The organism is Amycolatopsis sp. 505, from assembly GCF_031625235.1.
Lineage (GTDB): Bacteria > Actinomycetota > Actinomycetes > Mycobacteriales > Pseudonocardiaceae > Amycolatopsis.
In genome coordinates this window covers 56,600-282,622 of the sequence record NZ_JACKQP010000005.1, presented here as the reverse complement: position 1 = coordinate 282,622, position 226,023 = coordinate 56,600, and the positions used below count along the sequence as shown (strand labels likewise).

General features: G+C 71.0%; 223 protein-coding genes, 1 tRNA gene and 4 pseudogenes (2 of these 228 only partly in view). 120 read left to right on the top strand and 108 right to left on the bottom strand.

All coding sequences use genetic code 11. The features are described 5' to 3' along the window. The 13 genes in view from H5965_RS20465 to H5965_RS20405 are tightly spaced (at most 28 nt apart) and all read right to left on the bottom strand, a layout consistent with a single transcriptional unit that may run on beyond the window. On the bottom strand, positions 1-741 hold the 5' portion of the coding sequence (locus H5965_RS20465) for a P1 family peptidase (RefSeq protein WP_310971638.1). It extends 288 nt beyond the left edge of the window; the window shows 741 of its 1,029 coding nt (coding positions 1-741); its start codon is at positions 739-741; its stop codon lies off the left edge, out of view. Beyond that, positions 741-1,967 (bottom strand): LLM class flavin-dependent oxidoreductase, encoded by a 1,227-nt coding sequence (locus H5965_RS20460; RefSeq protein ID WP_310971637.1) that lies wholly within the window; start codon positions 1,965-1,967, stop codon positions 741-743. Before H5965_RS20460 ends, H5965_RS20465 begins: the two co-directional genes overlap by 1 nt. After that, on the bottom strand, positions 1,964-2,866 hold the full coding sequence (locus tag H5965_RS20455; RefSeq protein ID WP_310971636.1) for an LLM class flavin-dependent oxidoreductase: 903 nt from the start codon (positions 2,864-2,866) through the stop codon (positions 1,964-1,966). Before H5965_RS20455 ends, H5965_RS20460 begins: the two co-directional genes overlap by 4 nt. Next, on the bottom strand, positions 2,863-3,795 hold the full coding sequence (locus H5965_RS20450) for an LLM class flavin-dependent oxidoreductase (RefSeq protein WP_310971635.1): 933 nt from the start codon (positions 3,793-3,795) through the stop codon (positions 2,863-2,865). The genes H5965_RS20455 and H5965_RS20450 overlap by 4 nt, the downstream gene beginning before the upstream one ends. Next, a complete protein-coding gene (locus H5965_RS20445; RefSeq protein WP_310971634.1) occupies positions 3,792-4,742 on the bottom strand; it encodes an LLM class flavin-dependent oxidoreductase in 951 nt (316 codons plus the stop codon). Before H5965_RS20445 ends, H5965_RS20450 begins: the two co-directional genes overlap by 4 nt. After that, entirely contained in the window at positions 4,739-5,521 is a 783-nt protein-coding gene (locus H5965_RS20440; RefSeq protein WP_310971633.1) for an ABC transporter ATP-binding protein, read from the bottom strand. The genes H5965_RS20445 and H5965_RS20440 overlap by 4 nt, the downstream gene beginning before the upstream one ends. Beyond that, positions 5,518-6,315, bottom strand: a complete 798-nt coding sequence (locus tag H5965_RS20435; RefSeq protein ID WP_310971632.1) for an ABC transporter ATP-binding protein — start codon at positions 6,313-6,315, stop codon at positions 5,518-5,520. The genes H5965_RS20440 and H5965_RS20435 overlap by 4 nt, the downstream gene beginning before the upstream one ends. Further along, positions 6,312-7,154 carry an ABC transporter permease gene (locus tag H5965_RS20430; RefSeq protein WP_310971631.1) on the bottom strand — a complete coding sequence of 281 codons (843 nt, stop codon included), beginning with the start codon at positions 7,152-7,154 and terminating at the stop codon, positions 6,312-6,314. The genes H5965_RS20435 and H5965_RS20430 overlap by 4 nt, the downstream gene beginning before the upstream one ends. Further along, complete coding sequence (locus H5965_RS20425) at positions 7,151-8,101, bottom strand: ABC transporter permease (RefSeq protein ID WP_310971630.1); 951 nt, start codon at positions 8,099-8,101, stop codon at positions 7,151-7,153. The genes H5965_RS20430 and H5965_RS20425 overlap by 4 nt, the downstream gene beginning before the upstream one ends. A 1-nt stretch (position 8,102) precedes the next feature. Then, positions 8,103-9,650 (bottom strand): ABC transporter substrate-binding protein, encoded by a 1,548-nt coding sequence (locus H5965_RS20420; RefSeq protein WP_310971629.1) that lies wholly within the window; start codon positions 9,648-9,650, stop codon positions 8,103-8,105. A gap of 28 nt (positions 9,651-9,678) precedes the next feature. Then, complete coding sequence (locus H5965_RS20415; RefSeq protein WP_310971628.1) at positions 9,679-10,482, bottom strand: alpha/beta fold hydrolase; 804 nt, start codon at positions 10,480-10,482, stop codon at positions 9,679-9,681. Beyond that, positions 10,475-11,761 (bottom strand): aminotransferase class V-fold PLP-dependent enzyme, encoded by a 1,287-nt coding sequence (locus tag H5965_RS20410; RefSeq protein ID WP_310971627.1) that lies wholly within the window; start codon positions 11,759-11,761, stop codon positions 10,475-10,477. Before H5965_RS20410 ends, H5965_RS20415 begins: the two co-directional genes overlap by 8 nt. Further along, a complete protein-coding gene (locus H5965_RS20405) occupies positions 11,758-12,789 on the bottom strand; it encodes a 2-oxoglutarate and iron-dependent oxygenase domain-containing protein (protein ID WP_310971626.1) in 1,032 nt (343 codons plus the stop codon). The genes H5965_RS20410 and H5965_RS20405 overlap by 4 nt, the downstream gene beginning before the upstream one ends. Before the next feature lie 281 nt (positions 12,790-13,070). Here H5965_RS20405 and H5965_RS20400 point away from each other — a divergent pair, with 281 nt between their 5' ends. Then, complete coding sequence (locus H5965_RS20400; RefSeq protein WP_310971625.1) at positions 13,071-14,240, top strand: S8 family peptidase; 1,170 nt, start codon at positions 13,071-13,073, stop codon at positions 14,238-14,240. Positions 14,241-14,296: 56 nt separating this feature from the next. Here H5965_RS20400 and H5965_RS20395 read toward each other — a convergent pair whose 3' ends face one another. Continuing rightward, entirely contained in the window at positions 14,297-15,097 is an 801-nt protein-coding gene (locus H5965_RS20395) for a hypothetical protein (protein WP_310971624.1), read from the bottom strand. 148 nt (positions 15,098-15,245) lie between these two features. Continuing rightward, the gene (locus tag H5965_RS20390; RefSeq protein ID WP_310971623.1) at positions 15,246-15,632 is read right to left on the bottom strand and encodes a Dabb family protein; all 387 of its coding nucleotides are present in this window, start codon (positions 15,630-15,632) and stop codon (positions 15,246-15,248) included. A 68-nt stretch (positions 15,633-15,700) separates the two neighbouring features. On the opposite strand from H5965_RS20390, the gene H5965_RS20385 reads away from it, so the two are divergent. Continuing rightward, positions 15,701-16,315 (top strand): TetR/AcrR family transcriptional regulator, encoded by a 615-nt coding sequence (locus H5965_RS20385; RefSeq protein ID WP_310971622.1) that lies wholly within the window; start codon positions 15,701-15,703, stop codon positions 16,313-16,315. Positions 16,316-16,673: 358 nt separating this feature from the next. On the opposite strand, the gene H5965_RS20380 is transcribed toward H5965_RS20385, so the two are convergent. Further along, complete coding sequence (locus tag H5965_RS20380; protein WP_310971621.1) at positions 16,674-17,810, bottom strand: acyl-CoA dehydrogenase family protein; 1,137 nt, start codon at positions 17,808-17,810, stop codon at positions 16,674-16,676. Between the two features lie 157 nt (positions 17,811-17,967). Here H5965_RS20380 and H5965_RS20375 point away from each other — a divergent pair, with 157 nt between their 5' ends. The 14 genes from H5965_RS20375 (at position 17,968) to H5965_RS20310 (ending at position 30,450) form a co-directional block, all read left to right on the top strand. Continuing rightward, complete coding sequence (locus tag H5965_RS20375; protein WP_310971620.1) at positions 17,968-19,077, top strand: LLM class flavin-dependent oxidoreductase; 1,110 nt, start codon at positions 17,968-17,970, stop codon at positions 19,075-19,077. Beyond that, positions 19,074-19,742: a serine aminopeptidase domain-containing protein gene (locus H5965_RS20370; RefSeq protein ID WP_310971619.1), complete on the top strand. Its 669-nt coding sequence runs from the start codon at positions 19,074-19,076 to the stop codon at positions 19,740-19,742. The genes H5965_RS20375 and H5965_RS20370 overlap by 4 nt, the downstream gene beginning before the upstream one ends. A gap of 8 nt (positions 19,743-19,750) precedes the next feature. Further along, positions 19,751-20,173, top strand: coding sequence for an Rrf2 family transcriptional regulator (locus H5965_RS20365; RefSeq protein WP_310971618.1), 423 nt, complete (start codon positions 19,751-19,753; stop codon positions 20,171-20,173). 11 nt (positions 20,174-20,184) lie between these two features. After that, on the top strand, positions 20,185-20,613 hold the full coding sequence (locus tag H5965_RS20360) for a cupin domain-containing protein (protein WP_310971617.1): 429 nt from the start codon (positions 20,185-20,187) through the stop codon (positions 20,611-20,613). Between the two features lie 3 nt (positions 20,614-20,616). After that, positions 20,617-21,342 carry a DsbA family protein gene (locus tag H5965_RS20355; RefSeq protein ID WP_310971616.1) on the top strand — a complete coding sequence of 242 codons (726 nt, stop codon included), beginning with the start codon at positions 20,617-20,619 and terminating at the stop codon, positions 21,340-21,342. 100 nt (positions 21,343-21,442) lie between these two features. After that, a complete protein-coding gene (locus tag H5965_RS20350) occupies positions 21,443-22,411 on the top strand; it encodes an ABC transporter substrate-binding protein (RefSeq protein ID WP_310971615.1) in 969 nt (322 codons plus the stop codon). Further along, positions 22,408-23,208 (top strand): ABC transporter permease subunit, encoded by an 801-nt coding sequence (locus H5965_RS20345; protein WP_310971614.1) that lies wholly within the window; start codon positions 22,408-22,410, stop codon positions 23,206-23,208. Before H5965_RS20350 ends, H5965_RS20345 begins: the two co-directional genes overlap by 4 nt. Positions 23,209-23,217: 9 nt before the next feature. Further along, a complete protein-coding gene (locus tag H5965_RS20340) occupies positions 23,218-24,186 on the top strand; it encodes an aliphatic sulfonate ABC transporter substrate-binding protein (protein ID WP_310971613.1) in 969 nt (322 codons plus the stop codon). Further along, positions 24,183-24,881, top strand: coding sequence for an ABC transporter ATP-binding protein (locus tag H5965_RS20335; RefSeq protein WP_310971612.1), 699 nt, complete (start codon positions 24,183-24,185; stop codon positions 24,879-24,881). The genes H5965_RS20340 and H5965_RS20335 overlap by 4 nt, the downstream gene beginning before the upstream one ends. Beyond that, complete coding sequence (locus H5965_RS20330) at positions 24,878-26,338, top strand: FAD-binding protein (protein ID WP_310971611.1); 1,461 nt, start codon at positions 24,878-24,880, stop codon at positions 26,336-26,338. Before H5965_RS20335 ends, H5965_RS20330 begins: the two co-directional genes overlap by 4 nt. Then, positions 26,335-26,688, top strand: a complete 354-nt coding sequence (locus H5965_RS20325) for a ferredoxin family protein (protein WP_310971610.1) — start codon at positions 26,335-26,337, stop codon at positions 26,686-26,688. Before H5965_RS20330 ends, H5965_RS20325 begins: the two co-directional genes overlap by 4 nt. Then, on the top strand, positions 26,685-27,740 hold the full coding sequence (locus H5965_RS20320) for an LLM class flavin-dependent oxidoreductase (RefSeq protein WP_310971609.1): 1,056 nt from the start codon (positions 26,685-26,687) through the stop codon (positions 27,738-27,740). The genes H5965_RS20325 and H5965_RS20320 overlap by 4 nt, the downstream gene beginning before the upstream one ends. Beyond that, positions 27,737-29,962 carry a molybdopterin-dependent oxidoreductase gene (locus H5965_RS20315; RefSeq protein WP_310971608.1) on the top strand — a complete coding sequence of 742 codons (2,226 nt, stop codon included), beginning with the start codon at positions 27,737-27,739 and terminating at the stop codon, positions 29,960-29,962. Before H5965_RS20320 ends, H5965_RS20315 begins: the two co-directional genes overlap by 4 nt. Next, positions 29,959-30,450 (top strand): flavin reductase family protein, encoded by a 492-nt coding sequence (locus tag H5965_RS20310; protein ID WP_310971607.1) that lies wholly within the window; start codon positions 29,959-29,961, stop codon positions 30,448-30,450. The genes H5965_RS20315 and H5965_RS20310 overlap by 4 nt, the downstream gene beginning before the upstream one ends. Before the next feature lie 10 nt (positions 30,451-30,460). On the opposite strand, the gene H5965_RS20305 is transcribed toward H5965_RS20310, so the two are convergent. Beyond that, positions 30,461-30,655, bottom strand: a complete 195-nt coding sequence (locus H5965_RS20305; RefSeq protein WP_310971606.1) for a hypothetical protein — start codon at positions 30,653-30,655, stop codon at positions 30,461-30,463. Between H5965_RS20305 and H5965_RS20300 the strand changes: the two genes are divergently transcribed. Then, positions 30,648-30,827 carry a hypothetical protein gene (locus tag H5965_RS20300; protein ID WP_310971605.1) on the top strand — a complete coding sequence of 60 codons (180 nt, stop codon included), beginning with the start codon at positions 30,648-30,650 and terminating at the stop codon, positions 30,825-30,827. The two genes, H5965_RS20305 and H5965_RS20300, sit on opposite strands and share 8 nt — an antisense overlap. Before the next feature lie 198 nt (positions 30,828-31,025). After that, entirely contained in the window at positions 31,026-31,787 is a 762-nt protein-coding gene (locus H5965_RS20295; protein WP_310971604.1) for a methyltransferase domain-containing protein, read from the top strand. On the opposite strand, the gene H5965_RS20290 is transcribed toward H5965_RS20295, so the two are convergent. Then, positions 31,721-32,554, bottom strand: a complete 834-nt coding sequence (locus tag H5965_RS20290) for an aldehyde dehydrogenase family protein (protein ID WP_310971603.1) — start codon at positions 32,552-32,554, stop codon at positions 31,721-31,723. The genes H5965_RS20295 and H5965_RS20290 overlap by 67 nt on opposite strands. Positions 32,555-33,071: 517 nt before the next feature. On the opposite strand from H5965_RS20290, the gene H5965_RS20285 reads away from it, so the two are divergent. The 3 genes from H5965_RS20285 (at position 33,072) to H5965_RS20275 (ending at position 35,298) form a co-directional block, all read left to right on the top strand. Continuing rightward, the gene (locus H5965_RS20285; protein ID WP_310971602.1) at positions 33,072-34,562 is read left to right on the top strand and encodes an APC family permease; all 1,491 of its coding nucleotides are present in this window, start codon (positions 33,072-33,074) and stop codon (positions 34,560-34,562) included. A 103-nt stretch (positions 34,563-34,665) separates the two neighbouring features. Further along, positions 34,666-34,959 carry a MoaF N-terminal domain-containing protein gene (locus tag H5965_RS20280; RefSeq protein WP_310971601.1) on the top strand — a complete coding sequence of 98 codons (294 nt, stop codon included), beginning with the start codon at positions 34,666-34,668 and terminating at the stop codon, positions 34,957-34,959. Next, the gene (locus H5965_RS20275; protein ID WP_310971600.1) at positions 34,960-35,298 is read left to right on the top strand and encodes a MoaF C-terminal domain-containing protein; all 339 of its coding nucleotides are present in this window, start codon (positions 34,960-34,962) and stop codon (positions 35,296-35,298) included. Positions 35,299-35,324: 26 nt separating this feature from the next. Here H5965_RS20275 and H5965_RS46170 read toward each other — a convergent pair. Continuing rightward, positions 35,325-35,417 (bottom strand): annotated as a pseudogene (locus tag H5965_RS46170) (4-oxalocrotonate tautomerase family protein); the annotation flags it as partial. Between the two features lie 168 nt (positions 35,418-35,585). On the opposite strand from H5965_RS46170, the pseudogene H5965_RS46165 reads away from it, so the two are divergent. Further along, positions 35,586-35,765 (top strand): annotated as a pseudogene (locus tag H5965_RS46165) (transposase); the annotation flags it as partial. Positions 35,766-35,782: 17 nt separating this feature from the next. On the opposite strand, the gene H5965_RS20265 reads toward H5965_RS46165, so the two are convergent. Further along, positions 35,783-36,790, bottom strand: coding sequence for an alpha/beta hydrolase (locus H5965_RS20265; RefSeq protein WP_310971598.1), 1,008 nt, complete (start codon positions 36,788-36,790; stop codon positions 35,783-35,785). Positions 36,791-36,872: 82 nt separating this feature from the next. Further along, entirely contained in the window at positions 36,873-37,844 is a 972-nt protein-coding gene (locus tag H5965_RS20260; RefSeq protein ID WP_310971597.1) for an aldo/keto reductase, read from the bottom strand. 96 nt (positions 37,845-37,940) lie between these two features. On the opposite strand from H5965_RS20260, the gene H5965_RS20255 reads away from it, so the two are divergent. After that, on the top strand, positions 37,941-38,549 hold the full coding sequence (locus H5965_RS20255; protein ID WP_310971596.1) for a TetR/AcrR family transcriptional regulator: 609 nt from the start codon (positions 37,941-37,943) through the stop codon (positions 38,547-38,549). Between the two features lie 40 nt (positions 38,550-38,589). Next, positions 38,590-39,696: a Gfo/Idh/MocA family oxidoreductase gene (locus tag H5965_RS20250; protein WP_310971595.1), complete on the top strand. Its 1,107-nt coding sequence runs from the start codon at positions 38,590-38,592 to the stop codon at positions 39,694-39,696. 1,004 nt (positions 39,697-40,700) lie between these two features. Here H5965_RS20250 and H5965_RS20245 read toward each other — a convergent pair. Continuing rightward, positions 40,701-42,107 (bottom strand): nucleotidyl transferase AbiEii/AbiGii toxin family protein, encoded by a 1,407-nt coding sequence (locus H5965_RS20245; protein WP_310971594.1) that lies wholly within the window; start codon positions 42,105-42,107, stop codon positions 40,701-40,703. Positions 42,108-42,846: 739 nt separating this feature from the next. Between H5965_RS20245 and H5965_RS20240 the strand changes: the two genes are divergently transcribed. The 5 genes from H5965_RS20240 (at position 42,847) to H5965_RS20220 (ending at position 52,372) form a co-directional block, all read left to right on the top strand. Next, a complete protein-coding gene (locus tag H5965_RS20240) occupies positions 42,847-44,589 on the top strand; it encodes a translation initiation factor IF-2 N-terminal domain-containing protein (protein WP_310971593.1) in 1,743 nt (580 codons plus the stop codon). Then, a complete protein-coding gene (locus tag H5965_RS20235) occupies positions 44,586-45,731 on the top strand; it encodes a hypothetical protein (RefSeq protein WP_310971592.1) in 1,146 nt (381 codons plus the stop codon). The genes H5965_RS20240 and H5965_RS20235 overlap by 4 nt, the downstream gene beginning before the upstream one ends. 908 nt (positions 45,732-46,639) lie before the next feature. Beyond that, positions 46,640-48,457 (top strand): recombinase family protein, encoded by a 1,818-nt coding sequence (locus tag H5965_RS20230; RefSeq protein WP_310971591.1) that lies wholly within the window; start codon positions 46,640-46,642, stop codon positions 48,455-48,457. A gap of 152 nt (positions 48,458-48,609) precedes the next feature. Beyond that, complete coding sequence (locus H5965_RS20225; protein ID WP_310971590.1) at positions 48,610-51,717, top strand: N-6 DNA methylase; 3,108 nt, start codon at positions 48,610-48,612, stop codon at positions 51,715-51,717. Positions 51,718-52,006: 289 nt separating this feature from the next. Beyond that, the gene (locus H5965_RS20220) at positions 52,007-52,372 is read left to right on the top strand and encodes a transposase (RefSeq protein ID WP_310972020.1); all 366 of its coding nucleotides are present in this window, start codon (positions 52,007-52,009) and stop codon (positions 52,370-52,372) included. A 77-nt stretch (positions 52,373-52,449) separates the two neighbouring features. Here H5965_RS20220 and H5965_RS20215 read toward each other — a convergent pair whose 3' ends face one another. From H5965_RS20215 to H5965_RS20190, 6 genes are all read right to left on the bottom strand, one after another. After that, entirely contained in the window at positions 52,450-53,418 is a 969-nt protein-coding gene (locus H5965_RS20215) for a hypothetical protein (protein ID WP_310971589.1), read from the bottom strand. Between the two features lie 575 nt (positions 53,419-53,993). Then, positions 53,994-55,790, bottom strand: coding sequence for a DUF6575 domain-containing protein (locus H5965_RS20210; protein WP_310971588.1), 1,797 nt, complete (start codon positions 55,788-55,790; stop codon positions 53,994-53,996). Further along, a complete protein-coding gene (locus H5965_RS20205) occupies positions 55,787-56,236 on the bottom strand; it encodes a hypothetical protein (protein WP_310971587.1) in 450 nt (149 codons plus the stop codon). Before H5965_RS20205 ends, H5965_RS20210 begins: the two co-directional genes overlap by 4 nt. 648 nt (positions 56,237-56,884) lie before the next feature. Further along, entirely contained in the window at positions 56,885-57,142 is a 258-nt protein-coding gene (locus H5965_RS20200; RefSeq protein WP_310972018.1) for a hypothetical protein, read from the bottom strand. Positions 57,143-57,240: 98 nt separating this feature from the next. Further along, entirely contained in the window at positions 57,241-57,486 is a 246-nt protein-coding gene (locus H5965_RS20195; protein ID WP_310971586.1) for a hypothetical protein, read from the bottom strand. Further along, complete coding sequence (locus H5965_RS20190; protein ID WP_310971585.1) at positions 57,483-57,932, bottom strand: hypothetical protein; 450 nt, start codon at positions 57,930-57,932, stop codon at positions 57,483-57,485. The genes H5965_RS20195 and H5965_RS20190 overlap by 4 nt, the downstream gene beginning before the upstream one ends. Before the next feature lie 168 nt (positions 57,933-58,100). On the opposite strand from H5965_RS20190, the gene H5965_RS20185 reads away from it, so the two are divergent. Further along, the gene (locus tag H5965_RS20185; protein WP_310971584.1) at positions 58,101-59,570 is read left to right on the top strand and encodes a helix-turn-helix transcriptional regulator; all 1,470 of its coding nucleotides are present in this window, start codon (positions 58,101-58,103) and stop codon (positions 59,568-59,570) included. On the opposite strand, the gene H5965_RS20180 is transcribed toward H5965_RS20185, so the two are convergent. From H5965_RS20180 to H5965_RS20170, 3 genes are all read right to left on the bottom strand, one after another. Further along, positions 59,559-59,909: a signal peptidase I gene (locus tag H5965_RS20180; RefSeq protein ID WP_310971583.1), complete on the bottom strand. Its 351-nt coding sequence runs from the start codon at positions 59,907-59,909 to the stop codon at positions 59,559-59,561. The genes H5965_RS20185 and H5965_RS20180 overlap by 12 nt on opposite strands. Further along, entirely contained in the window at positions 59,906-61,453 is a 1,548-nt protein-coding gene (locus H5965_RS20175; RefSeq protein ID WP_310971582.1) for a transcriptional regulator, read from the bottom strand. The genes H5965_RS20180 and H5965_RS20175 overlap by 4 nt, the downstream gene beginning before the upstream one ends. A 123-nt stretch (positions 61,454-61,576) precedes the next feature. Next, on the bottom strand, positions 61,577-61,957 hold the full coding sequence (locus tag H5965_RS20170; RefSeq protein WP_310972016.1) for an XRE family transcriptional regulator: 381 nt from the start codon (positions 61,955-61,957) through the stop codon (positions 61,577-61,579). A gap of 155 nt (positions 61,958-62,112) precedes the next feature. Between H5965_RS20170 and H5965_RS20165 the strand changes: the two genes are divergently transcribed. The 7 genes from H5965_RS20165 to H5965_RS20135 are packed head-to-tail and all read left to right on the top strand — an operon-like array spanning position 62,113 to position 67,648. Then, positions 62,113-62,313 carry a helix-turn-helix domain-containing protein gene (locus H5965_RS20165; protein WP_310971581.1) on the top strand — a complete coding sequence of 67 codons (201 nt, stop codon included), beginning with the start codon at positions 62,113-62,115 and terminating at the stop codon, positions 62,311-62,313. Continuing rightward, positions 62,289-62,612 (top strand): WhiB family transcriptional regulator, encoded by a 324-nt coding sequence (locus tag H5965_RS20160; protein ID WP_310971580.1) that lies wholly within the window; start codon positions 62,289-62,291, stop codon positions 62,610-62,612. The genes H5965_RS20165 and H5965_RS20160 overlap by 25 nt, the downstream gene beginning before the upstream one ends. Beyond that, the gene (locus tag H5965_RS20155; RefSeq protein ID WP_160701975.1) at positions 62,609-62,938 is read left to right on the top strand and encodes a hypothetical protein; all 330 of its coding nucleotides are present in this window, start codon (positions 62,609-62,611) and stop codon (positions 62,936-62,938) included. The genes H5965_RS20160 and H5965_RS20155 overlap by 4 nt, the downstream gene beginning before the upstream one ends. Continuing rightward, the gene (locus H5965_RS20150) at positions 62,935-63,627 is read left to right on the top strand and encodes a hypothetical protein (RefSeq protein WP_310971579.1); all 693 of its coding nucleotides are present in this window, start codon (positions 62,935-62,937) and stop codon (positions 63,625-63,627) included. The genes H5965_RS20155 and H5965_RS20150 overlap by 4 nt, the downstream gene beginning before the upstream one ends. Next, a complete protein-coding gene (locus H5965_RS20145; protein ID WP_310971578.1) occupies positions 63,620-65,743 on the top strand; it encodes an FtsK/SpoIIIE domain-containing protein in 2,124 nt (707 codons plus the stop codon). The genes H5965_RS20150 and H5965_RS20145 overlap by 8 nt, the downstream gene beginning before the upstream one ends. After that, the gene (locus tag H5965_RS20140; RefSeq protein ID WP_310971577.1) at positions 65,740-65,904 is read left to right on the top strand and encodes a hypothetical protein; all 165 of its coding nucleotides are present in this window, start codon (positions 65,740-65,742) and stop codon (positions 65,902-65,904) included. The genes H5965_RS20145 and H5965_RS20140 overlap by 4 nt, the downstream gene beginning before the upstream one ends. Beyond that, on the top strand, positions 65,894-67,648 hold the full coding sequence (locus H5965_RS20135; RefSeq protein WP_310971576.1) for a recombinase family protein: 1,755 nt from the start codon (positions 65,894-65,896) through the stop codon (positions 67,646-67,648). Before H5965_RS20140 ends, H5965_RS20135 begins: the two co-directional genes overlap by 11 nt. Here the strand turns inward: H5965_RS20135 and H5965_RS20130 are convergent. Beyond that, a tRNA-Leu gene (locus H5965_RS20130) sits at positions 67,630-67,713 on the bottom strand. The two genes, H5965_RS20135 and H5965_RS20130, sit on opposite strands and share 19 nt — an antisense overlap. Positions 67,714-68,337: 624 nt before the next feature. Here H5965_RS20130 and H5965_RS20125 point away from each other — a divergent pair. Beyond that, positions 68,338-68,757 carry a cellulose-binding domain-containing protein gene (locus tag H5965_RS20125; RefSeq protein WP_310971575.1) on the top strand — a complete coding sequence of 140 codons (420 nt, stop codon included), beginning with the start codon at positions 68,338-68,340 and terminating at the stop codon, positions 68,755-68,757. Here the strand turns inward: H5965_RS20125 and H5965_RS20120 are convergent. Beyond that, a complete protein-coding gene (locus tag H5965_RS20120) occupies positions 68,754-69,644 on the bottom strand; it encodes a LysR family transcriptional regulator (protein WP_310971574.1) in 891 nt (296 codons plus the stop codon). The genes H5965_RS20125 and H5965_RS20120 overlap by 4 nt on opposite strands. A 90-nt stretch (positions 69,645-69,734) precedes the next feature. On the opposite strand from H5965_RS20120, the gene mdlC reads away from it, so the two are divergent. From mdlC to H5965_RS20100, 4 genes are read left to right on the top strand one after another with little or no spacing between them, the layout of a single operon-like run. Then, positions 69,735-71,303, top strand: coding sequence for a benzoylformate decarboxylase (gene mdlC / locus H5965_RS20115; RefSeq protein ID WP_310971573.1), 1,569 nt, complete (start codon positions 69,735-69,737; stop codon positions 71,301-71,303). Between the two features lie 2 nt (positions 71,304-71,305). After that, positions 71,306-72,733: a benzaldehyde dehydrogenase gene (locus H5965_RS20110; RefSeq protein WP_310971572.1), complete on the top strand. Its 1,428-nt coding sequence runs from the start codon at positions 71,306-71,308 to the stop codon at positions 72,731-72,733. A 10-nt stretch (positions 72,734-72,743) separates the two neighbouring features. Further along, a complete protein-coding gene (locus tag H5965_RS20105) occupies positions 72,744-73,955 on the top strand; it encodes an aromatic acid/H+ symport family MFS transporter (RefSeq protein WP_310971571.1) in 1,212 nt (403 codons plus the stop codon). A 31-nt stretch (positions 73,956-73,986) separates the two neighbouring features. Next, a complete protein-coding gene (locus H5965_RS20100) occupies positions 73,987-74,145 on the top strand; it encodes a hypothetical protein (RefSeq protein WP_310971570.1) in 159 nt (52 codons plus the stop codon). Here the strand turns inward: H5965_RS20100 and H5965_RS20095 are convergent. The 3 genes from H5965_RS20095 to H5965_RS20085 form a co-directional block, all read right to left on the bottom strand. Continuing rightward, entirely contained in the window at positions 74,142-74,315 is a 174-nt protein-coding gene (locus H5965_RS20095) for a hypothetical protein (protein ID WP_310971569.1), read from the bottom strand. The genes H5965_RS20100 and H5965_RS20095 overlap by 4 nt on opposite strands. 29 nt (positions 74,316-74,344) lie before the next feature. Further along, positions 74,345-74,578, bottom strand: a complete 234-nt coding sequence (locus tag H5965_RS20090; RefSeq protein WP_310971568.1) for a DUF6480 family protein — start codon at positions 74,576-74,578, stop codon at positions 74,345-74,347. 180 nt (positions 74,579-74,758) lie between these two features. Beyond that, a complete protein-coding gene (locus tag H5965_RS20085; RefSeq protein ID WP_310971567.1) occupies positions 74,759-75,367 on the bottom strand; it encodes an HSP18 transcriptional regulator in 609 nt (202 codons plus the stop codon). Between the two features lie 106 nt (positions 75,368-75,473). On the opposite strand from H5965_RS20085, the gene H5965_RS20080 reads away from it, so the two are divergent. Continuing rightward, entirely contained in the window at positions 75,474-75,905 is a 432-nt protein-coding gene (locus tag H5965_RS20080; RefSeq protein ID WP_310971566.1) for an Hsp20/alpha crystallin family protein, read from the top strand. 60 nt (positions 75,906-75,965) lie between these two features. Next, on the top strand, positions 75,966-76,736 hold the full coding sequence (locus tag H5965_RS20075) for an ANTAR domain-containing protein (protein WP_310971565.1): 771 nt from the start codon (positions 75,966-75,968) through the stop codon (positions 76,734-76,736). A 1-nt stretch (position 76,737) separates the two neighbouring features. Here H5965_RS20075 and H5965_RS20070 read toward each other — a convergent pair whose 3' ends face one another. Then, on the bottom strand, positions 76,738-77,184 hold the full coding sequence (locus H5965_RS20070) for a nitroreductase family deazaflavin-dependent oxidoreductase (RefSeq protein WP_310971564.1): 447 nt from the start codon (positions 77,182-77,184) through the stop codon (positions 76,738-76,740). Positions 77,185-77,482: 298 nt separating this feature from the next. Between H5965_RS20070 and H5965_RS20065 the strand changes: the two genes are divergently transcribed. Further along, the gene (locus H5965_RS20065; protein WP_310971563.1) at positions 77,483-78,772 is read left to right on the top strand and encodes an amidase family protein; all 1,290 of its coding nucleotides are present in this window, start codon (positions 77,483-77,485) and stop codon (positions 78,770-78,772) included. Continuing rightward, the gene (locus H5965_RS20060; RefSeq protein WP_310971562.1) at positions 78,756-79,565 is read left to right on the top strand and encodes a MerR family transcriptional regulator; all 810 of its coding nucleotides are present in this window, start codon (positions 78,756-78,758) and stop codon (positions 79,563-79,565) included. The genes H5965_RS20065 and H5965_RS20060 overlap by 17 nt, the downstream gene beginning before the upstream one ends. Here H5965_RS20060 and H5965_RS20055 read toward each other — a convergent pair. Genes H5965_RS20055 through H5965_RS20045 form a run of 3 tightly spaced genes read right to left on the bottom strand, consistent with a single transcriptional unit; the run spans position 79,558 to position 85,080 of the window. Next, positions 79,558-80,763 (bottom strand): hypothetical protein, encoded by a 1,206-nt coding sequence (locus H5965_RS20055; RefSeq protein WP_310971561.1) that lies wholly within the window; start codon positions 80,761-80,763, stop codon positions 79,558-79,560. The genes H5965_RS20060 and H5965_RS20055 overlap by 8 nt on opposite strands. Next, entirely contained in the window at positions 80,760-83,696 is a 2,937-nt protein-coding gene (locus tag H5965_RS20050; protein ID WP_310971560.1) for an AAA domain-containing protein, read from the bottom strand. The genes H5965_RS20055 and H5965_RS20050 overlap by 4 nt, the downstream gene beginning before the upstream one ends. Before the next feature lie 10 nt (positions 83,697-83,706). Continuing rightward, on the bottom strand, positions 83,707-85,080 hold the full coding sequence (locus H5965_RS20045; RefSeq protein WP_310971559.1) for an SEFIR domain-containing protein: 1,374 nt from the start codon (positions 85,078-85,080) through the stop codon (positions 83,707-83,709). 119 nt (positions 85,081-85,199) lie between these two features. On the opposite strand from H5965_RS20045, the gene H5965_RS20040 reads away from it, so the two are divergent. Further along, complete coding sequence (locus H5965_RS20040; RefSeq protein WP_310971558.1) at positions 85,200-86,393, top strand: SEFIR domain-containing protein; 1,194 nt, start codon at positions 85,200-85,202, stop codon at positions 86,391-86,393. On the opposite strand, the gene H5965_RS20035 is transcribed toward H5965_RS20040, so the two are convergent. After that, positions 86,394-86,756 carry a metalloregulator ArsR/SmtB family transcription factor gene (locus H5965_RS20035; protein WP_310971557.1) on the bottom strand — a complete coding sequence of 121 codons (363 nt, stop codon included), beginning with the start codon at positions 86,754-86,756 and terminating at the stop codon, positions 86,394-86,396. A gap of 54 nt (positions 86,757-86,810) precedes the next feature. Between H5965_RS20035 and H5965_RS20030 the strand changes: the two are divergent. Then, positions 86,811-87,754, top strand: a pseudogene (locus H5965_RS20030) (cation diffusion facilitator family transporter). Here H5965_RS20030 and H5965_RS20025 read toward each other — a convergent pair. Both H5965_RS20025 and H5965_RS20020 read right to left on the bottom strand, forming a co-directional pair. Beyond that, positions 87,751-88,944, bottom strand: coding sequence for an MFS transporter (locus H5965_RS20025; protein WP_310971556.1), 1,194 nt, complete (start codon positions 88,942-88,944; stop codon positions 87,751-87,753). The pseudogene H5965_RS20030 and the gene H5965_RS20025 overlap by 4 nt on opposite strands. After that, positions 88,941-89,717, bottom strand: a complete 777-nt coding sequence (locus H5965_RS20020; RefSeq protein ID WP_310971555.1) for a DeoR/GlpR family DNA-binding transcription regulator — start codon at positions 89,715-89,717, stop codon at positions 88,941-88,943. Before H5965_RS20020 ends, H5965_RS20025 begins: the two co-directional genes overlap by 4 nt. Before the next feature lie 124 nt (positions 89,718-89,841). Between H5965_RS20020 and H5965_RS20015 the strand changes: the two genes are divergently transcribed. Further along, positions 89,842-90,429, top strand: coding sequence for a TetR/AcrR family transcriptional regulator (locus H5965_RS20015; protein WP_310971554.1), 588 nt, complete (start codon positions 89,842-89,844; stop codon positions 90,427-90,429). Here H5965_RS20015 and H5965_RS20010 read toward each other — a convergent pair. Together H5965_RS20010 and H5965_RS20005 are read right to left on the bottom strand one after the other, a co-directional pair. Beyond that, positions 90,426-91,526, bottom strand: a complete 1,101-nt coding sequence (locus H5965_RS20010) for a Gfo/Idh/MocA family oxidoreductase (RefSeq protein ID WP_310971553.1) — start codon at positions 91,524-91,526, stop codon at positions 90,426-90,428. The two genes, H5965_RS20015 and H5965_RS20010, sit on opposite strands and share 4 nt — an antisense overlap. Continuing rightward, positions 91,523-92,257: a sugar phosphate isomerase/epimerase gene (locus H5965_RS20005; RefSeq protein WP_310971552.1), complete on the bottom strand. Its 735-nt coding sequence runs from the start codon at positions 92,255-92,257 to the stop codon at positions 91,523-91,525. Before H5965_RS20005 ends, H5965_RS20010 begins: the two co-directional genes overlap by 4 nt. A 198-nt stretch (positions 92,258-92,455) precedes the next feature. Between H5965_RS20005 and H5965_RS20000 the strand changes: the two genes are divergently transcribed. After that, positions 92,456-92,653 carry a hypothetical protein gene (locus H5965_RS20000; RefSeq protein WP_310971551.1) on the top strand — a complete coding sequence of 66 codons (198 nt, stop codon included), beginning with the start codon at positions 92,456-92,458 and terminating at the stop codon, positions 92,651-92,653. A gap of 108 nt (positions 92,654-92,761) precedes the next feature. Next, positions 92,762-93,615: pseudogene (locus H5965_RS19995) on the top strand (SAM-dependent methyltransferase). 4 nt (positions 93,616-93,619) lie between these two features. Here H5965_RS19995 and H5965_RS19990 read toward each other — a convergent pair. The 9 genes from H5965_RS19990 to H5965_RS19950 form a co-directional block, all read right to left on the bottom strand. Continuing rightward, positions 93,620-93,964: a CU044_2847 family protein gene (locus H5965_RS19990; protein ID WP_310971550.1), complete on the bottom strand. Its 345-nt coding sequence runs from the start codon at positions 93,962-93,964 to the stop codon at positions 93,620-93,622. Between the two features lie 23 nt (positions 93,965-93,987). After that, a complete protein-coding gene (locus H5965_RS19985) occupies positions 93,988-95,277 on the bottom strand; it encodes an extracellular solute-binding protein (protein ID WP_310971549.1) in 1,290 nt (429 codons plus the stop codon). Next, entirely contained in the window at positions 95,274-96,389 is a 1,116-nt protein-coding gene (locus H5965_RS19980; RefSeq protein ID WP_310971548.1) for a hypothetical protein, read from the bottom strand. Before H5965_RS19980 ends, H5965_RS19985 begins: the two co-directional genes overlap by 4 nt. Continuing rightward, positions 96,386-97,801, bottom strand: coding sequence for a VWA domain-containing protein (locus H5965_RS19975; protein WP_310971547.1), 1,416 nt, complete (start codon positions 97,799-97,801; stop codon positions 96,386-96,388). The genes H5965_RS19980 and H5965_RS19975 overlap by 4 nt, the downstream gene beginning before the upstream one ends. A gap of 4 nt (positions 97,802-97,805) precedes the next feature. Next, positions 97,806-99,998 carry a tetratricopeptide repeat protein gene (locus H5965_RS19970; RefSeq protein WP_310971546.1) on the bottom strand — a complete coding sequence of 731 codons (2,193 nt, stop codon included), beginning with the start codon at positions 99,996-99,998 and terminating at the stop codon, positions 97,806-97,808. Beyond that, on the bottom strand, positions 99,995-101,455 hold the full coding sequence (locus H5965_RS19965; RefSeq protein WP_310972015.1) for a trypsin-like peptidase domain-containing protein: 1,461 nt from the start codon (positions 101,453-101,455) through the stop codon (positions 99,995-99,997). The genes H5965_RS19970 and H5965_RS19965 overlap by 4 nt, the downstream gene beginning before the upstream one ends. 204 nt (positions 101,456-101,659) lie before the next feature. Continuing rightward, complete coding sequence (locus H5965_RS19960; RefSeq protein WP_310971545.1) at positions 101,660-102,631, bottom strand: transporter; 972 nt, start codon at positions 102,629-102,631, stop codon at positions 101,660-101,662. After that, positions 102,628-103,512, bottom strand: coding sequence for an ABC transporter ATP-binding protein (locus H5965_RS19955; RefSeq protein WP_310971544.1), 885 nt, complete (start codon positions 103,510-103,512; stop codon positions 102,628-102,630). Before H5965_RS19955 ends, H5965_RS19960 begins: the two co-directional genes overlap by 4 nt. Before the next feature lie 10 nt (positions 103,513-103,522). Continuing rightward, positions 103,523-103,918 carry a GntR family transcriptional regulator gene (locus H5965_RS19950; RefSeq protein ID WP_310972014.1) on the bottom strand — a complete coding sequence of 132 codons (396 nt, stop codon included), beginning with the start codon at positions 103,916-103,918 and terminating at the stop codon, positions 103,523-103,525. A 109-nt stretch (positions 103,919-104,027) separates the two neighbouring features. Between H5965_RS19950 and H5965_RS19945 the strand changes: the two genes are divergently transcribed. The 3 genes from H5965_RS19945 to H5965_RS19935 all read left to right on the top strand — a co-directional run bounded on the left by H5965_RS19945 (position 104,028) and on the right by H5965_RS19935 (position 107,507). Further along, complete coding sequence (locus H5965_RS19945) at positions 104,028-104,801, top strand: cyclase family protein (protein WP_310971543.1); 774 nt, start codon at positions 104,028-104,030, stop codon at positions 104,799-104,801. Continuing rightward, complete coding sequence (locus H5965_RS19940; protein WP_310971542.1) at positions 104,798-106,417, top strand: thiamine pyrophosphate-binding protein; 1,620 nt, start codon at positions 104,798-104,800, stop codon at positions 106,415-106,417. The genes H5965_RS19945 and H5965_RS19940 overlap by 4 nt, the downstream gene beginning before the upstream one ends. Before the next feature lie 91 nt (positions 106,418-106,508). After that, a complete protein-coding gene (locus tag H5965_RS19935) occupies positions 106,509-107,507 on the top strand; it encodes a hypothetical protein (protein ID WP_310971541.1) in 999 nt (332 codons plus the stop codon). 384 nt (positions 107,508-107,891) lie between these two features. Here H5965_RS19935 and H5965_RS19930 read toward each other — a convergent pair whose 3' ends face one another. Next, positions 107,892-109,121 (bottom strand): DUF222 domain-containing protein, encoded by a 1,230-nt coding sequence (locus H5965_RS19930; protein ID WP_310971540.1) that lies wholly within the window; start codon positions 109,119-109,121, stop codon positions 107,892-107,894. A gap of 593 nt (positions 109,122-109,714) precedes the next feature. Beyond that, entirely contained in the window at positions 109,715-110,155 is a 441-nt protein-coding gene (locus H5965_RS19925) for an Lrp/AsnC family transcriptional regulator (RefSeq protein ID WP_310971539.1), read from the bottom strand. Positions 110,156-110,300: 145 nt separating this feature from the next. Here H5965_RS19925 and H5965_RS19920 point away from each other — a divergent pair, with 145 nt between their 5' ends. Then, positions 110,301-113,663, top strand: coding sequence for an indolepyruvate ferredoxin oxidoreductase family protein (locus tag H5965_RS19920; protein ID WP_310971538.1), 3,363 nt, complete (start codon positions 110,301-110,303; stop codon positions 113,661-113,663). Here the strand turns inward: H5965_RS19920 and H5965_RS19915 are convergent. Further along, positions 113,644-114,270, bottom strand: a complete 627-nt coding sequence (locus H5965_RS19915) for a response regulator transcription factor (RefSeq protein ID WP_310971537.1) — start codon at positions 114,268-114,270, stop codon at positions 113,644-113,646. The genes H5965_RS19920 and H5965_RS19915 overlap by 20 nt on opposite strands. 65 nt (positions 114,271-114,335) lie before the next feature. Further along, a complete protein-coding gene (locus H5965_RS19910) occupies positions 114,336-114,842 on the bottom strand; it encodes an ATP-binding protein (RefSeq protein WP_310971536.1) in 507 nt (168 codons plus the stop codon). A 100-nt stretch (positions 114,843-114,942) separates the two neighbouring features. Between H5965_RS19910 and H5965_RS19905 the strand changes: the two genes are divergently transcribed. Next, positions 114,943-115,143, top strand: a complete 201-nt coding sequence (locus H5965_RS19905; protein ID WP_310971535.1) for a hypothetical protein — start codon at positions 114,943-114,945, stop codon at positions 115,141-115,143. A gap of 6 nt (positions 115,144-115,149) precedes the next feature. On the opposite strand, the gene H5965_RS19900 is transcribed toward H5965_RS19905, so the two are convergent. Beyond that, a complete protein-coding gene (locus H5965_RS19900) occupies positions 115,150-115,791 on the bottom strand; it encodes an NAD(P)H-dependent oxidoreductase (protein ID WP_310971534.1) in 642 nt (213 codons plus the stop codon). A gap of 83 nt (positions 115,792-115,874) precedes the next feature. On the opposite strand from H5965_RS19900, the gene H5965_RS19895 reads away from it, so the two are divergent. Next, the gene (locus H5965_RS19895) at positions 115,875-116,345 is read left to right on the top strand and encodes a MarR family winged helix-turn-helix transcriptional regulator (RefSeq protein ID WP_310971533.1); all 471 of its coding nucleotides are present in this window, start codon (positions 115,875-115,877) and stop codon (positions 116,343-116,345) included. 3 nt (positions 116,346-116,348) lie between these two features. On the opposite strand, the gene H5965_RS19890 is transcribed toward H5965_RS19895, so the two are convergent. Together H5965_RS19890 and H5965_RS19885 are read right to left on the bottom strand one after the other, a co-directional pair. Further along, positions 116,349-116,819 carry a SecDF P1 head subdomain-containing protein gene (locus H5965_RS19890; RefSeq protein ID WP_310971532.1) on the bottom strand — a complete coding sequence of 157 codons (471 nt, stop codon included), beginning with the start codon at positions 116,817-116,819 and terminating at the stop codon, positions 116,349-116,351. A gap of 85 nt (positions 116,820-116,904) precedes the next feature. Continuing rightward, positions 116,905-117,765, bottom strand: coding sequence for a helix-turn-helix domain-containing protein (locus H5965_RS19885; RefSeq protein WP_310971531.1), 861 nt, complete (start codon positions 117,763-117,765; stop codon positions 116,905-116,907). Between the two features lie 112 nt (positions 117,766-117,877). Here H5965_RS19885 and H5965_RS19880 point away from each other — a divergent pair, with 112 nt between their 5' ends. Further along, positions 117,878-118,162, top strand: coding sequence for a hypothetical protein (locus H5965_RS19880; protein WP_310971530.1), 285 nt, complete (start codon positions 117,878-117,880; stop codon positions 118,160-118,162). Here H5965_RS19880 and H5965_RS19875 read toward each other — a convergent pair. From H5965_RS19875 to H5965_RS19865, 3 genes are read right to left on the bottom strand one after another with little or no spacing between them, the layout of a single operon-like run. Next, positions 118,131-118,715, bottom strand: a complete 585-nt coding sequence (locus H5965_RS19875; RefSeq protein ID WP_310971529.1) for a CPBP family intramembrane glutamic endopeptidase — start codon at positions 118,713-118,715, stop codon at positions 118,131-118,133. The genes H5965_RS19880 and H5965_RS19875 overlap by 32 nt on opposite strands. Continuing rightward, positions 118,712-119,602: an NAD(P)H-binding protein gene (locus H5965_RS19870; protein WP_310971528.1), complete on the bottom strand. Its 891-nt coding sequence runs from the start codon at positions 119,600-119,602 to the stop codon at positions 118,712-118,714. Before H5965_RS19870 ends, H5965_RS19875 begins: the two co-directional genes overlap by 4 nt. A gap of 10 nt (positions 119,603-119,612) precedes the next feature. Beyond that, complete coding sequence (locus H5965_RS19865) at positions 119,613-120,515, bottom strand: EamA family transporter (RefSeq protein ID WP_310971527.1); 903 nt, start codon at positions 120,513-120,515, stop codon at positions 119,613-119,615. Between the two features lie 73 nt (positions 120,516-120,588). On the opposite strand from H5965_RS19865, the gene H5965_RS19860 reads away from it, so the two are divergent. Beyond that, the gene (locus H5965_RS19860; RefSeq protein ID WP_310971526.1) at positions 120,589-121,512 is read left to right on the top strand and encodes a LysR substrate-binding domain-containing protein; all 924 of its coding nucleotides are present in this window, start codon (positions 120,589-120,591) and stop codon (positions 121,510-121,512) included. On the opposite strand, the gene H5965_RS19855 is transcribed toward H5965_RS19860, so the two are convergent. Beyond that, on the bottom strand, positions 121,502-122,377 hold the full coding sequence (locus H5965_RS19855; protein ID WP_310971525.1) for a LysR substrate-binding domain-containing protein: 876 nt from the start codon (positions 122,375-122,377) through the stop codon (positions 121,502-121,504). The genes H5965_RS19860 and H5965_RS19855 overlap by 11 nt on opposite strands. 84 nt (positions 122,378-122,461) lie before the next feature. Here H5965_RS19855 and H5965_RS19850 point away from each other — a divergent pair, with 84 nt between their 5' ends. After that, positions 122,462-123,415: a threonine/serine dehydratase gene (locus H5965_RS19850; protein ID WP_310971524.1), complete on the top strand. Its 954-nt coding sequence runs from the start codon at positions 122,462-122,464 to the stop codon at positions 123,413-123,415. Here H5965_RS19850 and H5965_RS19845 read toward each other — a convergent pair. Both H5965_RS19845 and H5965_RS19840 read right to left on the bottom strand, forming a co-directional pair. Beyond that, positions 123,357-124,175 carry an LLM class flavin-dependent oxidoreductase gene (locus tag H5965_RS19845; RefSeq protein ID WP_310971523.1) on the bottom strand — a complete coding sequence of 273 codons (819 nt, stop codon included), beginning with the start codon at positions 124,173-124,175 and terminating at the stop codon, positions 123,357-123,359. The genes H5965_RS19850 and H5965_RS19845 overlap by 59 nt on opposite strands. 82 nt (positions 124,176-124,257) lie before the next feature. Next, positions 124,258-125,088: a peptidoglycan-binding protein gene (locus tag H5965_RS19840; RefSeq protein WP_310971522.1), complete on the bottom strand. Its 831-nt coding sequence runs from the start codon at positions 125,086-125,088 to the stop codon at positions 124,258-124,260. 442 nt (positions 125,089-125,530) lie between these two features. Between H5965_RS19840 and H5965_RS19835 the strand changes: the two genes are divergently transcribed. The 3 genes from H5965_RS19835 to H5965_RS19825 all read left to right on the top strand — a co-directional run bounded on the left by H5965_RS19835 (position 125,531) and on the right by H5965_RS19825 (position 127,332). After that, positions 125,531-126,580: a C40 family peptidase gene (locus H5965_RS19835; protein ID WP_310971521.1), complete on the top strand. Its 1,050-nt coding sequence runs from the start codon at positions 125,531-125,533 to the stop codon at positions 126,578-126,580. Positions 126,581-126,642: 62 nt separating this feature from the next. Beyond that, complete coding sequence (locus tag H5965_RS19830; RefSeq protein WP_310971520.1) at positions 126,643-127,065, top strand: hypothetical protein; 423 nt, start codon at positions 126,643-126,645, stop codon at positions 127,063-127,065. A gap of 66 nt (positions 127,066-127,131) precedes the next feature. Beyond that, a complete protein-coding gene (locus tag H5965_RS19825; protein ID WP_310971519.1) occupies positions 127,132-127,332 on the top strand; it encodes a DUF3072 domain-containing protein in 201 nt (66 codons plus the stop codon). 4 nt (positions 127,333-127,336) lie between these two features. Here the strand turns inward: H5965_RS19825 and H5965_RS19820 are convergent, their stop codons facing one another. Beyond that, positions 127,337-128,269: a PrsW family glutamic-type intramembrane protease gene (locus tag H5965_RS19820; protein WP_310971518.1), complete on the bottom strand. Its 933-nt coding sequence runs from the start codon at positions 128,267-128,269 to the stop codon at positions 127,337-127,339. Between the two features lie 788 nt (positions 128,270-129,057). On the opposite strand from H5965_RS19820, the gene H5965_RS19815 reads away from it, so the two are divergent. Both H5965_RS19815 and H5965_RS19810 read left to right on the top strand, forming a co-directional pair. After that, positions 129,058-129,336 (top strand): hypothetical protein, encoded by a 279-nt coding sequence (locus H5965_RS19815; RefSeq protein WP_310971517.1) that lies wholly within the window; start codon positions 129,058-129,060, stop codon positions 129,334-129,336. Continuing rightward, complete coding sequence (locus tag H5965_RS19810; protein WP_310971516.1) at positions 129,333-129,545, top strand: hypothetical protein; 213 nt, start codon at positions 129,333-129,335, stop codon at positions 129,543-129,545. Before H5965_RS19815 ends, H5965_RS19810 begins: the two co-directional genes overlap by 4 nt. 4 nt (positions 129,546-129,549) lie before the next feature. Here H5965_RS19810 and rho read toward each other — a convergent pair whose 3' ends face one another. Beyond that, positions 129,550-130,611: a transcription termination factor Rho gene (rho, locus tag H5965_RS19805; protein WP_310971515.1), complete on the bottom strand. Its 1,062-nt coding sequence runs from the start codon at positions 130,609-130,611 to the stop codon at positions 129,550-129,552. A gap of 345 nt (positions 130,612-130,956) precedes the next feature. Between rho and H5965_RS19800 the strand changes: the two genes are divergently transcribed. Continuing rightward, the gene (locus H5965_RS19800; protein WP_310971514.1) at positions 130,957-131,373 is read left to right on the top strand and encodes an ATP-binding protein; all 417 of its coding nucleotides are present in this window, start codon (positions 130,957-130,959) and stop codon (positions 131,371-131,373) included. 701 nt (positions 131,374-132,074) lie between these two features. Here H5965_RS19800 and H5965_RS19795 read toward each other — a convergent pair. Then, positions 132,075-132,287, bottom strand: a complete 213-nt coding sequence (locus H5965_RS19795) for a hypothetical protein (RefSeq protein WP_086838852.1) — start codon at positions 132,285-132,287, stop codon at positions 132,075-132,077. A gap of 63 nt (positions 132,288-132,350) precedes the next feature. Beyond that, on the bottom strand, positions 132,351-134,576 hold the full coding sequence (locus H5965_RS19790; protein WP_310971513.1) for a PHB depolymerase family esterase: 2,226 nt from the start codon (positions 134,574-134,576) through the stop codon (positions 132,351-132,353). Between the two features lie 148 nt (positions 134,577-134,724). On the opposite strand from H5965_RS19790, the gene H5965_RS19785 reads away from it, so the two are divergent. From H5965_RS19785 to H5965_RS19770, 4 genes are read left to right on the top strand one after another with little or no spacing between them, the layout of a single operon-like run. Next, positions 134,725-136,302 carry an alkaline phosphatase D family protein gene (locus H5965_RS19785; protein WP_310971512.1) on the top strand — a complete coding sequence of 526 codons (1,578 nt, stop codon included), beginning with the start codon at positions 134,725-134,727 and terminating at the stop codon, positions 136,300-136,302. A gap of 54 nt (positions 136,303-136,356) precedes the next feature. Next, a complete protein-coding gene (locus H5965_RS19780; protein ID WP_310971511.1) occupies positions 136,357-137,178 on the top strand; it encodes a helix-turn-helix transcriptional regulator in 822 nt (273 codons plus the stop codon). A gap of 45 nt (positions 137,179-137,223) precedes the next feature. Beyond that, on the top strand, positions 137,224-138,072 hold the full coding sequence (locus H5965_RS19775) for an oxidoreductase (protein ID WP_310971510.1): 849 nt from the start codon (positions 137,224-137,226) through the stop codon (positions 138,070-138,072). Then, complete coding sequence (locus H5965_RS19770) at positions 138,069-138,788, top strand: SDR family oxidoreductase (RefSeq protein ID WP_310971509.1); 720 nt, start codon at positions 138,069-138,071, stop codon at positions 138,786-138,788. The genes H5965_RS19775 and H5965_RS19770 overlap by 4 nt, the downstream gene beginning before the upstream one ends. 152 nt (positions 138,789-138,940) lie before the next feature. Here the strand turns inward: H5965_RS19770 and H5965_RS19765 are convergent, their stop codons facing one another. Both H5965_RS19765 and H5965_RS19760 read right to left on the bottom strand, forming a co-directional pair. Beyond that, positions 138,941-139,804, bottom strand: coding sequence for an NAD(P)H-hydrate dehydratase (locus tag H5965_RS19765; RefSeq protein ID WP_310971508.1), 864 nt, complete (start codon positions 139,802-139,804; stop codon positions 138,941-138,943). Beyond that, positions 139,782-140,501 (bottom strand): histidine phosphatase family protein, encoded by a 720-nt coding sequence (locus H5965_RS19760; protein ID WP_310971507.1) that lies wholly within the window; start codon positions 140,499-140,501, stop codon positions 139,782-139,784. Before H5965_RS19760 ends, H5965_RS19765 begins: the two co-directional genes overlap by 23 nt. Before the next feature lie 82 nt (positions 140,502-140,583). On the opposite strand from H5965_RS19760, the gene H5965_RS19755 reads away from it, so the two are divergent. Continuing rightward, a complete protein-coding gene (locus tag H5965_RS19755; protein ID WP_310971506.1) occupies positions 140,584-141,804 on the top strand; it encodes a SpoIIE family protein phosphatase in 1,221 nt (406 codons plus the stop codon). A 19-nt stretch (positions 141,805-141,823) separates the two neighbouring features. Here the strand turns inward: H5965_RS19755 and H5965_RS19750 are convergent, their stop codons facing one another. After that, positions 141,824-142,207 (bottom strand): STAS domain-containing protein, encoded by a 384-nt coding sequence (locus H5965_RS19750; RefSeq protein ID WP_310971505.1) that lies wholly within the window; start codon positions 142,205-142,207, stop codon positions 141,824-141,826. Positions 142,208-142,375: 168 nt separating this feature from the next. Between H5965_RS19750 and H5965_RS19745 the strand changes: the two genes are divergently transcribed. From H5965_RS19745 to H5965_RS19720, 6 genes are all read left to right on the top strand, one after another. Continuing rightward, a complete protein-coding gene (locus tag H5965_RS19745) occupies positions 142,376-142,756 on the top strand; it encodes an STAS domain-containing protein (RefSeq protein ID WP_310971504.1) in 381 nt (126 codons plus the stop codon). Further along, positions 142,756-144,339 (top strand): SpoIIE family protein phosphatase, encoded by a 1,584-nt coding sequence (locus tag H5965_RS19740; RefSeq protein ID WP_310971503.1) that lies wholly within the window; start codon positions 142,756-142,758, stop codon positions 144,337-144,339. Before H5965_RS19745 ends, H5965_RS19740 begins: the two co-directional genes overlap by 1 nt. Next, positions 144,336-144,755 carry an ATP-binding protein gene (locus tag H5965_RS19735; RefSeq protein ID WP_310971502.1) on the top strand — a complete coding sequence of 140 codons (420 nt, stop codon included), beginning with the start codon at positions 144,336-144,338 and terminating at the stop codon, positions 144,753-144,755. Before H5965_RS19740 ends, H5965_RS19735 begins: the two co-directional genes overlap by 4 nt. An 85-nt stretch (positions 144,756-144,840) precedes the next feature. Next, a complete protein-coding gene (locus H5965_RS19730) occupies positions 144,841-148,920 on the top strand; it encodes a SpoIIE family protein phosphatase (protein WP_310971501.1) in 4,080 nt (1,359 codons plus the stop codon). Beyond that, positions 148,917-149,219 (top strand): STAS domain-containing protein, encoded by a 303-nt coding sequence (locus H5965_RS19725; protein WP_310971500.1) that lies wholly within the window; start codon positions 148,917-148,919, stop codon positions 149,217-149,219. The genes H5965_RS19730 and H5965_RS19725 overlap by 4 nt, the downstream gene beginning before the upstream one ends. 255 nt (positions 149,220-149,474) lie before the next feature. After that, positions 149,475-150,206 (top strand): GAF and ANTAR domain-containing protein, encoded by a 732-nt coding sequence (locus tag H5965_RS19720; RefSeq protein ID WP_310971499.1) that lies wholly within the window; start codon positions 149,475-149,477, stop codon positions 150,204-150,206. On the opposite strand, the gene H5965_RS19715 is transcribed toward H5965_RS19720, so the two are convergent. Beyond that, the gene (locus H5965_RS19715; protein WP_310971498.1) at positions 150,203-150,613 is read right to left on the bottom strand and encodes an ATP-binding protein; all 411 of its coding nucleotides are present in this window, start codon (positions 150,611-150,613) and stop codon (positions 150,203-150,205) included. The two genes, H5965_RS19720 and H5965_RS19715, sit on opposite strands and share 4 nt — an antisense overlap. Positions 150,614-150,736: 123 nt before the next feature. Here H5965_RS19715 and H5965_RS19710 point away from each other — a divergent pair, with 123 nt between their 5' ends. From H5965_RS19710 to H5965_RS19690, 5 genes are all read left to right on the top strand, one after another. After that, the gene (locus tag H5965_RS19710) at positions 150,737-153,997 is read left to right on the top strand and encodes a glucodextranase DOMON-like domain-containing protein (RefSeq protein WP_310971497.1); all 3,261 of its coding nucleotides are present in this window, start codon (positions 150,737-150,739) and stop codon (positions 153,995-153,997) included. Positions 153,998-154,010: 13 nt separating this feature from the next. After that, entirely contained in the window at positions 154,011-154,574 is a 564-nt protein-coding gene (locus H5965_RS19705) for a DinB family protein (protein WP_310971496.1), read from the top strand. Between the two features lie 132 nt (positions 154,575-154,706). Beyond that, positions 154,707-155,201 (top strand): YbaB/EbfC family nucleoid-associated protein, encoded by a 495-nt coding sequence (locus H5965_RS19700; RefSeq protein WP_310971495.1) that lies wholly within the window; start codon positions 154,707-154,709, stop codon positions 155,199-155,201. After that, complete coding sequence (locus H5965_RS19695; RefSeq protein ID WP_310971494.1) at positions 155,198-155,512, top strand: hypothetical protein; 315 nt, start codon at positions 155,198-155,200, stop codon at positions 155,510-155,512. The genes H5965_RS19700 and H5965_RS19695 overlap by 4 nt, the downstream gene beginning before the upstream one ends. Beyond that, a complete protein-coding gene (locus H5965_RS19690; RefSeq protein WP_310971493.1) occupies positions 155,512-157,236 on the top strand; it encodes a hypothetical protein in 1,725 nt (574 codons plus the stop codon). The genes H5965_RS19695 and H5965_RS19690 overlap by 1 nt, the downstream gene beginning before the upstream one ends. Here the strand turns inward: H5965_RS19690 and H5965_RS19685 are convergent. The 3 genes from H5965_RS19685 to H5965_RS19675 all read right to left on the bottom strand — a co-directional run bounded on the left by H5965_RS19685 (position 157,233) and on the right by H5965_RS19675 (position 158,803). Beyond that, positions 157,233-158,093, bottom strand: a complete 861-nt coding sequence (locus H5965_RS19685; protein ID WP_310971492.1) for an SDR family NAD(P)-dependent oxidoreductase — start codon at positions 158,091-158,093, stop codon at positions 157,233-157,235. The two genes, H5965_RS19690 and H5965_RS19685, sit on opposite strands and share 4 nt — an antisense overlap. Positions 158,094-158,133: 40 nt before the next feature. Further along, positions 158,134-158,505, bottom strand: coding sequence for a DUF742 domain-containing protein (locus tag H5965_RS19680; protein ID WP_310971491.1), 372 nt, complete (start codon positions 158,503-158,505; stop codon positions 158,134-158,136). 145 nt (positions 158,506-158,650) lie between these two features. Then, on the bottom strand, positions 158,651-158,803 hold the full coding sequence (locus H5965_RS19675; RefSeq protein WP_310971490.1) for a hypothetical protein: 153 nt from the start codon (positions 158,801-158,803) through the stop codon (positions 158,651-158,653). A gap of 119 nt (positions 158,804-158,922) precedes the next feature. Here H5965_RS19675 and H5965_RS19670 point away from each other — a divergent pair, with 119 nt between their 5' ends. Together H5965_RS19670 and H5965_RS19665 are read left to right on the top strand one after the other, a co-directional pair. Next, a complete protein-coding gene (locus H5965_RS19670) occupies positions 158,923-161,706 on the top strand; it encodes a tetratricopeptide repeat protein (protein WP_310971489.1) in 2,784 nt (927 codons plus the stop codon). Between the two features lie 41 nt (positions 161,707-161,747). Continuing rightward, positions 161,748-162,689, top strand: coding sequence for a hypothetical protein (locus H5965_RS19665; RefSeq protein WP_310971488.1), 942 nt, complete (start codon positions 161,748-161,750; stop codon positions 162,687-162,689). Positions 162,690-162,692: 3 nt separating this feature from the next. Here the strand turns inward: H5965_RS19665 and H5965_RS19660 are convergent, their stop codons facing one another. Further along, positions 162,693-164,054, bottom strand: coding sequence for an NAD-dependent succinate-semialdehyde dehydrogenase (locus tag H5965_RS19660; protein WP_310971487.1), 1,362 nt, complete (start codon positions 164,052-164,054; stop codon positions 162,693-162,695). A 105-nt stretch (positions 164,055-164,159) separates the two neighbouring features. Here H5965_RS19660 and H5965_RS19655 point away from each other — a divergent pair, with 105 nt between their 5' ends. Beyond that, positions 164,160-164,597 (top strand): hypothetical protein, encoded by a 438-nt coding sequence (locus H5965_RS19655; protein WP_310971486.1) that lies wholly within the window; start codon positions 164,160-164,162, stop codon positions 164,595-164,597. After that, the gene (locus H5965_RS19650) at positions 164,594-165,043 is read left to right on the top strand and encodes a hypothetical protein (RefSeq protein ID WP_310971485.1); all 450 of its coding nucleotides are present in this window, start codon (positions 164,594-164,596) and stop codon (positions 165,041-165,043) included. The genes H5965_RS19655 and H5965_RS19650 overlap by 4 nt, the downstream gene beginning before the upstream one ends. Here the strand turns inward: H5965_RS19650 and H5965_RS19645 are convergent. Both H5965_RS19645 and H5965_RS19640 read right to left on the bottom strand, forming a co-directional pair. Continuing rightward, positions 164,998-165,435: a L,D-transpeptidase gene (locus H5965_RS19645; RefSeq protein WP_310971484.1), complete on the bottom strand. Its 438-nt coding sequence runs from the start codon at positions 165,433-165,435 to the stop codon at positions 164,998-165,000. The genes H5965_RS19650 and H5965_RS19645 overlap by 46 nt on opposite strands. A gap of 61 nt (positions 165,436-165,496) precedes the next feature. Beyond that, positions 165,497-166,405, bottom strand: coding sequence for a hypothetical protein (locus H5965_RS19640; protein WP_310971483.1), 909 nt, complete (start codon positions 166,403-166,405; stop codon positions 165,497-165,499). 122 nt (positions 166,406-166,527) lie between these two features. Here H5965_RS19640 and H5965_RS19635 point away from each other — a divergent pair, with 122 nt between their 5' ends. Then, positions 166,528-166,833: a hypothetical protein gene (locus tag H5965_RS19635; protein ID WP_310971482.1), complete on the top strand. Its 306-nt coding sequence runs from the start codon at positions 166,528-166,530 to the stop codon at positions 166,831-166,833. Positions 166,834-166,837: 4 nt separating this feature from the next. On the opposite strand, the gene H5965_RS19630 is transcribed toward H5965_RS19635, so the two are convergent. Further along, entirely contained in the window at positions 166,838-167,269 is a 432-nt protein-coding gene (locus H5965_RS19630) for a hypothetical protein (protein ID WP_310971481.1), read from the bottom strand. Positions 167,270-167,601: 332 nt separating this feature from the next. Here H5965_RS19630 and H5965_RS19625 point away from each other — a divergent pair, with 332 nt between their 5' ends. Then, complete coding sequence (locus tag H5965_RS19625; protein ID WP_310971480.1) at positions 167,602-168,477, top strand: helix-turn-helix transcriptional regulator; 876 nt, start codon at positions 167,602-167,604, stop codon at positions 168,475-168,477. Between the two features lie 28 nt (positions 168,478-168,505). Next, the gene (locus tag H5965_RS19620; RefSeq protein ID WP_310971479.1) at positions 168,506-169,210 is read left to right on the top strand and encodes a 2OG-Fe dioxygenase family protein; all 705 of its coding nucleotides are present in this window, start codon (positions 168,506-168,508) and stop codon (positions 169,208-169,210) included. A gap of 3 nt (positions 169,211-169,213) precedes the next feature. Here H5965_RS19620 and H5965_RS19615 read toward each other — a convergent pair whose 3' ends face one another. After that, a complete protein-coding gene (locus H5965_RS19615) occupies positions 169,214-169,594 on the bottom strand; it encodes an STAS domain-containing protein (protein WP_310971478.1) in 381 nt (126 codons plus the stop codon). A gap of 138 nt (positions 169,595-169,732) precedes the next feature. On the opposite strand from H5965_RS19615, the gene msrA reads away from it, so the two are divergent. The 5 genes from msrA to H5965_RS19590 all read left to right on the top strand — a co-directional run bounded on the left by msrA (position 169,733) and on the right by H5965_RS19590 (position 175,269). Then, positions 169,733-170,248, top strand: a complete 516-nt coding sequence (gene msrA, locus H5965_RS19610; protein WP_310971477.1) for a peptide-methionine (S)-S-oxide reductase MsrA — start codon at positions 169,733-169,735, stop codon at positions 170,246-170,248. Positions 170,249-170,570: 322 nt separating this feature from the next. Then, complete coding sequence (locus H5965_RS19605) at positions 170,571-172,847, top strand: M4 family metallopeptidase (protein ID WP_310971476.1); 2,277 nt, start codon at positions 170,571-170,573, stop codon at positions 172,845-172,847. Positions 172,848-172,915: 68 nt separating this feature from the next. Next, entirely contained in the window at positions 172,916-173,431 is a 516-nt protein-coding gene (locus H5965_RS19600; protein ID WP_310971475.1) for an OsmC family protein, read from the top strand. Between the two features lie 63 nt (positions 173,432-173,494). Then, positions 173,495-174,469, top strand: coding sequence for an ATP-binding cassette domain-containing protein (locus H5965_RS19595; RefSeq protein ID WP_310971474.1), 975 nt, complete (start codon positions 173,495-173,497; stop codon positions 174,467-174,469). Further along, complete coding sequence (locus H5965_RS19590) at positions 174,466-175,269, top strand: ABC transporter permease (RefSeq protein WP_310971473.1); 804 nt, start codon at positions 174,466-174,468, stop codon at positions 175,267-175,269. Before H5965_RS19595 ends, H5965_RS19590 begins: the two co-directional genes overlap by 4 nt. Positions 175,270-175,290: 21 nt before the next feature. On the opposite strand, the gene H5965_RS19585 is transcribed toward H5965_RS19590, so the two are convergent. Both H5965_RS19585 and H5965_RS19580 read right to left on the bottom strand, forming a co-directional pair. Further along, entirely contained in the window at positions 175,291-175,716 is a 426-nt protein-coding gene (locus tag H5965_RS19585) for a nitroreductase/quinone reductase family protein (RefSeq protein WP_310971472.1), read from the bottom strand. Next, positions 175,713-176,258, bottom strand: a complete 546-nt coding sequence (locus H5965_RS19580) for a DUF6069 family protein (RefSeq protein ID WP_310971471.1) — start codon at positions 176,256-176,258, stop codon at positions 175,713-175,715. Before H5965_RS19580 ends, H5965_RS19585 begins: the two co-directional genes overlap by 4 nt. Positions 176,259-176,364: 106 nt before the next feature. Between H5965_RS19580 and H5965_RS19575 the strand changes: the two genes are divergently transcribed. The 5 genes from H5965_RS19575 (at position 176,365) to H5965_RS19555 (ending at position 180,519) form a co-directional block, all read left to right on the top strand. Continuing rightward, positions 176,365-177,330, top strand: coding sequence for an SDR family NAD(P)-dependent oxidoreductase (locus H5965_RS19575; RefSeq protein ID WP_310971470.1), 966 nt, complete (start codon positions 176,365-176,367; stop codon positions 177,328-177,330). Between the two features lie 160 nt (positions 177,331-177,490). After that, on the top strand, positions 177,491-179,002 hold the full coding sequence (locus H5965_RS19570; protein ID WP_310971469.1) for a serine/threonine-protein kinase: 1,512 nt from the start codon (positions 177,491-177,493) through the stop codon (positions 179,000-179,002). 203 nt (positions 179,003-179,205) lie between these two features. Next, entirely contained in the window at positions 179,206-179,484 is a 279-nt protein-coding gene (locus H5965_RS19565) for a hypothetical protein (protein ID WP_310971468.1), read from the top strand. A gap of 175 nt (positions 179,485-179,659) precedes the next feature. Continuing rightward, entirely contained in the window at positions 179,660-179,965 is a 306-nt protein-coding gene (locus H5965_RS19560) for a MerR family DNA-binding protein (protein WP_310971467.1), read from the top strand. A gap of 2 nt (positions 179,966-179,967) precedes the next feature. After that, complete coding sequence (locus tag H5965_RS19555) at positions 179,968-180,519, top strand: YciI family protein (RefSeq protein ID WP_310971466.1); 552 nt, start codon at positions 179,968-179,970, stop codon at positions 180,517-180,519. On the opposite strand, the gene H5965_RS19550 is transcribed toward H5965_RS19555, so the two are convergent. The 7 genes from H5965_RS19550 to H5965_RS19520 are packed head-to-tail and all read right to left on the bottom strand — an operon-like array spanning position 180,497 to position 184,874. Further along, positions 180,497-180,982, bottom strand: a complete 486-nt coding sequence (locus tag H5965_RS19550) for a GNAT family N-acetyltransferase (protein WP_310971465.1) — start codon at positions 180,980-180,982, stop codon at positions 180,497-180,499. The genes H5965_RS19555 and H5965_RS19550 overlap by 23 nt on opposite strands. After that, on the bottom strand, positions 180,979-181,722 hold the full coding sequence (locus tag H5965_RS19545) for a Sir2 family NAD-dependent protein deacetylase (RefSeq protein WP_310971464.1): 744 nt from the start codon (positions 181,720-181,722) through the stop codon (positions 180,979-180,981). The genes H5965_RS19550 and H5965_RS19545 overlap by 4 nt, the downstream gene beginning before the upstream one ends. 42 nt (positions 181,723-181,764) lie before the next feature. After that, positions 181,765-181,971 (bottom strand): ferredoxin, encoded by a 207-nt coding sequence (locus tag H5965_RS19540; RefSeq protein ID WP_310971463.1) that lies wholly within the window; start codon positions 181,969-181,971, stop codon positions 181,765-181,767. Beyond that, positions 181,968-183,089, bottom strand: coding sequence for an NADH-ubiquinone oxidoreductase-F iron-sulfur binding region domain-containing protein (locus H5965_RS19535; protein ID WP_310971462.1), 1,122 nt, complete (start codon positions 183,087-183,089; stop codon positions 181,968-181,970). The genes H5965_RS19540 and H5965_RS19535 overlap by 4 nt, the downstream gene beginning before the upstream one ends. Continuing rightward, entirely contained in the window at positions 183,086-183,637 is a 552-nt protein-coding gene (locus tag H5965_RS19530) for a ferric reductase-like transmembrane domain-containing protein (protein WP_310971461.1), read from the bottom strand. Before H5965_RS19530 ends, H5965_RS19535 begins: the two co-directional genes overlap by 4 nt. Then, positions 183,634-184,611, bottom strand: coding sequence for an FAD:protein FMN transferase (locus H5965_RS19525; protein ID WP_310971460.1), 978 nt, complete (start codon positions 184,609-184,611; stop codon positions 183,634-183,636). Before H5965_RS19525 ends, H5965_RS19530 begins: the two co-directional genes overlap by 4 nt. Then, entirely contained in the window at positions 184,608-184,874 is a 267-nt protein-coding gene (locus H5965_RS19520) for a hypothetical protein (protein ID WP_310971459.1), read from the bottom strand. The genes H5965_RS19525 and H5965_RS19520 overlap by 4 nt, the downstream gene beginning before the upstream one ends. A gap of 222 nt (positions 184,875-185,096) precedes the next feature. Here H5965_RS19520 and H5965_RS19515 point away from each other — a divergent pair, with 222 nt between their 5' ends. From H5965_RS19515 to H5965_RS19505, 3 genes are read left to right on the top strand one after another with little or no spacing between them, the layout of a single operon-like run. Continuing rightward, positions 185,097-185,969, top strand: a complete 873-nt coding sequence (locus tag H5965_RS19515; protein ID WP_310971458.1) for an alkaline phosphatase family protein — start codon at positions 185,097-185,099, stop codon at positions 185,967-185,969. A gap of 4 nt (positions 185,970-185,973) precedes the next feature. Next, positions 185,974-187,221 carry an MFS transporter gene (locus H5965_RS19510; protein WP_396136917.1) on the top strand — a complete coding sequence of 416 codons (1,248 nt, stop codon included), beginning with the start codon at positions 185,974-185,976 and terminating at the stop codon, positions 187,219-187,221. Continuing rightward, positions 187,218-188,198: a hypothetical protein gene (locus tag H5965_RS19505; protein ID WP_310971457.1), complete on the top strand. Its 981-nt coding sequence runs from the start codon at positions 187,218-187,220 to the stop codon at positions 188,196-188,198. Before H5965_RS19510 ends, H5965_RS19505 begins: the two co-directional genes overlap by 4 nt. A 65-nt stretch (positions 188,199-188,263) precedes the next feature. Here the strand turns inward: H5965_RS19505 and H5965_RS19500 are convergent, their stop codons facing one another. Further along, the gene (locus tag H5965_RS19500; RefSeq protein ID WP_310971456.1) at positions 188,264-188,674 is read right to left on the bottom strand and encodes a hypothetical protein; all 411 of its coding nucleotides are present in this window, start codon (positions 188,672-188,674) and stop codon (positions 188,264-188,266) included. A 306-nt stretch (positions 188,675-188,980) separates the two neighbouring features. On the opposite strand from H5965_RS19500, the gene H5965_RS19495 reads away from it, so the two are divergent. Next, a complete protein-coding gene (locus H5965_RS19495; RefSeq protein ID WP_310971455.1) occupies positions 188,981-189,943 on the top strand; it encodes a glycoside hydrolase family 6 protein in 963 nt (320 codons plus the stop codon). Here H5965_RS19495 and H5965_RS19490 read toward each other — a convergent pair. Then, positions 189,930-191,246, bottom strand: a complete 1,317-nt coding sequence (locus H5965_RS19490; RefSeq protein ID WP_310972010.1) for a 3-hydroxybutyrate oligomer hydrolase family protein — start codon at positions 191,244-191,246, stop codon at positions 189,930-189,932. The genes H5965_RS19495 and H5965_RS19490 overlap by 14 nt on opposite strands. Before the next feature lie 212 nt (positions 191,247-191,458). Between H5965_RS19490 and H5965_RS19485 the strand changes: the two genes are divergently transcribed. From H5965_RS19485 to H5965_RS19460, 6 genes are all read left to right on the top strand, one after another. Next, positions 191,459-192,652, top strand: coding sequence for a PHB depolymerase family esterase (locus H5965_RS19485; RefSeq protein WP_310971454.1), 1,194 nt, complete (start codon positions 191,459-191,461; stop codon positions 192,650-192,652). 185 nt (positions 192,653-192,837) lie between these two features. Then, positions 192,838-193,734 (top strand): radical SAM protein, encoded by an 897-nt coding sequence (locus H5965_RS19480; protein WP_310971453.1) that lies wholly within the window; start codon positions 192,838-192,840, stop codon positions 193,732-193,734. Next, the gene (locus H5965_RS19475; protein WP_310971452.1) at positions 193,727-194,653 is read left to right on the top strand and encodes a hypothetical protein; all 927 of its coding nucleotides are present in this window, start codon (positions 193,727-193,729) and stop codon (positions 194,651-194,653) included. The genes H5965_RS19480 and H5965_RS19475 overlap by 8 nt, the downstream gene beginning before the upstream one ends. A gap of 8 nt (positions 194,654-194,661) precedes the next feature. Next, positions 194,662-195,237, top strand: a complete 576-nt coding sequence (locus H5965_RS19470) for a Pycsar system effector family protein (RefSeq protein WP_310971451.1) — start codon at positions 194,662-194,664, stop codon at positions 195,235-195,237. A gap of 25 nt (positions 195,238-195,262) precedes the next feature. After that, entirely contained in the window at positions 195,263-195,979 is a 717-nt protein-coding gene (locus H5965_RS19465; protein ID WP_310971450.1) for an MBL fold metallo-hydrolase, read from the top strand. A 2-nt stretch (positions 195,980-195,981) separates the two neighbouring features. Further along, complete coding sequence (locus H5965_RS19460) at positions 195,982-196,935, top strand: hypothetical protein (RefSeq protein WP_310971449.1); 954 nt, start codon at positions 195,982-195,984, stop codon at positions 196,933-196,935. Here H5965_RS19460 and H5965_RS19455 read toward each other — a convergent pair whose 3' ends face one another. From H5965_RS19455 to H5965_RS19440, 4 genes are all read right to left on the bottom strand, one after another. After that, positions 196,936-198,789, bottom strand: a complete 1,854-nt coding sequence (locus H5965_RS19455; protein ID WP_310971448.1) for a GAF domain-containing protein — start codon at positions 198,787-198,789, stop codon at positions 196,936-196,938. A 1-nt stretch (position 198,790) separates the two neighbouring features. Continuing rightward, a complete protein-coding gene (locus tag H5965_RS19450; RefSeq protein WP_310971447.1) occupies positions 198,791-200,116 on the bottom strand; it encodes an MFS transporter in 1,326 nt (441 codons plus the stop codon). Between the two features lie 34 nt (positions 200,117-200,150). After that, positions 200,151-200,900 carry a 3-hydroxybutyrate dehydrogenase gene (locus H5965_RS19445; RefSeq protein ID WP_310971446.1) on the bottom strand — a complete coding sequence of 250 codons (750 nt, stop codon included), beginning with the start codon at positions 200,898-200,900 and terminating at the stop codon, positions 200,151-200,153. Between the two features lie 94 nt (positions 200,901-200,994). Then, positions 200,995-201,387: a VOC family protein gene (locus H5965_RS19440; protein ID WP_310971445.1), complete on the bottom strand. Its 393-nt coding sequence runs from the start codon at positions 201,385-201,387 to the stop codon at positions 200,995-200,997. Between the two features lie 91 nt (positions 201,388-201,478). Here H5965_RS19440 and H5965_RS19435 point away from each other — a divergent pair, with 91 nt between their 5' ends. The 3 genes from H5965_RS19435 (at position 201,479) to H5965_RS19425 (ending at position 205,053) form a co-directional block, all read left to right on the top strand. Further along, positions 201,479-202,417: a WYL domain-containing protein gene (locus tag H5965_RS19435; protein ID WP_310971444.1), complete on the top strand. Its 939-nt coding sequence runs from the start codon at positions 201,479-201,481 to the stop codon at positions 202,415-202,417. A gap of 306 nt (positions 202,418-202,723) precedes the next feature. Next, entirely contained in the window at positions 202,724-204,790 is a 2,067-nt protein-coding gene (locus H5965_RS19430; RefSeq protein ID WP_310971443.1) for an AMP-binding protein, read from the top strand. Further along, positions 204,790-205,053 (top strand): hypothetical protein, encoded by a 264-nt coding sequence (locus tag H5965_RS19425; protein WP_310971442.1) that lies wholly within the window; start codon positions 204,790-204,792, stop codon positions 205,051-205,053. The genes H5965_RS19430 and H5965_RS19425 overlap by 1 nt, the downstream gene beginning before the upstream one ends. Here H5965_RS19425 and H5965_RS19420 read toward each other — a convergent pair. Together H5965_RS19420 and H5965_RS19415 are read right to left on the bottom strand one after the other, a co-directional pair. Next, the gene (locus tag H5965_RS19420) at positions 205,038-205,637 is read right to left on the bottom strand and encodes a GyrI-like domain-containing protein (protein ID WP_310971441.1); all 600 of its coding nucleotides are present in this window, start codon (positions 205,635-205,637) and stop codon (positions 205,038-205,040) included. The two genes, H5965_RS19425 and H5965_RS19420, sit on opposite strands and share 16 nt — an antisense overlap. Continuing rightward, entirely contained in the window at positions 205,637-206,146 is a 510-nt protein-coding gene (locus H5965_RS19415; protein ID WP_310971440.1) for a PadR family transcriptional regulator, read from the bottom strand. Before H5965_RS19415 ends, H5965_RS19420 begins: the two co-directional genes overlap by 1 nt. Before the next feature lie 103 nt (positions 206,147-206,249). On the opposite strand from H5965_RS19415, the gene H5965_RS19410 reads away from it, so the two are divergent. The 6 genes from H5965_RS19410 to H5965_RS19385 all read left to right on the top strand — a co-directional run bounded on the left by H5965_RS19410 (position 206,250) and on the right by H5965_RS19385 (position 213,605). Next, positions 206,250-207,557, top strand: coding sequence for an SWIM zinc finger family protein (locus H5965_RS19410; protein ID WP_310972008.1), 1,308 nt, complete (start codon positions 206,250-206,252; stop codon positions 207,555-207,557). 35 nt (positions 207,558-207,592) lie between these two features. Further along, complete coding sequence (locus tag H5965_RS19405) at positions 207,593-208,978, top strand: DUF5691 domain-containing protein (RefSeq protein ID WP_310971439.1); 1,386 nt, start codon at positions 207,593-207,595, stop codon at positions 208,976-208,978. After that, positions 208,975-210,060 carry an AAA family ATPase gene (locus H5965_RS19400; protein ID WP_310971438.1) on the top strand — a complete coding sequence of 362 codons (1,086 nt, stop codon included), beginning with the start codon at positions 208,975-208,977 and terminating at the stop codon, positions 210,058-210,060. The genes H5965_RS19405 and H5965_RS19400 overlap by 4 nt, the downstream gene beginning before the upstream one ends. Further along, a complete protein-coding gene (locus H5965_RS19395; RefSeq protein ID WP_310971437.1) occupies positions 210,057-212,240 on the top strand; it encodes a DUF5682 family protein in 2,184 nt (727 codons plus the stop codon). The genes H5965_RS19400 and H5965_RS19395 overlap by 4 nt, the downstream gene beginning before the upstream one ends. Then, positions 212,237-213,406: a VWA domain-containing protein gene (locus H5965_RS19390; protein ID WP_310971436.1), complete on the top strand. Its 1,170-nt coding sequence runs from the start codon at positions 212,237-212,239 to the stop codon at positions 213,404-213,406. Before H5965_RS19395 ends, H5965_RS19390 begins: the two co-directional genes overlap by 4 nt. Before the next feature lie 76 nt (positions 213,407-213,482). Next, on the top strand, positions 213,483-213,605 hold the full coding sequence (locus H5965_RS19385) for a ribosomal protein bL36 (RefSeq protein WP_310971435.1): 123 nt from the start codon (positions 213,483-213,485) through the stop codon (positions 213,603-213,605). Between the two features lie 219 nt (positions 213,606-213,824). Here H5965_RS19385 and H5965_RS19380 read toward each other — a convergent pair whose 3' ends face one another. Then, positions 213,825-214,193, bottom strand: a complete 369-nt coding sequence (locus tag H5965_RS19380; protein WP_310971434.1) for a VOC family protein — start codon at positions 214,191-214,193, stop codon at positions 213,825-213,827. A gap of 87 nt (positions 214,194-214,280) precedes the next feature. Between H5965_RS19380 and H5965_RS19375 the strand changes: the two genes are divergently transcribed. Next, positions 214,281-214,910: a winged helix-turn-helix transcriptional regulator gene (locus H5965_RS19375; RefSeq protein WP_310971433.1), complete on the top strand. Its 630-nt coding sequence runs from the start codon at positions 214,281-214,283 to the stop codon at positions 214,908-214,910. Positions 214,911-214,915: 5 nt separating this feature from the next. On the opposite strand, the gene H5965_RS19370 is transcribed toward H5965_RS19375, so the two are convergent. The 7 genes from H5965_RS19370 to H5965_RS19340 all read right to left on the bottom strand — a co-directional run bounded on the left by H5965_RS19370 (position 214,916) and on the right by H5965_RS19340 (position 225,379). After that, positions 214,916-216,370 (bottom strand): NAD(P)/FAD-dependent oxidoreductase, encoded by a 1,455-nt coding sequence (locus tag H5965_RS19370; protein WP_310971432.1) that lies wholly within the window; start codon positions 216,368-216,370, stop codon positions 214,916-214,918. A 71-nt stretch (positions 216,371-216,441) separates the two neighbouring features. After that, positions 216,442-218,820, bottom strand: a complete 2,379-nt coding sequence (locus H5965_RS19365) for a polysaccharide lyase 8 family protein (protein ID WP_310971431.1) — start codon at positions 218,818-218,820, stop codon at positions 216,442-216,444. Between the two features lie 207 nt (positions 218,821-219,027). Further along, the gene (locus H5965_RS19360; RefSeq protein WP_310971430.1) at positions 219,028-220,482 is read right to left on the bottom strand and encodes an aldehyde dehydrogenase (NADP(+)); all 1,455 of its coding nucleotides are present in this window, start codon (positions 220,480-220,482) and stop codon (positions 219,028-219,030) included. A 15-nt stretch (positions 220,483-220,497) separates the two neighbouring features. Beyond that, the gene (locus H5965_RS19355; protein WP_310971429.1) at positions 220,498-221,625 is read right to left on the bottom strand and encodes a hypothetical protein; all 1,128 of its coding nucleotides are present in this window, start codon (positions 221,623-221,625) and stop codon (positions 220,498-220,500) included. A gap of 4 nt (positions 221,626-221,629) precedes the next feature. Beyond that, positions 221,630-222,886, bottom strand: a complete 1,257-nt coding sequence (locus tag H5965_RS19350) for a glucarate dehydratase family protein (RefSeq protein WP_310971428.1) — start codon at positions 222,884-222,886, stop codon at positions 221,630-221,632. Continuing rightward, positions 222,886-223,821, bottom strand: a complete 936-nt coding sequence (locus tag H5965_RS19345) for a 5-dehydro-4-deoxyglucarate dehydratase (RefSeq protein WP_310971427.1) — start codon at positions 223,819-223,821, stop codon at positions 222,886-222,888. The genes H5965_RS19350 and H5965_RS19345 overlap by 1 nt, the downstream gene beginning before the upstream one ends. A 49-nt stretch (positions 223,822-223,870) precedes the next feature. After that, the gene (locus H5965_RS19340; RefSeq protein WP_310971426.1) at positions 223,871-225,379 is read right to left on the bottom strand and encodes a sodium:solute symporter family protein; all 1,509 of its coding nucleotides are present in this window, start codon (positions 225,377-225,379) and stop codon (positions 223,871-223,873) included. Positions 225,380-225,532: 153 nt separating this feature from the next. Between H5965_RS19340 and H5965_RS19335 the strand changes: the two genes are divergently transcribed. Continuing rightward, positions 225,533-226,023: the 5' portion of an IclR family transcriptional regulator gene (locus H5965_RS19335; RefSeq protein ID WP_310971425.1), read on the top strand. Its footprint extends 322 nt past the window's final position; 491 of the gene's 813 nt are visible here — the first part of the coding sequence; it begins with the start codon at positions 225,533-225,535; its stop codon lies beyond the right edge, outside the window.

Genomic DNA, 226,023 nt, shown 5'->3' with positions numbered 1-226,023 from the left:
CACGCCGATCACGGTGTTCAGCGGGGTCCGGGTGTCCCGGTCGCGTGTGGACGCCGCCAGCCGCTCCCGCGCCGCGGCACGGGCGGCTTCGTCCAGCGCGTTCAGCGAAAACTCCCGCCAGGCCCGGCCCTGGCGGGAAGTCGCGCCCAGTGCACACCCGTAGGGCAGCCCGGACGATGGGTCCACCGCGGGGTGGTGGGAGTTCAGGACGGCCAGGGCGGCGACGACCGTGCCGTCCGGCAGGATCGCGCTCGCGGTCCCCACACCACCCTTCATCTCCGCGCTGACCGCGCCGGTTCCGGCCCCGACGTTGCCCTGCGCCACCGGGCCGCCGGTGGCCGCGCGGACGGCTTCAGCCCCGAGTTCCGCGTGCGGACGGGCGTGGAAGTCCCCGCCGCGGCCGAGGTCGAACAGTGCCGCGACGGGGACGACGGACGTCGCTTCGGGCCGGTGCTCGGCCAGCCAGCCGAGGACGCCTCCGGCCGCCGCGAGACCGAACGCACTGCCACCGGTCAGGGTGATCGCGCCGACGGCCGGAGCGGGGTGACGAGGGTCGAGGGCGGCGGTGTCGCGGGTGGCCGGTCCGCCGCCGCGGACGTCGACCGAGACCACCGCGCCCGGTGGCGGCACCACGACCGTGGTGCCGGTCAGCGCGCCGTCGCCGATGCGGGTGGCGTGGCCGACGCGCAGGCCCGGGACGTCGGTCAAGGCGTTGTGCTCGCCCGCGGTGTGAGGTGCCATCAGGAAGGTCCGTACCTCGAGGTCGGTCGGCCGAGGCCGAGGTGGTCACGCAGCGTCGTCCCGTCGTATCTTGCCCGAAACAGGCCACGGCGGCGCAGGATGGGCAGCACCAGCTGGACGAAGTCGTCGAGCGTACCGGGCAGGTACGGGAAGACGAGGGTGAACCCGTCGGCGGCCGGGGCGCCGAACCAGCGTTCGATGTGGTCGGCGACCTCCTCCGGCGGGCCGACGATCGTGCTCGAGTCGTCGCTGATCTCGGTGGCCAGCTGCCGGATCGTGAGTCCCCGCTGCCGGGCCCGGAGGTAGACGTCGAGCTGGGTGCTCTTCGACTGGTTGGACTCGGGCAGCTCCGGCAGCGGCCCGTCGAGCGGGTGGCCGGTGAGGTCGAACCCGCCGAGCAGGTAGGCCAGGTGCGCCAGCGCCACTTGGGGTGGCATCAGCCCGCGCAGGGTGTCGCGCTTGGCTTCGGCGGCGGCACGGGTCTCCGCGGTGATGACCGAAAGCGCCGGAAACACCTTGAGCTCGTCGGGGCTCCGGCCGAAGGCCGCGGCGCGGTCTTTGATTTCGGCGTAGAACTCCGTGGCCCGCGCCAGGTCCCGCTGGCCGGAGAACACGACTTCGGCCACGCGGGCGGCGAACTGCTTGCCCGCTTCCGACGCGCCGGCCTGCACGATCACCGGACGCCCTTGTGGGGGCCGGGCGATGTGCAACGGGCCCGCCTCGTCCCACAGGCCGGTGACGACGTCGAAGAACTCTTCCGCCCGGGCGTACCGGTCGGCGTGGCCCACGTGGGCGTCCCGGCCGAAGTTGAGTGCTTCCCCGTCGTTGAGCGACGTGACGACGTTCCAGCCCGCTCGGCCGCCGGAGATGTGGTCGATCGAGGCGAACGTCCGCGCCAGGTGGCAGGGCTCGTTGTAGGTGGTCGAGGCAGTCGCGATGAGGCCGATGCGGCTGGTCGCCGCGGCCAGCGCGGCCAGCAGCGTGGTCGGCTCGAACGAGTCGTTGACCACCGACACCCGCGACAGCACGTCCTGGCTCTCCAGCGGGACACCGACGAGGTCGGCGAAGAAGACCGCGTCGAACTTCGCCGCTTCCGCGGCGCGGGCGAAGGACAGCACGGTGTCGAAGTCGACTCCGGCGTCGGCGCGGGTGTCCGGGTGCCGCCACGCCGCGAGGTACTCCCCCGGCGGCTTGAGGAACGCGGTGAAGTGCAGCTGCCGGGTCATCGGGTCACCTCCGGACGGGCGAGGCCGAGGTTCTCCCGCAGCGTCGTCCCGTGGTAGCCGTCGGGGACCAGGCCGCGACGGCGCAGGATCGGCACGACCTGCCGGACGAAGTCGATGGCCGGCCCGGGAAGGGAGGGGAACGACACGGTGAACCCGTCGGCGGCACCCTCGGTGAACCACTCCTGCATCCGGTCGGCGAGCTGCTCCGGCGTGCCCGCTTCGAGCGGGAACAGCTGCGCCCACACGCGGATCTGCGCGGGTTTGCGGCCCGCCGCCTCGACCGCGGCCCGGATGGCGATCGCGGTGGCGACGTCCGGCCGGGAAACGAGAAACACGTCGCCGTGCCGGGCGGCGAAACCCGGGCCGGTCCCGGTCACGAACACGACCGGATGTCCCTGCGGGGGCCGGGAGATGTTCAGCGGCCCGCGGACGCGGAAATGTTCGCCGCGGTGTTCGGGCGTCCGCAGCTGGTCCGGGTCGTAGTACCGGGCCGTGGCGACGTCGCGGATCATGGCCTTGTCGGAGAAGCTGTCCCACAGCTGCCGGACGACGTCGGCGAACTCGTCCGCGCGCCCGTGGTCTTCTCCCCGATCGGCCTGCCACCCGGCCCGGCCGTGGGACAGGTGGTCGAGCGACGCGAACTTCCGTGCAACGTGGTAGGGCTGCCGGCCGGTCGTGCCCACGGTACCGACCAGTCCGATGTGCCTGGTGACCGTGGACAATGCGGAGAGCAGGGTGAGCGGCTCGAACAGCCCTTTTGCTGCCGGGTCGTCGGCGACGAGAACGGCGTCGAAGCGGCCACGTTCGAGCAGCCGCGCAATGTCGGCGTGGAAGGCGAAGCCGGACGGCCCGGCGGTGGGTTCCTGCAGGAACGCGCCCAGCGCGAGGAACCGGGTCACGGCCGCCACCCCAGCTCCGGGGCGATCTTCGTGGCGATGGTTTCCAGCCGGTCCAGAGCCTGGCCGAGCGTGGAGCTTTCGGCCTGGACGGCCGCGATCAGGTGGGTGCCGGGCCCGGCGAAGACGGGGTCGGCGCGCAGGGATTCGACGATGTCCTCTCGAGTGCCGTGCTGGACGTTCATCAGGCGGAGCAGTTCGGTGAGGCTGATGTCCTCGTGCGGCGCCCAGCCCGCGCGGACGTGCAAGGACCGGTAGCGGGCCACGTCGGTCTCCAGCTGTGCGGCGGCGGCCGCGCGGCTGGACCCGGGAAAGATGCCGCGGACCGCCGCGATCCGCGGAGTCCGGGGGCCGGCGTCGAGGTAACCGGCCGCGAGCCCGGCCTGGACCCGGTCAGCGGGTCCGACGCCGAGCAGCAAGCCACGGCCCGAGACGGCGGCGTCGGTCAGCACCTGCGGCCGCAGGCTGGACTCCCACAGCCGTTCGCTCAGCTCGTGTCCGGTCAGCGCCTCGGTCAGGGTACGGAGGTGGCGGTCGTACTCGGCGTGCCGGTTTCCGACGTCGCGGCCGAAGACGGCGAAGTCGTCGACGACCGGTGTCCCGCTGCCCAGCCCGAGTTGGAGGCGGCCGCCGGAGAGCGCGTCGAGGACGATGGCGTCCTCGGCCAGCCGCACCGGGTCTTCCAGCGGGAGCACGGTGACGGCGGTGCCGAGGTGGATCCGCCGGGTCCGCTCGGCCGCCGCCGCGAGCAGCACCAGCGGCGAGGGCAGCCGGCCGTGCTCGGGCTGGAAGTGGTGCTGGGCCACCCAGCCGGACTGGTAACCCAGTTCCTCGGCGGCGGCGAACAACTCGACCAGGTCGCGGTAGAGCCGTCCGGCGGGGACGCGGCCTTCGCCGTGGACGTGCGTGAGGAAGCCCAGGTGGAAGGTCATCGCCGCCACCCGAGAGCCGGGGCGATCTCGGTGGCGATCACCCGCAGCCGCTCGATGTCGGCGTCCACATCGGACATTTCGTGCTGCACCACGGGCAGGAACCAGCTGTCCGGGTTGAGGAGGCCGAGCAACGCCGGATCGGCGTGCAGGCTCTCGACGACTTCCTCGGTACTGCCGTGGTGGACGTTGATCCGGGCCAGGTGCTCCTCGGGGCTGAGCCCGGTCAGCTCGGCGAAGTTCCGGCGGTGGATCTCCAGCGCCGGGGCGAGGTCGTCCTGGGCGGCCTGGCGGTCCTTCGCCGGGAACACGGCGCGCACGATGCCGAAGCGAGGACGGACCGACGCCGCCGCGTACGCCTCGGCGAGGGGGCGCTGCACTTTGCGGGGGTCGTGGACGGCCGTGCCGAGCAGCAGGCCGTCGCCGGCGCGGCCGATCGCCGCGGCCCGGGTGACGTCCGAGGTGGCCTGCCAGAGCCGGTCGCCCAGCGCCGGCGTTGGCGGCTGCAGGACCGAGCCGCCCAGGGCGAGCCGGAGCGTGCCGAGGTTGTCGTCGTGAAGCCGGTGGCGGTGGGCGGGGTCCTGGCCGAACCGGGCGAAGGCGTCGGTGTTGGCGCCGCCGGTGCCGAAGCCGAGTTCGAGGGCGCCGCCGGTGAGCGCGTCGAGGACGGCCGCGTCCTCGGCGAGCCGGATCGGGTCTTCCAGCGGCAGCACGGTCACCGCGGTGCCCAGGCGGAGCCGGGGCGCCCGGGCCGCCACCGCACCGAAGAACACCAGCGGCGAGGGCAGCCGGCCGTAATCGGTGCGGAAGTGGTGCTGGGCGACCCAGCCGCCGTCGAATCCGAGTTCTTCGGCCTCGGCGAACACTGTGAGCAGCTCGCGCAGGACCGTGCGCAGGTCCTTGCCCGGCCCGTGGACATGGGTGAGGAACCCGAGCTTGAACGCGCTCATCCGACCTCCTCGGGAAGCTGGGGCACGGCGTCCAGCAGGGCTTGGGTGCAGGGGTGCTCCGGTGCGGCGAGGACGTCGGCAGTGCGGCCCTGCTCGACGGCGACCCCGTCCTTGAGCACCAGCAGCCGGTCGCACAGCTGCTGGACCACGCCGATGTCGTGGGACACGAGGATCAGCGAGAGACCCATCGTGTCCGCCAGCCCGGCGACCAGGTCGATGATCTGCGCGCGGACGGCCGCGTCGAGGGCCGAGAACGGCTCGTCGCCGACGAGTATCTTCGGCCGCGGCGCGAGCGCGCGGGCGAGCGCGATCCGTTGCCGCTGGCCGCCGGAGAACTCGTGAGGGTAGCGCCCCGCGGCGTCCGGCTCCAGGCCGACCGCGACGAGGATCTCTTCGACGCGCGCGTCGTGGTTTCCCGGCACCCGCAGGCATTCCAGGGGCTCTGCGACGATGTCCCGGACGACCGTGCGGGGGTTCAGCGAGCTGTACGGGTCCTGCAGCACCACCTGCACATCGCGGCGGAACCATGTCAGGTCGCGCCCGGTGACCGGCCGCCCGCGGTAGCGCACCGCCCCGGTGTCGGCCTTCTCGATGGCGAGCAGCAACCGCAGCAGCGTCGACTTGCCGGAGCCGGACTCGCCGACGATCCCCAGCCGGCCGCCGTCTTCGAGCGTCAGGCCGACGTCGCGGACGGCGTGCCGGTGCCGGGCGGGTTCGAACAGCCGGCCGCGGGGCAGCCGGTACGACCGGTGCAGGCCGGTGGCCTCGAGCAGCGTCACGGGGTCACCTCCCGGGAGCGCCGGAACGCACTGGCTCGGGCGATGTCGAGGAGTTCGCGGGTCGCCGGCTGCCGGGGTGCGTGCAGGACGTCGCCGAGCGAGCCGTCTTCGAGCAGCCGGCCGCCACCGAGCACGAGCACTCGCTCGGCGATCTGCGCCAGCACGGCCAGGTCGTGGGTGATGAACACCAGCGCCGTGCCCTGTTCGGCGACCAGCGCGCGCAGCAGGCCGAGGATTTCCGCCTGCACGGTCACGTCGAGCGCGGTCGTCGGTTCGTCGGCCAGCAGCAGGGCGGGACGGCAGGCCAACGCGATCGCGATGCCCACCCGCTGGCGTTGCCCTCCGGACAGCTGATGCGGGAACGCCCGGACGGCGTGCTCGGGATCGGGCAGACCGACCTTCTCGGCCAAGGCGACGGCTTCGGCCGCGGCCGCCTTTCGGGTCAGGCCGCGGTGGGCCCGCAGGGGTTCGGCGATCTGCCTGCCGACGCGCATCAGCGGGTTCAGCGCGGTGCGCGGGTCCTGGAACACCATGGCGATCCGCTCGCCGCGAACAGCCGACAACGCCCGGTCGGGGCGGCCGAGCAGTTCCGTGCCGTCGAGCCGGACGCTGCCGCGGACGGTCATCCCGTCGGGCAACAGGCCGAGCACGGCCAGCGCGGTGAGCGACTTCCCGGAGCCGGACGCCCCGATCAGGCCGACCCGCTCCCCCGCGCCGACAGTGAACGAAACGCCTTCGAGGAGCTTTCGCGTTCCGATGTGGACGGTCAGGTCCTCAACTTCGAGGAGGCTCATCGGGTCGTCACCAGCCTCGGGTCGGTGGCGTCGCGCAGGGCGTCGCCGAGGAGGTTGAAGCCGAGCACGGTGAGTGCGACGGCGAGACCGGGCCAGATCACCAGGAGCGGCCGGGCGGCGATGTAGGCCTGCTGCTCGTGGAGCATGCCACCCCAGGACGGCGACGACGGCGAGCTGCCGTAGCCGAGGTAGGTCAACGCGGCCTCGGCCAGCACCGCCAGCGCCATGACCAGCGACAGCTGGACGATCAGGGTGGGCGCCAGTGTCGGCAGGAGGTGCCGCCGGACGATCCGGCCGGTCCGCGCGCCCCCGGCCCGGGCGGCGAGGACGTAGTCGCTGCCGAGTGCGGCGGTCAGCTCGGCGCGGGCCACCCGGGCCACGGCGACGCCGAACCCGATGCCGATGGCGGCGACGACCGTGGCCAGGGAACTGCCGTAGACGGCCGCCAGCACCATCGCGAGCAGCAGCACCGGGAACGCGACGAGCAGGTCGATCAGCTGGACCACTCCCGCGCCGACCCAGCGCGGGGTGAGGACGGCCAGCAGGGCCAGCACGAGCCCGACCACCGTCGCCACGGCCGCCGACGCCACCGCCGCGACCAGCGTCTCGCGGGCACCGGCCAGGAGCTGGCTGAACTGGTCATGTCCGATCCGGTCGGTGCCGAGCAGGTGCCCGCCCTGGAACGGCAGCAGCCAGGCCTGCCCTGGGTTGGTGGCCTGGGGGTCGAACGGCGTCCACCACAGCGACACCACTCCGGCGAGCACGAGCAAGACCACCACGGCGAGGCCGAAGACCCCGCCCGGCCGCCGCAGCAACGGCCTCCACGCGCGGCGGATCATCGCGGCTCCCGCAGGCGCGGGTCGATCAGGCGGTGGACGACGTCGACGGCGAAACCGATCACCAGCACCGCGGCGACGACGAGGAACACCTCGCCCTGGACCTTCACCAGGTCCCGGTTGCCGACGTCGCCGACGAGCATGCTGCCCACCCCGGGCAGGGTGAACACGCGCTCGACGACGACCGCGCCGACGATGAGCGTCGCCAGCTGCAGCCCGAGGATCGACACGACGGGCAGGGCGGCGTTGCGGAAGCCGTGGCGCCGCAACGCCTGGGCCTTGGTGAGCCCCTTCGCGCGCGCCGCCCGGACGTAGTCCGCGTCGAGTACGCCGAGCACGGCCGAGCGGACGAACCGCAGCAGCACCGCGCCCTCGGACAGGCCGAGCGCGATCCACGGCAGAACGAGGCTCTTGAGGGCGAGCCCGGGTGAGTTCCAGCCGTCGGCCGGGAAGCCCTGCGCGGGCAGCCAGCCGAGTTCGACCGAGAACACCAGCACGAGCACCAGCCCGAGCCACAGGGTCGGCACGGCGATACCGATCTGGGACAGCGCGCTGATGCCGGTCCCGATCGGACCGCGCCGCCGGACCGCGGCCCAGGTGCCGAACGGCACCGCGACGGCCAGGGCGACGACGACCGCCCCAGCCACCAGTGGCGCGGTGACCTGGAGTTTTCGACCCAGCTCGCCGGTCACCGACGTGCCGTTGAGCTGAGAGCGGCCGAAGTCGCCGTGCAGGACGCCGGTCACCCACGAACCGAACTGGGCAGGCAGCGGCCGGTCGAGGCCGAGCTCCGCGCGGATCGACGCCAGCTGCTCCGAGGTGGCGCGGAAGCCGCCGATGGTGGCGGCGACGTCCCCCGGCAGCAGCCGCAACAGGACGAACACGAGCACGCTCGCGATCGCCAGCGCGACCACCAGCAGCCCGGTCCGGCGGAGCAGGAACAGTGTCACTTCACTTGCCGACCGCGAGGTTCGCCAAGGGGAACCGGTTGCTCGTCTCTGCCTTCGGCACCCCGTAGACGCCCTTCCGGACCACCGTGTGGGCCTCGCCGAGGAACAGCCAATCGCTCGCCGCGTCGGTGGAGATCTGCTTGGCGACCTGCTTGAGCAACGTGTCGCGCTCGGCGTCGGTCGCCGCGGTGCGCGCCTGGCCGTACCACTGCTGGACCTGCTTGTCGTCGTAGCCGAAGTAGTACGCGGGCTTGGTGTAGTTGGCGATGTCGCGCGCCTCGGCGTGGTCGACGAGGCTCAGCTGGAAGTCGTGGTTCTTGAACACCTGCGACAGCCAGGCCGGGAACTCGACCTGCTTCACCGTGAGCGTGACGCCGGCCTGCTTGAGGTTGGACACCAGCACGTCGGTGATCGACGTGGGGTAGATCGACGGCACGTCGAGGGTGAGCTGCAGGCCGTTCGCGAACCCGGCCTTGGCGAGCAGCTGCTTCGCACTGTCCGGGTTGTAGGCGTCGATCGACGTCAGGTCCTCGTACCACGGGTCCTGCGGCGGGACCGAGCTGCCGATGACCGTGCCCGCGCCGACCGCCTTGACGATGTCCTGCTTGTTGACCGCCTGCCGCAGCGCGTGCCGGACGTCCGGGTTGGTGAACGGTGCCTTCGTGCCGTTGAAGGCCAGGGTGTACTTGTCGGTCGTGGTGCCCTTCAGCACCGAAAAGGCATCACCCGAGGTGAACGGCTGCAGCAGCGTCGGATCCGCGGCGGTTTCGACGTCGGTCTGGCCGGTCTGCTCCGCGTTGTTGGCCGCGTTGGTCTCGGTGATGTAGTGGAAGACGACCTTGGCCACCTTCGGCTTGGCGCCCCAGTAGGCGTCGTCGCGCTGGAAGGTGATCGACGAGCCGCGGTTCCACTGGGCGAGCTTGAACGGGCCGGACCCGTTCTCCGCACCGTCCAAAGTGGCGAAGTCGGTGCCCTTCTTGAAGACGACGCCACCGCGCTGGGTCAGGTTCCACAGCAGGAAGGTGTCGCGGCTCTTCAGTCCGATGCGGACGGTCGTGGGGTCGGGCGCGGTGACGTCGGCGATCGAGGCGAACTCCGCACCATAGACGGCTTTCGAGCCGGACGCGGTCTGCTGCTGCAGTGACCAGACGACGTCGGCGGAGGTCAGCGGCGAGCCGTCGTGGAACTTCGCGCCGGAGGCGAGGTGAAAGGTGTAGCTCAGGCCGTCGGGCGCCTGCTCCCACGACGTCGCCAGCTGCGGGACGATTTTGTCCTTCTCCTCGGGGTTCACCGAGACCAGGTTCTGGTAGACGTTGTCGAGCAGGATCTGATCGAGGGCCGCGCCGGACGTCGAGAAGATGTTGAGGCTGGACGGTTCCAGGACCAGCCGGACGTTCACGGTGGCGGCGGTGTTCAGCTGGTCGTCCGGTGGGGTGGCCGCCTGCGCGGAGGTGCCGGCCGCGGGGTCCGCGGCGCCGCCCGTGCCGCACGCGGTCGCGGTCAGGACCACCGCGACCAGCGCAGCAGGGATCGGAAGAAGGCGTCGCATGGTTCTCCTCGGGGACGGGGTCTGCGGTTCAGCCGCGGACGTGCTCGGCGGCAAACTCGGTGAAGACGCGGTACACGTCGTCGCGGTCGAGCTCGTTCAGGATGTTGTGGCGGTCTTCGGGGAAGACGACGGCTTTGGCGTCCGGGAGCAGGTCGGCCGCCCGCAGCGCCCCGGCGGCGGGCGCGAGGTCGTCGTCCGCGCCGTGCAGCAGGAGCACGGGCAGGTCGAGTTCCGGCAGGACGGCGGCGACCCGGGGCGCTGCTTCGCCGAGGGCCCTCAGGGTCTCCAGGCGCAGGCCACCCTGCCAGGTCAGCGGGTCGTCGCGGATCTGCTGGGCGTATCCGGGGTGGCGGGTCAGCTCGCCGGGGTCCTTGCGCAGGTCCCACGGATCGATTCCGCTGGCCAGCAGCGCGACCAGGCCGCTTTCGGCGTCGGGCACCAGCGACGAACCGGCGAGCACCAGCGCGGCCGGGCGTTCCGGCAGCCGACCTTCGCCGACCAGGAGGGTCGCGACAGTGGCGCCCAGCGAGTGCCCCGCGATCACCAGCGGCAGTCCGGGGTGCACGTCGCGGGCGAGGCCGGTGAGGGTGGCGGCGTCGGCGAGGAGGTCGTCGACGGCCTCGATCAGGACGCGTTCGCCGTCACTGCGTCCGTGCCCGGCGTGGTCGAGCGCCCACAGGGCGAACCCGGCACCGGTCAGCGCTTCCGCGAACGGCTCGTAGCTGCCGATGTGCTCGCCGAGGCCGTGGAAGAACACGACCAGCGCCTTCGGTTCCGCAGGCGTCCAGTGTCCATAGTGGATCTTCCCGCGGCTTCCGGTGAACTCAGCCATCGCTGCCCTCCAGTCCGTGCGCCAGGTCCGCCAGGAGATCGTCGGCGCCTTCGAGGCCGACCGACAACCGGACCAGGCCCGGGGTGACCCCGCCGGCCCGCTGCTGTTCGTCGTCCAACTGGGCGTGCGTGGTCGAAGCCGGGTGGATCACCAGGCTGCGCACGTCGCCGATGTTGGCGAGGTGGCTGAACAGCCGCAGCCGGTCGACGAACCGGCGTCCGGCGCCGAGGCCGCCCTTCAGCTCGAAGGCGACGACCGCGCCGACGCCGAGCGAGAGGTACCGCTTGGTCGTGTCGTGCCACGGGCTGCCGGGCAGCCCGGCGTAGTGCACCGCCTCGACCTCCGGGTGTTCGGCGAGCCACGCGGCGACCGTGTGAGCGTTCTCGACGTGCCGCTCCATCCGCAGGGACAGCGTCTCGATGCCTTGCAGGAGCAGGAAACTGTTGAACGGCGAGACCGCCGGGCCGAGGTCGCGGACGAGCTTGGTGCGCAGCCGGAGGGCGTAGCCGAGCTCGCCGAACTCCTGCCCGAACACGAGGCCGTGGTAGCTGGGATCCGGGCGGGTCAGCTGAGGCCAGCGGTCCGGCTCGGCCGTGTAGTCGAACTTGCCGCCGTCGACCACGATCCCGCCGATGCCGGTGCCGTGGCCCGAAAGGAACTTCGTCGTCGAATGCACGACGATGTCCGCGCCGTGTTCGAGGGGCCGCGCGAGGTAGGGCGTCGGCACGGTGTTGTCGACGACCAGCGGCACCCCGGCGGTGTGGGCGACTTCGGCGACCGCGCTGATGTCCAGGACGTTGCCTCGCGGATTGCCGACCGTCTCGGCGTACAACGCCTTCGTCTCTGGCCGGATCGCGGCCCGCCATTCCGCGAGGTCGTCGGGATCACGCACGAAGTCGACCGCGATCCCGAGGTCGGCGAAGGTGTAGGCGAGCAGGTTGTACGTGCCGCCGTAAAGGCTCGCGGCCGCGACGACGTGGTCTCCGGCGCGGGCGATGTTCAGCAGCGCCAGCGTCGACGCGGCCTGGCCGCTGGCCACCGCGACCGCGGCCACCCCGCCTTCGAGGTCGGCGAGCCGTTCCTCGACGACGGCGGTCGTCGGGTTGGACAACCGCGTGTAGGCGTGGGTCTCGAGGTCCCGCAGCGCGAACGCTTCGGCGGCGTGGTGCGCGTCGGTGAAGGTGAACGACGTGCTCTGGTAGATCGGCGTCGCCCGGGCGCCGGTCGCCGGGTCCGGGCGGGCGCCGGCGTGGATCTGGCGGGTCTCGAACGCGGTCATCCGCGCTCCGCCAGGACGTCGGACCACCAGCGCTCGGCGACCTTCGGGTGCGACCGCAGCCACCCGACCAGTGCGTTCTCCCCGAAAGCCGCGTGCAGCGGGTTGTCGGCGTCCTGACTGACACCCCGGGCCTCGGCCGCCAGCTCCGCCGGGAGCTCCAGGGGTTCCACGACCGCGTCCAGCCGCGGCCCGAGGAAGAACGGCACGGAGAACCGCTCGACCCCGGCGGGCGGGCTGACCACGCGGTGGTGCGTCGCCTTCAGGTACCCCTGGGTGGCGATCTCCAGCATTTCCCCGATGTTGAACACGAAGCTGCCCGGGATCGGCGTGGCGTCGATCCAGCTGCGGTCGGCCGCCCGCACCTGCAGGCCGCCGACCTCGTCCTGCTGCAGCAGCGCGAGGTAGCCGTAGTCCTTGTGCGCGCCGACGCCCTGGTCCTGCTCCGCCGATGGCCGGCCCGGGTAACGGACGATCTTGACGTGCGTGGACGCCTCTTCGTCGAACCACGCGTCGAAGTAGCCCTCGTCCTGCCCCAGCGCCGCGGCGAGCGCCCGCAGCACCTCACGGCTGACGCGCAGGGCCTCGGCCTGCCAGGCCAAGGTCGTCTCCCGCAGCCCGGGAAGCGCCTCCGGCCATTGGTTGGGACCGATCAGGCGTTGCCACGCGGGGCCACCGGGCTCGACGGGCTCCCGTTCCGGGCCGATGTCGATCTGCTCCCGCCAGTCGGGCGTGCCGCCGGTGTACTCGTAGCCGGTGCGCGTGTAGCCGCGGAACTGCGGCGAGTGGATGTTCTCGATCGCCAGCCGCTCCTCGACCGGCAGCGCGAAGAACTCCTTCGCCACGTCGAAGATCCCGGTGGTCAGCTCGTCCGGCACGCCGTGCCCGACCACGTAGAAGAAGCCGACCTCGTGCGCTGCCCGGCGCAGCCCGGCGAGGAACGCGGCCCGGTCGGCGGCCGGGTCGCGGAAGCGCGAGATGTCGATCAGCGGCAGAGCGGTGGCCGCCCCGGATTCGTCGAGCGTCGTCACGTCCGGCAGCCTAAGCCGCCCCGGCAGGCGGGACGGGTGTTCTCACATCGCGGACTCCGTGGGCACCTGGTCGACCGTGACACCAGTGTGCCGGCACCCGGCCGCTGTCGTCGGTCACCGAAGCCGCCGTCCACCTCGCGGGAACCTCCTTTCGTAGGGCGAAGAACGGCCGACGCGGATCCGCAAAGCGGGCGCAAAAACGCAAAAACCCGCGCCTGCCGAGAAAACGCGGACGGCCCTAACTTCGGTGGGCGAACGTCCCCTTCCCCGAGGAGCAGGAAATGCGTGCAGCGAGATTCACCGGAGCCGCGGTCGCCGTGGCGGCGGCGGTCGTCTTCACCGGTGTCACCCCGGCCCAGGCGGCCGAAGGCGTGGTGCTCGGCACCGCCGACGCCGGAACCGTCGCCGGAAGTTACATCGTCGTGCTGAAGGACAGCGCGAAGAACACGGACAGCGGCGACCTCGCCCGGCGGTACAGCGGCACTGTCGGGCGGATCTACACGCAGAACCTCGCCGGATTCTCCGTGCGCCTCGACGAAAAGCACGCCAAGCGCCTCGCGGCCGACAACGCGGTGGCCTTCGTCGAACAGGACAAGACCATCCACACCGAAGCCGTCCAGCAGAACCCGCCGTCGTGGGGCCTGGACCGGGTCGACCAGCGGAACCTGCCGCTGAACAACCAGTACACCTACTCGACCACGGCGTCGAACGTGAACGTCTACGTCCTCGACACCGGGATCCGCGCGACCCACCAGACGTTCGGCGGGCGCGTGCACCAGGGCTACGACTTCGTCGACAACGACAGCAACGCCGACGACGGCTACGGGCACGGCACCCACGTGGCCGCGACGATCGCCGGCTCCGAGTACGGGGTCGCGAAGGGCGCCCAGCTGTACCCCGTGCGCGTGCTCGGCTCGAACGGCAGCGGCACGATCTCCGGCGTGATCGCCGGCGTCAACTGGATCACCTCCAACGCCAAGAAGCCCGCCGTGGCCAACGCCAGCCTGGGCGGCGGGGTCTCGACCGCGCTCGACACCGCGGTCCGCAACTCGATCAGCTCGGGCGTCACCTGGGCCGTCGCGGCAGGCAACTCCAACGCCAACGCCTCGACCTCCTCGCCCGCCCGGGTCGCCGAAGCGATCACCGTCGCCGCCGCGGACAAGACCGACACCCGCGCGTCCTTCTCCAATTACGGCGCCGGCGTCGACCTGTTCGCCCCCGGTGTCGGCATCACCTCCGCGTGGAACACCAACGACACCGCCACCTACACCGGCAACGGAACGTCCTTCGCATCGCCGCACGTCGCCGGCGCGGCGGCGATCTACCTCGCCACGCACCCCACCGCCACCGCCGCGCAGGTGAGCCAGGCCCTCGTCGCGGCGGCTACGCCGAACCTGGTCAAGAACCCGGGCAGCGGTACCCCGAACCGGACCCTCTACATCGCCCCCTGACGCCGCACCGGAAAGGAGGGCGGGGCCCCGGCGAACAGCCGGGGCCCCGCTTGCGTTCACGGTTCCCAGCGGATCCCGACCCGGCCGGCGGCATCGGCTTCGGCGACGTGCACGGTTCCGCCGGAATCCGGGTACAGCTCCCGGACAGCGCTGCCGCCGGGCAGCCGCACGCACCGGGCCGGCAGCTCGGCGAACCGGGCCTCCAGGAGGTAGTCGCGGACCGGGTGGTCGAAGACGCGCAGGAACTCGTGCGCGGCCGGCCGGGCCGGGAACGTCGCCCCGAATTCGACGATGACGGACTCCCCCGGCGCCGGCGCCGCATCCAGCACGAGGTCCGCGGTCAGCCGGCTGCGATCGAGGTCGTGCCCGACGCTGCCGACGCGGCAGTTGCGATCGGCGACGATCTTCGGCGTCACGCCGGCCGGCAGGTCCCACCGCACCGGCCAGCGCTCCGATCCGGCTTCGACGGCACGCAGCACCACCCGGACGCGGACGGCGGCGAGCCGGCCGCCCTCGTCGATTTCCGCCCGGTCGTGCTGGCTGAGCACGACCAACCGGCCGTGGCGTCGCGGCCGGGGCGGCCCCAGCAACATACCGAGGGAACCGGACGGCAAGTCGAGCAGCTGTTCCAGACCCGCGAGCACCCGCAGTGACTCCGCGCGTTCCGGGCGCCGCCGGCCGGACTGCCAGAGGCTCAGCGTCGGAACGCTGACCGTCAGACCCCGCCGCGCGAGGCGGTGGCGAATGCGGTCCAGCGACAGCCCGCTCTCCCCGATGGCCGCCCGCAGCGCGTCGGGAAACGGACCTTGGGCGAGCAGGCGGTTCAGGTCGGCCGAGCGTTCGGCGACGGGACGCATGGGAGCTCCTCGGGACGGATCAGTCGCGGAGTCACGCTCAGCGACACCGATTCCGGCTCGACCACCATCGTGTGAGAACCCGTCCCGTTGCCATGCACCGAAAGTAAGAACCCGTGCGTGAACTGTCAACGATGTCCGAATTCTGAGCTCAGCCCGGGATCGCGTTCAGCTGCTGTTCCCAGGCCGGGTACTTCGCGAGCTTCGCGAGGACCAGAGCGCCGATCTTCGCGCCGGTGTCCGGGTCGGCGTCGTCGGTGAAGCGCACGGCCGAGAGCCGCGCCAGGCTTGGCAGGATCACGTCGTCCCCGGCTAGGTGCACAGGGTCGTGCAGGTACCGCTCCAGCGCGGCGAGGTCCGGCACGCCGACGCAGTAAGCGTGCGTGAATCCCTCGGCCGGATCGCCGAGGTCCCGCCCGACCGTGCCGAACGCGGTGGACTCGACGCCCGCCGTCCGCCGCATCGCCGCGAGGACGGCGTCCCGCTCGTCCTCGGTGACCTCGTCGCGGAAGCGGAACCGCAGCAGGTTGACGATCATGGTGCCCTCCCAGAGTGAACTAGCGAGTTCAAATTAGCGAACCGTCGAGTCAGTTGTAAACTACGTCCATGACCAGCACGCGCGGCCGGATCGACAAGCGGGAGGCGATCCTCGACGCCGCCTTCGCGGTCTTCTCCCGAGTCGGCTACGACGCGGCGAACGTCCAGGAGATCGCCGCCGAGGCCGGCGTCGCGAAACCGACGGTCTACAACCACTTCCAGGACAAGGAAACGTTGTTCCGGGCAACCCTCGCCGCGGTGGCGGAGCAGGTCGGCGCGGCCAACCTCGCGGCGGTCGAGCGCATCACCCCGGACGGCGACCCCCGGCAGACCTTGACGCACGCGGCCCGTACCTTGGCCCGTCGATGTTGCGACGAGCAGTCCCGCGCCTTGCGCACGCTCACCTACGCCCAGCTGAGCCGCTTCCCCGAGCTGCTGACGGACGTCCACGCGGTCACCGCCGGCCGGCTGGGTGACGCTTTGGCGGACCACCTCGCCCGGCTGGTGATCGGCGGGCAGCTGCGTCATTGCGACCCCGCGCTCGTCGCGGAACAGTTCCTTGCTTTGCTGACCGGCCCGCTCGAGCGCCGTTCACACCTCGGCACCCGGCGGCTCGCCGCGGCCGAGATCGACGCCGTGGCCGACCAAGCGGCCGAGACGGTGTTCCGCGCCTTCGCCGCCTGATTCAGAGCTCGCGGGACACCGCGCCACGGCCCGGGGCCGCCGTGCTCAGCCGGCGCCGTTCCGGCGAGCGGCCCGGACGGTCTGGTCGAGCAGCGTCGCAATCGTCATCGGGCCGGCTCCGCCCGGGACCGGCACAGGTACGACACTCGTTCTGCGGCACCGGGTGCTGCTCGGCGAGGAAAGCCTGCACGTCGGTGCCGCCCCGGTGGCACGTTTCCCGCCCTCGACATTCCACCACTCTGACCACCGGACTGATCCAGCGCCGCAGATCGGGCCGCCTCGCGGGTTTTCGAGATGGTCCCGCGGCGAGGCGTGGATCGGTGCGGGAAAGTGACACGGATTTCTCCCGGGACCGAGTTCAGGCGAGGATCGACCGGCCCAGCCCGGTCAGCACGGCGTCGTCCTGCGGGGTGTGGACCCGGCTGCACAGCACGTCGCGGTAGTACCGTTGCAGCGGGTTGGTCCGGGTCAGCCCGGGATTCCCGGTCAGCGCGACGGCCTGTTCCACCGCCTCGATTAGCAGCCGCGTCGCGAGCACCTTCGCCACTCCCGCCTGCGCCGGCGCGGCCGGGTCGCCCTCGTCGGCCCGGCGGGCGAGGCCGAACAGGATCTCCTCCGCCCCGGTGATCCGCGCGGCGATTTCGCCGACGCCGGCCTGGAACCTCGGCAACGTGGCCAGTGGCTTGCCGAGCCCGCTGGGGACGCGGTCACGGAGGAACCCGGTGAGCCAGTCGAGCGCATTGCGCGCGACACCGAGGTAGATCGCCGGCAGGGCCAGCGGAAAGGTGAGCACCGGCGGCCGTTGAGTATCCGGTGTGGACAGTCCGGGCGGCGCCTCCGCCGGGACGTCGGTGAACACGACGTCGTGGCTCGCGCTCGCCCGCAGCCCGAGGTGGTCCCAGGTCGGCTCGATCTCGATGCCCGGTGCGCCGGCGTGGACCAGGAACCCGCCCACCCGCGGTGAAGGCTCGTCGGTCCGCGCCCAGACGATCATCCACCGCAGGCCCACCGAACCGGTCGAGTAGATCTTGCGGCCGGACAGGCGCCAGCCGTCCGCCGTCCGGCAGGCGGTCGTCGCGGGCAGGCCGCCGCGGGTCGGGGAGCCGAGCTCCGGTTCGACGCGCAACGCGTTGATCAGCACCGGCCGCTCGGCGGATTCGGCGAGGACCCGCCGGTAGACCTCTTCGGGCCAGGACGGCTCGGCGCCCTGGGCGGCGTGGACGAACAACGTCATCGCGGCGACCAGTGCGACCGACGGATCCCCGCGCCCCAGCTCGGAAAGCAGCCGGGCCGTATCGAGAACGCCGGCGCCCGGACCGCCGTAGCGCGGGTGCACGGTCGCGGTCAGCAGGCCGGCGCCGTGCACCAGCTCGACGCCCTCGTGCGGGAATGTCGCTTCGCGGTCGTGCTCGCCGGCCCGTGCGGACAGCGCACTGACGATCGACGGCAACGCGGCCAGGTCGGGCTGCGGCACGGTGGCAACGCTCGTGGTCACGAGTCCTCCCCGGGGGTGTTGGGCCGACGATAAGGGGCCCTGCGCCGTCGGAGCCAGCACCGTCCACCAATTGGACACCTGAAGATGCCCAATTGACACTGCCGCCGCTCGTATCGTTCGCTGGAGCGAGCATTGTGCTGCGGCGAAAGGAAAGCAGATGCCCGTCGAGTTCGTCGGCATGATCGGCACCCAGGACGCGAGCGAGACCCGGTCCGCCAGAGGCCCGGTCATCGACCCCGCCTACGTCCGCCGGTTCGCCAGGGCGCACGAGGACGGCGGGTTCGACCGGGTGCTCATCGGATACGGCGCGGGCTGGCCGGAGGGCCAGCAGGTCGCGGCCTACGCGGCCGCCCACACCGAGCGCCTCGGCCTGCTCGTCGCCCACCGCCCCGGGTTCGTCGCGCCGACGCTGGCGGCGCGCGCGTTCGCCACCCTCGATCACTTCAGCGGCGGTCGCGTCGCCGTGCACACCATCACCGGCGGCAGCGACGTCGAGCAAGCCCGCGACGGCGACTACCTGGCGAAGGACGAGCGATACGAGCGCACCGACGAGTACTTGGAAATCCTCAAGCGTGCCTGGACGTCCGGGTCGGCGTTCTCCCACCACGGCAAGCACTACCGGCTCGACGACTACACCCCGCAGGTGCGGCCCCTGCAGAACCCGCGGATCCCGTTGTACTTCGGCGGTTCCTCGGAAGCGGCCTACCGGGTCGGCGGCAAGCACGCCGACGTGTTCGCCCTTTGGGGCGAGCCGCTGAGGGAAACGGCGGAGCAGATCGCTTCCGTCGGGGCGGCGGCGAAGGCGGCCGGACGGCTCACCCCGCCGCGGATCAGCGTGTCCTTCCGGCCCATCCTCGGCCCCACCGAGGAGCTGGCGTGGGAACGGGCCGAGCGGATCCTCGACAAGATCACCGCGTCCGGCGCGGCCAAGGCGGCCCGGGAATGGCGGGACGGCGGCCCGCCCACCAACGTCGGGAGCGTCCGGCTGCTGGCCGCGGCCGCGAAGGCCGACCGCCACGACCGTGCACTGTGGACACCACTGGCCACGGCCACCGGCGCCGCGGGCAACTCCACCGCGCTGGTCGGCACCCCCGAGACGGTGGCCAAGGCCCTGCTGGACTACGTCGACATCGGCGTCACCACGCTGCTGATCCGCGGCTACGACCCGCTCGACGACGCGATCGACTACGGCAGGGACCTGCTGCCGCTGGTGCGCTCCGAGCTGGCCCGCCGCGAGCGGCAGCCCGCCACGGCGGCCGCCGTATGACCCGCGCCCCCGCCCGCTGGGCCCCGCCGGAGGGCGTGGCGGTGCGCGGCACGGTCGTGCTGCTGCCCGGCCGGGGTGAGCACCCGGGGCTCTACACGCGGCTGGGCACCCGGCTGGCCTTCGACGGCTACCGGGTGGTCGCCGTCGCCTCCCCGGACGACGTCGCGGGCGAACTCCGCGGGAACCCGGTGCCGGTGGTGCTGCTCGGCAGCGACACCGGCGGCCTGGCCGCCCTCACCCTCGCCACCGAGCTGCCGGTGCACGCGGTCGTCGCGGCCGGTCTTCCGCTGTCGGCCGAGCACGTCGAAAACTCCTCGTGGGAAAGCGAGCTCGACGCGCGGACGGCGTGCCCGGTCCACCGCACGCTGCTCGAGGCCGACGACCGCCTCCGGCGCGGCGCCCTGCTCGCCGACCCAGCCGGCGTCCCGGCGGTGCTCCCCCGCGTCCCGGTGCTCGTCCTGCACGGCGGCGTCGACCGGGTCGCGGACCCGAAGGCCGCCCGTGCCCTCGCCGAAATGCTCCCGGCCGGCCGGTTCGCACTGGTCGAGGGCGGGCGGCACGACGTGCTCAACGACGTCGCCCACCGCAGCGTGGCCGCCGAGATCGTCCAGTTCCTGGAGTGGCTGCGCGCCGGGACGCGCGGGCCGGTCCTGGTCCGGGGATGATGGCGGGCATGCGCATCTCGGCCAGGGCGGACTACGCGATCAGGGTGCTGTTGGAGCTCGCCGCGGACACCTCGCGACCGATCACCTGCGAGGCCGTCGCCTCCACCCAGGACATCCCCGCCCGGTTCATCAAGGCGGTCATGCGGGACCTGCGCCAGGCCGGGCTGGTCCGCAGCCAGCGCGGCTGCGAAGGCGGCTACTGGCTGGCCAGGGCGGCCGCCGAGGTGACCGTGCGGGACGCCGTCGTGGCGGTCGACGGCGAGTTCCTCTCCGTCCGCGGCGAACCGCGCCCGGCGCTGGCCTACCACGGCACGGCGGCCGGGCTCACGCCGTTCTGGTCCGGCCTCGAAGCCGGGCTCGACGCGCTGCTGCGCGCCACGACCATCGCCGACCTGCTCGACGACGCGACGCCCGCCCGCGTCGCCACCTGAAAGGACTTCGCGTGAGCGACCTCTGGCACCAGCCCCTGCGGCACATCCGCGGCGCCGACCTCACCGGCGACACGAACCAGACGAGCGGCATGCGGCGGCTGGAGGCGATCTCCGGCAAGACCGTCGGGTCGTCGAAGGTGTGGATGGGCGAGACGCATGTCGCGCCGGTGACCAACTCGGGTGACCACCACCACGGCGAGGCCGAGACGGCGATCTACGTCAAGTCCGGCCACCCGGTGTTCGTCTTCGCCGACGGCGAGGAGGAAGTCCGGATCGAAACCGGGCCCGGGGACTACATCTTCGTGCCGCCGTACGTGCCGCACCGCGAAGAGAATCCGACCGACGAAGAGGCCGTCGTGATCATCGCGCGCAGCAGCCAGGAAGGCATCGTCGTCAACCTGCCGAGTCTCTGGTCCCCGGTCGACGTCCCCGAGGACTGAGCCGTGCCGCTCGACGTCGTCGAATACACCGATCCCGCCTGCCCGTGGGCGTGGGGATCGGAGCCGAAGTTCCGCCGGCTGCGGGCGGAACTGCCGGACGTCCGGTGGCGGCGGGTGTTCGGCATCCTCTTCGACGACGACGAGGACCCGGCGCCGGACCCCGCCGCCGAGGCCGCCTGGTACGCGAAGTTCATCGACGGCGTCACCGAGCACACCGGCGCCCCGAAGCCACCGCACCTGGCCTGGGTGGCGAAGACGAGCTGGCCGGCCTCGCTGGCCGCGAAAGCCGCGGAGGTGCAAGGGGAAACCGTCGCCGACCTGGTCCTGACGCGGCTGCGCGAAACGACGTTCCTGCACGGCACCCCGGCCGACGACACCGAGCGGGTACTCGCCGCGGTCGAGGGCGTGCCGGGCCTCGACCTCCCCGCGCTGCGGGCGGCGATGGCGAGCGACGAAGTCCGGCAGGCCGTCCGCGACGACTGGCGCGAAACCCGCAACCCCTGCCCGGAAGTCCTCGACATCACCGCTCCCGGGCCCCACAGCGGCCGCGCGAAGCACCTCGAACACCACGTCCGCTACGCCCTGCCGACGCTGACCTTCACCGGTTCCGGCGGCCGGTTCGTCGTGCCCGGCTGGCGTCCGCTGCGCGAATACTTCGACGCCGCGAGGGCTGCGACGGTCCACAGTGGATCTCTTCCCGGCTCGTGGGAACCCGGCCGTGGGCGTTGACTCCGCCCGGCCGCAGGGGAAAATAGACACACGCCGGTGACCATTTAGCCCGGCGCCGCAACCGAATCTCCGCGGCCGACACCGCATTGGGGAGTTCCGCATGCCCTCGAAACCCCGGCTCGCCCTGCTCGTGGCCACCCTGCTCGGTCTCGGCACCCTGACCGCGTGCGAATCGTCCACATCGGACGCATCCGGCCCGGTGGTGCTGCGGGTCGGCGACCAGACCGGTGCCACGCAGTCCCGGCTCAAGGCCGCCGGACTACTGGACAACCTGCCCTACAAGATCGAGTGGTCGCAGTTCGCCGCGGCGGTCAACCTCCACGAGGCCCTGCGCGCGGACGCGGTCGACATCGGCGGCGCCAACGACTCCCCCACGGTCACCGCGATCGCCGGCGGCTCCAAGATCAAGGTGGCCGCGGCCTGGAGCAACGGCGGCAAGGGCACCTACCTCCTGGTGCCGAAGGACAGCCCCGCGCACACGATCGCCGACCTCAAGGGCAAGCGGATCTCGCCCACCACCCGCGGCAGCGTCGCCCACTTCCTGGTCATCGGCGCGCTCAAGAAGGCCGGGTTGTCGGACAAGGACGTCACGCTCAACTTCCTCGCGCCGTCCGAGGCGAACGGTGCGTTCTCGACCGGCAGCATCGACGCCTGGGCCACCTGGAGCGTGTACGCCGCTCGCGCCCGTGGCGAGCTCGGGGCGCGGGTGCTCTCCGACGGAGCGGGCATCAACTCCGGTCTCAACGTGCTGTCGGCCACCGACAAGGCACTCGGCGACCCGCGCAAACGCACCGCCATCCAGGACTTCGCGAGCCGCGTCGACAAGAGCTACGCCTGGTCCAAGGACAACCCCGACGCGTTCGACAAATGGTACGCCGGCTTCGCGCACCAGCCGATCGAGATCGCCAAGCAGGTGCGGCCCGACGAGACGACCTACCAGCGCATCCCGGTCGACGCCGCGCTCGCCGCCCAGCTGCAGAAGACCTACGACACCTGGGTCCAGCAGGGCCTGTTCCCCGGCGGCAAGAAGCTGACCGACTACGTCGACTCACGCCTCGATCCGCGATGACCCGCGCCCTCGCCCGGCCGGTGGTCGTCCGCTTCCCGTACCGGGCTGTCTCCTGGTTGACCCCGGTGGCCGTCCTCGCGCTGTGGGAGCTCCTCGCGCGGACCGGGCTCCTGCCCAAGCAGGTGCTACCCGCGCCCAGCGGCGTTCTCGCCAAGGCCGGTGACCTGATCGCCGACGGCGAGCTGCCCGCCAACCTGGTGGCCAGCCTGCAGCGGTCGGCCACCGGGTTCGCCATCGGGGCGAGCCTCGGGCTCGGGCTCGGCCTGCTCGTCGGACTGTCCAAAGTGGCCGAAGCGCTGCTGGACCGCAGCATCCAGATGGTCCGCGCGGTGCCGTTCCTGGCCATCCTGCCGCTGGTGATCGTCTGGTTCGGAATCGGTGAGGCCGGGAAGATCTTCCTGATCGCGCTCGGCACCGCCGTCCCGCTCTACCTGACCACCGTGCTCGGCATCCGCCAGATCGACCCGAAGCTCCTGGAGATGACCGACGTCGTGGGCCTCGGCCGGGCCGCGCAGATCCGCTGGGTCGTGCTGCCGGGTGCATTGCCGTCGATCCTCGGCGGACTGCGGCTGTCGCTGACCGCGGCCTGGCTCGCTCTGGTCATCGCCGAAACCCTCGGCGCCGACGCGGGACTCGGGTTCATGGCCACCAACGCCCGCGAATTCCTGCAGACCGACGTGATCGTGCTCGTCGTGCTCATCTACGCCGTGATCGGGATCCTCTGCGACGTCGTCACCCGTCTCCTCGAACGCCGCCTGCTGCGCTGGCACCCCACCTACGCCCGCCTGACCGCCTGAGGACCCGCCATGACACTCTCCCGACGCACGTTCCTGACCGCAGCCGGGCTGACCGCCCTCGCCGCCCCGCTCGCCGCGTGCGCCACCGGCTCGGCCGGCGGCGCCACCCAGGGCAAGGTCCGGCTCACCTACAGCACCATCTCCGTCCCGAAGGCCCGGGGCGTGCTCGAAAAAACGCTCAAGGACCAGGGCATCACCGTCGAGTGGGTGGGCCCGTTCCCCAATCACGCGCCGACGCTGCAGGCCGTCGTCGGCGGCACGGCCGACTTCAGCTTCGGCGGCAGCACCACCCCGGCCGACCAGGCGATTCTGTCGGGGGCCGACCTGGTCTACGTCGCCTGGGCGGCCTCGACCCCGCGGACCACCGCGATCGTCGCCGGCGCTCACACCGGCATCGAGAAGGTCACCGATCTCGCGGGAAAGACCGTCGCGGTCAACAAGGCCGGGCTCGGCGAGTTCCTGCTGGTCGCCGCCCTCGAGAAGTACAACGTGCCACGCGAGTCGGTGAAGGTGACCTATCTCAACCCGCCGGAGGCCTCCGCCGCGTTCGGCGCCGGGAAGATCGACGCCTGGGCCATCTGGCAGGGCTTCCGCGAGATCGCCGAAGTCCAGTACGGCGCCAAGCCCATCTTCGTCGACGGCGACGAGCTGGACTTCCAGATCGACTTCACCAGCTACCTCGTCCGCCGCGACTACGCCGAGCAGAACGCCGACACCATCCGCAAGGTGATCGCCGCGTTCCAGGCCGACTACGAATGGCAGAACCAGCACTACAAGGAGTCCCTGGACATCGGCAACACCGTCTCGCACTACCCGCAGCCCGTCCTGGACAAGATGGCCGCCAAGAACGTCCGGACAAAGCTGGCGCTGATCAACGACGACGGGATCGCGCAGCTGCAGCGCGGGGCCGACTGGCTCACCAAGCGCAAGGTGCTCAGCGGCCCGATCACCATCGCCGACCACGCGGTGAAGCTGTGACCACCGCCGTGCGGGTGCGCGCGCTGACCAAGAGCTTCGGCCCGCGGACCGTCCTCGACGGACTCGACCTCGACATCGCGCCCGGCGAGTTCGTCGCGCTCATCGGCGAGAGCGGCTGCGGCAAGACGACGTTGCTGCGCCTGCTCGCCGGGCTCGACACCCCCGACGGCGGCCAACTGGCGGCACCGGCCGAGCGGATGGTCGTGTTCCAGGAGCACCGGCTGCTGCCGTGGCGGCGGGTGTGGCAGAACGTCGCCGTCGGCCTGCCCCGCGAGGCCGCGGCCCGCGCGCTGACCGAGGTCGGCCTGGCCGGGCACCTCGACGCCTGGCCGGTCACGCTGTCGGGCGGCGAGGCCCAGCGCGTCGCCCTCGCCCGGGCGCTCGTGCGCGAACCCCGGCTGCTGCTGCTCGACGAGCCGTTCGCCGCCCTCGACGCGCTCACCCGGATCAAGATGCACGCCCTGGTCCGGCAGCTCGTCGACGCGCACCGCCCGGCGGTGCTGCTGGTCACCCACGACGTCGACGAGGCCATCCTCCTCGCCGACCGCGTCGTCGCGATGCGCTCCGGCCGGCTCGCCGCCGAGCACCGCGTGGCCTTCGACGGCGAACGCAGCCGCCGCAACCCGGAGTTCGACGAGCTGCGGCACCGGCTGCTGGCCGAGCTGGGGGTCGCCGAACTGGCGGAGTCCCGGTGAAGGCCGACGTGCTCGTCATCGGCGGCGGCCTCGCCGCGACCTGGACCGCCTTGGCCGCGGCCCAGGCCGGCGGGGACGTCGTGCTGGTGGACAAGGGCTACTGCGGTACCAGCGGCGTCACCGCCACGGCCGGGGTCACGCACTGGTTCGTCGAGCCGCAGGACCACGAGCGCGCGGTGGCCGAGCGGCACGCGCACGCCGGTGGCCTCGCCGATCCCGAGCAGGCGCTGCGGGTCCTGCGCACGACGTGGGAGCGGCTGCCCACGCTGGACCGGTACTACCCGTTCCCGGTACGCGACGGCGAGCCCGACCGGACGAACAACGTGCGCGGGCCGGAGTACCTGCGGGCGATGCGGGGCCTGGTGCACCGCGCCGGCGTCCGGATCCTCGACCACCACCCGGCGCTGGAGCTGCTGCTGCGCCCGGACGGTTCCGCAGGCGGCGCGGCCGGGGTCCGGCGGCAGGCGGGCGGGGACTGGCAGGTGCAGGCGGGCGCGGTCGTGCTGGCCACCGGCGGCACGGCCTTCCGCTCGCACCTGCTCGGCTCGCGCGGCAACACCGGCGACGGCCACCTGATGGCCGTCGAGGCCGGCGCGCGGCTGTCGGGCATGGAGTTCTCGAACTACTACACCCTCGCCCCGGCCTTCTCGACGATGGCGCGGTCGATGACCTACCTGTTCGGCACCTACACCGACGCCGACGGCCGGGTCATCGACCTGCCGCCCGGGCCGGACCGCAACCGCGTCCTCGGCGCGGCGATGCTGCGCGGCCCGGTGTTCACCACGCTGGATCGGGCACCGGACTGGGTGCGCCGGAAGATGCCGGTGGTCCAGCCCAACTTCCTGCTGCCGTTCACCCGCCGCGGGATCGACCCCTACACCGACCGGTTCGAGGTCACCCTGCTCGGCGAGGGCACCATCCGCGGGGTCGGCGGGCTGGTCGTGGCTCCGGACTGCGCCACGGACGTGCCCGGGCTCTACGCCGCCGGGGACGTCGCCAGCCGGGTTCCGATCGTGGGGGCGATCTCCGGCGGCGGCTCGCCGAACTCGGCGTGGGCGGTTTCGTCGGGCACTTGGGCCGGGCGCGCGGCGGTCCGGTACGCCCGCGGCACGAAAGCTTCGCCGGTGCGGCCGGTCGGGCGGGCCGGGATCCGGCCGGGCGGCCGACCGGCCACAGTGGACACGACCGCGGTGGTCGACGTGGTCCGGGAGGAGCTGAACGCCTACGACAAGAACATGTTCCGGGACGAGACCGGTCTCCGCCGATCCCTGTCCCTCCTGGATTCCCTGTGGACGGACGTCGAGGCGGGCTGGACCGGCACCGGCCGCGACGCCGTGACCGCGCGGGAGACCGCGTCACTGGTGGCCGTGGGCCGCTGGGTCAAGGAAGCCGCACTGCGGAGGCGGGAATCCCTCGGCATGCACTGGCGCACCGACGAGCAGGAGGCCGCCGCGTGATCGAACTCGTCCTAGCCGACCGCTGCATCGCCTGCGACAAGTGCGTGCGAGTCTGTCCCACCGACGTCTTCGACGCCGTCTCGGACGCCCCGCCCGTCATCGCCCGGCAGAGCGACTGCCAGACGTGCTTCCTCTGCGAGCTGTACTGCCCGGTCGACGCGCTGTTCGTCGACCCGGACTGCCGCCACTCCGTGGCCGTCGACGAAACCGCCGTCCGGGCGGGCGACTGGCCCGCGCAGTACCGGCGCGACTCCGGCTGGGGCCGGGCCCGCCGCACCCACACCAACGAAAGCTGGCGGATGAGCGACATCTTCGCCGCCGCCCGCGCCCTGGGACAGGAGACCCCGTGACGCTCGAATTCATCGGTTACGCCGCCGACCGCCAGGCCAGCGAGATCCTCGCGCCGGAAGGCCCGGTCATCCAGCCCGGCTACCTGCGCGAAGTCGCCCGCACCCACGAAGAGGCCGGGTTCGACCGGGTGCTGATCGCCCAGTCGGCGAGCAGCCCGGACGGGTTCGTCCTCGCCGACCAGGTGCTCGCGGCCACCGAGCGGCTCGGCGTGCTGCTCGCCCACCGCCCCGGGTTCGTCGCGCCCACCCAGCTGGCCCGCAAGTTCGCCACCCTCGACGCGTTCCACCCCGGCCGGATCGCGCTGCACGTGATCACCGGCGGCGACGACGCCGACCAGGCCCGCGACGGCGACTTCACCGACAAGCCCACCCGCTACCGTCGCACGGACGACTTCCTGACCGTGGTCCGCCGGACGTGGGACTCGTCCGAGCCGTTCGACCACGAAGGCGAGTTCTACCGGGTCCGCGGCGGGCTCTCCGACGTCCGCCCGGCCGCCGGGATCCCGGTGTACTTCGGCGGCGCGTCCGCCGACGCCATCCGGGTCGGCGCCAAGCACGCCGACGTCTACGCGTTCTGGGGCGAACCCCTCGCTGGGATCGCCGAGCGCATCGAGCAGGTCCGCGCGGCCGCCGGCCGGGACATCGCGTTCAGCGTCAGCCTCCGGCCGATCCCGGCGGCCACCGAGGCCGAGGCGTGGGAGCGAGCGCGGGAGATCCTGCGACTGACCCAGGACCGCGTCGGCGAGTTCAAGGGCCGTCGGGATTCGAGCGAGGCCGTCGGCTCCCAGCGGCTCCTGGAGGCGGCGGCCACCGGCGAGGTGGTGGACGAGCGGCTGTGGACGGCGGTGGCGAAGACGACCGGGGCCGCCGGGAACTCGACCGCGCTGGTCGGCAGCTATGAGCAGGTCGCGGACTCGCTGCTGGACTACGTCCGGCTCGGCGTCGGCACGCTGCTGATCCGCGGGTTCTCGCCGCTGGCCGACGCCCGCGACTACGGCACCCTGGTCAGGCTGGTCCGGGAGCGCGCGGACGCGGTTACCGTCGGCGCATGAAACCGAGCACATCGCACTGGGGCGCCTTCTCCGCCGAGGTCGATGCCGACGGGCGGCTGCGCGTCGAGCCGCACCCGGCCGACCCGGCGCCGTCGCCGCTGCTGGGCAACCTGGCCGCCGCGCTGGACCACCCGAGCCGGGTGGCCCGGCCGGCGGTCCGCCGCGGCTGGCTCGAGGACGGCCCCGGCCCGGACGACCGCCGCGGCCGCGACGAGTTCGTCGAGGTGCACTGGGACGACGTCCTCGACCGGCTGGCCGCCGAACTCGACCGGGTCCGGACCCGGCACGGCAACCAGGCGATCTTCGGCGGCTCGTACGGCTGGGCGAGCGCCGGGCGGTTCCACCACGCCCAGAGCCAGCTGCACCGGTTCCTGAACACGATCGGCGGCTTCACCGGCTCTCGGAACACCTACAGCAACGGGACGTCGTCGGTGCTGCTGCCGCACGTCGTCGGCGACACGCACGCGGTGCTGCGCCAGGCGTCGACCTGGCCGACGATCGCCGAGCACACCGAGCTTATCGTCGCGTTCGGCGGGGTGCCGGAGAAGAACGTCTTCGTCACGCCCGGCGGGGTCACCGTGCACGGCACGCCGGGGCACCTCGCGCGGTTGCGGGCCCGGGTCGCGCTCGTCAGCCCGTTGCGGGACGACTTGCCATCCACAGTGGACGCTCACTGGTACCCGATCCGCCCCGCTACCGACACCGCGCTGATGCTCGCGCTGGCGCACACGCTGGTCGCCGAAGACCTGCACGACAGCGAGTTCCTGGACCGCTACTGCGTCGGCTACCCGGAATTCGAGCGGTACCTGCGCGACAAGAATCCGGAGTGGGCGGCCGGCATCACCGGCATCCCGGCCGCCGACATCGTCGCGCTCGCCAGGGAGATGGCCAAGCACCGCACGCTGATCACGGTCACGTGGTCGTTGCAGCGCACCGAACACGGCGAACAACCGGTCTGGGCGGGCATCGCGCTGGCGGCGATGCTGGGGCAGGTCGGCCTGCCGGGCGGCGGGTTCGGGCACGGCTACGGCTCGATGGGCGACGTCGGCGACACCGGCCCCGAGCTGCGCGTGCCGTACCTGCCGCAGGGCGTGAACCCGGTGGACGAGTTCATCCCGGTGGCCCGGATCGCGGACCTGCTGCTGCACCCGGGCCGCGAGTACGACTACGACGGCGAAGTCCGCCGTTACCCCGACACCCGGCTCGTCTACTGGGCCGGCGGCAACCCGTTCCACCACCACCAGGACCTCAACCGCCTGCGCCGCGCGTTCACCCGCCCCGACACGATCGTCGTCCACGAACCCCACTGGACGGCGACCGCGCGGCACGCCGACATCGTCCTGCCCGCGACCACGGCGCTGGAGCGGGAAGACCTCGGGTCCGGCCGCCGCGACACCCACCTGATCGCGATGCACCGGATCGCGCTGCCCGCAGGTGAGGCCCGCGACGACTACACGATCTTCACCGAGCTGGCGGCCCGGCTCGGCGTCGCCGAGGCGTTCACCGAAGGCCGTTCCGCGCGGGAGTGGCTGGAGCACCTGTACAGCTCCTGGCGCGCCGAACCGACGTTCGAGCGGTTCTGGACCGACGGCGAGCTGCGGCTCCCGGCCGGCCGCGAGCACCACACGCTGTTCGCGGACTTCCGCGCTGACCCGGTCGCGCATCCCCTGCGCACGCCGAGCGGCCGCATCGAGATCACGTCGGCGACCGTCGCGGGCTTCGGCTACCCGGACTGTCCCGGCCACCCGGTCTGGCTGCCGCCGACCGAATCCGGGCCGCTCTGGCTCATCGCCAACCAGCCGCACACCCGCCTGCACAGCCAGCTCGACGCCGGCGACGTCAGCAGCGCGGGCAAAGTGGCGGGCCGCGAGCGGGTCCGCCTCAACCCGGCCGACGCGGCGGCCCGCGGCATCACGACCGGTGACGTCGTCCGGGTGTTCAACGCCCGCGGCGCCTGCCTGGCGGGCGCGGTCCTCGACGACGCCCTACGCCCCGGCGTGGTCCAGCTCCCGACCGGCGCCTGGTTCGACCCGGTCGAGGACCACCCCACGGGCCCGCTGTGCGCGCACGGCAACCCGAATGTCCTGACCGCCGACATCCCCTCGTCCCGGCTGTCGCAGGGCTGCGCCGGCCAGCACGCCGCGGTCGACATCGAACGCTTCACCGGCCCCGCCCCGCACGTGCGGGCACTGCATCCCCCGCTTCGGGAAGGAAGCCGATGATCGACCTCCAGTCCGTGACGTCCGAGAGCCACCTGCGCGAAGCCTTCGGCTGCTTCCCCTCCGGCGTGACCGCGGTGTGCGCCCTCGTCGACGGACAACCTCGCGGGATGGCCGCCAGCTCCTTCACGTCGGTCTCCCTGGCGCCGCCACTGGTGTCGATCTGCATCCAGCGGACATCGTCGACCTGGCCCCTCCTCCGGAGGAGGCTGCGGCTGGGCCTCAGCGTCCTCGCCGAAGGACAGGACGACGCTTGCCTCAGCCTGTCCTCCCGGCAGGGCGACCGCTTCCGCGACGTCCAGTGGGAGCCCGGCCCGGACGACAGCGTCTTCATCAGCGGATCGAGCGCCTGGCTGGAGTGCTCGCTGCACGCCGAGGTGCCAGCCGGTGATCACGTGATCGCCCTGCTGGAGATCCACCGCCTCCGCACGGACCAAACCCCACCCCTGGTTTTCCACGGCAGCCGCTTCCGCCGGCTCGCCGCCGTCTGAGCCGCCGGCCTCACGCCGGCCGCAGCCCGCCGATCAGCAGGTCGAGCTGGTACTCGAAGTCCTGCTTGCAGTCACCGGCCTCCAATGCGGGCAGCACCCGGCGCAGGCTCGGCAGTGCCGCCGCGGTGGCCATCCGCCGGAAGTACGCCACCACGGGTTCGGCCCGGACCGCCGGGATGCCGGTCGCGGCGGTGCCGGTGAGCACCGAGCCGAACAGCGTCCCGAGCAACGACCGGTACGCGCGTGCCGCGTCCTCGCTGGGCTTCCTCGTGTTCGCAGTGGCCGGCCTGCTCGGCGCGGCGATGATCTCCCTGGTGCGCCGCAAAGCCGCCTTCGCAACGGCGCCCGCGGCCACGCCGACTACCCCGGTCACCTGAGCCGCAGATCGTCCGAAGACTGAGAACGGCCCGTCTGCCCGGGTCCGGGCCCCGCCAGGCCGGGCAGACGGCTGCCCGGAACCCGGCGAGGTAACCGGATTCCAATCTCGTTGCAGTGAGTACGGCACCGTCGCCCTCAACCTCAATCCCGACCGAGCGGCGACCGTGTGACGACCCGCCGCTGGCACAGTGTCGAACATGTTCTACTGTCGGCGGCGTCGGACAAGGTGGGAAGCCGTCACGCCCGGGCGGGTGCGCGGGATCGAGATCACCGGCTACCCGCTGCCGGCCACCCGGTCGAACGCCGCGCGCCGCGGGGTGGCCGTCGAGTTCGCGTACTCGCTCTCCGATCCCGACGACAGCTACGACGTCACCCAAGTGCTCCAGCACCTCTCGGAACCCGTCGCCCTCCGCGAGATGCGGCGGGTGACGCGTCCCGGCGGAGTCGTCGCCGTGCGCGACGCCGGCTACGGCGCGTTCCGGTGGCGGCCCGAGGACCCGCGGCTCGGCCACTGGCTGGACCTGCCGCCCATCATGATCTTGTCGCGAGCCGCCGGCAAGGACCGGTCGTGCCGGCCTTCCGCGATGGCGTTCAGCACTGCCGCTTCCTTCTCGGCCTGCGCGCGGGGACCTGCGATCACGCCAGGCGCGCCGGTGACCGGGAACGAGCGAGACCGACGTCTTCGACTACCGGTCACGCGACGTCGAGCTGTTCACCCTCGGCGAGGACATCTCGGCAACCACGACGGAACTCGGCGGATTTCCGCCACGACGTGCTACGACTTCAGTTTCCCGGAACTCTGGCGAGGTCTCGCCGACGGCGGGCGGCGCACCTCGCTCTCGTACCGGCCGCCTGGCCAGCTGCGCGACGCGGAACGCCAGGCGGGCCGCACTCACGAATCACCCGATATCGGAGCCGTTCGAAGAATCCTTCCGTTGCGCGAGCTGCTGCGCCGTTGACGAACCCGTGGCTTCGGCGGCGATTCGCTCGCGAAGGACGGAATGAACTGCCTCCGCCGCGCGTCTTTTCGACCACTTTGGACACCGCCCCAGGCGGCCGCGGCGTCGAGGAAGGGCGGCATGTTGATGTAGACGGTTCCCGTCTTGATGCGCTGCGCCAGCCGGTTCGCGGTGCGGACGTCCCGGCTCCAGATGACCGCGGCCAGCCCGTAGTCGGTGTCGTTGGCAAAGTCGGCGAGCTCGTCGGGGTCGTCGTAGGACAGGACCGACAGCACCGGCCCGAAGATCTCTTCGCGGGCGATGCGCATGTCCTGCGTGACGCCGCCGAACACGGTCGGACGGTAGAAGTTGCCCGCGGCGAGCTCACCTTCGCCGCGTGAGCCCCCGGTGCGCAGGTGCGCGCCTTCGTCTTGACCGATGCGCACGCAAGCGTCGACGCGGTCGACCTGCTCCGCGGTGACCAGCGGACCGAGCTGGGTCCGTTCGTCGAACCCGTTGCCCACGGTCATCGCCTCCGCCGCACCGGCGAGCTTGTCGGTGAACTCCTCGGCGCGACGGGAGTCGACGTCGAAGCGAGTGTAGGCGGTGCGCCGCAGACAACGCTGACGCCACAGGCAATGACGCCGGCGATACCGCCGACGAACGCAGCTGTTTGCAGGGTGGGGCGCCAGTTGTCGGACCGTTTCGAACAGCTCCGTGAGGTACTGCTGGTTTTCGAAGGAAAACGTGCCGCCGTCGTCGAACGTGCGGGGATCGACGATTTTCAAGAAGAATAGCCGATCGGGTACGTTGCTCCGCGTTCCCGGTATTTGTCATTCTTTTGTCCAATAAGGGGCATGTCCGCGCGGATCAGTTCGGCTTTCGCCGTCGTATCGTTGAGGAACGCGGGCAGGGGCGCCGGTACCGCAGGGTGGTTCTTTCTGCGATCACCCTCGATGCGGCGCCCGTGACGTGCTGGTGCGCCCGGGTGATCGTGGACACGACTCGGACAACCCAGTGGCGTCGAGCTGGTACACCGACGCGTCGGTCGTCCTCGACCTCGACGGGCGCGTCCAGCCGGTCGTCGAACGAGCCGAGCCGCCCGACGCGGACGTCACCATTGGCGCGGACGGCTTCTCCAGCGCGCCCGGGCAGGGGAGTTCAAGCTCGGCGAGCAGGTCTGATCCCCGAGCCGGTCGCGCAGGGACAAGGACCGCGCACGCAAAGGCAAGCCGGGAGAGGCCCGGGCTTCCATACTTCCGGTCCAAGCCGACCGAAGACGGTCCCGTCGACCAAGGAGCAGCCATGAGCGGATCGGGTCCCGGGCAGGACAGCACCTCGCTCGCCAAGAACGTCCTGGGTGTGCCCGGCATCGTGTTCCTGGTGCTGGCCGCGGTGGCGCCGCTGACCGGGATGGTCGTGGTCGCGGCCATCGGCATCGCCGTCGGCAACGGCGGCGGCATGGTCGCCGCGTTCCTTCTCGCCACGGTCGTGCTGCTGCTGTTCGCCGTCGGCTACGCCCAGATGTCGAAGGTTCTGACCAGCGCGGGCGGTTTCTACGCTTTCGTCGTCAAGGGCCTGGGCAGGACCATGGGCCTGGTCGCCGGGTTCGTCGCGATGCTCGGCTACAACTGCTTCGTCGCCGGCGCCATCGGCACCAGCGGATTCTTCACCGGCACCGTCCTCAAGGACGTCTTCGGGCTGGACCTCGACTGGATCGTTTGGAGCGCGGTCTCGGTCGTGCTGGTCTTCCTGCTCAGCCGGCGCGGCATCGACGTCAGCGCGAAGGTTCTCGGCGTCTCCCTGGTCCTCGAGGTGTCCATCCTGCTGATCATGGATTTCGGCGTGCTGTTCCGGCACGGCTTCTCCTTCGACGTCTTCGATCCGTCCGTCATGCTCCAGGGCGCGAGCGGGCTGGCGTTGCTGTTCGCCGCAAACGCCTTCATCGGCTTCGAAGCGACCGCCCTGTTCGGCGAAGAAGCGAAGAACCCCAAGCGGACAATCCCGCGGGCGACCTACATCGCCATCGGCTTCATCGGGGTCTTCGCCGCCTTCACCACCTGGGCTGTGGTCACCGCGATCGGCGTGGCGCAGGCCCAGGATGTCGCCACCGCGCACCTGTCCACCGGAGACCTCGTGTTCTCGGTGTCGCAGGACTACCTCGGCGACGCGCTGACCAAGGTGATGATGCTGCTGCTCGTGGTCAGCCTGTTCGCGGCCCTGCTGGCCCTGCACAACTCGGCGACCCGCTACCTCTACGCCCTGGGCCGCGTCGGCGTCCTGCCCCGGCTGTTGGGCCACACCCGCGCCCGCAACGGCGCGCCCCGGCACGCCGCCCTCGCCCAGCTGGCCTTCGGCTCGGTGGTGGCGCTGCTGTTCCGGCTCGCCGGACTCGACCCGGTCGCCGACCTGACGGCCAGCATGACCGGCTTCGGCACGCTCGGCATCCTCGCCCTGCAACTGCTCGCGGCGCTGGCGATCCTGGTCCACTTCCGCCGCACCCGCGACCCCCGGCTCACCCGGACGCTGATCGCGCCCGGCCTGGGTGCGGTGGGCCTCGGGCTCATCGTGACCCTGGCGATCATCAACTTCCCGACCCTGGCCGGCTCCAGCAACGGCCTTGTCCCCCAGCTGCCCTGGCTACTGCTGATCGTCGCACTGGCCGGGCTGCTGGTCGCCACTTGGCTGCGCAAGCGCCGCCCCGCGGTGTACCAGGCCCTGGACACCGACCTCGAACGCGAACCGGCCGCCACCCCCACCGATTCCATGGGACACACCATGGAGGAAACCTCGTGACCGACCTCGCCGGCACCGCGAACTGGCTGCCCCTCAACGGGCTCGAACCCGACTTCGACGCCAACAACCGGAGCCCTCGACCGCGCTGGCCGACCGCGAAGTGGTGGTCACCGACGACCGGGGCACCCGGATCATCCACCGCTTCGGCGCCGGCACGGTCGGCTGGGACTACGCCCCCGGCGCCACCGACCCGCTCCCGGCGGCCACCGGAGAGGATCACTACGAAGCCTTCCACGTCGCCGAAGGGCTCGTCTACGCGCAGTTCCACCACACGGACGAGCCGACCGAAGCCGTCAGCCTGTTCCTCGGCTTCACCACCGGGCACGCCCTTTCGGTGATCACCACGATCGCCGAGCCGGCGCCGACCACAGCGCTGATCGGCCGACGCGTGCTGTAGGTGTACAGCGAGGAACACGCCTACGAGCACGTTGACCGCAGCCCGCCGTGGTACACGTGGCAGTGCCTCGCGGGGCCGGCGCATTGCCTGGCCGACACCGACGAAAACACCGTCTACCAGCTGCGCCCCGGCATCTACGTCTTCACCTGGCGGGAGAAGGTGATTCCGTGCGCCGCGGTCACTGTGGCCGACCACCGCAACGCCCACGACCTCGCTCCCTCGGGGCGCTGTTCGGCTTGGACGAGACGGGCCCGGACACCACGCACTCACCTTCGGCACGTTCGGGCACCTGCTCAGCACCACCGTCCGCCCCGCCCATCTCGACCCGGCACAGCCTGACGGAGACCGGTCGTGAGCACACAGCTTCAGGGAGCGGCTCGTTCCGCCAGCGTCTTTCCCCCCGAGCTCCAGCGTTCCGGTGGCACTTCGGTCAGCAGCACGCGGATGGACGCGTCAGGTGCGCCGAGGCTGTCGCGGCCATGCCACCCACTTTACCGAACTTTCGGTAAAGAAGTACTAGAGCCTGTTTTGATGTGCTGACCAGCGGAACTTCTGGTCGGCATTGTTGGTGCGGCGTGTCTGGGGTCAAATAGACGAGGTCTCCGGTAGACCGATCAACGACCAAGCTGATCAAGAACACCGGAGACCTCGTGCCCAGCCTAGCGGCGACGGGGCGAGCTGATCTGACCGACGCGCAGTGGGCGATCCTGGAACCACTGCTGCCCGTCGGTAAGAAGCCCGGCCGCCCACCGACATGGACCAAGCGCCAGCTTCTGGACGGTATCCGCTGGCGTTCAGAGGTTGGTGTCGGCGCCTCCGGCCGTCAACGCAGAAACTCGAGCAGCAGCGCGGTGAGCTCCCGCGGTCGTTCTTCGGTGAGCCAGTGGCCGGTGTCGGCCATTACCCGGGTCTCGACGTTCGAAGCGTAGCCCTTCCACTGTGTACCGACGGCACTGCTCAGCGCCTCTTCGCCACCGACGGCCAGGACAGGCATCTTCAGTGGCCCCGACTCACGGAACTTCTCGTTCTGGGCAATGTCGGTGTGCAGCGCTTGGTACATGTCCATCCACGCCTTGAACCGGCCGGGCTCGCGGAGGTAGCGGGCGTAGAACTCGTAGTCGCCGTCGTCGAACGCGCTGTCCACTGCCAGGTACTGCTCGATGAACCCCTTGACCAGGTCACGCTCGTGCCCGCGGACCAGATCCTGAGCGAAGTCCTTCTGGAAGAAGCCCAGGTGCCACGTCGAAAGCTCACCCTCGGGCGAGAAGGCCGGGAACGTGTAGAGGGACCGGTCGGGGATGGGCCCCTCCATCACCACCATCCTGCTGACCTCGCTGGGCCACATCGCGGCGTACGGGTAGGCAATCCACGCGCCGATGTCGTGGGCCACGATCCGGATGCCCTTGTCGAGGTTGAGGTGGGCGAGCAGCGTATGCACGTCGTCAGCCAACTGTGTCGTGTCATAGCCGGTCTCCGGAACTGAGGAGTCACCGGTTCCACGAAGGTCGACAGCGACCACGGTGTGGTTCTTCGCGAGCGCCTGAAGTTGCGGCTCCCACTCGGCGGACGTCTGCGGAAAGCCGTGCAGAAGAACGACCGGTGAGCCGCTGCCTCCCCGGAGGTAGTGCATCCGGAAACCGTTCACCCACGCGTAGTTCGACTGGTAACCGAGCGGCCGGGCGGACGATTCGTTGGTCTGGCCGGCGGCGCTCGGCGCGGCAGCCGACTCCGGCCTTGCGGTCACGGCGGCATCGGCCGAGACCAGGCCGGTCCCCACGACAGCGGTGGCCGCAGTGACGGCGGCAACCACCGCTCTGGTCAAGGCAGTCATTCTCTTTCTCATGTTTTCCCCTGAAAGTGTGATCGGCCCCGGGCCGATCGGTTGGTCGGCGAATGCGCGAGTTCGCTGTCGCTCAGCGGTCGAGGGCAGCCATGTTGGCTTCGTCGTAGCGGTCACCGACGGCAGACTCCAGGTTGTTCAGCCGGGCGACGTGGTCGTCGGTGAGCCCGATGCCGTCGGCGGCGGTGTTTTCCTCGAGCCGGTCGATGCGGGTGGTGCCGGGGATGGGGGCGATGTCGTCGCCCTGGGCGAGCAGCCAGGCCAGGGCGACCTGCGCGGGGGTGGCCTCGGCTTCGGCGGCGACCGCGTTGACCTCGTCGACGATGCGCAGGTTGAGTTCGAGGTTGCCGCCGGTGAACCGCGGGTTGGTGCGGCGCCAATCGTCGGCGTCGAGGCCGTCCAGCGAGCGGATGGTGCCGGTGAGGAACCCGTGGCCGAGCGGCGAGTACGGGACCAGGCCGATCCCGAGCTCGCGCAGGACCGGCAGCACCTCCGTTTCGAGGTCGCGGGTCCACAGCGAGTACTCGGATTGCACCGCGGCGATCGGGTGCACGGCGTGCGCGCGCCGGATCGTCGTGGGGCCTGCCTCGGACAGGCCGATGTGGCGGACCTTGCCCTCGGCGACCAGGCCGGCCAGGGCTCCGACGGTGTCCTCGATCGGGGTGTCCGGATCGACGCGGTGCTGGTAATAGAGGTCGATGTGGTCGGTGCCCAGGCGCCGCAGCGATCCCTCGACGGCGATCCGGATGCCGGCCGGCGTGCTGTCCGGACCGGGGCGCCCGGTGTGCGAGACGAGGCCGAACTTTGTGGCCAGGACGACTTCGTCCCGGCGCCCCTTGACGGCGTGGCCGACCAGCTCTTCGTTGACGAAGGGGCCGTAGACCTCGGCGGTGTCGAGGTGGGTGACGCCGAGGTCCAGGGCGTGCCGGATCGTGCGGATCGACTGGTCGTTCAGCCGGCCGGCTCCGGTGTAGAAGGCTGACATTCCCATCGCGCCGAGACCGATGCGGGAGACCTTCAGTCCTCCGAGTGACGTGGTTTGCATGGTGATGTCCTCTTCCTGAGGTGAGGTCGGCTACTTAAGTTCCGATCGGTACAGAACGCTAGCACATCAGGACCGATCGGTACTAAAGTCTGGGTCATGAGTGGTTCGCGGAGCGCGGCGTTCGGCCGCCCCAGGGAGTTCGACCTCGACGAGGCGCTCGAGCGCGCCATGCAGGTGTTCTGGGCCCGGGGGTACGACGGCACGAGCCTGACGGATCTGACCGGCGCCATGGGAATCACCAAGTCGAGCATGTATGCCGCGTTCGGCAACAAGGAGCAGCTCTTCCGCAAAGCCGTGGAGCGCTACGCCCAGGGGCCGGCCTCCTACGCGACGCGCGCCCTGCACGAGCCCACCGCACGAGCGGTGGCCGAGGCATTCCTCCGGGGAGCCGTCCGGACCACCACATCGCCCGGCGCCCCCGCCGGCTGCCTGTCCGTTCAGGGCGCACTGGCGCTGAGCGAGCAGGGCCGCCCGGCACACGACGTGCTCCTCGACTGGCGCAACGATGCGGGCGTACGGCTCGAGGAGCGCTTCCGGCGTGCTGTCGACGAGGGCGACCTCGGGCCGGACGCCGATCCGAGGCGTCTCGCCCGGTTCGTCATGACGATGGGATTCGGCATCGCGGTCCAAGCCGCGAACGGCCTGGGGACCGACGAACTCGACGAGATCGTCGCCACGGCGCTGCTCGCCTGGCCGGGCCAGTAGCCCCGCACCTCATCTGACGAACGAATCCGGAAGGAAAGCGGTGGGAGAACGCGAAAGACGGCCGACCGGTGTCGGGATCGTGGGCCTGAGCGCGTCGGGAGGATGGGCGGCCGGAGCACACCTGCCCGCGCTTTCGGCCGTCGACGGCATGGAACTGACCGCTCTGGCGACGAGTTCCGAAGCCTCGGCGGTCGCGGCCGGCGCCGCGTTCGTGGTGCCCGGCTACGCGTCGGTCGAGCAGCTCGCCGACGACGAGAACGTCGACCTGGTGGTCGTCGCGGTCAAGGTGCCCAGGCATCGCGAGCTGATTTTGCCCGTGCTGGCGGCGGGAGTACCGGTGCTCAGCGAGTGGCCGCTCGCCGTCGATCTGGCCGAGGCCGAAGAAATGCACCAAGCCGCCAGCGGGACGCGGACCTTCGTCGGGCTCCAAGGGCGTTCCTCCCCCACCGCCCGCTGGCTGGCCGACCTCGTCACCGGCGGATACGTGGGAAAGGTGCTGTCCGCGACGGTGCTGGCGTCATCGGTCGAGTGGGGCACCCCCGTCTCGGAGCGCATGCGGTACACGCTCGACCGCGCACTCGGGGCCACGATGCTCACCATCGCCTTCGGGCACACCATCGACCTGGTGTCCATGATCGTCGGCGAGTTGCAGGACGTAGTCGCTTCGACAGCGGTCCGGCGACCGCTCGTCCCTTTGGACCGCACCGGCCGGACGGTCCCGATGACGGCCGAGGATCAGATCGCCGTCTCGGGCACGTTGCCGGGCGGAGCCGTTCTCTCCGTCCATCACCGCGGCGGAACGCTGTCGGGACCTGGGTTCTCTCTTCTGGTCGACGGCACCGAGGGAACCCTCGAGGTCACCGCCGCCGGCGGGTACCCGCACCTCGGCCCGGTCACGGTACGCGGGTCACGCGGTCGCGCCCGGCTGTCGGAGCTGACCTTGCCCGACGGCTACGACGATTACCCCCAGCTGGCCGGAACACCGATTCACACCTTGGCGCACGCATACGCGGCGGTCCGCGACGATCTCACCCGCGGCACCGCGACCGCCCCGGACTTCAGCCACGCCGTCAAACGTCACCGGCTCCTGGACGCGATCGGCCGATCCGCTGCCGAAGGACGACGAGTGTCTCTCCCCGGCCTCTGACAAGGAAATCAAGAACAACACCGTCACACCGAACGCGATTCCGATCCCGGTAGCGCACAGGCGCGCCTGGGCCGGAGTCGTCTCGCCGAGCCTCGGGTCTTCGCCCTGGTCATCGCCGGACGTCACATAGTTCGTGAACCCGACTCGAAGGTCGGCCACGAAGTTGGGTTGCTCGGGCCCACGCACCGGCCGAGGTTGGGGTCGCCCTGAGGAATGTGCTGCACGTGGGCTCTCAACCGCTCTTGATCGGCTTGGTGCCGGTGAACAGCATTACACAGTCCTGGTTACTGAGCAGTTGACTGCTTCGCGGTCCCGGGCGTTGTCGTCGCAGTCTGCTTTCGCTGCTGAACAGCCTTTTGCTCTTCGGCCTCGGCTTTGGTGACGACGCTCTGCCAGGCGTCCAGCACCGCCAGGGCGGCGTCATGGGCGTCAGGTGTTCGATACGAGCGCGGTCATTTCTCTCACTAATTTTACTGGGGCACAACTGGGGCAAAGCCCCTTCCAGAACCGCACTCAACCGCGCTGAAGTTCGTTCAACTGCCGCAACTGCCCCAGCTGGCCTGCGGACTCACCAAAACCGCAGGTCAACAGGCCTTGCACACCTCACTGGCAGTGAGAGGGTCAGTGATCTGTACCGCCTGGAGTTCCTCGGTCCGTTTGAACGCGATCGCAACGCCCCGCGCCGAGGCCGGCGACCCGCAGCAGGCGCTTCGAATCGCCTACACCTACCAGCTCGAACGCGGTTCGAGTCGACCGTGTTGGTGCGCGTCCTCCAGGCCCGCTCCGCTGTGTTTCCGCCGCCACCAGACGTCGGCGACGGAGGTGGTGCCACCATCTGCAGCGCGGCGACGCCAGCGTGCTCTTCGGCTCCATACCGCCCAGTCGCCCGGATATCGTGGTACTGACGCTCTTCGCCAGGCCGCTGCCGGCGACAGTTCCGGCGGACGGCCCACTCGTCGAGGCTGGTCCGGACGATATCTTGCTCACAATGAGCACGAGCGGAATCAGCGCCGGGCCCGCCCACGTGTGCTAGCCGTTGCCACGCGCCGACCGCGCAGCCGTTGGGCCGCGAACGTGGTGCTTTGACCGTATTCACCTGCCTTGGCGAGTTCGATCTCGAACCTCGGCTCGAACTTGACCTCAGTGTTCTCCAACGCTGTGATCTTCCAGTTAAAAAGGCTCTTGATGCCAGGCCCGGACCGACCGCCAGTTTGATCCCATACGTAGAGGTACTCCTGGCCACTGCCATCCTTGCGCCATTTAAACTCGAGAGAGTACGGCTCAACGAGCCGGGATGCACCGTCGTACGTGATATCGAGCAGGGTCTGTTCCTGCCCGGCACGCATGATCGGCGTACGCAGTTCAGGAGGAAAGAATGCGAGCTGGTTGTGCTCGCCATATCGGAACGTTGAGAACAGTGACCGCATTTCCTCCTTGAACGCCTCGACAGCGGCCGTGAACTCCATGCGACTGGAAGCGACACAGACGATCTTGTTCCAGTAGCCACGCATGATCTCGAACGGCACCGCCAGCAACAGCCTGAGCGCGGCCTGCGGACTGGGCTCGAAGATCGTCTTACGCAGAAAAGTGGCCACGACCTGCTTCTTGTCCACTGCGACGTCATTGTTCACGAAGATCGAGTAGACCAGGTCGAACAAGTCATTGGACATCTGTCGCTGCAACAAGCACTTGAGCTTGTCAGCCAGAGCTTCCTCGAGGCTGACGACCGCAAGTTTGGCCGCACAGTCCGCCTGGTCGGAGTAGGGATGAATGAGGTCGCGTTGTTGAATCGGCAGATAGAGGCGTCCGAACTCGGTGACGTCCATGCGCAGCGCGATCGACATCTTGCCTGGCTTGCCGTAGAAGTCCTCGAAGTACAACGCGAACTTATGCACGGTCTTACTGGCGTCGATGGCGCGCCGCCCCGTTTGCGCGTTTCGGTCCAAGTCGAACTCGACGCCCGTGCGCGCCTGGATCATCCGGCATACGTTGTTCAACGTCTCGAGGAACTGGTCCGGACGCAACCCGGTCGGTGCGGCGAAGTCGAGGTCACCCGAGAACCTGGTGTTGGCGAAGTAGCCCTTGCGGAACGCGTTTCCACCCTTGAGAACGAGCCGGTCACTCGTCAACGTTTCATTGCCGTAGAGGCCGGCCAGCAGCCACCCGTACAGATAATCGCGCTGCACGTTGACAGCATGGACCCCGAGTTGCTTCCCGGCGGCGTCGATTTCATCCCGGTCGATCACCTGGAAAACCTCCTGACTGCACGGCCCATTCGCCACCAATTGTCCACGCACGGTACCGACTTTCCCCACGCGGGGTGGCCCAGCGCAGATGCGGCGCTCGACGGATTCGGCAGCAGCGGCCGCATCGGCTGGATCCCGCACGCTAATCCTCGACACGGAGAACACGCCCGCAAGTATGCTGACGCTCCGCCCCCGCCCCTCAGGACGCCGTTCGACGTGGTCAGTGCACGTGCTCTGCAGCGACAAGCTGGGTCCATCTGGCGATCGTTTGGCGACGGCGACTTGAGACATCAGCTCTGAAGCTGCCCTGCGGAGAGGACAAACGCCCGCGAGCTGCGGAGTTACACGTTTCGCCTGGTCGGACCAGGCGCCGCACTTCCCTGACACGGAGGAGGTCGTTGGGCCACGCTAGCGTCCGACGCCGCCTAAAGATTCAGGTCAGAGGCCCTCGCCGTGACACGCTGGCCGACTTGGGCGGCCCACGTCGGAACGGGCAGGTACTTCCGCCGCCAACACCGTGCTCCGAGCTTCCAAGGCTGCACACCCGCCCATGCCGTCGGTCAGTAGCGAGGGAAGCCAACGGACGCCCCCGCGCCGCCATCAACGAACCGGCCCATCTGGACGACGATCGATAACTGGACAGTCGTCAAGATAGACACTAAATCGCCCCTACTCCCGGGTAGCAAAAAAGCCCAGGTCGGTGACCTGAGCTTTGCTCCCCCGCTTGGACTCGAACCAAGAACCCTCCGATTAACAGGGACAAGAGGACCACGATTTGACCACTTTTTGTCACATTCCTTCCTGAGCCCGTCACCCGGGCGGGCGACACGCGCTGAGGCACACGACTAACCGTCACGCTCCGGGTAACATCATCAGCTCCGCGGAACAGCAGAGGAGACAAAGCGTGCCGCTCCGGGTCTGGGAACTGGCCAAATCCTTGAACATGTCCTCACAGCGGGTCATGACAAGACTCGCTGAAATGGGTGCCCCGGCGCGCAGCGCGTCGAGCCTGGTGGAAGCCGCGACCGTAACCCGGTTGAAGGAGTCGTTCGGTCAGTACGACGCAGCCACCGAGGCCGGGTCTACCACGCCGCGCGCCGTCACCTGGAACGTCGGTGCCGTCAGGCCGCCGACGCACCCCGACACCCTCCGCAACCTCGATCGCCTCAAGTTGCACTTCCCGATCGTCGAAGACCACCAAGCCGTCCTCGCGCGCTTCGGCTCCCAGTTCGTCTATTCCGTGACCGGACGCGTGCCCAGGTTCGAGGACTGCGGCTTCGCCCTCGTTCGGTTCAGCGGGGCGATCGAGAACGCATTTGGCTTGACCCGAGAGGTGTTCTTCTTCTACAGCCCGCACGCGGACCTGCAGATCAGAACGTTCCGCGCCGCCAAGCAGGCTTTGATCGGCCTGCAACGGGAGGTCACCCCCGACATCATGTTCATCTGGTCGCCCGATCACCGCCTACGGGAAAAGCTTGATGACTGGTCGTCGGGGAACTTCCTGGCTATTCCGTTGAGTTTGCCAGACGACGACCCCATTGCGTTCATCAAGCTCCTGCGCGACTACATCTTCTCTCGTGACCTCTTCTACGAGACAACCCCGGTCCAAGGAGATCGGTTCTTCGGCAGGCGCCGCCTTCTCCAGACGCTGCGCGACGACATCCGGAACCAGCGAGTCGCGGGCCTCTTCGGACTTCGAAAGGCCGGCAAGACCAGCGTCATGACAGAACTGCGAAAGAACCTCTCCGGCCCGGAAACGATCTTTCTCCTCAGGGACCTCGAGAGTCTCCCATCACCTCCTGAAGACCCGGTACCCATCCTGCTCCGTGACCTAGTCGACGATCTACTGACCGAGCTCCGGCAGCGCAAGCTCCGTACGCACGCCCTCGCGAATTTAGACCCAAATCCCAGCATTTCCGACTTCAAGAGGGCCTTTCAGTCAACCCTACGCAAACTCTCGGACAGCGATATCACGATCGTCCTGATGCTCGATGAGATCGAATACCTCACACCATCCGACCGGATCGACGTGCATGAAGGGGACATGGCCTCGATCGCCCAGCTGTTGGGTGGCCTCCGCAGCCTCGTGCAGGAAACCGACAACTTCACGTTCCTGCTTTCAGGTCTGACCAGTGCGATCATCGAGAGCGGTCGACTGTATGGACGCCCGAACCCACTGTTCTCCTGGGCAAAAGCGAACTTCCTCGCTCCGTTCGAGCGCTACGAGGCCGATGACCTCGCGAAGTCCGTCGGCCAGAAAATGGGCATCACTATCGACGACGGAGCATTGGACGCGCTGTTCGAGGCGACTGGCGGACATGCCTTCCTGTACCGTCACCTCGCCTCCGCTGTGGTGCAGGAGCTCCCGATCGACACGTTCCACAGGGAGATCAAGAAGCCTCTCGTTCTGCGAACGGTCAACTCGTGGCGACGCCAGATCGCCGGGAACATGCGCGAGATGCTTGATCACATCAAGCGTTACTACCCAGACGAGGCATTCCTCCTCGAAATTCTGGCTGAGGAGCCCGACGAGTTCCCGGTCGTCGCCGATGACGTTCCGCTCGCACTCGGCCACCTGATCAGCCTCGGCCTCGTCCAAGAAATCGACAACTCCTACGAACTGACCCCGGTGCTGCAGCTGCTATGACCGATCTGATCCTTTCCGCCGCCCGCAGCCGGGCCACTGAGATCCGGCGCACCAAGCTCAAGCGCTTCAAGCTTGTCTTCATCCAATTGGGCGCCGGCTTCCAGGTACTCCGCGAGCCATTGCTGGACGCTCTCGGGGGTACTCGCCTCAACGCGGCCGAGTTCGCCGCAACGACGGATCCGATCGAGCCTACGGGTCCCGTCGTCCTGGACAACCTCGAGGCATTCGCATACGACGGCAAGGCTGGCGGCACCACGCTCGGAGCTCTGCGTGAGCGCGTTAACGCGCTCCGCGACGAAGACATCGACGTCTGCCTGGTCTCACGATCGCCGAAGATCGCGTTCGCTCCCGTCGCTGGCAGTAACCTACTAGCCGACGCCTCCTGGCACTGCCTTCCACTGCTCGGCCCGCACGAGTGCGGGGAAGAAGCGCCGCAGTCGGCTTCACTACTCCCCACTGTCGGTCTCGGCGATCAACCCGACGTCAAGCTCCTGTTGCGACAGACTCTGAGCGAGCTCGGTGTTAACGTCCTGACCGAACTGGACTTCGCTCTCTTCGAAGCAGGCCACCAGGCCGGCTTCATCACCGAGATCGAGCCGGACGTAGCGGAAGCCCTTCGCGGCGCCGGGCTCGCCCGCGTCGTTGACGGCGCGGTCACGTTCGTCGCTCCAGGACCGTTCTGGATGTTCCGGAACGCCGTCGCGGACGTGATCGCCGCGACGGTCGGCCCTCAGGCGGATCTGCCCGCCGTGGCCGAAGGACTCTGGCTGATCGAACGGACAATCCGCAGAGTGCTGCGAGACGCAGCGCTCGCCGCATCGGACGCGAAGTGGCGCAAGAACCTCTTCAACGAGTCGATAGCGGCCAAGGTACTGGAGCGCGCACGCCACGACGTGAACGTGACCGCAATCAGCATCTCCGATCTACGCGATCCGATCGAATGGCTCAGCTTGGGCGAGCTTCTCGAAGTGGTCCAGTCACGTCGGTTCAACGGACTCTCCTGGGACGAGCTCAACTGGAAGCACTTCGCACAAGACATCCTGCCGATCCGCAACAGGCTCTCACACATGCGCCTGCTCAAGAAAGGCGACCGAGCAAAGGTCGGCATGTGGGTCAACCGCGTCAGGACAACGCTATTCTGACAGACTGACGGTGATCCCCACTTTGGCTGCGCTTCAGCCCTGGACGAACTCGTTTCTCCCCGTGCGTTATCGACATACCGGCGACACGCACTGATCCGGTCTCGTCGAAGTACTCGACAGCTGCGCGGTCGCGGTGGCCTCCGGCCTGCTGCTCGTCGCGCCACAACTGGCCCTCTGGCCGCGGGGCGACGGCTCGCACTCCGGCTTGAGGCACCGACTGTGCTGTGGCGATCACCCGGCGACGGCAACCTGATGTATCAACGCCGAAGCTACCCCTACGGGGAAGAACAGAAGCCAACGACCTGCGGAAGTACACGTTTTACCTGGTGGATCCATATGCCGCACTTCCCTGATACGGAAGAGGTCACCGGGTAGCGAAGGCTCCCTCAGACCGCCTGAACACGCAGGTCAGAGGCTCAGGATGTCGTCGAGGAGCAGAGGGCTTGGTGGCTGGATGGCGACGAAACGGCGACGCTTCCGGCCGGGCCACCAGCCAGCTTCAGACGGCGGCGCCATCGAGCCAGATGACCCTTACAACTTGGTCTCGTGGCGTCTCCCTGTAGCTTCGTGAGCGGAGTTGGTCGGTGAGACGCGCCGGCGAAGTCGACCTGAGCGGGTACTTCCGCTCTGTCCGCTACGACGGTGTCGTGGACGATCCGTGCGCACCGACCAGACCCTGAGATGGATATGACGAATACTCCGAACACCTCACCGCGATCAAGCGGAAAGCCGCGCCGTTCGCGACCGCCGAGGCGACAAGACTCGGCGGGTAGCCGGCCTCGATCTGGTCAGCGGCCCACCGACGACGCACTGACGGTGCTGCTGCCGGCGTCTCCGCCGCAGTTGTCGAACGGCGCTGCGGGGGCTCTGCTGCGGCTGCTGCTCAACGCAGAGATGGCGGCCTGATCATGCGGTTCGCGTTCTACGGCCGGGTCTCCACCGAGGACCAGCAGGATCCGGAAGCATCCCGGAACTGGCAGCTAGCCCGGGCGAAGGCCCTGGTCGACAAGCACGGCGAGATCGTCGCCGAGTTCTTCGACATAGGACAGTCCCGGTCGATCCCCTGGAAGCGTCGGCCTGAGGCGATCCGGTTGCTTGCGGCGATGCGCGATCCTGACCGCGGGTTCGATGCCGTCGTCATCGGCGAGCCACAGCGCGCGTTCTATGGCAACCAGTACAGTCTGACTTTTCCCGTGCTGGTCCACTACGGCGTCGGGCTGTGGGTGCCCGAGGTCGGCGGCGCTATCGAGCCGGAGTCCGAAGCCCACGATCTCGTCATGTCCGTCTTCGGCGGGATGAGCAAGGGCGAACGCAACCGGATCAAGATCCGCGTCCGCGCTGCCATGGCCGCCCAAGCCTCCGTCGAAGGCCGCTTTCTCGGTGGCCGGCCGCCCTACGGGTACCAGCTCGCCGACGCCGGGCCGCACCCCAATCCGGCCAAGGCCGCTGAAGGCAAACGGTTGCATCGGCTCGAACCCGACCCCGCCACCGCGTCGGTCGTGCAGCGGATCTACGCCGAGTACATCGGCGGCCGCGGGAAGTTCGCCATCGCCGAAGCGCTCACCCAGGACGGCATCCTCTCCCCCTCGAGCAACGACCCCGCCCGCAACCGGCACCGGACCGGGGTCGCGTGGGCCAAGGGCGCGGTCGGGGTCATCCTGACCAATCCCCGCTACACCGGGCGGCAGGTCTGGAACAAGCAGCGCAAAGACGAGGTCTTGATCGACGTCGAAGACGTCGGGCTTGGCCATGAAATCAAGATGCGCTGGAACGCCCGCGACAAGTGGATCTTCTCCGAGCAGATCGTCCACGAACCGATCATCGACGTCGAGACCTTCCAGCAGGCCCAGGAGATCGCCGCCGCCAAGGGCGCCGGCCGCAAGACACGGGAACGGACCCGCACCCGCCACCCCTACGTCCTCAGCGGCCTGCTGCACTGCGGGGTCTGCAGCCGCCGGATGCAGGGCCAGCGCAACCACGAACGGCCGTTCTACCGCTGCCGCTACCCCACCGAATACGGCCTGGCGAACAAGACCGAACATCCCCGCAACGTCTATCTCGCCGAGCGCGATCTGCTCGGTCCCATCGATAGCTGGCTCGCGACCAGTTTCGCCCCGCACCGGCTGCACGACACCATCGACGCCCTCTGCGCCGCGCAACCGGACCTCGACGTCCATCCCGCCGCCGCAGCCGCCGACAAGGTCATCGCCGATTGCGACCGCGCGCTGGAGCGACACCGCGCCGCGCTCGAAGCCGGAGCCGACGTGCAACTTGTCACCGGATGGATCACCGAGACCCAGGCTCGACGAGCTGAAGCGAAGGCGCGCGTCAGGGTGCGACCGAAGCAGCAGCGGCTGACCAAAGACCAGATCCGCGAACTTGTCGAGCGGCTGGGTGACGTCACGAAGGTGCTGAGCGCGGCCGACCCGATCCGCAAACGGGAGGTCTACCGCCAGCTCCAGCTGCAAGCCACCTACTACCCCGGTAAACGACAAGTGCAGATCGAGGCTAATCTCGATCCGCACTGGTGGGGTTATGGTAAGTGTCCGAGGACGATCTTGCTCACTATCTACACGGCTGCCACTCGGCTAGTATTCTTCGCCAGCCAAGAGAGTCCTCCAAACCTCGCGCAGACACAGCCACCGGTCGCCTCAGTCAGCAGACGCTCACAGGACGGCAGCGATCCAATAAATCTCAACCATGTAATTCTCCTGCCCGCACAATGATTAGCATCTCGAAGGTCGCCGATCAATAGGGCAAAAGAGGTACCTTCAGCCGACATCCGCTACGCATGGCAAACTCACGTAGGGCGAACGAGGCCTCGTGTCGCCCATTGGACGGATGCGTACGTCAAAGGTCACGTCTCAGACTGATCAGCATGGCCAAAGCGGAGCGTAGCCACAGCGAAGCAAGGGACGCCATCGCAGAGCGACCGCAAGAACGCTCCAGCGACGACGAGCTATTTCCGCCAGAACTCAAGGTTTTGCTGCGTCGGATAGCCGGTCAGGATAGAGCTCGTAGCGAAGCAACGTTGCAAGCCGATATCCGACAGTTGCTACTGACAGCAAATTTCGGCCTAACTGACCAAGATCTAGACGTTGAGCTAGAGACAGCAGTCGGCGACGGTCGGCGCATCGACATCGAACTCGGCTGCGTAGTCATCGAAGTCAAAAGGAGCCTCGCTCGACCAGGGATGATAAAGAATGCCGTTCAGCAGTTAGCTGGATACGTGAGGAGTCGAACAGAACGTAGCGGCCAACACTACCTAGGCGTCCTGACCGACGGTGCTCAGTGGCGGGCATACCACTTAGCCGCCGGCCAACTGGTCGAAATTACCCGGCACACCATCGCGGCAACTCGACCCAACGCCATGGCATTGTTCTTCTGGCTTGAAGGCGTGCTCGCCACCGGAAGGGGAGTGACACCAACACAGTCCGAGATCGGACGCCGTCTCGGCGCTGAAAGCTCGGCGCACGCTGTTGACCGAGCAGCCTTAGCCGTTTTGTATGCCGAGCACGCAGAGACTCCGACGGTTGCACTCAAACGACAACTTTGGGCGCAGTTACTCCGCAGCGCGCTCGGCACTCAGTTCATCGATGATGACGATCTCTTCATCGAGCACACCCTCTTGATGAACACCGCAGACGTGATCGCCCATCTAGTTGCCGGCCTTGACGTACTTGACCTTGAGCCCGCCACAATCCTAAGCGGCCAGCGTTTCGACCGTGCGCAAATTCTTGGCGTAGTCGAACCAGATTTCTTCGACTGGACAATCGAGGTTCCAGGCGGCAGTGCTTTTATCCGCAGCCTAGCACGCCGAGTAGCACGATTTGATTGGTCTGAGGTACAACACGATGTCCTCAAGGTTCTTTATGAGTCCATAATTGGACGCGACACACGCAAGCGAATGGGCGAGTATTACACGCCGGACTGGCTAGCCGAGCGCATTGTGGAGACGTGTGTTCGAGACCCACTCAGTCAACGTGTACTTGACCCCGCTTGCGGTTCGGGAACTTTTCTATTCCACGCTGTACGAAAATACCTAGACGCAGCAGAAAGAGACGGAACGCCGCTCGCGGCAGCTCTCACGAGCCTCTCGTCCCAGGTAATCGGGATTGATCTACATCCGGTCGCAGTCGCGCTAGCCCGCGTGACCTACCTGCTAGCGATCGGACACGAGCGTTTGATCAGGTCAGATCGCGGCTCAGTGACCATACCTGTGTACCTTGGTGACAGTATGCAGTGGCGCGAAAGACTCGACCTATTCACCGAGGAACACCTCAAAATTAGCGCAGGCTACGGTGCATCTCTATATGAGGATATCCTGCGATTTCCCGAGAAGTTATTAACAGACGCTGCACATTTCGATCGACTGGTTTCTAGCCTTGCCAGCCTAGCAGCCAAGCCACGTGATCCCGGTACCGTGCCATCACTTACCGCCCTGTTTCGACGACTTGCAGTAGCACCAGAGGACCGCCCGATGATCACAGAGACCTTCGCCGTGATGTGTCGCCTGCACGACGAGGATCGCAACCATATCTGGAACTACTACATTCGAAATCTCGCCCGCCCAGTATGGCTAGCAATGCCAGACAACCGCGTTGATGTCCTGATCGGCAACCCACCGTGGCTGTCATACCGGAACATGCCACCAGAGATGCAGGCACTTTTTCAACAGCTCTCGAAGGAGCGCGGACTGTGGCATAGCAAACAAGTTGCGACACACCAAGATTTGTCTGCATTATTCGTCGCTCGCACCGTACAGCAGTACTTGAACGTTCATGGGACGTTCGGTTTTGTACTACCCAATGCCGCACTCGACCGCGACTACTTTGACGGATTCCGCTCAGGTTGGTACGAGGACAAAGTCGAACCAACCGCCGTCGCTTTCAGCAAGCCGTGGGACTTACGGCGGCTCCGCCCACATTTCTTTCCCCGCGGAAGCTGCGTCATCTTTGGCCGTCGCGCAGGCTACGCTAGCCGCAAGTCTCTGCCGAGGACCGCGCAATGTTGGTCTGGCGTTCTACCTAAGAACGGAGGATCCTGGCGCGCTGTTAGCAGTCACATAACTCGCACCGATGCGCGCCTCGTCGACGGGCACGAGGAAGCCGAACGCTCCCCGTACGCGGCCCAGTTCGCCGAGGGTGCCACCATCGTACCCAGAGTGCTCTTCATGGTGGAAACAGATTCGGCAGGGCCGTTGGGACTCGGCGGCGGACGACAGGCGGTACGTTCAGGAGCCAGCAGCTACGAGAAGCCGCCATGGCGCGATTTGCGCCGTTTGGAAGGCGTCGTCGAAGTCGAATTCGTTCGACCTACGCTGCTTGGCGAGACCATTGTACCTTTCCGAGTTCTTGACTACCGAGAAACCGTACTTCCCATAATTGGCGATTCTCTAGTTGACGGCACCGATTCGAGAATCGACTACTACCCAGGACTTGCTGAGTGGTGGGAGCGCGCGGTGGAGACTTGGGAAAAGTACCGGACCAGCGACCGACTCAGCTTGACCGAGCGCCTAGATTTCCGCCGCGGGTTGACAAACCAGTTGCCGACCGCACAGTTCCGCGTTGTATACGGCAAGGCGGGCATGCACGTTGCAGCCGCCCTGGTCGACGACGGCTATTCCATTGTAGACCACACGCTCTACTGGAGTTCCGTAGCCACACGCGACGAGGGTTTCTATCTCTGCACAATAATCAATAGCCCGGCTGTCACCGAATTGGTCAGACCATTAATGTCCTACGGCAAAGACGAACGGCATATCGACAAGTATTTGTGGAGATTGCCGATACCAAGATACGACCCAAAAGACACTGTGCATCAAAGACTCGTTCAAGTTGGCACAGACTTAACCAACGAAATTTCCTCTCTATCAATGGCCGACGCCGGCTTTGTCGCACTGCGCCGACGAGTGCGGGATTTCCTGAGTAGGCATGCTACGGCGGGCGAGATCGATCAGCTAGTTCGCAGTTTGATCGCGACGTGAGTACAAGTCTCGCGCTCGCCCATTAGTGTGGTTACACCAGGAGAGGCGACGCTCTGGCGGGAGGGCGACGGCATCTCGGGCACGCCTAGGGTCTGTATCGAAGTCGTCTCGGGCTGGTTGAGCTGGTGTTGGGCGTGTCGGCTGCCGACATGGGTGAGGTCTCCGGTAGTTGGTTGGTCGACCAAGAAGAACCTGAACACCACCGGAGACCTCGTGGACACCCTAGCGGTGACGAGGCGGTTCGACCTGACCGACGAGCAGCGGGCAGGCCTGGGGGCCGTTGTTGTCCGTGCCATCGCGGCCGGGTCGCCCGTCGTTGTGGAGCAGACGGCAGTTGATCGACGGGATCCGGCGGCGAGTGCGCACCGGTGCGCCATGGCGGGACATGCCGCTCGGGTATGGGTCCAGGTCAGCGGTTTACGGGATGTTCCGACGCTGGCAACGCGCGGGTGTCTGGCAGCAGATTCTGACCGCGTTGCAGGCCCGGGCCGAGGCCGAGGGGCGGATCACGTGGGATGTCAGCGTGGATTCCACCATCGCGCGGGCGCATCAGCATGCAGCCCGCAACCCGCACTTGCCACGACAGTTGAGACGTAGACGACCAGCTACTGTTACTGTGACCTGGCCGCTACGCGCGGCTCTATGGGGTAATTGAGTGTCCGAGACGATCTTGCTCACTATCTACACGGTTGCAACTTACCCAAGCGAGTGGAGGTTAAGCCAGGTGCACGCCTATTTATTGATGGCAATAACAAGTGCAACAACTGAGACTGACAGACTGAGCCAGGACGACAAAGGCAGAACATAGTCTTTCACTACCTCCCAGCGACTACGCTCGTGCATGGGATCGAGGTAACGAAGATCTCTAGCTTTTGACTCATTTCCACTTTCACGCCTGGCAGGCAGTTCGGAGTACAGGGAACGCACCGCAGGAATCAAATCTTCTCGCCGTATAGCAACAACGGCAGCGACGTCATACAGGAACCCGTAAAGCAGAAGCCACTTGATCGGATCGACGCCCGATAAGGTAATATCCAGGTCATCAACAATTTCTACATCGATCAGAGGACTCGATAACCGCACTGCGCGTTCAGCAACCATTGGGGGCGACTGCCAGGTCCATCGACTTCTTTGCAATGAAGTGAATAGACCACGAGCAGCCACCCCAGTAAAATTAAGGGCTTCGACTAAACTGCCCTCATGCAGTGGCTTAAATCGAAGCCAACCCAGATTTCCCTTATTCCGAGTCGCCTGTTCAGCGCCCACCTCTAGCGAGCGCAGGGCCACACCGATAGCACGAAAGAAGCGACGCTTCGAGCCGCCGACCCTTGACAGCCATACGCCGCGAACAATTACGGCCGCCATTAAGGACAACAAGATTTTTTCAATCAGATCAAGTTTTTGCGTCAGCGAGAACCCCTCTTGTAACACCAGCAAATATCCAATAAGAAAGAAATAACAAGGTGCAGCAACGGCCCTCATAAGCTTGTACCGGGCAAACTCGTGACCATAGGCGTCGGGATACCAGACCTGATTTAGGGCAGACATCAGATCTTCGGTGCTAGATTTGCTTATTCTTGGATATCGCCGAAACTTTCCAATGGGCGGATGTGTCTGCTTGTGCGGAAATCGAGAATAAAACTCTTCCGAGTCCAACTTGTCATTTCTACCCTGATCCGATGATTCGCCTGTGCGCCCCACCTAGCTATTGTACCTGGGACGCACCCGCAAACTCGACTGCCTTGCTATCGCGAGTTTGCGGGTAGCGGGGATGCTCACTGGGCACACGGCTGGGCAGGACGCCAGCCGGCGCCCGTGGACGAGGCGACGTTCCTGGCGGTCCAGGGCATGGCGCGCGGCCCGCCCGCCACCCAGCACGGCTATGCCAGGACGTACGTGCTGGCAGGTCTCAAGCAATGTCAGCCGTGCGGCCGCCGGCTGGACTCGCACTGGGTGGCGACCCGACTCGGAGAAGTCAGGGCAAGCGTCGCACCATCCGCACTTGCCACGATCGACAGGACCTGCGGCGGCCAGCTGATGTTTACTCTGACCTGCCCGCGCAGCGCGGTTCTATGGGGGTAATTGAGTGTCCGAATCCAGTTCAACCAGGATGCGGTGGGTGTAGACCAGCTCGATCCCATTAGCCGCGCACCACATGGTGACCTCGGCCTTGCCGTGGGGTCCGTAACTGCGGCCAGCGCGCGTTCTTCTCGATGGGGCGGCAACACCTGGAGCCGACAAACTAGTTCGCGACCTGACCCTCCTAAACATCGCAACTAATACGAATCAGGTCGAGTCACGTAGCTCCGCAGTTTGGATCGATCCGCAACAGGGATTACCACCGACGAGTTTCTGATCTGCCAGGCAACGACTTCTCGACTTACTACGTATTCCTTACTGATTGCATCGACAAACTTTCGGAGCGGCTCAGAAGAATTGGCGAATGCCGCACCGGCAACCTCTCGTGGCAACAAAAGCTCTGCCGCGAACGCCCTAGCTCGCGCCTCCGCAGACTCGAGAACGCGGCCACCGAGAACTTCGACAAGCGGAAGTGAGCCCCTTCGATCTATCAGGAGATGGCACAGTTCATGCGCAAGGGTAATACGTCGACCAGCCAGACTCTGAGAGTGCAGCCCCTCGTCATTTACTACAATGCAGGGTCCATGCAACGGGCCCCAAACGGCAACCGCATCAATTACAGAAGCAAGAGAGAATGAACGAATTTCGACCCCCAACGAAAGGAGCCACTCCTCCGGGTTTATTGGCTCAGAAGGATCTAAATCTAGATATCGCCGGAATCGGTCGGCTAATTCATAGCCAACTTCGTAATGTACAGCTCCCAGATTCAACGAACTCAACATATTATCGGATGCACTGTCTAGCGCGTCGCGACTACCTCTATTACTTGACATGACAGCTCGAACAATGTCCGCAATCTCCTCCGAGTCAAGTGCGGAGGACATTCTCGCAGCCGCGAATAGTTCGTTTTTCGAAGGATCATCCTGGGAAACCCAAAGATCTGGATCGTCAAGCCTTTGTTGAATCTCATTCAAGTCCGACCAGTCGATACCCGTCGATATTTCAGCCATTCTACTTGTCGACAATGATCGCTTTTGCTGCCAAGCGGCCCGGAGCGTGGGATTACTAGAGTTTTTTTCAGCAATCCGAAGGAGAGTATTGCCCAGCTGCTCTAGTACGCCAAGAAGATCCCCAGCCGGAACTTCCCACATGCCGACAGCATTTCTGATGGCAAAGTAAGAGCCGCGCCGAACAGCGAGAGTCCGCGTGGCTTCACTCGCAAAGATTCTCGACAAGTTGTGGCGATCTAGGAAATCACGAGATTCCCTAACGGACCCATCGCCATTTCTGTTCTTGTTATACTTTTCTTCTGCGTCAGCCCTAGCAAATATATCATCCAGGTCATCCGCCAGAGACCCCCATGGGGTCGATTCTTCCCACTCCAAGAATGGCCAAGTCTCCACCAGGCGCCTCAGCACTTCTTGGGCGTCTGTCGATGTGCCGGAGTTCACACGGTCGTTTGCCATCGAATCAACAACGAGGTCTTCGCCAACGGAAAGATTGACAGTCACTGCATCCGAATCGTGACCTCGGACGCCAGACTGCAAGGCAATCGTCACACCCGAGTTGTCGCCACCAAATGTCCACAGTGTGCCAATATCGGACGTATCTTCGACCACTGCCGCGCGAGGGCTACTAAGCCGGGCACCCTCATCGGGATACCAGTCCAATGGAATCTCATCAGGCCTCAAGCGCCTAATCGCGCCTTTAGGAGTCGTAAGTGAGCGCTCTACAAGCCAAACGTTGCCCCCCAGAGGATGTTCGATCATTTCGCGAATCGAAACATCACCATGCCTAAGCAACTCAACCGACTGGCGTGATATAGCACAGTAAAGATACAATTCAACGTCTTCGTCTTCGTCCACAAACACGGCCAAATAGACGTGGCCCGCCTCATCTGCACACGTAAATAGTTTTGGCCCATCATAGTCGACAAAAATATCATCGATAGAAAGGGTACCCAACTCGGTCCCCACGGGCGGCACATCGCTCATATCGCCACGACCTCAAAGAAACGTTCTGGGAACACGTCAAGCGGCACCCACCAATCGTAATGCGATAGCATGATGTGCTCGCTTTTCCCTGCAGGTTGCGGCGAGTTTATTATCAACCCATGTTGAGGGGATATCCCACCCTTGGCTACGCGCTTTTTCCTGAATCCGGGAACAAAATCTCGCATGAGTTCGAGATCGCCGGCATCCTTGAACACCGACAGGGCAGAAAATGAACACAACTTGTCGTCTGGGATCGGCTCTTTCCTTGGAATATCACGAGGAAGAACGAAGTCTTTCTTGCAAACCGGATCCTTCTCGTCGCCTTTGGAAATAAACCTGAAGAACTCCGAACCGTCGCCAAAATGGGCTTGATTGGGCGGACATTGGTCCGGCATGTCGTCGCGCCAATCGAACGAACTTGCAACAGGGACCTCGTCCCCGGACATCGCCCTATCCGACTCCAACACGCGACACTCTCCTAGAAGCTCCCGTTTCATCTAGCGCTCTCATGTGTCGTAGTGCAGGACATGGCCGTTACGCCTACCGACAGCTTAGCAAGCTGCTTACAGCCCCGATCGGGTCACACACACCCGATCGGCCACTCGGGCTGGATCCGCAGAAGAATGGCACGTCTTGCAGGTCAGCGCCACGTCAACGCTGGGCAAGGGACATATGATCGCCGAAGGCTGTCACCGTCACCCAATTGACCTCTTACTTTAGTGATCTTTTTTCGTCATCTTATTGTGCCCGGCCGGGGTGGTCGCTGGCTTCCCAGGTTTCGTCACTTGCCGTGCGCAGGGAGCAGCCGGACGGGTCTCGGCGCTCACCACCAGCCGCGCGCATGCTCGGCGAGGTAGGCGAGACCAGCTTGTGAGGCTCTAGGTGATCAGCGGCAACCCCAGCTCGGCGAGTGGACCAGCCGTCACAGCTCGTCTCACGAGGCGTCACGCCGTCACACATGCTGTGACAGCGACGAATGCTGCTCGACCTGGGGAAACGTCACTTGTGACGGTTGGGACGGCCCAACTCAAGGCCGTCACAACCGTCTCTGCAGCTCCTCCGCGCAGGGCTTTGGAACGTCGGCGGAACGCCCGTCACAAGTTTGTTGAGTGGCTGGAGTGCTGCGCGCCGCGCGATACGAGTTCGGCGGCTATGCGCGCGACTTTGTCGAGCGCCTTTACGTGCTCAGTCAGCCGGTCGAGCCCGAGCATCGTGAGGCGGAGCTCTACGCGACGTCCTCTGGTTTGGGTCTCCACGTATCCAGCGGCGCGCAGCCGCTCGACATGGGGGGCGAACTTTCGCTCGCTCAGACGCAACACACCCCGGACAGTGACGTCGTCGCGCCAGTGCATGTCGGCCAGCACGCACGCGATGAACAGCCGCACCGGCAGGAGCAGCAGCGGGTCAAGCTCGCGTTGGAAGGCCGGCATGATCGGCTGAGGACTTGACGTCATTGCTCGATCGCCGACTGTTCCGCAGTTCCCGGGGTCGGTGCACGGTGGAGGCAGGTCACGCAGGGCATCCCGACCGGCCGCTCCAGCAACTCAAGCTCGCCAGGCCCGAACGCAGCGCCGCAGTACGCGGTCAGCCACTCCGGCGTGGTCTCCTCCGCCGGGACCGGGAACACGTGGACGACGCGGCGAGACTCGCCAACCGTGCCGGGCAACGGGCGCGCGATGATCAGGCGAACCGTCATCGGGCGCCTCGCCAGGCATGGTGATCGGCGGGAACGGGCGCGGTCGGGGCGCCGCCCGGTCCCGCCGACGTCTTGGTCCGGCCGCCCTGCTCGGGAATGAGCCGCACGCGTTGAGGCGGGCGCGGCGGCAGGGCGGCCGGAGTCTGGAGGCGGCCGAACAGGCGACGCCAGCGTGACGGCTTCCTATGGCACGTGCGTTCGGTCGTCGGCGGGGTCGAGCGAAGCCGGACCAGCAAGTTGCACGCACCGCACCGACGACCCGGAGGTACCAGGCACGAGTCGAACAGCGCTTCGCGGCCGCACAGCGAGTAGTAGCGGCCCGTCTGGAGCGCGATGCCGTCGGCAAGGTCTTCGTCGGTGACGGCGTGGTCCAGGTTGTCGGCCACGCTGCGGTGCCAGGTCACGTACAAGCGCGAAGGCCGCGAGCCGCGTTCGCCGCTGGTCACGTTCGCTCCCCTGGTCGCCGGAAGTGTTGAAATCATCCAAGCCGGAGGACCCGCTCACGCCCAGAGCACAAACGTCGGTGTTTCGGGGCGGAGATGTGGCAGTCGTTCGCTCTACCAGGCAGTATGATTGCTAGGCTGTGATCACTGTCAGCAGAGCGAGGTGTTCGGATGGTCAGTGTTTGTCGACGGGAGGAGCTTGTATCGGCTCGTAAGGCGGCCGGGCTGACTCAGGAGAAGCTCGCCGAGGTGATGTCCGTCGACCGGTCGACCGTCATCCGGTGGGAAGCTGGCGAGTATGCGCCCCTGCCCTACCAGTGGCCGAAGCTGGCCAAGGTGCTCGGCCGCTCCGCCGACGAGTTGCGCGAGCTGATCGGTCTGCGCCTGCACCAGGAAACACCAATGCCCCGGTCGGGGCTTGAGCTTGCGTTCGGCTGGCTGGATCGGCACGTCGGGTGGCTCCCAGGAACTACGCGCACGCGAGTCGCATCGGCTGCGCCAGCGAGGTCGCATGGTGTAGCTACGGCCGGGCGAAGTCTCGTGGCTGAGACCCTGGCGAGCTACTACGGCGATTCGGTTCCTGGTCATGCGCAGTACGCCGCGCGATGCGGGCCGGTTGGGATCGCGACCAGCGTCCTGACACGACCGGAGTGGCTGGATTTGGCTTGCACCTTGACGTTTGAGCGCGACCAGCTGGCGTTGTCGGCCGACGGTGAGGCGTCGCGCGAGCAGGTTGACGCAGCCGCCGCGGTTCGCAGGCTGGCCGAAGCCGCGACCCATGACGTACGTATCGCCGACGTGCCGCTCTATCGGCTCACGGACGTGCAGGTTCGACCGGGGATGGTCGGCGGCAAGGTCAGCGTGGTGCCGTTCGTCGAGTACGCGCTGAGCGTTGATCTTCTCGAGCGCGAGCTACTTGAGAGCCTGGCGGCCGGTCGCGACCGGATGCCGCTCCGGGACCGGTACCTGCCCGATCTACCTGCCGCGCTCGACCTTCAGGGACGGCTTTGCGCCGGTGGAGTCCTCGCTTTGACGGCGATCGCCCGGCCGGCCGACCCGTACCGCAGTGAGGCGGACTACCTACTGCTGATCCAGGAACGATCGGGACAGGTGCTGAACGCTGCGCGCAGGCTGGCCGTGATCCCGAAGAGCTTCCATGCACCCCTTGCCAACCACCGTGCCGACGCGCGGATCGGTGTCACGCTGCGGCGCGAACTGGAAGAAGAGCTGTTCGGGCGGGTCGACGTCGACCGAACGAGCGGAACGCAGCGAGCCGCCGATCCGATGCACCCGAGCAGGCTGTCTGCTCCGATGCGTTGGCTCACCGAGCAGTCCGGCCGGCTGCGGATGGAGTGCACGGGGTTCGGGTTCAACCTGGTCAGCGGGAACTATGAGTTCGCCAGCCTGGTCGTGATCGAGGATGAGGAGTTCTGGCCGCGGTTCGGTGGCGACGTCGAAGCGAACTGGGAGGCCGCCGGGCTGCGGCAGTACTCGACGCTGGATGGCGACTTGATCAGCGAGCTGATCGGCGACGAAACCTGGAGCAATGAGGGATTGTTCGCATTTCTCCAGGGCTTGCGTCGGCTCGCCGAGATCGGCGGCGATCGAGTGCGGATTCCCGCCGTCGAATTAGGTTGCTGACGGCCAGCGGACGGTGAGAACCACCGAATCCGCCAATGCTTCCCAGGAATGGTCAATCCCTGGACCCCACATCACGTAGTCGCCCTGCCGATTCATGATCTTGCCACCGCCGGTGACTTCGACACGGAACTCTCCAGAGACGAGCATCACCAGCGTGGTCCGTTGGTCGTCGGACGTCCACTCAGGACGTTTGTCGCCCACAGGGTGGTTGGCCCACTTGACTTCCACGTCTTTGGAGGCGCGCACACCCTGCGACGGGTCGATGAAATGTCCGACCAGCCAGCCACGCGTCCCGGCCGCGTCCTCGTTGGCGTTGCCGGCGGTCCAACCGTCGCTCACTGGCTGATCTCCCATTCGATCTCGGGCAGTTTTACACGCTCTCCGCCGATTTCCGCGAGGCGCCGGAGCCCTTGCGTCATAGCGAACAATCCTTCGTTGCTCCACGCTACATCACCCAGCAACTCGGTGACGAGTTCTGTGTCGGTAGTCGAATACTGACGAAGAGTCGCGGATTCCCAGTTTGCTTCCACCACTCCCCCGTAGCGTGCCCAGAATTCTTCGTCGTCGATGACGATCAGGCTGGCGAACTCATAGTTCCCGCTTACGAGGTTCAGACCGAACCCAGTGCACTCCATCCGCAGGCGGCCGGGCTCCGCCATGAGCCAGTTCATCGGCTCGGTAAGCTTGGTCGGGTGCAGCGGGTCGGCTGCCAGCATGTCGCCCAGGGTGTTGTCGATGTCCGGGCGGCCGAACAACTCCTCCTCCATCTCACGGCGGAGCGTCATGCCGACCTGAGCGTCCCGGCGGACGTCGGTGAGGGGCTGGTGGAAGCCCTTCGGGATCACCGCGAGCCGACGCGCCGCGTTGAGTACGTGACCGGACCGCTCCTGGACCAACAGCAGATAGTCCGCCTCGCCGCGGTACGGGTCGGCAGGCCGGGCGATCGCGGTGAGCGCGAGCACGCCACCTGCACACAGGCGGTCGCCGACGTCGAGCACCGACCGGAGGTTCGGCAAGTAACGGTCTCGGAGCGGCATGGCGTTCGAGCCGGTAGCCACGGCGTCCGCCAGCTCGCCTTCGAGCAAGTCGACCGTCAGCGCGTAGTGCACGAACTGGGACATCCCGAACGTCCCGCCGAGCTGGTGTTCACGGATGTCCGTGCTCGTCAGCCGGTAGATCGGGCTGTCCGTCAGCCGGGTGTTCATGGACAGCGTCTCGGCGAGCCGCTGAACAGCGCGGCCGGCGGCGTGGTCGTCCAGGTCCAGGTCGGCTTCAGGCTGCGCGCTCGGAACGCGGAACCGGTCGTGCGGCTGGCGCAGTTCACAGTCCAGGTCCAGCCAGTCTGCGCAGGTCAGGACGCTGGTGTTCATGGTCAGCTCACCGCACTGAGCGGTGTACAGGCCGTGGTCGTCGAGCCGGTTGCCGTAGTAGGTGGCCAGCGCTTCCGCAACGTCGCGCTGGCTGACCCAACCGCGTCGCGTGCCGCGGTCGTGGAGGTCTTGGATGTCGACGCTCGCGACGCGCTCGGCGACGGCGCGGCGTGCGGTGCCGGGCGCCCAGTGGGCATGCCGATCGAGCCATTCGAGACCCGCGCCGATGTGAGGGTCCGCCGCGAGTCGTCGGTCGGCCTCCGTCGTGTCGACGGCCGGCCCCTCGCCGATCAGCTCGGCGAAGCGGATGCGCTCGGCCTCCGACGCCCGTTCATGGGCAGTATCCAGAACCTGTTGCATCTCCGACTGCGGCCGGAGATCCGGTTTCTTGTGCCAGGACGCGACCGTGCGCGCGCTGATTCCGAGGTGTTCGGCGAACCGCTCTTGACTGAGCCGCAATGCCGACTGCAATGCGACCGCTGTTCGCCCCGTCCATCCCCCGGCCGGACTCATCGCGCTCCCGAATGTCGCTGATCTGCGGTGGTTGTGCAGTGGTCCTGCAGTGCTTGTACATGGGTTGAGACGTCGTTCCGGCCTTGAATTAGAGGCATGGAAAACACCTCATTCACCAAGTCGCTAACGCTTCGGCTTCACGTGCTCGACCACGGTCGCGAGGCTCGATTGGACGTCCTCCAGCCGGTCGGTGATCTCGGCCAGGCGCTGTTCGAGCGCGTCCAGCCGGGACCACAGTTCATGGCCGTCGTCGGCTGGCTCGTCCGGGTGCGGCGGCGTGCGGTTCTGCAGCACGGCCAGCAGATGTTGCGGGTGCCAGCCAAGGGTCGTGGACAGGGCTTCGAGCGTCCGCGCGCTTCGGCGACGCTCCACCGTGTGGTGCTGGAGCTCGCGCACGATCGCCTGCGACACGTGCGACCGCTCGGCCAGCTCGCGTTGCCGCCAGCCGAGTTCGTTCACGCGCATGTTGATCGCCTTGGCGACTGCCGCCCAGTCCTCCGCCACGTATTCCTCCGCGCTCCGCCTCAGCGCCGAGATTAGCGGTTCGTCGAGCTTTCTCCGCGCCGCGTAGCGCATTGCCTGCGGCGCGTCGGGCAAACACGTCCGACGAAGAGCTGAAATCAACAACATAGTCTTGAAATCATCAGATTGGTTCTCTCATGAACGCCAAAACGACCTTTCACACCATTCCCGAGTCCGCGTGGATTCTCGGCGTCTCCCGCAACACGGTCAGCCGGGCGATCCGGACCGGCGCGCTCCGCGCCACTCTGTGCCGCTCCGGGCTGCGCGTCTCGTCCGCCGAACTGGCCAAGGCGCTTCAGGACGGAGGTGCGGCATGGAAGCCGACGACCTCTGGCTGATTGGCGTCGCGTGGCGGCTCGACCGCCTGCGGTGGGTGCCTACAGGTGTCCTGCGCGATGCCGTGACCAGCGATGGCGCTTGCATGACGCCGTCAGAGGGCGGTCCGCCGGACGCTCGCGATGACCGGGAGTTCGCCAAGATGCTGTGCGGCGGCTGCCCGGTCCAGGACGAGTGCCTCGAACTGGAGCTTCGAACGGCCGGCCTCCAGACGGTCGGTGTCTGGGGCGCGATGTCCGACGACGACCGGCGGGCGCTGCACCCGCACTGGCTGCGACGTGGCGAGCGGGGTGCGCGATGAACGGACTCACCGTGACGCCCACGCAGATACTTGCCGGTGTCGGCGTGCTGATCGTGCTGCTCTGGGTCTGGCGGGCCGGTGCTCGCCGGGCGAAGGCTGCCGCCGAAGCTGCTCGGAGCGGGGCGCGGCTCGTGTCGCTGGTCGGGCGGGTGCTGTTCAACGCCGGGCTGATCGTCGCCGTGCAGTGGGTGGTCATCGCTCACCCCGGTAGCCCATGGCTGCTGTTCGCTGTGCTCGGGCTGCCCGCGCTGTTCGCGTCCTACGCGCTGACCCGCGCAATGACGGTGACCACCGTCGACACCTCGAAGCGGGGTGGTCGGCGATGAACCGGGCACAACGGCTCGCGCAGGACGCCGCCGAAGCCGCGGAGGTGCGCGCCTACCAGACCGATCCGGACGTCGTCGCCCTGCGGATCGAGCGCGTCCGACGCCAGGTCGACTGGATGTGCTGGTCCGGGATCGTCCTCGGGCTCGCCTTCACGATGACCAACGTGCAGGGCTTCGCATCAGCCGGGACACGGCCGGGCTCCCTGCCCTGGCTGGCCGCGTGGGTGCTGGACCCGACCGTGTCGCTCGTCCTGCTGGCGATCCTGCGGGCTGAGCAGGTGACCGCGCGGTACCAGGTCAAGACGGGCGCGTGGGTCCGGCGGGCGAAGTGGTTCACGCTCGCGGCTACGTACGTCATGAACACCTGGACGTCGTTCGCGGCCGGGGAAGCCGCCTCGATCGTGCTGCATTCGGTGCCGCCGCTCGTTGTGTTCGTTGCCGTCGAGGCGATCACTGACCTGCGGGACAAGCTCACCGACGCCGTGCTGGTAGCTGCTGAACGGCGTCCCGCTCAGCAAGAGACCGGCGGGCGGCGCGTGCTGTTCGCCGACTACCTCGCCATTGCTCGGGAGATGTGGACGCCAGACGTCGAGATAACGCCGGCATGGGTCCGGCGGGCAACCGGGTGCTCACGTGGCCTGTCGCCCCGCCTGGCGCGGGCGCTGCGCGCGGAGGTGACCGATGACTGACTCACTGCCGGTCAAGGCCGATCCCGTGCTCGACGGCGAGTTGATCGACGACACGTTGCCGCAGCCGCGCCCGCGCGTACGAAAGAGGAACCGCTTCGTGTTGTGGTGGCTGCACTCGCCACGCGTGCCGTTGTGGCTCAAGAGCAAGCCGCAGGCGAGGCAGGCACTCAAGGATGCCGTGGTGTGGCTCGTGCTGTCGCCGTTGCGGTTCCTCGGTGGCGTGGTGCGCGGTGTCGTAGTTGGCGCGCGGTGGTGGCGCGGGTGGGTGACCGTTCGGGACTACCGGACGGCTGCCGAGGAGTCGGAGAAGCTCGCCGACAAGTTCACGGAGATCCGGGCACTGACGTTGTCCCGGTGGAAGGTCACCGGTGCCGTCGTGGTCGTTGTCGCCGTGGCAGTCGCCGTTGTCGATCTCGTATACGGAACCGAGCCTTTGTGGATCGGCGGTGCCGCTGCCTCAGTGGCACTCGCGATCCTTGGCCGCAGGAAGGACGGCAGTCCAGGGCGCAAGCCGGCGCTCGCCGGTCCGCGCACGTTGACGTGGACGATGGACCCACAGGTCCTGGTGGACGCGTTCCGCGACGCGAAGCTGATCGGCAAGGACGAGACGTTGCGGCTCGTCGAACGTGCGACACGTGTCGGAGACGGCTGGGCGGTCACCGTCGACCTTCCGGCCACGCGCAAGGCAGCCGACGTAGTGAAGAACCGGGACGCGCTGGCGTCGGCGCTTGCCGTCGATGAGGTACAGCTCATCGTGGAGCGCGTTCGGGGCAACGGAGGGCACGCCGGGCGGGTGTCGATGTGGGTAGCCGACGAAGACCCGTACAGCTCGCCACCGTTGCGGACGCCGCTGCTCGGCGTGACGCAGTGGGACGCGTGGCGGCCGATCCCGTTCGGACGGGATGCGCGAGACCGGCGGATCGACCTTCCGCTGGTGTGGACGTCGCTGCTGGTGGGTGCGATTCCGCGACAGGGCAAGACGTTTGCCGCCCGGCTCGCAGCGGCTGGACTCATCTTGGATGCGTGGGTGCGGCTGTATGTCGCGGACTTTAAGGCTGGGAAGGACTGGGACGCGGCCGGCCTGGTGGCGCACCGGTTCATGTCCGGCGACGAGCCCGAACACGTCCTGGCCCTGGTGGACTGGCTGATTGAGCTGGTTGGCGAGGTTCAGGCGCGGTTCCGGCGAATGCGCGACCTCGACGACCTGACGTGCCCAGAGTCGAAGGTCACGCCGGAGATGTCCCGCGATAAGGCGCTAGACATGCCGATTACGGCGATCTTCATCGATGAGGTCCAAGTTCCCTTGGAAGACCGCACACCCGTTGACGTTCAAGGAAGGAAAATTCCTGCGGGTGAGTACGTCGGCGAGCTGCTGACCTGGCTGGCGAAGAAGGGACCAGCCGCCGGGATCGTGCTCGTACTTGCCACGCAGCGGCCGGACTCGAAGACGATCCCGTCCGGGCTGCGGGCCGTGCTCGGGTCGCGGTTCGCCCTGCGGGTGATGGACTGGCGCGACTCGAACATCGTGCTCGGCGAGCAGATGAACACGCGCGGGTTCGACTCATCACGGCTGCTGCCGTCGCACAAGGGCGTGGGCATCCTTCGGCCGGACGGCGATACGGCGGCCGGCGCCGACGTGCTGGCAATGACGGTCCGGACCTACTACATGCCGAACGAGGACTGGCGGACCATCTGTGAGCAGGGCCGGGCGCTGCGCGAGGCGGCCGGGACGTTGAGCGGGCACGCGGCCGGGCAGGACGCGACGCCGGTGCTCGACCGCGCCGCGGCGGTCAAGGCAATCGGTGCAGGTCAGCCCGTTGACGCGGTTCAACTGCCTGAGCTGCTCGTGTCGCTCGTCGAGTACCTGGGCGACGATCTCGGCCCGGACGGCCGGGAGTTCGTGCCTACGGCCGAACTGCTGGACGCCCTGGAGATCGACCGCAAGACATTCGCCCAGGAGATGACCGACCTCGGGTGCCGGCCGACGCGGGACCGTGTGACCGGCGAGGATTGTGAGATTCGCCAGGTACGCGGGTATCTGACGGCTGAAATCAGGAGTGCCATCGACCGCGCAACCGCTGACACCGGGTCGGCAGACGAGGACGACGAGCCATGAGCGCCGCTCGTTCCGAAGAGCCGCAGATTCGGGTTATCCTACCTGCGGGATTGCCTGAGCTGACACCTGCTGTCGCGCGCGCACTGCTGGCCGTTCTGATCGAGGTTACTGAGGTGCCGGCGCTGGACGTGCCGGTCGAGGAGGTGAACCGTGGCAGCTGAAATCATCAGTGACCCGTGGGCGACGCTGGACGACCTTCTGGGTCTTGAGGTCGCCGACGTGACACACGACGGGATCGGGAATCTGGCGGGCTACGGCCGGTGCTCGACCGAGGACAACCAGGACCCGGAAACCTCCCGTGGTTGGCAGTTCGGGAACGCGCGCAAGTTCGTCGAGCCGCTCGGCGGGCAGATCGTGGCGGAGTTCTTCGACATCGGGCAGTCACGGTCCGTCCCGTGGGAACGACGAACCGAGGGCGCTCGGCTGCTCGCCGAGTTGAAGAATCCGCGCCGCGGATGGGATGCGATCGTCGTCGGCGAGGGCACGCGGTGTTGGTTTGGCAACCAGTTCTCGCTTATCGCGCCGAAGTTCGCCGCCTACGGGGTTGATCTGTGGGTGCCGGAGCTGGGCGGGAAGTACGACGCGCGGAACCCGTCGCACAAGATGCTCATGAGCGTGCTCGGCGGGATGAGCGAGTCCGAGCGCCAGCACGTTCAGGCACGCGTCCGGGCAGCGATGGATGCGCAGGTGATCAACGAAGGACGACACCAGGGCGGCCGGGCGCCGTACGGGTACGTGGTCGTGGACAGCGGTCCCCACCCGAATCCGCGGAAGGCGGCCGAAGGGTTCAAGTTACGTGCGTTGGCGCTCGACGAGTCGACGGCGGATGTGGTTCGCCGGATCTTCGTCGAGTACCTGGCTGGCAACGGCGATCGAGCGATCGCCAACCTGCTCAACCGGGACGGCATTCCTTGTCCCTCTACGCATCGGCCAGACCAGAATCGGCACCGGCTTGCCGACGGCTGGCAAGGAAGCTCCGTACGAGCGATCCTCGATAACCCGCGATACACCGGCTATGCCATCTTCGGGCGCTGGACGAAACACGAGACATTGCTTGACCCGGAAGACGTTGCCGCCGGCCACGTCGTGCGATTCAAGCGCGCCACTCCCGACCGGATTGTTAGGTCGCGCGAACAGGCACATCCGGCGATCGTGTCCGTGGAGACGTTCACGCAGGCTCAACTACTGCGCCGGTCGAAGTCGGCGGGCGGATTGAAGACGGCGCGCAAGGCTGAGCGCGGCGCCCGGAAGACCGCACGGTCGTATCTGCTTCGGGGCCTCGTCCGATGTGGAGTATGCGGCCGGAAGATGCAAGGCGCGACGATCAGGAAGGGCGCCTACTACCGCTGTACCTCGCGGACGATGGCGCCCGGCGCGTTGAAGCTGGCGGATCACCCGAAGACGGTGAACCTGCGGGAAGGCGTGGTCGTCGAGGCGCTCAACGGATGGCTTCACGAGCTGTTCCACCCGGACAACCGCGACCGAACAGCGGCCGCGCTACTCGGCTCGGAAGGCGGCCAGGCTGGCGGTGGTCCGCTGGAGGCTGCGCGAAACCGGCTGGCGGACGCAGAGGCGAGGCTTCAGCGCTACCAGGCCGCGATCGCGGCCGGCGTCGAACCTGAAGCACTCGTCGACCCGATCAACCAGGCACAGGCCGAACGAGCCGCCGCGAAAGCACAGATCGAGAGCGTCCCGGCCGACTCGACGGTAAGCCGTGCCGAGATCTACGCGAGGATCGATGCGCTCGGCGACGTCTGCGGCACACTGGCTGACGCGACCACAGCCGGCATGAGCCGCCTGTACCGAGCACTGAACCTGGAGTTACGCTACGAACCAAAAGAGCTGGCCGTCTATGCGACGGCCAGCCCGGGTGTAGATAGTGCGTGTGTCCGAGGGGGGACTTGAACCCCCACGCCCGTTAAGGGCACTAGCACCTCAAGCTAGCGCGTCTGCCATTCCGCCACTCGGACCTGCTGAAGAAAGAGTATACGGCCACTCCGCCCCCTCGTTCAGGGGGGTGTCGATCCACCTCTCGCCCTCGTCTGGCATGATCGACGGTTTTCGACGGGCTGCATCGATCCAGTCGCCCTGGAGCTGCGCAGGTGGGCGGGTCACCAGCTGCGAACACATGGTTTACAAGACCGCTTCGGCTTCCTAGGATTCGCCGGGCAAGACAGCGCGTTCGAGCGCCCTCGCCGAGTGGAGGTTGCGGTATGGCGCGCGCCGGCCGGTCTGATGATGAGTTTTCCGTTGATGAGCTCCTTCGGGAGACTGGGGCCATGCCTCGGTCTCTCGGGGCCTATGTCCCCATCACGCGGGTTCGGGAAGCCGATACCGGGGATGGGTACCGGGAACGGCTCGAGGAACGGGCTCGGGAGGCCGCCGCCGCTCAGCAGCGTGCGGGGCGGCGGATTCGGTGGGTCTCCGCCGTCTGCGGGGGCGTTGTCGTCATCGGGAGCCTGGTCATCATCGCCGTCACCTCGGAGAGCTCGCCCGGGCGGCAGGCCGCCATGGCTCCCGACCCGCTCGCTCCCGCCACCACTCCGCGCACCACCGCCACCGCCGAGGCGCCAAGACCCTCGCCGGTGCCGACCGTGATCCGGCAGACCTCCGCGTCTCCCACCACCACGGCGCCGAAGACCACCGCCTCCAGCCCGTCGCAGGCTGCTCCTCCTCCCCCTCCCGCTCCGGTTGCCTCGTGCTCCGTCCGGTACGACATCACCGACCAGTGGCCCAACGGCTTCACCGCCAACGTCTACGTCACCAACACCGGCAACCAGACGCTGAACCCGTGGTCCTCCACCTGGAACTTCACCGCCGGGCAGCAGGTCACGCACAGCTGGAACGGCGACTTCTCGCAGAGCGGCTCGCGCGTCACCATGAAAGCGGTTTCCTACAACCTGACGCTGGCCCCGGGCGCGACCGTCAACATCGGCTTCAACGGCTCCTTCGGCCGCGACAACCCGAAGGCCGTCGGCTTCACCCTCAACGGCGCCCGCTGCCAGACGTCCTAGCCGAGCACCTCGCGCATGAACCCCACCAGCCAGTGCTGGGCCGGGCTGCGGGCGTGCGTGTGCCGCGTGTACACCGACACCTGAGCCGGCTCGACCTCGAGCGGCAGCTCGAACAGCCGGACGCGGTGCTCGGCCGCGAACACCTCCGCCACCAGCCGCGGGACCATCGCCACCAGCTCGCCGTCCTGGACCAGGTACGGCAGGGCCGCGAACCGGGTCACCTCGAGCACCACGCGGTCCAGCAGGCCGGACGCCTCCAGCGCGCGGCGCGGGCCGTTGTGGCCCGTCGGGCCGAACACCGTCACGTGGCGCTCCGCCGCGAGCTGGTCGAACGAAACCGCCTCCGACAGCCGCGGGTGGTCCGCAGCCACCATGCCCAGGTAGCCCTCGGAAAACAGCGGGATCCGGGCGACGCGCTGGGAACTGATCAGCGGGGACGCGATGAACGCGTCGATCTCGCCGCGGCCGAGCTGGTCGGCCGCGCGGTCGACGTCCAGCGGCCGGACCGTCAGCGTCACGCCGGGCGCGCGTGACGGCAGCGCCGCCATCAGGCGCGGCAGCAGCGAGATCTCCCCCAGGTCCGACAGGCACAGCGTGAACGCCGCCCGGGCCGTCGACGGCGAGAACGACTTCGCGCCGCTGACCGCCGTCTCGATCTCCGACAGCGCGCTGTGCAGGGGCTCGTAGAGGGCGCGGGCGGTCGTGGTGGGCACCAGGCCGCCGCCGGTGCGGCGGAACAGCTCGTCGGAGAACCGGCGCCGCAGCTTCTGCAGGCTGTAGCTGATCGTCGGCTGCGTGACGTGCAGCGACTCGGCCGTCGCCGTCACGCTGCGGGTCTCGTACAGCAGCACGAACGTGCGCACCAGGTTCAGGTCGAAGTCCGGCATATCGATCCCATCGATGAAGCAACGCGCCAACATCTATTGGAACACGGCCGCGGTGCTCCATAGGGTCGGTCCGACTTCAAGGAGGCACCGATGCCCACCGCCCGCCGGCTCGCCCACGAGTTCCTGGACCGCCGAGGCCTGACGACCATCTTCGGCAACCCCGGGTCCAACGAGCTGCCGTTCCTCGCCGAGCTGCCGGAGCATTTCCGCTACGTCCTCGGCCTGCACGAAGGCGCCGTCGTCGGGATGGCCGACGGCTACGCCCAGGCGACCGGCCGCCCGGTGCTGGTCAACCTGCACGCCGCCGCCGGCTCCGGCAACGCGATGGGCGCGCTCACCAACGCCGTCTACTCGCGTTCTCCCCTGGTGCTCACGGCCGGCCAGCAGGTCCGGACGGCGATCGGGCTGGAGGCGATGCTCGCCAACGTCGAGGCGACGCAGCTGATGCGGCCGCTGGTCGCCTGGTCGGGCGAGCCGAGCTGCGCCGCCGACGTGCCGCGTTCGCTCGCCCAGGCGGTGTTCGAGGCCGAACTGCACCGGCGGCCGAGCTACCTCTCGGTCCCCTACGACGACTGGGCCGTCGAGCTGACCGAGACCGCGACGCTCGACCGGCAGGTCCACAAAGGCCTGGCACCCAGCGCAGCCCAGCTGAACGACCTCGTCAGGAGCGTTGCCGCGGCGAAGAACCCGGCGCTGGTGCTGGGCGGCGACATCGACGCCACCGGGCTCTTCGACCGGGCCGTCGCGCTCGCCGAGCACCTCGGCCTGCCGACCTGGGTGGCGCCGTCGCCGCACCGGCTGCCGTTCCCCCACCGGCACCGGCTCTTCCGCGGCGTGCTGCCCGCCGGCATCGCGCCGGTGTCGGCCGCGCTGACCGGGCACGATCTCGTGCTGGTGCTCGGCGCACCGGTGTTCCGCTACCACCAGCACGTTCCCGGCGCGTACCTGCCCGAGGGCACCCGGCTGGTCCAGGTCACCGACGACTTCGGCGCCGCGGCCCGCGCGCCGATGGGCGAGGCGCTGGTCGCCGACCCCGCGCCGGTGATCGAAGCACTGCTGGCGAAGATCCCCGCCAGAGAGACACAACTCGGCTACGTCGAGAACCCGGAGCCCAAGGCCGGCGGGAAGGCGCTGCACCCGGAGCAGGTGTTCGCCGCCCTGCGCGCCACGCAGGCCGACGACACGCGCTACGTCGTCGAGTCGACGTCGACGAACTCGGCCTGGTGGCGGCAGATGGACCTGCGGCGCGAAGGTTCCTACTTCTTCCCCGCCGCCGGTGGGCTCGGCTTCGGCCTGCCCGCCGCGGTCGGCGTCGCGATGGGCAGCCCGGACCGTCCCGTCGTCGGCGTCATCGGCGACGGCTCGGCCAACTACGGCATCACGGCCTTGTGGTCCGCCGCGCACTACCGCGTGCCGGTCACCTTCGTGATCCTGCGCAACGGCGTCTACGGCGCCCTGCGGTGGTTCGGCGACCTGCTCGGGACGCCGGACGTGCCCGGCACGGAGATCCCCGGGCTCGACTTCACGGCCATCGCCGCCGGCTACGGCGTCGAAGCCACCACCGCCCGCGACGAAGACGACTTGCGTGCCCAGCTCAAGACGACCCCGGACGGCCCGCGGCTGATCCAGGTCGACACCGAACCGACCACCCCGGAGTGATCATGACCTTGCTCGATGACTACTTCGTCCGCGGCACCGGCGGCACCCGGCCGGTCGTCGAACCCGCCACCGGGGCGATCCTGGGCCGCGTGGGCGTCGCGACGCCGGAGGACGCCGCGGAAGCCGCCACGGCCGCCGCGAAGGCCCAGCGCGACTGGGCCCGGCGCAAGCCCGCCGAACGCGCCGCGGTGCTGCGCCGCGCCGGCGAGCTGTGGGAGACGCACGCCGCCGAGGTGCAGGACTGGATCGTCCGCGAAGCCGGATCGACGCGGCCCAAAGCCGGGATCGAGACCGAGATGGCGGCCGGGATCTGCTTCGAGGCCGCGGCCCTGCCGACCCACCCGCTCGGCGAGGTGCTCAGCACCGGCGAACCCCGCTGGTCGCTGGCCCGCCGCGTCCCGGCCGGCGTGGTTTCGGTGATCTCGCCGTTCAACTTCCCGCTGATCCTGGCCATCCGCTCGGTGGCGCCCGCGCTCGCGCTCGGCAACGCCGTGCTGCTCAAGCCCGACCTGCGCACCGCGGTGTGCGGCGGGGTGAGCATCGTGCGCGTCTTCGAGGAAGCCGGGCTGCCCGAAGGCCTGCTGCACCTGCTGCCCGGGGACGCCGGCGTCGGCGCCGCGGTGGTCGACGCGCCGGAGGTGTCGGTGGTGTCGTTCACCGGCTCGACCGCGGCCGGGCGGAAGGTCGGCGAAGCCGCCGCGCGCTCGCTCAAGCGCGTGCACCTGGAGCTCGGCGGGAACAACGCGCTCGTCGTGCTGCCGGGCGCCGACGTCGCCAAGGCCGCCTCCGCCGGCGCGTTCGGCTCGTTCCTGCACCAGGGCCAGATCTGCATGACCACCGGCCGGCACCTCGTCCACGAGTCCCAGGTGGACGCATACGTCGAAGCCCTCGCCGAGAAGGCGCGCCGGCTGCCCGTGGGCAACCCGGCCGAGAACGAGGTCGCGCTCGGCCCGATCATCGACGACCGCCAGCTCGCGCACGTCACCGACGTCGTCGACCGCAGCGTCGCGGCGGGCGCGCAGGTGCTCGCGGGCGGGAAGCCCGACGCGCCGTTCTACCCGCCGACCGTCCTCTTCGGACTCGACGACGCGAGCCCGGCCTGGCGCGAGGAGATCTTCGGCCCGGTCGCGCCGGTGCGCGCCTACCGCGACCTCGACGAGGCCGCGCGACTGGTCAACGACTCGGAGTACGGCCTGTCGGTCGGCATCCTCGGCGACGTCGGCACGGCGATGCAGCTGGCCGAGGAGGTCCGCTCGGGCAAGGTGCACATCAACGAGCAGACCGTCGGTGACGAGCCGACCGCGCCCTTCGGCGGCGTCGGCGACTCCGGCAACGGCTCCCGCTTCGGCGGGGCGAAAGCCAACATCGAAGCCTTCACCGAGACCCAATGGCTGACCGTCCGTGCGGACATCGCGCCCTACCCGTTCTGAGGAGACGACAATGACGACGTCCCGTGGCCCGTGGACGGCGGTCCTCTGCTGGCTGACCGTCCTGCTCGAGGGATACGACCTGGTCGCGCTCGGCGCCACCATCCCGACCCTGCTCAAGAGCGGCTACCTCGGCTTCACCGCGGCCGGCGCGACCGCGGTCGCCACGGTGTCGCTGATCGGCGTGGCCGTCGGCGCCGCCGGCCTCGGCCCGCTCACCGACCGGTTCGGCCGCCGCGTGCTGCTCATCGGCTCGGTCCTGCTGTTCTCGCTGTTCACCCTGCTGACGCCGCTCGCGCCGAACGTCGCGACGTTCGGGGTCTTCCGGTTCGTCGCCGGGCTCGGGCTCGGCGCCTGCATGCCGGTGGCCCTGACCGTGATGTCGGAGAACCTGCCGGCCCGGCGGCGCGCCAGCGCGAGCACGTTCACCATGACCGGCTATCACGTCGGCGCGGTGCTGACGTCGGTCCTCGCGCTGTACGCGAAGGAGGACTGGCACCTGCTGTTCTACGGCGGCGGGATCGTCGGCCTGCTCGCCGTGCCGCTGATGTGGTGGAAGCTGCCGGAGTCCGCGGCCTACCTCGCGGCGCGCGAGACGGCCGAGCGCGTCGGGCTGCGCGATCTGCTCGGCGGCCGGTTCCGGCGGATCAGCATCGCCGTGTGGACCGGTTCGTTCATGGGCTTGCTGCTGGTCTACGGGCTCAACACCTGGCTGCCGCAGCTGATGCGCACGGCGGGCTACCCGATTTCGACGTCGATCACGCTGCTGCTGGTGCTCAACATCGGCGCGGTGCTCGGGCTGGTGCTGGCCGGCACGATCGCCGACCGGTTCGGGATCCGCCCGATCGCCCGGATCTGGTTCGGCGCCGGGGCGGTCCTGCTGGCGGCGCTGAGCCTCCGGATCGGCAATGCGTTCGTGCTCAACGCGGTCGTGCTGCTGACCGGCGTCTTCGTGTTCTCCGCGCAGGTGCTGATCTACGGCTACGTCGCGCAGGCGTTCCCGGCGCACGTCCGGGGTACCGCGCTGGGGCTGACGTCGGCGGTCGGGCGGCTGGGCTCGATCCTCGGGCCGTTCGTCACCGGGGCGCTGGTCACGGCCGGGATCGCGTATCCGTGGGGCTTCTACTTCTTCGCCGTCGTGGCCGTCCTGGGGCTGGGCGCGATGGCGCTGCTGCGCGGCGGAACGCCGGCCGAGGAACGGTTGACGCCGATCTCCACCGGGTAGCCGCGAAGGATCGGCCAACCGAGGAGGAACGATGTCGCAGCCCCACGACGAAACCGGCGAAGTGGACTCGAGCGGGAATCCGGTCGAGCCACCTCGCCGCGAAGAGCCCGACGGGCCGCTGGAAGACGAAGACGCGAAGGCGCGGCCGGGACATCCGGCCACGCAGGAGAACTTCCGCGGCGGCGACTAGACCGTGTCCTCCGGACGGCGGCGCCCCAGCGTCGCCTCCGGGTGCTCGGTGCGGCGGTCGGAGTCGCGCAGGACCTCGCGGGCCTGGCCCTCGGGGTCCGCGCTCTCCACGGCCTGTTCTTCGGGCAGTAGTTCGGCCCGGGTTTCGGTGCGGTCAGGCGTGTCGTCCATGGTGGGCGAGTACCCGGTCCGGCCCGGTCTCAGACACTCAACCAGCCGACGGCGAGCGCGATGACCAGGCCGGCGACCATCAGCACGAGCACACCGGTGAGGACCAGCCACAGCACCGGCATCGCCTTGGACGGCATCGGCTGCGGGTGCGACAGGCCGGACGTCTGGGCGGAGTCGGGCGGGGTGCTGCCCGGGGGCACGCCGCCCCCGGGTTCCAGGTCCGGGGTCCGGCGGGGATCCGGGTCCGGCGGTGGGGCGGTCATGGGGTACGTCCTTCCGTCGCTTCCGCGGCGGGTGCCCGGCCCGGGGCCGGGCAAACCCCGGCTCACTCCCGCGAACGCGATCACCGCCCGTGTTCGGGCGCAGCTACCGCCCATGGCCGGGCCCCGTCCGCAAGCGGCATCTCGGCGCAACCCGGCCGGTCCGACCCGACCAAACCCGGCTCACTCCCGCGAACGCCGATTGCCGGCCGCATCTCGGCGTAGCCGGTCCGTCTGAGCCGAGATCTCGCCGAGTTGCTCGGCCAGGCCGGCGTGCGCGGCCCTCAGGTGCGGCTGGGCGGCGGCCAGCGGGGGGAGCAGCGTCGCCGGGTCGTCGTCGCCGAGGGCTGCTCCGAGGCGGTCCGCGCTCTCCTGGGCTGCTGGGCCGAGGCCGTCCAGTGCGCTGACCCGGCCGGCCAGCTGGCGCAGGATCGCCGAATTGCGGCGGGCCCAGTCCGCGACGGCCCGGTCGCCCGCGCGGCGGTCGCGTTCCGCGTCCACCCGGGCCTCGCCGGTCTTCTCCCCTGTGTGCGACGGCTGCAGCCTCAGGTAACGCCGTTCCGCGGCCTGGCGGCTCGCGACGCCCAGGGCCGGTGCGAGGGCCACCCAGCTGGCGCCCGCCGCCCGGGCCGCGGTGATCAGCTCCGGTTCCCAGCTCGCCAGCTGCTCCCGCAGCAGCCGGAGGCCGGACAACGCGGCCAGCACCTCGTTGCGGTCACCCACCCCGGCGCGGGCGGCCGCGACCACCTCCTCGATCCGGCGCAGGGCGCCGGTGGGATCGGTTCCGTCCATCACGTCATCCTTTCGACGACCCACATCTTGTCATCGTTTTGACGACATGCTAGAACAGAGCCGCGTGTTGACACCAGAGCTGTCAGATTCCAGGAGGTGGGTCCCGATGTTGATGCGCACCGACCCGTTCCGCGACCTCGACCGGTTCGCCCAGCAGGTCTTCGGCGCCGGCACCTGGTCGAAACCGGCCGCGATGCCGATGGACGCCTACCGCGCCGGCGACGAGTTCGTGGTGTGCTTCGACCTCCCCGGCGTCGATCCCGGCGCCGTCGAGCTGGACGTCGAACGCAATGTCCTCACCGTGAAGGCCGAACGACGGCCCCTGCCGAGCGGTGACGACGTCCGGATGCACGTCTCCGAACGACGGCTCGGCGTGTTCTCCCGCCAGCTGTTCCTCGGCGACACCCTGGACACCGAGCACATCACCGCGAACTACGACGCCGGGGTGCTGACCGTCCGCATCCCCATCGTCGAGAAGGCGAAGCCGCGGCGCATCGAGATCGCCGCCGCCGGCGACCGCACGCAGCTCGAAGCCTGATGTCCGATCGAGGCGGGGGCCCGGGTGCCCCCGCCTCCACCGCGCCGAGGAGGGCGTGCGGTGACCGGAATTCCGACGACCCCCAGCGTGACACCCTTGCTCGAGGAACTGCTCGCCCGGATCGCGGCCGACGTGCCGGGCGCCCTCGGTGCGGCGGTTTCCGTGCACCACCGCGGCGGCCCCCTGCACCTGGCGGCCGCGCACGGCCTTTCCGCGGCGCTCGTCCCCGCCCAGCTGAGCGGGCTCGGCGGTCCCGTCCCGGCCGCCGGCCGGACCGGCGAGCCGGTGGTGAGCGCGGACGTCTACGTCGACGGCCGCTGGCCGTCCCTGACGCTGAACGGACTGGTGGAACACCACCCCGCCCTCGCGGCAGAGTGGGCGCGGGTACGCGGGATCGCGGCCCTGCCCTCGGCCTGGGACGCCGACGGGACGCTGGTGCTGTCGGTCGTCCTGGATCGCCCCGCCACCGACGAAACCGTGAACGTGCTCCGGCGTCACGAGCGGCTCGCCGCGATGGCGCTGGTCGTCGCCGAAGCGACCCAGCCGGACCGGACCGGCCAGACGCTGGACCTCCTCCAGTCGCGAGCCGCGCTGGAGGAAGCCAAGGGCATCGTCATCGCACTCCGCCGCTGCGACCCCGACGAAGCCTGGGACACGCTGCGGCGAGCGAGCCAGGAGTTCAACGTCAAGGTGCGCGAACTCGCCGTCGCACTGGTGGAACTGCTCGGCGGCGCCCCGGCTCCCCAGCCCGCCGGCGAGCGCACGATCCACCCCGGCCCGGCCGCGCGACGCGCCGCGCGGCAGGTGCTGAGCGCCCTCGAAAGCCGCTGATTCAGGGCCGTTCGACGCGGAAGACCGCGATGCGCTCCGCGGCCGCCGCGACCGCGTCCGGCGTCGGCGCGGCCGCCAGGCCGGTCGTCACGAACCGCTTCCCCACGCTCGGCGGGCTCGTTTCGACGAGCCGGCGCAGGACCGGCCGCCGTTCTTCGACCGGCAGTTCGGCCAGCCGCGCGGCCGACGAGCGGCGGCCGCGGGTGAGCGTCACCTCGCCCGCGGCCCGCACGTTCGCCACCCAAGCCGCCTTCGGATACGCCTGGACGATGTAGTGCTGCCCGTCGATGGGGTTGACGGCGATGGGGAACGTGCGCGGGACGCCGGTGCGGCGCCCCGGCACGGTGAGCAGCTGCATCGGGCCGAAGGCGACGCCGAGCCGCTGCAGCCCGACCACGATCTTGTTGCCGGTGTTGACCATCCGGCGGTAGCTCTGCGCTGTTGTCATGCCCCGACGGTACACCAACTCATACGAAACTCGTATGATCCGAACCTCGTATTTACTTTCGCTCGGGACCGGGCTCCGATTCCGGCGGCAGCGGATCCGGCACGGGCACACTGCCGGGTTCGGGAAGCGGCCGGTCCGGCGGCGGATCCGTCTCCGGGACGACGGGTTCGGGCGGTATCGGCGGTGCGGTCATCGGTTTCCCTCCGCCACGCGCCGCCCGCGGTCCGGGCGGCGATCACCTCACGAGTTACCCGCTGCGGTTGACTCTGACACCGTGTCAGGCGCTATCCCGGACCCCATGACACCTTTCCGCACCGCGACCGAGGTGGCCGCCGGGATTCGCCGCGGCGAGCTCTCGGCGCGTGACCTGACCGAACAGCTCTTCGCCCGCATCGACGCCTCCACCGTCAACGCCGTGATCGCGACCTGCCGCGCCTCCGCGCTCGAAGCCGCGGAGGAAGCCGATCGGGCGGTGGCGCGCGGTGACGACGTCGGGCCGCTGCACGGTGTCCCGATGACGATCAAGGACGCCTTCGCCGTGCAGGGCCTGCCCACGACCTGGGGCGAGCCGGCGTTCGAAGACTGCGTCGCGGACGAGGACGCGGCGGTCGTCGAACGGCTGCGGGCCGCGGGCGCGATCGTCGTCGGCAAGTCGAACGTCCACCACCTGCTCGCGGACTTCGGCCGGACCGAGAACCCCCTCCACGGGCGGACGCTCAACCCGAGAGGCCCCGACCGGACGCCTGGCGGCTCGAGCGGCGGTGCCGCGGCCGCGCTCGCCGACGGCCTGACCTACCTCGAATACGGCTCCGACCTGGCCGGGTCGATCCGGATCCCGGCCGCCTACTGCGGTGTCCACGGCCTCAAGCCCACCCCGGGCACCGTGCCGCTGCGCGGCTTCCAGCCGCCGGGACCGCCCACGACGCTCGCCCGGGAATTCCCCTCGGCGGTCGGCCCCCTGGCCCGGTCGGCGACCGATCTGCGGCTGGCGCTGCGCGTCACGGGCGGTCCCTTGCCACCCGCCCGGCGGTCCCGGCTCGACGACTTCCGCGTCGGCGTCGTGCTCGACGATCCGGCCTGCCCGGTGACCGGCGAGGTCGGCGCGGCGCTGTCGGACGCCGTCGACGCGCTGGCCCGCGCCGGGGTGCGGATCCGCGAGGGCTGGCCGGCGGACGTCGACCCGAGTGCCCAAGCCGAGGCGTTCGGTTTCCAGGTGGAGCTGTTCTTCGCGAGCCAGGAAGGCCGTGAGCCGGCCGGGACCGCCGAGCAGGAGCAGCGGCGGTTCGCGGCCGGGGCGGCCTGGGCCCGGTACTTCGCCGACGTCGACGTCTTCCTCTGCCCGACGGTGTTCACCACCGCCCCCGCCCACGACGACCGGCACCGCTACGACGACCAGGTGTTCTGGATCGCCCAGGCGTCGCTGCCCGGGCTGCCGGCGGTCACCGCCCCGGTGGGGCCGGCCGGGCTGCAGGTCGTCGGGCCCGCGCACGAGGACGGCACCGCGATCACGTTCGCGGAACTCGCCGAGGACGTCGTCGGTGGGTTCGTCCCGCCTGGGGCAGGATCGGGCCGTGTTCTCGATCGGTGATTTCGCCCGCCACGGCCGGGTGTCGGTCCGGATGCTGCGCCACTACGACGCACTCGGGCTGCTGCGCCCGGCCCGCGTCGACCCGGCGACCGGCTACCGCAGCTACACGGCGGCCCAGCTGGCGCGGCTCAACCGGATCGTCGCGCTGAAGGACCTCGGCTTCACCCTGGAGCAGGTGGCCACGCTGCTGGCGGACGAGGTCACGGTCGAGCAGGTCCGCGGCATGCTGACGCTGCGGCGTGCGGAACTGGAGGCCGCGCTGGCCGAAGGAGCGGCGCGGCTGGCGCGGGTCGAGGCCCGGCTGCGGACGATCGAGGCGGAAGGCCGCCTGCTCGCCGACGACGTCGTCGTCAAGGAGCTGCCGGGGATGCGGGTGGTGGAGCTGACCGCGATCGCGGCGGGCTTCGCCCCGGAGGCGATCGGGCCGGTGGTGCACCCGCTGTGCGCGGAGCTCGGCCGGCGGCTCCCGCAGGCGGACGTCACGCCGGCGGGCCGGCTGACCTGTTACTACGAGCAGCGCGCGGAGGACGAGGTCGTGGTGCACGCCGCGATCCCGGCGTCGGTCGGCGGCGGTGGCCTCGACGGCCTGACGGTGGCGGACCTGCCGGCCACCCGCGCGGCCACGCTCGTCCACCGCGGCCCGATCGACGACGTCCTGCCCGCGTGGCAGGCGGTGGTGCGGTGGATCGACGACCACGGCCGCCGGTCGGCCGGGCCGCAGCGGGAGGTCTATCTGGACTGCCCGGAGGACCCGGCGGGCTGGGTGACGGAGCTGCAGGAGCCGATCAGCTGAGCGCGGCGAGCCGGTCCGCGAGCCTGCCGCTGCCCGCCCGCACGGCCAGGTCCCGGATCTCGCCGAACCCGAGGTCACCGAGGCTGAACTGGCAGACGATCCGCGTCACCCGGCTCTTCACCTGCTCCGCGTCCCCGCGGACGGCCCGGCCGAGGTAGGCGTCGAGCCGCTCCAGGAAGGCGCGTTCGCGGGCGCCTCGGTCCGCGCACCACAGGTGCACCAGGTCGGTGCCCAGGACGGCGAACGAACCCATCTTGGCCAGGGGCACGGGCCCGTCCGGCTGGAAGCTCTTCGCGGGCAGGGTCACCCGCCACCCGCCCTGCGCCGTGCGGGTCGGGGGATGCTCGGCGATCCCCTTGCTGGTGAGCCAGGTCTTGATCCTGGCCTCCGTCTGCTCGGCGCTCACCGCACGGGCGTCCGACTCGAGGACCCCGAGGATTTCGGGGGTCGATTCGCAGAGCGCGCCGAGCTCCGGGTCGGCGACGTCGCTCGCCTGGGTGTAGACCAGCTGCCGGATCCGGCCGGCCGAGCCGGTCGCGCGCACCACGAACATCGGCAGGTACACGCACTCTTCGCCGAGGCTCTCCGGGTGCTCGATCCGGGTCGGCAGGTTGTAGTGGTCGCGATCCGCACGCCCGGCCAGCTCGGCGAGGGCCTCCCGGCGGAAACCGTGGCTGGTGTGGAGCATCCGGTAGGTGCGGGCGCCCTCCTCGGCCGTGGCCGCCGGGATTTCGCCGACGGTCAGGAAGGTGACCAACCCGGCGTCGTAGTACGCGCGGCTCAGCGGGACGGAGCGGAACCCGTCGAAGTACAGCTTCCGGCGGTCCTCGCGCCGGGCGACGTAACACACCTGGTCCCGGTGGGACTGCCGCCCGAGGTCGGTCAGTTCCACGCGCCCGCCGACCCACCGGAGGTGGCCGATCCGGTCGAGGACCCGCAGCGCCCGGTCGACCAGCGCGTGGTCCAGCGCGAAGAACCCGGCCAGTTCGGCCACCGTGCCCAGGCCGACCTCCGCGATCCCGCGCTCGAGGTACCGGTCGATCAGCTCGTACGGCCGGCCGTCGGTGGTCGTCGCCCGCACTTCGACCTGCCAGACGGGCAGGAGGATCGCGAAGATCCGGGTCGGGGTCAGGCCCTGGCCGAAGGCCGCGTCTTCGAGAGCGCGTTCCGCCGGGTAGCGCAACAGCCGGCCGGTCACGACGCGTCCCGCAGGTCGTCCAGCAGGCGCGCGATGTCCTGGTACGACCGGACGTCCCCGGCCGCGGCCGCGTGCTCGCCCAGCGAGCGGGCCAGCTCGCGGAAGTCGCCGTCACGGGCCAGCCGGAGCATGGCGAGGTCGCCGATCAGCACCAGCTGCTGCTTGGCGCGGGTGAAGGCGACGTTCGCCCGGCGCAGCTCGCGCAGGAACCCCACGTTCTTCGACCGGTTGCTGCGGGTGAACCCGTACAGGATCACGTCCCGTTCGCCGCCCTGGAACGAGTCCACGGTTCCCACGTTGGTGTCGATCGTGTCCTGCTCCGGGATCTGCGCGCGGAGCAGCTCCTTGACGAGTTTCACTTGCGCCGCATAGGGAACGATCAGTGCCCACTCCTCGTGCCGCCGGTGGTAGAAGGCCGCGAGCTCGCTGAGCAGGCGGGCCTCCGCGAGGTTGACCGTGCCGCCCGGCAGCCGCGGATCCCAGTCGCGGGCCGGGGTTTCGGCGCGCTGGGCCGCCGAAAGGCCCGAGGTGTCCGCGAACGCCAGCGGACTGGCGAACAGCGGATCTTCGTGGTCGCGCTCCACCATCGTCTTGAGCGTGTTGCGGTAGAACGTCTCCGAGATGAAGTCCGCGATGACCTTCGGCATCCGGCGCTGCTGACGTAGCTGGACGACGTGGCTCTCCGGCAGGTGCCCGACGAGAACCTCCAGGGCGCTCTTCGTGACTAGGTCGCGGAAAGCGGGGTCACCACTGCGGTCCGCCCAGGCTTCGACCTCGTCGTCGACGAACGGCGGCAGCTGACGATCGTCGCCCACCAGCACCGTCCGCTCGGCCCGCACGAGCGGCACCAGCAGGTTGTTGACGCTGATCTGACCGGCTTCGTCGACGATGGCGAGGTCGAACTCCACCTCGGCGATCTCCGGACGCGACGCCGCACCGATGCACGTCGCACCGATGACGTCGGCGTAGCGGATCAGCTCCGGGTAGAGCTGCTCGACCGCACCGGAGGCCTCCTCGTGCCATTCGTCGAGCAGCTTCGCCCGCGCTTCCAGCAACGCCAGCCGCGGACCGAGCCACTGGTGGAACCGGGCGAGCCCGGCCATGGCCGCTTCGGCGTCGCCGTCGTCGTGGAGCACCGGCAAGGCGTCCGCCGGCCCCACGGCGACCCGGACGGCGTGCGCGGCCGCCATCGCCCCGGCTCGGCGTTCGTCGGTCCGGCGACCGGCTTCTTGGAGGGCCTGCCGGGCGAGCTGCACCTCGGGGACGTCCCGGGTGGCCAGGTCGAGCGCGTGCCCGGCCGCGTCCACCGCACCGCGGAGCCGGTCGGCGGCCTGCCGGAGCCCGGCGAGTTCGGTGCTCCCGGCGGCCAGCAGCCGCGCTCGCCGCTGAGCCAGGGCTTTCGCGAGAAAGCCGGGCCACGGCGGCCGGGCGCGTGCCTGCTGATCGCGCTGCGCGAGGCGGTTCACCTTGTCCTGCCGCTTGGCGGCTTTCGCCTGCTGGCGGGTGAGCGCGGCGACCGCGGCCGCGAACTGCTCCTGGGCCGGTCCGCCGAAGTGGCGCCGCACCTCGGCCAGGTGGTTCGCGGCGGCTCGGAGCGCCCCGAGCGCGTTACCGAGTTCCCCGATCCGGCGGCCGAGCTCCTGGGCCCAGCGTCCGGCGTTCGGCAAGCCCGCGTACTTCGGGCGGGCCGCCGCGGTGGTGGCCAGGACCTCGGCCCGCAGCTCGGCCGCCAGCCGCTCCAGCAGGAACGGGCGGCCGGACGCATCGACCTTGCCCTCGTTGCCGACCCGGACGACCACGACGTCCGCGGGCAGCTTGGCCAGGACGTTGTCCACCGCCCGGTTCGTGTGGGAGGCCACGAGCACGGGTCCTCGCTCGGGAGCCAGCGCGCACGCCTGGGCGATCTGGCTGATCGTCCGCGTCTTGCCCGTGCCCGGTGGCCCGAGGACCACCAGCAGATCGGGCACGCCGAGCGCGTTCCGGAACGCGGCGAGCTGGTCTTCGTCGAGTTCTTCGCCCGGCTGCGCCGGAACCGGCCGGTACGGCTGCACCCGGTGGTCGACGAGCACCGGGAGCAGGGACCGGTTGCGGGTCCGCCCGGTCCGCAGGAGGGCGACGGCCTCGCGCTGCTTGGCGTAGACGACGTCGCTGGAGCTGAGTTCCAGTTCTCCCTGCTGCGCCAGTCGTTCCCAGCTGATCGGCTGGTCGAAGCGGACCGTCACCCGGTCGCCTGCGGTCCGGGTCACCTGACCGCGCTGTTCCGGTTCGCCGCGCACCTGCACGAACCTGTCGCGGTCCGGAACCCGGCCGCCGACGACCCGTAAGACGTAGACCGGCGAACCGGTGTACCGCCGCTCCCCCACCGTTTCCACGGCCCGGTACGGGTAGGCCGGCGCCGAGCGGCTCCGGTTCGCGGCGAGCTGCTGGTCGGTGTCGATCACCTCGTCCAGCCGGTCCAGGAACCGCGTATGCGCGGGCACCTCCCGGACCGGCCGCTCCCGGTCCCGGTGCAGCGCGGCCCAGGCCTGTTCGATCCGCGGCCAGTGCGCGGACGACCCGGGCGGGATCTCGCGGCGTTCGAAGACGGTGTGCCACGCCGTGCGCAGGAGCAGGCAGCCCCGAGCCAGCCGATCGTGGTCCCGCAGGCGGATCGGGGTGATCCCCGCGATCGTGTAGGCGTCGCCGTACTGGGTGACGAAGAGCCGCACCAGGTAGGTGTGGGTGTGCAGCAGCAGGCTCGGGTCGCCGCCCGGGCGCTGCGGCGGGCTCAGCGTGGCCGGCACGCCCTCGGACCGGGCGGCCAGATCCGCCGCGACCCGGCCGATCCCCGCGGGCAGGCCGGGGTGGTCCCGGCGCTGCCGCTCCAGCCGCCCGTCGAGCGACTTCGCCGGGACGAGCACGACCCAGCGGGGAAGATCGACAATCTCCAGCAACCGGAACTCCTCATCGGCGGTGATCGAGCGCGGCCGCCAGGAACCGCATCGCGGGGCGGCTCGCCGGGTCGGTGGCCAGGGCGGCGTCGATGGCGACGGCCGCGCGTTCGGGCAGCGCGGTGGCGAACTGACGGACGGGCACGGGAACGGCCGGGTCCGGCGCGAACCCGGTGACGACGTGGTAGGCGACGGCCGCGAGCTGGCGGACGTCGGTCCACGGCCCCACCCGGCCGGCGCTGCGGACCCGCTGTTCGGGAGCTTGGTAGGGCGGTGTTCCCTCGCCGGGCCGGAAGTCCGTCCCGGCGAGGCCGAGGTCCCGCAGCACGACTCGCCCGTCGTCGAACCGGACGAGCCCCGCCGGGGTGAGCAGCCGGTGGGTGGCGCCCCGGGCGTGCAGGAGCGTCAACGTGCGGCCGAGGCCGGCCAGACCGGACAGCGTCCGGCGGCTGCGCCAGGCGTCGATCACCTCGGCGGGCTGTGGGACGAAGTCGGCCAAGGTGGCGGACTTCGAGCCGGGCCACGCGGTCACGAGCGTCACCACGCCGTTCTCCCGGACCAGCTCCCGGACCGCCGGGAAACCGTTGCCGCGCAGGGCGGTCAGGAGGTCGCGTTCGCGGGTCAGCGCCGCCGACGCCGCCAGCGCGGCCGGGGTCTCCCGCCGGACGTCGACCTGCCGCAGCCAGACGTCCTCGTGCGGCGGCCCCAGCCGCAGCGCCCGCGCCTGGCGGAGGGCCGCGTCTTCGAGCGGGTCACCGTGGACGAGGTACCGCATCCCGCCGATCTCGACCTCCGCCTCCGCGGTCAGGAGCTCGGCCGGCCGGCTCGGCGCGGGCCGGACGCCCACGACGACCGGGTCGACGCCGTGTTCCGGTACGACGAAGGGAACGAGCGGCGGCATTTCGTAGAGCGGCGTGCCCGCCAGTGCCGCCAGCAGATTCCGGACGCCGGGAAGCGTCAGTTCCTCGACCGCGTAATGCGTCGTCGAATGGGCGCACAGGCACTCCGGGATTTCGCCGGCGTCGTGCCCGGGCAGCACGACCGGCAGAATCCGGCGCGTCTCCCCGGGCAGATCACGGGCGAGGTTGTCGCGGAGCATCGCGGCTTCGAGCACTTTCGCGCTCCCGGCCGCCGACGGCACGCGGCCGTTCACGATGTGTTTGTACTGCGGGGAAGCGATGGCCAGCACGAACTCGGCCTCCCGGAGCCGGCCGATGGTCCACGCCGTCCAGTCCCGCCGCCGATCGGTGTACCAGACGTCCAGCTGCGCGTCGACGCCGGCTTTTTCGCGCAGGAAGGTCGCGAACTCCCGGACCGCGCGATCGTGTTCCGCCGAATCGTGGGCATAGGACACGTAGATCCGCGGCGAAGTGCCGGCTGTCCCCACTTCTGACCCTTCCCCCCGCAAGATCACGGCGGCTTGTACCCTCTCATGATCGCGAACGGGGCAGCACCGAACGCGGTAACTGTCCGATATTTGTCCTGTTTTCCCGCTGAGGACTTCCGATGGCGAACCGGTACGACAGCCACCAGCCCGGTGACCACCCCAAGGTCTTCGTCTCCTACACCCACGACAGCGAAGAACACCGGGAAGCCGTGCTGGCCTTCGCCGATTTCCTGGTGCGGAACGGAATCGACGTGGTGCTGGACCGCTGGGCCACGGACCGGCGGCGGGACTGGCAGGCCTGGATGACCCGGAACATCACCGAGTCGGACCACGTCCTGGTCATCGCGTCCGAGGGCTACCGGCGGATGGGCGACGGGATCGGGCCGAACCACCTGAACCTGGGCGGCCAGGCGGAAGCCGCGCTGCTGCGCGACCGGCTCCAGGGCGACCGCGCGACCTGGACGGCCAAGATCCTCCCGGTACTCCTGCCCGGCCACGGCAAACACGAGATCCCGGACTTCCTCCTGCCCAACGCGGCCGACTGGTACGAGGTGCCGGCCAACACCCCGGAGGCGGCGGAGTCCCTGCTGCGGGTGCTCACCCGCCAGCCGCGGGACCTCCCGCCCGCGCTCGGGCCTCGGCCGATCCTGCCGCCGCGGTCCGGTTCCGCACCGGCCCGGATCACCATCCCGGGTGGGCTTCCGGTCGTCTGGCGACCGGAGTTGCTGCCGGCGGGTTACCAGTCGCAGGGGCCGCTGGTCGAAGTGCACCTCGTCCCGGCTTCGCCGTTCGCGCGCTACGGCGTGCTCCAGCTCGAACGGATCGCCGACGAATTGGCGGCGTCGGGGCGCGCCAAGGGCCTCTTCTCGCAGGCGCAAGCCATCTCCGTCGGCTCGTCGGCCGACGCCGCGTGGGCGTTCTCGACGGACTGGAGCGCCGGGGAGTGCGGTCTTGCGGTGCTCCGCGGCGGCCAGCGCACGTGCTGGTTCCCACCGGCGAAGGCGAGCATCGGCTGGATCCTCGACCGGGCCGACCTGTCTGCGAAAGTCGCCGACCGGCTGGACCTGCTGCTGCAGATCGGCCTTCCCTTCCCGGAGACCTTCGCGACGGCGATCGCCCTGGATCCGGTGGGCCTGACCCGGCTGGGGCACCTTTCCGAAGCCGACGCGCGCAGCGCAGCGCTGCCCCTCGATCCGGCGGAGCGCATCAGGGTCGGCACCGAAGAGGCCTTCCTCGTCGAGGAACTCCGAAGCTCGGCCCAGAACGTCGCCGAGGAGCTGGCCGCCCGGCTCGTCGTCGCCTTCAAGCGCTGATCAGCTCGGCCGCGGGTGGTGGGCGTGGTCGCCCGAGGGGATGTCGCGGTCCACGTGGTCCGCGTGGTGCAGGGCCTGGGCCAGGAGGCCGCGGACGTGGTTGTCCGCCGCCGAGTAGTACACGAACGTTCCCTCCCGGCGGCCCTTCACCAGGCCCGCCAGCCGCAACTTGGCCAAGTGCTGGCTGACCGCCGTGGGGGCGGCGCCGGCCAGTTCGGCCAGGCAGGCCACCGAGGATTCGCCCTGCAGCAACGCCCACAGCACCTTGATCCGGGTCGGGTCGGCCAGCAGGCGGAATGACTCAGCGGCCAGGTGGACCTGCTCTTCGGTGGGCATGTCGAACTCCGGCAGCGACGCGTGCATGACCGCAACCTTACTACTTGCGTATCTGCGTGCTTGCGCAGATAGAGTGGGTTCATGCACGGACACTCGAAGTGGCGGCCGCACCGCCACGACAGCGCCGACCGCGTCGACCACGCCCTCGAGACCAGCCGGCGCGGGATGCGCGCGCTGGGGTGGTCGTTCGCCGCGCTGTCCGTCACCGCCGTCGCGCAGCTTGCGCTCGTGCTCGTCACCGGATCGGTGGCGCTGCTCGGCGACACCGTGCACAACTTCGCCGACGCGTTGACCGCCGTCCCGCTCGGCGTGGCGTTCCTGCTCGGCCGGCGCGCCGCGACCCGCCGCTACACCTACGGATTCGGACGCGCCGAAGACCTCGCCGGTGTGGTCGTCGTGCTCGTCGTCGCGGCTTCGGCCGCGGTCGCCGGGTACGAATCGGTGGCGCGGCTGCTCGATCCCCGGCCGGTCGCCCACCCCTGGGTGGTCGCCGCGGCCGGGGTGATCGGCTTCGCCGGCAACGAACTCGTGGCCCGGTACCGGATCAGGATCGGCCGGGAGATCGGCTCGGCCGCCCTGGTCGCCGACGGGCTGCACGCGCGCACCGACGGCTTCACGTCACTGGCCGTCGTCGCCGGGGCGGCCGGCGTCGGCTTCGGCTTCCCCGCCGCGGATCCGATCGTCGGGCTCGTCATCACCGTCGCGATCCTGTTCGTCCTGCGCGACGGCGGCTCCTGGACGCCGTCGACCCCGCGTCGGTCGAGCTGGCCGAACGGACGGCCCGGGACGTCGAGGGCGTGCTCGACGCCCGGGAGCTCCGGATGCGCTGGATCGGGCACCACCTCCGGGCCGAGCTCGCCGTGACGGTGGCGGCGGACCTGACCGTCGAGGCCGCCCACCGGCTCGCGCACGAGGTGGAACACCGGCTGCTGCACACGATCCCGCGCCTGACCGCGGTCGTGGTCCACACCGAACCGGCCACCGGCGCCGACCGGGCACACGAAACCGTCGCCCACCACCGCTAGCACCCGACGGGCTGCTCCGCCGGCTCCGGCTTCGGGCTCAGCACCCCGGCGAACACCGCCGCCAGCACGCACAGGACCACCGGCACCGCGAACGTCACGTTCAGCGGCATCCACCGGGTCAGCCCGCCGATGAGCGCCGGGCCGGCCAGCAGGCCGACGTACCCGAGGCCGACCACGCGGGCCATCAGCGCGCCCGACGCCCGCGTGTCCAGGTTGCCCGCCGCGGTGAACAGCTGCGGGACACCGCCCGAGAGGCCCAGGCCGAACAGCGCCCAGCCCACCAGGGACACCGGCACCCACGGCGCCGCCGCGGCGATCGTCAGGCCGACCGCCGCCAAGGTGGCTCCGTAACGGACGATCGCCGCCGGGCCGGCCCAGGCCGCGACGCGGTCGGTCAGGAACCGGCCGGTCGTCATCGCCACCGCGAACGCGCCGTACGCCAGGGCCGCCGTGGACGCCGAGGTGCCGAGCACCTTCTCCATGTGGAGCGCGGCCCAGTCGTTCGCGACGCCCTCCGACAGCATCAGCGCGAGCGCCAGCAGGCCGAGCAGCCAGACCGTGCGGCCCGGCGTCCGGCGCGTGACGACCGGCCCGGCCACCTCGGGAGAGGCGGCGGCGGGCGCGTCGGCCGGTTCCATCAGGAACCGCGCCGACAGCACGGAAAGCAGCACGCAGACCAGGCCGGTGCCGGTGAGCGTCACGCCGGTGGGCACGCCCGCGCCGAGCGTCGCCGCGCCGATGACCGCGGCGATCGCGCCGCCGATCGACCACATCGCGTGGAACGCCGCCATGATCGGGCGCGGGTAGGCGCGCTCGACGACGACCGCGTGGGAGTTCATCCCGACGTCGATCGCACCGTTGCCGAAGCCGAAGAAGGCCAGCGACAAGCCCAGTGCCCACCACGAGTTCGCGAACCCGGGCGCGCACACCGCGAGGCCCATCAGGATGCCGGCGGCCGGGACCAGCCGCCGGTGCCCGAGCCGGTCGACGAGCGGCCCGGCCACCTGCATGCCGGCGAACGCGGCGCCGCCGAGCACCAGCAGCAGCGCGCCCAGCGTACTGTGCGAAATGCCAGTCGCGCGCTCGACGTTCGGGATGTGCACCACCCACATGCCCATCGCGAACCCGTTGAGGCCGAAGAACATGAAGGTCGCGAACCGGGCGGCGCGCGGGCGGGGCGGGACGGTCATCGGCTCTCCAAGGGGACGGCGACGTGCACGAGTACGCCGCGCTCGGTCAGCGCGGCACGCTGGTCTTCGGGCGCGCCGGGGTCGGTGATCACCACGCCGGCGCGGTCGGCGGGACAAATGCAGGCGAGCGCGCGGCGGCCCCACTTGGCGCCGTCGGCGAGCACGATCGTCCGGGCCGCGACCTCGAGCGCGGTCCGCTTGACCTCGGCGTCGTCCAGGTCGAAGGCGGTGAGCCCGGAGTCGACGCCGAGCGCGCAGGGGCTCAGCACGGCGACGTCGAACCGCAGGGCCCGCAGCGACGCCAGCGTCAGCGGGCCGGCCAGGGCCTGCTCCCCCGGCCGCGCTTCGCCGCCGGGCAGCAGCAGCCGGACGCCGGGCACCTCGGCCAGCTCGCGGGCCGCGTGCAGGGACAGCGGCATCACGGTGATCGGACGCCCGCGCAGCAGCCGCGCGAGTTCGAAGGCCGTCGTGCCGCGGTCGAGGACGACGGTCTCGCCGTCGCGGATCAGCTCGGCCGCCGCGGTGGCGATGGCGCGCTTCGCCGCGAGCCCGGCCGTCGCGCGGGCCGCGAACGGCGGCTCCGGCCCCGGCGGCGACGCCGGGACCGCGCCGCCGTGCACCCGGCGCAGCACGCCCCGGGACGCCAGGTGGTCGAGGTCGCGGCGGACGGTCATCTCCGACGCCCCGGTCGCTTCCGCCAGCTCGGCGACGCCCACCTGAGCAGCGCCGCGCAGGCGCTCCACGATCACCTGCTGCCGCTCCGCGCTCTTCACGTCGCGATATTCGCAATCCGGGCAGGCTCGCACAACCGGTTTGTTCATCCGCTCACCCGGCATGTGCGAACCACCACTGGGGCATGATGGTCGGCGTGCACGCCGCCGAGACCACCGCGACCCCGTGACCGGGGGCTACCTGAAGGGCCGGATCCGCCGCGAAGACATCATCACGGCGGCGGCCGCGGCGTACGGCGAGCTCGGCTACCACGGCTCGTCGCTGCGGGAGATCGCCAAGCGCGTCGGGATCTCGCACGCCGGCCTCCTCTACTACTTCCCCACCAAGGAGGCCCTGCTCGCCGCGGTGCTCGAACGCCGGGACGCCGACGATTCCGAGCGCGAGCAGCTCACCGTGCCGCCCGGGCTCGAGGTCCTGCGCCACTTCGTCGCGCTCGCCGAGCACAACGTCCGCCACCCCGGGATCGTCGACCTCTACTCGCGGCTCGCCGCCGAAGCGGTCGCCCCGGACCACCCGGCGCACGAGTACTTCGTGCGCCACTACCGGGCCGCCCGCGACGGCGTCCACGAGTCGTTCGAGGCCCTCGCCGCCCGCGGTGAGCTGCGGGACGGCGTCGAGCCCGGACTGGCGGCACTGACCTTCATCGCCCTGATGGACGGCCTGCAGGTGCAGTGGCTGACCGTGCCCGGCGACGTCGACCTGGTCGGCTCGCTGCGCTTCTACCTGCAGAATCTGCTCACCGTCCCGCTCTAGAGGGTCTTCGCGTACGGGTCCCACCCCGCCGGCAGCAGCGGCGGGACCTCGATGGTGCTCTCGACCTCCACGCTCTGCCCGCGCGTCATGGATTCGTCGATGGCCAGCATCGCGTCGAGCACGTGGTAGGCCAGCTCGCCGGACGCGCGTTCCGGCACGCCCGCCCGGATGGCCCGGGCCAGTTCCAGCGCGCCGGTGCCGCGCGAAGCCGCGTGTCCGTGCGGCGCCAGCTCTTCCGGCTCGTCCCGGTCGAGCAGGTGCAGCCGGGTGGGCTCGTCGAACCGGTTGGGGTCCGGCAGCACGGCCGTGCCCAACGTGCCGGTCAGCTCGGCCAACGCGGGCCGCTTGAGCGCCGAGTCGAAGCTCAGGACCAGCTGCGCGGAGGCGCTCTCGAACTCGACGAGCGCGGTGACCGTCGTCGGCACCAGCACCGGGAACTCGGTACCGGCCCGCGGCCCGGATCCGACGACCCGGGTGTCCCGCGCCCGCCCGCCGGCCCCGGTGACGCGCCGGATCGGGCCGAGCAGGTGCACCAGCATCGTGAGGTAGTACGGGCCCATGTCGAGCAGCGGGCCGCCGCCGGGCTGGAAGTAGAACTCCGGCGCCGGGTGCCACAGCTCCGGCCCCGGCACCTGGAACAGCGCGAGTGCGGTGAGGGGACGGCCGATCCGGCCCGCGTCGACGGCGTGGCGCGCGGTCTGCAGCGCGGCGCCGAGCACGGTGTCGGGCGCGCTCGCCACGCGCAGGTTCTTCTCCCGCGCGCGATCGAGGAGCTTGCGGCCGGTCTGGCGGTCCAGCGCCAGGGGTTTCTCCGTCCACACGTGCTTGCCCGCTTCGAGCGCGGCGAGCCCGACCTCGACGTGCGCGGCCGGGACGGTCAGGTTGACGACCAGCTCGACGTCCGGGTCGGCCAGCAGTTCCGCCACCGTGCCCGCGCGCGGCACGCCGTGTTCGGCCGCGCGCGCCGCCGCTCGGGCGGTGTCGAGGTCGGCGACCCGCACCACGCGGACGTCCGGGAAGGCGGTGAGGTTTTCGAGGTAGGTGCCGCTGATGACGCCGGTGCCGATGATCCCGACACCGACCGGCCCGCCGGTCACCGGTCCGCGCCGCTCAGGAAGGCGTGGCTGGCCGCGATGGCCTCGAAGAGGTCGCCGTCGAAGGCGTCGAACTCGACCACGCGCAGCGCGTCCGGCGCGGCGGCGAGCACGTCGGCGACCGGCACCCGGCCCTGGCCGGCCGGGACCTGGCCGGTGGCGTCGGTGGCGAGGCCGCCGTCCTTGACGTGGATGGCCCGCACCCGGTCGCCGAGGCGCCGCAGCAGGGCGGCCGCGTCCTCGCCTCCCGCGGTGGCCCAGTAGGTGTCGACCTCGAGGGCGACCGCCGGGTCGAGCTGCTCGGCGAACACCTCGAAGGCGCTGCGGCCGTCGATCCGGGATTCCAGTTCCCACCAGTGGTTGTGGTAGCCGACGGCCACGCCGTGCTCGGCCGCGAGCTTCGCGGCGGCGTTGAGCCCCTCCGCCGTGGCCGCGATGTCAGCGGGTTCCTGCCACCGCTCGGCCGGCACGAAGGGGTCGATCACCAGGCCGATGCCCAGCTCGGCCGCGGCGGCGAAGACGGCGTGCTGGTCGGCGCCGAGCAGTTGTGCGTGAGCGGTCGGGGCGGTCAGGCCGTTGGCGGGCAGCCCGGCGCGCAGGACCTCGGCGTTTTCGAGGACGCCGTACGGCTCCACCTGTGTGAAGCCGATCGCGGCGAGCCGCCGCAGGGTGTCGGCGGGATCGGCCGCGAACGCGTCTCGGACCGAATACAGCTGCACGGAAGGCTCGCTCATCACCGGCTCCTCCACTTCCTCGTGGCGGCCGTCCGCCACGGCTCCTCAATTTCTACCACCTGGTCAAAATTGCCACCAGGGGCTGTCAGCCGGACGGCCGCGTGCGGCGGCTCACGCCGGACGGGGTTTTGGCAAGCGGCCGATGGGGCAGTTACGCCAAGAGCAGGAAGCCAGGTCGATCCCGGGAGGTGCCGGCACGTGGACAGGGCAGGGGACGAAAGGGACACCGCGGCCGCCGTCGGGCGCCCGTCGGCGGCCCGTCGCGACCTGACGGACCTGTCCGAAGCCGCGCGCGACCTCGACCGGCGGATCGAGCAGCACCTCGAGCGGCTGCGCCGCGAACGCGCCCAGCGCGCCGCGGACATCCCCGGCCAGCGGCTCCGCCCGAGCGGCTGAGAGAGCCACCTCGGGTTCACCGCGCGGACGCGACCTACTACGCTGGGTGGCCCAACGCCGCACGCCGCGCCGCACACACGCCGCACATCACAGTCCTGCGAGGTCGCCATGTCCGACACGCCATCCGCGCTGTCCCCGAGCCAGACGCCGGTCGGCGTCGACCCGGCCCGGCCGAGCATCGCGCGGATCTACGACGGGTTCCTCGGCGGCAACAACTTCTACGAAGTCGACCGCGTGGTGATGGAGAAGATCCGTGCGGCGGTCCCGGAAGCGGTGGACATCGCCCGCGGCAACCGCGGGTTCCACAACCGCGCGCTGCGGATGCTGGCCGGCCAGACGAAGATCAGCCAGTTCGTCGACTGCGGCTCCGGGCTGCCGACGGCCGAGAACACCCACCAGATCGTCCAGCGCATCGACAAGGACAACACGGTCGTCTACGTCGACAACGACCCGGTGGTCCTCGCCCACGGCCGCGCGCTGCTCGTCGAGAACGACTTCACGCACATGGTCGAGGCGGACATCTTCCAGCCGCAGGAAGTGCTGGGCCACAAGGAAGTCCTGGCGCACGTCGACTTCTCCGAGCCGGTCGCCTGCTGCAGGTGGGCACGATGCACCACTACGAGGGCGACGGCGTCTTCGACATCATGCGCGAGTACATCGACGCGCTGGCACCCGGCTCGTACGTGGTGCTGTCGCACTTCTTCGACCCCGAAGTGCCGGAGCTGACCGAGATCGCCAAGCGGATCGAGCAGATCCTCGTGCAGGGCCCGCTCGGCGCCGGCCGCTTCCGCACCCGCGCGGAGATCGAAGCGATGCTGGCCGGCCTCGAGATCGTCCAGCCGAACGCGACGTCCGGGCCGGGCATGGCGGTCTGCGACGAGTGGTGGCCGGACGGCCCCCGGCTCACGCCGCTGAGCGACTCGGCCAAGTGCGTCGCCGGGATCGTCGGCTACAAGCGGTAGCGCCTCACCCCTCCTCGGCCGGCTCTTCGGCCGGGGCCGCCTCGCCGCGCACCCACTTCAGCTTGACCTCGAACTGGCCTTGCAGCCCGGTCCGCGCGATCACGGCCCCGGCCTGGGCGTCCAGCTTGACGCCGAACTTGAGCTCGACCTCGTCCGGGCCCAGGTCGCGGAACTGCGCCAGCGCGGCGGACGCGGCCGCGCGGACCTCGCTCAGCGCGTGCTCGAAGGTCGTGGTCGCCTTGCGGAGCACCCCCGACGGCACCGACGCCTGTTCCAGGCCTGGTTCCCCTTCGACCTCGACGACGACCGAACCGCCGTCGTCCAGCGGGAACCGCACGAACTCCTGCACCGGATCTCCTTCTCCGTAAGGGACTAGCACGGCAGGTCGAGCCACTGGTCCTGGCCGATGCCCTGGCGCACCTGCTCGAGCTTGTCGAGCAGGAAGGGCAACCGGTCGGGACGGGCCAGGTACTCCAGCACCGCCTGGTAGAACGCGCTGGTCATCGCCGAGGGCATCAGGTCCGACGCGTCGAAGCACAGGTCGCCGTCGCCGGCGAGGGTCGCCGCGATCCGCCGGCTCACCTCGCTGCGGTAGACGTCCGGCCCGGCCAGGTGCTGGTGCACCGAGAACGTCGTCCCGCCGGACGGCCAGATCCGCTGGCCCTCCGCCCCGGCCAGGTAGGCCATGAGCCGGCGCGCCGCCGGGGTGTCGCGGAACATCCCGGCGAGATCCGCCGAGACCTCGGACGGGCCGGCGCCGCCGGAACCCGGGAACGGGAAGAACCGGAAGTCCCGGTCGGGGACCGGCGGCCCGCTCGCGCGCCGGATCGCGGTGTACCCGCCGATCGCGAACGAGCCGAGGTGTTCCAGCGCGCACCCGGGCGGGTCGGCGAACATCGCGCGGCCGGCGTCGGCGAACGACGTCAGCAGCGCCGCCGTGCTGCCGCCGCGGACCGCGCCCGGCGCGAGGACCAGCGTGCCCCAGCTGCGCCAGGCGTCCACCATCGCCGCGTCGGTCCAGGGCAGCCGGCCCGCGGTCCAGCTGCGGTAGACGTCCGGTCCGGCGCGGTGCAGCAGGATGTCCTCCAGCCAGTCCGTGCCGGGGAACCCGGAGTTCGGCGGGGCGCCCATGCCGAGGCACCACGGCCGCTGCCCGGCCGCGGCCAGCCGCTGGGACGCGGTGACGAGTTCGTCCCATGTGGACGGTATCGGCCCGGGGAACGACTTCGGCGTGTACCAGACGATGCTCTTCAGGTCGGCCTTCACCACGACCGCGTACACGGCGTTCTCGCCGAGCTGCTGCAGTTTCCGCCACTGCGGGCTGTACGCCGCGGCCGCCTCCGCACCGAGGACGGCGTCCAGGGGCTTCACGTCCCCGGAGCGCACGTACCCGGCGAGTTCGGCCGGGTTGGACAGCACCGCCACGTCGGGCGGGGTGCCCTGCTGCAGGTCGCCGCGCAGGACCTGGTTCTGCGCGCGGGTGCCCTGGTAGTCCACCGGGATCCCGGTCGCCTGGGTGAACCCGTCGAGCACCTGCCGGAACGCCTTCTGCTCGTCGCCGGTCCACGGCCCCAGCACCGTCACCGGCTCCGGGCCGCTCCCGGCGGAACACCCGGACAGCAGCAGGACGACGGCCAGCACCAGAGCGGCGCAGCGCTTCACGACGCCCTCCTCGCGCGGAACCGGTATTCGTCGAGCCGGGGTTGCAGGCCGCCGGCCGCCAGGACCCCGATCCCGGCGGCCAGCACGGGAATCCCGTAGCCGAGCACCCCCGTCCAGCCCGGTTCGGTGAGCCCCGGCCCGAGCAGCGCGGCTTCGTCGACCTCGTCCGGCGGCGCGACCGCGGCGCCGGGCGGGGTGGTCGTCGTGGCGGCCAGCGCGGCCACGGTGTCGCCGCACGCGGCCGCCCCGCCCGGCCCGCACTGGGCGACCACCACCCGGACGAGCGCCGCCCGGGCCCCGGCGGCCGCCGCCGTGGTGCCGGCGGACTGCGCGTCCACGGTCCGTTCCAGCGCGGCCCCGCTGTCCCGCGCGTCCGACTGGACGCCCAGCAGCAGCGCGGTTCCCGCGCCCAGCACCACGCACGCCGCCGTGGCCGCCAGCAAGGCGGTGTTCACCGTGCGCCGGAACCGCCGGGCGAGGAACCGCTGGGCCCACCCGAGCGTGCCGAGCAGGACGACCAGCGGCAGCGCCCACAGCAGCGTGATCGCCGGGTCCAGCCATTCGGTGTCCAGCTGGTGGTCGAGCGCGGCCCGCTGGGCGGCTTCGAGCGTGTCGAGCCGCGCGAGGATGCCGTTCTCCGGTGCGGTCAGCAGATCGGACGCCGACAGCAGGTCGCTCGCGGCGAGCGGGCCACCGCCGTCCTGCCGGTAGTGGGCGTCGGCCTGGCCGATGACGCTGTTGTAGGCCGGCAGCAGTCCTTCGATCAGCCGGAGCGTCTGGCTGCCCTGGTCCCCGGCCGCGTTGTGCTCGGCGACCCGGGCGAGCTGCTGGCTGGCCAGGGCGATCCCGTCCTCGTACTGCTCGCTGGGCCCGGTGAGCTGCACCTGGTTGCGTTCGAAGGCCGACATCGCGGCGCGGTGCGCGGCCACGAGCGCCCCCTTGGCGAGCGACACTTCGAGCACCGCGGGCGCGGTCCGCTCCCGCACCTCGGCGAGGCTGGCCCGCACGCCGAGGAAGGTCGCCAGCGCCGTCCCCAGCACCAGGACGCTGCCGGCGACGAGCCCGAGCCGCAGCCACCACAGGGTCTGCCGGGTGGTGCTGATCGCGGTCACGAGGGCGCTCCCGCCTCGAACGGTTCGCCGCAGTGCCCGCACCGCTTCGCCGTCGGCCGCGCTTTATGTCCACAGTAGACGCATTCGCGCGGGGCACCGACGGCTTCGGGCGCGGCGGCGACGGGTTCCGCCGCGCCGGTGTAGGTGGAGATCGTCGATCCGAGCACCAGGGAAAAGCCGTCCCGTGGGCGCACGCCGTCCTTGATCGCGACCGTGCCGTCGTCGCGCACGTCGATCAACCGGCCCAGGCGCTTGAGGATCTCCGCGTTGCCCAGCTCGGTCGCCAGCCGGACCGCGGCGCCCCATTCGCGGGCCGCCTCCACCCGGTCGTCGCGCTCGAAGGCGTCCCAGCCCGCCCGGACCGCGCGGCCCAGCTCGGCCTGGCCGGTGACGCGGGCGACGTTGTCGTCCGGCACGCTGGACAGCGCGAGGTCGTCGGTCAGGTAGCCGACGACGGCCTGTTGTTCGCCGACCGCCCGGTCCGCGCCGGCGAAGAGGGTGACCGTGCCCAGCAACCGGTCTTCGTACCGCGTCAGCTCCCCCGTCTCGACGTCGAGGCAGACGTGGTACTCGCGCAGCTCGTCGCCCCACGCGCCCGTCGGCAGCTCGATCGCGTTCCCCTCTCGGGGATGGCACTGCGCGGTGAGTTCGACCTCGGTCGGGAACACCTGCTTGACGAACCGCAACCGGCTGTAGGGCATCGTGGTCAGCCGCAGCCGGACGTCCGGCACGGTCCGGCCCATCGCCCGCTCGACCAGGCGCCGGAAGTCCCCGGCGAGTTCGGCGTCCTCCAGGACGGCGTCCGCGCTGCCGCGCAGGACCGACGCGATGCGCTGCAGGTCCCGCGGTTCCCAGTCGTCGCCGATGCCCCGGGCGTCGCAGGCGAACTGACCCCGGCAGCGGTCGAGCGCGGCGTCGAGGGCCCCCGCGCGGTCGGACTCGTTCTTGCCGTCGGTGAGCAGCACCGCGTGCCGGATGGCGGCCGGGGTCTTCGCGAACAGGTCCCGGGCCAGGTCCAGCCACGTGCTCATCGCCGTACCGCCGCCGGCGATGAGTTCGGACGCCGCCGCCTTCGCCTCGTGGCGGGTCCGCTCGTCCGCCACCGCCAGTGGCGGCTCGGCCGGGTAGACGAGCCGGGCGCGTCCGGTGCATTCGACGACCCCGAACAGCACGCCGTCCCGCAGCGAGCCGACGGCCGCCCGGCAGGCGTGCCGCGCGGCCTCGATCTTCGTCGGCGGCCAGTCCATCGAGCTGGAACAGTCCACCAGCAGCAGTTCGGCGGTCACCGGCGGCCCGGCCGCGGGGACGCCGGCCTCGCCCACCCGCACGGTGAGCACGACGTCCATCCGGTCGTCGCTCGGCGCCAGGTACTTGTTCTGGCTCAGCTGGAGGGTGAACGACGGGTCGGGCATCGGGTCACCTTCTCGTCTTCGGCCGGACGGAGTTCGCGAGATCGACCAGGACGCCGTGTTCGTTCCGGTCGCGCGCCCGCTCGGCGAGCCGGCGCAGGGACTGCTCGAGCAGCGACCGCAGACCGCGTTCGGTGACGCGCTCGCCGAGGAGCGCGCCGCCGTTCCAGCCCTCGCCGCCGTCGCCATCACGGTCGCCGAGCCCGGCCAGTGCGGCCTCGCGGACCAGCGCCTCCAGCCGGTCCTGGGCCTCCCGGTCGAGGTAGAGCTCGGGCAGCCGCCGGGCCGCGTCGGCGAAGTCCTCCCGGCCCGGCGGCCCGGACGGCAGGCGCCCGGCCCGGATCCGCACGGCGGCGATCCGCGCGGCGTCGTAGTGGCGCGAGATCGGCGGCACGGCGTCGAGCAGGGCGACCGCGGTGTCGCGGCCGTGGGTGCGCAGGGCGCAGCGGGCCAGGCCGAAGGCGGCGCTGACCTGGCCGTGGTCGCGGTGCCACACCGAGCGGTAGCAGCGCTCGGCCTGCTCGGTGTCGCGGCGCAGCTCGGCGCAGAACCCCAGCGCCAGCTTCGGGGCGATCTCGCCGGGCCAGCTGCGGTGCACCCGGTCGAACGCGGCCGCCGCCTGCTCGGCGTCGTCGCGGGCCAGCGCGAGCAGGCCGTGGTGCCAGGCCGCCCGCCAGTCGCGGGCGGCCTCGGCGCCGAGCAGCTGTTCGGCTTGGGACAGCGCCGCGGCCGCGGCGTCGGAATCCCCCAGCGCGACCTGCGCGCGCGTCCGGGCGAACGCGATTTCGGCCGAGGGCTCACCGAACATCGCGAGCTTGCCCAGCCAGCGGTGCGGCCCCGGCGCGCCCGCGATGGCGATGAACTCGGCCGCGGCGTCTTCGGGGGCGACCCGCGGGATCGGCAGCCGGCCGGCCCCGTCCGCGGCGCTCGGCAGGCCGAGGTCCAGCGGGCCGTCACCGCCTTCGCCGCCGGCCCAGTGGTCGAGACCGGGCACCGCACCGAGGCCGTCGTCGAGCAGTTCCGCGGTGTCCTCGAACAGCGCCGACGGGACCGGCCGCGGCCGTTCGTCGCGCAGCGAAAGGATTTCCCGGCGCACGCCGTCGAGCTGTTCGGCCATTTCCGCCGCCGTGGTGAACCGCCGCTCGAACGGCGCGACGGCCCGTTCGAGCACCCGGTGCAGCGAGTCCAGGCCGCCGGCGACCCGGTCCGGGTCGACGTCTTCGCTCGCGGCTTCGAGCAGCACCTGCAGCGTCCGGCCCACGGTGTGCAGGTCCGAGCGGATGGTCAGGCCGTGCCGCGCGAGTTCGTGCGCCGGCGCCTGGAACCCTTCGGTGCCGACGCTCGGCCCGGCCGGGTCGTCGAGCGCGCGGGCCGCGCCGAGGTCGATGACCTTGACCCGCTTGTCGCCGTGGATCACGTTCTCCGGCTTCATGTCGCAGTAGAGCAGGCCTTCGCCGTGGAGGTAGTCCAGCGCGCCGAGGATCGCCCGGCCGTAGACGATCACGTGCTCCACCCGCGGCGGCGGCCCCTGCTTGAGCAGGTCCCGCAGCGACCGCCCGCCGACGTACTCCATCACCAGGTAGGTGTCCGATTCGCCGCCACCGGGCGGGGTGTGCTCGACGAAGTCGCTGATCCGCACGATGTTCGGGTGGTCGAGCCGGACCAGCACGTCGCGTTCGACCCGCGCCATCGCCTTCAGCACGGCGTTGCCGCTGTTGATCACGCCCTTGAGCGCGACGTGCTGGCCGGCCAGCGCGGAGTCGGCGGCCAGGTACACCCAGCCGAGCCCGCCCCGGGCGAAGCAGCCGAGGACGTCGTAGCGGTCGCCGACCCGCTCGCCGCGGTTCAGCTTGGGCAGGAAGGAAAAGCGCTCGCCGCAGTTTTCGCAGTACCCCTCGGCGAACGCGGGTTCGCCGGCGTACGCCCGGCCGACGGCTTCCCCGCAGTGCCCGCAGAACCGGTGCTGCTCGGGGTATTCCGGGTCGGCGAGGACGAGCTTCTCCGGGTCCGGCACCTCGATCGCGGGCAGCGACTGGAAGTCCGCCTCGCCACTCCACAGCTCGACACTGCGGCGGGTGCTTTCCGGGGCCGGCACCGACGTCGGCGGCGGCTCGGCCGGCACCCGGCGGCGGCCGCACACCTCGCAGAACCCGATCGGGCCGACCGGACGGCCGTGGCACCACGCGGTTTCGGTCGTCACGCGCCCTCCAGCCGGCGGCGGACCGCCCGTACGTACCGTTCGACCAGCCCGGCGGCGGCTTCCGGCTCGCCGGGCCGCAGGGTCAGCGCCGCCATGGCCGGCCGGTACAGCTCGGCCAGTTCCTCGTCCTCCATCAGGCCCGCGTCGGTCGCCTTGGCGTTGTAGCCGCGCAGCCGTCCGTGCAGTTCGTCGTGCCGGGCGGCCAGCGCGTCGAGCTCGGCGTACAACCGGACCAGCGCCCACCGGGCCGCTTCCGCGTCGCGTTCGGTCGCCGCCAGCGCCCGCCGCACCCGGCCCGGCTCGATCCGCTCGCCCGCCGAGCGCAGCGCCGCCAGCCGCAGCCGCAGATCCGCGGAGCTGCCGGGCACCGCCGTGCGCGCACCGATCCGGGCGGCTCGCTCCCGCGTGCGGTCCTCCTCGTGCTCCACCATCTCGACCAGCAGCGCCAGCCGATCCAGGCGCCGCGCGTTGCGCTCGTTCTCCCAGCGCCGGGCCAGGCGCACGCCGGGTGAGTCGGGGCCGCTGAACTGGACCAGCACGGTGGCGCCCTTGTCGACCAGCGGCCGCACCACGTCGGTGAGCACCTCCTCCGGCGCCCGCGCGTCTTCGACGCCGGTCACCGCCACCGCGACGTCCTCGGGGTTGGTCTCCAGCACGGTGAGCACCTCGCCGGTGCTGATCCCGGCGCTGACGTGCTCGGCCACCTCACCGGTGGTCTTGCCGGTCGCGTCCACGATCGCGGCGAGCCGCTCGCCGGAGATCCGGGAGCCCCGGCGCTCGCGCCGCACCTGCGCCAGGAAACCGTCCCGGACGGCGGAGTCGCGATCCCCGATGACGACGATCAGCGGACCGGCCGACGGCCTCGGCGGCTCGCCCACCCACCGGGCGACGTCGGGCACGTGCCGGACGATCACCTCGACCGGGATCAGGTAGGCGAGCCCCGCGCGTTCGTCGGTGTATTCGGTGACCACCATGCCGAGCACCGCACCGGTGGCCTTGTCGATCACGCCGGCGCCGCTGAACCCGCGCCGCACGCGCTCGCCGGGCAGCGGCGAGTTGAGCTGGATCCACTCCCCGGCGGCGCCGGCCGGGCCGGCCAGCTGGGCGTTGTTCACCCAGACGCCGTAGCGGTGCGGCGCCGGAAAGCCGTAGGTGTGGACCACCCGGTCACGGACCGCGCCGAGCCGGACCAAGGGGGCGCCCGGCACGTGCGGGAACGCTTCGGCGAGGTCCAGCAGCGCGATGTCGCCGCGGCCGTCCTCCGACGGCGGGACCCAGCAGCCGGGGCGCACCTCGGCGAGCGTCTCCGGCATGCCGTCCAGCCCGACGAACCGCACCAGCACGTGCGCCCCCGAAAGCGCTTCCTCCCCCGCGGCCTGCACGACGTGCGCGCAGGTGAGCACCGTGGATTCGCCCAGCAGCATGCCGGCGCCCAGTGCCCGGCCCGACGAGTTCACCAAGCACACTCGCCACGGTTCCGGATCCCCCGCGCGCCCCTCGGCAGAACCGTTGTGCTCCCTCACCGGGTGCGACCTTACGACCCCGCACCGACAGTCCGGGGCGGGTTCGCCCGCTTACCCCCGCAGATCACCCGATCGGCCGCTGAACCCCGGGCGGCCGTGGAAAACTCACGAACCCGGGCCGGCGGCCGGTGCGTGATCTCAGGCGATCGTGCGCAGCCGGCGGAGGGCGAAGAACACCAGCGCGGCCGCCAGGAGCACGAAGATCCCGGTCTCGATGCCCTGGAAGAGCCAGAACCGGTCCCCCGGCTGGTACTGCAGCCAGTTGGCCGCCCCGGGGCCCGCCGAGTCGTCACCGCAGCCGCCGGGCGGGCACGGGCCGAGCTGCGCGTTCGGCAGGACGAGGTCCCCGGCCGCGTTGCGGACCCCGACGTCCATCACCCAGTTGCCGGACGCCGGGTTCGGCGTCTGCCCGCCGGTCGGCGAGAAGGTGAGGCTCTGCGCGGGCAGGTACCGCGGCCGCGCGAGGACCTCGATCGCGACGCGGACCGCCGCGAACCCGACCAGGGCGATCCCCATGGCGGGCAGGACCTTCCGCCACCGCGTCCCGGCGAAGACGCCCAGCGCCAGCGCGAACAGCGTGTACGCGATCGGGACGATCCCCTGCACGTCGAACGAAAGGTAGTTCAGCCGGCCGGTGCTCGCGCTCACCAGCGGCCGGAACCACCACGACACGCCCAGCGCGTACCCGACGGACAGCACGGTGGTCATCGCCCCGACCAGGCCGAACTTGGCCAGCGCCCACTGCAGGCGGGTCACCCCCTGCGTCCACACCAGACGGTGGGTGCCCTGCTCGACCTCGCGGGCCACCAGCGGCGCGCCGAAGAACACACCGACGAGCACCGGCAGCACCACGAACAGGACGGCGATGAACACCACGCCGCCGAACTCCTGCTGGAACTGGTGGCCGAGGCTTTCGCACCGCGAAACGGCTTCGGTCTGCGTGATCAGCGACGCGTTGCCGAGCGCGGCCCGGCAGGCACCCAGGCCGAGGCTGTCGTACTTCGCGTGCATCGCCAGGCCCGTGGGCACCATCAGCGCGCCGAGCGCGGCCAGCGCGGCGAGGGTGAACAGCGCCTGCTTGCGGTGTTGCCGCCAAACCAGCCAGATCACGCCGGCACCTCCCACGCGGACGCCGGAACGCGGGTCTCCGCCTCGGCGAGGTGCGCGAGCACCACGTCTTCCAGGGTCACTTCGTGCTCCGTCCACAGTGGATCGATCGGGCCGTCGCCCCGGCGGACCAGCATGGTCGACTGGCGTTCGGTGTGGCTCGCCCGGACCACCTCCGCGACCCCGGCGATGGATTCGCTCCCGGCCCGCGGGCCGGTGAGCGTGCAGTGGCCGGCGAGCAGCTCGTCGACCGGACCCGCCAGCCGGACGCGGGACCGCTGCAGGACGATCAGGTGGTCGCAGCTGCGTTCGAGGTCGGCGAGCAGATGCGAGGACAGCAGCACGGTGGTCTCGCTCTCGGCCACCGCACCCATCAGCGTCTGCATGAATTCGCGGCGGGCCAGGGGGTCGAGGCTGGCGATGGGCTCGTCGAGCAGCAGCAGCCGGGGGCGTTTGGCCAGCGCCAGGGCCAGGGCGACCTGGGCGCGCTGGCCACCGGAGAGCTTCCCCACCGCCTGGTGCGGCGGGATGCCGAGCATGGCCAGCCGGTCGCGGGCCAGCGCGGCGTCCCAGCGGCGGCGGTTGAGCTTGCCGCCCATGGTGACCAGCTCCGCCGCGGTGAAGTCGCGGTAGAGCGGGGTGTCCTGCGCGACGAACCCGATGTCCGTCAGAGCGGCGTGCGGTGCCCGCCCGAAGACGCGCACCTCGCCCTCGTCGGGTTTCAGCAGGCCGACGACCAGGTGCAGCAGCGTCGTCTTGCCCGCGCCGTTCGGGCCGACCAGCGCGGCGATCCGCCCGGCAGGCACCTCCAGCGCGCAATCGCGCAACGCCCAGGTGCGGCCGTAGCGCTTGCCCAGCGCCGCGGCTTCCACCGCCAGTTCCATTCCGGACTCCCTACGACAGGTCGTGCGGCACCCGGGTGCCGCGGATCGTGGTCTCGATGAGGGCGGCGATGTCGTCCGGCGACATCCCGGCGGCTTCGGCGCGTTCCAGCCAGGCCACCAGCTCGTCACGCAGCTGCCCCTGGCTGCCCAGCGACGGCCCGGCCAGGCTGCCGGTGACGAACGTGCCGACCCCCGGGCGGCCTTCGGCCAGCCCTTCCAGCACCAGCTCGCGATAGGCCTTGAGCACGGTGTTCGGGTTGATCGCCAGCGCCTCGGCCACGTCCCGCACCTTCGGCAGCTGGTCGCCGGGCCGCAGCAGGCCGACGCGCAGCGCCTGCTTCGCCTGGACGACGAGCTGCATGTACGTGGCGACCCGGGAACGGCCGTCGAGCACGAACTCGATCACCCTGCCCACCCTTCTATTGTCTTACGACATTAAGACAACACCTCCCGGCGCACGGCTGTCAAGGCATAAGGTCTCGATCGGACGCGCACACCGGCACCGGGAGGCAGGCATGTCGTTGTTGGACGAGCTCGGCAAGGCGATCGCGGGCGGAGCGGTCGAGATCGTCGACCTGACCGCTCCCCTGAGCTCGAGCACGCCGATCCTGCGGTTGCCCGAGCCGTTCGCCAACACGATCCCGTTCCGCCTGGAAGAGATCAGCCGCTACGACGAGCGCGGGCCGCGGTGGTACTGGAACGACATCCACACCGGCGAGCACACCGGCACCCACCTGGACGTCCCGGTGCACTGGGTGTCCGGAAAGGACGGTCACGACGTCTCGCGGGTGCCGCTGAAGACGCTGGTGGCGCCCGCGGTCGTGCTCGACTTCTCGGCCCGGGCGGCCGAGAACCCGGACTTCCTGCTGTCGATCGACGACGTCCGCGCGTGGACGGCGGAGCACGGGCCCCTGCCGGACGGCGGCTGGCTTCTCTACCGCACCGGCTGGGACACCCGCAGCGGCGACCAGGAGGAGTTCCTCAACGCCGACGAGACCGGCTCGCACACCCCCGGCGTCTCGCCCGAGTGCGCGCGGTGGCTCGCCGAGGAAACGCCGATCACCGGCCTCGGCGTGGAGACGGTCGGCACCGACGCGGGTCAGGCGCCCGGTCTCGAGCCGATGTTCCCCTGCCACGAACTGCTGCTGGGCGCGGGCAAGCACGGTCTGACCCAGCTGCAGAACCTCGCGACACTGCCGCCGACCGGTGTGCTGCTGCTGGTCTCCCCGCTGCCGATCGTCGGCGGCTCGGGCAGCCCGGCCCGCGTGCTGGCCCTGGTGGAGCGGTGAACATCGCCGAACTGGTCGGCCGGACCCTGGCCGGCCTCGGCGTCGGCACGGCGTTCGGGGTGGTGGGCAGCGGCAACTTCGAGGTGACGAACGCGCTGCGGGCGGGCGGCGTCCGGTTCGTCGCCGCCCGCCACGAGGGCGGCGCGGCGAGCATGGCCGACGCGTACGCCCGGATGAGCGGCGAGGTGTCGGTGCTGTCGCTACACCAGGGCTGCGGCCTGACCAACGCGGTCACCGGCATCACGGAGGCGGCCAAGAGCCGGACGCCGATGCTGGTGCTCACGGCGGACTCCGCGGGCGCGTCGGTGCTGTCGAACTTCCGCATCGACCAGGACGGCCTGGCCGCGGCGGTCGGCGCGGTGCCGGAGCGCGTGCACTCACCCGAGAGCGCGGTGGCCGACACGGTGCGGGCGGTCCGCACGGCCCGGCAGCAGCGCCGGACGGTGGTGCTGAACCTGCCCCTCGACGTCCAGGCCCAGCCGGCACCGGACTCGTCCCCGCCGCCGGTGCCGGCCGGCCCCGCCCCGGTACGGCCGGACGCCGCTGCGGTGGCGGCGCTGGCGAACCTCCTGGCGGCGGCCGAGCGCCCGGTGTTCATCGCCGGCCGCGGCGCCCGTTCGAGCGGGGACGTGCTGCGGGAGCTGGCCGCGCGGTGCGGCGCCCTGCTGGCGACGTCCGCCGTGGCGCACGGCCTGTTCCACGGCGACCCGTTCGCCTTGGGCATCTCGGGTGGTTTCGCCTCCCCGGCGGCGGCCGAGCTGATCGTGGGCGCCGACCTGGTCATCGGCTGGGGCTGCGCGCTGAACATGTGGACCACCCGCCACGGCAAGCTGCTGAGCCCGCACGCGAAGCTGGCCCAGGTCGACCTCGAGCAGGCGGCGCTCGGCGCGCACCGCCCGATCGACCTGGGCGTCGTCGGCGACGTCGGGTGCACGGCGTCGGACGTCCTCGCCCTGGCCTGTTCGAGCCCGGGCTACCGCACGGACGAGGTGGCGGCCCGGATCGCGGGGGGACGCTGGAACGACGTCGCGCACGAGGACCTCTCCGGTGACGGCCGCATCGACCCCAGGACGTTGAGCAGGCTCCTGGACGAGCTGTTGCCCGCCGAGCGGATCGTCTCGATCGACTCGGGCAATTTCATGGGCTACCCGAGCGCGTACCTGTCGGTGCCGGACGAGCAAGGGTTCTGCTTCACGCAGGCGTTCCAGAGCATCGGCTTGGGCCTGGGAACGGCCATCGGAGCGGCACTGGCCCGCCCGGACCGCCTGCCGGTCCTGGGCACCGGCGACGGCGGGTTCCACATGGCACTGTCCGAATTGGACACAGCGGTCCGCCTGGGCCTGCCACTGGTGGTGATCGTGTACAACGACGCGGCGTACGGAGCGGAGATCCACCACTTCGGCGACGCGGACATGGCGACGGTCCGCTTCCCGGATTCCGACCTGGCGGCCATCGCCCGCGGCTTCGGCTGCACGGGCATCACGGTCCGGGCGGCGGCGGACCTGTCCCCGGTGCGCGACTGGCTCGCGGGGCCGCAATCGGGTCCCCTGGTGATCGACGCCAAGATCGCCGACGACGGCGGATCCTGGTGGCTGACGGAGGCGTTCCGCCACTGACCCACCCTTGACAAGGGGCGTGGGGCGCCGGGATGCTGACCGAGTTGTCTTACAGTCGTAAGACAGTGGGGGAACTACCCGAGGAACTCGCATGCGACGATTCATGGCCGTACTGATGGCGGGCGTTCTGCTGGCCGGCGTTCTGCTGGCCGCCCCGGCGGACGCGGGCCAGCAGCGCCCCGACCCGGTGGCAGGGGTGCTGGCAGCGTTCGGCAGCCACCCGATCGTGGCAAAGTCCAGCCCCGACGTGGGGACGTTCGTGTTCGACCTGATCCGCGACCCCAGGTTTCCGGGCCGGGTGAACGACATAGCGGTGGAGTGCGGCAACGCGCGTTTGCAGCCGATGTTGGACGCGTACATCTTCGGGGCCGAGGTCCCGCAGATCAGCCACGTGTGGCGCGACACGACGCAGCCGAGCTGCGGATTTTCGACGTTCTACGAGCAGCTGTTCGCGTTGGTCCGCCAGGTCAACACGACGTTGCCGGCGGCACGCAAGATCCGGGTGCTGGCCACCGATCCCCCGGTCGACTGGAGCCAAGTCCGGTCACCGGCGGACCTGGACCCGTTCCTGGACCGCGACGCTTCGATCGTGTCGGTGGTGAAGACCCAGGTGCTGGAGAAGAACCGAAAGGCCTTGATGCTGTTCGGCTTGGGGCACCTGACCCACAACGGAGGCAGCGCAGCGGTAGCCCAACTGGAACGTTCCTATCCGGGGGCGGCGTACGTGATCGCGGACCACCGGGGGTTCACGACGGACAACGCGCGATTGGAGCGGCAGCTGGGGACGTGGCCGGCTTTGGTGCCGTTGAAGGGTTCGTGGCTGGATTCCCTGGAGACGACGTACTTCCCGGTCAATCGGGAGTATCCGCCGGGAACGCGAGGGTATCCGGGAGTGGACGCGTATTTGTACGAGGGCCCGGCGGATCTGTTGCTGCGCGAGCCGTTGTCGGCCCGGGCGGCGTTGGACACGGAGTACGTATCGGAACTCCGCCGCCGAGCGGCGGCGATCGATGCGCCGCCGGATTCGATCGAGTGGCCGGAGACGTTCTTCGAGCGGGAGCGGACTTCTGGGGTCTTGCTGCGAGGTTGAGGGGCCGGAGTGGCCCCGGAGGCGACAGGGTCGCACGGCGACGAGCGAGGCTGCGCGGCGATGGGTGACATCGCCCGGCGGCCGGGCGAGGCTGCGCGGCGGTGGGGCGACGTCGCCCGGCGGCGGGGCGAGGCTGCGCGGTGAGGGAAGTTCGCGCGCCGCCAGACGACGTTGCGCGGGCTGAAGAAAGGACGCGCCACGGTGGGCGAGATTGCGCGGCGATGGGGCGAAGTTGCGCGACCGTGCCAAGACTGCGCAGCGATGGGCGAAGCTGCGCGACCGTGGCGAGGCTGCGCAGCGATGGCGCGACCTTTCGCGGCGAGCTTGCGGGCGAGGGACGCGGGTGTAGGCCCGTAGCCGTGTGACTGCGGGCCTTTCCCGTGTTCAGGCTGCGAATGGCAGCGGTTCGTGGAGGTTGTTGCGCCGGGGTTTTCGGCGCCGGTCGAGAAAGATCGGTGGAAGGAATTCGGGGAGGCCGTCGGGGGCGATGCGGACTTCCCAGCCGGAGCGGTGCAGCAGCCGGTGGTGGTGGGCGCACATCAACACCAGGTTGTTGAGGTTGGTGGGGCCGCCGTCGGCCCAGTGCCGGATGTGGTGGCCTTGGCAGTGCCGCGGTGGGCGGTGACAGCCAGGGAACGCGCAGCCGCGGTCGCGCAGGAACAACGCCCGGCGAAGCCCGGCGGAGATGAGGCGGCGGAGGCGACCCAGGTTGAGCGGTTCGCTCTTGGCGCCCAGCACCGCCGGAATGATCATGGCGTCGCAAGCGTGGACCCGGGCTTCGGCGGCGGTCATGGTGCCGGTGTCGCCGAGGGTCGCGGTGCCGGTGCCGGACTGCAGGTCGGTGAGGGAGACCGCGACCATGACGTGAGCCCGTTCCCCGGCCTGCATCGGCAAATCCGGGGAATTCAACGCCAGGTCGACCGCGTCGGAGAACGCATCGCCGTAACGCTGCGGCATCGCGCGGTGGTCGGGGCCGTCGTCGCCGGTGCGGCGCTCGGCCAGCGCATCGAGCAGGGCGCTGGCGCGGGTGCCGGTCTCGTCGTCGAACTTGCCGTTCAACACCCAGACCCCGGATCTTCGGCGACGCAGGAACAGTTCCCGGGTGGGAGTCGAAGGTTCGGTGTCGTCGGGTTCGGCACCATCAGGGTTGAGATGAGCAAGGATCCGGGAACCGAGGACCGCCACCTGCTTGTGCCCGGCCTCGGCCGCGAACGCCAACAGATCAGCCTCGACGCGGTCACGATGCTCAGGCGGCACCTCGGCCAGCACCCCGGTGATCGTGTCGATCATCGGAGCACTCAGCGACCCAGACAAGGCAGCAACACCCGTGCCCGGCGCCAACGCCGGGATCGGGGTGCCATCCAGGTTACGGCCCGGATTGACCAAACGAGCACGCCTCACCAGACGTTCCGCCGCCGACCTCGGAAGGTCACCGAGATGCTCCAGCAACCGGGCAACAGACCGGTAGCCGAACACCTCCATCACCCCACGCTGCTCGATCTCCACCACCAGCGCCCCCAACTCCGCCTCCGCAGACCGCATACACGCGAGCAACTCACCGAGACGGTCGGCCAAAGCCACCGCCTCGGCAGACGAAGAACCGCTGTCGGACATAGCCCAAGATTACCGACCATCGAACACAAGTTCACCACTCGAACGGGTACAACCCCCAGTCACACCATGGGACACCCAAACGTTGGCCTCAACGTACACCGCATAATCATCCACAGTGGACACAAAAACCGGCGCAAGAGCTCCGGGAACCACGACCAACCCGTCACGATCGAACGGCAACCCGGTCCACCGCCGCCAATCGGCCAAAGCGGACGCGTACTCCGCCATGGAAACACCAGGATCCTTGTCCGGCGGCCGAACCGGAATGACCAGCGACGAAAGCCCAGCCGCCGCAACAGCTTCCCGCATCGCGGCGAGCACCACCGATGACAGTCTCCGCCCCTGGCACGAAGGATGCACCGCGATGTCCAGGCCGCAAGCGGTATCCGGAGCGACACCGTCGAGCGCGTCCTCGGCAGCCGGTGCCCCACCCCCAGCAACGCCACCACCAGATGGGGCCAGCGCCGAGCCACCTGCCGCCCGCGGGCGAGCAAGCTCCCCTCCATGAACCGCGGCGAGCCCGGCGGATACGGGATCGCGTACACCGCCTCGAAAAGATCCGGCCGCCGGGCCAGCGTCACGACCTCCACGGGCTACCGCGACCAGGATTCCAGGGCGATCAACGTCTTCGTCCCCGTCACCTGGTGGTGCCGGCGGATCTCGTCGATCGTCTTCTGCAGGTGGGCCATGTCGCGGACGCGCAGCCACACCAGGGCGTCCGGGTCGCCCGCGATCGTGAACACCGCCTGGGCCTCCGGCATCCTCGTGGTCGTCCGGAGTATCTCGGCCACCTTCGTGTTGCCGACGAACCTCAGCTCGGTGAACGCCTCGATCCCCCAGCCCAGCTTCGCGTGGTCGACCTGGACCGTGAACCCGGTGATCACCCCGCTCTCCCGCAGCCGGTCGATGCGGCGCTTGACCGCCGCCGTGGACAGCGTGACGCGGGCGGCGATGTCCGACAGCGTCCGGCGGGCGTCCTCGCGCAGGAGGCCGAGGATTTCGTGGTCGGTGGCGTCGAGTAGCTCTTCAGGCATGCGTCGCAGCGTAGCCGGACGCAAAAATCAGTACCGAAAGCCGCGAACGACCACTGAAAGTTGCGTCGAGGTCGACAAAGCCACACCGCCTGTTGCGCCACTGTGGTCCACGTCGCATCGTGCCCCGAAACGAAGGGAGCGCGCCGTGGAGACGTTCACGCTGGAAGACCGCTATCTGCGGGAGGCCGGGACCGTGCACCTGACCGGGGTCCAGGCCCTGGTCCGGCTGCTGTTCGACCGCGTCCGCCACGACCGCGCCCACGGGGGCGACCCCGCCGTCTTCGTCTCCGGCTACGAGGGCTCGCCGCTGGCCGGCTACGACCTCGAGCTCGGCCGCCGCGCGACGCTGCTGGAGAAGCACGACGTCGTGCACCGGCCCGGCCTCAACGAAGAGCTCGCCGCGACGTCGGTCATGGGCAGCCAGCTCGTCGCCGGGGCCGGCGGGAAGCGGGGGGTCACCGGCTTCTGGTACGGCAAGGCCCCCGGTCTCGACCGGGCCAGCGACGCCCTCCGTCACGCCAACCTCGCCGGCACCGACCCGCGGGGCGGGGCGGTCGCCCTCGTCGGCGACGATCCCAACGCCAAGTCGTCCACCGTCCCCTGCGCGTCCGAGCTCGCCCTCGCCGACCTGGCCATCCCCGTCCTCTTCCCGGCCGACGCCCAGGACGTCCTCGACCTCGGGATGCACGCCGTCGAGCTGTCGCGGGCCAGCGGGCTGTGGACGTCGCTGAAGGTCGTCGCCAACGTCGCCGACGCGTCCGGCACCGCCACCGTCAGTCCCCGGTGGACCGCACCGCGCATCGAGAAGGCCTACCGGCACACGCCGACGTCCCGGCTGCTCGGCGCGAGCCTCGCCGAGCTGGAACGCAGCCTCTTCACCGTCCGCCTCCCGCTGGTCCTCGACTACCTGCGCGCGAGCACCGTCAACCGGATCACCGCCCGCGGACCGGCCGACCGGATCGGCATCGTCGCCGTCGGCAAGTCCTATCTAGACCTCCAGCAGGCACTGCGCACCCTCGGCCTCGACGAGGGCGAGCACGGCATCCGCATCCTCAAGCTCGGCGCGATCCACCCCCTGGAACCCGCGATCGTCCGCGAGTTCGCCGACGGTCTCGACGACATCGTCGTCGTCGAGGAGAAGCGCGCGTTTGTCGAGACCGCGCTCAAAGAGGTCTTGTACGGCACGACAAACGCGCCGCGGATCATCGGCAAGAAGGACCACGACGGCCGGACGCTGTTCACCGAACTCGGCGAACTGGACCCGGACGGCATCGCCGCCGGCCTGGCCAGGGTCCTGCCGCGGGACATCCCGCCGGTCGAGGCCTACCGCGGACGCCGTCGCCGCGAGCGCATCGCCGTCCCGCTGCTCGCCCGCACGCCGTACTTCTGCTCGGGCTGCCCGCACAACTCGTCGACGAAGGTCCCGGAAGGCACGCTCGTCGGCGGCGGCATCGGCTGCCACACCATGGCCTTGTTCATGGAGCCCGACCAGGTCGGCACCGTCCTCGGTGTGACGCAGATGGGCGGCGAAGGCACCCAGTGGATCGGCATGGCGCCGTTCGTCGAGGCGCAGCACTTCGTCCAGAACATCGGCGACGGCACCTTCACCCACTCCGGCAGCCTCGCCGTGCGCGCGGCGGTCGCGGCCGGCGTGAACATCACCTACAAGCTGCTCTACAACTCCGCCGTGGCGATGACCGGCGGCCAGGACGCCGTCGGCGGCCTGCCCGTCGAGAAGGTCGCCCAGCTGCTGCTGGTCGAGGGTGCGAAGCGGGTCGTGATCACCAGCGACGCCCCCGCGAAACACCGGAAGCTCCCCGCGGGCGTCGAGGTCCGCGACCGCTCCGAACTCCTGCGCACGCAGGAGGAACTGGCCGCGGTCAAGGGCGTCACCGTGCTGATCCACGAGCAGGAGTGCGCGGCCGAGAAGCGGCGGAAGCGCCGGCGCGGCAAGCAGACCGCGCCCGCCACGCGCGTGGTCGTCAACGAGCGCGTCTGCGAGGGCTGCGGCGACTGCGGCACCAAGTCGAACTGCCTGTCCGTGCAACCGGTGCAGACCGAGTTCGGCCGCAAGACCGCGATCCACCAGTCGTCGTGCAACGTCGACTACTCCTGCCTGGCCGGGGACTGCCCGTCGTTCGTCACCGTGGTGCCGTCCGGGAAGAAGCGGCGCCGGAAGGCCGTCGAACTGGCGGCCGACGCCGTTCCCGCACCGGAAACCCAGGACGCAGACTTCACCGTGCGGATCACCGGGATCGGCGGCACCGGCGTGGTCACCGTGACGCAGATCCTCGCCACCGCCGCGGTCCTCGACGGACGGCACGTCCGCACGCTCGACCAGACCGGGCTCGCGCAGAAGGGCGGCGCGGTCGTCTCCGACCTGAAGGTGACGGCGGAGCCGGTCGAACAGGCCCCGAAGCTGGCGGCCGGCGAGTGCGACCTCTACCTGGCCTGTGACGCGCTGGTCGGGGCGGACGCGGCGAACCTGAAGGCCGCCGATCCGGCCCGCACCACCGTCGTCGTCTCCACGACCGAGATCCCGACCGGCCGGATGGTCGTCGACACGACGGTCTCCTTCCCGGAGCCCGGCAGCGTGCTCGCGCCTCTCGAAGCCGCGGCGAAGCGCACGGTGTCGCTGGACGCGCGCGGGCTGGCCGAGGAGTTCTTCGACGACGACCAGTTCGCCAACGTGCTGCAGCTCGGCGCGGCGTTCCAGACCGGCGCGATCCCGCTGCCCGCGTCGGTGATCGAACGCGCCATCGAGCTGAACGGCACCCAGGTCGCCGCGAACCTGCAGGCGTTCCGCCGCGGCCGCCTGCTCGTCGCCGAGCCCCCGGCGGCCGCCACCCGGCCCGCGACGGCGAAGCCGCACCCGATGCGGGCCCTGGTGCACGCCGAGCCCGGCTCCGAGCTGGCGCGGCTGCTCGACATCCGGATCCCCGACCTGGTCGCCTACCAGGACAAGGCCTACGCCCACGCGTACGCGGAGTTCGTCGAGCGGGTCCGGGTGCTGGAGGACGGGCCGACCGAAATCACCGAAGCCGTCGCGAAGCACCTGTACAAGCTGATGGCGTACAAGGACGAGTACGAGGTCGCCCGCCTGTCGCTGGACCCGGCCTTCACCGACGGCCTCGAAGAGCAGTTCGGCGCGGGCACGAAGTACGCCTACCGGCTGCACCCGCCGGTCCTGCGGGCACTCGGGATGCGGCGCAAGATCAGCCTCGGCCCGTGGTTCCGGCCGGCGTTCCGGCTGCTGCACGCGCTGCGACGGCTGCGCGGGACCCGCTTCGACCCGTTCGGCCGCGCCGAGGTGCGGCGGGTCGAGCGCGAGCTGATCGAGGACTACCGCAGCGTGGTGCTGGAGGCGTTCCGGACCCGGGATCGAGCACGGGCGCTGGCCCTGGCCGAACTGCCCGACCTCGTCCGCGGCTACGAGGACGTCAAGCTCGCCAACGTGGCGAAGTACCGCGAACGGCAGGCCGAAGTCCTCACGCCCGCAGGTAGCTGAGCATCGCCTGGGCGCCGTCGGGGACGCGCAGCTTCGTGCTGACGTCCCCGGCGTGCTGCCGGGCCGCGGCGGTGCCGATGCCGAGCAGCCGCCCGATCGTCGGCACCGAATGGCCCTCGGCCAGCAACGCCACCACCTCGCGCTCGCGGGGAGTCAGCGTCGCCACCGGGTCGCCGGGCCGGGGCCGGGCCAGCTGCACCGCCACGACGTCGCGGTCCAGGACCGTGCCGCCCGCCGCGACCCGCCGGAGGGCGTCGAGGAACTCGTCGGGCTTGCCGACGCGCTCTTTGAGCAGGTACCCGGCTCCCCCGCCGCCGGCGGCCAGGAGGTCGCCCGCGTAGCCGTCTTCGACGAACGCCGACAGCGCGAGGATCGCCAGGCCGGGGACGCGGCGCCGGGCTTCGAGGGCGGCGCGGAGCCCTTCGTCGGTGAACGTCGGCGGCATCCGGACGTCGACGACGGCCAGGTCCGGTTCTTCGGCGCCGACCGTCGCCACCAGGTCGTCCGGGTGGTCGACGGCGGCGGTGACCTCGAACCCCTCGCTGCGCAGGAGCAGCACCAGCCCCTCGCGCAGCAGGGCGTCGTCCTCCGCGATCACGATCCGCACGACGGCTGCCTCCTCGCGTCCGCGTCATCCCCTGCCTGGGTGCACGGACGTACGGGGCAAAACGTTCAGCTCTGGCCGGACCAGCCGCTCAGCCGGGTCAGCAGGCGTTCCAGGACCTCGGGGTCGGCGGCCACCGGATCGCCGGAGACCGGCTCGTCGACGAGCGTCCGACGGTCCTGGCGGCGGGGCAGGCGCACCTGCCGCGCGGTCATGCCGCCCGGCAGCTGCAGTTCGCACCAGGTGGTGCGGCCGCCGCCGTCGGCCGGCGAGACGCCGAGCCGCTCGCCGGGGCGGGCCGGGGTGTCCGGCCGTCCGGGGACGTCGTCGTCGACCTCGATCGACAGCACCTCGGCGCGCAGCCGCAGCCGCAGCGTCACGAAGGCGGGCGCCTTCGGGTCGCTCGCGTCGATCACGGCCTCGACCAGGCGTTTCGCGGTGGCGGTCACCTGCTCCAGCATCGGCAGCAGGGACCAGTCGGTGAGAATCAGGCGGACGAACAGTTCGGTCACCGGCAGCGCGCTGGGCTGCGCGACGAGCCGGATGTCGTCCATCTGGGAGGTGTGCGCGCTCAAACCCGACCTTCCTCGCCCAAGGTGCGCCTGTGCCGCACCACGTCAGTCCGCCCGCCGCGGCACGGTACCGCCCGGGCCGGGCGTTGCCACCGTCGGGGCCTTGGGTGAGCTGCTCGAGGACGAGGCCGAGCCCGTCGAGCGGCTGCTCGGCGCGCAGGCGAAGGCGGTCGAGGTGTGGCCCGATCTTCGAGGAGTTCGACGCCGGCCGCGCGTATTTCGCCGCGCGGCCGGACGTCACGGGGGCATCGGCGGGTTCTTCGAGCAGCTCCTCGACCTCGGGCCCGCCGCCGCGGACTCCTGACCGGGCTCAGACCCGGGCCGGGACCCACAGCTCGTCGATGGCGCGTTCCGCCGCCGCGAGGCTCTCTTCGGCGAGCGGGATGAGTTCCGCCAGGGCCGGGCGGACCGGCGCCAGCGTCAGCTCGGCGGTGATGAAGCGCGGCTCCAGGCCGGTGAGGGAAACGCCGTGCGGGAGCCACTGCTGGGCGTGGTCCCAGCCTTCGCGCGGCGTGCCCTCGCCGTAGCCGCCGCCCCGGCTGGCCAGCACGACGAACTCGCGGCCGCCGAGCAGGCCGGCGTTGGTCTCGGGGTCGACCGACAGGCCCGGGGCGATGAGGTGGTCGACCCAGGTCTTGACGGTGCTCGGCGGCCCGAAGTTGTACAGCGGCAGGCCGAGCAGCACGGTGTCGGCCGCCTTGACCTCCTCGACGAGCTCGACCGTCCGCGCCCAAACCGCCGCCTGCTCGGGCGTGTGTTCCGCGGGTGGCACCCGCCCGGCCATGGCGCCGGCCGCGTCGACGTGCGGGATCGGGTGGGCGCCCAGGTCGCGGTAGGTGACGGTGCCGTCCGGGTGCGCGGAGCGCCACGCCGCCGCGGCCCGCGCGCTGAGCCGCCGGCTCACCGAGGCGTCGCCCTGGATGCTCGAGTCGATGTGCAGGAGATGAGCCATGTCGTTAGCCGTCCATAGATCGTTGGTGTAGGACAAACCATTGATAGCACATCGACCATTGGACTGCCCATATACTGGGCGGCATGACCTCGCTCCCGGTCGTCAACCAGCCCCCGCACCGCTGCGGCGCGCTGGTCGACCACCTAGCGCGCCGGCTGCGGCTGCGCAGCGAGTCGGTGCTGGCCCCGCTCGGCCTGCGGCCGCGGCACCTGATCCCCCTCACGGTGCTGCGCGACCGCGGCGGCAGCTCGCAGCAGGACCTGGCGAAGATCCTGGAAATGGACAGCACGAACGTGGTGACCCTGCTCAACGAGCTGGAGACGGAGAACCTGATCGCGCGGCGCCGGTCGCCCGAGGACCGCCGCCGTCACCTGGTCGAGCTGACCGACGTGGGCGCGAAGCTGCTGGCGCGGGCGGAGTTCGCGTTGACGGCGGTCGAGGACGAGGTGTTCAGCGGGCTGAGCGACGAGCAGCGGGAGACGCTCTACGAGCTGTTGCAGCAGGCGACGCGCAAGACCGGCGTGGAGGCCTGCCGGGAGACGCCGCCCTGCTGAGCGTCACGCGCCGGCGATGTCCCGCGCCAGCTGCTGCGCTTCCGGCAGCGTGAACTTCCCGGTGATCTGCGTGGCGCCGTCGGTGATGGCCGCCTGGATCTGCGGCGCGGTGAGCACCCGGCTCTTCACGACCATCGCGACCTGCTTGCCGACGTTGCTGCCGGTCCTCTCCGCCCACGTCCGCGCCCCGGCCGTGCTGAAGCTGAGGTTGACGACGGAGCTTCCCGTCGCCGGATCGAGCCGGGCCTCCACCCAGCCCACGTCAGCGCCGCTGAGGAACCCCGGGCCGAGGACGAACCGGCTGCCCGTGCCGGGGTCGCAGCTCACCAGTGGGAGCGCCGGATCGTCCCGGCCGTCCGGGGTGTCCGGCGCGTCCGGCGCGCAGTCGAGCGCGGGCCGCAGCCTCCTGAGCGGCCGGGTCCGTGCTCTGCCGCTGCCCCGGCGGGCCGGCCGCCGGCCCGGGCGGCAGCTCACCCCAGCACGGGGCGGAACCGCAGCCGCGAGGAGGATCCGCACAAGGGGTCATCCTGGTGGAAAAGCGGACTTCCGGGAAGCGCGGTCAGAGGGGTTCTTGGTACATGGCCAGGACTCGTTGCAGCTGCGCTATCCGCCGCTGCGCTTCCTCCAGCCGGCTCTCCAGCTTCTCCCGCTCGCGGCGCTCGTACTCGGCCCGGGTGAAGTGCAGTTCCATGAAGTCGACGACCCGGCCCAGCTGGTGCCGGCTGTCCTTCGACTCGGCCGCGACGAGCTCGACCTGCTCTTCGGCCTGGCGTCGGGCCTGGTTGATCTCCGCCAGCTCGACCCGCATGTTCTCGATGTGCGCACGTTCGCGACCGTGCAGGACACGCAGATCCTGCTCGCGCTGCACGTCACCCGGCGAGACCACCGCTCCGGCCACCGCCCGGCCGGCGCGCAACCGTTCCAGGTCCGCTTCCAGCTGCCGGCACTTGGTCTCCTCGCGGGCCAGGCGGGCCGCCAGGTCCTGCTCCCGCCGCCGCAGATCGGACACTTCCTGCCGGGCCTCGGCGAGGCGGTCACCCAGGTCGCGGGAGAAGTCGTCGAAGTCGTTCCGGACCACGACCAGATCGAGCTCCTGCGGGCCGGTGCTCGTCTCCAGCCGGGCCCGTGCCCGCTGCCACGGGCCGAGCGCTTCGCTGGGCAACCCGCATGCGAGCAGGATCGTCACCAGCTGGTGCTCGCGAGGCAGCCGGGTTCCGTTGAACAGGTCGGTCATGGTCGATTTGGCTAGCGACTTCGGGCGGTTCGACGACGACTTGGCCAGTTCGTCGTACGTCATCCCCGAGCGCGACCGGACCTGCCGCAGCAAGCCGGCGAAGTCGGCGACGCTGTTCGCCTGCTCCGGCACCAGATCGCCGAACAGGCCGGAAGAGGGGGAAACGACCACATCAACCGGTCGCACCAGCCGACCGGCGTGTTACGCGTCCCGTTCCGGCCCGTCCGCTCCCGTTCGCATCGTTCCGGCTTCGTTCGGATCGCTGTGAAACGCGCGGCGGAGCGGGTCTTCTGGAGACATGAACTCCTCAAGCACCGGCACCACGAACTCCGCGGACCTGTTCGATTTCCTGAAGTGGGTGATGAGCTCCCGGGCCCGCTCGAAGGACATGCGCAAGCTGCTCTGCGTCGCCGGCGGTATCGCGGCGATCCTGGTCGGCGTCCTCGTCGTGGGCCTGGCCGCGTCCGGCCCGTCCTCCGCCGCGGCCGGGGTGCTCTGCGGCGCCGTCGGCCACCGGTTCCGCGGCCGGAGACCCAGCGGCCGGGACGACGTCACCCCTCGGGCGGGAACAGGCGCGGCATGAAGGCCAGCATCAGCGCCGACCAGACCACGTGCGTCAGCAGCGGCGCCTGCACCCCGCCCGACCGGCCGCGCTGCCACGCGAACAACGTGCCCATCACCGCCGACGCCAGCACGAGCGCCGGGTTCCGGGTCGCCGTCGTGGAAAGCACGTACACCGCCGTGGCGACCCGGGCCCCCGACGCGTCGTACAGGGCGCCGCGGAAGAAGACCTCCTCCGCCGCTCCCGTGAGCAACGTCGTCGCCGCCACCGAGGCCGTCGGGCCGCGGCGGGCGTGGTCCAGGACCCCGGCGATCGCGCGGCGCAACAGCGGGATGCGGCGGGCCACCAGCGCGCACCCGTAGAACACGCCGAACGCGCCCGCGCCCACGGCCACCGGCTGGACGACGTCCGCGCTCCCCCGGCGGACCGGCCCGGCGACCCGGGCCCCGGCGAGCCAGGTGGCCGCGACCGAGACCGTCAGCACGTGGAAGCGGCGCGATCCGGGGCGGCTGGCCAGTGACGCGCCGAGCAGGCCGGATCCGGCGGCGGTCACCGCGGCGAGGACCGGCTTCACGCCGGCCGCCGGCTCTTCGCGCGCTCGCCCAGGGCCTGCAGCACCGCTTCGTCGTAGCCCATCGGCTCGAAGTCGACGATCCGGCGGATCGCGTCGTCGCGGACCACGACCTCGTTGGTCATCGAGTCGATCAGCGCCCGCCCGGTCGGGACGTCGATGTCGGTGACCAGCGACAGCCAGTACGACGACAGCCGCGGGGACAGCAGCGGGACCGGCAGGATCAGCAGCGGCCGGCCCTCGATCGCCGCCACCCGCTGCAGCATGTCGCGGTAGGCCAGCACTTCCGGGCCGCCGATGTCGAACGTCCGGCCCGCGGCCTCCGGGTGGTCGAGCACACCGACGAGGTAACGCACGACGTCGGCGATCGCGATCGGCTGCGTCCGCGTGGTGACCCAGCGGGGGGTCACCATGGCCGGCAGGTGCTCGACCAGCTGCCGGGTCAGCTCCCACGACGTGCCGCCGTGGCCGATCACGATCCCGGCGCGCAGCACCGTCACCGGCACGCCGGACTCTCCCAGCAACCGTTCGACCTCGCGCCGGCTGGCCAGGTGCTCGGACAGCGCATCGTCGTCGTCCCCGAGCCCGCCGAGGTAGACGATCCGGCGCAGGCCTTCCGCGGCCCGGGCGAACGCGCGCGCGGCATCGGCGTCACGGCGCTTGAAGTCCGCACTGTCGAGTGAATGCACGAGGTAGTACGCGGCTTCGACGCCCTTGAGCGCGTCCCGCAGCGAACCGACGTCGGCGACGTCGCCGCGGACGGCTTTCCCGGCGCCGCGGTACTTCGCGGGGTGGCGGGTCATCGCGAGCACCTCGTGGCCGGCCGCCTCGAGCGCCGGGCACAACCGGCTGCCGACGAACCCCGACGCCCCTGCCACCAGCACCCGCATGCCCGCGACGTTAGCCGGGACGGCCTTCGCGCGCAGATCGTCCGCCGCCGGCGAAGCAGACCGCGGCGACGACCCCGGCGCACCCGATCAGCTGCGCCCACCCGGGCGTCTCCCCGAGCAGGCCGATGCCGAGCAGGACCGCGCCGACCGGCTGCAGCAGCATCAGCGTCGCCCCGGTGGTCGCGGACATCCGGGGCAGCGCGGCGGAGATGAGCAGCCAGCCCGCCAGCTGGCCGACGCCGGCGAGCGCGATCAGCCAGCCGAACGCGGGCCAGCCCGGGGTCAGGTCGAGCGTGCCGGTCGGGACGCCGAGCACGACGGCGACCACCCCGGCGGAGACCGTGGCCAGCACCAGTGAGTGCGCTTGCGTGCCGGTGCCGCCGCTGAGCCGGATCAGGAAGAGGTAGCCGGCGTACCCGGCGCCGGCCAGCAGCGCCGCGACCGCGCCGGTGACCGGGTCCGGGCCGAACGAGCCGGTGCCGGCGAAGCCGCCGGCCAGCACGATCCCGGCGAGCAGCACGGGCACCGCGGTGAGGAACCGCTTCGACGGCCGTTCGGCCAGGAACGCGAAGGCCAGCAGCGGCACGATCACCACCTGCACGGCGAGGAGCACGGTCGCGATGCCGGCGCCGACCCGCGGGATCGCCTCGCCCCAGAGCACGAAGTCCAGGCCGAGCCCGGTCCCGGCCAGCAGCGGCAGGAGCACCCGGCGCCGGCCGGGCGTGCGCCGTTCGCGGCCGGCCAGCACGAGCAGCACCGGCAGGGCGAGCAGGCAGCGCCAGAACGCGCTCGTGCTGCCGCTGACGTGCGAAACCTTGATGAAGACCGACGACAGCGAGATGCAAAAACTGCCGAGGGCGGCGAGCAGGCGCGGGTCGAGGCGGCGAGTGAGCGTCGGGGCGGTCGTGAGCACGCCTCCAGCGTGCGGGCGCCGACTGTCAAGGACAAGCGAATGTTTCTGCCTGGAATTCGGTAGCATCGCTACCGTGTTCGGACTTGAGCGGATGCGGGCGCTGCACGCGGTCGCCACCCACGGCTCGGTCGCCGCGGCGGCCGAATCCCTGCACGTGACGCCGTCCGGGGTGTCCCAGCAGCTGGCGAAGCTGGAACGCGAGGCCGGCCAGCCGCTGCTGGAGCCGCGCGGCCGCGGGGTCCGGCTGACGAAGGCGGGCCACGTGCTGGCCGGCCACGCGGAGCGGATCCTCGCCCAGGTCGCCACGGCGAAGGCGGATCTGGAGCTGCTGCGCGACGACGTCATCGGGCCGCTGCGGATCGGCGCGATCCCGACGACGGTCCACGCGCTGCTCCCGCCCGCGCTGGCCACCCTCGCCGCGCAGCACCCGCGGCTCGCGGTGACGCTGCACGAGGGCGAGGCCGAGCAGACGATGCCGCGCGTGCTGGCCGGCGACCTCGACGTCGCGGTGCTGGAGAGCTGGACCGACCACCCGACGGTGATCCCGCCGTCGGCGGCGAGCAGCACGCTGTTCTCCGACGTCGCCGACCTCGCCCTGCCGGCCGGGCACCGGCTGGCCCACCGCAAGACGGTCGACCTGTCCGAAGTGGACGACCTGCCGTGGATCGGCTGGAGCGCGGGTTCGGGGTGCCACGAGTGGCTGGTCCGGGTGCTGCGCAAGCAACGGCTGGAGCCGCGGATCAGCTGCACGGTCGGCGGCTACCCGACCCAGCTGGCCCTGGTGGCGGGCAACCTCGGCGCGGCGCTGGTCCCCCGGCTGGCCCGCGACCGCGTGCCGGAGGGGGTGCGGATCCTGGCCACGCGGCCGGCGCTGAGCCGCACGATCCACGCGGTCTGCCGGGCGGGCGAGGAGGACCGCGGGGCGGTGCGGGCCTGCCTGGACGCGCTGCGGGCGGCGTCGGCGCGGTTCGAAAGCGCGGGCCGGGTCACCGGCTGAGCCGCGCCACCATCTCGGTCACCAACCGGCCCGGGCGCCGGTGGTGCACCAGGAAGATCTCCCGCTCCGGCCGGGCGTCCGCCGCGTCGCGGACCTCGACGCGGGCCGGCCCGACCCGCTCGAGCACGCTCTCCGGGACGAACGCGATGCCGAGCCCGGCTTCCACCAGCGCCACGATCACCTGGTAGTCCCGCGTCTCGTACGCCACCCGCAGCCCCACGCCCGCGGCGCCGGCGAGCTGCTCCAGGCACGCGCGGTTGGGTACGCCCGGGCTGCCGGAAATCCAGTCCTCCGCGGCCAGTGCCCGCAGGGTGAGCCGGCGGGCGTGCGCCTTCGCGTGCCCCTTCGGCAGGATCAGCCGGAACCGCTCCGAACGCAGCAGCGACCGCTGCAGGCCGCGCGGGTCGGGCAGCGGTGCGCCGGGATACCGGTGGGTGATCAGCAGGTCGAGTTCGCGGGAACTGACCAGGCCGTACCCGTCCGGCGGCTCGAGGTCGAGCAGCCGCAGCGCCACGCCGGGGTGGTCCCGGCGGAAGCCGGCGAGCGCGGCCGGCACCAGGGTCATGCCCGCGCTCGCGAACGTGCCGACGGTGAGCTCCTCGTCGAGCAGCGCCCGGACCGTCCGCTCGGCCGTCCGCAGCTCCCCGACGATCGCCTCGGCGTGGACGAGCAGCGCCTCCCCGACCGGCGTGAGCGTGACGCCGCGGGCGTGGCGGTCCAGCAGGCGGGCGCCGACGTCGCGCTCCAGCTTCGCCAGCTGCTGCGAGACGGCGGACGGTGTGAACGAAAGCCGTTGCGCGGCCGCGGCGATCGAGCCGGCGTGGGCGACCTCGGCCAGCACGGCCAGGCGGTGGGCGTCGAGCACGGAAGCCTCCAGCCGTAAGTGCTGCTTAATCCAGCATAGGAGACGTCGCTGGTGCTTACGGTGGGCCGCGCGCATGCTGGAGCCATGATCAGCACTGCGGATGTCGAACGGGCGGCCGCGCGCATCGAGGGCCGGGTCCGCCGGACGCCGGTGCTCGCCGCGGACGAAGGCGTGTGGTTCAAGCTGGAACACCTGCAGCACACCGGGTCGTTCAAGGCCCGCGGCGCCTTCAACCGGATCATCGCCGCGGGCGAGCAGAACGGCGTTGTCGCCGCTTCGGGTGGGAACGCCGGCCTCGCCGTCGCCTACGCCGCCTCGGAATTCGGCCTCCCGGCACGGGTCTACGTCCCGGCGACGGCGCCCGCCGTGAAGGTCGCGAAACTCCGGCAGCTCGGCGCGACGGTGGAATTGGCCGGCGAGAAGTACGCCGACGCCTACGACGCGGCCGTGAAACACGCAGCCGACTCCGGCGAGCTCTTCTGCCACGCCTACGACCAGCCGGACATCTGCGCCGGGCAGGGCACCCTCGGCCTCGAACTGCTGGAGCAGGCCGGCGACCTGGACACGATCCTCGTCGCGGTCGGCGGAGGTGGCCTGCTGGCCGGGGTCGCCGCCGCGGTCGAAGGCCGGGCGCGGGTGGTCGGCGTCGAGCCCCGCACGATCCCGACGCTGCACTCCGCCCTGGCCGCGGGTGAGCCGGTCGCGGTCGACGTCGCCGGCATCGCCGCCGACTCCCTGGGCGCGACCCGGCTCGGTGACATCGCCTTCGCCGTCGCCACCCGCACCAACGCGGGCTCGGTGCTGGTGGAGGACACGGCGATCGCCGAAGCGCGGGCGGCGTTGTGGGACCGCTACCGCCTCGCCGTCGAACCGGGTGGGGCGACCGCGTTCGCTGCCCTGCTGTCCGGCGCCTACCGGCCGTCGCCGGGCGAGCGCGTGGCCGTCCTGCTCTGCGGCGCCAACACCGACCCCGCCACGCTCACTTCCCCGAAAGCCGCGCCACCACCGGGGCGAACTCCTCGAGGAACGCGCCGTTGACGCTGAAGTAGGACACGCCCTGTTCCTCGCGACGGCGTTCGAGCTCGGCCACCATCTCGTCGACGTCGCCGCGGAGCAGGCCGAGGGAGTCGTGCTCGATGAGCGTCTCGGCGTCGACGCCGATGAAGCCGCGGATCCACGGCGGGACCTCGGTGCCGACGACCCAGATGTTCATCGCGAACTCGATGTCGCGATCACCGGCCGCGGAACGGACTTCCTCAATGTGCCCGGTCATTTCCTCGCGGGTGGTCAGCACGCCGCCGGCCATCGTGACGATGTCGGCCTTCAGCCCGGCGAGGCGGCGCACCTTCGGCCCGCCGGCGGCGATCATCACCGGCGTGTGCCCGTCGCCGTCGAGCCGGCGGACGTGGTCGACCGTCTCGGAAACCGCGTCGAGCCGGTCCTGTCCCGAACCGTACGGGAGCCCGAGTTCCCCGGCCTGCTGGCGCATTTCCGGCCGCCCGGTGCCGAGCCCGAGCTCGAACCGGCCGTCGGTGACGACGGTCAGGCTGTGCGCTTCCCAGGCCGCCGCCCGCGGCGTGCGCAGCGGGCTGGCCAGAACGAACGAGCCGACGCGCAGCTCGGTGGTCGCCGCGGCGGCCGCGGCGAGGGCGGCGGTCGGTGTCGGCATGTTCAGGTTGTCCGGGCACAGCACGGTCGAATAGCCGAGTTCTTCGGCCCGGCGAGCGGTGGCCAGCCACTTCGCGCCGCCCTCGGTCGCGCCCGCGACCACGCCGAACCGGAACGCCTTCTGCGGCATCGAACACCCCCACGTCGTTGGTCCTTCGATCAAACCACCGGTGCGCCCGGCCGTGCCACCACGGCCGGGCGCACCACCGGCGTCAGCCGCGCTGGTACTCCTCCCAGGTGACCTTGGTGACCTGCGGGCCGTCGTCGGCGCCGCGGCCGGCCAGGCCGTTCATGCCCAGGTAGTAGTCGCCGGTCTGGTGCTGCGCACCCGAGGACAGGTCCGGGTCGGAGACGGCCATCGCGTGGATGTGGTAGTCGAAGCCCTGCGCCGGCGTGCGGTACCAGGCCGCGAACCCGACGTTGCGCAGCGCCTTCAGCAGGTTGTTGCGGTTGGTCGACGACATGCCGGACACCGAGATGTCCATCGCGCCGCCGCCGTCGTGCGTGCCGGCCGAAGCGTCGACACCGCCCGCGTTGTACGAGCCCTGCGTCAGCGTGACCTGGAAGCCCGCTTTCCCTTCCGCCGCAACGAGCATCGCCTTGGTGCGGGTGTTGAGGGTCTTGCCGTGGTAGGTCACGTGGCTGCCGGCGGAAATCGGGTTGGTGACCGTGTACCGGCCTTCGCCCAGCTTCTCCAGCGAAGTCTTGCCCGGCAGGCCGGACGCGTCGAGACCGGTGTAGCCCAACGACTTCTGGTACTGCGAGTACGCCGTGATGGTGGTGGTGCCGAAGTAGCCGTCGACGTACTGGCTGTCGAGCAGCCCCTTCGCCTGCAGCGCCTGCTCGACGAGCAGGACGCTGTCGTGGGCGCCCGGGGTCTGGGTGTCGTCGGCGCGGCGCGGGTCGATCTGGGCCGCCTTCAGCACGGCCTCCATGTTCGCCGTGGGCAGCACCGTCGTGGCCGCGGTTTCGGCCTGGGCCGGTGCGGCCACGGCGAACGTCGCGGCGGTGAGCGCCGTGAGCACGGCGGCCTTCGTGAACATCCTGGTCCTCCATGGGTCGGAATCTCGTTGTGGGGAGGAGAATCACGCAACCGGATACAAGGGACGTACAAACCGGATTCGCCCGTTCTCGACCACGAAGCCGCCTCGACACCCTGGGGGTCGGCCGGTGACGGCATGTAATTCCAGCCACATTCGGGCCCGTTTTCACTGGTCCAGCCGTGTTGACCGGCGTCACGGAGAGTTTCAAGGGACCCCCACTGGACTCTCCCGTGCTCGTTTCGTAACCTGTTCGAGATCTCGCGGCCCCCGGTCGTCCCCAGACGGCGACGCGAGATCGCCGCCGACACCCCCTGCCGGGTACCGGACCCCCACCGCGGGCTCTTCCTGTTGCGGTCGAGCACGCCCCGGGGACGGGCGAGGCCCCCGACTCGCCGTCCCGGTACCCGCCGGCGGCCGATCAGCAAAGGAGACCCGCGCGAGAATGCGTTCGCATCCCGTCAAGCGCGTGGTGTCAGGTGCCCTCGCCGCGGCCTCGGTGATCACCGTCGTCACCATGGCCCAGCCGGCCACCGCCGCCCCCGTCCCCGTGCTCCAGGCGCCGCCCACCGGCTCCGACGCCCTCGCCAAGTACCGCGAACTCGCGGCGCAGGCGGAAAAGCTCAACGAGGACCTGCTCCGCGCCCAGGACGACCTGACCGCGAAGCAGGGCCAGCTCGACAAGGCCAACGCCGACGTCACCAACGCGAAGAACGCCGGCGCCCAGGCGATCGAGGCGAAGCGGAAATACCAGTCCGAAGTGGACAAGTTCGCCGGTGCGTCGTTCACCAGCGGCGTCCAGATGAACAAGCTGTCGGCGCTGCTGGCCGGAACGTCCACTCAGGACTTCCTGGACCGTTCGGCGGCGCTCGAGGTCATCGCGACCGACAAGAACGCCGCGATGGACAACCTCAGCGGCGCGGCGGCCAAGGCCGCGGCGGCCGAGAAGACGGCCGCCGACGCGGCGAAGCAGGCACAGGACGCCCGGGACGCGGCGGCGAAGCTGGCCTCGGACATCGAGGCCAAGAAGAAGGACCTGCAGGGCCAGATCGACCAGATCGAGGCCCAGAGCCGGTCCCTCAGCAACGCGGACAAGGCCGCCCAGAAGGACACCGGCGGGGCGGCGCCGAACGTCAAGGCGCCCACCGCGGCGGCCCAGACCGCGGTCAACGCGGCGCTGAGCAAGCTCGGCAGCGCCTACGTCTGGGGCGCCACCGGGCCGAGCACGTTCGACTGCTCCGGCCTGATGCAGTGGGCGTACAAGCAGGCCGGGATCTCCCTGCCGCGGAACTCGGCGGCCCAGGCCGGGTTCGGCACGCCGGTGTCGCGCGACCAGCTGCAGCCCGGCGACCTGGTCGCCTACTACTCCCCTGTGTCCCACATCGGGATGTACATCGGCGACGGCAAGATGGTGCACGCGCCCACGAGCGGCGACGTCGTCAAGATCTCGCCGCTGATGAGCCAGTACGCGGGAGCCACGCGCCCCACGGCCTGAGCGCACGACCGGTGCCCCGTTCCGCGAAGTGTAGAAATCGCGGAACGGGGCACTTTTCGCGCATGAAAGACATCCCTGACGCCGCCACCGTCGAAGCCGTCGGCAAGGTGACCGAGGCGCTCGAGACGATCGAGCGCGCCCGCGGGCACCTCTACTCCTTCCACCAGCTGACCGGGAGCGCGGACCTGGCGCTCGGCGAGGCCGTGGAGCAGCTGGAGAAGGCCGGGCACGGCGACTGGGCGCGGCGGATCTCCGAAGAGCTCATCGGGCTCAACGTGTTACCCGATCGGTGGACATTCCAGGTCGTCGAGGAGTACGACGACGGCTACTACAAGGCGTGCCGCGACCTCGAGCGCGAGCTGCTCGCTTCGCTCACCGGAGGACGCCGCCACCTGCACGAACAGCAGATGAAGGACGACCGCCGCACGCACGGGCGGCCGGGCCACGAGGCGGGGGCCCCGAGCACGCCCCCGGCCGGCACCTGACCGGCGATTGTCGGACCCCTGCGCTACAGTCGACCGCAGACGAACAAACGTTCGATTGGAGGAGTCGTGACCGATCAGGTGGAGCCCAACCCCGAGAAGGACCCGAGCGACTGGACCACCGGCGACGAGCCGATGACCGGGCCGCAGAAGTCGTACCTGCAGACGCTGGCGCAGGAAGCCGGCGAAGAGGTGCCGGAGGGCCTGACGAAGGCGGAGGCGTCCGAGCGGATCGACGCCCTGCAGAAGGCGACCGGCCGCGGCACGTGAGGGGTCACCGCGCGGGGATCCGCCACAGCACGGTGGGTTGCCGTTCACCCCGCCGGGCCCGCGCCCGGACGGCGAGCAGCCAGCCGATGCCGATCACCGAAACGAGGGCGAGGCCACCCCACGAGAGCACGGTGAAGACGTCGGCCTGCAGCGCGGTCGGCTGCGGCTGGTAGCCCTGTTCGAGCTGGACGTACTGCCAGGGCGTGCCGGTGAGCAGCAGGGTGAGCACGAGGGCGATGCCGTGCATGGCGTCCCAGAGGGCGTGGAGGAGGGCGACACCGAGGTAGCTGAGCAGCAGGCGGAGCGTCAGGGCGAAGTGGCGGTGATCGCTGGCGGAGAAGAGCACGCCGCCGAGGATCGCGGTCCACAGGCCGTGGCCCACGGGCGCGAGCACGCCGCGGAGCAGCTCGGTCTGGACGAGGTCCATGAGCGAGAGCCCGCGTTCGGTGAACAGCGCGGTAAAGGCGTAGCCGGCCGACTCGAAGGCGGCAAACCCGAACCCCACGGTGGCGCCCAGGACGAGCCCGTCGGTGGCGAACTTGACCCGGAAGTGCCGAGTGAGCACGGCCAGCACGGCGAGCTTGACGGCCTCTTCGATCAGCCCGACCCCGGCGAACAGCCAAGCGGAGGGATGCAGCAGGTAGGACTCGAGCAGCGAGGCGGCCAGCACCCCGAGCACCCCACCGGCGACGAAGGTGCTGAAGAGCAGCTCGGAGGTGACCTCACCACTCCGCCGCCGCCCGAAAGCCCAGGCGACGAAGGTGACGGGCACGAGAAAGCTCCCGAGCAGCACCACGGTGGGCACGAGGTTCGGGTTGCCGGTGACGAAGGTGACGACCACGGCAAGCACCCAGAGAAGGGCACCGACGAGGAACATCCGCAGCCAGACCCGGCGTGACCGGGCCCCGGCCGCGGGCCGAGCGGACGGATGGGCCATGGGGGTACTGTGCCCTGGTTTCGGCAGCTCCGCACCCGCTGGACTTCGATCCCGGCTGCAGGATTCGCCTTGCTCACGCCGGCTCGCCCTCGCTCGCGCCGGTGCACGCCTCGCCGGGCGGCGCCCGCGCCGGGCCACACCCGCGCCGGGCCACACCCGCGCCGGGCCACGGTTCCGTCGGGTCACGCCGGGCGGCACCCGCGCCGAGCCACGCTCGCGTCGGGCCAACGCTCGCGTTGGCCTCACCGGTGCGCCCCGGCGGGGCCACGCCCGCGCGAGCACACCCTCGCCATGCCGCCGCAACTCCCCTAGCCAGGCCGCACGCGCGCCGGTGCACCCGCGCCGGGTGGCGCCCGCGCCGGGCCGCGCTCGCGTCGGCCCCGCCGCGCACCCTCGCCGGGCCGCGCCCGCGCACCCCCGCCGGGCCGCGCCCGCGCACCCTCTCGCCAAGACGTCTGTCGCGGCTCCCCAGGCAAGCCGCACGCGCCGATCGGCCCTCGCCGAGCCGCCAGGCTTGAGCCGGCCCACGCCGCGCCTTCCGGTCCGCCGAGCCGCCAGGTCGCCTTGGCGCCCCAGCGCTTGAGCCGAGGCAGCCGCACCGCCGACGTGCGGTTCGGCGTCACAAGGGCCTGCCCGGGCGCCGCGGTGCGTCCTCCGGATGCACTCCCCGAGTCCGGCCGGCACAGCACCCGGCCCGCACCCTCATCGGTGTGCCCCACACCACGGCTTGCGAACCGCCCCAGCGGGTAGCCAACCCGAGATGCCCTACTGCCGAAGGAGGACATCCCGTGTACCTGACCGTGCTGCTCGTCAGCCTCGCCGGGCTGCTCGTGCTCGGTGGCGTGGCCGTCCGGGAGCTGCCGAAGTCCTATCCCCTCACCGCGAAACGGACCCTCGTCGCGGCCTGGGTCGTGGCCGCCGCCGGGGTTGGGTGGTGGGCCTTTGCTCCCGGTGCGGCTGCGCTTGTCGTCACCGTTGTCGGGTTCGGCTTTCTCGTTGCCGCCCTGAATCGGGGGCCGGAACGGCCGTCCTACCCGCGTTCGACCCCCTACCAGCCACCTCGATGAGTGAAAGCGCGCGCACCGGGTACCTCCCGGGGATGTCCCAGCCGAACGAACAGCAGCCCGAGATCGCCCGGTCCGGCACCCCGGATCCCGGCCGAGCCGAGGACCCGCTCTACCGCCCCGGCGAGGGCGAGCCGGCCGATCACCCCGAAGAGGCACGCGGTGTCGGGGCGAAAGTGATCGGTGAGCTGCGGGAACGTCGCGAAAGCTGACCGTTCAGGCCGCTTGCGGCAGCGCCGCGCCCGTCACGCGGAGCAGGAACTCGGCGTTGGAACCGGTCTTGCGGAGCTGCTCCAGCAGCTGCTCGATCGCGTGCGGCCCCGGCAACGCCCGCCGGACCTCGCGCATCGCCGCCAGTTCGCCCGGGGTGACCAGCAGTTCTTCGCGCCGGGTGCCGGACGCCGCCACGTCGACCGCCGGGAAGATGCGTCGCTCGGCCGTCTTGCGGTCGAGCTTGAGTTCGAGGTTTCCGGTGCTCTTCAACTCCTCGAAGAACACCGTGTCCGCCAGAGAACCGGTTTCCACCAGCGCCGACGCGATGATCGTGAGCGAGCCGCCGCCCTCGATGTTCCTTGCGGCGCCCAGGATTCGCTTCATCGGCTGCAACGCGGCCGCGTCGACGCCGCCGGACAGCGTGCGGCCGGAGGGACGCGCCGAAAGGTTGTACGCGCGGCCGAGGCGGGTGAGCGAGTCGAGCAGCAGGACGACGTCTTCGCCCTGTTCCACCAAGCGTTTCGCGCGCTCGACGGTGAGTTCCGCCACCGCCACGTGCTCGGCCGGCGGCCGGTCGAAAGTGGACGCGATCACTTCGCCGCGGACGGTCCGGCTCAGCTCGGTGACCTCTTCGGGACGCTCGTCGGCTAGCAGGACCAGCAGCCGGCAGTCGGGGTGGTTGACCGACAGCCCGTGGCCGATTTCCCGCAACACCGTGGTTTTCCCGGCTTTCGGCGGTGAAACGACCAGGGCGCGCTGCCCCCGGCCGAGCGGGGTGACGAGGTCGATGACGCGCGGCAGCAGTCGCGTCGGCGTGGTTTCGAGGAGGAGCCGACGGTCCGGGTGCACCGGCACGAGGTCGGCGAACCGCGGACGCGGCTCGCGCGGGTCGCGGCCGTTGACGCTGATGATCTCCTCGGGGGTGCCGGCGACCTCGTCACCGGGCCGCAGATTGTTTTTGCGGACAAGGGAAAGCGGGATCGCGACGTCGTCGGGCACGGGCCGGTAACCGGGCCGGACGAACGGTGTTTTGCCGGACAGGTCGAGGATTCCGTGAAAAGGCATGGGTGTCTCCTGAGGTGGTGATGGGCCTGCGCACGGACGGCGAGGCCGCGAAGAAGGAAAGAGGCCGAGTGGCCTGGATCCGGGGAGCTGCCTCCGGGCGGCCGAGGGGCCGGCATCCGCGAGGAGCGTATCCACTGTAGCGACTCATCTCACGAAGCACAACGGGTAAGACTTCGTGGCGGTGGGTAGTCCATGAGAGAAGCCCGCTGAAACGGGGGAACTGCGGCTGAACGATGGGAGCGGATCGTGTATCGACATACCCCGGAAACTGGCGTCGATACGGGCGAGAGCACCGACGCCGACCAAGCCGGGACCACGGCCCCGGAGCGCGTTGCCGCCGGAGCCGTGGTCGCCTCGACCTTCGAAGAACTGGCGCCGGCCCTGCCCAACGAGATGGCCGGCCTGCGCCGCAAGCTGATCCACTGGCTGGGCGAGTTCCCGCTCGACCCGGACAGCACGCACGACATCACGCTGGCCGCGTACGAAGCACTGGCCAACGTCGCGGCCCACGCCTACCCGCACGGCCACGGCTGGGCCCGCTTGCAGGCTCGCCGGGAGGGCGACGCGATCACGGTGACGGTGACGGACACCGGCTGCGGCATCCCGGCGACCCGCCCGAGGGTGGCGGGCCTGCGGACCTCGGGTGGCCGCGGCCTGCTGCTGATCGACCAGGTGGCGGACCAGTCCGACATCGACTCGGGAGAGAAGGGAACCACGGTCCGCATGACGTGGCGCCCACCGGCCCTCAGGGACGCAGGCTGACGCGCCGGGCCGGCCGCGCCAACGGCCGGCCGAGCACCAATCGGCGCATCACCCGCCGGCTCGCCTGACCGCGCGCCGGCGGGTTTGCGCCTGGCGGGTTTCGCTCGAAAGGCGAGCGAGATCGGCCGACGCCTGCGGCGCTGGGAGCGGCCGAAGGCTCGGCCTCTGCCCGAAATGGACCTGCAGGGCACCAACGGCTCGCGGCGCGCCGGGCAGACCCGAACTGCCGAGGCACCTGGCAGGACACGAACAACCCACGGCGCGCCTGGCAGGACACGAACGGCCCGTGGCGGGCTTGGCACGACACGAACGCCCCACGGCGCACGTGGCAGGACACGAACGGCCCGCGGCGGGCTTGGCACACCACGAACGACCAAGGCAGACTCAGCAGGGCACGCCTCGTGGCGGGCTTGGCGGACCACGAACCACCCGAGGCAACCCCAGTAAACGCGAGCGCCTCGCAAACCGCGCCCTCTTCGGCTCGGGCGGCTCTCGCTGAATTCAGATCCCGGACGCACCCGCCCGGCCGGCCACATTCACGCCGCCGGACTGTGCCCGCACCGCAGAGTCACGCCCGCCTCGAACCACGCGCCCGGACGGTGCCCGCCCTGCAGCGTCACGCCCGCCTCAAACCATGGGCGGGCGGGCACGCGTCGCCGATCAAACCTGCTTCAAACTGCATCAATCCCCCAGCAACCCCCTCAAGCCACCTCGGCCAGGCGGACCAGCCTGTTCCTCGGGTACGAAACCAGCTCCCGCTCCCCGTCCGTCGTGAAGATCTCGACGGAGTCCTCCAGCAACTCCGCCGAATTCACCTGCAGCTGCCACGCGGGCAGCCCCGGCGCCGGCTCGTGCCAGAACCACTGGCCCTTGGTGAGCTGGTGCGCCGGGACTGTCGCGTCGTCCGTTTTCATGTGCTGAGGCTATCCGTCACCACCGACAGTTTTCGCAGCACCTGGAACCTGTGATCACGACCACTACGGACTCGTGCAGGTCACCGTCGGGTCGGTGAGGTTGCCGCCGTGCTGGACCGTGAAGCCGATGACGTTCCCGCTGCCGTTGGGCTTGGCCGTCAGGACGTAGCCGGTGCTGTCCCACGTTCCCGTGTAGTTCCAGCTGCCGATCACCTTCTGCGGGGCGTGGAACGTGATCGTCAGCGTCCAGTTGTTCGTCCCCGACACCGTCACCTGGCCGTTGAAGCCCACGTTCCACTCGGCCGTCCGCGAGTACGCCGCCGAACAGCCGCCAGGCGCCGGGGTGGTCGTGGTGGGAGTGGTAGGTGTGGTGGGCGTCGTGGTGGTCGGCGGGACATCGCCGTTCAGCGCCTCGAGGACCGCCGTGTAGGCCGCCTTCTTCTGGCCGTTGCCGTCGAACAGCAACGGTGTTCCCGACGCTCGCCACGAATCCGTGTCGCGGATGCCCCACACCGTGATCCCCGTGCACCGCGTGACCGCCATGCACGCCGAGGTCACCGTGCGGAAGTTCGCCGCCTGTGTCGTTCCCGAGCCCTCGATGTCGAGCTCGGTGAGCTGGACGTCGACGCCGAGGTTCGCGAAGTTCTGCAACGTCGTCCGGTAGTTCGACGGCACCGGGCTGTTGGGGTTGAAGTGCGACTGGAAGCCGACGCAGTCGATCGGCACGCCACGGGACTTGAAGTCCTGGACCATGCGGTACACGGCCTGGGTCTTCGCCTGGTTCCAGTCGTCGGTGTTGTAGTCGTTGTAACACAGCTTCGCGCCCGGGTCCGCCGCCCGCGCGGCGGTGAACGCCGCCTCGATCCAGTCGTTGCCCGTGCGCTGCAGGTTGGAATTGCGGCGGGCGCCGGAACCGCCGTCCTCGAACGCCTCGTTCACCACGTCCCACGCGTAGATCTTGCCGCGGTAGTGGGTCGCGACCTGGGTGATGTGGTTCAGCATCGCCTGCCGCAGCGCCGAACCCTCCATGCCCTGCATCCAGCCCGGCTGCTGCTGGTGCCAGGCCAGCGTGTGCCCGCGCATCCGGGCACCCTGGCTCGTCGCCTGGTTCACGATCCGGTCCGCGTTGGTGTACGAGAACTGGCCCTGCGCCGGCTCGGTCGCGTCGATCTTCATCTCGTTCTCCGGGGTGATCATGGAGAACTCGCGGCTGAGGATACCCGTGTACACGCTGTCCGACAGCTTGCTCGCCGAGACCGCCGTGCCGAAGTACCGCCCGCTGCTCGCCGCCGCGCTGCCCAGCGTGGTCCCGGCCGGCGGTGTGGAAGACGTGGTCGTGGTGGGCGTGGTCGTGGAGCCGCCGCTGTTCAGGCCCAGGAACGCGATCGCGTACGGGATCATCCCGTTCTGCGGCAGCGAATGGCCCGCGCCCTGGACGCTGATGCCCTCGACCGGCGCCTGCGTGCCGGTGGCGCCGTAGCGGGTGCGCGTCCAGCCGGACTGCGGGGCATCACTCGACGACGGCGTCTGGCTCAGCCCCTGCAGATTGGTCCACTGCTTGATCTCTTCCCCGAAGTTCGGGTAGCGCAGCGTGTCGTCCGCCGTGCCATGCCACAGCTGCATGCGCGGGAACGGGCCGGTGCGGCCGCCGCTCATCTGGCGGGCCTGGTCGCCCCACTGCTGCGCGGTCTTGATCAGCTGGCCGCCCGAGCACTGGCTGTTCCAGCTGGACCCGTCGGTGGTCGCGAAGCAGCCGGCGGGCACGCCCATGAACGCCGAACCGGCGGCGAACACGTCCGGGTACTCCGCCGCGAGCACGTTCGTCATCATCGCGCCCGAGGAGAACCCGGTGACGTACACGCGGGAGGAGTCGACGTTGTAGCGCTGCTTGGCCCAGTTGACCATCGACAGGATGCCGACGGGGTCGCTGCCGCCGCCGCGGGTGAGGGCCTGCGGCGAGGACACGTCGAAGCACTGCCCGCTGCGGGTGGCTTCCGGGAACACGATGACGTACCCGTACTGGTCGGCCGCGGTCACGTAGTCGCGGGCGTAGCCGTTGAAGATCGCCGACGCCGAGCCGGTGCAGTAGTGGACGGCCACCAGCAGCGCCGGGCGGGCGGCGACGCGGTCCGGGACGTACGTGTACATGTTGAGGTTGCTGGGATTGCTGCCGAAGTCGGTGACTCGCGTCAGGCTGGCCGCGGACGCCGGCTGCGCCGCCACGACCAGCACGATCGACGCGGCGATCGCCAGGACGGCGGCGGAAAGGGCGGTGAGGAGTCTTCGCACTCGAGGAAATCCTTTCCGGGGGCGGGAACGCAGCTGCGACGATGGTTCGTCGCCACGCCCGGCCGGTCAACGATTATCGAAATGTTTCGGGAACTTTCGAGTGGTTCACCGATCGGCCGCGCCGCCGGAGTTCTGGCAGGATTCCGGGATGACCGAGCTCCTGCTGGGCCCGCTGCTGCGGCACGTCGACGCCACCTCGGCGACGATCTGGGTCGAGACGGACGGCCCGTGCGAAGTGCGCATCGGCGAGGCCGGCGCCCGGACGTTCGAGGTCGCCGGCCACCACTACGCGCTGGTCGTGCTCACCGGGCTGGAACCGGGGCGGAGCACGCCGTACGAGGTGCGGCTCGACGGCGCCGTCGTCTGGCCCGAACCGGACGGCGACCTGCCGCCGAGCCGGATCCGGACGCTGGAACCCGGCGATCCGCGGTTCCGGCTGGTGTTCGGGTCCTGCCGCAAGCCGCGGGAGCAGGACGCACTGGGGCCGGACGCGCTCGCCGCCTACGCCCACCGGATCGCCGGCCTCGACGAGGCCGAGTGGCCGGAATCGCTGCTGCTGCTCGGCGACCAGGTCTACGCCGACGAAACCACCGACGCGACGCAGGAGTGGCTCGCCACCCGGCGGGACACCGAGCAGCCGCCCGGCAACGAGGTCGCCGACTTCGAGGAGTACTGCCACCTGTACTTCGAGGCCTGGTGCGACCCGGCGGTCCGCTGGCTGCTGTCCACCGTGCCGACGTCGATGATCTTCGACGACCACGACGTCCGCGACGACTGGAACACTTCGCAGGCCTGGCGCGAGAAGATGGCCCGGACGTCCTGGTGGCCGGAGCGGATCCGCGGCGCGCTCGTCTCGTACTGGGTCTACCAGCACCTCGGCAACCTCGGCCCGCGCGAGCTCGCCGAAGACGACCTCTACCAGCGGGTCAGCAAGTCGGGTGAGGACAACGCCGAGCTGCTGCGCGAGTTCGCCGACCGCGCCGACCGGGAGGCCGACGGCGCCAAGGGCACCCGGTGGTCCTACCGGCGCGACTTCGGCCCGGTCCGGCTGCTGGTGATCGACTCCCGCGCCGGCCGGATCCTCGAGGGCGGCCAGCGCTCGATGATCGGCGAGGAGGAGTTCGGCTGGATCGAGGAGCAGGCGTCGGGCGAGTTCGACCACCTGCTGATCGGCACGTCGCTGCCGTGGCTGCTGCCCACCGCGCTGTCGGCCGCGCAGTCGGTCAACGAGCGGCTCTGCGCCCGGCCCGGGCTCGTGGGGCGGGCCAGTGAGTGGTTCCGGCAGCTGGTGGACCTGGAGCACTGGCCGGCTTTCCGCGCGTCGTTCGAGCGGCTGGCGAAGCTGATCGCCCGGGTCGCGGACGAGGGGCCCGCGTCGGTCAGCGTGCTTTCGGGCGACGTCCACCACGCGTACGTCGCGCAGGCGTGGTTCCCGGGCGGCACCGCGGCGCCGGTCCACCAGCTGACCTGCTCGCCGGTGCACAACACCGTGCCGTGGTACATGAACCGGCTGTTCCGGGCGGGCTGGGCGCGCTCGCTCACCCGGGTCAGTGAATGGCTGGCCCGGCGCACCGGTGTCCCGCCCGCGCCGCTGTCGTGGCACTGCGTGTCCGGGCCGCACTTCGGCAACGCGGTCATGGAGCTGGAAGTCGACGGCCGGACGGCCACGGCGACGCTGCTGCGCGCCGACCCGGCCGACGACGAGAAGCCGATCCGGCTGGTCTGAGGGTGGGTGCGCCACGGCCAGGCTCGTGCGCCGATTCCGGGTTAGCCTCGGATCATGGCCAAGGACAACACCCTCGGGGAGTTCCTCCGGGCCCGCCGCGAACAGGTGGGTCCCGAGGAGCTCGGCCTGCCCGCGGGCGGGTCGCGCCGGGTGGCGGGCCTGCGCCGCGAGGAGGTGGCGCTGCTGGCCGGCGTCAGCACCGACTACTACGTCCGGCTCGAACAGGGCCGGGAGCGGAACCCGTCGGCGCAGGTCGTCGACGCGCTCGCCCGCGGGCTGGCGCTGGACGACGACGCCGTCGCCCACCTGCACCGGCTGGCCCGGCCGGAACCGGTCCGGCGCCGGCGCGCCCGGCGGCGTGAGCAGGTCAGCCCGAACCTGCTGCGCCTGATGGACGGCTGGCCGGACACGCCCGCGCTCGTGCTCGGCCGGTGTCTGGACGTGCTCGCGCACAACGCGCTGGGCCAGGCGCTGTTCGCCGGGCACACCCACAGCGGCGACCTGGTCCGGCTGGTGTTCCTGGACCCGGACGCGCGCGAGTTCTACCCGGAGTGGGAGCGCGTGGCGGTGAACACGGTCGGCGGCCTGCGGGCGGCCGCCGGGATCGACCCGGACGACCCGCGGCTCATCGACACGGTCGGCGAGCTGTCGGTCAAGAGCGCGGACTTCCGCCGGTTGTGGGCCCGCCACGACATCCGGCAGAAGACCCACGAAACCAAGCGGTTCCGGCACCGGCTGGTCGGCGAGCTGGAGCTGAGCTACGAGGCGCTGACCGTGAACAGCGCCCCGGGACAGCAGCTGATCGTCTACCAAGCCGAGCCGGGCAGCCCGTCCGAGGCGGCGCTGAAGCTCTTGGGCAGTCTCGCCGCTTCCTGAACCCACCTTTCCCAAATCCCTCCACAATGGACGGAGTATTTTGTCGTGCCCGAAAACCCGGTCTGGTTCATCACCGGCTGCTCCACCGGCCTCGGCCGCGCCCTGGCCCAAGCCGTGCTCGGCCGCGGACTGCGCGCGGTCGTCACCGCTCGCGATCCGGCGCGGGTCGCCGACCTCGCCGAGGCGCACGGCGGCCGCGCGCTCGCCCTGCCGCTCGACGTCACCGACCACGCCCAGGTCGTCGACGCCGTGAAGCGGGCCGAGGCGGTGTTCGGCCGGATCGACGTCCTGGTCGGCAACGCCGGCTACGGCTACCTCGCCGCGGTCGAAGAAGGCGAGGACGCGGAGATCCGGAAGCTGTTCGACACCAACGTCTTCGGCCTCGCCGACGTCACCCGCGCGGTCCTGCCCGGCATGCGGGCACGGCGCAGCGGCCACATCGTCACCGTGTCGTCGCTCGGCGGCCTGGCCGCCTTCGGTGCCACCGGCTACTACCACGCGACGAAGTTCGCCGTGGAGGGGTTGTCGGAGTCCCTCGCCGCGGAAGTGGCGCCGCTGGGCATCAAGATGACCATCGTCGAGCCCGCCGCGTTCCGCACCAACTGGTCCGGCCCGTCGATGCGGCAGTCGGCGGTCCGCATCGACGACTACGCCGAGACCGCGGGTGCCCGCCGGGAGGCGACCCTCGCGACCTACGGCCGGCAGCCGGGCGACCCGGCCCGCGCCGCCGAAGCCGTCCTCACCGCCGTCGGCAGCGACGAACCGCCACTGCGCCTGCTCCTCGGCCGGGCCGCCTACGACATCGCCACCGCCCGGCTCGACACCCTCCGCTCCACGTTCGACACCTGGCGCGAGACCACCCTCGCCGCCGACTTCCCGGAAGGAACCCTGTGAAGACCGTCCTCATCACCGGCGCCAGCAGCGGCATCGGCCGCTCCACCGCACTCCGCCTGGCCAGCGAAGGCCACCACGTCGTGCTCGGCGCCCGGCGCGAAGACCGGCTGACCGCGCTGGCCAAGGAAATCCACGACGCGGGCGGCACCGCCGACGTCCACCGCCTCGACGTCACCGACCGCGCGGACGTCGCCGCCTTCGCCGACGCCGCCGTCGAAGCGCACGGGCGGATCGACGTCTTCGTCGCCAACGCCGGCGCGATGCCGTTGTCACGGCTGGATTCGCTGCACGTCGACGAATGGGACCGGATGATCGACGTCAACGTCCGCGGCCTGCTGCACGGGATCGCGGCCGTGCTGCCGCACTTCCGGCGCGCAGGCGGCGGGCACTTCGTGACGGTCGCCTCCACCGGCGCGCACGAGGTGGTCCCGACGGCCGCGGTCTACTGCGGCACCAAGTACGCCGCCCGGGCGATCACCGAGGGCCTGCGCCTGGAGGTCGACCCGGGTATCCGCGTGACGACGATCTCCCCCGGCGTCACCGAGTCCGAGCTGGCCGACAGCATCACCGAACCGGGCGCGCAGGAAGCGATGCGCACCTACCGCGCGGTCACCCTCCCGGCGGACGCGATCGCCGGGGCCATCGCCTACGCGATCGGGCAGCCGGACGGCGTGGACGTCAACGAGGTCATCGTGCGGCCCACCGCCCAGCGGTAACCCGTGTCGACCCTCCAATCACGCGTGTCGACCCTCTAATCACGCGTGTCGTCCGTTTCCGCACGGCATGGCGGCCGGCTCGTGTGATTGCCGGGTCGACACGCGTGATCAGGAGGTCGACACGCGTGATTGCGGGGTCGACACGGTGACGCTCAGCGCTCCAGTTCGGCGATGACGCGCGGGATCTCGGCCACCAGCTCCCGGGCCAGCAGGCCGGTGCTGCCGGTGTCCGGGATCAGGCGCTGGCCGGCCACGGCGTGGACGTGCGTCGCCCAGCAGGCGGCCTGGTCGACGGCCGCGCCCCGGGCGAGGAAGCCGCCGGTCAGGCCGGCCAGGACGTCGCCGCTGCCGGACGTCGCCAGGCCGACGTGGCCGCTGCCGTCGCGCCAGACCCGGCCGTCCGGCGCGGCGACCACGCCCATCAGCAGCACCACGCCGCCGTAGCGGCCGGCGATCCGGACCGCCGTCTCGAGGTCGTCGACGTCCTTTTCCTCGCAGCCGTCGAGGAAAGCGGCTTCCACCCGGTTCGGCGTCAGGAGGAGTCGGCCGGACAGGGGCTCCGCGAGGGCCGGGTCCCGGCTCAGCGCGCCGAGCGCGAAGGCGTCCAGCACCACCCGCGCGTCCGGGGCGATCGCCGGCACCAGCCGGCGCAGCAGCTCCTCGGTCTCCGCAACGCCGGTCAGGCCGGGGCCGGCCACGACGGTGCCGGCGCCGGAGAGCACTTCGGTCAGGCGGTCGTCGGCGGCGATCGCCCCGGTCGAGGTCTCCGGCAGGCCGAACACCGACGACTCGGGCACCGAGACGCCGATCGCCGTCGCGTGCCGTTCGGCGACCGCCAGCTGCAGCGTGCCCGCTCCGGCGCGCAGGGCGGCGGTCCCGGACAGCGCCGGTGCGCCCGGCACCGTCCGGGCGCCGCCGATCACGAGCACGGTGCCCCGGTCCTCCGCGCCGATCCGCCAGTCCCGCAGCAGGGCCGGGCTGATCGGCGCCGGGTCAGGTGAGCTGCTGCGCGGCATCGTCGTCCGCCGTCGGCGGGGTGTCGGTGGCGTGCAGGTGGCCGACCTCCTGGGCCAGCACCATGGTGAACCCGCCGTCGGCGTCGCGCTCCCAGGCCGTCACCGACCCGTTCGGGACCTCGGTGGCGTTCGCCGCGCGCAGCAGGTCGGGTTCGGGCAGCCCTTCGAGCAGGTAGCGCAGGGCGAAGACGGTCATCTCGTGCGCGGCCAGCAGAACGCGCTTTCCGGCGTGCTCCACGCTCAGCTCGGTGAGCAGGGACCGCAGCCGCAGCACGACGTCCGCCCAGGACTCCCCGCCCGGCGGCCGGTAGTAGAACTTGCCCAGCCGCCGCTTGCGCCGCAGCTCGTCGGGCCACCGCTCGGCGACGCCGTGCGAGGTCAGCAGGTCCAGCACGCCGAGCTCCCGGTCGCGCAGCCGTTCGTCCGGGACGATCGGCACGCCGTCGGGCGCCGCCAGCCGCGCGGTGTCCCAGGCACGGCGGTAGGTCGAGGTGACGACGACGTCCGGCGGGTGCTCGGCGAGGAACTTCCCGGCCGCGGAAGCCTGTTCCCGGCCCAGGTCCGTGAGCGGCACGTCGGCGTCGCGCTCGGCGATGTCGATCACGTCCGCGCCGGCCGATTCCGCCTCTTCCCTGGCCACGTTCCCGGTGCTCTGGCCGTGCCGCAGCACACCCACCCAGTCCAAGTCGACGTTCACGACCGGCTGGTTACCCCGCGGGACCCGCCGTCGAAACCCGGGATGGTTAGGACCGCAAAGCAGTTGCGGCTAGGGTCGTTCCATGTCGCGAAGTCTCGACGCCCAGAACCGGCTGCAGCAGCTGGAGGCGATCCTCGGTGCCCCGGCCGCCCACCTCGGGCTGGCCGAGATGCTCGCCGAGACCCTGCAGCGCCTGCGCGAGGTGATGGACGTCGACACCGCGACCGTGCTGCGGTACCAGCCCAGCGGCCGCCAGCTGGTGGCCTTCGCGGCGGCGGGCATCGAAGAGGAGGTCCACCAGGGCGTGCGGGTGCCGGTGGGCAGCGGGTTCGCCGGCACGGTGGCGCTCCAGCGCGCTCCGGTGATCCTGGACCACGTCGACGAAACCACCGTCGTGAACTCCCTGCTGTGGGAACGCGGCCTGCACTCCATGCTCGGCGTGCCGATGCTGGCGGGCAGCGAGCTCGTCGGGGTGCTGCACGTCGGTTCGGTCACGCCCCGGGCGTTCGGCGAGCCCGAAGTGGCCACCATGCAGCTGCTCGCCGACCGTCTCGCGATGGCGATCCAGGTGGAGGCCCTGGAGGAGAACCGCACCGCCACCATGGCGCTGCAGCGCAGCCTGCTGCCCAGCAGCCTGCCCGACGTGCCCGGCCTGGACTTCGGCGCCCGGTACGTGCCCGGTGCCGAGACCGGGCTCGGCGGGGACTGGTACGACCTGTTCTCCCTGCCGGGCGACCGGCTCGGCGTGGTGATGGGCGACGTCTCCGGCCACGGGCTCGACGCGGCGGTGATCATGGGCCGGCTGCGCAGTGCCCTGCGCGCCTACGCCCTCGACTCCGAAAGCCCCGCCGAGGTGCTCGCCAAGCTCGACCGCAAGGCCAACCACTTCGAACACGGCGCGATGGCCACGGTGGCCTACGGGATCATCGGCCCGGACCGCGAGGCGCTGACGCTGTCGCTCGCCGGGCACCTGCCCCCGGTGCTCGCCGAGCCCGGCGAGCCGGGCCGGCTGGTGGACTCGCCCCCGGATCCCCCGATCGGGCTGACCATCGGCGTGCCGGAGCGCCGGACGACGGTGGTCGAGCTGCCGGAAGACGCCGTGCTGGTCCTCTACACCGACGGCCTGGTGGAGCGCCGGGACCGCCCGGTGGACGTCGGCATGACACAGCTGGCGGAAACCGTGCGCGCCGGGGACCCCGAGCGGGTCTGCGCGCAGGTGATGGCGACGATGATCGGCAACCGGGCGGCCCAGGACGACGTCGCCGTGCTGGCCATCCGGCGCCGTGCCGTCCCGGCCGGATGAAGCGGCCGGGACGATCGGGTCAGGACCCGGCGAGCGCCGCTTCGCGGGTCGGGAAGAGCGAAAGGCTCTCCTCCAGCCCGGTCAGCTGGATCGGGCGCAGGGTGGCCCGGCCGGACGCGACGATCCGCACCGCGGTGCCGGTCCCGGCGTTGCGGTGGATGGTCAGCAACGCGGTCAGACCGGGTGAGGCGAGGAACTCGACGCGGGTCAGGTCGACCACCAGCACCGGCGGTTGCTCCGCCAGTGCTTCGTCCGCGGCCTGCACGAGCGCCGGTGCGGTCGTCGTGTCCACGTCGCCGACGACCTCGACGACGACTGCTTCTCCCTGCTCCGTCCGGGCGATCCGGAACTCCCCGAACGGCACAGCGGTGGCCGAGCTTTCGAGGTGGGTGTGCTCGGTCATGTGTTTTTCTCCTCGCCTTCGGCAGCTCCACCGGGGAACCGGCGGGCGTGCGTGATCACGAAGGCTGTCTGCTCAACCGCTGTCAATCATGCCTGCCCGGGCGACCCGCCGCCGTGTCAGCACCCCTTCCGCTTTCGGCCGCCTCTGCCAGCAGGCAAGATGGGCGCCATGGGCGAACGGGACGTGACGGGGGATTCACTCGACGACGCCGCCGGGCCCGCGGGATCGGTCGTGCTGGAGCACCGGGACGGCGTGGCGGTGCTGCGCGTCGACGGCGCCCTCGACCTCGCGCTCGCCCCCAAGTTGCGCCAATTGGCCGAACGGGCCGCGCGGCTGGAGCCGTCGCTGCTCGTCATCGACCTGACCGGCGTCACGTTCCTGGCCTCGGCGGGCATGGCCGAGCTGGTCCGGGCCCATCGTGGGCCGGCCGCCTCGGCGCCGCTGCGGGTGGTGGCCACCGGCCGGATCACCCTGCGCCCGCTGGAGCTGACCCGGCTGATCGACGAGTTCGCCATCTACCCGTCGCTGTCCGAAGCGCTGGCTCCCTGATGGCGTCCGGTTCGGAATTCGACGCGGTCCTCGACGCGGTGCGGGGGGCCTTCGTCGGCGGCGACGGCGTCCCGGCCGCCACCGAGGTCCACACCCTCGGCCCGGCCCAGGTGCGCGCGGTGCTCGGCGAGCACTTCGCGCGGGCGGTGACCGATCCCGAGGTGCTCGCGGACCTGGTGCCCGGCAGGGAGATCACCCACGCGGTCGCCGTCGCGGCCGACGGCGGCGAGCGCGGCGCACTGGTCTATACCACCGAGAACCTCGGCGGGGTGCCCGCGGCCGCGGCCGCCGCGATCGACGCCGCCACTGCCGGCCTGGCCGCCACCGTCCGGCGGCTGCGGGGCGAAGCCGCGGTCCTGGACGCGCTGCACTCCACCGGCCGGGAACTGACCGCACAGCTCGACATCGACCGGATCGTGCAGGACGCGACCGACGCGGCCACGAAGGCGACCGGAGCCGGCTTCGGCGCGTTCTTCTACAACCTGGTCAACGAGTTCGGCGAGTCGTACACGCTGTACACGATCTCCGGGGTGCCGCGGGAGGCGTTCGCCCGGTTCCCCATGCCGCGCAACACCGACGTGTTCGCGCCGACGTTCGACGGCGCCGGCACCGTCCGCAGCCCCGACATCACGCAGGATCCGCGGTTCGGCCGGAACGCGCCGCACCACGGGATGCCGGAAGGCCACCTGCCGGTGTGCAGCTACCTCGCCGTCTCGGTGATCAGCCCGACCTCCGGCGAGGTGCTGGGCGGGTTCTTCTTCGGCCACCCCGAGCCGGACCGGTTCACCGCGCGGCACGAGTACCTGGCCGAGGGCATCGCCGCCTACACGGCCATCGCGCTGGACAACGCCCGGCTCTACGAGCGCGAGCGCACCCTCGCCACGGAGCTGTCCCGCAGTATGCTGCCGGTCGCCCCGCCCACCCCGGGCCTCGACGTGTTCACCCGGTACCTGCCCGCGGCCACCGGGAGCAAGGTCGGCGGCGACTGGTTCGACGTGATCCGGCTGCCGTCCGGGGCCACCGCGTTCGTCATCGGCGACGTCGTCGGCCACGGCGTCACCGCGGCGACGGTGATGGGCCAGGTCCGCACGGCCGTCCGCAGCTACGCCCTGCTGGAGCTGCCGCCGTCGGAGGTGCTGCGCAACGTCTCCGAGCTGACCACCGGGTTGTTCGGCGAAAGCTTCGTGACCTGCTTCTACGCGGTCCACCGGCCCGCCGACGGGACGCTCGCCTACGCCAACGCCGGCCACCTGCCCGCGATCCTGGTCCGCCCGGGCGAGCCGCCCGAGCAGATCGGCGAGGCGCTGGCGCAGCCGCTGGGCGTCGGCTCGGTCTTCCCGCAGCGCACCGTGGGCTTCCCGGTCGGCGCGGACCTGGTGCTCTACACCGACGGCCTGGTGGAAAGCCGCACCCGTGACCTCACGCTGGGCGTCGGATGGCTGCTGGCGGGTATCCCGGGCCTGCTGACCGCCGCCGACCTCGAAACGGCGTGGGACAAGCTCGTCGACGAACTGACGCGCGGACGGCACGACGACGACATCGCCGTGATCCACGTGCGCCACCGCGGAGAGGACAGCCCATGACGGACCCCCTCCAACCCGGCGCGCCCGCTCCCCCGGCCTCCTTCCACCGGCGCACGGCCGCGATCGCCGAGCGGCTGCCGGAACTGCGGGAAGCGCTGGCCCGGTGGCTGGCCACGCTGCCGCTGGGCCTCGAACGGCGGGAGGACATCGTCCTCGCCGGTTACGAGGCGATGGCCAACTCGGCGGAGCACGCCTACCCCGCCGGCGAGACGGGCCCGGTCGACGTCCGGGCCGAGGCCTCGCCCGGACGGCTGACCGTGACCGTCACCGACTACGGCACCTGGCGCCCGCCGGTCGCCTCGAACGGCCTGCGGGGCCGCGGCCTGCTGCTCATCGACACCCTCGCCGACCACAGCGCGCAGGTGCACCGCGACGACGGCACCACGGTCACCATGACCTGGCTGACCGGCGGCTGATCACCCGGACGCGGCGTCGCACGCACCCGGCGAAGCGGTGCCCGGACGGGTAGGCTCGGCCTGGGCCGCGTGAACCTGGAGTGTGATGAGCGTCGGGGAAGAGGCCGGCCACCGCGCCGTGTTTCCCGGGACCAGCCGGATGGCCGCCCGGATGCGGGACTTCGACTGGACGTCGTCCCCGCTCGGCGCGCCCCGGGACTGGCCGGCCAGCCTGACCACGGCGGTCCGGATCTGCCTCACCTCCCGCTTCCCGATGATCGTCTGGTGGGGGCCGGAGCTGCGGTTCCTCTACAACGACGCGTACCTGCCGCTGCTGGGCACCAAGCACCCGGCGCTGGACAAGCCGGGCGCGGAGGTCTGGGGCGAGATCTGGCACATCATCGGCCCGATGCTGGACAGCGTGATGACCACCGGCGAGGCGACCTGGTCGGAGGACCTGCTGCTGCCGATGAACCGGCACAGCTACTGGGAAGAGACCTACTGGACGTACTCCTACAGCCCGGTCCACGACGATCTCGGCCAGGTCCGGGCCGTGTTCACCGCCGTCACCGACACGACCGAGCGCGTGATCGGCGCCCGGCGGCTGGCGACGCTGCGCGAACTCGGCGCGCAGGCCGGCGTCGCCCGGACCGTGGGCGAGGCCTGCGAACTGGTCGCCGGCGTGCTGGGCCGGGCCGGCGCGGACGTCCCCTACGCCGCGATCCACATCCGGGACGGCGACGGCGAACTCGCGCTCGCGGCCGTCACCCCCGGCGGCGAAGGCGCGGGTGATGCGGCCGCCTGGCCGCTGAAGGACGTCCTCGCCGACGGCGTCGCGCGGACCGTGTCCGGCGGGACGATCGGCGAGCTGCCGCCGGGCGGCTGGTCCACCCCGCCCACCGAGGCGGTCGTGCTGCCGCTGCCCGGCGACGCCGGCGACGCGGCCACCGGCGTGATCGTGCTGGCGGCGAGCTCCGGGCGCGCGCTCGACGAGTCGTACCGGACGTTCCTCGGGCTGGTCGCCCAGCAGACGACGGCGCTGGTCAACAGCGCGATCGCGTACCAGGCCCAGCAGCAGCGTGCCGAGGAGCTGACCGCGCTGGACGCGGCGAAGACGACGTTCTTCGCCAACATCAGCCACGAGTTCCGGACCCCGCTCACGCTGATCCTCGGCCCCGCCGCCGAGCTGCGGGAGGCCCTCGACGGCGCCGGCGACCGGGTGCGCGAAGAGGTCGACGTCATCCAGCGCAACGCCCTGCGGCTGGGGCGGCTGGTGAACAACCTGCTCGACTTCTCCCGGATCGAAGCCGGCCGGATGCAGGCGCGCTTCGAACCGGTGGACCTCGGCACGTTCACCGCGGAGCTGGCGAGCGTCTTCCGCGCCGCCGTCGAGCGGGCCGGGCTGGTGTTCCAAGTCGACTGCCGCCCGTCGGACCAGCCGGTGCACGTCGACCGCGGGATGTGGGAAAAGGTCGTCTTCAACCTGCTGTCCAACGCGGTCAAGTTCACCTTCGACGGCGCGATCCGGGTGACCAGCACGGTCGAAGCCGGGCACGCCGTGGTCTCGGTGTCCGACACCGGGATCGGGATCGACGCCGCCGAGCTGCCGCGCCTGTTCGAGCGGTTCCACCGGATCCCGTCGGCACGGGCGCGGTCCAACGAGGGCAGCGGGATCGGCCTGGCGCTGGTGCGCGAGCTCGTCGGCATGCACGGCGGCAGCGTCACCGTGGAGAGCACACCCGGCGCCGGGACGACCTTCCGGGTGCGGGTGCCGCTGGGTACCCGGCACCTGCCCGCCGAGCACGTCGTCGCCGAGCCGACGGGCGGCGGGCCCGTCGCGGAGTCCGCGGAACCGTACGTACAGGAAGCCCTGCGCTGGCTGCCGGACACCGGTGAAGAGTCCCGGCCCGCGCCCGCCGCGGCCGCGGGGGCCCGGGTGCTGGTCGCCGACGACAACGCCGACATGCGCGACTACCTCGTCCGGCTGCTGCGCGACGACTACGCGGTCACCGCGGTGCGCGACGGCGTCGAGGCGTTCGCCGCCGCCTGCGCCGAGCCGCCCGAGCTGATCATCAGCGACGTCATGATGCCGCGGCTGGACGGCCTCGGCCTGCTCGCCGAGCTGCGCGGCGACCCGCGCACCGCCGCCGTGCCGGTGCTGCTGCTCTCGGCACGGGCCGGGCAGGAAGCCGCCGTCGACGGCCTGGCCGCCGGAGCCGACGACTACCTCGTGAAGCCGTTCTCGGCGCGGGAGCTGCTCGCCCGCGTCCGCACGACCGTCCAGCTGGCGAGGCTGCGGACCCAGCACACCCGGTGGCGCGCGGCGATGATCGACTCGCTGCAGGAAGGCTTCTTCGTCTGCGACGCCGAGGGCCGGGTCGTCGAGATCAACGCGGCGTTCACCGAACTGCTCGGCTTCGGCACCGACGGGCTGCCCTACGCCCCGCCGTTCCCGTGGTGGCCGGACTCCGGCGCCGACTCCGCCGCCCACCGCCAGGTCGTCGAGGCGTCCGAGCACGCCTGGGGTGAGCGCGCCGGCAGCCTGGTCCTGCCGATGCGGCACCGGGACGGGCACCGGGTGTGGACCGCGATCGCGTACAACCAGCTGCACGACGACGAGGGCCGCCGCCGGGTGGTCGGCACGGTCCGCGACGTCACGGCCGAGCGCTACGCGGTGCAGCGCGAAAGTGCGCTCGCCGCGATGAACCAGCGCCTGGCCGGCATCAGCGGAGCGCCGGAGGTCCTCCGCACGGCGCTGGCGCTGCTGCGCGAACTGTGGGAGGCCCAGCGCGTCCTCGCGGTGACCTGGCCGCAGGACGGCGAGCCGGAGCTCGCGTCCACCGATCCCGCCGACCGGCACTGGGCGGACCTCACCGCGCCGCTGCGCGCGACACTCGACCACGTCCGCTCGCTCCCGGCGTTGCACGCGACCCCGGCCGACAGCGGCGCGGGCACCACCGTCGACCACCCCGGCGGCCGGTTGACGCTCTGGGTCGAGCCCGCGCCGGACCGCCCGCTCGGCACCGAGGACCGGACGCTGCTGGCGTTGCTGGGCGGGACGCTGGCGCACGCCCTGCGCCGTGCCCACCGCGACGACCGGCAGCGGGAGGTGGCGCTGGCCCTGCAGCGCTCGATCCTCGGCCCGGCCCGGCTGCCCGACGGGTTCGCGGTGCGCTACGAGCCGGCGAACCCGCCTCTGGAGGTCGGTGGCGACTGGTACGACGTCGTCCCGCTGGCCGGCGACCGGATCGGCATCGTCGTCGGCGACTGCGTCGGCCGGGGGCTCGCCGCGGCCGCGGTGATGGGCCAGCTGCGCAGTGCCTGCCGCGCGCTGCTGCTGGAGGCCAGCAGCCCGGCGCACACCCTCGTGGCGCTCGACCGCTTCGCCTGGCGCCTGCCGGGAGCCCTGTGCACCACCGTGTTCTGCGGCGTCCTCGACCCCGCCACCGGCACGCTCACCTACAGCAGCGCCGGGCACCTGCCCGCCACCCTGGTGCACCTCGACGGCCCGGCGGAGCAGCTCGACGCCGGCAGCAGCGTGCCGCTGGCCGTCCGGGTCGCGGAACCGCGTCCGGAGGCCACCGCGGTGGTGCCGATCGGCTCGCTGCTGATGCTCTACACCGACGGGCTGGTGGAGCGGCGCCGCGAGTCGCTCGACGACGGCATGGACCGGGCCACCGAGGTCGCCCACGACACGCGGGACGTGGAACTCGACGACGTCGCCGCCGCCCTGATGGACCGGCTCCGCCCGGACGGCGGCTACGAGGACGACGTCGCGCTGCTGCTCTACCGCAGATCGGTGCCCGCATTGGACTTCGAATTCGCCGCCCACCCGGACCACCTCGCCTCGACCCGGCACTGGCTGCGGGCATGGCTGGCCAACGCGGCCCTCGAGCCGGACCTCGCCCAGGACGTGCTGGTCGCGACGGGCGAGGCCTGCGCCAACGCCGTCGAGCACGCCTACGGCGACGGCACCGGGGCGACCGCGCACCTGGCGGCCCGGCTCACCGGCGCGCACCTGGTCGTCACGGTGACCGACCGGGGGCACTGGAAGCAGCCGCCGCCGGACAACCACGTGCTGCGCGGACGCGGCGTGCCGATGATGGAAGCGCTGGCCGACGCGGTCGCCTTCCGGCACGACGAGTCCGGGACCACCGTCACGCTGGAATGGAGGATCGGTTCGTGACGACGGCACTCACACTGGTCGGCGGCCCGGGTGACGACGGCGACCGGGTCCTGACCGTCACCGGTGAGATCGACATGGGCAACGCCGCCGAGTTCGGCGCGGCGCTGGACCGCGAGCTGGCCGCGGGCCCCGCCGTCACCGTGGACCTCACGGGGGTGACCTACCTCGACAGCGCCGGCATCGCGGTGCTGTTCGACCGGGCGGGCGAGCACGACCTCCGGCTGCTCGCGCCGCGGTTGCTCGACCGGGTGCTGCGCGTGTCCGGGCTCACCCAGGTCACGAAGGTCATGGTCCGCTGAACGGTTGACCTCGGGCACACGGGGTAAGCAGGCCGCAGCGACGGTGCGTCGGGTGGGTTGTGCTGCCGTCCGTCGCGAGGTGGCCCCGGCGCCCAACCCACGACGTTCAGCAGCGAGCGACGGGCCGGGTGCCACCGCCCTCTCTCCGATCCGGTGTTGCGGATCGCGCCGCATACGCGAGTAAGGTTCTGCCGTTCCGTTGAAGCAGCAGCGGTCCGGCACGAGCCGCCGCCGTCCGGGACGGGAGATGATCGAGTGACCGGTGAACCGATCCTGCCCGAAGACCTCGACGAACTGACCGCCGCGATGGCGGACCTCACGGGCGCTCTGGAGACCGAGCCGACCGAAGCGGAGATCCTCGACGCCGTCTGCGCGGAAGCCGTCCGGGCCGTACCCGGCGCCGACATGGCGAGCATCACCGCGATCCGCGACGGCGAGCCGACCACCGCGGCCGCCACGGACGAGCGCGCCGTCGAAATCGACCGGGCCCAGTACGCGGCGGCTGCCGGCCCCTGCCTGCAGGCCGCGGAAACCGGCGAGATCGTCCGGGTGCCGCTGGCCACGGCCGGGGCGGCGTGGCCCGAGTTCACCGCGCGGGCCCTGGACCTCGGCGTCGGCAGCTACCTCGCCGCGCCGCTGCGCGTCGACGAACGCCTGTCGGGGGCGCTCAACCTCTTCGGCTACGGCAACCACGGCTTCGCGGAGACCGATTCGCGGCTGCTGCAGCTCTACACCACGGTCGTCTCGTTCGGGCTGCGCACCACCCGGCGCTACCACCAGGCCCGGCAGCGGGCCGTCGAGCTCGAAGCGGCGATGCGGTCGCGGGCGGTGATCGAGCAAGCCAAGGGCATCCTGATGGCCGTGCACCGGATCGGCGCCGACGACGCGATGAAACGGCTGGTCACCGAGTCGCAGCGGACCAACGTGAAGCTGCGGGACATCGCGGCCCGGTTCGTCGAAGACCTGTCCTCGGCGGAATCGCCTTAGGCGGTGTGGCGGGCCGGGAACGGCCAGGTGAGCGTGATGACCGTGCCGCCGTCGGTCGAGCGGAGGTCGAGCCCGTCGACCAGGGCCTGGATCAGGCGCAGGCCGCGGCCGCCGTCCGCGCGCTCTTCCAGGGTCGTCCAGCGGCCCTGGTCGGCGACGATGACGATCAGCACCTCCTGGTCGATCCGGGCGCGGACGTCGATCAGCCCCGGGCGGCCGTGGTAGGCGTGGTCGAGCACGTTGGCCATCGCTTCCCAGCAGGCCAGCACGACGTCGTCGGCCTGGCGCCCGACCTCGTCACCGGCCCGCCGCCGCAACCACGACACCAGGTGCCGGCGCAGGCTCGGCAGCGTCCGTGGCGAAATCGTGCCGCGGTACCGCCATCCGTCCGATCCCAGCTCTTCCACGTTCACCTCCTCGGGGGACATCAGGTTTGCTACCCACGGGTTCGGATTCTCAATCACCGGTAACGGCATCCGGGCACCGTTCGGACCTGGTGCGGCCCGGGGCGGCCGTGATCGGATGGGCGGATGATTCGGTCGACGTCGTCCGTGGTGCTGTGCGCGGTGCTGGCCGCGACCCTCCTGCCCGCCCCCGCGGCCACCGCGGCACCGGCGCCGGGACCGGGCGCCCTCTCCCATTTCGGCCTGGCCCGCAAGGACTGCCTCGGCACCGCGCGGAACACGGCGAGCAAGGCGTGGTTCACCGTGGCGGGCGGCGTGCTGTCCGACGTCTACGCGCCGGTGATCGACAACACGAACGTCGAAACGCTGCAGTTCGCGGTGACCGACGGGCGCAGCTTCACCGACCTGCAGGCGCGGGACATGACCTACACGGTCCGCACGAGCGCGGGCGGGATGGCCTGCGAGGTGACGTCGACCCCGCGCAGCGGCCGGTACCGGCTGGTCACCGAGTACCTGACCGACCCGGCCCGGACCGGTGTGCTCATCCGCACCCGGCTGGAGCCGCTGCAGGGCTCCGGCCGGGACCTCAAGGTCTACGTGCGGTTCGACGCGAGCATCAACGGCAACGGCGGAGGGGGCCCGGCCAACGGCGGCGGCGACACCGCCACGGTCGACGCGGCGACGTCCGCGCTGGTCAGCGCCGACCGCAACACGGTGTCGAGCGCGCCGGCCCGCGACTACGGCACCCCGCTGGCCGCCGCCCTGCGCGCCGACCGCCGGTTCCTCAGCACGTCCAGCGGGTTCGCCGGCACGGCCGGCGACGGGCTCGCCCAGCTGGATCGCGATCACCGGCTCACCGACACGACGCCGTCGGCGGCCGACGGCAACGTCGTCCAGACCGCGCAGCTGGACCTGCAGCCGCGCCGCCCGGCCGTGCTGGCGCTCGGCTTCGGCGCGGACGCCCGGGCCGCCGTCGCCACCGCCGGAGCGAGCCTGCGCACGCCGTTCGAGGCGAGCTACCGGCAGTACGCGGGCGAGTGGCGTGACTACGACAACGGGCTGATTCCGTTGCGAGGCAAGGATTCCGACGCGTATTACCAGTCGGTCAACGTGCTGAAGGCCAGCGAGGACAAGACGTTCCCGGGCGCGGTCGTCGCGTCGCTCGGCAGCCCGTGGGGCCAGGCGGTGCCGGCGGGCGACGCGCCCGGCGGCAAGCCGGTCTACTTCGGCTCCTACCGCGAGATCTTCGCGCGTGACCTCTACGAAAGCTTCTCGGGTCTCCTGGCCGCCGGCGACCGCGAGACGGCGCGGGCGAGCGTCCGGTGGCTGTTCACCCGCCAGCAGCAGCCGGACGGCCGCTTCCCGCGCAACTCCATGCTGAACGGCAAGAAGGCGCCCGACTCCGGCGGCGACCAGCTCGACGAGAGCGCGTACCCGATCCTGATGGCGCTGCAGGCCGGGCTGGACCGCGACCGGACGCTGTACACCGACCACATCCGCGCGGCCGCGGACTTCGTCGTCGCGCACGGCCCGGCGTTCGGGTCCGAGCGCTGGGAGGAACAGGGCGGCTACTCCCCCTCGACGATCGCCGCGGAGATCGCCGGGCTCGTCGCCGCGGGCGTGATCGCCGAGCGCAACGGCGACCGGGCGCGCGCGGACGTCTACCGGGCCACGGCCGACCACTTCCAGCGCAGCATCAAGGGCTGGACCGTGACGTCGAACGGGCCGTACGGCGGCCGGTACTTCCTGCGGCTGACCAAGAACGGCGACCCGAACTCCGAGTGGTTCTACAACCTGGGCAACGGCTCGATCGACGCCGACCAGCGCGCGGTCGTCGACGCCGGCTTCCTCGAGCTGACCCGCCTGGGCGTGCTGCCCGCGAACGACCCCGACGTCGCCGCGTCGCTCGCCGTCGTGGACCGCGTGATCAAGCGGGACACCCCGGCCGGGCCGGGCTGGTACCGCTACGGGACGTCGGCGGCGGGCAGCGAGGACGGCTACGGCGACTGCTACGAGCCGGACCCGACGAACTGCGGCCCGACGGGCGCGCCTTGGCCGTCGGCGAACACCGGGTCCGGGCACCTGTGGCCGGTGCTGGCCGGCGAACGCGGCGAGCAGGCGGTCCAGACCGGCGACCGGGCCGGCGCGGCCGCCCTGCTGCGGGCGATGCGGGCCCAGACGAACGGGACGGGCCTGATCCCCGAGCAGATCTGGGAGAACCCGGCGCTGCCCGCGTCCCCGTACGGCACGGACCCGAAGACGGCGTCCATCGGCTTCACGCCGGGGCAGTCCGTCGGCTCGGTGGCGCCGCTGAGCTGGGCGCAGTCGCAGTCGGTGCGCCTGGCCCGGGCCCTGGCCGACGGCCGGCTGCCCGAGCAGCCCGCCGAGGTCCGTGCGCGGTACGCCGCCGCCCCGGCCGCCTTGCCGGTCACGCTCGACGCGCCCGCGTCGGTGTCCACGGCGACCGCCCAGGTCACCGGCACCGCGCCCGCGGGCAGCCGCGTCGACCTCGCCGTCTCGGCCACCGACGCGGGGACGACCACGGTGCTGTCGACCCGGGCTTCGGCGGCGGGGACGTTCAGCGCGACGGTGCCGACGCCGCTCGGCGCGAACGTCGTCACGGCGACCGCGACCGGCGCCGGAACGGGCTACGCGCAGAAGACGATCAGCTCGGACTTCGTCACCGGAACGGTGCTGCTGGACACGACGGACCCGGACGGCGACGACAACGGCCCGGCAACGTACACGTACCCGACGGCGGGCGACTTCCACGCGGGTGCGTTCGACCTGCAGCGGTTCCAGATCATCGATTCGGGCAGCACGCTGGTGTTCCGGGCGCAGGTCCGCGACCTGTCACCGACGTTCGGCTCCCCGCTGGGCGCCCAGCTCCTGACGATCTACGGCCACGACCCGGCGGCGACGGCGACGTCGACCGCGGCGCCGTTCCCGAGCCGGGGGTACACGATCGCCCCACAGGACGCGTGGAGCAGGCGTATCGAGGTCCAGGGCTTCGCCGACCCGGCGCTCGTCGACGCTTCGGGCGCTTCGCTGGCAACGCCGTCGGTGCAGGCTTCGCAGGCAACGCGGTACATCACGGTCAGCGTGGCGAAGTCGGCCTTCGGGACACCGGGGCCGGGCTGGACGTTCGCGGTGGTGCTGACCGGCCAGGACGGCAACTCGCCGGACCAGGCCCGGCCGTTCACGCCGACGGCGGGCCAGTACACGTTCGGCCTGTGCGCGGCGGGCGGGACGGCCCCGGTCTGCGCCGCCGACCCGGCGACCGCGCCGAAGGCGTTCGACGTGCTGACGCCGTCCGGTGTGGACCAGAAGCTCGAGCTGGACCCGACACGCGGCCCGGTTTCGGTGCGCGGGGTGCCCGTGGGCTGACAAGCTGGCGGCCATGATCGACGAGTTCGCGAAGAACTACCTGCACGGCGACCTGCGCGAAGTGCGAGAGGAGCTGCTCGGGAAACTGGACGGGCTCGGCGAGTACGACGTCCGCCGTCCCCTGACGGCGACGGGGACCAATCTGCTCGGCCTGGTCAAGCACCTGACGCTGACCGAGGCCCGGTACTTCGGCGACGTCTTCGGCAGGCCGTTCCCCGAGCCGCTGCCCCGGTGGGACGACCTCGCGGCGCGCGGCACGGACATGTGGGCGACGGAGCACGAGTCGCGGGAGGAGATCGTCGCCCGCTACCGCCGGGCGTGGGCCCACTCCGACGCGACGATCACCGAGCTGGCCGTCGACGCGCCGGGGCACGTGCCCTGGTGGCCGCGTCCGGACGTGCTGCTGTTCAACGTCCTCGTCCACGTGCTGACCGAGACGAACCGCCACGCGGGCCACGCGGACATCCTGCGCGAGCACCTGGACGGCACGACCGCGTCGGACCGGGACGGGAGCTTCTGGGAGGCCCGGTACGCCGAGGTGGAGCGGGCCGCCCGGGCGGCCGAGGGTCCACAGTAGAGGGCACAAGGGCACCATCGAGGGAACAACCAGGCATACTCCCCGTTAACGCCGGACGACCATCCGGTGTGCGCTAACCTGGCCGATCAAGGCGTCCGGCCGAGTGCGCCGGCGTTTCGAGGAGTCGATCCAGTGCAACCGAACCTGGGGCCAGGCGAAGATTTCCAGCTCCTGCTCGAGCGGCAGGTCCGGGAGATGCAGTCGAAGGCGGCCGCGCTGAACGAAGCGCTCTCGGCGGCCGGGGCGACGGTCCGCACCCGCGACGGCTCGGTCACGGTGACCCTGGCCCCGAACGGCGCACTGACGAACCTCGAGCTCGGCCACCGCGCGTGCGAGCTGGGCCCGGCCCGGCTGACGGCGGCGATCATGGGCGCGGTGCGCGACGCCCAGCGCCAGACCGCCCGCGCCGTCGCGGATTCGTTCGCCACGATCAACGGCGACGGCGAGTCGACCGCGATGGTCCGGTCCTTCCTCCCGCCGGACCCGCCGCCGGACGGCGACTTCGCGGCGCCGGAGAACGCCGAGCCCACGCCACCGCCCCCGGCCGTTCCGCCGTCGCCGCCGTCCGCGCCCCGGCGCCGTCCCGCGGCCGACGACCGTTCCGACGACGAATCGAACCCCTGGTGACCGGCGGCGGCTTCCGCGTCTCGGCGGACCCACTGGCGAACTTCGGCAAGCACCTCGACGAGCTGCAGAAGAACCTGCAGAGCACGGCGGACCTCGTCGGCGGCATGGTGTGCGACCCCGGCATGTTCGGCATCAACCCGGCGTGCCAGCTGATGGCGGCCGGCGCGAGCACCTGGACCGACAAGGCGCACCACCAGTTCGGGGAGTACGCCAAGACGATCGGCGAGTTCGCCGACAAGGTCACCGAGGCCGCGAAGCGCTACCAGTCGGGTGAAGAAGACGCCGTGAACTCGATCGTGAGGTTCGGATAGTGGGCGACGACTACCAGAGCAAGGACGTCAGCCTCCACGGTTCGGAACTGTTCAACAGCGACAACGCGTCGGCCGGCGCGGGCTTCTTCGAGGCGGCGATCGGCCTGGACAAGGCCGTCAAGGAGCACGACAAGGTCGCGATCGGCATCGGCTCGGCCGGCATGGCGCTGGAGACCATCGGGCTCGTGCTGGACCCGATCGGCAGCCTGCTGACGGCCGGGATCGGCTGGCTCATCGAGCACATCACGATCCTGCGCTGGCCGCTGGACATCCTGATGGGCGACCCGATCGGCATCGCGGCGGCGAGCGAGGCGCTCACGGCGGAGAAGAAGAAGCTGGAGCAGTGGTCGGCCGACCACCAGCAGGCGCTCGACACGCTGCTGAAGGACTGGAGCGGGCAGGCCGCGGACCAGTTCAAGAAGGACATGGACGCGGTCACGGCGCAGCTGGGTTCCCTCGGCGGCTACCTCGACGAGGCCGGCAAGAACATGAAGATCGCCGGCGGCATCGTCGGCGCGTTCCGCGGCATCCTCCGCGACCTGATCGCCATGCTCCTGGCGACGATCATCAAGGGCGCCCTGATCGCGGCGGCCCTGGCCCCGGTGACGTTCGGGGCGTCGATCGCGATCTTCATCGGCACGACGATCGGCACGGTGGCCACGGCCCTGGGCAAGATCGGCGCGAAGCTGGCCCAGCTGGCGAAGAAGCTGGGCGACCTGCTGCAGGCGCTGACGAAGCTGGGCAAGGCGGGCGACGACCTGGCGGCGGCCAAGCCCCCGACGAGCAGCCTCACCCCGACGCCGACTCCGAAGCCGACACCGAAGCCGGACGCAACACCGGCCCCCAAGCCGGACCCGGCCCCGGCCCCCAAGCCGGACACCACGCCTTCGTCGGCAACGCCGGAGCCGAAACCCGAGCCCAAACCGGACACCACCCCCTCCTCGGCGACCCCGGAGCCGAAACCCGAGCCCAAACCGGACACGACACCCGAGCCCAAGCCGGAACCCAAGCCCGACACCACCCCTTCCTCGGCCGCTCCGGAGCCGAAGCCCGAGCCCAAGCCGGACACGACACCGGACCCCAAGCCCGAGCCGAAGCCGGAACCCGCGCCTTCATCGTCGTCGGCCACCCCGGAACCCAAGCCCGAGCCCAAGCCGGACACCACCCCCGAGCCGAAGCCGGACCCCAAACCCGAGCCGAAGCCGGAACCCGCGCCCTCCTCGGCGACTCCGGAGCCGAAGCCCGAGCCCAAGCCGGACACCACTCCCGAGCCCAAGCCGGAACCGAAGCCGGAGCCCGCACCCTCGTCGTCGTCGGCCACCCCGGAACCGAAACCCGAGCCCGCCCCCGCGTCGGCCACTCCCGAGCCCAAGCCCGACACCACCCCGGATCCGAAGCCGGACACCACCCCGGCCACCCCGGATCCCAAGCCGCACAAGCCGTTCACCGACCAGATGACCGACGTCATCAAGACCAAACTGTCCCAAATGGACGGTGTGACGCCCGAGATCATGCAGAAGTTCGACAAGATCAGCAACTTCTCCGTGCACGAGCTCGGCAAGCTCTTCGGCAAGGAAGGCGCCGAAAAGTTCGAGTCGGCCATCAAGGTGATGACCGACCCGTGGTTCGGCAAGTCGGGCCTGGCCGGCAAGACCGTCGTCGACATGATCAAGGGCGTGCCCGCCAGCATCGGCAACGTCACCGGCGGGGACGACGACAACTAGCCGAGCGGCTCCAGCCCGGTCAGCGCCACGCTTTCCGCCCACAGCCGCGCGGCGGCCGCGTCGTCGGTCAGGTTCGCCCACCGGCGTTCCGACCGCGGCCGCCCGCGCAGGCCGAACACGCGCGGGCCCCACAGCTGCCCGCCCTCGACGTCCGGGTCGAGGACGGCCCGCACCGCCGGTCGCGCTCCGGCGTCCTTGCCGTGCAGCACCACCCGGGCCGGCAGCCCGCGCAGCCACGCGCCGGCCGTGCGGGTGTGCACCGGCGGCCGGGACGGCGTCAGCGAGTCGAGCGCGCCGCCGGGGTGCGCGAGCACGCTGATCCGCCGGGAACCCGCCGCCCGCAGCCGCCGGTCGAGCTCCAGCGCGAACAACATCTGCGCTAGCTTCGACCGCTCGTAGGCCCGCTTCGGCCGGTAGTCCCGCTCACTCTGCAAATCGGAAAAATCGAGGCTCGACGACTTCGCCGCGAAACTGCCCGTCGTGACGATCCGCGCGGCCGGGGCCAGCACCGGCATCAGGCGCGCGACCAGCGCGAAGTGGCCGAGGTGGTTGGTGCCGAACATCAGCTCGTGCCCGTCCCGGGTTTCCCGCCGCGGCGGCGCGTCGAGCGCGACACCGGCGTTGCAGAGGACGGCGTCCAGCTCGCCCACGTCCGGCTCGAGCGAACCCAGGTCGGCCAGGTCCAGCCGGACGTGTCCCACCTTCGCGCCGGGGACCCGCGTCCGGATCGACTCGGTCGCGGCCTGCGCCTTGCCCGGGTCGCGGCTGCCGATCACCACCTCCGCGCCCGCCGAAGCGAGCTGCTCGGCGGCGAAGTAGCCGATTCCCGCGTTGCCCCCGGTCACCAGAACCCGCATCGCTGCCCCTCCCCGTCCGGGGCAACGCTACCGGCCGGGGTCAGAGCCGGCTGAGGCCGTGCAGTATGCGCTTCATCAGGTCCATGCTGGGGCGGTTGCCGTTGCCGCGCTTCGCGGTGTGGACGGCGACGAGGCCGCGGTCGGCCAGGTCGGAGAGCAGGACGCGCGCCACGCCGAGCGGCAGCCGCCGCCGCGCGGCCACCTCGGCGACCGACTGCGAAGTGCGGCACAGCACGCAGATCTCCGACTCTTCCTGCGTGCTCCCGCGCGTCATGGCCCGCCCGCGCGCGGTGGTCGAGACGAGCGTCTCGACGGGGAGGTCCCGCGTCGGGCGCGTCCGGCCATGGGTGCGGAAGTACGGACGGACGAGCCCCGCCGCCCCTCCGTCTTCGAGCGCGGTCCCCCAGTGCACAGCCAGCTCCTCACGGCGATTAATCCTTGTAGGCGATTATTCGACACCGTGATCGACTCCACCGCAATCGACCGAACAGGCTAACGGACGGTAAACTGCAGGTCGGAGCAGCGCCGTTGAGCGACACCACTCCGAGGGAGGAAGGTCATCGAGCCCGATTATCAGGGTTCTGACAACTCCGCCGGCGCCTCCCCGGCGCGGCCAGCAGCCGCGTCAGGCGCCGCCGCCACCGGTAGGCGGCGGCGAACTCCTGCTTGACCTCGGCGATGCGTGCGCGGAGGTAGGCGTCGGAAATCATCGGGGCTCCCCTCGTCGTCCGTGCCGTCACGGTGCCCGGGGACCATTGGGAAAACCTTGGCCGGACCTTGCCGGGACGCCGCCGATCCGCTACGCCTGAGGCAGGGAGGGGCGGACGTGGTGGAACTGCGGGTTCTGGGCGCGGTCGAGGTCGTGACCGGGGGCACCCGGCTCGACATCGGGCCCGCGCGGCAGCGTGACGTGCTCGCGGTGCTGCTCCTCGACGCCGGCCGGGCGGTCCCGGCCGACCGGATCATCGACCGCGTGTGGGGCGAACGGCCACCGCGGCAGCCGAGGAACTCGCTGTACGCGTACGTCTCACGGCTGCGTACCTTGCTGGGCGCGCTGGACGGCGTCACGATCGAGCGCGAACGTGACGGCTACCTCCTGAAGGCCGATCCGCTGCTGGTGGACGTCCACCGGTTCGACAGCCTCCTCCGGCAGGCGAAGCAGACCGGCGACGAGCACGCCGCGCTCGCGCTGTACGACGAAGCCTTGGCCCTCTGGCGCGGCACCCCGCTCAGCGAACTGGACTCGCCTTGGGTCGACGGCGTCCGCAGGGAATTGGAGCGCCGGCGCGACGCGGCGGTGCTGGACCGCGACGACCTCCGGCTGCGCACCGGCGACCACGCCGCCGTGCTCGCCCGGCCCGTCCCCGGCGGCAGCGACGAACGGGCGGCGGCCCAGCGGATCGAAGCGCTGTTCCTCGACGGACGTCCGGCCGACGCGCTGCGGGAGTACGAGGAGGTCCGGGCACGCCTGGCGGACGAACTCGGCGCCGACCCCGGCCCGCGGCTGCGCGGCCTGCACGAACGGATCCTGACCGGCAGCGGCCCGGAACCGCGGCAGCTCCCGGCCGCGGCGCCGTCGTTCTCGGGACGCGCGTCCGAACTGGCGGCGCTCGACCGGATGCTGTCGTGCGACGGCGCGGTGGCGGTGATCTCCGGCGCGGGCGGCCTCGGGAAGACGTGGCTGGCCGTGCGGTGGGCGACCGACCACGCGAGCCGCTACCCCGACGGCCAGCTGTACGTCGACCTCCGCGGCTTCGACCCGGCCCACGAGCCGGTCCCGGCCGAGCGGGCCGTCCGCGGTTTCCTCGGCGCGCTGGGCGTCGCGCCGGCGTCGATCCCGCCGGACCCGGACGGGCAGGCGGCGCTGTACCGCAGCCTCACGGCCCGGCGACGGCTGCTCGTGGTCCTCGACAACGCGCGCGACACCGGGCACGTGACGCCGTTGCTGCCCGGCGGGTCGTCCTGTTCGGTCCTGATCACCAGCCGGCACGAGCTCGGCGGCCTGCTCACCACGCACGGCGCGAGCGCGCTGCCGCTGCGCACCCTCGACGAAGACCAGGCGCGGGAGCTGCTCGCGGACAAGGTGGGTGCGCCGCTGCTGGCCGAGGAACCCGAGGCGGCGCAGGAGATCCTGACCCAGTGCGGCGGGATGGCCCTGGCGCTGGCGATCGTCGCCGCCCGCGTCGCGGCCCAGCCGGACCGGCAGCTGTCCGCGCTCGCGGCCGAACTGCGTGAAGGCCGGCTGGACGCCCTGGACACCGGCGAACTGACGGCGAGCCTGCGCGCGGTGTTCGACGCTTCCCACCGCTCGCTCTCCCCGGCCGCCGCGGCCGCGTTCCGCCTCCTCGGCCTGCTGCCGGCCGGCGACATCGGCCGCGCGGCCGCGACGGCGCTGCTCGGGGACGCCCGGGCGGTGCGCGTGCTGTGCGCGGCCAACCTCCTGGAGGAGCACCAGCCGGGCCGCTTCCGGATGCACGACCTCGTCAAGCTCTACGCGGCCGAGCTGGTGACCACGACCGACGACGAGGCCACCCGCCTCACGGCGTCGACCAGGTTGTTCGACCACTACCTGTCCTCGGCGTCGGCGGCCATGGACCTGTTCTCCCCGCACGAGCCCTACCTGCGGCCGCGCCCGCCCGGTCCGCGCCCCGCCTTCGCGTCCGGCGAGGCCGCCCGGGCCTGGCTGGACACCGAGCGGACCACGCTGGTGGCGCTGGCCACCAGCGCTCCGGAGGCGCTGGCCGGGCACGTGATCGATCTGTCGGCGACGCTCTGGCGCTACCTGTACATCGCGGCCCACCACCACGAAGCGCTGACGCTCCACACGACCGCGCTGGCGCTGACGAGCCCCGGCACGCGGGAACGGGGCTTCGCGAACCACGCCGTCGGCATGACGCTGGTCCTGCTCGGCCGGTTCGACGCGGCCGCCGAGCACCTCGAGCAGGCCCTTTCCCTGGCGTTGGCGCAGCGGAACGACCTGCTGGAGAGCATGACCCGCAACAGCATCGCCACGATCGACGACATCCGCGGCCACCGCCCGGAGGCCCGCCGGCAGTACGACCTGGCCCTCGCGGCGGCGCGCCGGACGGGCCACGCGCTGCTGGAGGGCATCGCGCTGTGCAACATCGGCGAGCACCACCGCTGGTGCGGCAACCACCTGGAGGCGGTGGAGTACCTGCGGCAGAGCGGCCGGATCGCGGAGGACCTCGGCTCGCCGGGCCTGGGCGGCCCGGTGCTGTCGGCGCTGGGCAGCGCGTACGCGGGCTTGGGCCGTCCGCGGGAAGCCGACGACCACTTCCGCCGCGCGCTGGAGTTCGCCCGGGTCGGCGGCATCACGAATCTCGAAGTGACGGCCCTGAACGACCTGGCGGCGACGAAGACGGGCCACGAGGCGATCGCGTTGTACGAGAAGGCGTTGGCGCTGGCCCGCCGGACCGGTCACCTTCGGGAACGAGCACTCGCCCAGCACGGGTTGGGGGTCGCCCACCGAGCGGCCGGGAACGACGTCGAGGCGCTGTCGCACCTTCAAGCGGCTTTGGTTGCCTACACGGAGTTGCGTGCACCGGAGGCGGAGGAAGTGCGCGTTCTCCTCGACGAGTTGATCTCCGGCTAAGCTCTGGCCACCAGTCATGCTCAGACCTGGGGGGACCTTCCATGACGACGCCCGAAGACAGACCGCAGAAGCCCGCGCCGGAAGCGAATCCCTTCCAGGTCCCGACGCCGTACTACCCGCCGTACCCGGTCGGCGTGCCGCCCAAGAAGCGCAGCGGCCTCAAACTCGCGCTGGGCGTCGGTCTTCCCCTCGTGTTCCTCGCGATCGTGGGCGCGATCGCGGTCGCGACCGCGCTGATGTCGGCCCCGGCCAAGAGCAGCAACGTCGGGGACTGCCTCAAGGGCAACCCGGACCACGCCGACAGCGTGAGCTCGGTGGCCTGCGGCCCGGAGGCGAGCTACAAGATCGTCGGAAAGGTCCCGGACCAGCACCAGGTATCGATGAACTTCGGCGGCTGCGACCAGTTCCCGACGGCGACCGCGGCGTATTGGGAGGGCACCGAGGTCTCGACGGGCACGCTGTTCTGCTTGGAGGACTTGAAGAACCCGGGAAAGGGCATGCCCCAGGTGGGCGACTGCCTCAAGGGCGAACTTTCCGACGCCGCCCACACCGAAAAGGTCCCATGCGGACCGGAGGCGACCTACAAGGTCGCCGGCATCGAGAACGGCGGCGCACTGGCCGGGGTCACGACCGCGGTGTGCACCAAGGTCCCCTCCGCCGGAGCCTCGATGGAGTGGAAGCGCCAGGGCAGCCTGTCCTCGAAGATCCTGTGCCTGGAGGACCTGAAGAACCCGGACAACCGCAGGCCCAAGCCCGGCGACTGCATGGCACCCGGCGCGAACGACGAGCTCCACATAGCCCCCTGCACCAAGGGCGCGGCGAAGGTCCTCGGCCAGGTGGACGGCCTGAGCAAGCTGGACGGCCTGTCGAAGACGATCCAGGAGATCTGCAAGGACTTCCCGGGCGCGGACCAGGCGGCCTCCTGGAGCATGCCGGGCTCGTTCACGGCGACCACGTACTGCATGCAGTCGATCAAGAAGTAGGCCTCAGAGGCGGATGGGCTTCTTGTTCATGAACTCCTCAATCCCCAACGCCCCCAGCTCCCGACCCAGTCCCGACCGCTTGATCCCGCCGAACGGGAGGTCCGCCTCCGAGCCGCCCGACTTGTTCACGTACACCATCCCCGCCTCGATCCTGCGGGCCACTCGGGCCGCTCGGACGCGGTCGGTGGCGAACACGCTCGCCCCCAAGCCGAACGGGGTGTCGTTCGCCAAGGCCACCGCCTCTTCCTCCGTCGATGCGCGGAACAGCAGCGCCACCGGGCCGAAGATCTCCTCGTGATACGCCGCCATCTGTGGTGTCACGTCCGTCAAGACCGTTGCCTCCACGTACGCTCCCGGGCCTGGGATTCGGTGGCCGCCCGCTCGCAGCGTTGCTCCCTCGGCGATCGCCGTCTCGATCTGGGCCGCCACCTCGTCGGCCGCCGACGCTGATGCCAGCGGGGGCAGGGTGGTTGCCGGGTCTGCTGGGTCGCCCGGGACGTAATACTCCGTCACGCGCTTGGCGAACCGGTCGGCGAACTCCTCGTACAGCTCGCCCACCACGATGATGCGCTTCGGCGCGTTGCACGACTGGCCGCAGTTGCGCATCCGGGCCGTTGCCGTGGTTCTGACCGTTTCGTCCAGGTCGTCGGTGTCCAGGACGATCAGGGGATCGGAGCCGCCCAGTTCCAGGACGCACTTCTTGAGGTTGCGCCCGGCTTCGGCCGCCACCGCGATGCCCGCCTGCTCACTGCCCGTGAGCGACACGCCGGCCAGGCGCGGGTCCGCGAGCATCCACGGGACCTGACGGCTCGACGCGAAGACGTTCACGTACGCGTCCGCGGGCACGCCGGCGTCCCGCAGCAGCGACTCGATCGCGACCGCCGATCGCGGGCAGATCGAGGCGTGCTTCAGCAGGATCGTGTTGCCCAGCACCAGGTTCGGCGCCACGAACCGGGCGACCTGGTAGCACGGGAAGTTCCACGGCATCACGCCGAGCAGCGCCCCGATCGGCTCCTTCGTCAGCACCGCCCGGCCGCCGCGGATCGGCAGGGGCTCGTCCGCCAGCAGGTCCGGGCCGCGCTCGCCGTAGTACCGGAAGATGTCGGCGACGACGCCGACCTCGCCGCGGCCTTCGTTGATCCGCTTGCCCATCTCCAGGGTCATGATCGCGGCGAGCTCGTCCGCGCGTTCGGCGAACAGGTCCGCCGCGCGCAGGACGACCGCCGCCCGCTCGGCGACCGGCCGGGCCCGCCAGGCCGCGTACCCGCGGTGCACCCGCTTGATCGCGACGCGGACCTCCTCGTCGGCCGCGTTCGGGATCTCGTCGACCAGCTCGCCCGTCGCCGGGTTGGTGACTGTGTACAAAGCGGCCTCCTTCGCCAGGCTACTGGATACTGTATACACTATGTGCGGAAAGATCGGCACCCGCGCGGCGGTACCCCTGGCCGCTTGATCGACTATCGTTCCCCCATGACGCTGGAACTCACCGGCGGACCCGCTTTCGCCGCACCGGCCCCGAAAACCGCTCGTTGGACCCGGCAGTACGCCGACGCCGCGGTGACCTTCGGCTGCCCCGCCCGCACGCCGGAACGCGCGCCGCGGGTGTGGAGCGGACGCGGCCTCGGCCTGCCGGAGGCCGAACTGCCGGAGTTCGCGGCGCAGCTGCGCCGCGTCATGAAGAAGGACGACTACTGGATCGCCCGGGCGGCCTGTCCGGACCGTCGCGCGGGTGACGCGGCCATCTGGTCACCCGGCCGCTACGACGACGAAGACGGCTTCGTCTACTTCGCCGGACCTTGCACACACGGCGACCCCTGGCCCGGTTACCGGCCGGCGCGGACGTTCACCATCGCGCTCCCCCGCGTCCGAGGCCTGCGGATCCGGGTAGCGGCTTACCTGGCGGGATGACGGTGAGACCGGCCCGCGCCGGCGCCATCGCCGCGGTGGTCAGCGGGCTGCCGTCGACCGCCCACGCGCTCCTCACCGGCGCCGACGTCCTGGCCGCCACCAGAGCGGCCGGCACCTTGCTCCCCGGACGGCGCGACCGGCCCGGCGTCGTCGCCGGGCTGATCGCTCACCTCGCCGTTTCCGCGGCCTGGACCGGCGTGCTCGCCACGATCGCGCGCCGCCACCGGCTCGGGGCCGGCGGCGGCGCGATCGCGGGACTCGCCATCGCCGCTCTCGATCTCGGGATCGCGGCCCACGCCTACCCCGCCGTGCGGGCCTTGCCACGCGGGCCGCAGATCCTGGACCACCTGGTGTTCGGCGCCGTCACCGGCGCGCTCCTCGACCGTCCACACCGGACGGATCAGGGCACGACCTCGACGACGTCACCCGGGTGCAGCGAGGTGTAGAACTTCACCGCGGCCGCGTGCGAAAGGTGCACGCACCCGTGGGACTTCACCTTCAGGCTGCCCTGGTGGAACGCGACTCCGGTGGTGGTGAAGAACACCGAGTACGGCATCGGCCCGTTGTACTGCTTGCTGTAGTGGTCGATGTCCTTGTACTGCACGTGGAACTTCCCCACCGGGGTCGGGTACTTCGGCAGCCCCACGGTGATCGGGACGCCGCCGTAGGTGACGTTCCCGGCGCCGTCGGTCAGCCACGCGGTATTCGAACTGCGCTGGACGCAGGCCTTCGCTTCGGCACTGCACGGCGTCGACGCCGCTTCGGCCGTTCCCGCGAACGCCACGGTCCCCGCCATCGCGGCGACCCCGCCCAGAAGTGCGATCATCCTCCGGTTCATCGTGTGCCTCCCGTTGTCGTTCGGCTACTCAACGGGAGTGCCCATTCGGGCGATCTTCGAATCAGTTCGGCGGCTGCGAAAGCCCGAGGAATTCGGCCTGCTCGCGGTCGTAGCGGCGGGTCAGGCCGTTGCCGTAGCGGTCCCACCAGTTCTGCGTGTGCCCGCCCTGGGTGGTCGTCGTCCCGCCGTAGACCTGGCGGTCGTACTCGACGCGGGCGTCGCGGAACTCCTGCTGGAACTGCTCGGGCGTCAGCCCCTGGACGTGCTGGATCGTCGCGTCGCTCAGGGTGCGCGAGCTGCGCACGATGTCCTCGCCCGCCATGTGGTTGAGGATCGCGCGGACCCCGCCGGCGCCGCGCATGTGCGCGCCGGACATGATCGCGGCCTGGGTGCCGGGGTCGGTGAAGTTGAGCGCGCCGGCGGTGCGCGCGTTCGCGGTCATCAGGTCGGCGACGACGGCGCGTTCCTCGGCGCTGCCGATCCCGTACTGCTCGCGCGCGGCGATGATCCGGTCGTAGCCGTTGTGCATGTTCTGCCGGAAGCCGTACGCCTCGGGCACGCCGCCCTGCTCCCCGGTCGCGCCTTCGGACCGCATGATCGAGTCGACGACCCGCGGGTCGAGCTGCTGCGGTGCCGCGGCCGCCGCGGCGCCACCCCCGCCCTGCCCACCGCCGCCGTAGGCCTGGGCGACGTCGGAGTCGGCCGCGTGGTACCCGTCCGCGGCCTTCTGGACGTTCTGGTTGACGTTGACCAGCAAGCTGAGCAGCTTCTGCAGCGCGCTGCCCAGCGTGGAGTGCAGCGCCGTGTTGGCGGCCGCGACGCCGCTGCCGATCCCGGCGAAGGACAACGCGTCCAGCACCAGGCCTTCCAGGTCGCGGGTGGCCGACAGGAAGGACGACCCGACGTCTTCGACCGCCCGTACGACCGCTCCCATTTCCGCGGTTTCGGCGCGGTAAGCCCCGGCACTCATGGTCTGCTCCCTCCGGACACCGGCTGTGCACGCCGAGAATTCCCCACCGCGCCGGCCGGGCCCACGGCCGAATTACCCACTGGTCACGGCCGGAGTGCCCACACCGGCGCTAAAGTCGGGAGATGAGCAAACCCGACGGCGACCCGAACGTGGTCGAGGGCGAAATCGTCGACGACACCCCCACCGAGGCGCTGGCGATCCCGTCGCCACCGCTGCCGGAGGCGGACTACAGCGAGGGTGGCGTGCCCAGCTTCGACTTCGTCCGCGACAAGATCGAGAACCGGTACACCACGTCGCTCGGCTCGGTCGACGTCGCCGGTCTCGGGACCGAGAACACGGCCGAGACCCTCGACAAGAAGATCGCCGATCGCGACCAGGCCGCCAAGGACAGGCTGGCCGAGATCCGCCGCTCGATGCGCGGCGAGTGACCCTTCACGTGCGGCGCGCGGGATCCGTCCCGCACTCCGGCGTCCCGCTGCCGCGGAGGAAGTGCGCGGCCGCGTAGCCGGTGCGCCCGGCCGCCGTGCCGCGCAGCCACCGGTCGTCGCCGGACGCGGGGGTTCCGTGCGTCCAGCACTCCGCCTCGAAGGTGCCGCCCTCGGCGACCCAGCCGACCCGGCGGCACGTCGAGGCTGCGCAGGACCGGACGTTGAGGCCGTGCCGACCCGTTCCCGTGACGACGTACGGCACCGGCGTGGTGCGCGCGAGCAGGTCGCCGGCGGGATCCGGGGGCGGCGTCCCGGATGACCCGGGCGGGCCCGAGACGAGGCCGCCGAGCAGCAGGAAGAGCGCGACGGCCAGGATCGCGGTGGCGGCCAGCACCCGGACGAGCACCCCTGGTTTCAGCACGACGAACACGGCCATTCCTTCCCCTCGGTTCCGTCCGCCGAGGCCGGCGCGGTCCCCTGGTCGTCGTTCTGGCGCGTCCTCACTGTCCTCGGGTCCCGGGCCGGACTCCGGCCTTGCCCTGCAAGTGTCACTCCGGGAAAGCTTGCTTTGCAATTCCCACTGAGGAATCCCAGCATGGAACACCCGTTCGGCGCAACAGCGGCTTGATCAGGAAAAACTCCTCGCTCGACACGCCACTGGGCCGCCCTTCACCGGGGAAGCGGCCAGATGGAGTATGGTCGCGACGCGATGGGAAACCCACCAACCGGGTCCCATCGCGGACGGCCCACCGCGAGAACGAAGGTCCCATGGCCCCCACGCAAGGTCCGATCGTGCCGCGCCGCCGGATCGCGGACACGCTCAAGAGCCTGCGTGACGAGTCCGGGCGCACCCTCGAAGAAGTGGCCGAAGCACTGCTCATCTCGACGTCGAAGCTGTCCCGGCTCGAGAACGCCCAAGGCAGCCCGCAGGCCAGGGACGTCCGCGACCTGGTCCGGTTCTACGGCATCGAGAACACGCAGCTGGCCGACCGGCTGATGCGCTGGGTGAAGGCGTCCGGCCGGCAGGGCTGGTGGACCGACTACTCGCAGACCACGGCGACCCCCGGCCTCGACGCCCACCTCGCGTACGAGTCCGAAGCGACGGTGGCCCGGATCTACACGATCCCGCTGCTGCCGGTGCTCCTGCAGACCCCCGAATACGCCCGCGCCCAGTATTCGACGCACGAGCCGTGGTGGTCGGCCACGGAGGTCGAGCGGCTCGTCGAACTGCGGGAGCACCGCAAGCACGTGCTCGCCGAGCGCGAGGACATGGAGCCGCTGCGGCTGGTCGCGGTCACCCACGAATCCGCCCTGCGGCAGTTCGTCGGCTCCCGCGAGATCATGCACGCCCAGCTGGACCACCTGGTCGAGCGGTCCACCGCGCCGAACATCGAGCTGCGCGTGTTCCCCTTCGCCCATCCCCCGCTGTTCTCGATGAGCTGCATGTACGCCTACTTCGAGTTCGAGGACGAGCTCGACCGGGACATCGTGCACATCGAAACCCACGCCGGGTTCCGGCACATCGAGACCGCCAAGACGGTCGAGCACTACCGCGGCTACCACGACGCCCTCGTGGCCGCGTCCCTCGAGCCCGACGAAAGCCGCGCCCTGATCCGCGAAATCCAGACCGCGCAGTTCGGCTGATCCCCTTCCCTTCACGTTGGGACAACGCATGGCTTTCGCTTTTCCCGGTTCCGAAAACGCCCGGCTGCACCGGAAGCGGCTCGACACCGACGGCTTCCTGGTCGTGTCCGACGACGAGCTCGGCCTGCCCGGCACGCGCCTGCGCGAGCACCTCCTGCGCACGTACTTCACCCCGGACGTGCTGCGCTGCTACCCCGGCGACATCCCCGCCGACCGGGAGCGGGCCCGGGACGTCGTCGAGTACGCCTGGCACGGCGAGACGCCGGTGCTGGCCGAACACCCCGAGATCGCCATCGAGGACCGCGGCGGCCGCCCCGAGCGGCGCGAGTACGCGCGCACGCCGGTGGCGCACGATCCGCTGTTCGCGGCCTGGATCCGCGCCGCGCTCGGCCTCATCCCGGACGGCCGGCGCCGGGCGCGGGGGACGTTCGGCGTCAACCTCTTCCGGACGTTCACCAACGTCGTCACGCGCCCGCACGCCGACGGCGAGGAGTTCGTCTTCGTCTACGTCGTGGACCGCGCCGGCACCGGTGCCGAGACGACGCTCCTCCGCCCCGAGGCCCCGGACACGGTGGTGCACTCCCAGCGGCTGGAGCCGGGGCAGCTCATCGTGTTCGAGGACGCGCGGTTCCTGCACACGGCCAGCCCGCTGATCGCCCCGGAGGGCGGCCGCGCCCGCCGGGACGCCCTCGTCTGCACCGTGGACCACCCGCAGACCTACGGCCTCGGCTGACGCTCAGCACAGCAGCCAGCGCATCTCCGCCGGCTGGTAGCGGGCGACCGCGAGCAGCCGGTGCGGGAAGACCGGGACCTGGCCGGCCAGCCCGGTGAGCCGGACCACTCGTTCGACGTCACCCCCGGGCGAGACGATCAGGCAGCCGGAGATCCCGCGCTTCCGGCACACCTCGAACACGCTCAACAGGCCACGGACCCCGCGGGCGGTCAAGAACCCCAGCGAGCCGAGGTCGATCACCAGGGACCGGGGGCTCGGCAGCTCGCAAAGGGCGGTTTCGAGCAGCGAGGCCCAGGCCAGCACCGTCCGGATACCCGGCTCGCCGCACATCTCGACGACCAGCACGCCGCCGGAGCGTTCCGAGGCGATGTCGTCGTCGCGCATCGCGCCTCCCGGGAGCCATCCCGTCCCGCACCCATGGTCGCACGGACGTCAGGCTTCCGTAATACCCGCGTGGAATCATGGGAGGTCCGGGGCAGTTGTAACGGGCGGTAGCACCGCACGAGGAGAAGGAGTGACGCCGTGACCACGTCAACCGAAAGGGCCGTCCTGGCCGGCGGCTGCTTCTGGGGCATGCAGGAGCTGTTCCGCCGTCAGCCCGGGGTGATCTCGACCCGGGTCGGTTACAGCGGCGGCGACGTCCCGAACGCCACCTACCGCAACCACGGCACGCACGCCGAGGCCATCGAGGTGATCTACGACCCCGCGCGGACCACGTTCCGCGACCTGCTCGAGTTCTTCTTCCAGGTGCACGACCCGACGACGAAGAACCGCCAGGGCAACGACATCGGCCTGAGCTACCGCTCGGCGATCTTCTTCGAGAACGACGAGCAGAAGCGGGTCGCCGAGGACACGATCGCCGACGTCGACGCCTCCGGGCTGTGGCCGGGCAAGGTCGTCACCGAGGTCGCCCCGGTGGGTGACTTCTGGGAGGCCGAGCCGGAGCACCAGGACTACCTGCAGCGCATCCCGAACGGGTACACGTGCCACTTCGTGCGCCCGGGCTGGAAGCTCCCGAAGCGCGAGAAGACCGCCTGACACCAGTAGCACCGAAGGGCCCCTTCGCCGATCACCGGCGGAGGGGCCCTTCGTCATGTCGGACGCAGTGAAGATCGCCCGAACGGCGGTGATCTCCGATCAGTCCTCTGTGTATAGTCGCCGACCGCGATCCCAATGGTGTCGAATGTCCTATTTGGGATGTATTGCGACTTCCCGATAAGACCGTACGTTCGTCGCTTGTTCACGGCGCTTTCACACCGGATGCTGATTTCCGCTAAGCCGCACCATTTTTCCCCGTCGTCCCCGTTCTCGGCCCGGCTCGACCCCGGGCCGGTTCGCCCTGCCCGGAGGAGATCCTTCGATGCAACTGAGACGTCCATTCGTCTTGGCCGCGAGCGGCGCCCTCATCGCCGCGGTGTGCACGACCACCACCGCCCAGGCCCAGCCCGTCACCCCGAACGCCGTCCCGGACGCCCAGACCCTGGCCGTGTCGGCGGCGGCCGGGCTCGTGGCGAGCAGGCCCGCCGCGCTGCACGCGAGCGCGGACGACGTTTTCCTGGCCCAGAAGGCGATTTCCGCCACCAACGGCCTGAAGTACATCCCGTACGAGCGCAGCTACAAGGGCCTGGCCGTGGTGGGTGGCGACTTCGTGGTCGCGACCGACTCGACCGGCCAGGTGCTCGGCACCTCCGTCGCGCAGGACCAGACGATCGACCTCGCCACCACGACGGCGAAGGTCTCCCAGGCCGCGGCCGAGGCGACCGCGCGGCAGCAGCTGTCCGCGGTCGACAGCGTCAGCCCGGCGCAGCAGGTCGTCTACGCGCTCGGCACGCCGGCGCTGGCGTGGAAGAGCACCGTCGTCGGCCGCGACGCCGAAGGCCCGAGCCGGCTCGACGTCATCGTCGACGCCACCACCGGCAAGGTGCTCAAGACGCAGGAGCACGTCCTCAACGGTGACGGCACCAGCGCGTGGAACGGCCCGAACCCGGTGCACCTCGACACCACGCACTCGGGCAGCACGTACTCGCTGAAGGACCCCACGATCACCAACACGTCCTGCCAGGACGCGGCCAACAACACCACCTTCAGCGGGCCGGACGACCTCTGGGGCAACGGCACCGCCAGCAACCGGGAGACCGGCTGCGTCGACGCGCTGTTCGCCGCCCAGACCGAGAACAAGATGCTCTCGCAGTGGCTGGGCCGCAACAGCTTCGACGGCAACGGCGGCGGCTGGCCGATCCGCGTCGGCCTCAACGACCAGAACGCCTACTACGACGGCAGCCAGGTCCAGATCGGCAAGAACACCGCCGGCGGCTGGATCGGCTCGATCGACGTCGTCGCGCACGAGCACGGCCACGGCATCGACGACCACACCCCGGGTGGCATCTCGGGTGCGGGCACCCAGGAGTTCGTCGCGGACGTCTTCGGCGCGGCGACCGAGTGGTTCGCGAACGAGCCCGCTCCCTACGACCAGCCGGACTTCCTCGTCGGCGAGCAGGTCAACCTGGTCGGCTCCGGCCCGATCCGCAACATGTACAACCCCTCGGCGCTGGGCGACAAGAACTGCTACGACAGCAGCGTTCCCAACGGTGAGGTGCACGCGGCCGCCGGCCCCGGCAACCACTGGTTCTACCTGCTGGCCGAGGGCACGAACCCGACCAACGGGCAGCCGACCAGCAGCACCTGCAACAGCTCCACCATCACCGGCCTCGGCGTGCAGACCGCGGTGAAGATCTTCTACAACGCGATGCTGCTCAAGACCACCAGCAGCTCGTACCTGAAGTACCGCACCTGGACGCTGACCGCGGCGAAGAACCTGTTCCCGGGCAGCTGCACCGAGTTCAACACCGTCAAGGCGGCGTGGGACGCGATCAGCGTGCCGGCGCAGTCGGCCGACCCGACCTGCTCGGCGACCGGCACCGTCACCGTGTCCAACCCGGGCAACCAGTCCACCGTGACCGGCGCTTCGGTCAACCTGCCGCTGTCGGCTTCCGGCGGCACCGCGCCGTACACCTGGTCGGCCACCGGCCTGCCGGCCGGCCTGTCGATCAACGCCTCCACCGGCACGATCTCGGGCACCGCGACCACCGCGGGCACCTCGAACGTCACGGTGACGGCGAAGGACGCGGCCAACAGGACCGGCACGGCGTCGTTCTCGTGGACGGTCGGCACCACCGGCGGCTGCTCCGGCCAGAAGATCGCCAACGGCGGCTTCGAGTCCGGCGCGACCAGCTGGACCGGCACCACCGGCTCCATCGGCCAGTGGGGTTCGCAGGGCGAGGCCGCCCACGGTGGCACGTACTCGTCCTGGCTGGACGGCTACGGCACCACGCACACCGAGTCGATCGCGCAGTCGGTGAGCATCCCGGCGGGCTGCCACGCCAGCCTGACGTTCTACCTGCACATCGACACCGCGGAGACCACCTCCTCCACCGCCTACGACAAGCTGACCGTCACCAACGGCAGCACGACGCTGGGCAGCTACTCCAACCTGAACAAGGCGTCCGGGTACGCGCTCAAGACCATCGACGTCTCGTCGGCGGCCGGCGGCACCCTCGCGCTGAAGTTCACCGGCACCGAGGACAGCTCGTTGCAGACCTCGTTCGTCATCGACGACGTGGCCGTGACGCTGAGCTGAAGCTGAACCACTGAAGCGGGGAGACCACGGTCTCCCCGCTTCAGTGGTTTCCGGAGCAGAATCGGCGCATGGACACCGAAGAGCTGCGCGCGACCCAGGCCCCGCTGAAGGACAAGTACCGCGAGCAGCCGGAGAGCGCGCTCGTGACGCTGCACGCCGACGCCGAACTGGACGGCCTCGGCATCTCCTGCAAGGTCGAGACCGGCCGCGCGGTCGTCGAGGCCGGGCTGCACCCGGCGACCGGCGGCGACGGCACCCTCGCCTGTTCGGGGGACATGCTGCTCGAAGCGCTCGTCGCCTGCGCGGGCGTGACGCTGCGGGCCGTCGCGACGTCGCTGGGTCTCGAGGTCCGCGGCGGGCGCGTCCGGGCCGAGGGCGACCTCGACTTCCGCGGCACGCTGGCTGTCGCCAAGGACGCGCCGGTGGGCTTCCGCGCCATCCGGCTTTCGTTCGACCTGGACACCGACGCCGGCGAGGACGAGCTGGCGACGCTCAAGAAGCTGACCGAGCGCTACTGTGTCGTCTTCCAGTCGCTGCGGACGCCGCCGGAGTTCGCCGTCACGCTTTCGGCGGCTCAGGGATAAACCCGGAGGACAAATCGGGCAGGGTGGCCTAGCTTGTCGGGGTCACCTGAAGGGGGAGCCACCATGCCACAGCCGGGACCGGACGTCGCCGTCCGGGTACGCGGGCTCGTGAAGACCTACGGTTCGACGCGCGCGCTCGACGGCGTCGACCTCGACATCCCGGCCGGGCAGGTGCTCGGCCTGCTCGGCCCGAACGGCGCCGGGAAGACCACCACCGTGCGCATCCTGACCACGCTGCTGCGCCCGGACTCGGGGTCCGCGCACGTGGCCGGGTACGACGTGCTGGCCGAGCCGGACGAGGTGCGGCAGCGGATCGGGCTGTCCGGCCAATACGCGGCCGTCGACGAGAACCTCACCGGGTTCGAGAACCTCTACATGGTGGGGCGGCTCTACGGCCGGAAGAAGGCCGCGGCCCGCACGCGCGCCCGGGAGCTGCTGACGCGGTTCCGGCTCGAAGAGGCCGCCGACCGGCCGGCGAAGGGCTATTCCGGGGGCATGCGCCGCCGGCTCGACCTGGCCGGCGCGCTGGTCGCCGAGCCGACCGTCGTCGTGCTGGACGAGCCGACCACGGGCCTCGACCCGGGCGGGCGCCTCGACACCTGGGCCGTCATCAAGGAGCTCGTGGCCGACGGCACGACCGTGCTGCTGACGACGCAGTACCTCGAGGAGGCCGACCAGCTCGCCGACTCGATCGTGGTGATCGACCACGGCCGGGTGATCGCGCGCGGCACGGCGGACGAGCTGAAGGCCCAGATCGGCGGCGAGCGCCTGGAACTGGTCGTCGCCTCGGCCGCGGACCTGCCGGTGACGCTGGACGTCCTGCGCGAGGTCGGCACGGGTGAACCGTCCGGCGACGACCACACGCGGCGGGCCGAGATCCTGGTCGACACCGGCCCGAAGGCGCTGATCGAGGCGTTGCGGCGGCTCGACTCCCACGGCATCACGGTCCAGGACGTCGGCTTGCACCGCCCGACCCTGGACGACGTCTTCCTGTCCCTGACCGGCCACGGTGCCTCGGCTGAGGAGGCGGCGAAGTGAACGCGCTCGCAAAAGGCATTTCCGACGGCGGCATCGTCACCTGGCGCAACCTGATGAACGTCCGCCGCAACCCCGACTGGCTGATGGCGGCGACGCTGCAGCCGATCATGTTCGTGCTGTTGTTCGCGTACGTCTTCGGCAACGCGATCGGCGGCGAAGCGGGCGGCGCGGCGTACCGCGAGTTCCTGATCGCCGGGATCTTCGCCCAGACGGTGGCGTTCAACTCGGCGTTCACGGTCATCGGCTTCGCCAACGACCTGCAGAAGGGCATCATCGACCGGTTCCGCTCGCTGCCGATGTCCCGGGTCGCGGTGGTGCTCGGCCGCACGACGTCGGACCTGGTGGTCAGCGTGGTGGCGCTGGTCGTGATGTCGCTGTGCGGGCTGCTGGTGGGCTGGCGCATCCGCGGCAGCTTCTGGGACGCGCTGCTCGGCTACCTGGTGATGCTGATGTTCGCGTGGGCGCTGTCCTGGGTCGGCGCACTGATCGGCCTGGCCGCGCGCAGCGTCGAGGTGGCGCAGAGCGCCGGGCTGATCTGGATGTTCCCGCTGAGCTTCATCTCCTCGGCGTTCGTCCCGACCGACACGCTCCCGGCGTTCCTGAAGGCGATCGCGGACTGGAACCCGTTCACGGCGGTGATCAACGCGACCCGTGACCTGTTCGGGAACAAGTTCGGCGCCCCGCAGACGGGCTGGCCGGCGGAGAACGCGGCCCTGTATTCGATCCTGTGCTGCGTGGCGATCATCGCGATCTTCGCCCCGCTGGCGACGGCCCGGTACCGCCGGGTGGCGAGTAAGTAGGACCGTCCGAAGAGGACTGGATCAGTCCTCTTCGGACAGCTCCACGATCGGGATCGCCCGCTTGGCCTGGCGTGCCTTCGCCTGGTGGTCCGCGAAAAACGGATACTCCTTCTCCAGCTCCGTCCACGTCCGGACGTAGTCCGCCCCGAGCAGTGGCAGCGCCTCGGCGTCGAACTCCCGCCCGTCCAGCTCGACGTGCACCCGCGGGTCCGCCTCGAGGTTCAGGTACCAGTCCGGGTGCCGGGGCGCGCCGATGTTGGACGCCACCACGAGCCACCGGTCGCCGTCGCGGTGGACCATCATCGGGACCGTCCGGGGCTCGCCGGTGCGCCGGCCCGTCGTCGTGAGCAGCGCCAGCCGCTCGCGGTGCATGCCCTCGACCTCGCCGCCCGCGCGGAACTGCTCGATCACCCGGCGGTTGGTCTCCGCGATGTCCACGACGGTCACCGGTCGTAGTACCGGGTCGGCGGGTCCTGCTGGGTCCACTGCTGCCGGGTCGGCGGCGGGGGCGCGGCGCTCTGCTGGCTGCGCCGCCGGTGCAGCGTGCGGGCGCTGGCCGCCATGCTGTTCACCACCGCGGCGATCACCAGGCCGATCACCAGGTTGATCACCGCCGTGGCGATCTTCGCGCTCGGTGCGACCGTCAGGGTCAGCGGCAGCACCACGGCGATCAACGTCACCAGCACCATGATCCAGCCGAAGAACTGGGACGGTGCCGGCGTCGCCACGCTCAGCAGGTGCATCAGCCCGGTGGCGAGCAGGGCCACCGCGGCGGCGACCAGCGCGTACGTCGTGGTGCTCGCGTTGCCCCAGACGCCCTCGCCTTTTGGGGCGAGCACTTCGACCTCGAAGATCCCGCGGGCGATCAGCAGGCCGACGACCGCGAGCAGGGCCGCGACCACCGCCGTCGCCACGCCGCCCGCCCACAGCCGGCGCGCGTCGATCCCCGGGCGGACGTCCTGCGGCTGGTTCCCGTAGTACTCGGACATCACGGCCTTCCCTCGCCTCGGCAGTGCCTCCGCTCCCGATTGTCCCCCGATTCGGCCCCGGCCGCGATTTGCGCTGGAGCGCACTCCAGCTCGTAGCGTCGGAGCCATGACCACCGCACAGCACAAGATCGGTTCGGGCTTCGGCGCCACCACCACGGCCGCCGAAGCCGTCGCAGGCGCCGACCTCACCGGGAAGCTCGCCGTCGTCACCGGCGGGTACTCCGGGATCGGCCTCGAAACCACCCGCGCGCTGACCGGCGCCGGCGCCCACGTCGTCGTCCCGGCCCGCCGCCGCGAGACCGCCGAGGAAGCGCTCGCCGGAATCGAGAACACCGAGGTCGGCGAGCTGGACCTGGGCGACCTCGAGAGCGTCCGCGCGTTCGCCGACCGGTTCCTGGCGACCGGGCGTGAGATCGACCTCTTCATCGCCAACGCCGGCATCATGGCCTGCCCGGAGACCCGGGTCGGGCCGGGCTGGGAGGCCCAGTTCGCCACCAACCACCTCGGCCACTTCGCGCTGGTCAACCGGCTGTGGCCGGCGATCGCCGAGGGCGCCCGGGTGGTCTCGCTGTCCTCGCGCGGCCACCACTACTCCCCGATCCGCTGGGACGACGTCCAGTTCGAGACCGGCTACGAGAAGTGGCAAGCCTACGGGCAGGCCAAGACCGCGAACGTGCTGTTCGCCGTGCAGCTCGACCGGCTGGGCGCCGAGAAGGGTGTCCACGCGTTCGCGCTGCACCCGGGCGGCATCATGACGCCGCTGCAGCGGCACCTGCCGCGGGCGGAAATGATCGAACGCGGCTGGATCGACGAGGCCGGGAACTACCTGATGGAGTTCAAGACGCCCGAGCAGGGCGCGGCGACCACGGTCTGGGCGGCCACCTCGCCGCAGTTGGCCGGGCTCGGCGGGCTGTACCTGGAGGACTGTGACGTCGCCGAGCTCGCGCCGGAGGACGCCGAGGGCCTCGCGGCTTCGGGTGTCCGCCGGTACGCCGTCGACCGCGAGCAGGCCGCGCGCCTGTGGACGCTGTCGGCGCAGCTCACGGGCGTGGACGCGTTCGCACGGCCCTGACTGTCACGTCGGCGGGCCCCCGGACGATACTTTCTTCGTGATCTTCCGACGTTTGCCGGTCACGGAGCCGGGGTACCTGGCGCCCGTGGCCGACGAAGCCGGGAGAACGGGGCGCCCGCCGACTGACGACGGGGCCGAGGTCACCTGTGGCCGTTACGCGATGGGTGAGTTCACCATCACCCCGCGCAGCGCCCTCGACGACGAGCGGCCGCCGGGTTTGCTGGGCGGGCGCTACGAAGTCGGCAGGCTGATCGGCAGCGGCGGCACGGCCCGCGTGTACCGAGCCTACGACGTGCGGCTGACCCGCGAGGTCGCCGTCAAGATCTACGACCGCGACGCGGTGGCGCTCGACCAGCGGCGCCGGCTGCGCGAGATGACGATCCAGGGCAGCATCAGCCACCCGGGCGTGGTGGCGCTGCTGGACAGCGGCACCGAGAACGGCCGGACGTACCTGGTCATGCAGCTCGTCGAGGGCGAGAACCTCGCCGAGCGCCTGCTGGGCGGCCCGCTGCCGGCGGCGGACGTGACGGCACTGGCGGACGGGCTCGCCGAAGCACTGGCCCACGTCCACGCGCGGCGCATCGTGCACCGCGATCTGAAGCCGGCCAACGTGTTCCTGTCCGCGGACGGTCCCCTGATCGGCGACTTCGGCATCGCCCACGCCCTCGACACGACGCACATCACGGGCACGGGCCTGATCCCGGGCACGGCGGCGTACCTGGCGCCGGAGCAGGTGTCGGGCGAGCCGGCCGGCCCGCCGGCGGACGTGTACGCGCTGGGCTTGATCCTGCTGGAATGCCTGACGGGCCAGCGGGAGTACCCGGGCACCATGGTCGAGGCGGCCATGGCCCGGCTGACGAGACCACCCCGCATCCCGGAGGACGCACCGGCGACGTTGGCGTACACGTTGCGCCGGATGACGCAGCGCGAGCCGGCCGACCGCCCGACGGCGGCGAAGGTGCTGGACATGCTGCACGCGCCGCCGCCGACGTTGCCGTGGAGCAGGACGCAGCGCAGCCCCCGCTGGCGCCGCCGCCCGGACGCGGGAATTGCCGCCGGGGCGGGTGCGGCTGCGGGGCCGCCCGACGTGACGGAGGCTTTCAGCCCGGCGCGAGGCGAGCTGGGCGCCGGGGTCCACGATGCGGCGGCGGGCGCAGGCGCGGCGGGAAGCGAACTCGGCGCCACGGGACACGGTGCGGCGGTGGGCCACGGCCCAGCGCGAGGCGAACTCGGCGCTGTAGGGCCCGATGCAACCGCGGGCTTCAGCCCGGCGCGAGGCGAACTCGGCGCCCCGGGGCGCCGGCGCTTGGCTGCCGTGGCCGGGCTGAGCGTCGCCGCCGTTGCGGCCGTGGCCGCCCTGCTTCTCACCCAGCACGAAACCGGGACCGGTTCACCCGCGCAGCCGCCCGCCGCGAACTCTCCCGCCCCTTCCGTCACCCCCTCGTCGTCCACCCCTCTCGCCGAGTCCGGGACCTCCGCGCCGGGCACGTCGCGGCCCGGCGGGACCGGCGGCTCCGGCACGCAGCCCGGCACCAGCGAAGCCGCGTCGCTCGAACCCGCCGCCGTGACGCACGACAGCCCGCACGAGGAGCCGGCGAAGCCACCCGGCAAGCCCCCGAAGACCGACCCGCCCGGCAAGACCAAGGGCAAGGGTCCCGGCCACGACTCGTGAGCGGGACCTCCGGCGCGCGAATCCGGGTCCAACGGCCCTGGTGCCGAAAAGGGCCGGGAATGGCGGGTAATTCGATTCCGTGAATTGGGACTCGAACCAATAACGGCAGGTAACCGAAGGCCGGTCCGGGCCGACTCACTCCACGGTGCCGCCGCCGGGAATCCCCTCCCGGCCGGTTCGACGAGCATCCCCCGGAGGTCTGAATGAGTGTCCACGCTGCCCTCGCGCGGCCGGTTTTCCGCACACCGAGCGGCCGGCACGCCAAGCCGGGTCCCGCGTGGCCGCGGGTCGCCGGCCGGGCAGTTTTCCTGATCACGGCCGTGTTGTGCGCCGGTGCCGTCTTCGCGCTCGGGTGGCCGCCCGCGTTGCTGGCGGTGCCCGCCGCCGCGTTCGTGCTGCTCGTCGCGGGCGTGGCGAAATTGCGGACCGCGAGCCGGAAGATCGACACCATCCTCGCCGAAGAACTGCCGGAATCCGATTGATCAAGCGAGGGCGTAGAAGTCCTCGAGCACCGCTTCGCCGGCTTCGGTATCGGGCACGGCGACGTCCCAGCACACCTGCCCGTCTTCGACGGCGATGTCTATGTCAGCTTCCTTGTCGACAAGGACGTTTCGAGCCTAGAGTCTGGACCTGACTCCAGAGTCAAGGGAGAAGCCCGTGAAGATCGGCGAGGTGGCCCGGCGCCCCAGCGGCTACCGGGTGTTCCCCGCGTCGGCGGCCGACCGCATCCGTTCGGCGAAAGCGTTGCAGGACGTGGGTTTCACCCTCGACGAGGTGACCGACGCCCTGCGCGCCCACGACACCGGCGACGCCACCTGCGAGACCGAGCGCCGGCGCCTGGAGGCGGTCGTCGCCCGGCTGGACGAACGGATCGCCGCACTGCACCGCGTCCGCACCAAGGCGGCGGAGAGCCTGGCGGACTGCCGGGCCGGCTGCTGCCGGCTGGTCGGCGGCGGAGCCTGAGCGTGGAGTTCTTCTGCTACCACCGCGACCGCCCCGGGTCTTCGGCGCTGCGGCAGGAAACGCTGGAAGCGCACTGGTCGTACCTGGACCGGTTCGCCGACCGGATGATCGCCCGCGGCCCGACGCTGGCCGCCGACGGCACCCCGACCGGCAGTGTGCACGTCCTCGACCTGCCGGACCCGGCCGCCGCCCGCGCGTTCGCCTTCGACGAGCCCACCTACCAGGCCGGGGGCTACCGCGACGTCCTGCTGCGCCGGTGGCGCAACACCCTCGGCACCACCATGTGGGAGTCCCCCGGCGAGCCGTCCGGCTTCCTGGTCCTCGGCCTCGCCGAGGGGCCACCCGCCGACGTCGGGCGCCCGGAGGGGCACGACCTCATCGCCTACGGACCGCTCCTGTCCGACGACGGCGCCACCTGGCTCGGCACCGCCGCGCTGGTCAGAGCGGCCGCTCCCACCGCGGCGCGTACCGTCCTCACCGCGGACCGGTACGCCGCCGTCGAAGTCCACACCTGGCGGTTCGGCGGGCGGGTCACCGCAGGTCCAGCCACATGATGCGCAGCCCGACGTCCCCGGCGACCGGGTGGCGGAAGGCTCCGGGCGCCGTTCCGAGCGTCACGAACCCCAAGCTCTCGTACAGCCGGACCGCGGCCACGTTCACGTCGACGACCGCGTTGAACTGGATCGCCGCGAACCCGCTCCGCCGGGCCCAAGCGATCAGGTCCGTCGTGAGCGCCCGCCCGACACCCGTGCCGCGTGCCTCCTTCGCCACCATCAGGCTGCCGGAGGCGACGTGGCTGCCCGGCCCCGGCCGGTTGGCGTACATGTTCGCCGTGCCGGTCACCCGGTCGCCGTCGAGGGCGACGACCACGCGGGCCGGCGGGTCGCGCAGCCACATCTCCCGGGCGTCGCGCTCGGTCATCGCCGGGTCGTAGGGGAACGTCTGCCGCTCGGTGACGACGTCGTGGATGATCGGCCAGATGGCGGGCCAGTCCTCGGCGCGGGCTTCGCGGATCACGGCCGCACCGCCGCGCAGAGTTCCGGGACGACGGCCTCGATGTCGTCCCGCAGCACGAACGCGGCATCGTCGTCGTACGGCGTCGGGTCGCGGTTGACGACGACCAGCGTCGCCCCGGCCCGCACGGCGACCGTGCACAGTGACGCCGCCGGCTCCACCTGCAGCGTGCTGCCGATCGCGAAGAACAGGCCGCTCGCCGCCGCGATGTTCCGCGCGTGCCCGAGGACTCCGCCGTCGAGCAACTGTCCGAAAAGGACGACGTCGAGCTTGAGGATCCCGCCGCAGTGCCGGCACGACGGGTCGTCCTCGCCCGCTTCGAGGACATCGGCGGTCGGGAACCCGGCCGCGCAGCCGGTGCACCGCGTGGTGTGCACGCTGCCGTGCAGCTCGAGAACCTTGCGCTCGGCGAGCCCGGCCCGCTGGTGCAGGCCGTCGACGTTCTGGGTGAGCACCCGGACGGCGACGCCCGCGCTGTCGAGCTCCGCCAGCGCGCGGTGGGCGGCGTTCGGCTCGGCGCGCCACGCGGCGTGCCCCCGGTACGCGCGCCAGAATTCGCGGCGCACGCCGGCGTCGGCCATGAAGTTCTCGAGGGTGAAGGCGTTCACCGCGCTCGGCGTGCGCGTCCAGACGCCATCGGGGCCGCGGTAGTCGGGAATCCCGGACGCGGTGGAGATGCCCGCGCCGGTCAACGCGGCGACCCGCCGGGCCCCGCGGATCCGGTCGATGAGCTTGCCGTCCATGGTGCCGGAGGCTAACGGCTCGCGGACGGCGGCACGACCGGATTATCGCGCCTCTCGGTCCTTCCGCAGCCGCAACGCCAGCGCCGGGCACGCCGCGGCCGCGCGCCGCGCCTCGGCCACCAGTTCCGCCGGCACCGGGCCCGGCGCCACCACCGGATAGCCCCACTCGTCGAGGCGCACCAGTTCCGGCAGGAGGTCCGCGCACAACCCGTGCGCGCTGCACCCGATCGGGTCCACTGTCACCTTCATGCGACACCCGCCGGGATCCGGCACCGGCCGCCGGCCTCGTGGGTGCGGACGTCGGCGTCGAAGACCGCCAACGCGCTGGCCGCGAGCCGCGCCGCGCCGTCCGGGTGGGCGCACGCGCCGCGGCCGGTCAGCAACGGGAGGCGGCGGGCCAGCCGGGCCGTCGCCGGGCCACCGCGGACCAGCTCCGCGAAGTCCGCCGCGATCGACGGCAGGCCGAACGTGCACGGCCCGCACTGGCGGGCCGACTCCGCCGCCAGGAACGCCAGCACCTTCGCCGTGTACGCCAGCCCGCAGTCACGCGCGGGGAGCGCGTAGACCGCGGCGATCCCGGACAGGCCGGAGCCGAGGTCCGCGGTCCACGTTCCGCCGGCGAGCACCGCCTGCACCGGTTCCGCTTCGCCGCCCGCCGCGGCCAGCACCCCCGCCAGGGACGTCCCCTCGGCCACCTCCACGACGCCGGGCCGCCGGACCGCGCCGGTCACCGTGACGAGGTCGGTCCGGGACGCGCGATAATGGTTCGGCCCCAGCAGGACCACCGACGCCAGCTGCGCCAATGTCTCCACATTGGACACCAGGGTGGGCCGCCCGCGCACGCCGCGTTCGGCGGGCCGGGGCCGCTTGCCCAGCGGCCGCGCGTCCCCCGACGTCAGGTACCGGACGAGCGCGGTCTCCTCGCTGGCGACATAGCGGCGCGGGACCTCCGCGACCCGCACCGGCACCCGGTCTTCGCGTTCGCCGAGCGCCGCGCCGACGCTCGGCAGCGCCGGGCTGCCGGTGTGCACACAGAGCACGGCCTCGAGGGCGCCGGTCGCGTGGGCGGCGAGCTGCAGGCCGTCGAGCACGAGGTGCGGCGAAAGCGTGAGCAGCACGACGTCCTTCCGGCTGAGCGGGTCGCCTTCGCACCCGTTCGCGACGACGACCGAGCGGTTCGACCGCGCCGCGCGCAGCTTCACCGCCGTCGGGAAGCCCGCGCCGCCGCGGCCGCGCAGGTCCGCCGCTTCGACGGCGGCGATCAGCCGGTCGCGGCCGTCGTCGCCGTGGTAGGCGACCCACGGCACGACGCCGTTGCGGCGCCGGTGGCCGGCCAGGTCCAGCCGGTGCGGGGGCAGGATGCTCATCGGGTGCCTCCCAGGGCAGCGAACTTGCGGGCGTGGGTCGCGCGGTAGCCCGCCGAAGCGAGCACGGCCAGCACGCACAGGACGTCGAGCGCGACGATCCAGCCGTAGGCGGCGTCGTCTTCGGCCATGCCGAAGCCGTGCACCAGCGCGACCGGCCAGCACAGGTAGGCCAGCCAGTGCACAGCGCGCCAGGCCCGCGCCGGCAGCCGGGTGCGCAGCAGGCTGGTGACGACGATCGCGAGCAGCAGGTCGATCGCGACGGCGCCGAGCCCGACCCACAGCGGCTGGTAACCGGCGCCGAACGGGATCACGACGTCGAGCCAGCCGAGCGAGACGTAACCGTCGAGGATGGCCGACGCGATGTGCGCCGCGAGGAACGCCAGGCTGGTCAGCGCCAGGTTCCGGTGCACGGCGGCGACGGCGAACCGCGGCCATTCCCGCGTGGCGAACCGCCCGGCGCCGAGCGCGCCGAGGACGACGACGCCGGTGAAGAGCACGAGCGAGACGAGCCCGGTCGCGCGGCTGAAGTACCACACCGCGGAGCTCATGCCGCCGCCCGTTCCGCGGGCCAGCCGGGGGTCGTGACGACGTCGCCGTCCACGCCGGCCAGCCGTGCGGGGAGGTTCCGCCGCTCGAGCCAGCCGGGTGCGGCGCCGCCGAGGACGATCGCCGCCGTGCTCGCGGTGTTGGCGTCCACAGTGGACTTCGCGGCGACGGTGACCGTGCGCCAGCGCGCTTCCGGGATGTCGCCGGTGCGCGGGTCGACGATGTGGTGCACGGTCCGGCCGCCGTGGCGCCAGCGCCGCCGGGTGGTGCCCGAGGTGGCGAGCGCGCCGTCACGGTGGAGGGCGACGGTGGCGGCCGGCCGGGTGACGGCGTCCGCGTGGTCGTCGCCGAGCGCGATCTGCCAGCCGCCGTCGGGCGGCGGCCCGGCGGCGCGCAGATCGCCGCCGAGGTTCACCAGCGCTCCGCAGCCGGTGGTGGTGTGGATCCGCCGGGCGGCCCGGTCGGCGGCGAGGGCCTTGGCCGTCGCGCCGAGGTCGAGGTGCACGCCCCGAGGGAGGACGACGAGCCGCCGGGCGGGGTCGAAGAGGATCCGGTGCCAGCCGGGCGCGGGAGCCGCCGGTGTCGCGAATGACTCATTCGGGACTTCGGAGGTCCCCAATGAGTCATTCGCGACCTCCGAAGCCGCGGTGTTCCGTTCAGCGGCAACCGAAGCGAAATCACCGTCGTAGCCCAGCGCGCACACCGCCGCCCCCACCGTCGGGTCGACCAATCCGTCCGTCAGCCGCGCCGCGCGCAACGCCACCTTCAGCGCCTCCGCGAGCAACGGCCCCACGCGGACCTCCCGCCCGGCTGCCTCGTGCAGCCGCGAGATCTCCGAGTCCGGCCGGAACCGGCTGCACGCCGCGTCGATCGCCGCCAGTTCCTCCCGCAGCAGGGCGACCGCCTCCCCCAGCCGGGTGGGATCCGTGACGATCAGCTCGGCCGTCGTGCCCAGGGCCGGGAACGCCGTCGTCATGACGCCCCCGAACCGGTGTGCGCGTGGCCGGATCCGCTGCTCAAGCCGCTGTCGGGCGCCTGAAGCTGGTCCTGGGAGCCGGTCGAGTCGGTGGAATCGGAAGTGGAGGTCGAATCCGAGGTCGTGGCCGAAGCCGTCGAGAGGCCGAAGCCGATGGCGCCTGCTGCGGCCGCGCCCAGTACCGCGGCGGCCGCCGTGGCCAGCGCGGCCTTGCGGCGTCCCTGCTCGCGGCGGGCGGGTCCGGCCGGGGTGGTGGGTTCCATGGCACCGAGTGTCGGCGCCGTTCCTTTGAACGAGCTGGGAACGACCTGTCAAAGCCCTGGCGCACCAACCAAAGGAGGTTGACACCGGAAAGCCATTCACCCACTCTTTCCGTTGTCCGCCGGAGGTTTCCTGGTGTTCACGAACCGGACCACAGCACCTCACGAACCGGTCCCCTGCCGTGGGCACCATGAGGCGCCCACCCCCTCAGTGCTGGAGGACCCATGATCCGGAAGCGGATCTTCGCCGCGTTCGCCGCGGCCGCCCTGGTCACCGCCGGTGCGGTCACCGCCGCTGTCACCGGAACCGGCGAGCCGGCCGCCGTCCGGCCGACCGCCGCGGCCGTGCCGGCGTTCGACCACATCGTCCTCGTCATGTTCGAGAACAAGAAGTACTCCTCGATCAACGGCAGTTCCAGCGCGCCCTACTTCAACACCCTCGCCTCGCAGAGCGCGAAGTTCACGAACTCGTTCGCGATCACCCACCCGAGCCAGCCCAACTACGTCGCCCTCTTCTCCGGCGCGACGCAGGGCGTCACCGACGACAGCTGCCCGGCCAACCTCGGCGCGAAGGCGAACCTCGGCCGTCAGCTGATCGACGCGGGCAAGACCTTCAAGGGCTACTCCGAAGCCATGCCTTCGGACGGCTACACCGGCTGTTCCAGCGGCACCTACCGCCGCAAGCACAACAGCTGGGTCGACTTCTCCAACGTCCCCGCCGCGAGCAACGTCCGGTTCTCGGGCTTCCCCTCGGACTTCACCCAGCTGCCGACCGTCGCCTTCGTGACCCCCGACATGTGCAACGACATGCACGACTGCAGCATCGGCACCGGCGACACGTGGCTGAAGAAGAACCTCGACGCCTACGCCCAGTGGGCCAAGACGCACAACAGCCTGCTGATCACCACGTTCGACGAGGACAGCAACACCTCGGTCAACCAGATCTTCACCACCTTCACCGGCGCGAACGTGAAGGTCGGCAGCTACAGCGAAACGATCAACCACTACACGGTGCTGCGCACCATCGAGGCGGCGTACGGCCTGCCCGGCATCGGCAACGCCGCGAGCAAGTCGCCGATCCTCGACGTCTGGCAGTAACCACGTGTACCTGTCCACCATCGGCCGCCGAGAGCACGCCGGGACGGTGTCCCGGCGCAAGCTCTCGGCGGTCGGCGCGAACGTCTTCGCGCTGGGTGCCGTCAGCCTCGTCACCGACGTCTCCTCCGAGATGGTCACCGCGGTCCTGCCGGTGTACCTCGTCCTCGGCCTGCACCTGAGCCCCGCCGCGTACGGCCTGGTCGACGGCCTCTACACCGGCGCGACGGCGCTGCTGCGGATCGCCGGCGGGTACGTCGCCGACCGGGTCCGGCGGCGCAAGGTCGTGGCCGGCGCCGGCTACGCGCTGTCCGCGGTGATGAAGCTCGGCCTGCTCGTGGCCGGGTCGTCGGCGACGGCGATCGGCGCGGTGATCACGCTCGACCGCACCGGCAAGGGTCTGCGGACGGCTCCGCGGGACGCGCTGATCACGCTGTCGGCCCCGGAACCGCTGCTCGGGCGGGCGTTCGGCGTGCACCGCGCGATGGACAGCATGGGCGCGTTCGCCGGGCCGCTGGTCGCGCTCGCCGTGCTGGCCGCCGTCGGCGCGGCCGACCCCGAGGCGTTCGACGCCGTGTTCGTCGTCAGCTTCTGCATCGCCGCGATCGGCGTGCTGCTGCTGGTGCTGTTCGTCCGCGACCGCCGCACGCCGAAAGCCACCGCGACGCCGGTCTCGCCGCGGGCGGCGGCCGCGTTGCTGCGCGGCAGCGGCGTGCGGCGCCTCCTGGTGGCCGCGTGCGTGCTCGGGCTGGCCACGGTCGGCGACGGGTTCGTCTACCTGCTGCTGCAGCACAAGGAGGACATCGCCACCGGCTGGTTCCCGCTGCTCGCCGTCGGCACGAACCTCAGCTACCTGCTGCTCGCCGCGCCGCTGGGCGCGCTCGCCGACCGGGTCGGTCGGCTGCCGGTGGTGCTCGGCGGGTACGGCGCGCTCGCGCTGGTCTACCTGTTGCTGGCCGGGCCGGTGACCGGGTGGCCGCTGTTCGCGCTGTCGCTCGCCTTGTACGGCGCGTTCTACGCGGCGACCGACGGCGTCCTCATGGCCCTCGCCGGCCCGCTGCTGCCGGAGTCGTTGCGCACCACGGGGATCTCGCTGGTGCAGACCGCGCAAGCGCTGGCGTACTTCGCCTCGTCCGTCCTGTTCGGACTCGCCTGGCAGTTCTGGGGCGCGGATCGCGCGATCGCCGTCGCGGCGGGCGGAGCCGTGGTCGCGATCGCGGCGACCTTCGCGGTACTGCGGAAGGTGAAGGCGTGAAGACGCGGATCCTCATCGCGGTCGTCGGCGTGCTCGTGCTCGCCGGAGCCGCGGTCGCGTACGTCGGGTTCGCGAGCGCGCGCGGCCACGACGTCACCGCGACCGGCGCGGTCAGCCTCGCCCCCGGTCCGCGGCTGCTGTTCCGCAGCACCGCCGACGCCGACCGGGGGCACGTCGCCACGGTGTCCGCCACCGACCCCGGCGGACCGCGGACGGTGTCGCCGCTGTCGTGCGCGCGGGTGTACGCCGCCGGCGGCACCGGGCTCTGCCTGCGCCAGGACGGCGACCTGACCACCTACCAGCTGGCGGTGCTGGACACCGCGCTGGCGGTGCGGCGGGAGATCCCGCTGGTCGGGCTGCCGAACCGGGCGCGGGTGTCGGCGAGCGGCCGGATGCTCGCGTGGACGGTGTTCGTCACTGGCGACTCCTACAACGGCGGGATGTTCTCCACCCGCGCCGGCATCCTCGACACGGCGACCGGCGACCTCGCGGGCACCCTGGAGGACTACGCGGTGACCCTCGACGGCCGGCCGTACCAGGCGGCCGACCTCAACTTCTGGGGCGTCACGTTCACCCGCGACGACCGCCACTTCTACGCGACGATGTCGACGTCCGGCCACCGTTACCTGGTCGCGGGCGACTTCGCCGCGCACACGATCCGCACGCTGCGCGAGAACGTCGAGTGCCCTTCGCTGTCCCCCGATGGGACGCGGGTGGCGTTCAAGTCCGCTGTGGACGGCGACCCGGCGCGCGGGTGGCGGCTGTCGGTGCTGGACCTCGCGGCTTCGAAGGTGACGCCGCTGGCCGAGACCCGCAGCGTCGACGACCAGCCGGCCTGGCTCGACGGCCACACGATCGGCTACGGCCTGCCCCGCGGCCCGGGCCACGCGGACGTCTGGTCGGTCCCGGCCGACGGCTCGGGCGCGCCCCGGCTGCTGATCCCGGACGCCGAGTCGCCCGCCGCGCTGGGACCGTGATCGCCGGCGCCTCCCGGGTGCAGCCGCGGCCCCGGAGGTCGCGAATGACTCATTCGCGGCAACGGCTAGTCCAGTTTGCGCAGCCCGTCGAGGATGCGGCGCATCAGGTCGGTGTCCGGGGGCGCGAAGGCGAACCGCGGCGCCGAGGCCCCCGCGGTCGCCGGGCGCGGGGCCGGCGGCGGGAGGATGCCGGCCACGCGGGACGGCAGCCGGGTCATCGCGGGTTCGCGGCGGGTCTGCGCGGGGATCGGCAGCGTCGGCAGGGCCACCGTGCCCGCTTCGGCCAGCCGCCGGGTGGCGTGCTCCCGCCGCAGGCGCGACTGGATCCCGGCCACGGTGAAGTCCGGCTCGGGGTCGGCGGCGGCCGGCCGACGGCGGGGCCGCCGCCGTTCCAGGCTGATCGCCCAGGCCGCCGCGGCGAAGGCCGGCAGCAGCAGCCCGGCGACGATCGCGAGGCCCGGCAGGTCGACGGCCATCAGGCGGCCCCGGGCACAGGTAGGAGCATGACGTTCACTTCCGGACGGACGGTTCTTCCGCAGCATGGCCGACACCTGGATATTCGACTTCAACGAATTTTCGCGGACCCCGCAGCCATCATGAATGACGGTCGACGCTCCCGCAAGCGGCCGAACGGGGTCGGCCGTCCGGACGGTAAAACTGCAGCTCGGCGTGGTTCCGCGGCAGGTAGACCGCGCCCTTCACCCAGTAGTACGGACGCAGGTTCGATCCGGTTCACCGCATTTTTGTACGATTCGTGTACACCGCCGCGGCAAACTCCGGAAATGCGCATCCGGACCTGGCTCGTGGCCGCCACGCTGGCGCTCCCCGGGCTCGCCCCCGCGTCCCCGGCCCTCGCCGCGGACGGCAATCCGCTCGAGAAGACGAACGGCTTCTACGCCGACCCGGACTCCAACCCGGCCGGGTGGGTCCGCGACCACCCGAACGACAGCCTGGCCGGCCCGATCGGGACGTCGATCGCGACCAAACCCGGCGCGCGCTGGTTCGGCAACTGGAGCGGTGACATCCGCGCGGCCGCCGACTCCTACACCTACGCCGCCGATGTCGCCGACAAGCTGCCCGTCCTGGTCGCCTACAACATCCCCGGCCGCGACTGCGGCGGCGAGTCGACCGGCGGCGCCGGCAGCCCGCAGGCCTACCGCGACTGGATCTCCGCGTTCGCCGACGGCATCGGCGGCAAGCCGGCGCTCGTGATCATCGAGCCGGACGCGCTCGCCCAGCTCGACTGCCTGCCCGGCGACGCCCGCCAGACCCGGATCGACCTGCTGAAGTTCGCCGCCATGCAGTTCGCGCAGAAGGCCCGGAACACGTGGGCCTACCTGGACGGCGGCAACGCCACCTGGATCCCGGCCGCGACGATGGCCGCGCGGCTGAAGCAGGTGGGCGTGCAGTCCGTCCACGGCTTCGCGCTGAACGTGTCCAACTTCTACACCACGGCCGAGTCGACGACCTACGGCAAGGCGGTCGACGCGGCACTGGGCTACGCGGCGCCGTTCGTGGTCGACACCAGCCGCAACGGCAACGGCCACGGCAACCCCGACGACAAGCTGTGGTGCAACCCGCCGAAGCGCAAGCTCGGCGCGACGTCCCAGCTCGGCGGCGGCCCGGAGATGCAGCTGTGGATCAAGGTCCCGGGCGACTCCGACGGCAGCTGCGGCCACGGTTCGGGCATCCCGGCGGGCACGTTCGGCCCGAGCCTGGCCGACCACCTGATCAAGGGCGACTGACCAGGTCGCACGCCGTCGCCAGCTCCGCCGGGGTCGCCCCGGCGGGGCGGGCGATCGTCGCCGAGGCCGGCGGGCGTACGCCGCGCAGCCACCCGCCGAGGGCGTCGAACGCCGTCCGGAAGCACGGGCCCAGCGGGCGCAGCCGGTCCGGGTAGGCGTCGACCAGCCCGTCGACGTGGTTGCCGCCCTCGATCCGGTAGTACCGGTGCAGCGCCCCGCGCCCCGAGTCGCGGATCATCCGGTCGTAGACGTCGGAGTCGCGGGTGATCGGCAGCAGCGTGTCGAGCGTTCCGTGCAGCGTCAGCAGCGGTTTGCCGATCCGGCCGGTCAGCGAGATTCGCTCGACCGCCCGGGCCACGGACCGCGGCCGGGACGCATACGCGTAGTCGGCGTCGCACGACGGCGTTCCCGAGGCGCAGAACGGGGTACCGGCCTCGAGCGGGCCGTCGAACGACGGGTCGACCTCTTCGCGGTAGATCCGCTGCGTCAGGTCCCAGTAGACGCGGTAGTGGTAGTCCCACAGGAACTCCGACCCCGGCGCGAACCCGGCGTCCAAAATGGACTGGTGGGCCGCTGCCGATCCCGCCGCGTAGGCCGGGTACGCGCGCAGGGCCGGCGGCAGGAACGTGAGCAGGTTCGGCCCGTCGGCCCGCCACAGCGTCCCTTCCCAGTCGACGCCGCCGTCGTAGAGCCACGGCCGGTTCTCCAGCTGCCACCGCACGAGGTACCCGCCGTTGGACAGCCCGGCCGCGAGGGTCTTCGTCACCGGACGGCCGTAGTGCCGGGTCGCGGCGGCGCGGGCGGCCAGCGTCAGCTGCGTGACGCGCGAGTTCCACTCGGCCAGCGCGTCCCCCGGCCGGACGCCGTCGGTGAAGAACGCGGCGCCGGTGTTGCCCTTGTCGGTCGCGGCGAAGGCATAGCCTTCCGCGAGCGCCTGGTCGCCGATCGCGCGGTCGTTCGCGTACTGGCGGCGGACGCCGGGCGAGCCGGAGACGACCAGGCCGCCGTTCCACCGGTCCGGCAGCCGGAGCACGAACTGGGCGTCGTGGTTCCAGCCGTGGTTGGTGTTCGCCGTGGAGGTGTCCGGGAAGTAGCCGTCGACCTGCACGCCGGGCACCGCGCCGAAGGTCGGCAGCCCCGCCGACGTCAGCCCGGCCCAGTCCGCCTCGACGGTGTGCCCGGACGCGAGCGTGCCGGTCGTCGTCAGGTCGTCCAGGCAGGCGGCGACCTGCTGTTGCGCGCCCGGCACGGTGGCCGAGCAGTGCCGCCCGGCCGAAGCCGACGCCGGCGCGGGCAGCGCCACCGCGAGCGCGCCCGCCAGAACCCAAACCAGCCAACCCCGCACGGTTCACCTCCGGTCTCCGAGGTCCCCAGCCAAGCGCGTGCCGCGGCCGCGAGCCATCCCGCCGGCCACCATGAATCGGCGAGCCGATGTGGTGGGCGGACACATGGTCCGGACCGCGGAGCCGCCTTAGCGTCGCTGAGGACCCTCTCAACGACGAGAAGGAGCCCACCATGCGCAAGCTCGCTTTCGCCGGCCTCGCCGCGATCACCGCCGCCGTGCTCACCACCGTCGGGGTGGCCGCCGCCGACCCGCCGCCGTCGTCCCTGGTCCAGGTGCCGAACTTCGGCACCAATCCCGGCAACCTGGCGATGTACACCTACACCCCCGCCGGCCTCGGGACCGGCCGTCCGGTGGTCGTCGCGCTGCACGGCTGCACGCAGAGCGCCGCGGACTACTACGCCCATTCGGGCTGGCCGGAACTGGCCGACCGCTGGCGGTTCGAGGTCGTGTTCCCGCAGACGTCCACGGCGAACAACTCGCTGAAGTGCTTCACCTGGTTCGACCCGGCCGACGACACGCGCGGAAAGGGCGAAGCGGCGTCGATCAAGTCCATGGTGGACAAGGCGGTCGCCGACCACGGCTCGGACACCGCGCGCGTCTTCGTCACCGGCTTGTCGGCGGGCGGCGGGATGGCGGCCGACCTGCTGGCCGCGTATCCGGACGTCTTCGCCGGGGGTGGCATCAACGCGGGCTTGCCCGCGCAGTGCGCCACCAGCATCACGCAGGCGTCGGGCTGCCAGCAGAACGACCAGCACCTGACCCCGGCCCAGTGGGCGGCGAAGGTCAAGGCGCAGTACCCGGGTTACGGCGGGCCGTGGCCGCGCGTCGCGATCTGGCAGGGCGCGGGCGACTACACGGTCGCCCCGGTCAACGGCACCGAACTGCGCGACCAGTGGACGGCGGTGCACGGTGTAGCGCAGACGCCGACGAGCACGCAGTCCCTGCCGGGCGGAACGACGCTGACGACGTATGCGGACAAGGTGCAGCTGTACTCGATCGCGGGGATGGGCCACGGCACCGCGGTCGACCCGGGGACCGGCTCGACCCAGTGCGGCAGCACCGGCGCGTACTTCCTGGCCGGGATCTGCTCCAGTTACTACACGGGCGTGTTCTTCGGTCTGGACAACGGATCGGGCACGCCGCCGCCCACGACGACGACCAGCACTACCACCACAGCGCAGCCGGGAACGTGTGTGAACGCGAGCAATTACGCCCACACGCAGGCGGGCCGCGCGCACCAGAGCGGCGGCCAGACGTACGCGAACGGTTCGAACCAGGCCATGGGGCTGTGGAACACCTTCACGATCCACGCCCTGCGGGAGACGTCCCCGGGCTACTGGGTACTCGCCGACGGGCAGTGCTGACGCTCCGGGGCTGCTCAGCCCGCATGGGCAGCCCCGGTCTCTTCGCCGGAATGCTCGGTGTCCTCCTGCCAATTCCCGGCCAGTTCCCTGACATATCCGGGACTTCGTCCGGTCAGTCCTGGTTTCCCCGCTCCGGCGCCGGATAGCATGGCTCACCTTCGAGCTCGCCCGGGACGGAGAAGCGCATGAGGGGCAACGTGTGTGCCGGCGAGAGCGAACAGCTTCGGCTGAGGTACCTCCCGGACCTCGATCGGGTGGTTCTCGGCGGCGACGTCCGACCGCGTTTGCTCAGCGTGTGCTTCGAACCCACGAACCGGTGCCCCGGCAAGTGCCCGTATTGCCTCATCGAAGAGCATGACCGGGACTGGCCGACGAGCTCGCTCAAGGCCGTCATCGAAGCACTTCTCGAGCACGGCACCGCGCGATTCGGATTCGGCGGCGGCGAGCCACTGCTGCGGGAGGACCTGCGCGAACTCGGCGTGCTCGTCAGAGAACGCGGCGCAGGCGCACTGCTTCGGACGAGCGGCATGTTCCCCATGGACATCCCGGCCCTGTCCGCGGCCTTCGACTGGTTCGACCTGTCCTTCGACTCCGTCGACGCCGACGTCTTCCGCCGGTGCCGGCCGGGTGTCCCGCACGACGTGCTGGTGGACAACCTGCTCGGCCTGGTCGAGACCGGCGCCCGGGTGCGGGTGAGCGTGCTCATCACGGCACGCAACCTCGATTCGGTCGACCGCACCGTGCGCTGGCTCGCCGCGATGGGTGTGCACCACGTGCGGTTGCAGCGACTCGTCCGGCGCGGCCAGGCCAAGGTCACCTGGGAGAAACTGAGCGTGCCGGCCGACATCGTGGAAGCTGTGCTGGCGGAGGAGGTGGCCGTGGGCAAGGAACTCGGCATCGACGTCCGCGAGCTGAAGACCGTATCCGACACCACTCTGTGCATCGTCAAGGGCAACGGCGAGTTCTTCAGCGGCGAGCCGACCGGGATCGTCCGGCGCGGCAGCGTCTTCCATTCAGCCGACTTGATCGGCATCGCCTCCCGCCTGTTCGACGCCCAGTCCAGGGCGTACCTCCATGGCTGAGGAACTGCGGGCCGCCTTCGAGGAACACGTCGCCGCCCAGTCGGGCGAGCACGTCGAGAGACTCGTCGACCGGTCCGCGAGCGTCCTCGCGTTCACCAGAACCCGAGTCTTCAAGATGTTTACCCTCGAACCGTTGGAACGAAGCCGACGCCGGCACGATTGGCTCGCTCGATACGGTGACCTCGAATGCCGGTATCACGTGGCCGAACTGGCTTCGGCAGACCGGGCGGTCCTGGCCATGGAACGGCTCCCCGGCGAGAAGCGGTTGCTGGACCTGTTCGACGCCGGCCCGTTCGACCTCGCCCAGCTCGACCGCGTCATCGCCCGTGTGGCATATCTACAGGCGGTTTCGAACGCAGCACCACTCCCTGCCGAGCTTTCCGGCGTCGACCTGCTCGAGAACCTCGGCAAACAGGCAGCACTCCTTCGCGGGGATACGCTCGCCGCGCTTGCCGACCACCTCCTGGACGTCGGTCGCCGGCTGCTGTCGACGCTGTCCGGCGCCGGCTGGCGGCCGGTCGTCCACGGCGATTTGCATGCCGCCAACATCTTCGTTCTGCCCGACCGGGTGGTATTGATCGACCCGGTTTTCTCGGAACGGAGAGCGCGCAGCGCACCCGGCTTCACCGAGCTGGCATCCCTCTATGCGGACGCGCTGGCGCTCGGGTTGGCTGACGTGATCGAGCGAATCGAACGGGATTTCGCAAGCCGGGGCCGGGTGGCATCCTGGCCCATCTTCCTGTTGAGTGTCTGTTTGAAGGCCTTGGTGCGCTACCGCGTCGCCAAGGGCTCACCGGACACACGAGCAGTACTCGCCGACCGGACGGATGACGAGTGGTGCTCAAGTGCACGAAGGGTGGCGGACCTGGTGGAGGTCCTGCTGGCGGAGCTCGTGGTCGCCGGCGGGCCGCGGCGGTGATCGAACGAGTGGGTGACGTGGTGTTGTTCAAGCGGCGTCAGCCGGAGCTTCCGGCCGAACAGCCGGCGGCTCCGGAAGCGCTGCCGGTGCAAGTGGGGCAGCTGGTCCTCCAGACCTTCGAGCACCGACGGAACCAGCTGACGACCAAGTCGACGATCTGCGCCACGGCCGCGTCCGGCGTCATCGTCCTGGTGATCCAGATCTTCCTGGTCAGCCCGGCCACGCGCGTTCCGGTGCGCCTGCTCGGTCTCGCCGCGTTGATCTGTGCCGCGCTGGCCCTGATCGAAGACCTCAACGTGATCAAGAAATTGTCGAAGCGCACGAGGTCGAAGCGAAGCCGCAAGCACATCCTGTTCTTCGGGACCTTCGTCGATCTGCAGCCCGACGAGGCCCACAGCAAGTTCGTCGAACTCACCGAAGAGCAATACGTTCACGAACTGGCCGTCCAAGCCGTCGAACTCTCCCGCAACCTGCGCTCCCGGTATGACGCCCTGGGCAAGGCCCACCGGTGGCTCACCGCGGCGGTCGCCATGTTCGTCGCCACACTCGCAGTACAACAAGTGTTCTTCATCTTCTTCCCGTGATCGCTATCGGAAGGCTGCCCCGCGAATGAAGCTGCGCCTGGTCGGAACCGGTTCAATCCTCACGCCGCACCTCAGCGCGTGCACGTTGATCGACGATCGGCTCCTCGTCGACGTCCCGAACGGATCCGTGAAAGCCATCCGCCGGTGCTCGGTAAGCCCCGGATCACTCCGTGGTTGCCTGATCAGCCACTTCCACGCGGACCATTACTTCGATGTCGTCTTCCTCCTTCTCGAACTGGGCTTGCGGCAGGTGCAGGAGCAGGACTTCCACCTGGCGGGCCCGAACGGCCTCGAAGAACGCGTCGAAACACTCTTCAAAATGGCCTACCCGGAATCATGGGCAAAAGTGCGGGAAAATTCACGCGTCGTCTTTCACGAGTGGCCGAATGAAGGCGGCGAACTGAAGGTGGACAGATATACGGTTCAAGCTGTGCCCGTCGTTCATTCCATCGCTCCCGCCTTTGGTTACCTCGTCCACGACGACGTTGTTGCGGCCGGATTTTCCGGCGACTCGGAATTGTGCGATGGTGTCCACCACATTGTCTCCAAGTCGGCCACCGCCGTACTCGATGGCTCGTTCGCGGAGCCTCGCGGCGGCCATATGGGAATGTCGGATCTGGTGGAGCTCGCCGGACAGTATCCGGACACGCGGATCATTGCGACACACCTGAGCGATCAGGTCCGTGAACGCGAATGGCCGGGTGTCCGGGTGCCCGCGGACGGTGACTGCGTTTCACTGTAGCCATGGGCAGTCGCCTGCGCATCGCCGCCTTGGCGGAATCGGACTCCCCGGCCGTCGAGGTCCAGGGGCTGCAGGCCGAGGAGCAGCCGCTGCTGTCCGCTCTCGTCGAGCCGTACTGGGCAGTGGAAGCGGACACCGTCCCGGGCCGAGTCCCCCGCCTGGAAATCGTGGAACCTCGAGAAGCTGCCACAGATGACACCGAAACGCGATATCGGCGTCTCGACGGACGGCGGGTGCTGATCCACCGCGGCGACACCGCGACGACGACCGTCCTACGCGTGATCACCGTGGTCCGGGCCGTTTTCAAGGTCGCCTTGGTGGGTTTGGGCGGCGTCAACTGCCACGCGGGCGTGGTGGACAGCGACGGACACGGCATTCTCATCACCGGCGCGAGAGGAGCGGGGAAGACGACGGCCGTCCGGGTTTGCGCCGCGTCCGGCCTCACGATCGTGGCGAACGACCAATGCATGCTGCTGCCGGGCGAGCCGCTCCGCGCCATTGGCTTTCCGGCACTCATGGCGGTGCGTGCCGGCTGGTCGCCGGCCGGCTGCCCATTGCCGGACCGGCCGTTGTCCCGAACCACAGATCGCCAGGACGGCGAACCGAGAGCTCAGTACACGGTCCAGTCGGTCGCCGAGGTGAGCGGAACGCGATGTTCGGGCCACACAGCCGCGAAATTGCTGGTGAGCTACGAAAAGGCAGCCAAGCCCGGAGTGCTCGCGGTGGCCCGCGGCTCGACCGCGGAGTGGTTCACCGCCGCCGGTTTCGGGTTGTCCGCGGCGTACGGTCCCGGTCTCGTCCACTTGGCGATGACGGCGCTGGGAGCCCAGTCCGCCGAGCAGCGACCCGAGCGAGTCCGCGCGGCCCTGGGGACCACTGCCCACTACCGGATCACCTGCTCGGCCGACAGACTGGCGCAGCTTCCCGGAACGTTCCCGGAGCTGCTGCCCGGGTAGTCACCGCGGCGAGGCGAGCCGGTGCAGGCGCAGGGCCAGCTGGATCTCCAGCGCCCGATCAGGCACCTGCCAGTCCTCTCCCAGCAGCGACGCCACCCGCTCCAGCCGCTGCACCACCGTGTTCACGTGGACGTGCAGCACGTCCTTCGTCCGCGCCAGCTGCGCGCCGTTCGCGAAATACGCCCGCAGCGTCGCGACCAGCTCCGTGCCGCGGCGCTCGTCGTAGTCCAGGACCGGGCCGAGTGTCTGGCGGACGAACGCGTCCAAGTCCGCGCGGTCACCGAGGAGCTGGCCGAGAAACCCGAGGCCCGCCATCGCCGCGCCTTCACCGCTGCGGCCCAGGGCCAGCAGCGCCCGGACGCAGCGGGCCGCCTCCGCGTGGGCCTCCGCGATCGCCGATGGCCCGCTCGCCGGGCCCGCCGCGCCGACCGTGACCGGGCGGCCGGTCGCCGAGCCGAGGTCGGCCGCGATGCGGCGGGCCAGCTCGTCCGGGTCGCCGGTCGCCAGCAGCACGACCTCCTCCGCGTGCACCCCGACCAGCGTCGCGTGCCGGGCGGCCGCGCTCGCCACACGCCGGCGGGAGCCGCCGTCCGCGTGGGCGACCAGGACCGCGTGCGGGGCCGACAGGTCGATGCCCAGCCGGCGGCCGCGGGCCAGCAACGCCCGGGGATTGCGGCCGGGCGCGGTGAGCAGGTCGGTCAGCAGCTCGCCGCGGACCTCGTCCTCGGCGCGCACCACCGATCGCCGCAGCATCAGCAGCAGCGCCGTCACGACGCCGGCGCGTTCGAACAGCCGCCGGTCGGGGTCGCTCAACCCCGCTCGGCCGGCCAGCACCAGGCTGCCGAGCAGTTCCGGGCCCGCCTGGACCGCGCACACCCAGTTGTCCTTTGTGGACACCGCGCGCCCGGTGGTGCGGGCCGCGGCGAGCGCGTCCGGGTCGAGCGCGACCGGGTCCGCCGAACTCGCCAGGAGCGTGCCGTCGGCGTCGTAGACCGTGAGGCTCCCGTGCAGCACGGCCGCGACCGCGTCGGCGACGTCCGGCAGGTCGCCGCCGCGCAGCACCAGGTCGGTCAGCCGGTCGTGGGCGTCCTCGGCGCGTTCCATCGTCGCGTTGGCCTCGTTGAGCTCCGCGACCGCGCGGCGGGTCTGGTCGAGGAGGTTCGCGCTGTCCAGGGCGATCGCCGCGTGGTCGGCCAGCGACGACAGCAGCGCCACCTCGTCGGCGGAGAACTCCCGGGTGGCGCGGTCGGACGCGAAGAGCACGCCCAGCACCTTCGGGCCGATCGCCAGCGGGACGCCGAGGATCGCGGTCAGGCCCTCGTCTTCGACGCCGGAGTCGATGTGCCGCGTGTGCTTGAACCGGTCGTCGTTGAAGTAGTCCGACGTCGCGTACGGCCGCGCGGTCTGCGCGACCAGCCCGCCGAGGCCCTCCCCCATGCCCAGCACGATCTGCTGGAACTCGGCCGACACCGACCCGTCGCTGACCCGGACGTAGGTCTTGTTCTCGGCCTCGTCGTTCAGCGAAAGGTAGGAGACGTCGACGCCGAGCAGCGCCCGCGCCCGCCGGACGATCGAGCGCAGCACGGTGTCCGGATCGGACAGCGCGGCGAGCTCGCTCGCGGTCTCGAACAACGCGGTGAGCTGGGCTTCGCGCCGCCGGTGTTCGGCCAGGGTCTCGCGGATCCGCAGGGCCAGCTCGCCCGCGCTGGCCAGCGCGGCCAGGTCGGCCGCGCCGAGGGTGCCCTCGGCGCGGGCGGCCACGACGACGTGCGCCAGCTGCTCGGTGCTCGCCCCGGAGGCGAGCAGGTCGAGCAGCCGGCGCAGGGCGTCCGAGGGTGCGGTCACGGCCGTCATGCTAGGGCGAAACGACCGCCTTCTCCGCCTCGACGTCGTCGTGCAGCGACTCACCACGGGTTTCGCGGGCGGACAGCAGCGCGATCACCGTGATCAAGCACATCGCCGCGACGTACAGCGACACCGGCACCGTGCTGCCCCAGGCGGAGAAGAGCGCGACGGCGATCAGCGGGGCGACGGCCCCGGCGGCGATCGACGACAGCTGCCCGCCGACCGACAGGCCGGTGTAGCGCACCCGCGTCGGGAACTGCTCGGCGAAGAACGCGGCCTGCGGGCCGTACATCGCGCCGTGCAGCACCAGCCCGACGGTCGCGGCCAGCACGATCACCGCCGACGACTTCGTGTCCAGCAGCGCGAAGAACGCGAAGCCCCACACGGCCATCCCGATCGCGCCGAACAGGTAGACCGGACGGCGGCCGACCCGGTCGGACAGCGCACCCCACACCGGGATCGTCACGAAGTGCACCGCCGACCCGATGAGCACCGCGGTCAGGCCGACGCCCTTCGGCAGGTGCAGCCCGGTCGTGACGTACACCAGGATGAAGGCGGTGATCACGTAGTAGGAGACGTTCTCGGCCATCCGCGCGCCGATCGTGATCAGCACCTGCCGCCAGCTCTTGCGGAAGACGTCGACGACCGGGACGTGCTTTTCGGCGCGCGCCTCGGCCTGGCGCTGCGCGGCGAGGAACACCGGCGATTCGGCGACGGCCAGCCGGATCCACAGGCCGATCAGCAGCAGCACACCCGAGAGCAGGAAGGGAACCCGCCAGCCCCAGGACAGGAAGGCCGCGTCCGACTGCGTCGCGGACAGGATCGCCAGGACGGCGGTGGCCAGCAGGTTCCCGCCGGGCGCACCGCACTGCGGCCAGCTCGCCCAGAACCCGCGGCGGCGGTCGTCACCGTGCTCGGAGACGATCAGGACGGCCCCACCCCACTCGCCGCCGAGCGCGAAGCCCTGTACCAGCCGCAGCAGTGTGAGCAGCAGGGGCGCCGCGACCCCCGCGGTGGCGTACGTCGGCAGGACCCCCATCAGGCAGGTCGAACCGCCCATCAGCACCAGGCTGACGATCAGCAGCTTCTTCCGGCCGAGCCGGTCGCCGAAGTGGCCGAAGACCAGGCCGCCGATCGGGCGGGCGAGGAAGCCGACGGCGTAGGTCAGGAACGCCAGCAGCGTGCCGGTGAGCGGGTCCGCCGTCGGGAAGAACAGCTTGTTGAAGACGAGGGCGGCGGCCGAGGTGTAGAGGAAGAAGTCGTACCACTCGATGGTGGTGCCGATCAGGCTCGCGCCGACGATCTTGGCGATCGCCGACCGGTGGGGTTGGCTCACTGCGGGCTCCACTTCCTTGTGGTTGTGCGGGTTCCTAGGCGGCGGTCCAGCCGCCGTCGAGCGGGATGGACGCCCCGGTGAGGTGGCCGGCGTGCGGCGAGCACAGCCACACCACCAGGGAAGCGACGTCCTCGGGTTCGATGAGCTTCTTGATCGCGGCCCGCTTGAGCAGCACCTCGGCGACGACGTCCGCACGCGGGATGTCGTGCTCGGCGGCCTGGGCGTCGATCTGCCCGTCGACCAGAGGGGTGCGGACGTACCCGGGGTTCACGCAGTTGCTGGTGACCCCGTGTCCGGCGCCTTCGAGAGCGGCGACCTTCGAGAGCCCTTCGAGCCCGTGCTTGGCGGCGACGTAGGCGGCCTTGTAGGCGGAGGCGCGCAGCCCGTGGACGCTCGACATGTTGACGATCCGGCCCCAGCCCCGGGCGTACATCGCGGGGAGCGTGTGCCGGATGAGCCGGAAGGGGGCGGTGACCATCAGGGCCTGGATCCGCTCGAAGACCTCCGGCGGGAAGTCTTCGAGCGGCGCGACGTGCTGGATCCCGGCGTTGTTGACCAGGACGTCGACTTCGGCGGGGAGCGCCTCGATCGCCGCGGGATCGGTGAGATCGGCGACGTGCGCCCAGCCGCCGACCTCGGCCGCCGCCGCCTCGGCACCCCGCTCGTCGATGTCGACGACGTGCACCTTGGCCCCGGCCGCGGCGAGGGCGCGGACGCAGGCGAGGCCGATACCGCCGGCACCGCCGGTGACGAGGGCGGTGCGCCCGTCCAGATCGCTGGTCATGGACGGGAACGGTAAGCGTGACGCCGGTCGCTGACCATGTGGACGGCAACCACACCTCGGCAAGATCCAGTGGCGCGAGCCCACATGGACCGGCTCAGGAGCGGTCGGCCAGGATCGCGAGGTAGTGCACGTTGGTCATGATCCCGAGAACGTTGCCGAACGGATCGACGACCGACGCCGTCACGAACCCGGGCCCGCGTTCGATGATCGGTTCGTACTCCTTCGCCCCCAGCTCCAGCAGCCGCGCGAACGTCGCTTCCAGGTCATCGACGTGCCAGCGCACGATCTCCCCGCCCGGCTCGGTGTGCGTGAAGGGGGCGTACTTGCGGTCGATGATGCCGAGTTCGTGCTGGTAGTCGCCAATCCGGAACTCCGAGTACCCGGGAACGTTGAAGTACGGCTCGATCCCCAGCAACTCCGCGTACCAGGCCTTCGCGGCCTCGTGGTCCTCGGCGTAGTAGGTGACGGTGGCCATCCCTCGCAGCATGTCGTGCTCCTCTCAAGCGGTTCTGGAGCCAGCATGGCGGTCAAAGTGCTCACCAAGTGAGCGCTTTTGCGGCCGGTGCGACACTGCGTCCATGCGCGCCGACCGCCTCGTGGCCACCCTGCTGCTGATGCAGACCCGTGGCCGCGTCACGGCCGCCGAGCTGGCGGCGGAGCTGGAGATCTCCGTCGCCACCGCGCGCCGCGACCTCGAAGCCCTCTCGGCGGCCGGCGTGCCCGTCTACCCCCAGCCCGGGCGCGGCGGCGGCTGGCAGCTCGTCGGCGGTGCGCGCACCGACCTCTCCGGCCTGAGCGCCCGCGAGGCGCAAGCCCTCTTCCTCCTGGCCGGCCCGGCCGCCGCCGGCGCGCCGGAGGTCAAGTCGGCCCTGCGGAAGCTGATGGGCGCACTGCCCGGCACGTTCCGGGCGGACGCCGAGGCGGCGGCGGACGCGGTCGTCGTCGACCAGGCCGGCTGGGGCGAGCGCCCGAAGGAGCGGCCGCCGATGGTCTCGCTGCTGCGGGACGCCGTCATCGCCCGCCGACGGGTCCGCCTCACCTACGCCGGCCGTGAGAAGTCGGAGCGGCTCGTCGACCCGTGGGGCCTGGTCAATAAGGACGAAGTCTGGTACCTGGTCGCGGGCACGGCGAAGGGCCGCCGGACCTTCCGCGTCGACCGGATCGTCTCCGCCGTGCCGACCGACGAGCCCGCCGATCGCCCGTCGGACCTCGAGCTGACGACGGTGTGGCAGGAGGTCGTCGAGGAGGTGGAAAAGCGCCGTTCCCTGCTCAGCGCGGACGTTCTGCTCGACCGCCGGCACTTCGCGGTGCTGCAGGGCCGGTTCGGGCGGCACTGCGAGCTGGTCGCGGAGCTGCCCGGGGACCGCGTCCGGGCGCGGGTCGCCGCGCCGGCGCCGGTGATGATCGCGCAGGAGCTGGCGGGATGGGGCGCGCTGGTCGAGGTGGAAGGCCCGGCGTCGGTGCAGGCCGAGCTGGCCCGGCTGGGCGCCGAACTGGTCTCCCGCTACGGAACGTGACATCTCAGCCCACGTCCGTTGGATCACCGGTTGTCGTGTTTGTCCGACCCGCCGCCCAAACGTCCACCGGGGAGCCTGGCCGAGCTTCGAACCCCCCGCTGTCGATCACGTCGATGGTCCCGATCGCCACTATGCTTGGTGAACGCCGTTAATCGGTCTACAATGGACACTCGGAGGACACACTCGGAGTGTCCGTTACCCGCCGGTATCTGGCCGTTCGGAGTATCCCTGATCACCCGTTTGCTGCTACTGTGACGCCTCCGTGACCTGAACGTGCGTTCGGTGACACTTCGGTGAGGGCAGACAATGCGTGACGATGTGGTCGAAGCGAGTGCCGTGGTCGGGCACCCGCCGGACGTGGTGTGGCAGATCGTCGGGTCGCCGGAGTGGTACTCGAGGTTCGTGCCGGAGATCAGCTGGTGCGAAATCCAGGAGCCGGCCGCGCGCGGACGCGGCCCGAAGGGCGCAATCCGGATCGTCCCCGCGCGGGGACCGCTGATCGAGACGCAGATGCAGGCCGTCGTCCACCGGCCGGGCGAGCACGTCGTGTGGTGCGGGGTCCCCGACGAGGGCACCTGGGTCTCGCTGGAGCTGAGACCGCTGGCGGGCGGCCGGACCGAGCTGTTCGTGCGGATGATGCTGCCGCCGGCGTACCTGGACCTGGTCTCGTCGATCAAGAAGGACGTCCGCGCCCTCGCCCGTCGCCTCGACCTGCACCTGGCCGGTGAAGCCGACACGGACACCGACGGCGAGACCAACAAGGCCACCAAGCTGCGCACCACGAGCATCCTGCTGCGGGCCGGCGTGCTCAGCGCCGGGCGGCCGGACAAGCTGGCGCGCCAGCTGAACTCCCTCGCGCAGTGGGGCGCCACGGTCGCGGGCGGCTACCAGGCCGCGGCGGCCCGCGTCCCGGACGAGCCCGCCCTGCACGACGAGCGCAGCTTCCGCACCTTCCGCCAGGTCCAGGAGCGCAGCGACCGGCTCGCCAACGCGCTGAGCGAGCTCGGCGTCGTCGAGCGCGACCGGATCGCGCTGATGTGCCGCAACCACGCCGCGATGATCGAGTCGTTCGTTGCCGCCAGCAAGCTCGGCGCCGACGTCATCCTGCTGAACACCGGCCTGTCCGCCGCCTCGGTCAAGGACGTCCTCGCCGAGCACCGGCCCTCCGCCGTGCTGGCCGACGACGAGTTCGCGCAGACCATCGCGAACGTCCCCGGCGACTTCGCCCGGATCAGCACCTGGCCGGACGCCGACGCCGGCTACCCGACCGTCGACGAGCTGATCCAGGCCGCCCCCGCCGACCGCCCGAAGCCGGTCGAGCGGCCGGGCCGGCTGATCGTCCTCACCTCCGGCACCACGGGGACGCCGAAGGGCGCCCGCCGTCCCACGCCGAAGGGGCTGGGCACCGCGGCGGCGATCCTCGACCGGATCCCGCTGCGCTCCGGCGACCGGCTGCTCGTGGCGGCGCCGCTGTTCCACACCTGGGGCCTCGCGGCGATGCAGATCGGCATGGCGCTGCGGGCGTCGCTCGCGCTGACCCGCAAGTTCGACGCCGAGGAGACGTTGCGGACGATCGCCGAGCAGAAGTGCGACGCGCTGTTCGCCGTGCCGATCATGCTGCAGCGGATCCTGGACCTGCCCGAGCGGGTCCGCGCGCGGTACGACCTGTCGTCGCTGCGGATCGTGGCCAGCAGCGGCTCGGCGATGTCCGGGCCGTTCGTCACGCAGTTCATGGACACCTTCGGCGACGTCCTCTACAACTTCTACGGCTCGACCGAGGTGTCCTGGGCCAGCATCGCCGACCCGGCCGACCTGCGCGCGGCGCCGACGACGGCCGGCCGCTGCCCGCTCGGCACCCGGCTGGCGATCCTGGACGAGGACCGCAAGCCGGTGCCCCCGGGCGGCGAAGGCCAGATCTTCGTCGGCAACGACATGCTGTTCGAGGGCTACACGAGCGGGACGGACCCGGCCCGCGCGGCAGACATGATGGCCAGCGGCGACGTCGGCTACCTGGACGCGGCGGGCCGCCTGTTCGTCACCGGCCGCGCCGACGAGATGATCGTCTCGGGCGGCGAGAACGTGTTCCCCCGCCCGGTCGAGGAGGCCCTGGTGGCGCTCCCGGGCGTCCACGACGCGGCGGTAGTCGGCGTCGCGGACGCGGAGTGGGGCCAGCGCCTGGCGGCGTACGTCGTCCCGCGCCGGGGTGCCTCCCTGCACGCGGAAGACATCCGCCAGTACATCCACCAGCGCTTGGCCCGGTTCGCGGTCCCCCGCGACGTGTATTTCGTCCCGGACCTGCCCCGCAACGCGACGGGCAAGATCCTCAAGAGGCTCCTGCACGACGACACCTGGCCGGCGACCAGCGAATACTGATGCCCGAGCACACCCCGGACGGCCGCTACATCCTCGTGAACGGCCGTCGCTGGCGCGCCACGGACCCCGAGATCCCCGACGACGTCCGAGACCGCCTGCAGAAGCACCTGATGGCGGCCCGGCGCGTGCAGGACCGCGCCCGCGTCCAGGCGGCGAAGGTGGCGTTGGGCGAGCGCGGTGAGCCGTGGTGGGAGCAGACGTCCGCCCAGCGCCGGGCGCGGTGGGAGCGCGGGCTGGCCGAGCTGGATCAGCCGACCGGCTGACGCAGCACCGTCCGCAGCCTCGCGGGCTCGACCCGCCGCGGGTCGCCGAGGTACACCTCGTGGTGCAACCCCGTCATCTCGAGCCTTTGCTCCGCAAGGTATTCGTCGTGCAGCCGCGCCAGCAGCGGACCTTCGTCGTCGTAAGACCCCACGTGCAGCGCCTGCGCACACCGCCCCTCGTGCAGCTTCTCCAACCGCACCGGCGCATCGAGCTTCTTCTTGCGCCGCACCGTCTCCCGGGCCTCCTCGACCGCTTCCTCCCCGATCCACGCGGGCTGCGCGATCAGCATCGTCCACTGCCAGGAATCCTTGGCGCGCACGGTGAACGCGGCGTAGTCCTCCGCCCACCACAGGCCTTCCAACGGCCCCACGACGAAGTCCTCCCCACGCTGCTTCGCCGCCATCTTGATCGTGTACGCGAAGGCGTACAGCGCTTCGACCGCCTTCTTGTAGCTTTCCGCCGTGTTCGGGTTGCCGCGGCCGTCGATCGCGAGGAACCGCTGTTCGGGGACGTCCACCAGCTCCCACCCGGTGTTCTTCGGCGCGTAGAGCTGTTTGAGGTCCTTCTTGATGTCGTACGGCATCAGGTCATTCCTTCCAGCCACCGGGCTTCCGCCTCGAGTTGCGCAATGGAGTAGTCGAAGATCGCCCGGACGAACGGCGGGGCGTGGTCCTGGGCCGCGGCCGCGCGACGCACCTCGGCCAGCCGCTCCCCGACCGCTTCCGCGCGCCGGGCCAGCGCCGCGGCGAGCCGCTCGGGCGGGATGGCCGGGCTGTTCGCCAGGCCGACGAGCACCGGCGGGTGCCCCGGCCGCAGCTCGGCGACGGCGGCTTCGGCGGCGGCGGCGCACGCCTTGCGGCCCGCTTCGGTGATCGTGAACGTCTTCTTGGCTTTCGCGTGCGCGCGCTCCCCCGCGACCTCGGCGACCAGGCCGCGGTCGCGGAGCTTGCCCAGGACGTAGTAGATCGAGCTGAAGCCGAGCGCCGTCCAGTCGCGCATGCCGCGTTCGGAGACGACCTCGTCCAGCTCGTAGCCGTGCCTCGGCCGCTCGGCCACCAGGCCCAGCACCGTCAGTTCCGCGTCGGTCAGCACGGCGTTACTCTAGCACTAGAATACTCGCCTTCCCGAAAATGTCGGTGGTGGCTGGCATGCTTCAGCAAGGACCGGAAAGCGAGGGCGAACAGTGGGGGGACAGGTGGTGACGGCGGTGCCGTGGACCGCGGAACGCGTGGCCGGGCTGGCGCCGGATCCCGCATCGGAAAAGGCGGGCCGGGCGCTGGCCACGCCGGCGAAGTGGTCGGGCGCGGGCGCGTCCGAAGACGCCGTGTGGGGCTTCTGCCAGGGCAGTGGCAAGAAGCCGTACCAGACGTGCGTCGAGCTCGCCGAGCCCGCGTTCCGGTGCTCCTGTCCCAGCCGGAAGTTCCCGTGCAAGCACGCACTCGGCCTGCTGCTGCTCTGGGCGGCCGGGCGCGTGGACACCGCGGAACCACCCGAGTGGGTGCACACGTGGCTGGCCGAACGCGCCGACCGCGCCAGGCGGGCGGAGAAGCGCGCGGAGTCAGCGGGCCCGAAGGACGAGGAGGCGGCCGCCCGCCGCGCTTCCGACCGGGCGGCCCGCGTCGAAGGCGGTGTCGCGGAACTGAAAGTCTGGCTCACCGACCGGATCGGCGCGGGTTTCGCGGGCTTCGAGCGCAACGGCGGCGAAGAGCTGCGGACGGTCGCGGCCCGGATGGTCGACGCCCAGGCGTCCGGCCTCGCCGGCGGTTTGCGGCGGGCAGCGGCGATCGTCGGCCGCCGCGACTGGCCGGAGGCGCTGCTGGCCGAGCTGTCCCAGCTGTACCTGCTCGCCGACGCGGCCGGCCGCCTGGAATCGCTGCCACCCGCACTGGCGGAGACGGTCCGCACCCGGCTCGGCTTTTCGGTGGAGACGGCCCGGGTCCTGGAAAGCGGCGAGCGCGTCACGGACGATTGGCTGATCACCGGCGCGGCGGACGAGGAGAACGACCGCCTGCTCACCCGCCGGACCTGGCTGCGCGGCCTCCGCAAGGGCCGGGACGCGCTGGTGCTGTCGTTCGCGCCGCCGGGCCGTCCGCTCGACGCGTCGCTCCCACCAGGACACCGGCTGACCGCGGAGCTGGCGTTCTACCCGGGAGCCGCGCCGCTGCGGGCTTTGGTGGCGGAGCGCGGAATCCCGTTGCCGGCGCCGACAGCCGAAGGCGGTTCCATCCCGGACGCCCTGGCGACGCACGCCCGGGCGATGGCGGCGGACCCGTGGCTGGAGCGCTGGCCGGTGCTGCTGTCGGGCGTCACCCCGGCCGAGCACGCGGGCGGCTGGTGTCTGTCCGAAAAGGACGGAACCGCGCTGCCGCTGGTGCCGTACGCGTTCCCGTGGTCGCTGCTGGCGCTGTCGGCGGGCCGCCCGCTGACCGTGGCGGGCGAGTGGAGCCAAGCCGGCTTGCGGCCGTTGACCTGCTGGCACGAAGGCCGGGCGGTGCGGCTGTGAAACCACTCCGCGAAACTCCGAAAGGCGGTGCACCCGTGAAAGCCTGGGAAGACCTCGTCGGCACCGCTCTCCTCGGTACCCGGCGGCGCACCCTGGACGCCGCCGCTCAGCCGGCCGCCGTCCAGGAGCTCGTCGGCGAGCGTGAAGACCCCGCCGAGCAGCTGCTGGCCGCCGCGGCCGTGCTCACCACCTACCGCCGGGCCGGGCGGCAGCCGCTGCGTGACGTGCGGCCGCTGCCCGTGGCGCCCGTAGACGAACGCGCCTTCGTCCCCCCGCTCGCCCGGGACCGGCTCGGCCGCCTCCTCGCCGCCAGCCACCCCGACCTCCTGCTCGAGTGGCTCGGCATCGTCGCCGGCACCGATTACCGCGTCCCCCCGGAAACCCTGCCGCTGCTCGCCGAGGCCGCCCGCACCAAGGCCGCCCTGCGCGGGCCGCTGTGCGCCGTGGCCGGGCCCGTCGGCGCCTGGCTCGGGCAGCGGAACCCCGACTGGAGCTTCCTCGCCGCGCCACCCGAAGAATCGGGCGACGTCTGGCAGTACGGCAGCCTCGCCCAGCGCCGCCGGTGGCTCGCCGCGAAGCTCGCCCAGGAGCCCGACGCGGCCCGCGAAGCCCTCACCGCATCCTGGAAGACCGAGCCCGCCGACGTCCGGGCCGACTTCCTCGGCATCCTCGCCGGGCACGTCCGCGCCGGCGACGAAGCCTTCCTCGAAGCCGCACTCACCGATCGGGCCGCCGCCGTCCGGGAACAGGCCGCCGACCTGCTCGGCCGGCTGCCCGGCACGCGCTACGGCGAGAGCATGGCCGAACGGCTGCGCCCGCTGGTCCACCGCCGGAACCGGGTGCTCACCGTCGCCCTCCCCCAGGGCGAACGCGGCGACGGCACCGTCCGGCTGCGCACCCTCGTCGCGTCCGCTCCGCTCTCCTTCTGGACCGAGTTCGGCCCGCCGGCCGAGGTCGTGCGGATGACCGTCGAGGGCTGTCCGGCCGCCGTGCTGCGGGACTCCTGGGCCACCGCCGCCCTGCGGCAGCGGGACGAGACCTGGGCACAGGCGCTGATCGGCGCCGACCCCGGCGGGCGCACCACCCCGCCGCTGCTCGGCGTGCTGAGCCCGGCGAGCCAGGCCGCCACGATCGGGCACCTCGTCAGCCGGCTGCCCGTCGAATCGTTCGCGCGGCTGGTGCACGAGCTGCCCCGGCCGTGGACGAAGGAGCTCGGCACCGCGCTGCTCGACTGGATCGCCCGCCAGGACGACCACCGGCTGGTCTCGCACGCCGCCGTCGTCATCGCCCGCGCCGTTCCACCTCAGTGCCTGCGCCACCCGCTGGCCACCACCCGCTTGACCATGGACGCCGGGCCCTGGCGCCGGGCGCTCACCGAAACGCTGAACTTCCGCCGCGAAATGTACGAGGAGCTCGCATGACCGCCCCCACCGTCCTCCGGCCGCACGCCGAACAGGACCACGCCGCCGAACTGGCCGCGCTGGCCGCCGCCGACGACCGGGCCAAGCCGCCGAACTGGAACCTCTCGCCGTGGGCGGTTGTCGAGTACCTGCTCGGCGGCACCCTGCCGGACGGCACCGTGATCACCCCGAAGTACGTCGGCCCGCGGCGGCTGATCGAGGTCGCCGTCGCCACCCTCGCCACCGACCGCGCGCTCCTGCTGCTCGGCGTCCCAGGCACGGCGAAGACGTGGGTGTCCGAGCACCTTTCCGCCGCCATCAGCGGGGATTCGACGCTGCTGGTGCAGGGCACCGCGGGCACGTCCGAGGAGTCGATCCGCTACGGCTGGAACTACGCCCGGCTGATCGCCGAGGGCCCGAGCGCCGCCGCGCTCGTCGAAGGCCCGGTGCTGCGCGCGATGCGGAACGGCAAACTCGCCCGGCTCGAGGAGCTGACGCGCATCCCGGCCGACGTGCAGGACTCGCTGATCACCATCCTCTCCGAGAAGACCCTGCCGATCCCCGAGCTGGGCACCGAGGTCCAGGCCCGGCCGGGCTTCAACCTGATCGCGACGGCGAACAACCGCGACAAGGGCGTCAACGAGCTGTCGAGCGCGCTGCGGCGGCGGTTCAACACGGTCGTCCTGCCGCTGCCGGACAGCGCCGAGGCCGAAGTCGAGATCGTCAGCCGGCGGGTCGCCGAGCTGGGCACCTCGCTGCAGCTGCCCGCCGAAGCCGCCGAGCTGGCCGAGATCCGCCGGGTGGTGACGATCTTCCGCGAGCTGCGCTCGGGCCGCACCGAAGACGGCCGCACGGCGGTGAAGTCGCCGTCCGGCACGCTGTCGACCGCGGAGGCGATCAGCGTGCTCACCGGCGGGCTCGCCCTGGCCGCCCACTTCGGCGACGGCGTCCTGCGCCCGCACGACATCGCGGCGGGCATCCACGGCGCCGTGGTCAAGGACCCGGTGGCCGACCGCGCGATCTGGATCGAATACCTGGAGACCGTGGTCCGCGAACGCGACGGCTGGGCCGACTTCTACCGGGCCGGTCAGGAGCTCTCTTGACGGCCACCCACCTGCTCGGCATCCGCCACCACGGCCCGGGATCCGCCCGGGCCGTGGCGGCGAGGCTCGCCGAACTCGAACCGGACGTCGTCCTCATCGAAGGGCCACCCGAGGCCGATGCCCTGGTCGAGCTCACCGAAGACCCGGCCATGCAGCCGCCGGTCGCGCTCCTGGCCTACGCGACCGACGACGTCTCGCGCGCCGCGTTCTGGCCGTTCGCCGTGTTCAGCCCGGAGTGGCAGGCGCTGACCTACGCCCGTGAGGCCGGGATCCCGGTGCGGTTCTGCGACCTCCCGGCCGCCAACACGTTCGCCGCGCCCCCGGACGAGCACACCGGCCCGCCCGTCGACCCGTTGGCCCTGCTGGCTTCGGCCGGCGGCTACGACGACCCGGAACGCTGGTGGGACGACGTCGTCGAATCGCGGCGGGACGCCGAAAGCCCGTTCGAGGTGATCGCCGAGGCGATGAGCGCGGTGCGGGAGGGCGAGAAACCCCCGCAGGGCAACGAAGCCCGCCGCGAGGCCTACATGCGCTCGGTGCTGCGCCGCACCCGCAAGGAGGGCTTCGAGAACATCGTCGTCGTCTGCGGTGCCTGGCACGTGCCCGCGCTGGCGGACCCGCTGCCGCCGGCGTCGCACGACCAGGCCGTCCTCAAAGGACTCCCGAAGCGGAAGGTCGCGTGCACCTGGGTGCCGTGGACGCACGGCCGCCTCGCCACGGCCAGCGGCTACGGGGCCGGTGTCCGGTCGCCGGGCTGGTACCACCACCTGTTCACCACGGCCGACGACGTCACCGCGCGCTGGCTGGCCGGGGTCGCCGCGGTGCTGCGGGAGGAGGACCTGCCCGTCTCGACCGCGCACGTCATCGAGGCGGTCCGGCTCGCCGAAACCCTCGCGACGCTGCGGGGCCGGTCGTCGGCCGGGCTCGCCGAGGTCACCGAAGCCACCCGGTCGGTGTTGTGCGGCGGCGACGAGGTGCAGGTCGAGCTCGTCACCCGGCGGCTGGTGGTCGGCGAACGGCTCGGCGAGGTGCCGGACCGCGTCCCGCAGCCGCCGCTGGCCGCGGACCTGACGGCGACCGCGAAACGCCTGCGGCTCAAGAAGGACCCGATCGTCAAGGAACTCGACCTCGACCTGCGGACGCCGGGCGGGCTCGACCGCTCGAAGCTGCTGCACCGGCTGCGGATCCTCGGCATCGAGTGGGGCAGCCGGGAGGCGTCGGCCCGGCGGAACAAGGGCACCTTCCGCGAGACGTGGGCGCTGTGCTGGGAGCCGTCGTTCGAGGTCGACCTGGTCGCGGCCGCGGTGTACGGCACGACCGTGCCGTCGGCGGCCACCGCCGCGGTGCGCGGCACGGTCGAAGGCACGCCACCGCTGGACGAGGTCACCACGGCCGTCGAGAACTGCCTGCTCGCCGACCTGCCGGAGGCGCTGCCCGAGGCGCTCGCGGCGCTGGACGCCCGCGCGGCGGCGGACGCGGACGTCGCCCGGCTGATGTCGGCGCTGCCCGCGCTGGCCAGGGCGACCCGGTACGGCAACGTCCGCGGCACCGGCACCGGCGCGTTGCGGGCGGTCGCCGACCGGATGCTGGACCGGATCTGCGCCGGCCTGCCACCGGCCGCCCACGGCATCGACGACGACGCCGCGGCCCGCCTGGCCAAGCTGGTCGACGGCGTGCACGACGCGACCTCCCTGCTCGGCGACGATCCGAAGGAGCGGTGGCTGGCGGCGCTGGCCCGGCTGGCGGAACGGCCGTCGCTGCCCCCGCTGCTGGCCGGGCGGCTCACCCGGATCCTGCACGACGCCGGGCTGTTCGACGCGCTCGACATCGAACTGCGGCTGGGCCGCGCGCTCACCCCGGGCGTCACACCGTCGGCGGGCGCGGCCTACGTCGAGGGTTTCTTCGACGGCGGCGCGCTGTTGCTGGTGCACGACGAAGGCCTCCTGCGGGTGATCGACGCCTGGCTGGCGGCGATCCCCGAAGACGTCTTCACCGAGGTGCTTCCGTTGCTGCGCCGCACTTTCGGGGCCTTCAGCGGGCCCGAGAAGCGGGCGATCGGGCAACGCGCGGCCGGGCTCACCGGCGCCGCGCGCGCCGTGGCGGTGGCCGACGAACTGGACGAGGACCGGGCCGAGCGCGTGCTGCCGGTCCTGGCGACGCTCTTGGGGGTGGGAGCATGACCGCGGACACCGACCGGGTGCGGCGCTGGCGGCTGGTCCTGGGCGGCGACGGCGCCGGGCCGGGGTCCGGCCTGGAGGACGCTCAGCTGTCCGATGAGGACAGTGGGGTGGACGCGGTGCTGGCCGCCCTCTACGACAAGCCCGACGAGGAGACCACGGGCGGGCCGCGCAGCGCGAACCTGGGCGCGTCGGCGCCGCGGGTCGCACGTTGGCTGGGTGACATCCGGCGCTACTTCCCGAGCACCGTCGTGCAGGTCATGCAGCGCGACGCGGTCGACCGGCTCGGGCTCACCCGGATGCTGCTGGAGAAGGAGCTGCTGTCGGCGGTCGAGCCGGACGTCCACCTGGTCGGCACGCTGCTCTCGCTGAACGGTGTGCTGCCGGAGGAGACCAAGGAGACCGCGCGCGAGGTGGTCCGCAAGGTCGTCACCGAACTGGAGGAGCGGCTGGCCGAACGCACCCGCGCGGCGATCCGGGGCGCGCTGGACAAGGCGTCGCGCACGCACCGGCCGCGCCCCGGCGACGTCGACTGGGCGCGCACGATCCACGCCAACCTCAAGCACTACTCCCCCGACCTGCGCACGATCGTCCCGGAGAAGCTGATCGGCTTCGGGCGCCGGCAGCAGGCGGTGCAGCGGGACGTGGTCCTGGCCGTCGACCAGTCGGGTTCGATGGCGGAGTCGGTGGTGTACTCGGGGCTGTTCGGCGCGGTGCTGGCGTCGATGCGGGCGTTGAAGACGTCGTTCGTCGCGTTCGACACGGAGGTCGCGGACCTCACCGAGCACCTCGCCGACCCGGTGGACGTCCTGTTCGGCACCCAGCTGGGCGGCGGAACGGACATCAACCGGGCGATCGCGTACTGCCAGGGGCTGGTCGAGCGCCCGGAGCGGACCCTGCTGGTCCTGATCAGCGACCTCTACGAGGGCGGCAACGAAGAGGAGCTGCTGCACCGCATCGCCGAACTGGCCGGCGCGGGGGTCCAGGTGGTGACGCTGCTGGCCCTGTCGGACTCGGGCGCGCCGTCGTACGACCACGAGAACGCGGCGGCCCTCGCCGAGCTGGGCATCCCGGCCTTCGCGTGCACCCCGGACCAGTTCCCGGACCTGATGGCCGCCGCCATCCGCGGCGACGACCTCCAGAGCTGGGTGGCCCGCGAGAGCACCTGAGTTGCGGAATGAAACCGACCACCCCGCGGTTGAACGGGAGGCGGGACGGCAGTTCCCGCAGGAAGGACGGCTCGCCATGAAGGTCCGCAGCTCGATCCGTTCGCTCGCCCGCCAGCCGGGCGCCCAGGTCATCCGCCGGGGCACCAAGCTGCTGGTGATCAACAAGGCCAACCCCCGCTCTAAGGCCCGCCAAGGCTGACGCGACACCCCAAAGGCCCCGGAACCACCTCGGTTCCGGGGCCTCACTCGTGCGCCAAAGGTCAACACGCGTGATCAAAGGGTCGACACCCGTGATCAAGGGGTCGACACGCGTGATCAAGCCGCCATCGCCGTGTCGACCCTCCAATCACGTGAGTTGACCCTCCAATCACGCGAGTTGACCCTCCGATCACGCGTGGTGCTCCATGGCGCACCGTGATCAAGCCGGGCCGGCGAGGCCGATGAGGTTGCCCTCCGGGTCGGTGAAGTGGGCGACCACCAGATCTCGCCCCGGTGCTCGGTCCGGGCCCATCCGGCGGGTGCCACCGAGGCGTTCGGCTTCCGCCAGCGCCGCCGCGACGTCCGGGACGCCCACGTAGAACACCACATGACTCTCGTAGGCCGCGCCGCCGCCGACGCCGCCCGGGATGCCGTCCGTCTCCACGAACCCGTAGGCGCCCGGTTGCGACACCTCCTCCGAGACCGGCCCGGATGTGTCGAACTCCCAGCCGAACAGCCGGCCGTAGTACCCGCGCAGCCGCGCCGGGTCGGTTCCGATGATCTCGAAGTGCACGACTGGCCGGCCCATGACCGTTCCTTCCCGTCGACTTTCGGACCGTCCGACCGTACGCCCATCGAGTTGTTAAAAACAACCACAACGTTGTATCTTGAAACCATGCCGACGAGCCGCAGCTACGGGGACGCGTGCACGATCGCCCGTGCCCTGGACGTCGTCGGGGAACGCTGGGCTCTGCTTGTGGTGCGCGAGCTGCTTCTCGGGCCGCAGCGGTTCTCCGACGTCCGCCGCGCGCTCCCCGGCGCCAGCTCGAACCTGATCACCGACCGGCTCCGCGAGCTCGAGCGCCGCGGCGTCGTGACGCGCCGGCAGTTGCCACCCCCGGCCGCTTCGACGGTCTACGAGCTCACCGGCTGGGGCCGCGAACTGGAGCCGGTCGTCCTCGCGCTGGGCGCGTGGGGCGCGCGAGTCCCGCTCCCCAGGCCCGCTTCCCTCGGCGTCACGTCCGTGCTGCTGTTCCTCCGCGAGTCCGCCCACCCGCGCAGCACCGCGTGCTACCGGGTCGAACTGGACGCTCGCGTGTGGACGGTCCGCACCGAGCCGGGCCGGCTGACGATCGAGCCGGGCGAGCCCGGCGCCCCGGACGCGACGATCCGGACCGATCCCTCGACGCTGAACGCCCTGCTCGACCGGCCTCACGACCTCGAGAAGGCCATCGCCGAGGGCAAAGTGACGCTCGACGGCGACCGGAACGCGGTCCGCAGGCTGCTGCGCGAGCACGAAAGCTGAGAACGTCAGCCCGCGCGGCCGAACCGCAGCACGCCGTCGTTCACGCGGTTGAACCGCATGTCCGCCAGGTCCAGCAAATAGTTCTGCCGCATCATCCACGGCCGTCGCCCGCCTTGCTTCGGCAAGTCCGGGGCGGCCCGCTTGATGTATCCCGACTGCAGGTCCACGATCGGCCGCGGCCGGCCCGCGTCCGCCGCCGATGCCGCGTCCGGCACGCAGAACGCGAACCCGTGCCGGTCCAGGTACGCCAGCAGGCGGCACACGTACTGCGACGCCAGGTCCGCCCGCAGCGTCCACGAGCTGTTCGTGTACCCCACGCACCACGCCAGGTTCGGCACCCCGCCGAACATCGTGCCCTTGTACGCCCGCTGCTCCCCCGGCTCGATCGCCCGCCCGTCGACCGTCAAAGCGATCCCGCCGAACGCCACCAGCCGCAGGCCCGTCGCCGTCACGATGACGTCCGCCGGCAACGAGCGACCCGATTCCAGCGCGACGCCGGACGACGTGAACCGCGCGATCCGGTCCGTCACGATGTCCGCCTGACCGGACCGCAACGCGCGGAACAGGTCGGCGTCCGGCACCAGGCACAGCCGCTGGTCCCACGGGTCGTACGACGGCACGAAGTGCGGGTCCACCGGGATCGACGCCGGCAGCTGCGCCGCCACCCGCTTGCGCAACGCCAGCGACGCCCGGCCCGGCAAGCGCCGCATCAGCTGGAAGAAGAACGTCCCCATCACCACGTTCTTGCCGCGGACCACCCGGTGCGCCGGCTTCTCCGGCAGCAGCGCCCGGATCCGGTCGGCCAGCGCGTCGCGCCCGGGCCGCGCCACGATGTACGACGGTGAACGCTGCAGCATCGTCACGTGCGAGGCGCGCGACGCCAGCGCCGGGACCAGCGTCACCGCCGTCGCGCCGCTGCCGATCACCACGATCCGCTTGTCCGTGTAGTCCAGCGAATCCGGCCAGTGCTGCGGGTGCACGATCTCGCCGGCGAACTCCGCACGGCCTGGGAAGTCGACGACGTGCCCGGACTCGTACGAGTAGTAACCACTGCACAGGTACAGGAACCGGCAGGTGAACGTGGCGCCGTGCGCGGTCGTGACCGTCCACCGCGCGTCCGGCGACGACCACGACGCCTGCGTCACCCGGTGCCCGAAGCGGATGTGTTCGGTCACGCCGAAAGCCGCGGCCGTCGAGCGGATGTAGCTCAGGATCGACGGCCCGTCCGCGATCGCTTTCGGGTCCTTCCACGGCCGGAACGGGTAACCGAGGGTGAACATGTCCGAATCGGACCGGATGCCCGGATACCGGAAGAGGTCCCAGGTTCCGCCGATCGTGTCACGCGCTTCGAGCACCGCGTACGTCTTGCCCGGCAGCCGCTCCCGCAGCCGGCAGGCCGCGCCGACGCCGGACAGGCCGGCGCCCACGATCAGGACGTCCACGTGCTCGGCGGCGCTCATGCCCGGCAGCCTAACCGAGGTGGGGACCCCGCCGGACCGGGTCGGGGCACCGGCCCGGCGGGGAAGCCTGCTTACACCAGGACGACCTTGGTCGCGCCGAACGTGCCCTTCAGCGGCACCTCCACGGCCCGGCCCCGCACCGTGATCGTGACGCTGTCCTGCAGCTGCGTCGGATCCGACACCGCAAGCTGCGTCCGCGCGCCGCACCGCCCGATCGCCACCGACGCCGGGCCCGACACGCTGACGTCGCCGACCGAGCCCGCCGCGAAGAAGTTCGCCAGCACTGTGCCGCCGGTCACGCGGATCGCCTGCACCACCGGGGTGTTCGCCAGCACGCGCCACGCCCAGGACGCCGTGAGCGTGTCGATCACCGAAGCGCCCGGCAGCACCGCGTACGCGTACTTCGCGTCCGTCGGCTTGACGCCGTGCTCGAGGACCAGCTTCTGGTAGCGGCGGGTGTTCGGCGTCGTCGTGCCCTTGGTGTTGGCGCCGGTGTCGATGTCGCGCCACGCGCCTGTCCGGTCTTCGCGCAGCGCCGTCACCGAAGCGTCGTCCAGGAGCAGGTACCCGCCGACGTTCTCCAGGTGCACCCAACGCGGCTTTCGCAGTGCGGATGCTTTCCCCAGGTCGGTCGGAAGGCGCCGGCCGTCGGCCAGCAGCGTCCCGCGGCCGCCCTCGCCGAGGTTGCGGTTCTCGATCGTCGTGCGGACCGCGTAGCCGGACGTGCTGGTGATGCCGGCGCCGAGGCAGACGATCCCGTCCGGGGTGAAGAACCACGACTTCTTCGCGACCAGCGAGCCGTCCCAATTCTTGAAGTCGAACGCGCTCGTGCCGTGCCGCGCGTCCCAGCGGACGCCGCCGGTGTGCGCGTTCGGGCCCACCGGCACGCCGCCGAACTTGGGGTCGACCGGGCCGTCGTGCTCGGTCGTGCCGGGCAGCAGCAGCGGGTCGACCGTCGGCCAGTAGGCGTCGGTGTAGTGGCCTTTGGCGTTCGGCAGGAACGTGTACAGCACGCCGTCGCCGACGTGGTAGCCCTTGAGGTTCTGGCCGTTGATGGCTTCGTAGCGCGAAATCCGCGTCGAGCTGACGCCCAGCGAGGCCGACCAGCCGTCGGTGATGTGGACCAGCCTGTCCTGCTGGCCGAAGACCCGGTGCGTCGCCTCGATGCGCGCCGGGCGCACCCCCGACGCGAGCATGTCCTGCGCGAACTCGATGCCCGGCGTCGCCACCAGGTCCGGGCCGGGCGCGAACCGCTCCGGGTCCGGGATCTTCAGGAAGGGCGCGAACGTGCCTTCCTTGAGCCACTTCGCGGCCAGCGCGTTGAGGTCGGTCTTGGTCTTGCCCGAGGCCGTCCGGGCCAGCACCAGCGTCGCGACGGTGAGCTGGTGGCCGATGTCGTGGCCGGTCTCCCCTTGGCGTGACAGCATCCGGCCGCGCACCGGTTCCATCAGCGCGCCCGCGTAGACGAAGGGGGCGAAGCTGTCCGCGACGAGCGCGTAGATCTTGTCCTTCAGCGGCTGCGGGAGCGCGTACTCGGTGCCCTGGGTGACGTGGATGGCGCCGGCGAGCGCGGTCAGCAGCACGATGCCGTAGTGGCCGGGGTACGGGATGGTGTCGTGCTGGATGAACGAGCCGTCGACGTGGAAGCCGTCGCCGGCCGCGCGGTCCAGCTTCGCGACGACGCTCGCCGCGCCCCCGCCGGCGACGTCGGTGAGGGCGTCGATGCCGGTCTTGATCCACGCCGTGTCGCCGAGCATGGCGCCCGAAACGATCGAGATGAGCGCTTTGTCGGCACGGTTGGCGCCGGTTTCGATCACCGACGCGTTGTTCGCGCGCAGGTTCGGGTTGCCGACGAACCGCTTGACGGGCTTGAGGTAGCGCGCGAGCTGCTCGGGGGTGAGCTGGTCGGCGACCACCGACAGCGTGTGCAGCAGGTAGTACGGGATGCCGATCTCGTAGGTGTACCAGTTGCCGATCTCGCCGACGTTTTCGTTGTACTGGCTGGCGTAGATGAGTTCCAGCGCGGTCTTGACGCGGTCGAGCACGACCGGGTCACCGGACAGCGCGCCGCCCGGCGTGCCCCAGTCGACGGCGATCGCCCGCAGCCGCGCGTACATCGACGTCGTGTAGTCGCTGCCGGGACCGAGCGGCAGATCCGTCCACAGTGGAGCACCACCGCCGGCGACGGACAGGCTGGCGTTGTAGGCCTTGGCGACCCGGCCGAGGTTGGCCAGTGCCTCGGTCCGTTCGGGCGACGGCCGGTTGATACCGGTCTGCAGCTGCCGGTAGGCGGCGACGATCGGCGCGGTCGCGGCGGGCACGGCGCCGGCCGGTTGTGCGCCGGCCGCGGGTTTCGCCGCGGGCGCGGCGAAGGCCGGGCGGGTCAGGAGCACGGTGGAGGCGGCCGCCAGGGCACCACCGCGCAGGGCATTTCTCCGGTTCACGGGCATGGCAATGCCTCCCAGGAAGACATCCTCGGCTTACGGGGGAACGGGGATTCAGTTGTGCGGCGGCGGATTTTCGGGGGTCACCTTCGGGACATGTCCCGAAGGTGACCCCCCACGGCAACGGAAACTGTCGGTGCCGAGCGGTAAAGTGGAACCGGGGGGCGCCCCCGGCGGGTCCGCACCATCAGTGGTTCTGGTGGTGCGATCGGGTCAGCGGGAGCCGTCGGTGCGGCGGGGCAGCTGCCAGGGGTTGGCCTCCTGCAGGGGTTCGGGCAACAGCGCGTCCGGGAAGCCCTGCCAGGCGATCGGGCGCAGGAACCGCTCGATCGCCGCGGTGCCGACCGAGGTCGTCGTCGGGGCCGTCGTGGCCGGGTACGGGCCGCCGTGCTGCTGGGCCCAGCTCACCGTCACCCCGGTGGGCCAGTCGTTCCACAGCAGCCGGCCGGCGATGCGGGCCAGCGCTGGCAGCACCGGCCGCAGCCAGTCCACATCGGACTCCTCGCCGTGGATCGTGGCGGTGAGCCCCGGTTCGATCACCTCCAGCAGGCGCAGCAGCTCGGCCTGGTCGGCGTACGTGACGATCAGCGACGCCGGCCCGAAGCACTCCTCGTGCACCGTGGTGCCGCCCTCGAGGAACTGCTTGCCGGTCGTCGCCAGCAGCGTCGGGGTGAACGCCGGCGCGGACGAAGGCGACGACGACACGACCTCGACGCCCGGAACCTCTCGCAGCTCGGACAGCCGGGAAGAGAACCCGGCCGCGATCCGGTCGTTCAGCATCGGCTGGGCGGGAGCCCCGTCGAGAGCCGCGCGCAGCGTCTCGGTCAGGTTGTGGTCCGCAGGCAGGAACAGCAGGCCCGGCTTGGTGCAGAACTGCCCCGCACCGAGGGTGAACGACCCGGCGTACCCCTTGGCCACGGCTTCCCCGCGCGCGGCCACCGCGGCCTCGGTCACCACGACCGGGTTGACGCTGCCCAGCTCGCCGTAGAACGGGATCGGCCGCGGCCGCGCGTTGGCGATGTCGAACAACGCCCGCCCGCCCGGGATCGAACCGGTGAACGACGCCGCCGCGATCCGGGGGTCCTTCAGGGCCGTGACGCCTTCGTCCTGGCCGAAGATCACGTTGAACAGGGCCGCCGGAGCGCCCGCCTTGATCAGGGCTTCGCGCACGATCGAGCCGGTCTGCGCGGACAGCTCCGGGTGCCCCGGGTGGGCCTTGAGGACCACCGGGCAGCCCGCCGCCAGCGCGGACGCCGTGTCGCCGCCCGCGACGCTGAACGCGAACGGGAAGTTGCTGGCCGCGAACACCAGCACCGGCCCGATCGCGGTCTTGACGCGGCGGATGTCCGGGCGCGGGCCCATCGGCCAGTCCGGGTCGGCGTGGTCGACGGTGGCGCCGAGGTACTCGCCGTCCGCCAGGACCTCCGCGAACAGGCGCAGCTGGAACGTCGTGCGCTTCAGCTCGCCGGCCAGCCGTGGGGTTTCCGGCAGGTGCGTCTCGGCGTGCGCCAGCGGGACCAGTTCGCCCGCGGCGGCGTCGAGGGCGTCGGCGACGGCGGTCAGCCAGCCGGCGCGTTCGGCCGGGGTCGCCTCGGCGGCGGGACGGGCGGCTTCGGCGGCTCCCGCCAGGATCTTCTCGAGCGTGGCGGCATCGGTGGCCTGGCTCATCGGTGGAACAGCTCCTCAGTTCTCATGGGCGGCGGTGGTGGCCGTTTCCAGGTCGGGCCAGCGACCCGGTCCGGCCAGGCCGAGGTGGTACAGGTGCAGCTCGGCGGCACCCGCCTTGGCCAGCTCGCCGACGTAGGCGGCGATGTCCGGCACCGGCGCGGCGGCGACCGCCGTGATGTAGCTGGCGATCGCGACCCGCTCGGGCAAGGCCTCCCGGGCCGCCGCGACGGCCTCGGCACCCGTGGCGGGCACCCACCCGAACAATACGACCGCGTCGACGTCGTCCGCAGCGGACGGCGTCAGCCCCGGCAACGCGCCGGTGACCCAGGGGTCCACCGCGCCGTGCAGCACGACCCGGGTGCCCGGTGGCAGCGTGGCCAAAACCGCGGCCCGCAGGGCATCGGTGGCCTGCTGCCGGCCCCGCAGCAGCTGCTGGGTCAACGACGGCGGCAGCCGGTCGCGGGTGATCCCCAGATCACCGGTGGCCAGCAGCCGCCGGACCTCCTCGACGAGCTGCGCCCGGACCGTCTCCGCGTCGACGTCCCACGCGGCCGCGCAGGCCTCGCAGCAGCAGATCGACAGCAGCCGGGCCACCGCGGGCGCCCACACGCCGTCGGTCTTCTCGTGCTGGTGCTGGTGGATCGCCCCGAGCGGCCCGCAGGCTTCGAGGATCACCGACGACAGCTCCAGCCCGGCGACCGAATTCGCGACCACGGCCGCGGCGTACTCGCGCACGGCGGGCTGCGACGGGCACAGCGCCCACGGGTAAGGCTCGCCGAAGCAGTTGCGCACCATGACGTCCGGGTGCTCGTACCCCAGCTGCGAGTTGTGGGTCAGGACGATCCACGCCGCGGCCGGAATCCCGGCTTCGGTGAGCAGCCGGACGGCGTCGCCCCCGGAATCCGGAGACGCCACCCAGTCCGGAGTGGACGGACGCAGCTCGCCCCACCCGTCGGTCACCGGCCGGTAGAACGCCGCGTGCCGCGCCACCACCGCCGTGCGGGACGGCGACCACGGTGTCGCCGCGCGGGCGCTGTGGTACGACAGCGCCACGGCCACCTCGTCGACGCCGAGCGCCCGGACCCGCGCCACGAAATCGGGTTCGACGACGTCCCAGGGGTAGGCGTATCCCGTCACCTTCACCGGTTCACCACCTCGCCGTGTTCGCTTCGAACCCGGGCACGTACTTCCGCATGTAGGTCCCGTCATCGCGCTTGGTCAGTCCACATCGGACGTAGTTCTCGTGCAGGCGGGCCAGCGCGTCCTCGTCGAGCGTGATCCCGAGCCCCGGCGTCGCCGGCACCGCGACGGCGCCCTCGCGGAACTCCAGCACGCCCGGCTCGATGACGTCCTCGACCTTCCACGGCCAGTGCGTGTCGCACGCGTAGGTCAGGTGCGGCGTCGCCGCGGCGACCTGCACCATCGCGGCCAGGCTGATCCCGAGGTGGCTGTTGGAGTGCATCGACAGGCCGACGCCGAAGCTTTCGCACGTCACCGACAGCGACTGCGTGGCCCGCAGCCCGCCCCAGAAGTGGTGGTCGGACAGCAGGACGCCGATCGCCCGCGCCCGGAAGCCCGGTTCGACGTCGCCGAAGTTGACCACGCACATGTTGGTCGCCAGCGGCATGGACGCCTCGGCCGCCACCTGGGCCATGCCGTCGATGCCCGGCGTCGGGTCCTCCAGGTACTCCAGGACGCCGTCGAGCTCGCGAGCGACCCGGATGCCCGTTTCGACCGTCCAGGCGCCGTTCGGGTCGATCCGCAGCGGGCTCCCGGGGAACGCCTCGGCCAGCGCGCGGACGCCGTCGACCTCCTGCGCGGGCTCGAAGACGCCGCCCTTGAGCTTGATCGAGCGGAAGCCGTACTCGTCGAACATCCGCTTCGCCGACCCGACCAGCGTCTCGGGCGTGGTGATCTCGCCCCAGGAGTCCTCGCGGCCGTCGATGTGCTTGCCGTACTTGTAGAACAGGTAGGCGGAGAACTCGACGGCGTCGCGCGCCTTGCCGCCGAGCAGGTCGGTGACCGGACGGCCCAGGTAGTGCCCCTGCGCGTCCAGGCAGGCGACCTCGAACAGCGAGTACACGCTCGCGACGGTCTTGCGGATCGAGAAGCCGCCGATCAAGCCGTGCGCGTCGGTCAGCACCGTGTCCGACAGCGCTTCGGCGACCAGGCGCTGCAGGCCGGGAAGGTCGAACACGTCGTGGCCGCGCAGCCGCGGCAGCACCCTGCGCACCTCGCCCAGGAAGGCGTCGTCACCGTAGGACTCGCCGAGCCCGACGATCCCGTCCTCGCACTTGACCTGGACGACGCTGCGCAGCGCGAACGGCTCGTGCACGCCCATGACGTTGAGCAGCGGCGGGTCCGCGAACGCGACCGGGGTCAGCACCACGTCGAGGATCTGCATCAGCCGAGCCCCTTCAGGGTCACGAAGCCGTCCTCCACGACCTTCTCCAGCCGGTGGATCTGTTCCGGGGTCGGCTCGACCAGCGGCGGCCGGACCGGGCCGACCTTGTCGCCGCGCAGCCGGGCGGCGGCCTTCACGAGCGAGACGGCGAAGCCGGGCGTCTCGTCCCGCAACGCCACCAGCGGCAGGTAGAACCCGGTCAGCAGGGCGTCCATCACGCGTGTGTCGCCTTCGCCGAGCGCGCGGTGGAAGCGGTGCGCGATCTCCGGCGCGAAGCAGTGCACCGCCGAGGAATAGCGGGCGACGCCGATCGCGGCGTACGCCTTGGCCGAGACCTCCGCGGTCGGCAACCCGTTGAAGAACAGGAAGTTCCGCGCGCGTTCGGTGTCCAGCGAGCGGATGGTGGTGACGATCCGGGTCATGCACTCGACGTCGCCGTAGCCGTCCTTCAGGCCCACCACCGACGGGATGTCGAGCAGGGCGGCCGCGGCCGGCGCGGTGAACACGCCGGTGCCGCGGTGGTAGACGATGACCGGCACGGACGAGTCGCCGACGGCGTACCGCACGAAGTCGACCAGGCCCGACGAAGGACCGGTGACCAGGTACGGCGGCAGCAGCAGGACGCCGTCCGCGCCGCCGGCCTGGGCCGCCGCGATGCCGGCCCGCGCCGACGCCGCGCCGCCCCCGGCGCCCACCCAGACCGGGACGCGGCCGTCGGCCACCTCCCGGGCCCGGGTGAGCACCGAGGTGACCTCGGCGGGCGAGAGCGAGCTGAACTCGCCGGTGCCGCACGCGACGAACAGCGCACCGGCGCCCGCCGCGATGTGGCTCTCCACGTTCTCCGCGAGCGCGTCGAGGTTGACCTCGAGGTCCTCGGTGAACGGGGTGAGGGGGAACGCCAGCAGGCCGTCCAGCTCGATCTCGTTCTGTGCCATCAGTTTCCGCTCTCTTGTCCTGTTTCGGTTCGGCCGGGTGTGGCCTGCGTCAGGCGGGCACGGTCGTGCCTTCCTGCTTGCGGTCGACGTCGTCGTCGGCGGTGTTCACGGTGTCGACGATCTCATCGGCGGCCGCGCTGCGCTCGGGGGCGAGCAGTCCGAGGCCGATGTAGAGCGCGAGCGAAACGAGGATCGGGGTGGCGACGAGCACGGTCTGGTTCGCCTTGAAGACGTAGTACACCAGCGCGTAGTCGATCAGGCCGCCCGCCCAGGAGATCAGCGCCGCGCGCGGGCCGCACTTGCGGAACCACGGCAGCATGCCCAGCAGCAGCGGGATGGAGATCGGGCCCATCAGCGCGGCGACCCAGTTGACGACGATCTGCAGCACGCCGCCGAGGTTCTGCGCCTGGGTGGCCACGAGCATGGTCAGCGCGACGAACACGACCGTGGTGATCCGGGCCGCCTTGAGGCCCTGGACGTCGGTCCACTGGCGGGCGCGGCGGAACATCGCCGGGATCATGTCGCGGGTGATCACCGCGGAGATCGCGTTGGCGTCGGAGGAGACCATCGCCATGGTGTGCGAGAAGATGCCGGCCAGCACCAGGCCGATCAGGCCCGGCGGCAGGAACGTCGTGGTCATGATCGCGTAGGACTGCGTCGGGTCCTTGACGCCGGGGATGAGCAGCGGCGCGGCGAACATCGGGAACATCAGCACCAGCGGCCACAACAGGTACAACGCGGACGAAAGCCGCGCACCCCGCTTGGCCTCGTGGGTGTTCGGCGCGGCCATGTACCGCTGCGCCAGGTTCCACATGCCTCCGTTGTACTCCAGCGTCTTCACCAGCACGTAGACGAGCAGGAAGATGGTGGTGTACTTGGACGTCACCGGGTCGACGTGGCCTTCGGGCAGCTTGTCCCACATCGTCCAGAGCGCCGAGATGCCGCCCAGCTTGCCCAGCACCACCACGATCATCACGATCGCGGCGATGGCCTGGATGACGAACTGGCCGAAGTCGGTGAGCGCGTCGGCCCACAGGCCGCCGATGGTGCAGTAGACCAGGGTGACCGCGCCGGTGATGAGGATGCCGAGGTTGTAGTCCAGGCCGGCGAAGACGTGCAGCAGGGTCGCGACGGCGAACCACTTGGCCGCGATGTCGAAGATCTTCAGCAGGCTGCCGCTCCAGGCGAGCGCCTGCTGCGTCGGCACGTTGTAGCGCTTGGCCAGGTACTCCAGCGGCGAGGCGACGCCGAGCTTCGAACGCAACCGGTTCCAGCGGGCGGCGAACAGCCAGCTGCCGATGCCCACGCCGATGCCGATGCTGGCGAAGCCCCAGAAGTACACGGTCACGCCGGTGGTGTACGCAACGCCCGCGTACGCGACGAAGAGCACGGCGCTGTAGCCGGACATGTGGTGCGAGATGCCGGCCAGCCACCACGGCATCCGGCCACCGGCGGTGAAGAAGTCCTTCACGTCGCTGATCCTCTTGTGCGACCACCAGCCGATCACGATCATCAGCGCGAAGTACGCGCAGATCATCGTCCAGTCGAGTGCGTGCACCGCAGGCTCCCTTCCGCGTCCACGTCGATGCGGTCTTGCTGTTCACATCTATGAACAGAGTCTGTTATAGTGATTATGTTCATCCATAAGAACGATGTTCGGGACGCTAATATGGCCGGGGTCACAAGTCAACGGCCGGACGGAGGAGCACAAATGCCGCAGAAGGTGGACAACCCGGCGGCAGCCGACGGTGCCCCCGCCACGGAGTCCTCGGGCGTCAAGTCCGCGCGCCGGGCCGTCGACCTCATCGAGACCTTCGCGGCGAACGACGTCTGGCTGTCCCTGTCGGACCTGCACGCGCGCACCGGCTTCCCGCGCTCGTCGCTGCACGGCCTGTTGCGGACGCTCCTGGAGGCCGGCTGGCTGGAGGCGGACGCGAACACCGCCCGCTACCGCCTCGGCGTCCGCGCGCTGATCTGCGGCACTGCGTACCTGGACCGCGACGCCGTCGTCCCGTTCGCCACCGAGGCGCTGGAGCGCATCCGGGAGAAGACCGGCTTTACAGCGCACTTCGCGCGCCGCAACGGCACCGAGGTCGTCTACCTGGAGACACGCGAGTCGCAGCGGTCGACGCACCTCGTCTCCCGCGTCGGGCGCACGCTGCCCGCGCACGCGACCGCGCTGGGCAAGGCGCTGCTGGCCGA

Bases quoted from the DNA above. Each gene is read 5' to 3' on its own strand.
- H5965_RS19850 (WP_310971524.1), top strand. From the start codon at position 122,462: ATGATCAGCACTGCGGATGTCGAACGGGCGGCCGCGCGCATCGAGGGC.
- H5965_RS19755 (WP_310971506.1), top strand. From the start codon at position 140,584: ATGTCGCGAAGTCTCGACGCCCAGAACCGGCTGCAGCAGCTGGAGGCG.
- H5965_RS20165 (WP_310971581.1), top strand. From the start codon at position 62,113: ATGAACGCCAAAACGACCTTTCACACCATTCCCGAGTCCGCGTGGATT.
- H5965_RS19530 (WP_310971461.1), bottom strand. From the start codon at position 183,637: ATGAGCTCCGCGGTGTGGTACTTCAGCCGCGCGACCGGGCTCGTCTCG.
- H5965_RS19765 (WP_310971508.1), bottom strand. From the start codon at position 139,804: ATGCCGCGCAGCAGCTCACCTGACCCGGCGCCGATCAGCCCGGCCCTG.
- H5965_RS20435 (WP_310971632.1), bottom strand. From the start codon at position 6,315: ATGAGCCTCCTCGAAGTTGAGGACCTGACCGTCCACATCGGAACGCGA.
- H5965_RS20195 (WP_310971586.1), bottom strand. From the start codon at position 57,486: ATGACGGTTCGCCTGATCATCGCGCGCCCGTTGCCCGGCACGGTTGGC.
- H5965_RS19400 (WP_310971438.1), top strand. From the start codon at position 208,975: ATGACCGCCCCCACCGTCCTCCGGCCGCACGCCGAACAGGACCACGCC.
- H5965_RS19870 (WP_310971528.1), bottom strand. From the start codon at position 119,602: ATGCGGGTGCTGGTGGCAGGGGCGTCGGGGTTCGTCGGCAGCCGGTTG.
- H5965_RS19365 (WP_310971431.1), bottom strand. From the start codon at position 218,820: ATGCCCGTGAACCGGAGAAATGCCCTGCGCGGTGGTGCCCTGGCGGCC.
- H5965_RS19430 (WP_310971443.1), top strand. From the start codon at position 202,724: ATGCGTGACGATGTGGTCGAAGCGAGTGCCGTGGTCGGGCACCCGCCG.
- H5965_RS19740 (WP_310971503.1), top strand. From the start codon at position 142,756: ATGGCGTCCGGTTCGGAATTCGACGCGGTCCTCGACGCGGTGCGGGGG.
- H5965_RS19385 (WP_310971435.1), top strand. From the start codon at position 213,483: ATGAAGGTCCGCAGCTCGATCCGTTCGCTCGCCCGCCAGCCGGGCGCC.
- H5965_RS20420 (WP_310971629.1), bottom strand. From the start codon at position 9,650: ATGCGACGCCTTCTTCCGATCCCTGCTGCGCTGGTCGCGGTGGTCCTG.
- H5965_RS20310 (WP_310971607.1), top strand. From the start codon at position 29,959: ATGATCGACCTCCAGTCCGTGACGTCCGAGAGCCACCTGCGCGAAGCC.
- H5965_RS20120 (WP_310971574.1), bottom strand. From the start codon at position 69,644: ATGCCGGACTTCGACCTGAACCTGGTGCGCACGTTCGTGCTGCTGTAC.
- H5965_RS19635 (WP_310971482.1), top strand. From the start codon at position 166,528: ATGAGCAAACCCGACGGCGACCCGAACGTGGTCGAGGGCGAAATCGTC.
- H5965_RS20265 (WP_310971598.1), bottom strand. From the start codon at position 36,790: ATGACTGCCTTGACCAGAGCGGTGGTTGCCGCCGTCACTGCGGCCACC.
- H5965_RS20100 (WP_310971570.1), top strand. From the start codon at position 73,987: ATGTCGCAGCCCCACGACGAAACCGGCGAAGTGGACTCGAGCGGGAAT.
- H5965_RS20450 (WP_310971635.1), bottom strand. From the start codon at position 3,795: ATGACCTTCCACCTGGGCTTCCTCACGCACGTCCACGGCGAAGGCCGC.
- H5965_RS20095 (WP_310971569.1), bottom strand. From the start codon at position 74,315: ATGGACGACACGCCTGACCGCACCGAAACCCGGGCCGAACTACTGCCC.
- H5965_RS19735 (WP_310971502.1), top strand. From the start codon at position 144,336: ATGACGGACCCCCTCCAACCCGGCGCGCCCGCTCCCCCGGCCTCCTTC.
- H5965_RS19640 (WP_310971483.1), bottom strand. From the start codon at position 166,405: ATGAGTGCCGGGGCTTACCGCGCCGAAACCGCGGAAATGGGAGCGGTC.
- H5965_RS19525 (WP_310971460.1), bottom strand. From the start codon at position 184,611: ATGACGACGGCGTTCCCGGCCCTGGGCACGACGGCCGAGCTGATCGTC.
- H5965_RS20390 (WP_310971623.1), bottom strand. From the start codon at position 15,632: ATGATCGTCAACCTGCTGCGGTTCCGCTTCCGCGACGAGGTCACCGAG.
- H5965_RS20370 (WP_310971619.1), top strand. From the start codon at position 19,074: ATGACCCGCGCCCCCGCCCGCTGGGCCCCGCCGGAGGGCGTGGCGGTG.
- H5965_RS20415 (WP_310971628.1), bottom strand. From the start codon at position 10,482: ATGGCTGAGTTCACCGGAAGCCGCGGGAAGATCCACTATGGACACTGG.
- H5965_RS19830 (WP_310971520.1), top strand. From the start codon at position 126,643: ATGAAAGACATCCCTGACGCCGCCACCGTCGAAGCCGTCGGCAAGGTG.
- H5965_RS19650 (WP_310971485.1), top strand. From the start codon at position 164,594: ATGACGGTGAGACCGGCCCGCGCCGGCGCCATCGCCGCGGTGGTCAGC.
- H5965_RS19600 (WP_310971475.1), top strand. From the start codon at position 172,916: ATGGACACCGAAGAGCTGCGCGCGACCCAGGCCCCGCTGAAGGACAAG.
- H5965_RS20160 (WP_310971580.1), top strand. From the start codon at position 62,289: ATGGAAGCCGACGACCTCTGGCTGATTGGCGTCGCGTGGCGGCTCGAC.
- H5965_RS19630 (WP_310971481.1), bottom strand. From the start codon at position 167,269: ATGGCCGTGTTCGTCGTGCTGAAACCAGGGGTGCTCGTCCGGGTGCTG.
- H5965_RS19570 (WP_310971469.1), top strand. From the start codon at position 177,491: ATGGGTGAGTTCACCATCACCCCGCGCAGCGCCCTCGACGACGAGCGG.
- H5965_RS19705 (WP_310971496.1), top strand. From the start codon at position 154,011: ATGATCGACGAGTTCGCGAAGAACTACCTGCACGGCGACCTGCGCGAA.
- H5965_RS19370 (WP_310971432.1), bottom strand. From the start codon at position 216,370: ATGAGCGCCGCCGAGCACGTGGACGTCCTGATCGTGGGCGCCGGCCTG.
- H5965_RS19840 (WP_310971522.1), bottom strand. From the start codon at position 125,088: ATGTTCACGAAGGCCGCCGTGCTCACGGCGCTCACCGCCGCGACGTTC.
- H5965_RS20150 (WP_310971579.1), top strand. From the start codon at position 62,935: ATGAACCGGGCACAACGGCTCGCGCAGGACGCCGCCGAAGCCGCGGAG.
- H5965_RS19925 (WP_310971539.1), bottom strand. From the start codon at position 110,155: ATGCCTGAAGAGCTACTCGACGCCACCGACCACGAAATCCTCGGCCTC.
- H5965_RS19975 (WP_310971547.1), bottom strand. From the start codon at position 97,801: ATGCCCGACCCGTCGTTCACCCTCCAGCTGAGCCAGAACAAGTACCTG.
- H5965_RS19895 (WP_310971533.1), top strand. From the start codon at position 115,875: ATGACCTCGCTCCCGGTCGTCAACCAGCCCCCGCACCGCTGCGGCGCG.
- H5965_RS19495 (WP_310971455.1), top strand. From the start codon at position 188,981: ATGCGCATCCGGACCTGGCTCGTGGCCGCCACGCTGGCGCTCCCCGGG.
- H5965_RS20385 (WP_310971622.1), top strand. From the start codon at position 15,701: ATGACCAGCACGCGCGGCCGGATCGACAAGCGGGAGGCGATCCTCGAC.
- H5965_RS20315 (WP_310971608.1), top strand. From the start codon at position 27,737: ATGAAACCGAGCACATCGCACTGGGGCGCCTTCTCCGCCGAGGTCGAT.
- H5965_RS20085 (WP_310971567.1), bottom strand. From the start codon at position 75,367: ATGGACGGAACCGATCCCACCGGCGCCCTGCGCCGGATCGAGGAGGTG.
- H5965_RS20285 (WP_310971602.1), top strand. From the start codon at position 33,072: ATGAGCGGATCGGGTCCCGGGCAGGACAGCACCTCGCTCGCCAAGAAC.
- H5965_RS19565 (WP_310971468.1), top strand. From the start codon at position 179,206: ATGAGTGTCCACGCTGCCCTCGCGCGGCCGGTTTTCCGCACACCGAGC.
- H5965_RS19810 (WP_310971516.1), top strand. From the start codon at position 129,333: ATGAGTGAAAGCGCGCGCACCGGGTACCTCCCGGGGATGTCCCAGCCG.
- H5965_RS19835 (WP_310971521.1), top strand. From the start codon at position 125,531: ATGCGTTCGCATCCCGTCAAGCGCGTGGTGTCAGGTGCCCTCGCCGCG.
- H5965_RS19710 (WP_310971497.1), top strand. From the start codon at position 150,737: ATGATTCGGTCGACGTCGTCCGTGGTGCTGTGCGCGGTGCTGGCCGCG.
- H5965_RS20395 (WP_310971624.1), bottom strand. From the start codon at position 15,097: ATGCGTCCCGTCGCCGAACGCTCGGCCGACCTGAACCGCCTGCTCGCC.
- H5965_RS19645 (WP_310971484.1), bottom strand. From the start codon at position 165,435: ATGAACCGGAGGATGATCGCACTTCTGGGCGGGGTCGCCGCGATGGCG.
- H5965_RS19880 (WP_310971530.1), top strand. From the start codon at position 117,878: ATGAACTCCTCAAGCACCGGCACCACGAACTCCGCGGACCTGTTCGAT.
- H5965_RS19575 (WP_310971470.1), top strand. From the start codon at position 176,365: ATGACCACCGCACAGCACAAGATCGGTTCGGGCTTCGGCGCCACCACC.
- H5965_RS20205 (WP_310971587.1), bottom strand. From the start codon at position 56,236: ATGTCCGGGGACGAGGTCCCTGTTGCAAGTTCGTTCGATTGGCGCGAC.
- H5965_RS19425 (WP_310971442.1), top strand. From the start codon at position 204,790: ATGCCCGAGCACACCCCGGACGGCCGCTACATCCTCGTGAACGGCCGT.
- H5965_RS20345 (WP_310971614.1), top strand. From the start codon at position 22,408: ATGACCCGCGCCCTCGCCCGGCCGGTGGTCGTCCGCTTCCCGTACCGG.
- H5965_RS19675 (WP_310971490.1), bottom strand. From the start codon at position 158,803: ATGATTTCCGACGCCTACCTCCGCGCACGCATCGCCGAGGTCAAGCAG.
- H5965_RS19380 (WP_310971434.1), bottom strand. From the start codon at position 214,193: ATGGGCCGGCCAGTCGTGCACTTCGAGATCATCGGAACCGACCCGGCG.
- H5965_RS19605 (WP_310971476.1), top strand. From the start codon at position 170,571: ATGCAACTGAGACGTCCATTCGTCTTGGCCGCGAGCGGCGCCCTCATC.
- H5965_RS20365 (WP_310971618.1), top strand. From the start codon at position 19,751: ATGCGCATCTCGGCCAGGGCGGACTACGCGATCAGGGTGCTGTTGGAG.
- H5965_RS19435 (WP_310971444.1), top strand. From the start codon at position 201,479: ATGCGCGCCGACCGCCTCGTGGCCACCCTGCTGCTGATGCAGACCCGT.
- H5965_RS20460 (WP_310971637.1), bottom strand. From the start codon at position 1,967: ATGACCCGGCAGCTGCACTTCACCGCGTTCCTCAAGCCGCCGGGGGAG.
- H5965_RS20105 (WP_310971571.1), top strand. From the start codon at position 72,744: ATGACGACGTCCCGTGGCCCGTGGACGGCGGTCCTCTGCTGGCTGACC.
- mdlC (WP_310971573.1), top strand. From the start codon at position 69,735: ATGCCCACCGCCCGCCGGCTCGCCCACGAGTTCCTGGACCGCCGAGGC.
- H5965_RS20430 (WP_310971631.1), bottom strand. From the start codon at position 7,154: ATGATCCGCCGCGCGTGGAGGCCGTTGCTGCGGCGGCCGGGCGGGGTC.
- rho (WP_310971515.1), bottom strand. From the start codon at position 130,611: ATGCCTTTTCACGGAATCCTCGACCTGTCCGGCAAAACACCGTTCGTC.
- H5965_RS19500 (WP_310971456.1), bottom strand. From the start codon at position 188,674: ATGGCCGTCGACCTGCCGGGCCTCGCGATCGTCGCCGGGCTGCTGCTG.
- H5965_RS19625 (WP_310971480.1), top strand. From the start codon at position 167,602: ATGGCCCCCACGCAAGGTCCGATCGTGCCGCGCCGCCGGATCGCGGAC.
- H5965_RS20260 (WP_310971597.1), bottom strand. From the start codon at position 37,844: ATGCAAACCACGTCACTCGGAGGACTGAAGGTCTCCCGCATCGGTCTC.
- H5965_RS19485 (WP_310971454.1), top strand. From the start codon at position 191,459: ATGCGCAAGCTCGCTTTCGCCGGCCTCGCCGCGATCACCGCCGCCGTG.
- H5965_RS19350 (WP_310971428.1), bottom strand. From the start codon at position 222,886: ATGCAGATCCTCGACGTGGTGCTGACCCCGGTCGCGTTCGCGGACCCG.
- H5965_RS20400 (WP_310971625.1), top strand. From the start codon at position 13,071: ATGCGTGCAGCGAGATTCACCGGAGCCGCGGTCGCCGTGGCGGCGGCG.
- H5965_RS19455 (WP_310971448.1), bottom strand. From the start codon at position 198,789: ATGACGGCCGTGACCGCACCCTCGGACGCCCTGCGCCGGCTGCTCGAC.
- H5965_RS20080 (WP_310971566.1), top strand. From the start codon at position 75,474: ATGTTGATGCGCACCGACCCGTTCCGCGACCTCGACCGGTTCGCCCAG.
- H5965_RS20040 (WP_310971558.1), top strand. From the start codon at position 85,200: ATGGCGAACCGGTACGACAGCCACCAGCCCGGTGACCACCCCAAGGTC.
- H5965_RS20110 (WP_310971572.1), top strand. From the start codon at position 71,306: ATGACCTTGCTCGATGACTACTTCGTCCGCGGCACCGGCGGCACCCGG.
- H5965_RS19545 (WP_310971464.1), bottom strand. From the start codon at position 181,722: ATGGACGGCAAGCTCATCGACCGGATCCGCGGGGCCCGGCGGGTCGCC.
- H5965_RS20005 (WP_310971552.1), bottom strand. From the start codon at position 92,257: ATGAGCGAGCCTTCCGTGCAGCTGTATTCGGTCCGAGACGCGTTCGCG.
- H5965_RS20235 (WP_310971592.1), top strand. From the start codon at position 44,586: ATGACCGATCTGATCCTTTCCGCCGCCCGCAGCCGGGCCACTGAGATC.
- H5965_RS20175 (WP_310971582.1), bottom strand. From the start codon at position 61,453: ATGAGTCCGGCCGGGGGATGGACGGGGCGAACAGCGGTCGCATTGCAG.
- H5965_RS20070 (WP_310971564.1), bottom strand. From the start codon at position 77,184: ATGACAACAGCGCAGAGCTACCGCCGGATGGTCAACACCGGCAACAAG.
- H5965_RS19595 (WP_310971474.1), top strand. From the start codon at position 173,495: ATGCCACAGCCGGGACCGGACGTCGCCGTCCGGGTACGCGGGCTCGTG.
- H5965_RS19445 (WP_310971446.1), bottom strand. From the start codon at position 200,900: ATGACCAGCGATCTGGACGGGCGCACCGCCCTCGTCACCGGCGGTGCC.
- H5965_RS20185 (WP_310971584.1), top strand. From the start codon at position 58,101: ATGGTCAGTGTTTGTCGACGGGAGGAGCTTGTATCGGCTCGTAAGGCG.
- H5965_RS19750 (WP_310971505.1), bottom strand. From the start codon at position 142,207: ATGACCGAGCACACCCACCTCGAAAGCTCGGCCACCGCTGTGCCGTTC.
- H5965_RS19540 (WP_310971463.1), bottom strand. From the start codon at position 181,971: ATGAAGGTGACAGTGGACCCGATCGGGTGCAGCGCGCACGGGTTGTGC.
- H5965_RS20210 (WP_310971588.1), bottom strand. From the start codon at position 55,790: ATGAGCGATGTGCCGCCCGTGGGGACCGAGTTGGGTACCCTTTCTATC.
- H5965_RS19580 (WP_310971471.1), bottom strand. From the start codon at position 176,258: ATGTCCGAGTACTACGGGAACCAGCCGCAGGACGTCCGCCCGGGGATC.
- H5965_RS19390 (WP_310971436.1), top strand. From the start codon at position 212,237: ATGACCGCGGACACCGACCGGGTGCGGCGCTGGCGGCTGGTCCTGGGC.
- H5965_RS19465 (WP_310971450.1), top strand. From the start codon at position 195,263: ATGAAGCTGCGCCTGGTCGGAACCGGTTCAATCCTCACGCCGCACCTC.
- H5965_RS20295 (WP_310971604.1), top strand. From the start codon at position 31,026: ATGTTCTACTGTCGGCGGCGTCGGACAAGGTGGGAAGCCGTCACGCCC.
- H5965_RS19945 (WP_310971543.1), top strand. From the start codon at position 104,028: ATGTCGTTGTTGGACGAGCTCGGCAAGGCGATCGCGGGCGGAGCGGTC.
- H5965_RS20445 (WP_310971634.1), bottom strand. From the start codon at position 4,742: ATGAGCGCGTTCAAGCTCGGGTTCCTCACCCATGTCCACGGGCCGGGC.
- H5965_RS20155 (WP_160701975.1), top strand. From the start codon at position 62,609: ATGAACGGACTCACCGTGACGCCCACGCAGATACTTGCCGGTGTCGGC.
- H5965_RS19520 (WP_310971459.1), bottom strand. From the start codon at position 184,874: ATGGAACCCACCACCCCGGCCGGACCCGCCCGCCGCGAGCAGGGACGC.
- H5965_RS20035 (WP_310971557.1), bottom strand. From the start codon at position 86,756: ATGCACGCGTCGCTGCCGGAGTTCGACATGCCCACCGAAGAGCAGGTC.
- H5965_RS20410 (WP_310971627.1), bottom strand. From the start codon at position 11,761: ATGACCGCGTTCGAGACCCGCCAGATCCACGCCGGCGCCCGCCCGGAC.
- H5965_RS20140 (WP_310971577.1), top strand. From the start codon at position 65,740: ATGAGCGCCGCTCGTTCCGAAGAGCCGCAGATTCGGGTTATCCTACCT.
- H5965_RS19785 (WP_310971512.1), top strand. From the start codon at position 134,725: ATGACCGAGCTCCTGCTGGGCCCGCTGCTGCGGCACGTCGACGCCACC.
- H5965_RS19685 (WP_310971492.1), bottom strand. From the start codon at position 158,093: ATGCGGGTTCTGGTGACCGGGGGCAACGCGGGAATCGGCTACTTCGCC.
- H5965_RS19745 (WP_310971504.1), top strand. From the start codon at position 142,376: ATGGGCGAACGGGACGTGACGGGGGATTCACTCGACGACGCCGCCGGG.
- H5965_RS19655 (WP_310971486.1), top strand. From the start codon at position 164,160: ATGACGCTGGAACTCACCGGCGGACCCGCTTTCGCCGCACCGGCCCCG.
- H5965_RS19665 (WP_310971488.1), top strand. From the start codon at position 161,748: ATGACGACGCCCGAAGACAGACCGCAGAAGCCCGCGCCGGAAGCGAAT.
- H5965_RS19440 (WP_310971445.1), bottom strand. From the start codon at position 201,387: ATGCTGCGAGGGATGGCCACCGTCACCTACTACGCCGAGGACCACGAG.
- H5965_RS19615 (WP_310971478.1), bottom strand. From the start codon at position 169,594: ATGCGCGACGACGACATCGCCTCGGAACGCTCCGGCGGCGTGCTGGTC.
- H5965_RS19515 (WP_310971458.1), top strand. From the start codon at position 185,097: ATGATCCGGAAGCGGATCTTCGCCGCGTTCGCCGCGGCCGCCCTGGTC.
- H5965_RS20145 (WP_310971578.1), top strand. From the start codon at position 63,620: ATGACTGACTCACTGCCGGTCAAGGCCGATCCCGTGCTCGACGGCGAG.
- H5965_RS19935 (WP_310971541.1), top strand. From the start codon at position 106,509: ATGCGACGATTCATGGCCGTACTGATGGCGGGCGTTCTGCTGGCCGGC.
- H5965_RS19345 (WP_310971427.1), bottom strand. From the start codon at position 223,821: ATGGCACAGAACGAGATCGAGCTGGACGGCCTGCTGGCGTTCCCCCTC.
- H5965_RS19795 (WP_086838852.1), bottom strand. From the start codon at position 132,287: ATGAAAACGGACGACGCGACAGTCCCGGCGCACCAGCTCACCAAGGGC.
- H5965_RS19535 (WP_310971462.1), bottom strand. From the start codon at position 183,089: ATGAGCATCCTGCCCCCGCACCGGCTGGACCTGGCCGGCCACCGGCGC.
- H5965_RS20340 (WP_310971613.1), top strand. From the start codon at position 23,218: ATGACACTCTCCCGACGCACGTTCCTGACCGCAGCCGGGCTGACCGCC.
- H5965_RS20065 (WP_310971563.1), top strand. From the start codon at position 77,483: ATGACACCTTTCCGCACCGCGACCGAGGTGGCCGCCGGGATTCGCCGC.
- H5965_RS20375 (WP_310971620.1), top strand. From the start codon at position 17,968: ATGCCCGTCGAGTTCGTCGGCATGATCGGCACCCAGGACGCGAGCGAG.
- H5965_RS19620 (WP_310971479.1), top strand. From the start codon at position 168,506: ATGGCTTTCGCTTTTCCCGGTTCCGAAAACGCCCGGCTGCACCGGAAG.
- H5965_RS19475 (WP_310971452.1), top strand. From the start codon at position 193,727: ATGGCTGAGGAACTGCGGGCCGCCTTCGAGGAACACGTCGCCGCCCAG.
- H5965_RS20090 (WP_310971568.1), bottom strand. From the start codon at position 74,578: ATGACCGCCCCACCGCCGGACCCGGATCCCCGCCGGACCCCGGACCTG.
- H5965_RS19930 (WP_310971540.1), bottom strand. From the start codon at position 109,121: ATGTCCGACAGCGGTTCTTCGTCTGCCGAGGCGGTGGCTTTGGCCGAC.
- H5965_RS19480 (WP_310971453.1), top strand. From the start codon at position 192,838: ATGAGGGGCAACGTGTGTGCCGGCGAGAGCGAACAGCTTCGGCTGAGG.
- H5965_RS19955 (WP_310971544.1), bottom strand. From the start codon at position 103,512: ATGGAACTGGCGGTGGAAGCCGCGGCGCTGGGCAAGCGCTACGGCCGC.
- H5965_RS20025 (WP_310971556.1), bottom strand. From the start codon at position 88,944: ATGACCGTCCCGCCCCGCCCGCGCGCCGCCCGGTTCGCGACCTTCATG.
- H5965_RS20225 (WP_310971590.1), top strand. From the start codon at position 48,610: ATGGCCAAAGCGGAGCGTAGCCACAGCGAAGCAAGGGACGCCATCGCA.
- H5965_RS19845 (WP_310971523.1), bottom strand. From the start codon at position 124,175: ATGCCGCAGAAGGCGTTCCGGTTCGGCGTGGTCGCGGGCGCGACCGAG.
- H5965_RS19460 (WP_310971449.1), top strand. From the start codon at position 195,982: ATGGGCAGTCGCCTGCGCATCGCCGCCTTGGCGGAATCGGACTCCCCG.
- H5965_RS19730 (WP_310971501.1), top strand. From the start codon at position 144,841: ATGAGCGTCGGGGAAGAGGCCGGCCACCGCGCCGTGTTTCCCGGGACC.
- H5965_RS19420 (WP_310971441.1), bottom strand. From the start codon at position 205,637: ATGCCGTACGACATCAAGAAGGACCTCAAACAGCTCTACGCGCCGAAG.
- H5965_RS20200 (WP_310972018.1), bottom strand. From the start codon at position 57,142: ATGCACTGGCGCGACGACGTCACTGTCCGGGGTGTGTTGCGTCTGAGC.
- H5965_RS20350 (WP_310971615.1), top strand. From the start codon at position 21,443: ATGCCCTCGAAACCCCGGCTCGCCCTGCTCGTGGCCACCCTGCTCGGT.
- H5965_RS19900 (WP_310971534.1), bottom strand. From the start codon at position 115,791: ATGGCTCATCTCCTGCACATCGACTCGAGCATCCAGGGCGACGCCTCG.
- H5965_RS20230 (WP_310971591.1), top strand. From the start codon at position 46,640: ATGCGGTTCGCGTTCTACGGCCGGGTCTCCACCGAGGACCAGCAGGAT.
- H5965_RS19780 (WP_310971511.1), top strand. From the start codon at position 136,357: ATGGCCAAGGACAACACCCTCGGGGAGTTCCTCCGGGCCCGCCGCGAA.
- H5965_RS19820 (WP_310971518.1), bottom strand. From the start codon at position 128,269: ATGGCCCATCCGTCCGCTCGGCCCGCGGCCGGGGCCCGGTCACGCCGG.
- H5965_RS20255 (WP_310971596.1), top strand. From the start codon at position 37,941: ATGAGTGGTTCGCGGAGCGCGGCGTTCGGCCGCCCCAGGGAGTTCGAC.
- H5965_RS19360 (WP_310971430.1), bottom strand. From the start codon at position 220,482: ATGAGCCAGGCCACCGATGCCGCCACGCTCGAGAAGATCCTGGCGGGA.
- H5965_RS19375 (WP_310971433.1), top strand. From the start codon at position 214,281: ATGCCGACGAGCCGCAGCTACGGGGACGCGTGCACGATCGCCCGTGCC.